Source organism: Spirosoma lacussanchae, from assembly GCF_005870035.1.
Lineage (GTDB): Bacteria > Bacteroidota > Bacteroidia > Cytophagales > Spirosomataceae > Spirosoma > Spirosoma lacussanchae.
The window spans coordinates 1-213463 of record NZ_SWJG01000007.1; the positions used below are offsets into that span (position 1 = coordinate 1).

Consider the following 213463-nt stretch of genomic DNA (forward strand, 5'->3'; position numbering starts at 1 on the left):
CTTTAGCTAGGGAGAGCTCGACGGCCATCCGTTTGAACTCCTCGTCGTACTGTCTTCTGCTGGTTTTCATGGTTCACTAAGTTAGATCACACTTAACTTAATGTCCAGTCAAATGTAGCAGGTCCAATAAAACCTGAACATTGGTTAGTTTCTCTTGAAGCAAGTACTTGCTCAGTAGAGTAAAGTTAATTTACAGATAGATAAACGTACAAAACTCAAACGCATTCTGGGAGTTATTTTCTTCAATACAATCAATTCCTTTACTATTAATAAGCAAACATTAAATAGTTTACTTTATGGAATTCAATCTAACAGAAAAGCATTTCGCCGAAATCGTACAGAAAGCATGGGACGACGCTGGTTTCAAAAATGCACTAGTAGCAAATCCTGAGAAAACGATAGAAGACTACACAGGTGTTAAGATGAACCTGCCCTCAGGTTTGTCGTTTGTAGCGGTAGATCAGAGTGATGAATCAAAAATCTACTTCAACATTCCGCGCAAACAAGATGAATCCAGCATCGAACTGACCGACGAACAGCTAGAAATGGTTGCCGGGGGCGATTTTGTAATTGTTCCTGCTGCTGTTGGCTGCGGCATTGCCACAGTTGCTTTGTGCGTCGCAGCTTATGCTATGTTTACTCGATAATAAAATATTTATTTAACATCAAATAATTTAACTTTATGGAATTCAATCTAACAGAAAAGCATTTCGCCGAAATCGTACAGAAAGCATGGGACGACGCTGGTTTTAAAAATGCACTAGTAGCAAATCCTGAGAAAACGATAGAAGACTACACAGGTGTTAAGATGAACCTGCCCTCAGGTTTGTCGTTTGTAGCGGTAGATCAGAGTGATGAATCAAAAATCTACTTCAACATTCCGCGCAAACAAGATGAATCCAGCATCGAACTGACCGACGAACAGCTAGAAATGGTTGCCGGGGGCGATTTTGTAATTGTTCCTGGTGCAGTTGCTTGCGGCATTGCCACAGTTGCTTTGTGCGTTACAGCATATGCTTTATTCACCCGATAATGCTTGAGATCTCTTTTTATATAAAACGATATTAAAAAAATGGAAGCAACATTAGAACAAAAAGAAGTAGGTAAAAAACTATTGAGCAGCTTAGTCACTAAAGCTCAAGACGATAAAGAATTCAGGTATGAGTTGGTCACGAACCCCTATCAGGTACTTGAGAAAATAGGATGTCCTGAAAGTAATCTTCCTAAAGATGTAAAAATTAAATTTGAAGATCAGACGGACGAAACTGTTGTATATTTAAATATTCCAAGAAAAGTTGATACTGAAAGTATAGAACTCACTGATGAACAACTGGAATTAGTTGCCGGGGGTGAGTTCCTAGTAAGTTTTGGTATTGGCGTTGGCATTGGTGTTTGCGCAGTTGGAGTAGCATATGTAGCATCTCATGTTCATATTTCCTGGAATTAACTGGTAAAACTCGCTTATTAACCAGGTATGTTAAATTAAAGAAGCCGTTTGTGTTGATTTATTTGATTGCTAAATAAAAATCTGAGGCACAAATATTAATACAAGTGGCTTCTTTTCTCATACTTGAAGAAAAAAAAGTATATTCATTACACCAAAACTTGTATTTTTATTTAGTATAACAATGATTTGTTTTTTATGTGCATTTTTTATAAGGATTTAAATTTGGATATAACACAGTTTAATAGATTTGTCACATTTAATTTAATTGTATTTTTTTATAGGAATAATTATAATGAGGATCTAGATAAGGTATTTAAAATCAACTGAACTCTGTTAATGTTGATTATTTTAGTGGTCAGTTCATAGTAATATAAAATTTCATTTCAAGATGGAAAAAAATAAAATAGTTGAACTATCATCATTAACTTTTTTGGGTTTGATCATAGTGTTTCTAGGTAGTATACTGCCCAGTAGTAATAATCAGCTAAATCTTAGCAAGGTGGTAGTTGGGTTAGGCATATTAATTTTGCTAATCGCAATCTTTTCTTTTTTCAGGAGACGATCATAACAACATAAATATTCAGGTACATATTACATGCAGTTGTTGTATCATTTTTATCTCAGTAAAATTGTGTCTATATTACTTATAATAATTGATCCGCTGTAAATTGTTGCCTGTTTTCAAAACCAACTTGACAATAGCTTTAAGATATACTCATCGCTCAGACGCATACAATAATAAATTATAAGAGTCAGTATCAGCCAACGATACCTTAAAATAACAACAATATGAAGACGTATATAGAAGAAAATGTTCAGCTAAAGGATTTCGCAGATTTAATCAGTCCAATTAATATTATTGATTTTGAAGCTAATTATTGGGAAAAGCAAGTTGTACATATCAAACGGGATAATCCATCATTTTTTGAATCGTTATTCTCCGTTGAAGTACTAGATAAGCTTTTAGCCTATAACCGTCCTAGAGGTGGCGGCCTGCGAGTCGTGAAGAGTCAGCAACCACTAAATCCTACTATTTATGAAAATCAGGATGGGAGTCTAAATTTAAATCAACTTTATGCTGCCTACGCCGATGGCCATACCATAGTTATTAATGAGATTCAACGGTATTGGGACCCGATCAAAATGCTGGTGGAGAATATTCATCAATATATGAGCCATCATGTGGTGGCAAATCTCTACTTAACTCCTGAAAATGAGAAGGCACTTTCGCCCCATTATGACTCTCATGATGTATTCGCTTTACAAATTTCGGGAGAAAAGCACTGGATCGTCTATGACGATACGTATTGTAAAACGCCATTGGTACATAGTTTTCAGCCCGTTTTTCAACGTGAGCAACTTAGTGGTGCGAAACAGATTACTTTGAAAGCCGGAGATGTTATGTATATGCCACGGGGAGTGCCTCACGAAGCTTATACCACTGATCAGTCGTCGATGCACATCACCATTGGCGTTCACTCGACACAATGGATCGACTTTATCACGAAATCCTTGGCAAGTCTGGCTCAAAATCATATCGAATTACGCCAGGCCTTACCCATTGGATTTTTGAATTCTGATAACGAAGATTTATTATCGCCGAATGCTGAATTAAACTTCATTACTATTCTTCAGCAGATCTTTCAAAAAGACACTCTTAACGGTTGCCTGTCAATTCTGCAAGAAGAGTTTCGGACGAAAGAACAGCCAAGACCTGATGGCCACTTCGCTAGCCTGGATAAACTTAATCACATTGGACTGGACTCGCTTTTGATCAAACGGGACGGATTAACATCTAAAGTTACTAACCATATTACTGGAGCCCGGATCTCATTCCAGGGCAACGTAGTGAAAGGTCCTTCTCAGATCGCTCCATCACTGGAGTTTATCTCCCAACAGGAAGGCGCTTTCTGCGTGCGAGAAATTCCTTTCCTGAACGACGAAAACAAACTAAAAGTGGCAAAACGACTGATTAGAGGTGGATTGCTGAAAGTGGCTTAATACGGTGGCTAAGAGGCTACGATGATTAACCCAATTTATTGATTTTACTTTCTGTCATTCCGGCGAAGAAAACATTTTGCCTTCGCCGGAATGACAAACTTACCTATACAAGACTTACAAACTTCTTTTGTTCCTTATACCTAGTCAGTATCCAAAACGGATTAGGCTAAACTTAACTGACAGACGAAATTGCTCGAAAATATTTGGTAATGTAATAGCTAGTATTCACTAATCTGATACACTGATAATCCCTAAAAACACTTTACAGAGGTACATGCATAAAGGAATGAATTAGTTTATTATACGTGTCATTATGAAAGCTAATACCTATAAAGATAAGAGCACGGAGAGCCTAAGCAAGCTGGAAAAGACAACTGTAGCAGTAATAGGTCTATTTGCAGGCATACTCACTGTACTGTTTGTTGTAACAATACTACTAACGTTTAAACAAGGATTTACCACCTTCCTCATCGTTCCCTTCTCCCTGTTGCCGCTACTTGGCTTAAATATGGCTAGTCTGAAAAAAATCAGACAGGAGCTTCGTGCCCGGGAAACAGTATTTTAAAGCGTTCGCTGCAGGGAGTTTTGCTCTGTAGGCTCATCCTGAACGAGGGTACTGAAACCATAAAATAGGACAGTCAGCTATACACTGGAATGAATTTCGGTGTAATCAATGTTTCGCGCACCACTTACGACGGATTTTGGGCCGACGATTCAGAAGGTGGTCGGTATGGATCGCTGTTCTTGATTTTTTCTCCCAATAATTATTCTATCAACGATGCATACAGCAAAGAAAAATACCATAGACTGGAATTCGCCTAATGCATTGGAACAACTTGCTCAGCACATCAGACACCCTCTGCAGAGTATCATGAATGTGGGCAAAAATAGGGGTACATATGATACGCAGCATATTGAGCAGATTCTTTTTTCCAGTAGTAAAGAAATCAGTGATATAGTAGAAGATATTCTGACTAAAGCCAGAGCCAATACATTAAGCCTGACCTACCACGACCGCCCGGATATATTTCACATTTATGAATCGAATGAAAATGTCAGGAAGATGTGCCAGGGTGAGTTACAACCCCAGAAGATAGCAAAAACAGACCAGGACTGGCTCGTAAACCTGGAGCGGGAGGTATACGGCAACATAAGCCAGGAATATTTGGATATTAACGAGTTGTCGTACAAAATGGCAGTCAGTGAACGACAGCTACACCGCAAAGTAGTAAACCTGGTTTTTTTAACTCCTAATAAATACGTTAGAGTTCTTCGGCTACATAAAGCCCGGCAGTTGATCGAGAGATATGTACAGCAGTCTGTTTCACAAATTGCCTACACGGTTGGCTATAAAGACGTGCACTACTTTTCAAAGCTTTTTGCAGAACAATATAGCATTTCACCAAAGCAGCTATTGTGCTCGTTTCGGTGAATTTATTGAATGTCGGAGTTACATCGTGGCAGATATGACAAGCTTTCTGACGAGATAGTTTGCGTCGAGGATCAGCCATCTTTTCATACACAATAGTCTATTTTATAAATCAATAAATTCTATGAAACGTGTACTGTATTTCTTAGGCCATCTTAATGATAGAGATGTAGAATGGATGCTTCAGAATGGCAATAAACTGATGCTGGAAACAGGCGATAGGCTGATCAACAAAGGGCAGGCTATCGACAGTTTGTATATCGTTTTGTCGGGTCAGTTAGCCGTCTGCGCTAATAACAATTTCAACGAGTGCATCGCCAAGCTCGAAAGCGGGGAGGTAGTGGGGGAAATGTCGTTTCTCGAATCGACTCCGCCGTCGGTTTCGGTCATCGTTACGGCCCCGTCGGTCATCTACCAGATCTCCCGCGAAAAGATCAATCTACGGCTGTTGACCAACTCCGAATTCAGAGCCAATTTTTATTACGCTCTGGCCCTGTTCCTCTCGAACCGGCTTCGCAAAACCACGGATCAACTGGGCTTTGGTAACCCCGATGACGAGGACCTGGTAGACGCGAATGTTCTTGACGGCGTGGCCCAGGCCGGATCGCGCTTCGTCAAGCTGTTGCATAGATTCTCGGAGGTTTAACACTGAAAATCTACCGGCACATGAGACACTGTCTATATGGCATTCTGATAGGCGTAATGGCGCTGACCAGCAACGTACGCGCCCAGGTCAGGTGCGACTTACTCGAAATTTCCAGGAAGGCCTTCGATAAGAACCCCACGCTCGTACGGAGTGGACTGGCTATCCGGAGCGCCGAAGCGGACCTGCAGATTCAACGGAGCACGTTTGACCTCAACTCGTTTTCCGAGTTGCTGTTTCAGAACAACCAATACCGGCTGCCTGGGGCTGATCCCCGAAACGCCCTGCTGGAGAACAGCATCTTACGAAACAACGCGCTGAATCTGTCGGGGGGGCTACGTAAACGGCTGCGGACCGGCCAGTTGACCGAGTTTAGTCTCAACTACGGATTTGCTAACAACAATTATCCGGTCAACAGCTTCAACCAGCCCATTGGTCTTTACCTGGGCAACAACACCAGCACGATCAATTTCTCGCTGACCCAACCGTTGCTTCGGGGCAAAGGACGAGTCATTACCACTGCCCTGGAGCGGGCTAATTCCCTCTATGTGCTGAATGCAAAGAGTGGTAATGAGTATACGACCTCGTACGAGATCTGGCAAATCGGGCTGGCCTACTGGAACTACTATACCGCGTTCAAGAGCCTGGAAATCTACAAGCAGAGCGAAAACCGGATTCGGAATGTGCTGGCGGTAACAGAAGAGCTGGTAAAAGGCGATAAAAAACCGGCTGGCGACCTGATACAGGTCAAGTCGGACCTGGCCAACCAGGAGAAGCTGACCATCATGGCTCAGCAGGATCTGTATAGCGCCAGAATACAGCTAGGTAAAGTAATCGGTCTAAGTACGGAAGAAAGCCTGTTGATCGACGTTCCCGAGAATGACTTCCCGACCATTGCCGAATCAGCGTTCAAAAAAGGGTTCGACAAAGCTGATTATATCCGGATTGCCAAAGAACGACGCGCCGATCTGATGGCCGCCCGGCATGGTCATGAGGCTCTGCAGCAGCAGTTTATACTGGCCCAGAACAACACAAAACCTCAGCTCGACCTGACCGGGTTTCTGGCCTACGGGAGCGCCAGTACGGGCAACCGGATGGGTGATGTGATGGCAGCCTTCTCGAACAACGAAGGCCGCAACATCGGAACCGGCGCCAGACTAACCTTCACCTTTCCGGTCAATAACAACTGGGCGAGAGGAAGCCTGGCCAAAAGCCAAATGGCCCTCAGCGATCAGAACGTAGTGGTCAATAATATTCAGCGAGTAATTGAGCTGGACGTCAATAACGACCTGAACTACCTCGATAACAGCGTTATAAATCTCCAGAAGGCCGAAGAGGTCCTCAACTACACGCAGGACGTATTCAAAGACGAGCAGGTCAAATTCCAGTCGGGCCTGACCACCATCCTGAGTCTGATCCTGTTTCAGGAGCGGCTTACGGCTGCTCAGCTTCGGTATCTGCAGGCTTACCAGCAATTTGCCCGAGCCATCATCAACCTCAGACACGACACCGGAACACTCGTAGCCCCCGATAACAAAGGCTTTGTGATCGACAGAAACGCATTTTATACCATCCCTGATACAAACAACAACTAACGTCATGGCAGCAGGATTTTTTAGACAGTCAGCCTTGGAAAAGCTGTCGACCCCCGAGAAGCTCGATCAATTGATAAAAGTGACCAGCCCCAAGGCCTGGATTACGCTGTCGGTGGTGTTTGCCGCGCTCGCTACGGGTATTGGCTGGTCGGTTTTCGGGCGGGTCAGTACCAAACTGAACGTAACCGGGGTGGTGCTGGGTGGCGAAGTGCACGAAGTCGTAGCCACCTCGCAGGGGCAACTGGTAAAACTGCAGGTCCGGATCGGTGATAAAGTACAGAAGGGGGCCGTCATCGCCACGGTGCAGCAGCCGGAGCTGGTTCAACAGATCGAAAACGCCAAAGCCACCCTGTCGGAGCGCAACTACGAACTGACCAAACTAATCTCGTATGGTAACAAAGGCACCCTGCTGGAAGGGGAGCTGATGAGCCAGAACCGGGTTAGTATTCAGGGCGAAATTGAAGCCGAGAAAAAGAAGCTGGCTTTTCTGGCTAACCAGCTCGAGTCGGAGGTGGGCCTGTTCGAAAAAGGGTTGATCGTGAAAGCGCAGGTAGCCGGCACCAAACAACAGATCGATGCGTCGAAGAACACCATCGAGCGGCTGAAAGTGCAGCTGGCCGAAGTCTCTAACCGGCAGCACGACGCGGGCTATTCGCTGCAGCAACGCGTGGCGACCCAGAAGCAGCAGATTGCCGAGGCCGAGCGGAGCCTTCAGTTCCTGACCGAGCGCTACGATACGCAGTCGAACATCAAAAGCCCCTACGATGGCGAAGTGGTTGAAGTACTCACCGACGCGGGTGTGATGGTTGGGCCGGGTACCCCGCTGTTCAAGCTGAAAAACCAGAAAGAAGGCCAGCTGGCCAGCCTGAAGGGGGTTCTTTACATTCCGTCGCAGGATGGCAAGAAGATCAAACGCGACATGGAAGCGTTTGTGGTGCCATCGACTGTGCAGCCGCAGGAGTACGGGTTCATCAAAGGCAAGGTTACTTACGTGTCGGACTTCCCAATCACCCAGCAGGGCATGATGACCTCGGTTAAGAACGACCAGCTGGCCAAAGGCTTGTTATCCATGGGTCCGCTCTTCGAAGTCCATGTCGTTTTTGAGAAAGACAATGAGTCGTACAGTGGCTTCAAATGGACGTCGGCCAAAGGACCGGACATCGCTATCAAGGAAGGAACTTCCTGCATGGGTCAGATTACCGTAAAGCAGGAGAACCCGATTGCGATCGTTGTGCCGGCATTTAAGAAATTCTTCAATCTATACTGATACCGATTTTCGAGATGGCAACCAATACAACTTTTCCCATTGGGAAACAGGCGCGGCCTGTTAAGGTGCCCACCGTTCTGCAGATGGAGAGTGTGGAGTGTGGCGCAGCTGCTTTGAGCATTATTTTGGGCCATTTCGGCAAATTTGTACCCCTCGAAAAGTTGCGGATTGCCTGTGGCGTATCCCGAGATGGCCTCAAAGCAACCAATATCATCAAGGCCGCCCGCGAGTTTGGGCTAGATGCCAAAGGCTACGCCAAGTCGGTCGAGAAGCTGATGCAGGTCGAAATGCCGGCCATCATCTTCTGGAACTTCAACCACTTTCTGGTGCTGGAGGGCTTCTCAAAAGACAAAGTCTACCTCAGCGATCCGGCTCAGGGGCGGTACGCGGTTACCTACGACGAGTTCGACGAAGCCTATACCGGCGTGGTGCTTACGTTTAAGCCGAACGAACGCTTCGAAAAAGGCAACGAAAAACGGGGGCTGGCTGCGTCGCTGGCTTCCCGGATCTCCAACTCGAAGCTGAGTATCACCTACATTCTGCTGGCGAGCCTGTTTCTGGTCATTCCCGGTCTGGTGATTCCGTCGTTCATCAAAGTATTTATCGACAAATACCTGGTCAACGGCCATGCCGACTTTGTAATGCCCCTGCTGCTGATCATGGGCGGGGTACTAGCGATCAACGGGGTTCTGGTGTACCTCCAGCAGTATTACCTACTGAAGCTGGAAACCAAACTTGCCCTGACTACCTCCAGTAAATTCCTCTGGCACGTTTTTCACCTGCCTATTTCGTTTTTCACGCAGCGATACAGCGGGGAGATCGGTAACCGGGTTTCGCTCAACGACAAAGTGGCCCGGCTACTCAGTGGCGATCTGGCCAACGCGGCTCTGAACGTCATTATCGTGATTTTCTACGCCTTTCTGATGTTTTCGTATGACGTACCGCTGACCCTGATCGGCATTTTCATGGCGGGGCTGAACGTGGTGGCGCTGCGGTATGTATCCAGAGCCCGGAAAGACGGAAGCCGTACGTTAAGCAACGAAACGGGCAAGTTGCTCGGAACCACCACCTCGGGCATCAGCATGATCGAAACGCTGAAAGCATCGGGTCGCGAAAACGACTTCTTCACGAACTGGATTGGCTACCTGGCCAAGGTGATGAATTCGCAGCAGCAACTAGGCTGGCTCACCACCCGGCTCAACGTGCTGCCCCCGCTGATTACGTCGCTGACCACCACATTCATCCTGGGGCTGGGGGCGTTGCGGATTATGGACGGCGAAATGACGCTCGGCGCGCTGGTATCGTTCACCTATCTGATGGGTAACTTCATTGGGCCCGTAAACCAGCTTATTGCCGTCGGAACGATGCTGCACGAAACGGAGAGCGACATGGGCCGCATCGACGACGTGTTGAACTACGAGCTGGACGAGCAGTTCAGGCCGGGCGCTGGTGCGGCTGAGACCCAGCCAGATGGCATTCATACCAAGCTGACCGGTTATTTCGAGCTGAAAAACGTCACGTTCGGGTATAACACAACCATGGCCCCGCTCATCGAAAACTTCAGCCTGAAAGTGAAGCCCGGTAGCCGGGTGGCGCTGGTGGGTGGATCGGGGAGTGGCAAATCGACCGTGGCTAAAATCGCGTCCGGTTTATACCCGATCTGGAGCGGTGAGGTGTTGTTCGATGGTAAACCGAAAAATACAATTCCGCGGCATATCATCACCAATTCTCTGGCCGTCATCGATCAGGAGGTGCTGGTCTTCAACGGGACCGTGAAAGAAAATATCAGCTTCTGGGATTCGGCCATTACCGACAAACACATCATTCAGTCGGCCCGCGACGCAGCTATTCACGATATCATATCGGTCCGGAAAGACGGCTACGACAGCGCCGTTTCAGAAGGCGGAACCAACTTCAGTGGCGGGCAGCGGCAACGGCTCGAAATAGCGCGGGCCCTGGCTACCAACCCCTCTATCCTGATCATGGACGAAGCCACCAGCGCGCTTGATCCTACGGCCGAAAAGATCGTCATGGATAACATTAAAAAGCGGGGTTGTACCTGCCTGATCGTGGCGCACCGGCTCAGCACCATCATCGACTGCGATGAGATTATTGTGATGGAATATGGCAAAGTAGTAGAGCGGGGCACCCATCAGGAGCTGATCAAGAAAAATGGAGTATACGCCCACCTGATCGAAACGAAATAAACGATACTACATCTATATCTATGTCAGCTATAAAAGAAAAACTATATATCTATGCCGAGAACCCGCTGGTGCTCGATAGCTCAGACCGGTTCTGGCTGGTGCTCTCCGGGGAGGTAAACGTTTTCTATACGAGAATCGATGAAGAGGGAAACTATACCAATCGACTAAAATTTCTGTATTCGGCCAAGAAAGGGGAAGTATTATTCAGCCTGTTAGCCCCCGAGGCTGCCGACACCACCCGCCTTATTGCGTTCTCGGCCGAGGCTACCTTACTCGCCATTGACAAAGCCGACCTGCTCAACGTCGATCATTTCTTCCTGAAGAACATGATCGATAAATGGATCATAAAAACGTCTTCCGAGGTCAGCACTCTCAACGCACCCAGGGTCTATAAACCACTCGATGAGTACCAGGAAGTACCGCTGGAAGCCAACACCATGGCGTTCCCGTCTACGGGCATCAGCTGGATTCAGTTGCTGCGGGGCGAGGTCAGTCTGTTTGCCCAGACTACAGAGGTGAGTTACGCACAGTACCCTGATTTTCTGGCGCCGACCTCCAATAAGCTGTGGATCAAATCATTGACGGATAACACCGCCGTACGCGTACTGAGCACCCGCGAGATGCTCCTGCAGGAAGAGGTTTATTTTCTGCTGGCCCTGAGCAAGCTCGAAGCCTATTTCTACGCTCAGATCAATCAGATCATAGATGCGCAGCAGGTAGAAGAAATTACGTACCTGTCCGAAAAGCGGGTTACTGACCAGTTGGCTCTGGAAACGACCCTGGGCAAAATTAAGTCGGTCGTGGCGGGCAACGGCAGCGGGCAGGGACCGGAGGTGACGGGCAAACGAAACCAGCAGAACCTTCTTTTTCAAACGTGTCAGCTCATCGGGAACCAGATCGGCTTTTCGCTGGAAGCCCCCAAATACGTTGAGTCGCACCAGAATAATGTCACGAATCAGCTTCATCTGATTGCCAAAAGCTCGAAGCTGCGCATCCGTAAAATCATTCTCCGGGACACCTGGTGGAAGGAAGAATGCGGGCCGTTGCTGGCGTTTACCAAAAAAGACAAAACCCCCGTTGCGCTCCTGCAGAAAACGCCCACCAGCTACCTGATCAGAGACCTGTCGACGGGTCAGGAAGCCGTTGTTAACCACGAGATTGCGCAGTCACTGGAACCCATCAGCTACATGTTTTTTCCGGGCTTCGATGGCAAAATGAGTTCCGTAAAAAAGGTACTCGCGTTTGCAGTCAAAGGCGTGGAAAAAGACGCAAAATGGCTGATGCTATCGGCTCTGGCGGGTAGTGTGATTGGGTTGCTGGTGCCGGTACTGTCGGGTACCATGTATGATGAGGTGGTGCCGACGGCGGATCGGTCGCTACACCTGGAGGTCTTTGTCATCCTGGTTATGATTGCTTTGGTAAAGGCTGGTCTGCAGTTGGTTTCGGGCGCGCTGCAGCTACGGGTCGAATCGAAGTCGAGTATCAACTTACAGGCCGGCATGATGGATCATATGCTTCGCTTGCCAGTGACGTTTTATAAGAAATATACCGCTGGCGATCTGACCAACCGGGTACTGAGCGTCAATACCATCCGGCAAATCGTGTCCAGTACCCTGATGACCGCCGTGTTGAGCGGGGCCTTTTCGTCGGTTAACCTGTTCCTGCTGTTCTACTACGACGCCAGCCTGGCCTGGGTGGGCGTTGGACTGGGTTTGCTGGCGGCTGCGTTTATGGTGACCATAGGCTGGCTCAAGCTGAAATACGACCGACAGGTATCGACCTACCAGGGCGAAATTCAGGGCTTTCTCTTCGAGTTTCTGTCGGGAATCACCAAAATTCGGATAACGGGTGGCGAACGGCGCGTCTTTGCGCTGTGGGCCGATAAGTTTTCGACCCTGAAGAAGCTAGGCTTCAACTCGGGCACCTACCAGAATTTTGTCGAAGTCTTCAATGCGTCGTACCCGCTGCTGACCAATATTTTCTTTTTCTCTTTTCTCTATTACACCGTCTCGAATGCCAATGCCGCAACGGGCATGCTGTCGGTAGGGGTGTTTATGGCCTTCATCACCTCCTTCAATCAGTTTCTGAACGACAGCCTGCGGCTAAGCATGGCAATGATTACGTCGCTGAATGTGGTTACGCTCTATGAACGGGTGAAGCCCATTTTGGAGGCAGAAACGGAGTCGGTCGATCAGAGTGTCGACCCCGGCGAGCTGGCGGGTGAGATCGAAGTGAACTCGGTTTCGTTCCGCTACCGCGACGATCAGCCGCTGGTTCTCAACAACGTTACCTTCAAGATAAAACCCGGCGAGATGGTCGCTTTTGTGGGCGCTTCGGGTTCGGGCAAGTCGACTATTATGCGGCTGCTGCTGGGCTTCGAGCAGGCCGAAGCGGGCTCTGTCTATTACGATGGCAACTCGTTTGAGCTGATGAACAAAGAACTGGTTCGCCGGCAGATCGGGGTGGTGCTGCAAAACGGGGCGCTGATGTCGGGCAGTATTTTCCAGAACATCATCGGCAACTCCGAACTTACCCTCGACGATGCCTGGGAAGCGGCCCGGATGGCGGGTATGGAAGAAGACATCAAGCACATGCCGATGGAAATGCATACCGTCGTGAGCGAAGGCGCCGGTACGTTCTCGGGCGGGCAGCGGCAACGGCTTATGATTGCCCGGGCTATTGTTCATAAACCCCGACTGCTCTTTATGGACGAAGCCACCAGCGCGCTCGACAACCGGACGCAGAGCCTGGTGTCGCAGAGTCTGGATAAACTCCAGGCCACCCGGATTATCATTGCTCACCGGCTGAGTACGATCAAAAATGCCGATCGCATTTACGTCCTCGACAAGGGCACCATCGTTGAGTCCGGCACCTATGACGAACTCATGGAGAAAGACTCGCTATTTGCCCAGCTGGCTAAACGTCAAATCGCCTGATCCATGACAGCGCCCTCGCCGAACCGGCTCCTGCGTAACAGCCACATCGCGTTGCCGGATGAGCTGGAAGCCTATCTCCAGAACAACTTTAGCGGTAAAGAAATCAGCCACGAACCGGTTGCCGTCGACGAGCCATACGGGGCTGTCTGGGCCGCGCATCTGGCCAGCCAGGGCAACGTATTTCAGCTCCTGCAAGCATGCTACCCCCAGCTCAACTTCCCGATACAGGACGGCATCAACAAAACGCAGGCGTATATAGATACCGTTCTGAAAGGGAAGCCCTGTACCGCCGGGTATACGCCTGTACTGAGCCAGCCCGAACGCCTTCGCCTGCACGTGCACACCAGCCTTGCCGGTAATGTGCCAGTGCTGATCGTTCCGGATCATGGGGATTTTGTCAGGCTTGTTCAGTGCTTTCTGCATAAAAACAACCCGATGCCGGTTCCGGCGTCGATGGGGGCTTCGCTGTTGAATGGCCTCAATAACTGGGAGCGCATCCATGCGCTGAAGAGAAGCTGGCTCCGTACCAACCCGGCCGAAACCTGGACTCAGGAGTTCTCGAAAAACGTGCTGCCCAATCCAGGCCTGTACAAGGACAAGCTGATTCTGCTCAGCACAAAGCCGTACAGCAACGTACCCGCCGATCGGCTGGGCCTTACCGAAGCGGCTTGGGCAGCCTACTCGCTTTCGATACGGCTTGAGCATGAGTGCACGCATCTCTATACCCTCCGCCGGTTCGGCTGTGCCACCAATAACCTGCACGACGAACTCATTGCCGATTACATGGGCATCAGCAAAGCCCTCGGTACATATCGCAAAGACTGGATGCTGGCGTTCATGGGGCTGGAGGCCTATCCGGCCTACCGAAAAGGCGCCCGACTGGAAAACTACCTGGGCGATACCAACCTGACACCCGAGGGGTTCAGCCAGCTAACTGCGATCATCAAACAGGCTATTGAGTCGATTGCCCGATTTGATACGGCACTGGGACCGATCCGGTCGGCGCAGGACCAGATGTGCCGGATGGATGCGCTCTGTACTACAGACTTGATAAACATTGCTTCGGTGAAAGGCGCAAACACCCTGTTGCAAACGTATCAGGAATTGGCTGAGGTTATGAAGTATAACCAAAATGACTGAACTACAACCACTTATTATAGCTTTTCGGGTGCTATCCAAAGACCTTTGAATCGAAATAAATCAACTATAACCTAGTAATCTACGTAGTAATCATGGAAAAACCAATCAACGACAAGATTAACGACCTGCGCAACGAAGCCGCCAATCAGGAAGAACTGATGAAGTCGCTGGCACAAATTGACGAAGAAGGCCAACTGTCTGACGACGTACTGGATGCCGTAAGTGGCGGTGCGCTGTCGGGAGGCAAATTCATTATTGGCGAGCCTATCGGTCTTATGCCCATTGGTATTACGCCCATCGGTATCATGCCGCTCAATGAGCCTCAATAAGCCGCACCCTGGCTCAATCACACATTATAACTAACACCAGATCGGGCACCAGCCGGAACGGATTTCGCTGGTGCCTGATCTGGTTTGTCACTCACTCGGATCTATGGCATCTCTTCTCTGCCCCAGCTCAATCGCGAAGCCCGGTGCTAAACTCTTCGGTATCCAGAATGCATCGGGCCACGTTGAATATCTCGACGAGCCGATTACTGTCGATAAGACATTTGTAGAAACCGCGCGGCAGGGGCGCGCGCCCGAAGAGCGGTTTCGGTTCGCCACCAACTGCATCAAAACTGGCTGCGGCCACTGGACCGGCGAAGCCACGGGCTGCGGGCTGGTGAACAAGATTGTCGATGGCATGAACCGAAACGCCGAGGCCACGCTGGTGGCCTGCCCCATTCGCGACCGCTGCCGCTGGTATCACCAGCAGGGAGCAACGGCCTGCGCCAGTTGTGACGAAGTGGTTCGAAATGTTCGGGTAGCGGCTGTGCTGGCCTGAGCGGACAGGGGGCTGACAAACATACTCGCGGTGGCTCGGTTTTTGCCGAGCCACCGCGGGCGTTTAGGCGTGCTTCCGACCGGTAAGGTAACCTGAACGCCCACGCAGCTGTCATTCCTTATGGGTTCCCACACCCGAATGATAAAATAACTTTACTTTAGCCCTGATTATTCAGGACTTTGCCCGCATACTTCCGTGACATTTACCGATCAGATTGTTTTTATTACCGGTGCCGGTTCGGGCATTGGCCGGGCCACGGCACTGGCGTTTACAAAAGCAGGCGCCCGGGTTGCGGTAGCCGACGTTAATGAAACCAGCGGCCGCGAAACCGTCGACCTGATTCAGCGGGCGGGGGGCGATGCGCTCTTCGTGGCGTGTAATGTGGCTGATCCGGTGCAGATCGAAGCGGCTATCCGGCAAACGGTAGCCACCTACGGCCGACTCGATGTCGGCATCAACAACGCCGGTATCGGCGGGGCGTTTGCCCGCTTCACCGACCAGACGCCCGACGATTTCAACCAGATGATGGCTATAAATGTCGGTGGGGTATTTTATGGCATGCAGCACCAGATTCGGCAGATGCTGGCTCAGGACAGGCCCGGCGGTGCAATCGTTAATGTGTCGAGCATTGCTGGTATACGGGGTATGCCGATGGGAGCGCCCTACAGCGCATCTAAACATGCCGTCATTGGCCTGACCAAAACCGCAGCGCTCGAATATGTCCGGCAGCGTATCCGCGTCAACGCCATCTGTCCCGTATACACCCACTCGGCCATGGTCGATGACCTGATCAATACGGCCCCCGGCATGGAAGAGCGTATGCGACGCATGATTCCGCTGGGTCGGTTTGGCCAGCCCGACGATATTGCGCAGGCTATTTTGTGGCTCTGCTCCGACGAAAACTCGTTTTATACCGGCCAGGCCCTGCACCTGGATGGCGGGCTGACGGCGGGCTGACGGGCCGCCTGGTTACAGAAAAACCGGCGAAACAGCCGGTCGGGTCGACACTGTGCTTCGCCGGTTTGGGCTGGGCTTGATGCGGGTTAAGCTGCTTCCTTCTCTACATCAGCATCCGGCGCGTTTTTCTTAACGGATTCGATGCCGTTATCCCGGCCGCTTTCGCTCTCGTACATTTCGCTGGAACCAATGACCTGACCATTGCCGGCTTTCAGCGTAAAGTAGAACTTGCCGTTGGTCGATGTCTTGCGCTCGTACCGGTCATCGTTGGGCGCATTCTTTTTAACCGACTCGATGCCGTTTTCGCAGGCGCTGGCCGAACTGTACCCTTCGCTCGCTAGAATGACCTGACCATTACTGGCTTTCAGGTTAAACTGGAATTCCCCGTTTTTGCGGGTCGAAATAACAAATTTGCCCATGTTGATTATGAAGTTAGTGGGTGATACGGGTCTATAGATCTGCTTAAGAAGCAAGTATCACCACGTTTCTAACCAGCTGTCTTCTTTCGCGCGCATGGCAGCTACTTCGTCGTCGGTTTTGTCGCCATAGCCGCACAGGTGCAGCAGTCCATGGGCCAGTACCCGTCGCATCTCGTGCTCCGTCGGAACGCCCAGCTGGCGGGCGTTATCGGCCACCCGCTCAACGCTGATGAAAATGTCGCCTTCTATTTTATCGTCCGACTCGCTCGTGTCGAAGGTAATGATATCGGTATAGTAATCGTGTTGCAGATACTCGCGGTTTACCTGTAGAACGTGTTCATCGGAGCAGAAGATGTAGTTCAGGTCGCCGAGCGCGTAGCCTTCCTGCTCGGCCTGCCGTTTCAGCCACTGGCGGGTTACCTGCTTCTTCGGCAGTGTATAGTCGACATCTTCGTTAAAAAATCGAATCATGCTCATCCAAGGTATGGGATGTATAGCATACCTTTCTGTTACAAAGATACGCCCGATCTAATCGCCCGACCCTCATGAAAGCTCTTCAGCTAGCCGCTACTCACCAACCCATCCAGCTCATTGACGCGCCAACGCCTGCCCCCGGTCCTGGTGAGGTGCTGGTCCAGATCCGGGCCGCTGCTCTGAATCACCGCGACGTGTTTATCCAGCAGGGGTTGTACCCTGGTATTAAATTGCCCGCTATACTCGGCTCCGACGGGGCGGGCGTCGTTACCGAAGTCGGGGCGGGTGTCGATCCGGTCTGGCGCGGGCAGGCCGTGATCATCAACTGTTCGATGCACTGGGGCCCCAACCCGGCCTATTACGGAGCCGATTTCCAGATTCTGGGTATGCCCGCCAACGGAACCTATGCCGAGTACGTTGCCATACCGGTCAGGTACATCCATCACAAACCGGCCCATCTGTCGTTCGAGCAGGCGGCTGCGCTCCCGCTGGCAGGGCTTACTGCCTGGCGGGCTCTGATGTCGAGGGCCGGTCTGCACGCCAGCGGGGCTCAAAGCCCGGAGAAAGTACTGATCACCGGAATTGGCGGAGGAGCCGCCCTCTTTGCGTTGCAGTTTGCCGTAGCGGCCGGCGCCGAAGTGTGGGTTACGTCGGGTGCAGACGAGAAGATCGAGCGAGCCAAAGCCATGGGAGCGGTAGGCGGTGTCAACTACCGCGAACCCGACTGGGGCAAAACGCTCATGACCCGAACCGGCGGAGGGCGGGCCGGCTATTTCAACGTCATCATCGATAGCGCAGGCGGACCGGGCTTCGCCAAACTGATTGATGCCGCTGCGCCCGGTGGCCGAATTGCGATCTTCGGCGGCACTACCGGAACGATTACGGAGGTAGTGCCGCCCAAAGTATTTTTCAAGCAGCTGAACATCGCCGGAACCACGATGGGGACCGAAGCAGAGTTCGGTGCCATGGTCCGGTTTGTCTCGGAAAAAGGAATCGTGCCGGTGGTCGATGAGGTGTTTTCACTGACCGATGCCGCGGGAGCATTTCAGAAGATGAACGACGGAAAACAGTTCGGAAAGCTGGTGCTGAAGGTGGGGGAGTAACTACTTGATCTGTAGAGTTGTTTCAGGTATAATGGCCCGTTAACTCCCTTTCTGGGGTAAATAAAATCCAGGTTTCCTACTTATCCACACGACTGCTGTGGATAAGTAGGGGGTTATGCACATTATTGCGAAAACCCCTTGGTTTCGGGCGAAGAGCCGTCGGCCTGGTTTACCTTTGTGGTCATGATCGATTTGACACCGTCCGTACTGGATTTACTGGGTCGTCGGCTGGCCGAACGAACGCAGACCGGCTTACTTCGGCAGGTGCGCACCACCGATGGGCTGATCGACTTCTGCTCGAACGATTACCTGGGTTTTGCACGTCTGCCCAGCCTACGCGCGTCTATCCAACGGGTCGATGCCAGCTTCCCGGATCTGCGCACCGGCGCCACCGGCTCCCGGCTGCTGGCCGGGCAAACGGAGCTGGCCGATGCGCTCGAACAGGAGCTGGCCAGTTTCTACCGTACCGAGTCTAGCCTGGTCTTCAACTCGGGCTACGATGCCAACCTGGGCCTGATGGCCTGCCTGCCACAACGGGGCGATACCCTCCTGACCGACGAGCTGATCCATGCCAGCATGATTGATGGGTCGCGGCTTAGCTACGCCACCCGCGATCGGTTTCGCCATAACGACCTGGCCGATCTGACCGAAAAATTACGGGTGGCCCGTAGTCGGCCGGGGCAGGTTTTTGTAGCGGTCGAGTCGGTGTATTCGATGGATGGGGATCTGGCGCCACTGGCCGACCTCTGTGATCTCTGCGACCGCTACGGGGCGGCCCTGCTCGTTGACGAAGCCCATGCTACGGGTGTTTACGGACCTAATGGAGAAGGGCTGGTGGTGGCGCTCAACCTGCAGAGTCGGGTGCTGGCGCGGGTGCATACGTTCGGGAAGGCGCTCGGTGTCCACGGGGCAGCTGTGGTTGGTCCGCTGGTGCTGCGCAACTACCTGATCAACTTTGCCCGGTCGTTTATCTACACTACCGCGCTGCCGCCCCCCAGTCTGCTGGCTATTCAGCAAGCGCACCGGCACCTGCTGGCGTCGGCAGAACCGCGCGACCTGCTTCATAGCCGAATCCGGCATTTTCGGTCGGGCGTTGCGTCGGCGCTGTCGGGGGCCATCTGGACCAACAGCACATCGCCAATCCAGTGCCTGATTGTTCCCGGCAACGAAGCTGCCCGACATACCGCCCAGGCTGCTCAGGAAGCCGGTTTCGATGTGCGGGCCATTCTCAGTCCAACGGTTCCGGTAGGGCAGGAGCGGCTTCGTATCTGTATACACGCGTTTAACACAACGGCCGAAATAGATCGGCTCATTCGAATACTTCAATCAACCCAATTCTATGAGTAAGTTCAGTCAGTTTATCGTGGCCGGTATCGGTACCGAAATTGGCAAAACCGTAGCGTCGGCCGTACTGGTCGAAGCCTTGCAGGCCGATTACTGGAAACCCGTACAATCGGGCGCGCTCGAAGACTCCGATACCGAAACCGTTCGGCGGCTCATCAGCAATTCGGTATCGCAGTTTCATCCGGAAGCCTACCGGCTGAAGGAGCCGCTGTCGCCCCATGCCGCTGCGGCTATTGACGGTGTAACCATCGATCTGGCCGCTATTCAGCTACCGCAAACCAATAATGCGCTGGTTGTCGAGCTGGCTGGCGGTCTGATGGTACCCCTCAACGATCACGACCTGACGATCGACTGGGTACAGCGATCGGGTTTGCCGGTGGCGCTGGTATCGCGGAATTATCTGGGAAGCATCAACCATACCCTGCTCTCGGTCGAAGCATGCCGCAGCCGCCATATTCCGCTGCTGGGCATCTTGTTTAACGGACCGGCAACCCCCGCTACCGAAACCTTTATTCTGAACTACACGGGCCTGGCCTGCCTGGGTCGCATCGGTCAGGAAGACGAGATCACCCCCGACGTAATAAAACGGTATGCGGCTTCGCTGAGGCTGAACCAGGCGCTCGAAACCGCGTAGCCAGCGGGTGCTTACCAGCCCGCAATCAGCTCATCGAAGCGTTCGAGCAGAAATTTACTCTTCGGGCCGACCTTGCCATCGCCAATGGTGAGGTCGCCGATCTGGGTAATGGGCAGTACCTTTTTGGTGGAGCTGGTCGTAAAGGCTTCTTCGGCATCGTAGAGTTCTGACAGCAGCACCGGGCGCTCTTCGACCCTGAAATCGGCCTGTGCGATGCCGATAACGGTTCGGCGGGTGATGCCGTGCAGAATATGCCGGTTTGGCGTAATAATCTTTTCACCTTTGACCAGAAAGAAATTGCTTCGGCTCAGTTCGCTGATTTCGCCCCCTTTCTGGTAAAGCAAATCCGACGCCCCCGCGGCCCGAATAGCTTCAGCCATCAGAATCACGCGCTTGTAGTCGGTACTTTTCACCTCGGCCATCTCCCGCACGTACTCGTCCAGAATGACTTTGATCCCCTGCTCATACTGCACCGGCGGCACGGGATGAATGGCTTCTGTCAAGATCAGCAGGTTGGGTTGTTCGATGGAAATGCTATCGGCCGAGTAACCGCCTGTCATCACGAAACGCACCGCCACGTCGGCACCGCCGTTACGCTCGATCAGGTTCATCACGACGGCATAGGTTTCTTCTTTGCAGAGCGGTAGCGGCAGGTGCATCCGGCTGGCCGAGTTCTGAAAACGCTCCCAGTACCAGTCCCACTGGAAGGGCCGCCCGTTATACGTCAGAAAATAGTCGAAGAGGCCGTAGCCGCGCAGCAGGCTGAGGTCGGTGACGCCAATGGCGAGCTGATCGGTGGGGGCAACGGTGCCGTTGAAGTAGCCGTAATGCATAAGAAATCAATTATCTTTACCAGAAACCAAAAGTACGGCAAATGAGCGTAACACCCCGGACAACGGCTCGTAATTCGTTGACTGACCGCAAGGTCCCTGCTTCGCTGATTTACGAAGAAATAAACGGTGTGCCCTACTATTATCGGGGCTACCGGGCCGTACTGTCGCGTCAAAAAACTACAGAAGAAGTTATGGGGGCCAGTGCACTGCAATCGGCAGTTGTTTCTTTACTAATTCATATTCTGTACAAATACTTACCGTTCGATGACTACCTGATTGCGACCAACGAGCCGGGTCTTCACCTGGCACCGGGCAATAACCTCTCTAACGACATTGCCGTTTTCGATCAGGCCAGTTTACCGACGCCTTTGGACGATAAATATTTTTCGGTTCCGCCCCGCCTTGTTATTGAAGTTGACGTAAAAATTGATCTTCCGAACAACGTCAGCGAAACCGAATATGTATACGATAAAACGCAAAAACTGCTCGATTTTGGTGTGCAGAAAGTGATCTGGATACTGACCAAAACCCGCCGAACCCTCATTGCACAACCCAACGAGCGCTGGATACTAACCAACTGGGACGATGCTGTTGAGATACTGCCGGGTTGTGCGTTTGAATTGAACCTCTTACTGCGGTCGAAAGGGGTGATTGTGTAAACACAGATTTAGCTATGTTACAACAACTTTTATTGTCATAGGAATAATAAGTTTTCCACCAAAATAGACAATACACCCAGCTCGTCAGCCTGTTCGCTGTCATCAGGGCAGTCAATCAGTGTATCAATCCAATCCTGATAATCAGATTCTGTTTGTAGTGGTCTGATGGCCACTCTTTGCTTGCTTTTTTTAGCTCGCTGTGCTAGGCCCGAAGTGTCCCTTCGGCGTCTGGGTGTTTCTCCCAGAACGCCTTTAGGGTGCTAACCGAAATGACGGGCGTGACTGCCGCTTACGCCAGTTTCTTGTACTTGATGCGGGTTGGTGTGGCTTCGGTGCCAAGCCGCTTCCGCCGGTTTTCTTCGTATTCTGAGAAGTTACCCTCAAACCAGTATACCTGCGAGTCGCCCTCGAAGGCCAGAATGTGGGTGGCAATCCGGTCCAGAAACCAGCGGTCGTGGCTGATGACTACGGCGCAGCCGGCAAAGTTTTCGAGGCCTTCTTCCAGCGCCCGCAACGTGTTGACGTCGAGGTCGTTGGTCGGCTCATCGAGCAGCAGTAGGTTCGCGCCTTCTTTCAGAATCATGGCCAGGTGAACGCGGTTTCGTTCGCCACCCGACAGGGTACCAATCTTCTTTTCCTGATCGGCGCCGGCAAAATTGAAGCGGCTCACGTAAGCGCGGGCGTTGCTTTGTTTACCACCCAGCATAATCCATTCGTTCCCGCCCGATATGGTTTCATAAACGGTCTTATTGGGATCGAGGCCGTCATGCTCCTGATCAACGTAGGCTACTTTTACGGTTTCGCCCACATCGAAGCTGCCGGCATCGGGTTTTTCGCGGCCCGTAATAAGTTTGAACAGGGTGGTTTTTCCCGCGCCGTTGGGCCCGATGATACCGACAATACCGCCCTGGGGAAGCCGGAAGCCGAGGTGCTCGAACAGCAGCCGGTCGCCATAGGCTTTGGCTACCTCTTCGGCTTCGATCACTTTGGCGCCCAGCCGCGGACCCGATGGAATAAAGATTTCGAGCCGTTCTTCTTTTTGGCGGTTGTCTTCATCCAGCAGTCGCTCGTAAGCGCCGAGTCGCGCTTTCGACTTGGCCTGACGCGCTTTGGGGGCCATACGTACCCACTCCAGTTCGCGTTGCAGCGTTTTTTGCCGTTTCGACTCCGACTTTTCTTCTTTCGCTAACCGCTGTTGTTTCTGATCGAGCCACGACGAATAGTTACCTTTCCAGGGGATGCCTTCGCCCCGGTCGAGTTCAAGAATCCAGCCCGCCACATTGTCGAGGAAATACCGATCGTGGGTTACGGCAATGACCGTTCCTTTATACTGGCGCAGGTGTTCCTCGAGCCAGAGCACCGACTCGGCGTCGAGGTGGTTGGTCGGCTCGTCGAGTAGCAGCACGTCGGGCTGTTGCAGCAGCAGGCGACAGAGCGCTACCCGCCGTTTTTCACCACCCGACAGGTTGTCGATCAATGCATCGGGCGGGGGGCACCGCAGGGCGTCCATGGCCCGCTCGAGCCGCTGGTCCAGTTCCCAGGCTTCGTGGTGGTCCAGTTTTTCCTGTACTTCGGCCTGGCGGGCCATCAGCACATCGAAGTCGGCATCCGGGTCGCCGAAGGCTTCGTTGATTTCGTCGAACTCTTTGAGCAGGTCTACGACTTCCTGAACGCCTTCCTGAACGGCCTCCAACACGGTCTTGCCGGGGGTGAATTTGGGCTCCTGTTCGAGCATGCCAACCGAATAGCCGGGCGAGAAAACAACCTCGCCGGTATAGCTCTTATCGATGCCCGCAATGATGCGCAGCAAGGTGGATTTACCCGATCCGTTTAGCCCCAAAACACCGATTTTAGCGCCGTAAAAAAAGGAAAGGTATATGTTCTTTAGGATTTGTCGGTTGGGCGGAATATTTTTACTCACGCCCGCCATAGAGAATATTATGGTTTCCTGACTCATTAATTTCTAATAGATTTGTGGTTGGCAATTACTCTCAAAATTAACCCACAGCGCAGCCTTAACCAAGCATAGGAATGGAAAACGCTTCACTGGTAGATGAATACGGTTACGTCAAAGACGGAAAGGTATTTTTAAAAGGCTACCTGAATTACGAAGACCGCCAGATCGGCGAAGTCAAACGAACCGAGCAGGAAGCGCTCGATTATTTCAAGAATCGCTTCATCATTGCTGAGAACAAAGTCAGTCAGTTAGAAAAAGACATTGAAGAGGCTCAGAACAAAGGGTCGTACCTGACAAAACTGGTTCAGCTTCGAAAAAAACTGATCAATTTCGATGCGCTCGGCGATTTTCCGCCCCTGCTCGACCGGCTCGACGCGCAGGAGGAGATTCTGAACGGATTGATTACGGTTAATCAGCTCAAAAACCTGGAGATTAAACGGGCGCTGATTGCCGAAGCCGAAGCCATCGTTGACAGCACCGACTGGCGCCCAACGGCCGATGCCCTGCAGGAAATAAAAACCAAATGGATCAAAACCGGTCCGGTCGACAAAGCCGTCGATGCCGATATCGAAGCCCAGTTTCAGGCGCTGCTCGATGGGTTCTTTACCCGTCGGCGCGAGTTCTTCAACGAACAGAACAAGATCATTCAGGAGCGGCTCGATAAGTACGACGAGCTGATCCGGCTGGCGTTCCGGGCCAACCGCCTGGGCGATCTGGATGCGGCTTTCCAGGAAGTACGACGGCTCAACAATGCCTGGAAACAGGTAGGAGAGGTGCCGATCAAGAAGAGCGGAAAGCTGTACAAGCAGTTTAAGAAGGCAACGACCATGTTCTACGCGAAGTATAACGACGCGAAGGGCATTGTGATCGAAAAGAAGATAGACCCCCGCATCGAGGCCCAGATGAAAATGGCCGACGAAGCCGAGAAGCTGTCGAAGCAGAGCGATATTTTTGCCGCTGCTGAGCGGGCTAAGGTGCTCCTCAATAGCTGGAAAGAAATTCGGGTGCCGTTTAAAATGCAGGATAAAGTTCTGAACGAACGCTTCCGGGCGGCCTGCGACAAAATCTTTGAGCTGAGCTATCTGGGGCGAGTGCTGGCCCGCAAGTACCCGGCTTTTGAACTCAAGAGCCAGGCCGAACAGATCCGGACCAAGATTCGGGAGATGGAATACCTGATCAAACGCGAAAAGAGCGATCTGCAATTCGCGCTTCAGGATGCCGACGGACTCGACCCGAACAACGACGCCGACAAGCAGGTGCTCAACAAGATTAATACCCAGAAACGCAAGATTGCCATGAAGGAGACTATTCTAAAGGAGTTTCAGAAGCAGCTGGAATCCGTTGGTTATTGATTGATGACACGTGTTTGAACGAAACGTGCCCCGCCATTTGACGGGGCACGTTTCGTTTAGGTGTATTGTTGTAAGGGTATGGAAACGATACTGAATCAATCCGACACTACGCTGACCGACGCTGACTTTCGGGCGTTGATCCCGCTCAACAAATTTGTTCGGCTCGACTACTTCACCGAACTCCGCGAATTTATCCGCACCGATGCCATGACCAAAGCCATCGTGCCGATCGATGGTAACGATCACCTTGAACTGGCTACCGGCGAGCAAATTCCGCTCGACCGCGTTATTCGCATTGATGGACATCTATCCCCCAGGTACCCGGGCTACGACGATTACTCGTGTAGCTGTTAAGAGCCCTGATATGTGATAGTTTGCTCCGCGCGTTGCCCTGGCATGAATGCCAGGGCTATTCATTGGTGGTGTTGGGCGAATTTCTGCATGGAGTTAGGTTCATGACTAGCGTCGGCATTCATGCCAGTGTGTTCTGAATTCCTTCCGCGCGTTACCCCCAGCACAAAGGCCGGGGCTATTCATTGGTGGTGTTGGGCGAATTTCTGCATGGAGTTAGGTTCATGACTAGCGCCGGCATTCATGCCGGTGTGTTCTGAATTCCCTCCGCGCGTTACCCCCAGCACAAAGGCCGGGTGACCATTCCCAACCAACGCATCATTCCCCCCATAAAAAATCCCCGACATTGATGCCGGGGATGGGTAGTCGTTCGGAACGGGGGCTATTTAGTCGATCACGTCAAAACCGCAATACGGTACCAGCGCCTGCGGAATCCGGATGCCGTCGGGAGTCTGGTTGTTCTCCAGAATCGAAGCCAGAATACGGGGTAGCGCCAGCGCCGACCCGTTCAGGGTGTGCATCAGCTGCATTTTGCCATCCAGTTTGGAGCGAAGCTTGAGCCGGTTAGCCTGATAGGTTTCGAAGTTAGAAACCGAACTGACCTCCAGCCACCGCTGCTGAGCTGCCGACCACACTTCCATATCATACGTGAGCGCCGACGTAAAGCCCATATCGCCCCCGCAGAGCCGGAGAACCCGGTAGGGCAGTTCGAGCTTCTGAAGCAGTGACTGTACGTGCAGGCTCATCTCTTCCAGGGCGGCATACGACTGGTCGGGCCGTTCGATCCGGACAATCTCTACTTTGTCGAACTGGTGCAGGCGATTCAGGCCCCGCACGTGAGCGCCCCATGACCCCGCTTCGCGCCGGAAACAGGGCGTATACCCTACGTTCCGAACCGGTAGCTGGCTCTCGGGCAGAATAACATCGCGGTAGAGATTGGTGATCGGCACTTCGGCCGTCGGAATCAGATACAGCTTATCTTCAGTAACGTAGTACATCTGCCCTTCCTTGTCGGGTAGCTGCCCCGTACCGAAGCCCGAGTCTTCGTTAACTACAATGGGGGGCTGAACTTCTACATAGCCCGCTTTCAGTGCTTCGTCGAGGAAGAAGTTAATCAGCGCCCGCTGAATACGGGCACCTTTTCCCTTGTAAACCGGGAAACCTGCCCCGGCAATCTTGACGCCCAGTTCGAAGTCAATGATATCGTACTTCCTGACCAACTCCCAGTGGGGCTGCGCATCGGCAGGCAGGTCGGGCTTATTGCCATGCTCGAGCACGACCTCGTTATCGTCGGGGGTGCGGCCTTCGGGAACGCTGCTGTGGGGAATGTTCGGAATGGTAACCAGCACTTCCTGTAGCTGCTGTTCGGCCGTCCGTAAAACCTCCTCCAGATCTTTAGAGCGTACTTTCAGTTCAGCCGTTTCGGCTTTGGCCGCGTCGGCAGCCGCTTTGTCGCCCGTTTTCATGAGCGCCCCGATTTCTTTGGCTTTGGCATTCGACCGGGCCAGCGTATCGTCGAGATCGCGCTGGGTATCCCGCCGTTTCTGATCCAGGCTCAGCACCTGCTCAATGATGGCGTCGGCATTGGTAAAGTGACGCTTGCGCAGGCCTGCCAGGGTCAGGTCCTTGTTTTCGCGGATGAAGGTGAGTTGAAGCATTGGTTCGTGTTAGTCTGGTGCAAACTCAACCGATCTCTGCAAGATCGGTTGAGTTTTTTATAGTATCGCGGGTCAGTACGCACCCTCAACCAATCGTTGGGCAACTGGTCCGGGGATACCTATACTGAGAATAACCCTTCGTTTAGGGCGTTGAGGGCCTGGGCTTTGTAGCGGCCATGCACCAGCATCGACAGATTACTTTCGGTGCCGCCGTAGGAGATCATCCGGATAGGAATGTTCTGCATCGCGTTAAACACCCGAACCGCTACGCCTTCGTTGTCGGCGCTGAAGTTACCAACAATACAGATGATAGTCTGGTCGTAATCAGGCTCTTCCAGGTCGCAGAAGGTGCTTAGCTCGGCCTTGATCTCATCAATCCGATCCGTATTATCGATCGTGACCGATACCGATACTTCGGAAGTCGCCAGCATGTCGACGGGCGTTTTGTACTTCTCGAAGATCTCGAAAATCCGGCGCAGGAAGCCGTAGGCGTTGAGCATACGGGTCGAGTGGATGTACAGCGCCGTGATACCATCTTTGGCCGCAATAGCCTTGAAGACCTGCTGCTGAGCGGCTCCATCGGCCCGGTCGGCAATAAGGGTACCGGGGGCCGCTGGGTCCATGGTATTCTTCAGCCGGACCGGCACGCCGAACATCCGGGCTGGCGTGATGGTAGACGGGTGCAGAATTTTAGCCCCGAAATAGGCCAGCTCGGCGGCTTCGTCGAAGGTTAGCTCCCGAACCGGGAAGGTGTTCTTGACGATACGCGGGTCGTTGTTGTGCATCCCGTCAATGTCGGTCCAGATCTGAATCTCTTCGGCACGGATAGCCCCCCCGATCAACGACGCGGTATAGTCGGAACCCCCACGTTTTAGGTTATCGACTTCGCCCCGTGGGTTTCGGCAGATGAACCCCTGCGTAACGATGATCTGTTTATCGGCATGAGCGGGCAGCATGTCGGCCAGGCGCTGCTCGGTATACTGAATTTCGGGCTCGTTGTCGGCGTCGATGCGCATGAATTCGAGGGCGGGCAGTAAGGTCGAGGCTACGCCTTCTTCGTCCAGGTAAGCCTGAAACAGCTGCGTACTCAACAGCTCACCTTCGGCCACCAGCTCTTTTTCCTGCTTCAGCGTAAACGGTTTGATGCGCGTCAACGACCGGATAAACGAAAACTCCGTCTCGATCACCTGCTGCCCGGCGGCCCGACCGGCTTCGGTCTTGTACAACTCGCCCACAAACGCATCATAATGCTGTTTGAGCGTGTCAATCTGAGCGTTGGCTTCGGTGTCGTTGTTCGCCTTGAGCGATTCGCCGATGGCCAGCAGGGCGTTGGTAGAACCGGACAGAGCCGACAGAACGACGATTTTTCGGGTATCGTCAGCGGTGATCAGGTGGCGGATCGATTGCATACGGTCGGGCTTCCCCACCGACGTCCCGCCGAATTTCCAGACGTGCATTTGTTTGTTCAGGGATTAGTGAATTAGTGACGGAGTGATTGAGTGGGGGTAAGGCTAAATTCCCGGGCAGAGAAATCGCACAATCACTCAATCATGAATCGCTCAATTAAAACTTGGTGTACACTTGCTTTTGGAGGCCGAGCATTTTGATGGCGGTGATGGCGGCTTCGTCGCCTTTGTTACCGTGTTTACCACCCGCCCGGTCGAGGGCTTGTTGCTGATCGTTGGGCGTCAGTACGCCAAAGATGACCGGCTTGCTCGTTTTCAGGCTCACGGTGGTCAGGCCCTGGGCAACGGCGTGGTTGATGTAGTCATTGTGTTTGGTTTCGCCCTGAATGACGCAACCCAGGGCAATAACGGCATCAATATCGTCGCGGAGGGCAAACCACTGCGCGCCCAGCGTCAGTTCGTAGCTACCTGGCACGTTGCCGCGTACAATGTTTTCGGCTTTGGCGCCGTACTGGAGCAGCGTCTGGTAGGCGCCTTTGTAGAGGGCTTCGGTCACCTCGGTGTTCCACTCGGCTACCAGGATAGCAAACCGCCGGTGGCTTACATCCGGCAGTTCAGAGGTGGCGAATACGCTCAGGTTTTTATCGGCTGAAGACATGGATTAGGTGGCCCGGCAGGCCACGGCTGAATGAAAATCGGATGAAGAAATGGGGGCTAATAAAAAAGGGACAAATCCGATTCGGCTTTGTCCCTGGCAGTATTGATTGATTCAGATACGCTTATGACTCGCCGACCGCTGCTTCGAGCACGGATTTATACTTCTTGGCACTAACGGCCTCGGCAGACTGTGCGTACTTGTCAATAATTTCGTTATACACCTCGATGGCTTTATCGTTCTGTTTGGCCTGCTCATAGGCTACGGCCAGTTTCAGCAGATAACCCGCCGTGAAGAATTTGTTCGGCTTGTAGTCAGCAGCTTTCCGATAATGATCGGCGGCCTCGTCATAGCTTTTCTTCTCCATGTAAGCGTCGCCAATGAGGGCATAAGCGCGGGCCTGAACCAGCAGGTCAGACGAGCTGAAATCGTTCAGCCGCTCGATAGCCGCGTCATATTTGCCTTGCTTCAGAAGAGCCACACCGGCGTAGAAACTAGCCAGATCACCAGCTTTGGTTGAGCCATAGTTGTCGGCAACGGCCAGCAGCCCCGGCGTTTTACCATCGCCATTGAGAGCTTTGTTCAGCGAATCAGCTTCAAACTGGTAGACCGAGGGGAACAGTTCAACCTGAGCGGTTTCATCCTGGCTGCTCTGGTAGTACCGATAGCCGAAGAAACCGACAATCAAGGCAACAACCACCCCAACCACGCCCAGCACGATCGTACGATTCTGCTGAACGAAGTCGCCCACTTCCTCTAATTTGCCTTCTAATGCGTCCGGGTCTTCTAAAAAGTCCAATCCGGGATTCTTTTTGCTCATGCTTTTGCAATTTGGATTGCAAAATTAGAAGTAATTGTGGTTACGGAAAAGGATAATGCTCAAAAGTTTACGAATTCAGGGCTACCTGATTGGCCGTGTCGCGTACGCTCATGATTTCAGACGCCCGAACGGGCCGAATCTGATGCGGTAACAAAGTCTCTACAGCCACTGATTCGCCGGTTAAGGTTACAAATTCAACCTCAAACGCTTTGCTTTCGCCATAGACCGTTACAATTGTACCTATGTCGCCCGCTTTCAGTCGCTTACCAGGTATATCTTCTTGTAAAACTATCAAATCAAACTCAGTCATATCAGTACAGGCATGGTTCTGAGAGTGAAACGACAGATTGGGCTGCTTGTTTTATAGAAATAGTTCTAACTTTGCCGGTGCTAATCTTCTAAGGGGTGCCCTAAAACAACGGGCTGAGATTATACCCATTGAACCTGCGCAGGTAATGCTGCGAAGGGATGGTAACACCAGGCTGGCTAGTCGGGCCTGACTTCAACTTAACACATACAACCTCACTACAGGTAGGTTCGGCCCCTTTGCCTATCGTCGCTTTTTCGCTATGAAAAAACAGACGACCTCCTATCTCACCAGTACTCTCGCGGCTCTGCTGTGGCTGGTCAGCCTGCCCGCCTGGGCTCAGGTTTCTATTTCCGGTACGGTCAACGATGCAGAGGGCGGACCGCTGCCCGGTGCGGCTCTGACCATCGAAGGTACCTATACCGGCACGTTTGCCGATGCGTCGGGAGCCTTTCGACTCACCAACCTCAAACCTGGCCCGGCCACCCTACGGATTTCGCTGCTGGGCTACGAAACCCAGACCCAGGTGCTGGACCTCAGCCAGAACGCTACCGTAACGGTCGCCCTTCGGAAAGCAGCCATCGCAGTCGATGAGGTCGTGGTCAGCGCTACCCGGGCCAATCAGAAGTCGGCCATTGCCTATACGGACGTGACGCGCCGGGAGCTGAACAAACTCAACCTGGGGCAGGATATTCCGCAGCTGCTCAACTTCACCCCATCCATTGTCACGACTTCCGACGCGGGTGCTGGCGTTGGGTATACGGGTATCCGGATTCGCGGGTCTGACGCAACGCGGGTAAACGTGACGCTCAACGGCATACCGTATAACGACGCCGAATCGCAGGGTACCTTCTTCGTCAACATGCCCGACTTTGCCTCGTCGGTGAGTAGCATCCAGATCCAGCGCGGGGTGGGTACGTCGACCAACGGGGCCGGGGCGTTTGGGGCATCGGTGAACATCCAGACCAATTCGCTCGAGAAAAATCCGTATGCCGAGACCAATATCTCGGGCGGCTCATTCGGCACGCGAAAAGTAAACGTACTGGCCGGAACGGGCCTGCTCAAGGCGGGCGCGACCCCGGGCCACTTTGTACTCGATGCCCGGCTGTCACGCATCTACTCGGACGGGTATGTGGATCGGGCGTTTTCGGATCTGCGCTCGTTTTACCTGTCGGGTGGTTACTATTCGAAGAAAAGCTTTGTACGGCTGAACATCTTCTCGGGTCAGGAGCAAACCTACCAGTCGTGGGGTGGGGTGCCGGAGAGTTTGCTCAAAACCAACCGGACCTACAATCCCTATACTTACGACAACGAAACTGACAACTACCAGCAGGATAACTACCAGCTCATCAGCTCGCACGAGCTGAGCCGCAACTGGCGCGCCAACCTGTCGTTTTTCTACACAAAAGGACGTGGCTACTACGAACAGTACCGCGACGGCGAAGACTTCAGCGACTACGGACTGCCCAACGTGGTTATCGGCGACTCGACCATCACAACAACCGATTTCATTCGCCGGCGCTGGCTCGACAACGACTTCTACGGCACCGTTTTCTCGCTCGATTATAACAGTTTCGGGAAGCTGACAGCCAACATCGGTGGCGGCTGGAACCAGTACGAGGGGAAGCATTTCGGCGAAATCATCTGGGCACGGGTAGCGGGGGCTACCAACATCCGCGACCGGTATTACGATAACGACGCCACTAAAAACGACGTCAACCTCTATGCGAAGGCGTTTTACCAGCTCAGCAACCGGCTCAACGGTTTTCTGGACATGCAGGTTCGTACGGTATCGTACTCATTTCTGGGCTTCAACAACCAGCTGGAAAACGTACAGCAGGACGATCGCCTGACGTTTTTCAACCCCAAAGGCGGGCTGACCTACACGATCAACGACCGGAGCACGCTGTACGCATCGGTGGGCGTGGGCCACCGCGAACCCAACCGCGACGATTATACCCAGTCAACACCCGCCAGCCGGCCCCGCGCCGAACGCCTGATCGATTACGAAGCGGGGTACAAATGGCAAACGCAGCGGCTGGCGTTTACGGCCAATGCCTACTACATGAACTACCGCGATCAACTGGTGCTGTCGGGGCAGCTAAACGATGTGGGGGCCTACAACCGGGTCAACATACCGGTAAGTTACCGCGCGGGTATTGAGCTGGAAGCCGGTACGCAACTGGCCAAAAACCTGCGCTGGAATGTAAACGCCACCTTTAGCCGCAACCGCGTGAAAGGCTTTACCGAGTACCTCGACAACTACGACACGGGCGAACAGGTTGCCAACCGCTACGGCGAAACCGATATTTCGTTCTCGCCTGCCGTGATTGCCGGCTCGCAGCTGATGTTCACGCCCGCCAAACGACTGGAGTTGAGTCTGCTGTCGAAATACGTCGGGAAGCAGTATCTGGACAATACCTCGACCGAGAGCCGGAGTCTGAACCCGTACTTTACGAACGACATCCGGTTCATCTATACCCTGAAGCCGAAGTTCGCGCAGGAAATTGCGTTTACGCTGCTGCTCAACAATGTGCTCAACGAGCTGTATGAGTCGAACGGCTATACCTACGCCTACGTGTCGGAAGGGCGTGTAGTGGCCGAGAATGGGTACTATCCGCAGGCTGGCCGTAATTTTCTGGCTGGTATTCGGGTTCGTTTCTAGCGCACCAGTAACCGCCGGTACGTAGCTGGCTGGCCAGTGGGATGAACCGCAATCTGGTACAAACCCGCTGGCCAGTCGCCTACCGGAATCTGGTAGTCGTTCGGGCCGCTCACGACGCGAACGGGGCGGGTGTAGGTTTGGCGGCCCAGCAGGTCTATCACATCAAGTTGGGCTGTTCCGGACTTCAGCGCTACATACCGAACCGTAACCTGCTCACGGGCGGGTGACGGGAAAACGGTCAGTGCTCCGTCAGTTTCGGGCTGGCTGGCGGTTATGATGGGCGCGCTGAAGAGATAAGGCTTGCCGATCACAGCCCTGTCGAACTGGGCCGAACTCCACATCAGCCGGGCGTTGGCCACCCCTTCGTTTTCGAGGTAGTCCATACGAATGTCGTACTGCTGCCCCGCCATCAGCTCAATCTGACCTGTCCATTCGGTGTTGGGCTGAACGTCCCATTTGTCGATGAGCAGCTTGTTGTTTACCCAAAGCCGTACGCCATCGTCGGTTTCAGTATGGAAAGTATAGGTGCCAGTTAGTGGAGTCAGTACTTTCCCCATCCAGCGAACGGTAAAGTTGTTATTCCCAAGCGTGGGCGAGACCGGGTTGTCGCCCCAGTCGAAATCGACCTTATCGTCGATACGAACAAAGGCGGGTGTGCCCGTCACGTCGGTACTGTTGCGGAAATATTCGCCCCGTAGCCCGTTTCCGCCCGGTACGGCCAGCGCCTGGTAGTTCATGGTAATTCGGGAATTACCATCGGGAACCTCGAACGAAATCGCCGTGGCTGACTGCCCGGTACTCCAGCCCGTGAACCGGAAAAGCCCGGTCGGGGTGGCCCGGTACGGTTTGGTATCCAGGCTACGCAGCGTTCCGACTACAGCCTCAAAGGCGTAGCCCGATTCACGGGGCGACCCATCCAGATAAAACGGGACGGCGCTCAGGCTGCTGGCAATGGTAACGGTAGCCAGTTCGGGTTTCACGTCGACCGATGTTTCGCTGGTCAGGCCAGACACGTCCGTTACGCGCAGGTGAATACGATACCAGACATCGGTAGAGGTTTCCCCCACGCGGGGTACGCGGTAAATGCCATTGGAGGGGCCCGTTACGGGGTCGAGGGCGGGGTGAACGTGATCTTCATGGTGAAAGTTGATCCACCAGGTCAGTTTCGCGTTGGCGAGCGGCTGTTGGCTGGCCGTCAATGCACTGCCCGCGAAGGCAATCACATCGCCCGCTTTGTAGGTGGCGTTGGTTGCAGGAACCCGGATCTGAGCGATCGGCCGCTGTCCCTGAACCACCCGTAACGACATCTGCTCCGAGGTGTCGGTGCCCAGTCCGTTGGTAACGACGCAGCGAAACGTAGCGCCATCGTCGGCCAGTGTAGGGCTGGATATAGTGTATTTGTCCTGCGTGGCGCCGGGCAGGATCTTGCCGTTGCGGTACCACTGATAGGTGAGGGGCTTCTGCCCAACGGCGCTGACCTCAAAGGCGACCGTTTCGCCAACGGCCACGAAGGCGTTGGCCGACTGGCGGGTGATATAAGGCAGGCCCGAGTCGAAAAACGATATTTTGTGCAGCGTGCCATTGCCCGTAGCGGTATTGTCCTGCTGCGTACCTCCGCCAATGCCGGCCCGGGCCAGGTAGTACAGATAGCCGTCGGGGCTGGTTGCCAGCGCAATGGGCCGGTCAATGCCGGTGGTAAATGTACCGATCAGCCGACCTGTTTCGGGGTCGAGGGTCTGAATCGAGCCAGCGCAATAGTCGGCAAAAAAGACGCGGCTGCGGTACTCGGCCGGAAACCGGATCGTAGGCGGGTTATACACCGCTACCCCGGTTACTGCGCAGGCGGGATCATGGCCGTAGGCGTAGAGCGGATCGCTATAGTTGGCGGGGGCTTCCTGATTGGTCCGGCGCCCTTCGACCAGGGGCCAGCCGTAGTTTCGCCCCGCCCTGACGTCGTTGAGTTCTTCAAACGCATCGCCCCCCACATCGCCCACGATTATCCGTCCCGATACCGGATCGATATCCATCGAGAACGGATTCCGGAAGCCGAGGGCGTAAATGGCCCGGTACGAGCCGGTTGTCTGGCCCACGAACGGATTGTCGGCCGGGATGCTGCCGTCGTCGTTCAGCCGGAGTACTTTGCCCAGCAGGCTACTCATACTCTGGGCCATGGGTGCGTTGGAGCCTTCGCCGGTGGCCACGTAGAGCTTCCGGTCGGGGCCAAACCGCAGTACGCCCGCGTTGTGGATGGTGCCAGCCAGCTTGTCGAACTCGAGTAGTATGGTTTCGCTTTTCGGATCGGCCACGACCCCGTTGGCCCGGAATCGGCTGAGTCGATTCCGATCCTGGTCTTTTACCGTGTAATAGACGTAGATAAACGGCGTTCGCGGAAAGTCGGGATGAAAGCACAGGCCCGACAGGCCGCGCTCGTTGGTGATGTCGACGTTGGGAATGGTGATGTATGGATCAGGAGCCAGCGCATCGGCGATGACTTCCCGAATCCGGCCGTCTTTTTCAACAACGAACAGCCGCCCGTCGGGCGAAAAGGTGAGCGTGGTTGGGTTTAGGTTACGACCGATCTGCCGTTGAACAAAGCCAGCTGGTAGCTGGGCTGACGCCGATGTTAACGTAATGCAGGCTAGAATGAGTACAAGTAGACGGAGTAGCATCAAATGAACGAATCATAATCAGGCATCTAAAGTACGCATTAAGTCTATATAATTGCTAACCAATGGCCTGCGCCAGATCCTGAATCAGATCGTCAACGTCTTCTATGCCGACGCTTAGTCGAATAAGCGTGTCTTTCAGCCCATTTTTTTCGCGCTCTTCTTTCGGGATACTGGCATGGGTCATGCTGGCCGGATGCGTACATAGCGACTCCACGCCCCCCAGCGATTCGCCCAGCGAAAAGACCCCGAAACTCTCCATGACGTGAACAGCCTCATCCATCCGGTCGCCCGCCAGCTCGAACGAAAGCATACCGCCAAAGCCGCGCATCTGCCGTTTGGCCAGCTCATGGCCGGGGTGGTCGGGCAGGCCGGGGTAGTGGACGCGGCTGACTTTCGGGTGCTGCTGCAGGTATTCGGCCACGCGCTGGGCATTTTCGCAGTGGCGCTGCATCCGTACGTGCAGGGTTTTGATGCCACGCAGCACCAGGAAGCAATCCTGCGGACCCGGCACCGCTCCACACGCATTCTGAATAAACGCCAGTTGCTGAGCCGTGTCGTCGTCGTTGAGAATAATAGCACCCATAACCGTATCGGAGTGGCCGCCGAGGTATTTGGTGACGGAGTGCACCACGATATCGGCACCCAGATCGAGCGGGTTTTGCAGATAGGGCGACGCAAATGTATTGTCGACCACCAGCCGGATGCCACGCGCCCGGGTCAGGGCCGCAATGGCGGTAATATCGACCAGGCGCAGCAGCGGGTTGGTTGGTGTTTCGATCCACACCATTTTGGTGGCGGGTGTAATAGCCGCTTCGAGGGCTGCGGGGTCGGCCAGGTTGACGAACGAGAACTTGAGCCCGAACTCCTGGTACACCCGCACCATGATGCGGTACGTGCCGCCGTAGAGGTCGTTGCTGGCAATGATTTCATCGCCGGGACGGAACAGCTTCAGGATGGCGTCGGTAGCGCCCAGGCCCGAGGCATAACAGATGCCGTGTTTGCCGTTTTCGAGAGCTGCGAGGTTATTTTGCAGCACCGTTCGGGTGGGGTTCTGGGTACGGGCGTATTCGTAGCCTTTGTGTTTACCGGGCGACTCCTGCACATAGGTTGACGTCTGGTAGATGGGCGTCATGATAGCGCCCGTGGTCGGGTCCGGCTCAATACCGGCATGTATGGCTTTGGTTGCGAAGTTCATAGGACGAAGGTAACACAGACTTTAGGTCGGTTGTACACAAAACCTACCCCCTGGTCGTTAACCCTGTATAGTGAAACAAGCCATCCTCCAAAAAATCACCGGTCCAGCCCTGGCCGGGGTGCTGATGTCGGTAACGCCCATCGTGTTTACGTCGGTGCTTAGTTATTATGCCGTTGTGTATGAATCCTACATCGCCGGTCTGACCGCCTGGCAGTGGGCGGGGCTTACACTGCTTTTTTCGATTACATCGGCTGCGCTTACGCCACCAACCATGCTGGCGCTGCTGTTCGGTTATTTTCTGGGTTGGCAGGCGGTATTGCCTATTTTTATAGTCAACCTGGGCGGTATTCTGTTCATCAACCAGCTCGTTCACTGGATCGACCATGACCGGTTCATCCGGTTTCTGCGCCGAAATCCCAAAGCGCAGTCGGTGCTGGATCGTATTCTGGACAAAGAGCTGGAAGTAATTTTCTTCGCCAAGTTATCGCCCATTCTTCCGTTCGGGCTGACCAATCTGCTTTTTGCCTTGTCGGGGGCCCGGCTCCGGAACATTTTGCTGGGCGGTTTTCTGGGCATGACGCCCCGAACGCTGCTGGCCGTCTGGTCGGGCCGTGAAGCCCACGAAATCCGGGCCCTGCTCGACAACCCGAATCAAAGCCTCTGGGGAGAGGTCGTCATTGCCGCACTGATCCTGGTCTCGATCGCTGGCCTCTGGCAAGTCCTGCGCCGGGCGCTGGCCTAAGCCTGGCCCGCATTCATCCCTTCACTCACCGTGTTTCGTCTGGATGGTGTTGCTACGCGTCCCGGACTACGCGTCCCGGACTACGATGATGCAATAATCAACTTACCCAGCAGGCAGCAGGTTGCTGAACGACCGGGCGCAGCGGTCAACGGAATGCGGTTCGTTACACCCGCTCGGCGGTTAGCTCGATGAGGTGGTTATGGCCGGTTCGGAAAACGGTTAGCTCAAACCGGTGAAGCCGGTCGGAGAGAGGGAGCAGATAGCGACCCGGTACGATCCGATCAAACGCCCCCGCAAACAACCGAACCCGCACCGGATGCGTGTTGAGCAACTGCGCGATGGCCGGAATCCGGGGACTGATGAGCCGAAACTGGGTCCAGCTCCGGTATACCAGGTCGCGCTGCGCGGGCGTACTGAGCGACAGTTCGGCAAACCGCATGGCCGTGCGGTTCAGAAGGCCGAGCTGCACCAGCGCATGGCCCACATCGGTCAGGATAGGCAAATGGTGGAGCATGTAGCGGAACAGGGCACGACCGGCGCGGGTGCTGGTGGCCAGCTGATACCAGAAACTGCGGGTAATGCCGTCGGGCGCAATCAGTAGTAGCTCATCGACCCGGCTGGCAAAGGCTTCGGTGGTGGCCAGAGCAAACCGCCCGCCCAGGCTAAACCCCATCAGCGAAAACCGCTCGATACCGTGCGTTTCCAGAAACGCGTCGAGTAACTTTTGCCAACTGGTTTTGGTTAGTAGTGGGTTGCCGGTATGCAGGCTTTGCCCGTGTAAAAACAAATCGATTGCAAACACCGTGAAACGGCTGCCAATGGCCCGTTGCAGGTGCTCAAAAACGACACTACTTTGCCCAAACCCGTGAAACGCGAGCAGGACCGCCGGGCCGCTGCCAAACACCCGAAACGCGATTCGAGTGTCCTGTACGTCGAAAAACTGGATGCGGGTAGCGTGGGGCATACCTACAAAGGTAACGGATGATACCACAAAGGGTATCCGTTCACTAACTAACCAGTCATTAGCCTCATTTCTTATGCGCTTATTTGCCAACCTCGATGAATTTTCGGCCCATGCCGGCCAGTCGCTCGGCGAAACCGAGTACATGACCGTTACCCAGGATATGGTCGACCAGTTTGCCCGGGCTACCGGCGATCAGCAGTGGATTCATACCGACCCTGAGCGGGCGGCTCGCGAATCGCCATACAAAACCTCCATTGCCCACGGTTTTCTGACGCTTTCGCTGGCGCCGAAACTGATGGCCGAAATCTATCGGGTCGAGTCGGTGAAAATGGGCATCAACTACGGGGCTAACAAGATCCGGTTTACCAATGCCGTTCCGGTTGGGAGTCGGCTGCGTATGAAAGCCTGGCTTCACCACGCCGAACCCGATCAGCGAAGCACGCAAACGAATCCAAACCCCGAAGAAGGACCGGCAGCCACCGCCGTTCGAGCCATCGTAGAATGTGTTTTTGAAGTAGAAGGAGCGCATAAACCCGCCTGTGTGGCAGAACTGATTACGTTACTGGTAGCGTAGTAAAGTTGTAGAGTAGTATGCAAGCATACTACTTGTACGGCAAATTATATACCTTTACATCAAAATCAACAAACACGAAACGCACAATTCAGATGGCAACGGCAATGCTGGAGTTACAGGGATTGAATTTTAATTTAACGGAAGAACACCTTGCCGTACAGGAAGCCGCCCGCGATTTCGCCCAGAGTGAATTGCTGCCGGGCGTCATCGAGCGCGACAACGAGCAGAAATTTCCGATCGAGCTGATCCGGCGCATGGGCGAGCTGGGCTTTTTGGGTATGATGGCTTCGCCCGATTACGGCGGGGGCGGCATGGATACGGTCTCGTACGTGATCGCGATGGAAGAACTGTCCAAAGTCGATGCATCGGCCTCGGTTATCGTTTCGGTCAACAACTCACTGGTCTGCTATGGCCTCGAAGCTTACGGCACCGAAGAGCAGAAACAGAAGTATCTGACCCGACTCACATCCGGCGAAACCGTTGGCGCGTTCTGCCTGTCGGAACCCGAAGCTGGCTCCGATGCTACCTCCCAGCAGACAACCGCCGAGGATAAGGGCGATTATTATTTGCTGAACGGTACGAAGAACTGGATCACCAACGGTAACTCGTCCGGCATCTGCCTGGTAATTGCCCAGACCGACCGCGAAAAGAAACATAAAGGCATCAACTGCCTCATCGTGGAGAAAGGAACGCCGGGCTTCGTAGTCGGTAAGAAAGAAGATAAAATGGGCATCCGGGCGTCTGATACGCACTCGCTGCTGTTCACCGACGTAAAAGTGCCCAAGGAAGACCGGATCGGCGAAGATGGCTTCGGCTTTAAATTTGCCATGTCAACCCTCAACGGCGGTCGGATCGGTATTGCGGCTCAGGCACTGGGTATTGCGGCAGGGGCTTATGAACTGGCCCTCAAATACAGTCAGGAGCGTCGGGCATTTGGCAAGCAAATATTTGATCATCAGGCTATTCAGTTTAAACTCGCTGAGATGGCCACGAAAATTGAAGCAGCCCGGCTGCTGGTTTACAAAGCCGCTCGGCTCAAGGACGAGCGTAAAGATTACGTTCAGGCCGCTGCGATGGCCAAGCTGTTTGCCTCTGATGTGGCGATGTGGGCCACTACCGAAGCCGTACAGATTCACGGGGGCTACGGCTATGTGAAAGAGTTTCACGTTGAACGGCTCATGCGCGACGCTAAAATCACGCAGATCTACGAGGGTACATCGGAAATCCAAAAATTAGTGATTGCCCGGGAGCTCATCCGGTAGCTTTTCGGCCGGTTAAATAGAATTATTCCGTACTTAAAATGCGTGTTCATATCGAATACGCATTTTTTTTTTATCATCCGGAAACTTTTATACTTGTATTAGTTTTGTACAAATTATTAGTTTTGTGCAAATTTACGCGAAATAAGGATCGGCACGCACCCCCCTTTCAACTATGGAAGACTATAATAAAATTATCGAGTCGCTGGGCGTAAAGTTTATCAAGGCCCGCAACATCCGGATTTTACAGCCCATCACCATCAAGAATTTTTATGATGTTGAGAACACACTATTGATTTTATACAATGGTGATGTGTGCATTGGCGATGAGAAGACAAAGGTCGAAGCTGGGGATATGCTGTTTATTCCGGGAGGAAAACACGTCACCGTCACCTACGGCGATCCGTCGAATCCCAAATCGGTATCGAACGAAGAGTTCATGACCCATCGGGAGATGTACTTCGAAGGGAACCATGATCCCAAGCTGATCGGGCATCTGCCCAACTCGTTCGGCTACGTGTCGTTCGAAGCGAAAGTGTTTGACTCGGTCAACTTCTTCAACTCGCTCGACGTACCGCCGTTCATCATCAAACGCGAAGACCACCTGGCCAACACGATCAACCAGATTCTGGCCGAAGACATGACCGATCTGGCCGGCAAGGGACGGATCATCAAGATAAAGACGGAGGAGATCGTAATCGAAGTGGTTCGGTACATCCTCAAGAACCGCCTGTTCGTTGAGCAGCTGGTTACCAATAGCACCTACTTCAAGGACCCCCGCCTGATCGATATCTTTGCCTACATCAAGGATAACCTCGGTGGCGACCTGTCGAACAAGGTCCTCGCTAACGTAGCTAACGTGTCAGAAGATTACGTTGGTCAATACTTCAAGATGCTTACGGGAATTAACCCGCAGGATTATATCGAATACCAGCGCATGGAGTCGGCGGTAGGCCTGCTCCGGACCAGCAAGAAGAGCATTCGGGCCATCGGTGCCGAGGTCGGCTACAAAGATACGGCTTACTTCTGCCGCCGGTTCAAGATGATGTTCGGGATTCCGGCCGGTAAAATGCGCCGGCGGGAGTCGCTAATGAACGTATAACAAAAAAGGCGGGCCGCAAAGCCCGCCTTTTTTATTGCATGTTTACCTCAATGGGCAGGGTATAAAAAACCGCCACCGGTCGGCCACCCACTTCGCCGGGGCGCCAGCGGGGCATTTTTTCGACGGCCGTAACAATAGATGCCATGAACTCCTGCATGCCTTTCTTATTCTCTCGGGTAAGCGGCTTGGTCGTAATCCGTACATCGTGGACCGAACCATCAACGTCGACGATAAACTTGGCTGCTACGGGCCCCGTGTCGGCGTTTTGCCGCATCAGCGAGCTCGGAAACTTGATGTTCGTAGCCAGATAACGGCTGAGAGCGGCTTTACCACCCGGAAATTCGGGCTGGCGTTCGGCCACGGTATATACCTTCCCGGCGGACTGTTGCGCCCGGGCTGTAGGCATGGGTAACTGGCTCAAAACAACGGTGCCCAGCAGACACAGCGTAGCTTTCAGAATGGCTTTCATAGATTAAGCTTGTAAGACCGACTGATTAATTTCCCGCACAACGGCCGACAGTTGAGGTAACAGGTCGGGGTCCTGTTCTATCCCGTTGCCGACAACGATCAGATCGGCTCCGGCTTTGAGGGCGTTATAGGCTTTCTCGCCCGAGTTGATACCTCCTCCCACAATAATCGGCACATCAACAACGGACCGAACGGCCGCAATCATATCGGGCGAGACGGGTCGGCGTGCGCCACTACCCGCGTCCAGATACATCAGTTGAAGCCCCAGCATCTCGCCGGCCATAGCTGTACAGGCAGCCACGCCGGGTTTATCGGCAGGAAGCGGCATGGTACCGCTGATGTAGGAAACCGTGGTCTGTGCTCCGCTGTCGACTAGCATATAGCCCGTTGGCAGTACTTCGAGACCGCTCTTTCTGAGCAGTGGGGCCGCAATGACGTGCTGACCAATCAGAAACTCGGGATTACGCCCGGAGATGAGCGAGAGAAACAGGATGGCGTCGGCGGTGGGCTCGATATGCAGCGAGTTGCCCGGAAACAGCACCACAGGAACAGGCGAGTAAGCCCGCAAGGTGCTGATCACTTCGGCATGTCGGTAATCGGTTACCAGACTGCCCCCAACCAGAAAGAAATCGATGGGATAAGTGCCCGCCCGCTGGAGCAGGGCTATAAGCGCGTCCTGCTCGACCTTATCGGGGTCGAGCAGGACGGCCAGCGACTTTTGTCCCGACGTTTTATGACGCCGGAGTGTATCTAGCAGGCTGACTGGTTGCCTTTTCGTGGTATTGCGTTGGATCGGCGGTGGGGTTGATGGCATTATTCTGACGGATGCGGGCTAAAAAACCCATTAACTGCTCGCGGGCAATGTTGGTCAGTACCGACGTTACCAGACCTCCGATCAATCCGCTTGCGGCCGCTGCTTTTTGCGTTTCTTTTGCGTGTTTTTTTACTGCCTTCCGCGTTGACGGCGCAGCTGCCTCCAAGTCCTCGCCGTATGAATCGTCCTCATCGTCATAATCGCGATCTTCCGGCTCACCGTATTTCTCGGCATACCGGTATTCGTCCGACTTAGGCAGTACCGCATTAACAACCAAATATACGGCTAAAGCGGCACCTGCAACAAATGCAGCCGTCCGGCCCAGCTCGGTTGCGTCGCCTTTGATGGAGTCAACGCTATCAGTGATTGAATCTTTGAACCGCTCGGTAGCAGCCATCAGTTGGGCCCGGCGGGCGGTTGTGTCGGCAAATGGTACTTTAGGATCTTCCATTAGTTTACGCTTGAGTTATTGTATTAATCTGTAAAAAACAACAGGCTAAACGCCTGCCTGTCAGTAGGCTCGGGGTGACGACTGATTTTCGCCAAGGCTACCGCCACCGCCAATCGCTGTGCGCGTCTGCGCCATCAGCTCTTCAACCGCTTCTGACTTTTCTTCTTTCTTTTTCTCCTGGCTTTTCTTGATGGCGCTATAAGCGGCCACCCGGATTTTCGACTTAAAAAAGTCTTTAGCGGCCAGCCAGATAATCGTCATCAGCAGGAAGAAGCCAGCAACAATCAAAAAGCCCAGGTACCGGCTGTTGGTTACCTCATTGAGGTAGGCAGCCAGCAGACTGAACAAAAAGATGGTTGTCATAGTGGCCAGCAGGGCTAGTACGATGCCGTGAATACCCACCACAACTCCCTCCTCCACTTTACTGCGCGTTTCAAGTGTAAATAACTCAATACGAGCTTCCAGGTAGCGGAATATATTCTCCCGAATTTCCTCTAAGCGCTCCAGCATGATCTTGTTTATTAGTTTTCACTATGGGGTATCTACAAAAAAGCGTCCATTTTGTTTAAAAAACAGAGGGTCTGAACAGTCAACTATGAATGTGGCTGCAAAGGGGCTTCATTTGCCGGAAGCTGGGCTGATTTTAGCGGTAGTAGGTGCTGAAGAAATCCGACTCGCTGCGCGCTGCCCGGGCCGGAGCTTACGAACGGGTTTGGTAAACTGGGTTGCCAAATGGACACAGGATTGTAGAAAAAATACCCATACCGGCTGATCTACGTTGAGTCATAAACGCAAACAGCCCCGGAGACTCACCTCCGGGGCTGTTTGCGTTGAAGTCGTTGATGCGAATGACTAGAAACGGCATATCGGCGACTGAGCCGTTAGTTCGATTGCCGTAGCTTGGCTTCAATCGTTTGTTGGGTGTGCGGAACGGCCCGCAGCCGCTCCTTAGGAATCAGCTTGCCCGTGTCTTTGCAGATGCCATACGTGCCGTTTTTAATCCGGACCATAGCGGCCTCGAGCTGCTGGATGAATTTCTGCAAACGGGCGGCCAGCTGGCTGAGGTTTTCGCGTTCGCTGGTGTCAGCACCATCTTCAAGCAGTTTTGAGTTGCCAGATGTATTGTCGGTGCCGCTGTCGTTCCGTTTGCTGAGCGTTTCCTTGATGTAATTTAACTCGCTACGGGTGGCGTCCAGCTTCTGACCAATGAGTTCCTCAAACTCCTTCAGATCTTCTTCCGAATATCGTTTTTTCTCTTCTTGAACCATAGTAAGGACTATGTTAGATGGGGCACGTGCAACTGACTGCAAAATTAACGCTTTGCGGCCGTTTTTTCAATATGAGACTTATATTACGGTCGTTTTTTTGGAAAATTAGTAAACTGGAAATTGACAAAATTTCGAATGAATCTTTGGTGGTGATTGCGTTCATTAAAAAAGAATTTGGCCCCTATTCAAGAACGAACCTGTTTATGTGGATTGTGATTTTTAGACTAATTTGGGAAAAAATATACTTTTGATAATGTAATCGCCTATTTATTAAGTTTGCGCGACACTTCATTGTATTTTTCGTTTAAAGACAGAATGAACCGCATGGCCATGGCATATATTGAACCAGCACCGATAAAAGATAAAGAGAATCCACTGGAGTCCATGATGTCCCGCTTCGACGCTGCCGCGCGAATGCTGGGTATATCAGACGAGATGTACGATATTCTTAAAGTGCCTGCCCGTCAGGTAATTGTAGGGCTGCCCGTTACGATGGATAACGGGAGCATCAAAGTGTTTGAAGGATACCGCGTTATTCACTCCAACATCCTCGGTCCGGCCAAGGGTGGTATCCGGCTCGACCCCGGCGTTCACCTCGATGAGGTAAGGGCGCTGGCGGCCTGGATGACCTGGAAATGTGCCGTTGTTGACATTCCCTACGGTGGGGGCAAGGGCGGTATCGCCTGCAACCCTCGCGAGATGTCGGCGGGCGAGATCGAACGCCTGATCCGGCAGTATACCGTAGCGATGCTCGACGTAATCGGACCCGACCGCGATATTCCGGCGCCCGACATGGGTACCGGCCCCCGCGAAATGGCCTGGATGGTGGACGAATACTCGAAAGCCAAGGGTATGACCGTAAACAGCGTCGTGACGGGTAAGCCACTCGTACTGGGCGGCTCGCTGGGGCGCACCGAAGCAACGGGCCGTGGGGTCACCGTAGCCGCGCTGTCGGCCATGGATAAACTGCGGATGAATCCCTACCGGACAACGGCCGCCATCCAGGGTTTTGGAAACGTAGGCTCGTTTGCGGCCGAACTGCTCCACGAGCGGGGCGTTACGGTGGTGGCTGTCAGCGATATTTCGGGTGGCTATTACAACGCGTCGGGTATCGACATTACGGCGGCTGTGACGTACCGCAATGCCAACAAGGGTACGCTCGACGGATTCAGCGGAGCCGAAAAGATCACCAACGAAGAATTGCTCTCGCTGCCCGTCGATGTTCTGGTGCCGGCCGCTAAAGAAGACGTCATCACCGACGATAATGCCGGGTCAATTCAGGCCAAAATGATCGTAGAAGGCGCCAATGGCCCAACTTCCGCTTCGGCCGACGAGATTATCAACAGCAAGGGTATTCTGGTTGTGCCCGATATTCTGGCCAATGCCGGGGGCGTAACGGTATCCTATTTCGAATGGGTGCAGAACCGCATCGGCTACAAATGGACCCTGGACCGCATCAACCGCCGGGCCGACCGCGTCATGAAAGATGCGTTTGACCGGGTGTTCGAAACGTCGCAGAAATACCAGGTGCCTATGCGGCTGGCCGCCTACATCGTAGCCATCGATAAAGTGGCGAGTACCTATAAGTTCCGGGGAGGATATTAATTCGGAACAGCATGTATACGGCATAATGCCTAATTTTGCCCGTTGTTACAGGGGGCTGATCCATTATTCAGTATACATTACACACGTTAACGATGCGTTTACACCGGGAAGGGTACACCATAATGCTGACAACGGGGCTGGTTTTGCTGGCCCTGAATTTGCTGGCTTACTTTTATCTGTTTTCTGACAACAGCCTGGCCATCGTGCTGCTGGCGGTAGCCAGCCTGATCCTGTTTGGGCTGATTGTCCAGTTCTTCCGGGTGCCCAACCGTACGCTGACGCTGCACGACGCCCAGATCATCGCTCCGGCCGATGGGACAATCGTCGTTATTGAGGAAACCGAAGAAAGCGAGTATTTCAAGGAGCGCCGGCGGCAGATTTCCATTTTTATGTCGCCCCTGAACGTACACGTCAACCGTAATCCGGTGTCGGGCGTTGTGCGGTACTTCAAATACTATCCTGGTAAATACCTGGTGGCCTGGCATCCAAAGTCCAGTACGGAAAACGAACGCACAACCATTGTCATTCAGGCTAAAAACGGCGTCGAGGTGCTGTTTCGGCAGATTGCCGGTGCGGTGGCTCGTCGTATCCGGTGGTACGTAAAAGAAGGTCAGCCCGTTGAGCAGGGCCAGGAAATGGGCTTTATCAAATTCGGATCGCGGGTCGATGTGTTTCTTCCGCTCGATGCCGATGTTAAAGTCAGCATTGGCGAACGTACCAAAGGGGGCGTTACCGTTCTGGCAGAACTGAAGGATTAACAGTCAGCCTACCAATTAGGCAGGGTCAGCAAAAGCGGGAAAGCCATTATGGCTTTCCCGCTTTTGCTGACCCTGTTTTATGTTCTCAGATTTGTACGCTGAGTAACTCGCCCCGCTCGCTTTCGGTCACGATCAGGCCCAGCTCGCCCGAGGGGTCGAAGGTGCAGTTGGTTGGGTTGGCGCCGGGCAACTGGAGATCGCGAATAAACTCGCCCTCGGACGAAAAGACCCGGATAAGTCCCGAGCCGAACACGGCCGTGTAGATGAAACCATCGGGCCCCAGCGTCATCCCGTCGGGACCGGGAATCGGTTCGTCAGCAGGAGCCTCCGTAACGACGGCCCATACCCGGATTGTTTCCCAGCTTAGGCCGATAGGGTCCCAGAAGCCGCTCCAGATGCGGTGGCGGTGGGTCTCGGCAATGAGCAGGGTAGGTATGCTGGTGTTGAGCAGCGCCAGCCCGTTCGGATACATCAGCCCATCGGTAATTACTTCGGCATGACCCCTGGGGTCCAGCACCGCCACGTAACCAAGCTGCTCATCGTCTGGCGGACCCGGGCAGGAGAAAATCAAATTGCCCTGCGCGTCGAACAGCAGATCGTTGGGCATGTTGAGCGGCTTTCCGTCAAGCTCGCTCAGGGCAGTATCAATCAGTTTGGTGTCGACGTTCATTCGTCGGATGGCCTGCTGACCGGAATCGCAGAACCAGATGAAACCATCCCGGAAAACAGCGCCATTGGGGCGCCCGCCGGTATGAACACGCATGGTACTGCCGTCTTTATCACGGCAAAACAACCCTTCACCCGCCTGTTCTACGCACCAGAGACATCCCGAATCGTCGAAAGTTGGCCCTTCCGGAAACCGTAATCCTGTTGCTAATACTCGTACACTGTCCATGTCATCGGTTGTTGAGTAGGAGTAAAGTTGTGGCCGACCCAATAGCGTCGGTGTCTGGTATAGACAATGTTCATATAATACACTGGCTGCTATTTTGTTTTCATATTCTATTTATTTGATAGACCAATAAGTAAGTAGCCCCTTTTGCTAGATTGTATTCACCGTACAATGGCAAGCTTTGTCTGTATTATTCGTTGAAATACTTGTATCTTTATGGTATTATGAAGACGTTCTTGCCATGACATACGACTATATTATTGTGGGAGCCGGTTCGGCAGGCTGCGTGCTGGCCAATCGGCTATCGGCCGACCCGACGGTGTCGGTGCTACTGCTGGAAGCTGGCGGGCCCGACACTAAATTTGAGTTACAGATTCCGGCTGCGTACTCCAAACTGCATGGTACTGCCGTTGACTGGGGCTTCTGGACCGAGCCTCAGTCGGCGCTGAACGGACGGCGCATGTACCAGCCTCGCGGAAAGACCCTGGGTGGCTGCTCATCGACCAACGCCATGGCCTACGTACGGGGCAACCGACGCGATTACGACGACTGGGCGGCACTGGGCAATACGGGCTGGGGGTATGAAAACGTGCTGCCGTATTTCATCCGCTCCGAATTCAATGAACAGATTGATCAGCTCGACGAGCGGTATCACGGCGCGCACGGCCCTCTCAATGTTACTTTTGCGACTGGCTTTCAGACCCCGCTAGCCCGGGCATTCGTAGACGCCTGTGGGCAGGTCGGTATCCGGGCCAATCCCGACTGTAATGGGGCCGAGCAGGAAGGAGCGGGCCTGCTGCAGTTTACGATCAAAAACGGGAAGCGCCATAGTGCCGCAACGGCGTTTCTGAAACCCGTAATGAGCCGACCCAACCTCACGGTTATTACCAGGGCCCACACAAAACAGGTACTGATCACCAACGACCGCGCCACGGGTGTCGAGTTTATTACGGGAAAAAACAGGACACAGACCGCAATGGCCCGGCAGGAGGTTATTCTGTCGGCTGGCGCATATCAATCGCCCCAGCTGCTGATGCTGTCGGGAATCGGGCCTGCCGACGCGCTGCGGCAGGCGGGGGTGGCGTTGAAGAAAGAGCTGCCCGGAGTTGGGCAAAACCTGCAGGATCATTTATTTACGGGGGTGAGCAGCCTGGCGTCGCAGCGGGGCGTTTCGTCCAATTTTCACCTCAAACCGCTCAACCAGCTCAAGGCGCTGGGAACCTGGCTCCTGTCGAAGAAGGGCCCGCTCAGTATTAGCCCGCTCGAAGCGGTGGCGTTTGTCCGGACTGAGCCAACGCTTGACCGGGTTAATATGCAATTTCATTTTGCGCCCGTACACATGGGCGATTCGTACACGGCCGATATGTATGATCTGTCAACCTGGCCTACCACCGACGGGTATATCGTTCTGCCAACGCTGCTGCTGCCCAAAAGCCGGGGCTATATCGGCCTGCGCTCGGCTAACCCGCTCGACGCGCCCGTGATTCAGCCGAACTACCTGACCCACGAAGACGACCGGCGTGTACTGATCCAGGGCGTTCGGCAGGCGCTGGAGATCAAACAGGCCGATGCGTTCGGGCCTTTTCGGCAGCGGGTACATCTGACGGCCGGCAGCTCAGACGATGTGATCTGGGCGCATATCCTACAGCAGCTCGAAACGGTATATCACCCGGTGGGTACGTGCCGGATGGGAACCGACGAGATGGCCGTTGTCGACGCCGATCTTCAGGTTCGGGGTATTGGCGGGCTGCGCGTCATCGATGCATCGGTTATGCCAACCATTGTGTCGGGCAATACCAACGCCCCCACGATTATGATTGCCGAGAAAGGGGCTGATCTGATCCTGGGATACGAGCCCGACGCGCTGTCGGCTATCCACAGCCGGGCCGCGATGCCCACAGACCGGCTGTAGCGGTGCGTTAGGGGCTAGCGCGTATGAAACGCGAAGGCCGGTGCGCGATCGCGTCTCTACAAGTTGGCCAGGTTGCTGATGTTGCGCTCCACGACTTCGACGACTACGATGTCGGGGCGCTCTGCGCTAACGAGGCTGGTGTCCAGCTTCTTGTCGCGTACGAAAAACGATTCCTGAAAGTAAGCGGCCATAAACGGCATCATGCTGTGGCTGAACGAGTCGCCAATGAACAGCAACCGGCCAACACCCGGCCCGGTGAAGCGCGTAGACGGGAAACCAGACGCCGGGTTTGGTACGGTGGCCGTCTGACGGGCTACCCGGTTGGCGTTCGGCTGAATGTAATAAAAGACTTCGTCTTTCCGCTCGTTCTGTACCGTCATCATCGTTACCAGATCACCACCCCCTCCGCGTTGTTTCTCGATGCGGAAATCGCTCAGTAGAATAGGGGGGCGGGTCGGCTGATCCTGCCGGATGCGGTTGAGCAGGGCCGCGCTGCCAATCAGGGTGCCGTAGTCGTTCCAGTGCGTATCGGTCTGGTAATACACAACGTGTCGGCCTTTCTCGGCCCGCAGCGTATCGCGAATATCGACAAAGGGAACGCTGGTTGCCGAAACGGCCTCCCGCAATACGTCCAGACGGGTTGGGCCGGGGGCGGGTTGCAGGTGATCGGGCAGGTTTTCCGGGTAAATCGAATGAGAATCGGGTGCGATGAGTACGTACAGCCGGATGCCCTGCCGGGCCAGTTCCTGCTGGCGCTGTGCGAGGTGACGGGCCATGTAGCGGGCCGAGTCGGGCGAGAGCGGCTGCAGGCCCCGGTGCTGATCAACCACGCGGTTGTAGCTATTGCCGAGAAAAAACCAGCCATTTTTGCCGACAACCACTTTTTCGGGCAGGGGCGATTGACCCAGCAGGTTTAGCTTCCAGCGGCTGTAACCATAGAACAGCGCATTCCGCCAGCCGAAATTCTCTTTGTAATAGCGGTCAAACTGGCGCACAAAACTCCGGACGTGCGGAAAGTTGAGCGGGGGGATACCACTGATTGCCCGATTTTCGGTACTGCTAAAGCGGGAAGACAACCCCAGCACCTGATCGAGCGAGGGGAGCAGCAGCAGGCCGGCAAAAACAAAACAAAGTAGTCTGAAACGGGCGTTCATACGAGCGATACTGGTTCCTGGAGTCTCGGCAAATGGCCTAGAACCTGAAATAAATAAATGGATTATAGGTGTCGGCAGCCAGATATGCTACTGCCATAACGAACAGACCGACCAGTCCCAGTACATAGGCCGTATCCAGGGTCAGGCGCGCCCAGTTTGTAGCCAGCCGCGTCAGAAGCCGTCGCCATACGTTCTGGAAACTATGATAGACCGGCGTGGCCAGGATGAACCCCAGCCCCAGCGACACCAGCAGTTCGGCGTTGATGAAATAGCTGAGCGGATAAGCCACCGACTTAGCCGCCGGTACCAGCCCCAGCATCTTGCCCAGATACGCCATGGCCGAGTTCAGGTCAGCCGCCCGGAAGAAAACCCAGCCTACCAGCACCACCATCAGCGTGTAGACATGACCCACCAGCGCCGGCGCGCGATCGAGTCGCCGGGCCAGACCAGCCCGCTCGATGAGCAGAAAAAGGCCGTGGTACAGACCCCAGATAATGAAGTTCATACTGGCGCCGTGCCACAAACCCGTCACGAAGAACACAATCAGCAGGTTACGGTACGTACGGGCTTTACTGCCCCGGTTCCCGCCCAGCGGAATATACAGGTAATCGCGGAACCAGCTCGACAGCGAGATATGCCAGCGACGCCAGAAATCCTGAATGGAACGCGCAATGTATGGGTAGTTGAAGTTCTCCTTAAAATCGAAACCGACCATCTTGCCGAGTCCGATGGCCATGTCCGAATAGCCCGAAAAGTCGAAATAGATCTGCAGCGAATAGGCCACGATGCCGAGCCAGGCCGTTGCGGCCGGGTAACTGTCGGGGGGCGCGTTGAAGATGGTGTCGGCCAGGCTGGCGAACGTGTTGGCCAGCAGCACTTTCTTGGCCAGCCCGATAATGAATCGTTCGGCACCGACCCCGAACTTTTCGAGCGTCACGCTGCGGTCGGTCAACTCGGGGGCTATATCGGCATAGCGAACGATGGGCCCCGCAATCTGGTGCGGAAACATGGCTACGTAGGTACCGTAATCGAGAAAGCTGCGGTTGGCCCGAATACGACCCCAGTAGATATCGAGCGTGTAGGAAATGCCCTGAAAGGTATAAAAGCTGATGCCGATCGGCAGCGCAATCTGAGCCAGGGTGAGGCTGTCCGAAACCGGCATGGCAAACGCTTCGGCGAAACCCCGGACCGAATCGACCAGAAAGTTGGTGTACTTGTAATAAAACAGCAGCGACAGGCTTCCTGCCAGCGAGAGCAGCAGCCCCGCCCGGCGCTGGCCGGCTTCGATCAGCCGGCCAGCCAGAAAGTTGATAGCCGCCGACACCAGCAGTACCAGCACCACCGGTCCTTCGCCCCAGGCATAGAACAGCAGACTAGCCCCAAACAACAACGCATTTTTCCAACGGCGGGGCGTCAGGTAATAGGCGATGAGGAAAAAAGGAAGGTACAGAAACAGAAAAATCGCGGAACTGAACAGCATCAGGCGAATATAATTTGTGGCAAAGGTAGACTATTGGGTAGCGTCTTGCCAAAACTAGGCCCGAAAGGCGTAGGTAGCTAGAGCTGCGACAGCAAATTAATGTTTCGTTCTACGACTTCAAATACCACAATATCAGGCTTCACCGCATTGAGCAAACGGGCGTCGAGCCGACAGTCGCGTACAAAAATTGACTCACCAAAATAGTGGGGTAAGTATTGCATGACAAACAAACTGAACGAGTCGCCAACGAAGAGCAGCCGCGGCTGGCTACAGTCCGTTCCGGTAAACCGCAGAATGGGGTAGGGCGATCCGTAGCGTTGGGATAAGGTATCGGGGGGCGGCAGGCTGCGGCCGTCGGTGCGCTGCACGTTATAATACAACGGATCTTTAATGCGCTGCTGCAACCCGATCATACGCACCAGATCGCCCCCAAAACCGGGCGATGGCGTGATGGTATAGGTTGACGAGTCCACGACAGGCAGCCGCGCGTTCAGGCGGTGCAGATGTTTCATCAGAGCCGCACAGCTAACCAGCGAACCGACGTTGTTCCAGTGCGTATCAGTCTGGTAGTACAGCTGATAGCGTCGCTTGGCGGCTTGCAGGGTATCGCGCAGGTCAATGAAGTGAATACCCGGCAAACGGCTGATGTGGCGGTGCAACACATCCAGACGGGACGGTCGGTGGGTATTGACCAGTTGCTCGGGCAGGTACTCGCTGTAAACAGACTGGGCATCGGGCGGAATAACAACAATCAGCTGGCTGTGATAGCGGCCCAGTTCGGCTTGCCGATGGTTCAGGTGGGTCAGCAGGTTCGTCAGCGAATCGGCGGGCCAGGGAAGCAGGCCCCGGTGCTGATCCATGATTCTGTTTTCGCTGTTCCCCAGAAAAAACCAGCCTTGTCGGCCGATGACTACTTTTTCGGGCAGGGGCGACTGGCCCAGCACAAACAGTTTCCAGCGGCTGTATAGCTGAAACAGGGCATCGCGCCAGCCGAAGGTTTGTTTGTAATAAGCCTCGAAGTCGCGCTTGTACCGCATGACGTGCGGAAACTCAAAAACGGGTCTGCGAAGCCGTTGTCGGTTTTCGGTGTTTTCGAACGAAACCGATAGCCCCAGCAGGTAATCAGCGGTGGGCAGAATGAGCAACAGGGCAAACAACAGAGCGATTAACTTGTGCGTAAACGGATGCCTCATACCAGCCTGGATGAAGAAAGTAAGTGTGGACCTATTCCCTAAAGACGGGATGATTACAAACTTAATTTATTGATGCTATAGCGGTAACGTAGAGCGACCCGGTAATGGACTACGGCAATTCATGTAGCTGACCGAGAGCGACTCATGTAGATTCGATTGTGTCAATAACTTTGCCATTCCTGACTAAGCGGCTAGGTATGAAAAGTTGCTTATTTTAGTGAGCGGTAGATAGACGTTGAGGAATATGGCTTGTAAGTCAGTAGGTTAGCCCGGCTTATATGAATCGAAGCACGCATAAATACCAGCTCAGACTGCTGCCAATGCACCCGAAGCAATACGTGCTTGGGGTGTTGATGCTTGTTGGTATGGCCCGCTGTACGGCCGATTATCCGGCTACGAACACGACCGTGCCGCCACAATCGACAGGACCCGTATCGACCACGCCCGCTCCGGCGACGACTACGCCCGGCTCGACCACCCCGACTAGCCCAGCGGCTTCGGTAGACACGCTGACGGCGCTACCGCCCCCCCGTTTCGAGCCTGACGGGGGCAATCTGTACGTAGGCACGCCCGTACGACTGGTGGCCGACTCGCTACCGCCCCAGTCCGTTGTCGAGTATTCCGTTGATCAGGGAGCGAACTGGAAAGCCGGTGACCGGTTTCCGCTGATGGATGGGGGCGCACTGCTGGCCCGGATCCGGGTGGGTACGAAAGCCGCGCAGCGTCGTAGCCGGCCCTTTTTGGTGCACTTCAACCGGGTACTGATAATCGGCAACAGCATCATGGAGCATTTGCCGGTGCCGTCGTTGGGTTGGTTCAATAGTAACGGAATGGCCGCTTCGTCTCCGCAGCACGATTTTGTCTATCTACTGACGCAGCGGCTCAAAGCCCTACAGCCAAGTGTGGTGGTCAGGCTACAGAATGGAGGCAGCTTTGAACGGAATTACGCACAGATGAACCTGGCCGACTGGGATGAGTCGCTGCGGTTTGCGCCTGATCTGGTTGTCGTGCGGATTGCCGAGAATGTAGCCGAAGACCAGGTAGACCGGCTCCGTTTCGAAACGTACTACCGCAACCTGCTAACCCGCTTCGCGACCAGCGCCGGGCCGGTGAAGATTGTCTGCTCAACGAGTTTCTGGAACCAGCCGCGTACCGACGCCATCATCCGCAGCGTGGCCGCTGAAAAAGGCTACCCGGTGGCGGACCTGAGCGCGCTGGTCGATAAACCGGACTATATGGCCAGTCAGTATAAAAACCCCGATGTGGCCCGGCACCCTAACGATCGCGGCATGCAGCAGATAGCCAGTCTGTTATGGGCCAGCATCCAGTAACAGATCCCCCCAGTACGCCAGCAGCCGCTACTGACGGGTCAATAGCGGCTGCTGGCGTACTGAAGAAGACGGATCAGAAGAATGACAATCGCAGAATGAAAGGACTGCTGCCGTAAATAGCCCGGGCCACGCTGCTGTTGGCATTCAGGTTATAAAGCGCCGTCAGGTTAACCCCAAACCGGCGGCTGATGGGCTGCATATAGGTCAGGCCCAGCAGGGGAGATGTAAGTCCAAGGCTGGCTTTCTGGTTGAGCTGGTCGTACCGCACCTGAATGGTCGTATTTTCTACTTCGCCATGCAGGTAGAGGTTAGGCAGAATGGACGGAATGGCTTCGTACATCACAAAACCGCGGCCACCGTACTGGTTGTAGGTCTCGACGGGTACCGTTGCGCCGGTGTTGGTAATGCCTTTGTAACGCGTGTACGTATAGCTGGCCCCTACGCCGACCAGCACCCGCTCGGTCGCCTGATAGGCAATAACGGGCGATGCACCCAGGCTGAACGGATTGCCAAACCGGAAGCCATTGATGCCCCCCCCAAACCGAAGCCGCTGGCCGAACGGGAGAGGACGACCTTCGGGCGTCTGGGTGCGGAGCGGGTCTTTGCCCTGGTCGCGCCGATCTTCGGGGTCTTCGGTAAGCTGCCCGAAGGTTACGGTGCTGCTGAGCAGAGCCGCGATGACGAGTATTTTCTGGATATGATTCATGATGATGCGAAAGTGCTATTCAGCACGATTAGTAACGAAATCGGCCCGTTCAATAGTACGCAGGTGGGCCAGACCCTGTTGCATTCCCTCAGAATGACTCGTTTGCCGGCCTAACCGTTCGGTCAGAACGTAAATTCTTTTACTTCAGGGTCGTTCAGCAGCCGTTTGATGCATTTCTCGTGGTTTTTCTCCGACCCGCTCACCCGCCAGTATCCGATGATCTCGGTACCGATCCGCTGCTGGTGACTGCGCGTAGGCGAAAGCCCACACTCTTCAAAGAATTTCTCGTACTGGGCCAGCGTCCTGTTCCGGAACGGAGTCACAATCTTGTACTCTCGTAGCTGATTCCACTTACTGATGCGTCTGGACAGGCCCGACAGCAGCAGCAATGACCCCAGCACAAACCCGAAGCCCGTGAGCGCAATGTCGTACTGACCACTACCCAGACACATACCCAGCGCCGACACGACCCATACTACCGCGGCTGTGGTCAGGCCCTTGACGCGGTTTTCTTCCCGGAAAATGATACCGGCGCCCAGAAATCCGATGCCGTTAACGATGTTAGCCGCAATACGATCGGTACTGTTGCCGCCAATCCGCACCGATACCATCGTAAACAGCGCCGAGCCAACGCAGATCATAATCATGGTCCGGAACCCGGCGGCCTTCCCGCGGTATTCACGCTCGGCCCCGATCAGCCCGCCAGCCAGCAGAGCCGCCACCAGACGGAGTATGTCTTCTTCAAAAAAAACCATCGAATCCCGTGAAAAATGTACGAATACGCCTGCACGCTGAGTAACGATCGGCCGGGCCGCGTAAATGCCCCCGACTTATTCGGAATCCCCTATCCATTACTCGTTTTTGCCGAACCTAACCGACCCTAAAACCGTTAAAACCTAGATAGAGTTTACCCTACTGACTCCGAATGAATTCAACCACGGAAACCGAACCACTGCGTTCCGTTGACCACCTCGACCCCCGGCAGTTTATTATCATCAAAGGGGCGAAAGTACATAATCTGAAAGGAATTGACGTTGCCATTCCGCGCAACAAGTTGGTGGTGCTGACGGGCCTGTCGGGTTCCGGTAAGTCATCGCTGGCGTTTGATACGCTCTTTGCCGAAGGGCAGCGGATGTATGTCGAAAGCCTGAGCAGCTACGCCCGGCAGTTTCTGGGCCGGATGGAAAAACCCGAGGTCGAGTACATCAAAGGGGTGTCGCCGGCCATCGCCATCGAACAGAAAGTCTCGACCCGCAACCCGCGCTCTACCGTGGGCACCTCGACCGAGATTTACGACTACCTTAAGCTGTTGTTTGCGCGGGCCGGTGTTACCTATTCGCCCGTGTCGGGCCGGGAGGTGCGCCGGGATAGCGTTACCGATGTGGTCAACTACATCTTCTCCTTCGGGGCTGGTCCGGATGGCGCAGCGCAGCGCGTCATGATCACGACGCCCCTGATCATTCACGAAGGCCGAACGCTCGACTACGAACTAAAAATCCTGCTGCAGAAAGGCTACACCCGTATTGTGGCCGATGGCGATTCGACGGGTCAGCAGGTGATTCAGATCGAAGACCTGCTCGAAGCCGATGGCACGATCGCGTCGGCGCTGCCGCCTTTTCTGGAAATCCTGATCGACCGGGGCACCGTAACGTTCGATGAGCAGGGTCAGCCCGACGAAGATACGCAATACCGCTTTTCTGACTCGGTACAAACGGCTTTCAACGAGGGCGATGGCGTATGCCGGGTCGATGTGGTCGGTAAAGAGTCGCGCACCTTCTCCGACAAGTTTGAGCTGGACGGTATCGCCTTTGAGGAGCCGAGTGTAAACCTGTTTACGTTCAACAACCCCTACGGCGCCTGCCGCCGGTGCGACGGCTTCGGGAAGGTGCTCGGTATCGATCCCGACCTGGTCATTCCCGACAAAAACCTGTCGGTCTTTGAAGGGGCTATTATGCCGTGGCGGAGCGAAAAGATGAGCGAGGAGTTTCTGAAGCCGCTGCTGCGGAACGGGATTCGTTTTGACTTTCCCATCCATCGGCCCTACAAAGACCTGACCCCCGCCGAGCAGGAGTTGCTCTGGACGGGTAACAAATACTTCGACGGGCTCAACGCCTTTTTTCAGTACGTCGAAAGTCAGACCTTCAAGGTGCAGTACCGCGTGATGCTGTCGCGCTACCGGGGCAAAACAACCTGTCCCGAATGTCGGGGGTCGCGCCTGCGCCGGGATGCGAGCTATGTAAAAGTGGCGGGTAAATCGATTACGGATCTCGTACTCATGCCCATTACCCAAACGGCCGCTTTCTTCCGCGAGCTGGACCTGCCCGCTCACCAGCAGCAGGTTGCTAACCGAATCCTGATCGAAATTCGCAACCGGCTCGATTATATGGAGCGCGTTGGGCTGGGTTACCTGACGCTCAACCGCCTGACTAACTCGCTCTCGGGGGGCGAGTACCAGCGGATCAAGCTGGCAACCTCGCTCGGCTCGGCTCTGGTCGGGTCGATGTACATTCTCGACGAACCCAGCATTGGGCTGCATCCCCGCGATACCAAACGGCTGGTCAGCGTGCTCGAATCGCTCCGCGATATGGGTAATACCGTCATCGTCGTTGAGCATGAAGAAGAAGTCATGCGGGCCGCCGACCAGCTCATCGACATCGGTCCCGATGCCGGTACGGGGGGCGGCCATCTGGTCTTTCAGGGTACGCTGAACGATGCCTTGCTGGAGACGGGGATTGACCATCTGCTTCCGGCCAACCCGGCTCTGCGGTCACATACGCTCGACTTCCTGACGGGCCGCGAAACGGTGCCGGTGCCGACCTTCCGGCGTAAGGCGACGAACTTTATCGAGCTGAAAGGCGCCCGGGAAAACAACCTGAAAGACGTAGACATCCGGATTCCGCTCAACACGCTGACGGTCGTAACGGGTGTGTCGGGTTCGGGTAAGAGTACGCTGATTCGGAAGGTGCTGTACCCGGCGCTGATGCGTCACAAAGGCGACGCGGCCGAAGAAGCTGGCAAATACGCCGAGTTGAGCGGCTCACTCGATCGGGTGCAGGCCATCGAGATGATCGACCAGAACCCCATTGGCAAGTCGAGCCGGTCTAACCCGGTTACGTATATCAAAGCCTACGACTACCTCCGGCAGGTCCTGGCCGAGCAGCCCGTATCGAAGTCGCGGGGATACAAGCCGAGCCATTTTTCGTTCAACGTCGACGGCGGTCGCTGTGAGGTTTGTCAGGGCGAGGGCGAGGTAAAGATTGAGATGCAGTTCATGGCCGACATCTACCTCAAGTGTGAGGGCTGCGGAGGTCATCGGTTCAAGCAGGAAATCCTGGAGGTGACCCTGCGCGACAAAAACGTATCGGACATCCTGGACATGACCGTCGACGAAGCGATCGAGTTTTTCCGGGAGGCCGAACCGAAAATGGCCGATAAACTCATGCCGTTGCAGGAGGTCGGGCTGGGCTACATTGGCCTGGGCCAGTCATCGAATACGCTCTCGGGGGGCGAGGCTCAGCGCGTGAAGCTGGCGTCGTTTCTGGGTAAAGGCAATCCCAACAAAGGCGGTACGCTGTTTATCTTCGACGAACCAACAACGGGGCTGCACTTCCACGACATCCGCAAGCTGCTGTCGGCGATCAACGCGCTGGTCGACCAGGGGGATTCGGTCCTGATTATTGAGCACAACATGGAAGTTATCAAGAGTGCCGACCATATCATCGACTTGGGTCCGGAAGGGGGCGAAACGGGTGGCTATGTGACGTTTACGGGTACGCCCGAAGCCATGGTCGCCCTCCCCGAAGGCAAGAACTACACCGCCGATTTTCTGCGCGGTAAGGTCTAGATCAGGCAGATTATTTCCCGGTAGAAAAGACGGATGGTCTCATCCGTCTTTTTTTATGGGTGCATGGCCCGAATCCACTCGCGCACGAGTGCTACGCCTTCGCGGTGGGTGACTTTGCGGGCTACTTCGGGCATCATCACGCCCGGGTCCGTCGACTCCATCCGATAGACAAGGATAGACTCGTCGGGTTTGCCGGGTACAATATCGAACTGACGCCCGCCCGAGCCGCGGCCGGCCGCCACCGGCGTTTTCTGCACTCCCCAGGCGGTTGGGTTCGTTTCAGTATGGCGCAGGTTCAGGCCCGAGGTGCTGGCCGGTCCGTCGGGGCGGTGGCAGTGGGCGCAGTTGATGTCGAGCCAGGCGCGGGCCCGCGCATCCAGGCTCCCCGTTGCAGGATCGTTCCAGACCGGCGTTTTCGGCACGCTGGCCAGCGCGGGCAGATTCGTCAGCAGGCCGTGTTGCTGCCAGTAGGTGAGCTGGTTGGCTTCTCCGTCGGCATAAGTCAGGTTGCCATTGAGCTGCCGCGCCGACGGGCCAATAGGCATGAGGGTTTCGTTACGGTTATGACAGCCTTTACACTGGTTCAGGTTGGGCATCACATAAAGCTGGCGGTGATTTTTGCCGCTGGCATCCGTATAGGCTACGTTTGTCTGCTCGCCGGCTACTTCGAGGATGGCGTCGGTCTGCTCGGCGTTCCAGACGTATTCGAGGGCTTTCCAGCCCGCAGCTTCGTGGACCAGCAACCGGGTCTCGAGCAAACGTCGGCCTTTGTCGGGCTGGCGAAAATCGGTCGGGAAATAAAACGTCTTGATCAGCACCGTACCGACCGGAAAAGCCAGCACGTCGTCGGGCGTATACGGCACCGACTGGCCGGCGGGTAGCCGAACGAACCGCAGTTTTTCGGCATAATCGGAAAACAGCGGGGTGTTGAGCCGATAGGGAACAACCCCGGCCGCCGGTTGCTGATCAGCGATATTGCCCGTAAAAAAGCCCCAGGCCGAGAGGCTTTCCGGTGCTGCTACAGCCGGGTAATCCTGCCTGATGGTAAAGGCAACCGACAGCAAAAAAGCACCGATCGATAGGAGAAGACCTTTCATAGCACGGAGGGTAAGTGTTTGTTGGTTTTGTCATCCCGACCGGTACGCCGGTCGGGACTACAGAAAAGGCGACCTGGCGTCGTTCAGGTGGGGGTTACCGGCCCAGGCTTAGCTTCGCATCGGCGAGGGGCTTGAGTTCGCAGTTGTGCTTCGACAGATCGCGCGAAATGGTCCTGAAGTTATTGGCCACGTCCATATTGGCAAACGTGGCGCCTGTATTGTTGCGCAGGCAGATATCCATCGTGGCCGGTTGGGCGTAGCTGGTGTCGGTAATGCCATCCCACAAAATATCGGGTACGTCCTTGCCGAACTTGAGCTTGAACCGGAACATCATACCCATACGGCCTTTGCGGGTGGGGTAGCCGCGTTCCCGCCGGTACAGGTTGTCGTGGATGCTGATACGGGTCGGGTAGGGGTAGTACGCTTTGTCGGCAATGGGGTTCTCGGTCATGTAGTAGCTGATAATACCCGTACCGATACTCTTGTTGTTGATAATCTGGTTCTCGAAAATCTCGACCTGATTCGTGGCCAGAATCAGCATACCCGTTCCGGCCGCCACCCGCGCCACGATGTTGCCTTTGGGCGCGAAATTGTCGAAGTTGTTGTTCTGAACCGTGTTTTTATAGACCCTCACGTTGCCGCCCCGTTTCTGTACCAGATCGGGCAGGTCGAAGACCAGAATGCCGCCCGTATTGTCGTGGGCGTTGTTTTCGTAGACGTCGGCCATCAGCGAGTTCTCGATCTCGATACCGGCTACGTTATGGTGGGCTTCGCACTGGCGCACCACGATGTTTTTCGACTGCCCTACGTAGATGCCCGCGTCTGAGGCTCCGATGGCCGTGCAGCGTTCGATCAGTACGTTCTGACACTGAACCGGATAAAGGCCATACGAGCCGTTGGTGGGGCCGGGTTTGCCCGTCCACTCAACCTTCACGTTTCGAAAGGTGATGCCGTTTACATTCATCGTTTTGATGCAGTCACCTTTGGTATCCTGAATCGTCAGGTCTTCGATAACGATGTTCTGCCCGTTGCTGACGCGTAAGCCCTCGGCCCCGTCGGTCTGCCCTTTAAACGACAGAATAGTTTTGTCCATACCCCGTCCGCGGATGACGATGTTTTTCTTGTCTTCGAGCGACAGGCTGCCGCTGAAGGTGAACCTACCCTCGTCGAGCTGAATCGTAGCGCCGTCGTCGCTCAGGATGAGCTGTTTCTGAATAGCCTTCTGGACCGCTGGCTGGGCCACTGCCGAAGTGGCCAGCAGGGCGTAAACGATCAGGATACCGAACAACGTTTTCATAGAAGTAGTTGATATATGGTTGGTGGCAATCTGTTCCATGACGTGAAAAAGCGTTACGCTATCCGAAGGGCGAATCTGCTACTTTTATACCCAATTGCATACGCTAACTATCAAGTAAATCATGGCCGAACGCATTAGCTACGGCAAGACGTGGTGGGGGCAGCAGTGGCTCAACGCCCTAACCCGGATTGACGACGCCAACCGGCTGCCACGGGGTAAAACCTATGCCAACAAAGGGGCGGTACAGGGGCTGAAAATAGATACCAATCAGATCAGCGCTTCCGTAAAGGGAACCAAGCCCCGGCCGTATAAAGTAAAACTGACTGTACCGCTGTTTACCGGGCAGGAGCGCGACTGGCTGCTGACCGAAATTGGCGATAACCCGGCTATTCTGGCGCAGCTGCTGAACCGGCAACTGCCCGAAGAGCTGGTGCAGTTTGCCCAGACGCGCCAGATTACCCTGTTTCCCGAATCGTTCGACGATCTGGGCATGGGTTGCTCGTGTCCCGACTACGCCATTCCCTGTAAGCACCTGGCAGCTGTGGTGTACGTCATTGCCAACGAGATTGACCGCAATCCGTTTCTGGTTTTTCAGCTGAAAGGGCTCGATATCCTGGCCGAACTGAAAGACCAGCAGGGCGACGTGCTCAGCGGAGGTATGGAGACCGTGCTGCTGCTGCGCGACCTCGGCACCGACGACCTGCCCGACGATGAAGACTGGAAACCCGATGAAGCGACCCGGAGCCTGCTCGACTTCGGCACCATTCCGCCCCTGGCCGATCAGCTGCTCGATCTGCTGCAGCCCGAGGTTACCTTCACCAAAAGTGATTTTAAGAAGTCGCTCGCCAAAGCGTATACACTATTCAGTAAGCCCGCAGCCGACCAGCCGGGCCGGGGCCGCTCCGTTACCCGACACGCCCGCCCGAACGGTCAGGCCAGGCCAGCGCCCGACGCCGAGCATCCCGACCCCAGCGACAGCATCGAGCTGCAGCTCGATGAGCTGATGGAGATCAAAAAGATCGGCATCTTTACCGAGCATGGCGAGCAGCGGTCCTTTAGCGAGTATGACCTGGCCGACCTGACCAGCTGGCTCGATACGCTGACCGAAGCCGATTTTGCCGAGATGAGTGATTCGGTACGGGCGCTCTATCTGGCCCATCAGTTTTCGGCCGCGCTGCTGCGCCGGGGTGCCGTAGTGCCGCAGTTGCTGTGTCTGGGCGTCAAAGAAGATCAGTACCGGGTGCGATGGATGCCCGCTACACTCAACGAAGCCGTGCGGCAGCAGACCGATCTGCTGGCGGCTCAGCTGCCTCCGCTGCTGCTGACCATGCGCTGGCAGAAAGAATGGCTGGCGCTGCCCGGTCGCGAACAGGTACTGATGCTCTGTTCGCTGCTCATGCGCCCAAGCATCCATGCCTCAACCGTTGAGCTATGGGAACGCTGGCCGCTCGAAGACGCTGATCGCTTGTTCTTCGGCGTTGAAACGGTTCGGTTCGAAGGGTTCGGAAAACGCGAGATGCCGCTGGCCATGCAGTTGTGGCTGAACGATTTCTTTCTGACCCACAAGCGATTTGTGCCGATCCTGGCCGTAGAAGAGTCAGAACTCAGCGACGAGTTCCGCGTCAGCCTGCTCATCCGCGATAACGAGGCCATTGCCGAAGCGCCCCCCGCCGATGTAGCCAAAAAACCGAGCCGATCCCCCAAAAAAGCCGCTGCGGCCCCGTCGGTCGTTCCGCCTATTCCGCTGCATGAGATTCTGAACGATCGTAAACACGCGGGAATTCGGATGGCCGTCTTGCAGGATTTGCTCGTTTTGTCGAGGCATTTTCCTGATCTGGCTCAGCTCACCAAATCCGACGGTGGGGCCCGGCCCGACGCGCTGTTCTACAAACCCGACGAGTTTGTGAAGGTGCTGCTCGAAGCCCTGCCCCGCATGCAGCTGCTCGGTATTTCGCTGCTGTTGCCAAAGTCGCTCCGGCATTGGGTGCGGCCCACGGCGGGCGGGCGGCTTCGTCCCAAAACCAAAGGGTCGGTGTCGAACCCCTCGTTCATGCGCCTGGACGATATGCTGACCTTCGACTGGCAGGTAGCCCTGGGCAGCGAGATGGTCAGCGTGAAGGAGTTTCAGAAGCTGGTCAGCAACTCGACCGGGCTCGTCAAGATCAAAGACCAGTACGTGCTGATCGATCCCGACGAGCTGAATAAGCTCTATAAACAACTTGACAACCCGCCCGAACTAACCGGCGCCGACATGCTGCGGGCGGCTCTGTCGGAAGAATACAAAGGAAACCGGCTGGGCCTGGGCGACGATGTGCGGGAGATCATCCGGCAGTTTACCAATACCGAAGCCCAGCCGCTCCCCGACGCGCTCAACGCCAGCCTCCGGCCCTATCAGCAGCGGGGCTACGACTGGCTCGTGAAAAATACGGCCCTGGGTATGGGGAGCCTGCTGGCCGACGACATGGGCCTGGGTAAAACCCTGCAGGTCATTGCGCTGCTGCTGCGGTTCCGGCAGGAAGGCCGGTTCAGGAAACAGAAAGGGCTGGTTGTGTTGCCAACTACACTGCTGACCAACTGGCAGAAAGAAATAGCCCGGTTTGCACCCGATCTGAAGCCGCACATCTACCACGGTCCCGGCCGGAAACTCCCCGCCGAAAACGCCCCGTACGACCTGTTGCTGACCACCTACGGCGTGGTGCGCTCCGACCTCGAAAAGCTGAAGAAAACGACCTGGGCCACGATCATTATCGACGAAGCGCAGAACATCAAAAATGCCGATACCGAGCAAACCAAAGCCGTTAAATCGCTGAAGGCTCCCATCCGGATTGCGCTCAGCGGCACGCCCGTCGAAAACCGGCTGTCGGAGTTCTGGAGCATCATGGATTTCGTGAACAAAGGCTACCTCGGCGGACTGACTAAGTTCAACGAAGACTTCGGCAAACCCATTCAGCAGGAGCGCAACCACCAGAAGCTCGATCAGTTCAGGCGCGTTACTAGCCCGTTCCTGCTCCGGCGCGTCAAGACCGACAAAACCATCATCAGCGACCTGCCCGACAAAATCGAGAACAACCAGTACTGCTCACTGACACCCGAGCAAACGGCCTTGTACGAGAGCGTTGTGCAGGAGAGCATCCGGGCCATCGAAGAAAAAGACGGTATGGCCCGGCGCGGGCTGGTTCTCAAGCTGATGACGGCGCTTAAGCAGATTGGCAATCACCCGCATCAGTACCTTAAGGAAGGACAGGCCACCAAGGGTAATCGCAACGCTGGTCCGTCCGACCCGGCGTTGTCGGGCAAGGCCACGCTGCTGCTCAACCTGCTCGAAACGATTTACGCCAACCACGAAAAAGTGCTGATTTTCACCCAGTATTACGAGATGGGGATGTTGTTGCAACAGTTCATCCAGCAGGCCTTCGGGCAGGAGCCCCTGTTTCTGCACGGCGGCACCACCCGACCCGACCGCGACCGCATGGTTGAGCAGTTTCAGAACAACCGCTCCGACCACACCTTTATTCTATCCCTGAAAGCGGGGGGAACGGGGCTGAACCTGACCCAGGCCAATCACGTCATCCATTATGACCTCTGGTGGAACCCCGCCGTTGAGGCTCAGGCCACCGACCGGGCCTTCCGGATCGGGCAAACCAAAAACGTACTGGTTTACCGCCTGATGAACCAGGGCACGCTCGAAGAAAAAATCGATGCCATGATCCGTTCCAAAAAAGAACTGGCCGACCTCAGCGTAAAAACCGGCGAAACCTGGATCGGCGACCTCAGCGACGAAGACCTGAAGGAGCTGGTTAGTTTGGAATAATACATGCTAAGCATCGATCGGACCATGCGTTTATTTTCCAGTGTTCGCCATCCATCCCTGGCCCGTCAGGGCCTCCACCGCGCAGCGTCGGTAGCGGGTAGCAAACGTACGGGATCAGCCCTGGCCCGTCAGGGCCTTTACAGCGCAGCGTCGGTAGGAATGTTGCCCACGCGATCATGGCCCGTCAGGGCCTCCACAGCGTAGTGTCGGTAGCATCATTCAGGGACAGCAAATACAATGTGCCGTCAGGTACATAACAGCGTAGCATCGGTAGCAGTCGCATCATGGGACCGGACCCCGTTCAAAGCCAGGTGCCGTCAGGTACATAACAGGTCGGGTACCTAACGGCACCTGGTTCCCTCCGGGAGGCTGTTTTCTACCGACGCTGCGCTGTAAAGGCCCTGACGGGCCGGTGTTGATTCTGAATGATGCTACCGACGCTGCGCTGTATAGGCCCTGACGGGCTGGGTTAATCCTGGACGTCTGTGGTTCTAACGGGGGATATCGCCCCGTTTCAGGGCTTTGACGGCATAGTCGGCGGCCCGCGCGGAGAGGGCCATGTAGGTTAGAGATGGGTTCTGGCAGGGCGACGAAGTCATGCAGGCGCCATCGGTGCAGAATACATTGTTGACGAGGTGGTGCTGGTTGAACCGGTTGAAGACCGAGTTTTTGGGGCTGGTGCCCATTCGGGCGGTTCCCATCTCATGAATACTCAGCCCCGGATGCGCCTGGCTGTCGAAGCCATTGATATTCGAGAAACCGGCTTTTTCCAGCATCAGTACCGCCTGCTCCTGCGCGTCCCGGCGCATGAGGGTTTCGTTTTCGCGGTAATGAACGTCCATCTTCAGAACGGGCTGGCCCCACTTGTCGGTTTGTTCGCTGGTCAGGTAGACCCGGTTGTCTTCGTAGGGCAGACACTCGCCAAACGCGTCGAGGGTTACTTTCCAGCTGCCGAACTGGGTGGCTTTGGTCTTGAAATCGGCGCCGAACCCCTCTTCCCGGTAGGCATGCTCCCAGTTTTCGCGGTTGGTATAGACTTCAAACCCGTAGCCGCGCCGGAACGGTTGCCGGTCGGCGCCCAGGTTCCGGAAGCGCGGAATGTACAGCCCGGCAGGGTGTCGGCCGTAGTAGTATTTGTCGAGGTCGCGGTCGTAGTCGGCGGTGGCACCCACGTGGAAATGGTGGTCCATCAGGTTGCGGCCCAGCTGACCGCTCTCATCCATGCCCGTTGGGAACCGGTTCGAGCGGGAGTTCATCAGGATATAGGTCGATCCCAGCGCCGATGCGTTCAGGAAAATGATACTGGCCGAAAACTCGAGCCATTCGTGGGTTTGCTCGTCGATGACCCGCACGCCCGTGGCGCGGCCTTTACGTTCGTCGTAGATGATGGAGTTGACAATGGAGTGGGGCCGAACCGTCAGGCGGTTGGTTCGCCGGGCGGCTGGCAACGTGGCCGACTGGGTGCTGAAATACGCCCCGTACGGACAGCCGCGCATACAGAGATTACGAAACTGGCATTTGGCCCGGCCCAGCGCCATCTGTTGGGCCGTAGGGGCGGTCAGGTGAGCCGCCCGCGCCGAAATCACCTTGCGGTCGGGAAACTGGGCGTTGACGCTTTGCCGCAGGTGCGCTTCGAGGCAGTTATCGGGCAGGGGCGGTTGAAACTGACCGTCGGGCAGGTGGGGCAGCCCATCGCGGGAGCCGGCAATACCGGCAAATTTCTCGACATAATCATACCAGGGAGCTATGTCTTTGTAGCGAATGGGCCAGTCGGTCGCGATGCCTTCTTTGGCGTTGGCTTCAAAATCGAGGTCGGAGAACCGAAACGAGTACCGCCCCCACATCAGCGACTTGCCACCTACGTGATAGCCCCGAATCCAGTCGAACGGTTTTTCTTCGACGTAGGGGTTGTCCAGATCGTTGACAAAATGATGGTGGGTGGCTTCGGTAATGGTAAAGCCCGTCCGGTTCTGAACCGGGTACTTCGCCAGCAAATCAGGCGGCATCTGCTGGTTACGGTGCGGAAACTCCCAGGGTGCTTTGGTGGCGGTATGGTAGTCGGACACGTGTTCGATCATGCGGCCCCGTTCGAGCAGCAGCACGTTCAGCCCTTTTTCGCACAGTTCTTTGGCCGACCAGCCACCGCTGATGCCGGAGCCGACAACGATAGCATCGAATTTCTTACCCTTCGGAATTGGAGGCTGGGTGGTTGGGCGGTTCATGCGGAAAAAGGATAAAGAGCGTTCTTGACAGTGACGTACAGACTACGAATTTACGACCGGATCACGAGTCGGTAAATAGGGTAGCTCACGATAATAAAGCCAACGGCATAGAGACTGCTCGAAAAGTCGCCGATGACAACGCCCGCCAGAAAAGCCAGCGACGCAATCAACAGCGCCCAGGTCGAAAACGGGTAGCCCCAGGCCCGCACCGGCCGCACCAGATCGGGTTCCGTATGCCGCAGCCGGATCAGGGCCGCAAAACACGACGCGTAACAAAGCACGAAGAAGAACGTAGCAATATCGGAGAGCTGGTTATACGTATTGGTCAGGATCATGGCCACCGACGTCAGCGCCGTGACCACCACCGCGTAGGCTGGTGTGCCTCCGCGGTTTACGTACGTGACGAAGGGAAAAAACAACCCATCGCGACCCATGGCGAAGATAACCCGCGGGTTAAACATCATCTGCGCATTGATGATGCCCAGAATAGAGATCATCAGCAGAAACGTGACGACCTGCGCGCTGCCCGGCCCCAGCAGCACCTGTACCGCATCGGCCGCTGCGAGCTTGGACCCCGCTAGGGTCGATACGGGCAGCACGTACAGCAACGCCACATTGACCAGGATATAAATACCGATAATCAGCAGCACCCCGCTTACCATCGAGCGGGGCAGGTTGCGGCTGGGGTTTACGTCTTCTTCGGTAAAGTAGGCCGCCGTATGCCAGCCATCGTAGGTATAAAAAACCGATTGCAGGGCAGAAAGAACCCCCAGCCAGACACCCCCCTGAGCCACCGTCCGGACCGACTCGGTCGAGACAACCACCGGCGTCTGGGGTGTAACCGCGAAGCACAGAATCACGAACGCCAGCAGCCCCACGGCTTTGAGCAGGCTCATGACCTCCTGGGCGCGGCTGGCCGACCGAACGCCCAGCCAGTGAAACCCCACAAACGCAACCAGCACACCAATAGCCACGGCTTTCTGATAGGTAGCCAGCGTTGGTATCAGCAGCGCCAGGTATTCGCTCATGACGGCGGCCCCGAAGGCCATGGCCGACACACTGCCCAGCCAGGCACTGATGCCGATCACAAACCCCACGTAGTTGCCGAAGGCCCGCCGGGCATATACATACCAGCCCCCCGCTTTCGGAACCATGGTGCCCAGCTCGATGACCGACAACGACCCCACCAGCGCGTACAGCCCTACGATCAGCCAGACGGCAATAATCAGAAAAGGACTGCCAACCGCTTCAGCAATGGGACCAGGCTTGCGCAGAATACCGGTGCCGATGGTACCGCCAATGGTAACGGCTATGCCGAAGCCGACGCCGAGAAGTTTCTTGAGCTGGTTTTGGGCCATGTGCGTGCTTTTTTTGACGGTCAGTTCGATTGGTTATGGGCTAATCAACACCGTCTGCGGTGGGTCAGGAGCGTATTACTTACTGTACAATGATAATGAAAAACCAATCGCCAGAGGCCATACAACGGTCTACGTTGGCCTTTTTCCTACATTTGCGCCCATGAAAGTCTGGATGCTAGTTTTCGTAGGAGGAGGGGCCGGCAGTTTGCTGCGGTACCTGACCGGGCGCATCATACCGGCCACGCTGACCCCTTCGCCGTTTCCGCTGGCTATTCTGACCGTGAATGTACTGGCGAGCCTCGTGCTGGGCCTCGTGACCGGCTGGATTATGGGCCGCACTACGGGCGAAGAAACCCGCCTGCTGATCGGGGTGGGGTTCTGCGGGGGGCTCAGCACCTTTTCGAGCTTCAGCAACGATACCCTGCTGCTCCTGCAAAACGGCCGCACCGGAGCCGCTCTGCTGAATGTTGGCCTGAACGTAAGTCTGTGTCTGCTGGCGTCGGCGGGTGGACTATCGCTGGGTCAGCGGCTTTGACGGCGTATCTTGCAGCCACCACGAATCCGGCATTAGTATGAAACAGACGCTACTGGCTATTATTTCACTTGCCCTATCAATGAGTTCATCCATCCAGGCACAGGATATGGCGCGTCGGCTCCACGATGCGCACGATACGTACAAAGAAAAGACGTTCACTCACCGGCGGTTCAAGCATCGCGACATAATGCCGCTGCTGAACGCGCTCAAAACGCCCCTGTCGGTCAGCCAGGTGGGTGAGTCGCTCGAAAAGCGCAGCATCAATCTGGTTAAGGCCGGTACCGGAGCAACGAACGTACTGCTCTGGAGCCAGATGCACGGCGACGAAGCGACGGCGACCATGGCCCTGTTCGATATCTTCAACTTCCTGAGCGCGAAAAACGACGGATTCGATGAACTGCGGCAGGCTATCCTGAGCCAGATCACTATCCACGCAGTTCCTATGCTCAACCCCGATGGTGCCGAACGGTTTCAGCGACGTACGGCGACCGATATCGACATGAACCGCGATGCGCTGCGGCTGCAAACGCCCGAAGGCGCCCTGCTCAAAAACCTGCAGCAGACACTCCGGCCGCTGGTGGGCTTCAACCTGCACGACCAGAACCCACGGTATAGCGTAGGCAAAACCGGCAAGCAGGCGGTGGTATCGTTTCTGGCAACTGCCTACGACGAAGACCGGAACGTAAACGATGTTCGGCAGCGGTCGATGCAGCTTATTGTGGGGATGAACCGGGTGTTGCAGCAGTTCGTACCAGGTCAGGTAGCCCGGTACGACGATGAGTTCGAGCCGCGGGCCTTCGGCGATAATATCCAAAAATGGGGCACTACGCTGATTCTGATCGAATCGGGCGGCTACAAAGGCGATCCTGAAAAAATGGCGATTCGGCGGCTCAACTTCGTCTCTATCCTGACGGCGCTGAAAGCCATTGCCGACGGGTCGTACAAACAGGAGCGGACTGAAGACTACCAGGCTATTCCGGAAAACGGACGGGCGCTGTTTGACCTGCTGATCCGCAACGCCACCCTGGTGCGCGAAGGCCGTAGCGTTACCGTCGATGTGGGTATAAACCGGTACGAAGAGAATCTCGACTCGGCCCGGGCCTTTGGCTACAAAAGCAAAATTGAGGACATCGGCGACCTCTCGACCTTCGGCGGGCTGGAAGAAATCGACGCTACCGGGCTGACCCTGACCCCCACGCGGCTCTACAGCGATACTCTCGATACGCCTGCTGGTCTGCGAAGGCTCGATCTGGCCGCGCTGTATAAAGAAGGAATTACGGCGTTTCGGGTGCGGCAGGCAAAAAAAGACACCTTGCCAACGCAGCTGGTTCACCTGCTGGTAACCGGTAAATTACCGGCTCGTCCGCTGCAACTGGGTCAGATTCCGACCTTCCTGCTCCGGCGCGGCAACCGCATTGAGTACAATATTGTCAACGGATTCTGGAACCATGACCCGATTAGTCCAATAACAAAGACGAATGGCATTGCCGAATAAACGTTGACTATTCAATATAAAAGCCGAATAAATATTGGTTTATGCACATATTTGCCAAACAATAGATATTCAATAGAGTTTGAATTGCAATTATTTGACAATCAATAATTTACGGCTGTATCTAAACATAATTCAAGCGTAACAATGGCGTAACGTTGGCGTAATATTGGTCGGGTAGCTTTGCAGCGCAATTGCGACTCCAAACAAAAAATATGAAACCAACTGTATTGTTACTCTTACTGACATTCGTGTCGGCAGTCTGTTTGGCGCAGACCGGCTCTGTTCAGGGACTGGTCAAAGACGCCAAAACTAAGGAAGCACTTATCGGTTGTACGGTCCGCATCGACGGAACCCAGATCGGCGCCACCACCGACATTGACGGAAAGTTTACACTGGCCAACGTGCCCGCCGGTGCCCAGAAAGTTGTTATCTCCTACGTTTCGTACCAAACCAAAGAAATCCCGAACGTTCGGGTCGAGTCGGGTAACACCACCACTATCGATACCGAACTGGATGAAGAAGGTAAATCGCTGCAGGAAGTAGTGGTTCGTGCCAACCGCGCGACCAACACCGAAGTAGCCGTTATCACCGAAATCAAGCAGCTCAAGCCACTGGCCGTTGGTATTTCGGCCCAGCAGATTCAGAAATCGCAGGATCGCGACGCAGCTGCTGCTATCCGCCGTGTACCAGGTATCAGCATTGTCGACAACCGTTTTGTACTGATCCGGGGTCTGGGAACGCGCTACAACTCCGTACTGATTAACGATGTCATTACGCCCTCGACCGAAGTTGAGTCGCGTTCGTTTTCGTTTGATATCGTACCCAGCAACATCCTCGACCGGATGATCGTCTACAAATCGGGCGCGGCCGAGCTTCCGGGCGATTTTGCGGGTGGCGTCATCAAGATATACACCAAGCGTCGGCCCGACCAGAACTTCACCGATGTTGGCTTTACCATCGGCTACCGGCCCGGAACGACCTTCCGTACGGCACAGACCCATGACCGGGGCGGTTTGAGCGTGCTGGGTCTCTGGAACAAAGACCAGCAGATTCCAAGCAGTTTTCCGGCCCGCGCCAATGACTTCAACGCACTCAATGCGGCTCAGCGGGCCGGTTATGCCCGTTTGCTGCCCAACTCATGGGGCCTTCGTCAGGTATCGATCGCGCCTGATGTTCGGCTGGCCATCAACATGGGGCGCCGGTTTGACCTGGGCAACACCCGCGTCAGCAACCTGACCAGCATCAACTACAGCCTGACCAACCAGTACGCCGACATCGACCTCAACATTTATCAGAACGGAATCACGGCGAACGATGTGTTCGAGCGCTATGATGACGCCAACTACCAGCGCCAAACCCGCCTGGGCGTACTTCATAACTGGACGTTCCGTTTCAACCCCCGCTTCACGCTGGAGTGGAAAACCCTGTTCAACCTGCTCAGCTCGACCGAGACCCTCAACCGGATGGGCCAGCGCGTTATTGACGGTGTCGACGTACAGGCGTTCTCGGAGCGCTTCGAAAACCGTAGCATTGTCAGCACCCAGGTATCGGGCGAGCATTCGCTGAGCGAGTTGTCGAAATTTAACTGGATCGGTGCGTATAGCTACTCGGGTCGGTGGGAGCCGGACTGGAAGCGGGCGCGTTTCCAACGGCAAAGTGGCAGCGGTCAGCCGTTCACCGCCGTTATTCCGAACCAGCCTAACCCTATTGATAATGGCCGGTTCTTCTCGACCCTGAATGAGAACGTAGTGTCGCTGATTGGCAACTACGAACATACCTTCGGCAACCCGACGGACCGGGAGCCCAACCGTATCAAAGCCGGTATTTACGGCGAACAGCGCAGCCGGACATACTCGGCCCGCTTCTACGGTTACGAGCGGGTGAGTAATGTAGCGCAGGAAATTACGGGTCAGCCCATCAATACCATTTTCGATGACCGCAACGTAACGGGTCAGCCGGGTGGTCTGTCGCTGCTCGACGGTACCAAGGATCTTGACTCATACCTGGGTTTCAATACCTACGGGGCTGCTTATGTACAGGGCGATGTAAACCTGGGCTCACGGCTGAACCTGACGCTGGGCTTCCGGGGTGAGTTTAATAACCAGACCCTTCGTTCGGATATCAACCTGGTACGGACAGACCTGGTAGACCGGAGCATCTTCAGCCCGCTGCCGTCGCTCAACGCCATCTACAAACTGAATGACCGGCAAAACCTGCGCCTGGCTTATTCGGCTACCGTGAACCGGCCTGAGCTGCGCGAACTGGCCCCGTTCACCTATTTCGACTTCAACCTCCTGGCCGACGTTCGTGGTAACCCGTCGCTGACCACGGCTACCATCCAGAATATCGACGCCAAGTACGAGTTTTACCCGACCCCCAATGAGGTGATTTCGGTAACGGGCTTCGTGAAGCAGTTCAGCAACCCCATCGAAACGTTCCTGCTGCCAACCGCCAACGGCCTGGGCTATACATTCATCAACGCCCGGTCGGCTCGTAACTACGGCGTAGAGATCGAGGTCAGAAAGAGCTTTGCCAACGCATCGAGTGTTTTCCTGCAGAACCTGCAGCTGGTTGGTAATGCCTCGTTCATTAACAGCCGTATCGACCTGGGGCAGACCGTTATCGGACCCGACCTCAGTGGCCGGATCGGACCATATGACCTGACCAACATTCAGTCGGCCGAGCGCCCGCTGGCCAACCAGTCGCCTTACCTGATCAACGCCGGTGCTTACTACGCCGATCCGGTGTCGGGCTGGCAGGCCAACGTACTCTACAACGTAGCCGGTCCCCGAATTTTTGCGGTGGGTAACCAGAACCAGCCAACTGTTTTCGAGATGGCCCGGAACGTAGTTGATCTGAATATTTCAAAGACATTCAAGAAGCAGTATGAGATTCGGCTGGGTATACAGGATATTCTGAACGCGCCCTTCCGCTTCGCCCAGGATTATAACGACGACGGCAAGATCGGCAAGGATGTAAGTTCGCAGAATGCCACCGCCGACCAGAACGTGCGCGTATTCCGCCGGGGTCAGTATGTCACGCTGACCGGGGTCTACACCTTCGGCCGCCGTACAATAGTGCCTTAAGACAGTATCCCAATAAACGTAAACCAAATCTGTGTTAGTTATGAAGTTTATCAAACGCTGGCAGTATTTGCTGCTTCTGATAGTAGGTGTGTTTGTGGCTGTTTCTGCCTGCAAAAACGATGAAACACCGGCTCCGGTAACCAGCATTACCAGCATCAGCCCGACCTCGGCCCCGGTTGGTTCGACGATTGTTATTACAGGTACGAATTTCAACACGACGCCAGCCAGCAACAGTGTAACTTTCGGAACCGTACCAGCTCAGGTGGTGTCGGCAACGCCTACACAACTGGTTGTTACTGTTCCGGCTAACCCAGGTAACCCTATTTCAGTAGCTGCCAACGGTCAGACGGCCCAGTTCAGCGGTCAGTTTTCGCTGGCTAACAAGCCGGTTGTGGAAGTGGCTACCAGCATCACGGCCAATACGACCTGGACGGCTTCGAACGTCTATCTCATTCGTGGATTCGTCTACGTTCGGTCTGGCGCCACGCTGACCATTCAGCCGGGTACGGTGATCAAAGGGGGCGGCCCCGCTACCGATCCGTCGGGCCAGAACCGGGGTGGTACACTGATCATTCAGCCGGGAGCCCGGATCGAAGCCAGAGGAACCGCGTCGCAGCCCATTGTCTTCACCTCGAATGCGGCTCCCGGCCAGCGGAAGTACGGCGACTGGGGTGGTCTTGTCCTGATCGGCAAAGCGCCTACCAACCGACCCAGCGCTACTACGTTTGAAGGCGGTATCGAAGGAACATTCGGTACGTTCAACGAGCCAGCCGATAACTCCGGTACGCTGCAGTACGTCCGGATCGAGTTTCCCGGTATTGCCCTGACAACCACGTCGAACAGCGAAATCAATGGTTTGACTATGTACGGCGTAGGCTCGGGTACCACCCTCGATCACATTCAGGTTTCGTACAGCGGTGACGACTCATTCGAGTGGTTTGGCGGTACAGTCAATGCAAAGTACCTGGTTGCTCACCGGGGTTTTGACGATGATTTCGATACCGACTTTGGTTTCGTTGGTAAAGTACAGTTTGCTCTTTCGCTGCGCGATCCAAACGCGGCTGACCAGTCGGGTTCGAACAGCTTTGAGTCGGACAACTTCAACCCGGGCGAAAATACAGCCGCTCAGGGCCCGGCTGCTGCTAATAACGGTCTGCCGCTAACACAGCCGATCTTCGCTAACGTAAGCTCGTTTGCTTTCCAGGGTACTCCCAACACAAACGCAACCTCAGGAGGTAGCGGTCCGTACCAGTCGGCCATGCACCTGCGTCGGAATACGGCTATCAGCATCTATAACTCGGTCTTTGCCGGCTGGCCGGAGGGACTTCGTCTCGATGGTTCGGCTACCGGTACGCTGGCTAACGTGAACTCGGGTGCGCTTGACCTGCAGGGTATTACTATCGCCAATGCGGTGACCCCGGTTCGGGGGGCTGCGGCTATCACCAATGATCAGGCCACGGCATTCTTCAACACGACGGCTAAAAAGAACACGATCGTTGCCTCGTCAGATGTGGCTGCGCTGCTCAACGCCCAGTCGTTCAACCTGACCACGCCTAACTTCCTGCCGCCATCGGGCTCGGCCCTGCTGGTAGCTGCCAATGCCGCAACGGGTGGTAAACTGGCTGATTCGTTCTTTACGGCCGCTCCGTACCGGGGTGCGTTCAACGGAACCGACAATTGGCTGTCGGGCTGGACCAACTTCGATCCTCAGAATACCAACTACGACCGCTAGTACTGGTCGTTCAACAAACCGATCTTACTTAATTTTATATTGGTGTCGCACGAAAGGGCCGGGGCTTTGCACCGGCTTTTTTCTTGCCCGTCACCGTAGTTTCTGTTGCCGGATCAGGCCTTTTCTGACCAGCCGGGTGGTAAGCGCCAGACCCAGGTTGGGGAAGAGATTACCGAACTTGGCCAGCCAGCCCCGGCTGTCGGGAATCATGACCTCAAGCTGCCGGCGCGCTATCGCCCTGTGCAGAACGGCCTGTTCTACATCCTGTACGGTCAGTACCCGGTTGCCCGAAAAAGATAAGGCGGCTTCGGGCCGGTCGAGCTGCTGGGTCAGCATGGCCGTATCGACCAGATCGGGACAAATGACCGAAACCGCCACGCCCTGCGGCCGCAGTTCGCCCGCGGCTGCCAGCGAAAAGGCTCGAACCGCAAACTTCGTAGCCGAATAGATACTCAGGCCCGGTACGGGAGCCAGACCCGCCAGCGAAGCCACATTAATGATATGGCCCGTTTGTTGCCGAATCATCAGCTCGGCCAGGTAGCGCGTACCCAGCATGACGCCCTTCAGGTTAACATCAACCATAAAGTCGATATCTTCCTGGTCGATGGCCACCACATAGCCCGGCCGGATGACGCCCGCTATGTTTATCCCGATATCGATGCGTTGCCAGCGATCGAGCGTTTGTCGGATAGCGTGCTGCCAGTCGGTTTCGGACCGCACGTTGAGCGGCAGCAGCAGCGTTCGATCGGCTGGCCAGTGATCGGTTCGGGCGGCCTGGTGAAGCTGGCTGATGGCCACGTCTGTAGCGACAACGCTATAGCCTTCGCGTAGAAGCACACCGGTCAGATGACGACCTATTCCACTGGCACAGCCGGTCAGTAGGCAGATTTTCATAAATTATGTTATCTTCGTTAAATAAGATTAGTATAAAAATATATTTATAGAGTACAAATGAGATGAGTAAAGAGGCTGCCGCAGACATCTGTATCATCGGAGCGGGATCGTCGGGGATCGTAGCCGCCAAAACATTTCACCAGGCCGGTATTCCCTTCGATTGTTTCGAGAAAGGGTCGGGCGTGGGCGGCAACTGGCGCTATAATAACGATAACGGCCTGTCATCGGCTTATCGGTCGCTGCATATAAACACCAACCGGAACGTAATGGCCTATGCCGACTATCCCATGCCGGCTGAGTACCCTATGTTTCCGCACCATAGTCAGATCATCCGCTACTTCGATAGCTATGTAGATCACTTCGGTTTCCGGGATAAAATCACCTTCGGGACCGCCGTAACCGACGTTAGCCGCACCCCAGACGGCCGTTATACGGTTACGACCGATACGGGCCGTATGCAAACCTATAGCCACGTGGTAGTTGCCAATGGCCATCACTGGAACCCGCGTTATCCAGACCCGCCTTTTCCGGGTACGTTTGCCGGCGAAACCATGCACTCGCACGATTACAAGGTTCCGGAGCAGATTCAGGGGAAGAAGCTGCTGATCATCGGCATCGGCAATTCGGCCGTTGATATCGCCTGCGAGGCCGCCCGGCAATATGGTGATCATAGGGTTACCATCTCAACGCGTAGTGGCGCCTATATTATTCCAAACTGGCTCATGGGTCTGCCGTTCGATTCATTGGCCAATCCGCTCACGAGCCGGTTACCGTTGGCTATCCAGCGGAGGCTGCTTGGCGTATCGCTCTGGCTGGCGCGGGGGCGGCAGGAAAGCTACGGCGTTCCCAGGCCCAGCCGACCCATGCTCAGTGAGCACCCGACTATCTCGCAGGATTTGCTGAATCTGGCCGGTCGGGGGATGATCCGGTTCAAGCCCAACATCCAGCTTTTCGACGGCCGCGATGTCGTGTTCGACGACGGGAGCCGCGAGTCGTTCGATCTAGTGATGTTTGCTACCGGCTACCGAGTATCGTTCCCCTTCTTCAGGCAGGGTTTTTTCAACGTCGAAGAAAGTAATGATCTGCAATTATACCGGCGTGTCATTCATCCCGACTATCCGGGCCTGTATTTTCTGGGCCTGCTCCAGCCCCTTGGCGCGATTATGCCCCTGGCGGAAATACAGGCTATTTGGATTTCCCGGTTAATACAAGGATTTTGTAGACTACCAGATCGGCAGGTGATGGTACAGGCTATTGATGAAGAGTCCAGGCGAAACCGACGTAGGTACACACAATCGGCCAGGCATACGTTACAGGTTGATTTTCACCAGTATAAGAAAACGATTGAGCGCGAAATGAGGAAAAATAAACGCGTGTCAGCGTATTAAAAAAAAACTTACCCGTTACTTATCAGGCAGTGTCACGTCAAATACCCAATTAAGTCCATGAACTTTTAGGTAATAAGAATGCGTTTGGCTATAAACCCAGGGGGAGGTGGTGTTGAAAAGGTGTGTGTGGCGGAAGGAGTTTAGCTGGATTTGTGTAAAAAATACTCAACTTTGCGACTGGTCGACAACCGTTTAGTTGCCTAATCAATTTTTAAACGAACCCACATCAGATAAGTAATTTTACCCAATAAGTTTCCACAACCCTCTTAGTCACCGTAACGATGATCTCTAAGAAAGCCAAGTATGCCATCAAAGCTTTGAAGGTTTTGACAGAAGAGTACGGAAAAGGACCTGTGCTTATTTCCTATATCTCAGCGAAGGAAAGTATCCCCAAAAAATTCTTAGAGGCTATCCTGCTGGAGCTGCGGAATCATGGCATTCTGCAAAGTCAGAAAGGGAAAGGAGGGGGCTATCTGTTGCGGGTCGATCCGGGTCGGGTTAATCTGGCTCAGGTACTTCGGGTCATCGACGGCCCTATTGCACCCACACCCTGCGTATCGTTCAACTTCTACGTGAAGTGCGACGACTGTACGGACGAGGTGACCTGCGCCCTGAAACCGATCATGGAGCGCGTTCGGGATGCGAACCTGGGCGTTTACGAAAACACAACCCTGCTGACGTTCCAGAATCCGGAATCGCTGGTGACCAAAGAAATTTCGATTGGCTCGAAAGCCGCCGATATAGAAGATACCTCGGTGGGTCGTATGTCGGCTTAGCTGATGGATCGTACCCCCTAAATCAGTAAGGCGACTCCATTCCTGGAGTCGCCTTACTGATTTAGGGCTAGTGAGATTTATTCGTCGGCCGGCTGGTGCTCTTTGCGGAGCAGATCATTGACGGTTTTGACCGGGTTGAACGTTATCAGCGGCACTTCCACGAAAATAGTGTTCCAGTCGGCCATGGCGCCGTTCCAGAGGCCCGGCAGCTCCTGCGCTTTCAGGTCCCTGCCATCTTTCGATTTGGCCGTGATAAAGCCGGTCAGCGGATCGCGGAAGGCGGGGAGGTCGAACTTGCGGCCGTGGTGATCTTTCAGCCCGCACACCAGATCGACCGGGTTAAAGTGAGTAGCCGTATCGAAAATCTCTTTCTGCTGCGGGTTAGCCAGGTCGATCTGGGCCGACTCAACGACCTGCAGCGATACCGACCCGTCTGCATTGCGCGCCCAAAAGGGACCACCCCCCGGCTCGCCGACGTTTTGCACCATGCCACACACGCGGATAGGCCGGTTCAGTTTATGCCGGAAGTAATCAACTTTTTCGGCTTTGGCGAGGCTCTCGAAGCCATCGGGCGGGAGCGTAAATAGCGTCCGGCGAAATAGCTCGTCGGCCTCGGCCAGGTAACCGTCGCTGACGTCTGCTGCGTCGGCGCCTTCCAGCAGACTTTGTAGCCGGGCCACCCGCTGCTGCGCGTCGAGCAGGACCGCGGCCAGCACTTTCTTATAGGTAACGGTCGTTTCCTTGATCTCGTCGGGCACTACGTTGTCAATGTTCTTGATGAACACCACGTCGGCGTCAATGTCGTTCAGGTTCTCGATCAGCGCGCCGTGGCCCGCCGGGCGGAACAGCAGCGACCCATCCGGGTTCCGGAACGGGCTGTTGTCGGTATCGACGGAGATGGTGTCGGTTGCTTTCTTCTGCTCGGAGAAACTGATGTCGAACGTAACGCCCAGCCAGGCTTCGTAGTCGGCTTTTTCCTGGTTAATCAGCTCCTCGAACCGGGAGCGGTGCTCGGGCGATACAGTAAAATGAATCCGGACAGTACCGTCTGAATTGGCGTAGGCGGCTCCTTCGACCAGGTGTTCTTCAACGGGCGTGCGGGCTCCGTCGGGGTACTGGTGAAACTTGAGCAGTCCTTTGGGCAGGCTGCCGTAGTCCAGGCCATCAGCCATGAGCAGGAAATGCAGCACAGTTTGCCGGGTAGCCGTGTCCCACCTGCCTTCGGCCACCGTCTCGTCGAGGTCGACGCCGTTTTTGGCCAGTGCCGCTTTTAAGTCGTCGTAAAACGCAAAATCGGGCAGACGGGCAAACACCTCATCGGCCGATTTGTCGGATTTGCCATCGAGGGCGGCAAAGAGCGACTTGAACATGCGGGTGGCCGCGCCCGAAGCTGGTACAAACTTAACCAGATCCTTATCCTCAGCGGCCTGGTCGAACTGGTGAATATAGGTCGTTATCTGCTCGTCGGGAACACGGATAATACCATCGCCAATGGTGGCGGCTTTGATTACATTGAGGTACGGAAAACCCTGAACAAAATGCTGTATCTGTTGGTCGATCTGCTCGAGCGAGACGCCCTGCGCCCGAATCTGCTCCTGGTCTTGTTCGGTGAATTGTGTCATACAGGCAAAGAAATAAGTCAGTAAGAAAGGTTGGCAAGTTGGGTGTTTCGATAACGTTACGCAAGTCAAATGTAGCAGAGTCTTCTGTACGGTCTGTTCTTGACTGTTAAGTAGCCGGTGAGATGGTTGTGGTATACCAGGGTCGAAGCCGGTTGCTGCTCCGTCCGCTTTGTCCGCAGAGATGCGAACAGGCGCGGAGACAGCTACAGCATTCCGCAGATCCAGAACGAAAAAGCAGCGGCTCGGCTACTGAATCTCAAAGAAGTCGGCATCCAGATGGGCGGGAAAGCGCTCCCGAAACGCACGCAGTTCGCCGAGCGAAATCGTCTGCTGGTGAATCCCTTCGGTATCCGACTGCCGGAACAGTACGTCACCCCTGGGGTCGATGATGGCTGAGTCGCCAGTATAGGGGTGTCCGTTACCGTCGGTGCCGACCCGGTTGACGCCAACAACGTAGCTGAGGTTCTCGATGGCGCGAGCCTGCAGGAGGGTGTTCCAGGCATAACGCCGGGCGGCTGGCCAGTTAGCCACGTACAGTAGCAGATCGTACTCGAAGCCGGCCGGGGTACGGGCGGGGGTGTTGCGGCTCCAGACCGGAAAGCGGAGGTCGTAGCAAATAAGCGGACAGATGCGCCATCCTTTCCAGGTTTTGATCAGTCGGCGATTACCGGCGGTGTAGATGCCGTCTTCGCCCGCCATCCGGAACAGGTGGCGTTTATCATAAGTGTCGAACTGGCCGTCGGGCTGCATCCAGATCAGCCGGTTGTAGAAAGCCGTCCCCTCGCGCACGACGTAACTGCCCGTTACGACGGCCCCCGTTTGAGCGGCCATCTGCTTCAGCCAGCGAAACGTGGTCAGGTTCATGGGTTCCGCTACGGCGGCCGCGTCCATAGTAAACCCGGTCGTGAACATCTCGGGCAGCACAATCAGGTCTGTCGGTTCGGGCAGGGTCATAATCCGTTCCTCCAGTATAGCCCGGTTGGCTACCGGGTCCTGCCAGTATAAGTCGGGCTGAAGGAGGGTGAGATGCATACGCAGACAGGAACAAAAACGGGAGAACCTGAATGATTTGTTTCAGGTTCTCCCGCTTCTTTATTTGGGGAATTTCATCTTGTACTCGGCGTCGGTTTTGCCCCTGGTGATGTCGGCCAGTTTTTTCCGGATGAGCTGACGGCGCAGGCTGGGCAGATAATCGGTAAAGAGTTTGCCTTCGAGGTGGTCGTACTCGTGCTGGATGATGCGGGCGGCCATCCCGTCGTATTCTTCCTCGTGTTCGTTCCAGTCGGTGTCGAAGTAGCGGATAACGATAATTTCGGGCCGTATCACCTCGCCCCGAATACCGGGAATACTCAGGCAGCCTTCTTCAAATCCCCAGTCTTCACCCGCTTCTTCAATGATTTCAGGGTTGATGAATACTTTCTTGAAGCCGACAACGCTCTGATCGATATCTTCTTCTTTCTCATCTTCGTTCAGCACCTGGCCATCGGCCACAAACATCCGGATACTCTGGCCGATCTGCGGTGCGGCCAGGCCAACGCCCGAAGCCGCATACATGGTTTCAAACATGTTCTCACTCAACGTTTTCACGTCGATTGAGCCGGGTTCAATGTCTTTCGCCCGCTTCCGGAGTACCGGATCGCCATAGGCAACGATAGGGAGGATCATATAGTTAATGATGAACGATAAACAAGGAACGAGGGTCGTTGAATGAGGCTGTGTTCAGTCATCCGCGGGCCACCTTTCACGGCTTATCCTTCTTTTTTACTTTCCATAAACGACTGGAGAATGATGGCGGCACTGACTTTGTCGATGTTCCCTTTCTCGCGTCGATCTTTTTTGTTGCTTCCGCCCGCAATCATAGCTTGCAGCGCCATCTGGGACGTAAAGCGCTCATCATGCCAATAAACCGGAATGTCGGGCAAAGCGTTCTGTAAATGCCCCACGAACTTCCGCACCCGGGCTGCATTCTCCGAATCCGTGCCATCAAGCCGCCTGGGTAAACCAACGATAAACGCTTCTACCGGTTCCCGCTGTACATAGGCTTTGAGGTACTTGATCATCTCGTGCGACGGTACCGTCTCGAGCGCCGACGCAATCAGTTGCAGCGGGTCCGTTACGGCAATACCGGTGCGTTTCTGTCCATAATCAATTGCCAGCAGTCGAGCCATAGTGGGGCAAAGATACAAGATATGTAGAGACGCGACCCTTCGCGTCTCACCTGCGTCAGCAATTGGGTTGACTTACTGGTTGTTACGCTCATAAGGGAGCGGATTGATTGCTGACGCACAGGAGATACGAGGGCCGCCGGGCGGTCACGTCTCTACGGGGTGGGTTGCCAGGCGGCCAGGTCCTGGGGGGTGTCGAGGTCGATGGCACCCAGAGCAAAGGGTACAATGGCACAGTCGTCGGTGTACTGGCGGATCAGTTTTCGGGCGCCTGCATCGCCAGTGAGTTGCCGGAAAACAGGTAGGTAGCGCCTGTCGAACAGGGCCGGTACGCCCAGGTGATCGGCTTCGCCGTATTGGCAGGCCACAATGCCTTTGCCGGTCTCCTGACGGGTCCTGATGAGTTGCCGCAGCAGGTCGGGCGTAACGTGTGGCTGATCGGTCAGCAGCACCAGGAAAGCATCGATTGGCTGGTCGGCGAGGGCTGTCAGGCCCGCCCGCAACGAAGACCCCATGCCTTCGCTCCAGTCCGCATTGACGACGGTCTGGACCGGAACGTCTGTCAGCTCAGCCCGGACCAGGTCCGCGTTGGCTCCGATCACCACAACAACCGGCGCCGTGGGTACCGACAGAGCCATACCGGCCATACGCCGAACCAGCGACTGACCTTCGTGTTGTACTAACTGTTTGGGCTGACCCAGCCGGCTCGAACTACCCGCGGCCAGCAGCAGTGTGGCGACTGTCATTAGAGGGTGGTAACCGGATTGGCGTTACCCGACTGGCGCTCGTGAATAGGCCCGCTTTTGTCTTTCAGAAAGCCGCCCGATCGTTTCGTAAAGAAGGCCCGAACTTCAGCGATGATCGACAGGGCAATCTCGTCGGGTGTTTCGGCGCCGATATCGAGGCCGATGGGCGCGTGAACCCGCTCCAGCCCGTCGGCCTCGAAGAACAACCCGTCTTTCTCGAACTCGGTCTGCATCTTCTCGAAGCGTTTGCGCGGGCCAAGCATCCCGATATACGGCACATCGGTGGCCAGCAGGGCCTGCAATACGGCTTTGTCGTAGTTGAAATTATGCGACATCAGCACGGCAGCGGTACGGTCGGTGATGGTTAGCTGATCGAGTACGGCTGCGCGGTCGGCGTAGAGTACGCAGGTCGCTACCGGAAATCGTTTGGGCGCCAAATGGGCCACACAATCGTCGGTGACGGTAACAGCCCAGCCCAGGTCGCGGGCCAGCCGTGCCACGGGCACCACGTCATAGCCCGCGCCGAAAATGACCAGCTCGATACCGGGGTCAATACGTTCGATAAATACCTGAACGGCGCCTGATCCTGTTTCGGCCGCCCGGGTCAGAGGTTTACCAACGGCGAGTACCTCCCGCATATCATCAACCAGCCAGTCGGGCGCAGTATTGTCCTGCTCGGTCAGCACAAAGCGGGAACCGGGCGTCAGATCGGGCGTTTCGCTGCTGAGTACGGTAGCCAGCGCCCGTACATCACGCTTCTGGACAAACTCATGCAGCACGGCAACCGGATGGTTCGGGTCGGCCGGGTCGATGGGTTCGATCAGTACGTCGATGATGCCGTTGCAGCCCAGGCCAACGCCGAAACTATTGGCGCCATCGTCCATCGTATCGTAGGTAACCACCATCGGTTGCCGGTCAATCATGACCTGCCGGGCTTTGCGGAGGGCATCGCCTTCCAGGCACCCCCCGCTAATAGCTCCTTCCCAGCGCCCGTCGTCGGTGATGAGCATACGGGCACCTGGTCGGCGGTACGAAGATCCTTCGACCCACACCACCGTCGCCAGCGCGGCTTTGCGCTCCGAAAAATTGATCTGGTTGAAGACGTCGACAATGCGGGTTATTTCTTTCATGAATGCCTTGAATTTGTATCATAAACAACCGCAAACGGACGGTGGTGTTTATGATAACGATAGAAGGGAACTATATTACCTGACCATAAGAAATAGATCACCCAAACGTAAACTCCAGACTGATATGCCTGCTAAACTTTGCGTAATCGTTGGCGCCGGACCCGGTATCGCGCTGGCCGTAGCCAACCGCTTTGGCCGCGAGGGCTATTCATTTGCCCTGATTGCCCGGCGGCAGGAAGCCCTGAACAGCTACGTAGCCGAGCTGGCGACTGTGGGCATCCACGCGCAGGGCTATACCGCCGACATTGCCGACTTCGACGCCCTGGCCGCTACCCTGACCCGCATTCAGCAAACCCAGGGCGACGCGGACCTGCTTCTTTACAACGCGTCGGAGTTCCTGTCTGGTACGCCAACTACCTACGAGCCGGAACCGTTCATGCACAGCCAGCGGATCTGCTTCGGTGGCCTGGTCGTAGCGGTGCAGGCCCTTGTGCCGCAGATGGAGCGCCAGGGCGGGGGCACGATCCTGACCACGGGGGGCGGTTCGGCCCTCAACCCAACGGCCGCATCGACGGCCCTGTCGGTGGGTAAGGCGGGTCTGCGTAACCTGACGCTGGGCCTGGCCGACGAGCTGGCCCAGCGTCCGATTCGAGTGGCTACCCTAACCGTAAACGGCGCGGTACAGCCCGGTACTCACTTCGACCCGGTCCGGATTGCCGAGGTGTTCTGGGAGCTGGCTCAGCAGCCCGTTGCCACCGGCGAACGCGAACGAATATACCAGTAATTAGACCGCGGCCAGATCGAACGGGAGCCGCCGAATCCGCTTGCCGGTAGCGGCAAAGACCGCGTTGGCCAGGGCCGGGGCCAGCGGAGGCAGACCCGGTTCGCCAACGCCTTTGATGGTTGGGCCACCTTCGGCCAGAATATGGACCTCGACGGCGGGCATTTCGTTGATGCGCAGCATCCGGTTGGTGTCGAAGTTGGTTTGTACGGCCTGGCCGTGGGCAAAGGTGATGCCATCTTTGGTAGCCGCCGTGAGCGCCATCGCTACCGAGCCTTCGATCTGCGCTTTCACGGCGTCGGGGTTGACAACCGTACCCAGGTCGATGACACAATAGACTTTCTCGACTTTTACCGAACCGTCGGCCTGTTTCGAGACCTCTACCACCTGCCCGGCCAGCCCGGCAAAGAACTCCCATTGCGCCACGCCCCGTCCCCAGCCCGCTGGCAGGGGTTTGTCCCAGCTGGAAACTTCGCGAAGTTTGGTTAGTACCCGTTTGGTATCGGAGTCTTTGGTGAGCATCGACAGTCGGTACGCCATGGGGTCCTGACCAGCTTTGTGGGCCATCTCGTCGAGGAAACACTCGTGCGAAAATGCCAGTGTCGAACTCGTCACCGACCGCCAGTACGTCAGCGGAATCTGAATATCGGCGTGTACATAGCGGGTGTTCAGGTTCGGAATTTCGTATTTCTGATCGCCGGTGCCTTCGAGCATGGTTCCGTCGGGCTTGGTTTTGTCGTACTTCGCGTCCATCGTGGCGTCGATGGAGGGAGAAATGACCTTATGCTGCATGGCAACGGCTTTCCCATCGGCCGAGAGGCCCGCGCGCAGGGCCGAGAACGTCATGGGACGGAACGGGCCCTGGGTGGTATCATCTTCGCGGGTCCAGACCAGCTTCACGGGTTTGCCGGTTGCTTTGGCGAGCAGAGCGGCCTCCGTCGCATAATCCTGCGTCAGCCGTCGGCCGAAGCCCCCGCCGTTGAACAGCACATGAACCGTAATATTCTCTTTCGGGATGGTCAACACTCTGGACAGTTCATCCTTGACCAGATCCGGTCCCTGGGCCGATACCCAGACCTCAACCTTATCCTGTGATTGCCAGTGGGCCAGTGCGTTCATGGGCTCCATGGTCGAGTGGCTGACGATGGGCGTCTCGTAAAAGGCTTCGACTTTGGTGGGCGCGTCGGCAAAGGTTTTGTCGAAGTCGCCCACGTTATGGCCCGTGATACCGTCTGCCTGAGCCAGGTCGCGCAGTTTTTTCTCGTAGTCGACGGAGTTGAACTGGTCGAGTCCTTTGGTATCCCACTGTATCCGAAGTGCTTTTCGGCCCTGCAGCGCGGCCCAGTACGAGTCGGCAATGACGGCCACGCCCTCGTAGCGGTTCTTGTTCAGCACCCGTTCTACCCGTACGACTTGCTGAACCCCTTTCAGCCGGGTTGCCTGACTGGCGTCGTAGCTGATCAGCTTGCCACCAATAACCGGACTCCGCTCAACCGATGCGTAGACCATGCCCTTCACGCTGGCGTCGATCCCGAACTGGGCTTTGCCGGTTACCTTGAGCGGTATATCGGGCCGGGGCGTTGGTTTGCCCAGCATCCGGAACGTGGTAGGGTCTTTCAGTGCCGGATCTTTCGGCACGGGCAGCCGGGCGGCTGTTTCGGCCAGCTGGCCGTAGGTGAGTTTACGGCCGGTGGGTTTGTGGGTCACTACGGCCCGGTCGGCTTCGCACTCGCCAACAGGAACGTTCCATTGCTGGCTGGCGGCCTGCCGGAGCATCTCGCGGGCCGACGCGCCTACCTGCCGCAGCGCTTTGTACTGGCCCCGCACCGAGTAGCTGCCGCCCGCCGTCTGCGGGCCGTACTGGGCGTCGCCGTTGGTTTGCCGGATCGTAACCTGATCGAGCGAAACGCCTAGCTCTTCGGCCATCAGCGCCGGCAGCGACTGGTAGGTGCCCTGCCCAATTTCGGGGACCGGGTTCAGCAGCGTGATCCGGCCCGACGGCTCGATCTGGATGTAAGGCGTCAGCCCGAACGAGGGAGTTGGAGCCGCACCCGGGGCGATACTCAGGTTCTGAACGGCCGCGTCGGTAGACGACAGACCCAGCGCAAAAGCCGCCCCGGTCAGGCTGGCCGCTTTCAGGAAATGCCGGCGATTGAGGGTGGGTTGGGTAGGGTTCTGGCTCATCGCTTACCGAGTTTAGGCGTTGATTTCAGGGATTTGGGCGCACCGCTCAGGTCGGCCGATGCGGTATGAATCGCGGCCCGAATGCGGGTATAGGTGCCGCAGCGGCAGATGTTGCCCTGCATGGCCGCGTCGATGTCTTCGTCGGTGGGCTTGGGGTTCTGTTTGAGCAGGGCCACTGCACTCATGATCTGGCCCGACTGGCAGTAGCCGCACTGGGGCACCTGATGGGCTACCCAGGCTTTCTGAACGGGGTGGTCGCCGTTTTTGGCGATGCCTTCGATGGTGGTTATCTTCTGCCCGGCCACGGCCGACACCGGAACGCTGCACGAACGGGTAGGAGTGCCGTTGAGGTGAACCGTACAGGCACCGCACTGGGCAATGCCACACCCAAACTTGGTGCCGGTCAGGCCAACTACATCGCGGATGGCCCAGAGCAGTGGCATATCGGGGTCCACGTCGAGCGTGTGGGGTTGATTATTGATGGTAAGTTTTAAGGTAGCCATAGTGATAAGGGCGTTAGCATAGCGAAAGTTAGCGAGATTCGACGAAAATTTATGGGCACAAAGGCCTTACTTTCGGCTTCCCTGTCCGTTGTCTGTCTATGCCCCTGATGAACTATTGTCCGCAGTGCGCCAGCCCCCTCGTGAAAGGCGAAGCCAGCGGGCGCGAACGCCTGATCTGCTCCAAGCCCTGTGGCTACATTTATTACGATAATCCGCTGCCCGTAGTGGGTGCCATTGTCGAGTATGACAACGATACGGTGGTACTGACGCAGAATATTGGCTGGCCTGCTGAGTGGTTCGGTATCGTGACGGGGTTTCTGGAGCGGGGCGAAGCCCCCGCCGAGGCCATTCTGCGCGAGATTGAAGAAGAACTTGGCCTGACCGACGCCCGCATTGTGGAGTTTCTGGGGATTTACCCGTTCTTTCAGCGCAACGAAATTATTTTCACCTATCACGTTCGGGCCACCGGTACCATCCGCATGGACGAAACCGAACTGCAGGCCATTAAGCTGGTGCCCGTCAACGAACTGAAACCCTGGCCCTTCGGCACCGGGCCCGCCGTAAAGGAGTGGCTGGCTAAGCGCGGTATGGTTCGCTGAGCCACGCGGCTCCCTATCTTTGCGGCTCAACGTCAGAACTTATGACCGCCAACGAGACCGTTACTGCCTACTACGACGCGTTCAACCGGAAAGACTGGACCGCCATGCTGAACCTGCTGCATCCCGATGTGCGCCACGATGCCAACCAGGGCTCAACCCATGTCGGAAAAGCGCTGTTCGAGCAGTTTTTGCAGCATATGGATGAATGCTACGACGAAACGCTGACCGACATCGTCGTGATGACCGAGCCCAGCGGGCGCCGGGCCGCCTGCGAATTTGTCGTCAACGGTGTCTACAAAAAAACCGACGGCGATCTGCCGGCCGCTACCGGACAAACCTACGTGCTGCCGGCCGGGGCCTTTCTGGAAATCACCGACGGACTGATCAGCCGCGTAACAACCTACTACAACCTGCCCCTCTGGGAGTCGCTGGTGTTGGGTAAAAACTAGGCCGCATGCCCGCTACGCTAACCTTCAGTCGGATCTACGGTCCCGCCATCCGCACTGTCCTGACCGAACTGGCCAATCTGCGGATTACCGTATTCCGCGATTTCCCGTACCTCTACGAAGGTACTGCCGACTACGAGAAGAAATACCTCGAGACCTATATGCAGAGTCAGCGTTCGCTGCTGTTTGCGGCCTATGCTGATGACCGGATGGTGGGCGCTACCACCGCCCTGCCGCTGACCGACGAGACCGACGAGGTGCAGGCCCCCTTTCGGCAGGCCGGCTACGCCCTCGATGAGGTGTTCTACTTTGGCGAGAGTATTCTGCTGCCCGACTTCCGGGGGCTGGGGCTGGGGAACCGGTTCTTCGACGAGCGCGAAGCCCACGCCCGGCGGTTCGATACCTACCGGCTCACCTGCTTCTGCGCCGTTGAGCGGCCGTCTGACCATCCCCTGCGTCCGGTCGGTTATCAGCCGCTCGATGCCTTCTGGACCAAACGGGGCTATCGGCGCGACCCCGCCTTACGCAGCGTTTTTCACTGGCCCGACCTGGATGAAACCGAGTCGACGCCCAAGCCGATGGTCTACTGGACCCGGCCGCTGCGCTAAGGTTTTCTAACACAATGGGCGGCTGGCGGTTGTTTCTTACGGATACAACCCATACGCTATGAATACAACCGCACCGGCAAACGCTGCATCGACTGATCGTGAATTAGGTATTGGTGTCATCGGCATGGGCAGCTTCGGGCTGTTTGCCGTTCAGCAGTTTCTGCAAACCCCCAACACCCGGCTGGTGGCTATTGCCGGATCGAGCCGCGACGAAGCCCACCGCACGGCCCGCCGGTTTGGGGCCGATATGCTCGACAGCCTCGACGCGCTGGTCAACCACCCCGATGTCGACGTGGTGTATATCGCTACCCCGCCGTTCATGCATTACGAACAGGCGATGCTGGCCATCAACGCCGGTAAGCACGTCATCTGCGAGAAGCCGCTGGCCATGAACCCCGAAGAAGGCCGGGCCATGATCGAAGCTGCCCGGCAAAAGGGTGTGCTGATGGTGACGAACCTGATGCAGCGCTACAATCCCATGTATGCCCGTATCAAACACCTGATCGACAAAAACCTGCTCGGCGATTTCCTGCACGGCTATTTCGAAAACTACGCCGGCGACGAAGGCCTCGCACCCGAGCACTGGTTCTGGGACCGCAGCAAGTCGGGCGGTATCTTTATTGAACACGGTGTTCATTTCTTTGATCTGTTTGCGGGCTGGCTCGGTAAAGGTACCGTAGTGGCGTCGCAGGTGATCAAGCGGCCCGGTCTTTCCGACCTCGAAGACCAGGTGCAGGCTACCGTTCAGTACGGCGACGATACGACCGGCCGGAAACTGGTCAATTTCTATCACGGCTTTACGCAGACCGGACGTATGGACCGGCAGGAGATGCGGCTGCTGTTTGAGCGGGGCGATATTACCCTGCACGAATGGGTACCAACCCGGATGGTGCTGCGGGCGGTTGTCGACGAAGAAACCAGCCGTGAGCTGATGACGCTGTTTCCGGGGGCGCAGCTGAACGTAACGGCCAATATTTCGGGGAAAGACAAACCCCTGCGCGGCCGGTTCAAAACATTCGATGCGTACCAGCAGGTAGAAATCCGATTCGGTTTCGAGCAGGAAAAACAGCACCTGTATTCCGAACTGCTCCGGCTCATGTTCCGCGATCAGGTCAGCGGCATCAAATATCCTGATACGCACCGCATCATTTCGGAAGAGAACGGACTGGAGTCGCTCGAAACGGCCGCACAGGCTGATCGGCTGGCGCGGCAATAATTAGCTCGCTGCTAAGGAGCTAGTATTTGTAAAAAATTTAAAAATGTTCGATTCTCTCAAAAAAACTACTCAAATTTTTTTGACCTTTGTGCTGTCTTACTAACCCTCCGCGCAGCGCATGATTACGGAGTCACCACTACTCGACAATCCGGACGGACAAATCCCCGGAGCTCCTTTACAGTCGGCAATTACGTACGAAAAAATTCCGACGCACATTTACGCCGATGCCAAAGATGCCAGCCGGGCCGTGGCGCATGAAATTGCCGACCTGATCCGGCAGAAGCAAAGCGAAGGCAAACCCGCTATCCTGGGTCTGGCAACCGGCTCGTCGCCAAAAACAGTGTACGCCGAACTGGTTCGGATGCACCGTGAAGAAGGCCTGAGCTTCCGGAACGTGGTTACGTTCAACCTCGACGAATATTACCCCATGGAACCCGATTCGCTGCAAAGCTACTGGCGGTTCATGCGGGAACAGCTTTTCGACCACGTTGACATACCGGCCAACAATTACCACGTTCCCGACGGAACCGTCGGTCCGGATAAGGTGGCTGAGTTTGCCAAACAGTACGAAGCCCAGATCGAAGCCGCCGGCGGACTCGATTTTCAGCTGCTCGGTATTGGTGGTAACGGCCATATCGGCTTCAACGAACCCGGCTCGCTCATCAACTCGCACACCCGCCTGATGATGCTCGACAACTCGACCCGGGCGGCTGCATCGGGCGATTTTGGTGGTCTGCCCAAAACCCCCCGTAAAGCCATTACGATGGGGGTTGCCAGCATCCTGAGCGCCCGGCGGGTGGTGCTCCTGGCGTGGGGCGAACGCAAGGCACCCGTTATCCGCGGAGCCGTTGAAGGCCTGGTAACCGAACTCAACCCGGCCTCGTACCTGCAAACCCACCCCAACGCGCTGTTCGTCATCGACGAGGCTGCCGCGTCGGAGCTGACCCGCATGAAAACGCCCTGGCTGGTCGATTCGGTGGTGTGGGACAACAAAATGCGCAAGAAGGCCGTCACCTACCTGTCGCTGGCGCTGGGCAAACCCATTCTGAAGCTAACCGACCGCGACTACAACGACAACGGGATGAGCGATCTGCTGGCCCAGTCGGGTCAGGCGTATGACATCAACATCGATATTTTTAACCAGCTTCAGCATACCATCACGGGCTGGCCGGGCGGCAAACCCAATGCCGACGATACCAACCGACCCGAGCGGGCTTTACCGGCTCAGAAACGCTGCCTGATTTTCAGTCCCCACCCCGACGATGATATTATCTCGATGGGCGGCACATTCCAGCGGCTCGTTGACCAGGGCCACGAAGTACACATAGGCTATCAGACATCGGGTAATATCGCCGTGGCCGATGACGAAGCGCTGCGGTTTGCCGATTACGTGGTCGATTTCAACGACAAATTCGGGATCAACAGCCCCGAAGCACATCGGATCTTCAAAGATGCAGCCGCGTCGCTGCGCGATAAGAAAGATTCCGAGATGGACACCGCCGAGGTGCGCTACGTGAAAGGGCTGATCCGCAAGGGCGAGGCCAAGTCGACCTGCCGGTTTGTGGGTATCCCGGTCGAGAACGCCCACTTCATGAACATGCCGTTCTACGAGACGGGTAAAGTCGCCAAGAAACCACTCAGCGAAGAAGATATTCAGATCACGATGGCGCTGATCGAAGAGATCAAGCCGCATCAGATTTACGCTGCGGGCGACCTGGCCGATCCGCACGGTACGCACAAGGTTTGTCTGGATGCCGTTCTCGAAGCTGTTCGTCGGTTGAAGGACAAAGCGTTCATGGCCGATTGCTGGGTATGGCTGTACCGGGGCGCCTGGGCCGAGTGGGATATCCACGAGATCGAAATGGCCGTACCGATGTCGCCCGATCAGGTCATGAAAAAGCGCCTGGGTATCTTCAAACACCAGTCGCAGAAAGATGGTGTGGTTTATCAGGGTACCGACTCGCGCGAGTTCTGGCAGCGGGCCGAAGAGCGCAACCGCGCTACGGCTGGCCTCTACAACCGACTCGGCCTGGCTGAATACGAAGCGATGGAAGCGTTTGTCCGCTGGCATTTCTAGACGCTGACAACACTTTAGTGGAAAACGAGCCGCCCCTGATTTAGGAGCGGCTCGTTTGTTTAGGCTCGTTTTAGTGCTTCTGCGAAGGCCGAAGGAGACATTCGCTGGCTTCTTTGTTATTAAAATTTAGAAATACATACGTTATGATATAAAATTTAGATATAATTGCGTCATTATATAATAGTTGTATTATATTCTTCATCAATCCCGCTTTTCCGACCCTAACGCTGACGCAATGACGAGAGAAACAAAACAACGAACAGCCCGCCTTTTTGCCCTGCATGAGTTTGTCCGGGCTTATTTTACCAAGGCCGACTGGTTCCGGGTGGCTTACCTGACCGACAATGTCGACCTGATCGAAGACCACCCGCGCCTGCTGCGGAGTCTGGATTTTCGGGATGACGATTATGACGGGAACAGCCTGCAGGTGTTGTCGAAGCTAATTGGCGAAGGAACCAGCAACCTGACCGAGCTGGAGCGGTACGTCGACAGCCGGAAAGCCAGCCTGAGCCGCTACGCGCCGGTTGCTTCGGCCTTTGTATCAACGGTACAGACGCGGCAGCCGGAGCGGGTGGTCACGTTTGCGCCCGATGTGTTCAGCATTCCCGACAAGCCCGTCGAGTCGAACATGCTGTCGGTGATGATGCCGTTCGAAGGGCGTTTTGCCGGCACGTATACGGCCATTCGAAACGTGTGTGCGCGGCTGGGAATCGACTGTCGGCGGGCCGACGACATCTGGGATAACAGCATTCTGATTCAGGACGTATTCGATCTGATTTTCACGAGCCGGGCCGTAATCACTGACTTCACCGACCGAAACCCGAACGTGTTCTACGAAACCGGGGTTGCGCATACGCTGGGCAAGATCGTTATCCCTATCACTCAGTCGGTTAGCGATATTCCGTTCGACCTCCGCCACCACCGCGCGCTGACCTACCTGCCCAACAGCGAAGGACTAACCAAGCTGGAAATGGATCTGGAAAAAAAACTAGCGAAAGTTTTTGCCTGAACAAGTATATTTTTTCTGGCTAACTTACAAAAAACGATTAGTTTAGTAACTAAGTAGTCTTTACTGTGTAAGATTGGTTAAACATTCGTTCCCGGGTAGGGTTTTTTCGAAAACGTCTGTCAATGATTGTACTTCTAGCTCTTGTGTATACGCTTGCCGTAGGGTCAATCTGCCTTGTATCGGCCTTTGCGGTCTATTTGTCCATTACATGGCTGCTGAATCAGATGCATATTCCGATCAGCTCAGACGCCAGCCTACTGCTCCTGCTGGTTTGTGTAGTAGGCGCGTGGCTAATCTACCGGCTTTTCTTTCGCCGGGTGTGGCGACGCGAAGGGTTCGACTGGATCATGGAACAGCCCTGACAGTTCAGCCTGAGCCACGGCTGGTATGGCTATACGGCCCGGCTATGCAGATCAGGTATCGGTAACGAACGCAGAACAGGCCGCCAACCCGGACGGAAGTTTTGTCGTATCTTCGTGCTACCTGATCGTTATACCTATGCAAACTGCTTCCGCGCCGGTTCGGGATGGACTGGAACCCCTCCAGGCCGCCCCTCGTCTTCTGTCATTAGATGCCTTTCGGGGCCTGACCGTAGCGGCCATGATTCTGGTCAACAACCCCGGCGACTGGGCCCATATTTACGCGCCACTCGAACACGCTCCCTGGCATGGCTGGACGCCTACCGATCTGATTTTTCCGTTCTTTCTGTTCATCGTGGGCGTGTCGATCACGTTTGCACTGGGCCGGACCGATGCCCGGCAGGGGGGCGTCATGCAGAAGATCATAAAACGGAGCGCTACGCTGTTTCTGCTCGGTCTGTTTCTTAATTTCTTCCCGAAGTTCGATATCTCGACCGTTCGCATTCCGGGCGTTTTGCAGCGAATTGCGCTGGTCTACCTCGCCTGCTCCATGCTGTTCCTGAAAACTACCCCCCGGCAGCAACTCTGGATACTCTTCTCGATCCTGATCGGGTACTGGCTGCTGCTAACGGTGGTTCCCGTGCCGGGCATTGGCTACGCGAACCTTGAGCCCGAAACCAACCTGGCGGCCTGGATCGACCGGATTGTGCTGACCCCCGCCCACGTCTATAAGCCTGCCCGGGTCTGGGATCCCGAAGGTATCCTGAGCACTCTGCCAGCCGTCGGCACCGGTACGATCGGTCTGCTGGTCGGACAGTGGCTGCGGAGCGGGCGGGCGGCTACCGAAAAAGTAGCGTGGCTGTTTGCTGCGGGCTGCCTGGCTACCCTGGCCGGCCTGGTCTGGAACGGCTTTTTCCCGATCAACAAAGCCCTCTGGACCTCGTCGTATGTTTTGCTGGCGGGCGGACTGGCCATGCTTGGGCTAGCGCTCTGCTACTGGCTGATCGACGTGAAACAATACCGGCGGGGCGTATTGCCGTTCGTTGCGTTCGGCATCAACGCCATTACGGTCTTCTTCCTGTCGGGTTTGATTCCGCGGATTATGAGCCTGATTCACGTAAGCCGACCCGACGGTACCGATACGAACCTGCGCGAGTACCTCTACCGATCGTTCATCGTTCCCGCTTTTGCCGATCCCATCAATGCGTCGCTGGCCGGGGCGCTTACGTTTGTGCTGATCTGGTTCGGGATTTTGTGGTGGATGTACCGGAAACAGATCATCATCAAAGTGTAATACCACCCGCCGGGCTGGCTATCGATATGGGCGTCTGCGGTGGCAGGCCGGTGGTTGATTCGGCGCGATAAACGTTTCGTCGGCCTGTATCGTTATTCATCCACATGGCGTTACAAACCCCCTAACTAACCATCAACGACCGAATGGTACGTGCTTCCTTATGCCTGAGTTTGCTGCTCAGCGCAACCCTGGTGCTGGCGCAATCGCCGGTAAAACCCCCACAATCCAAGAAAACACCCCGGTCAGTACCGGGACCAGCGGGTGGCGTCTCGCTCAACAGCCCGATTCCGATCGATCCGGGGGTGAAAGTGGGCCGGTTGCCCAACGGACTGACTTATTACATCCGCAAGAATGCCGAACCCAAAAACCGGGCCGAGCTGCGGCTGGTGATCCGGGCGGGCTCGGTGCTGGAAACGGATAACCAGCAGGGCCTGGCCCACTTCATGGAGCACATGGCCTTTAACGGCACCAAAAACTTCCCTAAAAACGAGCTGGTTAATTTCCTGCAATCGGCGGGGGTTCGGTTTGGGGCCGACCTGAACGCCTATACGGGATTCGACGAAACGGTTTATCAGCTGCCCGTACCGACCGATTCGGCGCGGCTGTTTGAGCGGGCGTTTCAGATTCTGGAAGACTGGGCGCATAACGTTACCATCGACCCGGCCGAGGTAGAGAAAGAGCGGGGGGTTATTCTGGAAGAACGACGGCTGGGTCGCGGGGCTGGCCAGCGCCTGCGCGATAAATACTTTCCGATATTGCTCAACAACTCCCGGTACGCCAGCCGCCTGCCGATCGGTACCGAAGAGGTGCTGACCACCTTTAAGCCCGACGTGCTGCGGCAGTTTTATAAAGACTGGTACCGGCCCGATCTGATGGCGGTCATTGCCGTGGGCGATTTCAACCCAACGGAAGTCGAAGCCATGATTCGGGAAAAGTTTGGCCGGATTCCGGCCGTAAAATCGCCGAAACCGCGTACCGAATACGACGTGCCGCCCCACAAGGACACCAAAGTGGTCATTGTGACTGACCCCGAGCAGCCCAATACGGTGGTTCAAGTGATTTACAAACGACCCGAAATCAAGGAGCGTACCCTCAACGACCTGCGCGAGAGCATTAAGCGAGGCCTGTTCAACACCATGCTGGGCAACCGGATTCAGGAGCTGACCCAGCAGTCGAACCCGCCGTTTCTGGGAGGATACAGCAACTACAGCGATTTTATAGGTAATATCGACGCCTTTACGTCCATTGCCGTCGCGAAAGAAGGCAACGTTGAGCGGGCCATCCGGGCCGTACTCGACGAGAACGCCCGGGTAAAACAGTTTGGCTTTACCCCAACCGAGCTGGCCCGCGCTAAGCAGGAATTCTACACGAACGTGGAGCAGAGTTATAGCGAGCGTGACAAAACCCGCTCGGCCAGTTTCGTGAACGAATACGTACAGAACTTCACCAACAAGGAACCGTATACCAGCATCGAGTTCTATTTCGATTTCCTGAAAAAGCAGCAGGCTGGTATCACGCTTCAGGAAGTAAACGCCCTCGTCGATCAGTTTATCCGCAACGAGAACCGGGCCGTTATCGTAATGGCGCCCGAAAAAGACAAAGACAAGCTGCCCACGGTGGCCCAGATCATCAGCTACGTCGACGATACGGGCAAGAACCTGACCGCCTATGAAGACAAAACCCTCGACGCGCCCCTGGTGCCAACGCCCCCGACCCCCTCGCCGGTAGCCAACGCCCGCGAGATCAAAGAAATTGGCGTAACCGAATGGACACTGCGTAATGGCGTGCGGGTGGTGCTGAAGCCGACCAACTTCAAAAACGATCAGATCCTGTTTGCCGGTACCAGCTTTGGCGGTACGTCGCTTTATGATCTCAAAGACTACCAGTCGGCGCGGTTTTCGAGTACGCTGGCCAGCCTGGGCGGTACGGGTGCCTACAGCCAGGTGCAGCTGGGTAAATTTCTGTCGGGGAAGCAGGCCAGCGCTTTTCCGTACGTGGGCGAGCTGAGCGAAGGCATCAACGGCAGCGCGGCTCCCAAAGACCTCGAAACGGCCCTCCAGCTCGTATATAGCTATTTTACCCAGCCCCGTAAAGACCCCGAGGTAGTGGCCGGTTTCCTCTCTAACCAGCGCAGCGCCCTGCAAAATCAGATCAGTACGCCAACCCCGGCGCGGGTGTTTCAGGATACGGTGTCGGTCACGCTGGGGGCTAACAACCCACGCCGACAGCCGCTCAAACCGGCCGACCTCGACCAGATCGATCTGGACCGGGCGCTGAAAATCTACCAGGAGCGCTTTGCCAATGCCGGTGACTTTACGTTCTATTTTGTCGGCAACTTCAGGGAAGAGACTCTGAAGCCGCTCATCGAGAAATACCTTGGCGGCTTACCGGCTACCAGCGCAACGGAGAAGTTCAAAGACCTCGGCATCCGGATTCCGGCGGGCCCGATCAGCAAAACCGTGTACCGCGGCCTTGACCCCAAAGCCAGCGTTCAGCTGGTCTATAGCGGAGACCTGACCTGGTCGCCGGAAACCACGACGCAGCTCGACGCCCTGGCCGAGGTGCTGGAGATCAAGCTGACCGAAAAACTGCGCGAAGAGGAGAGTGGCGTATACGGCGTGGGGGCGGGGGCTGGCTACAGCCGATACCCCGTGCCGCGTTACACCTTCCGGATCAGTTTTGGCTGTGCGCCCGAAAACGTAGAGAAGCTGATTGCCAAAACACAGGAGCTGATCAACGATCTTAAGCAAAAAGGAGCCGTTCCGGCCGACATTGCCAAGTTCAAAGCCGAAACCCGGCGCGAAACCGAGGTGCAGCTCAAAGACAACCAGTTCTGGCTCGGCTACCTGCAAACGCAGTACTACAACAACGACGACCCCACCGAAATCCTGCGCGAAAACGAGCAGCTCAACAAGGTCACCGTCGAAAGTACAAAAGCAGCTGCCAATCAGTACCTGAGCAGCAACTACGCCCGCTTTGTGCTCCTGCCCGAAAAGAAGCAGTAAGCAGCTAGTTGATCTGAAAAAGGCCCGCTACCAGAGCGGGCCTTTTTAATTCCGGGTGTAGCGGTTGCCTGGGGAGGTCCTGTTTGGTGGATAGGGGCAGCCTTACCTGCCGGTGATACCCGTCTATCTTCTTCCGGGCCGTAATTACCCGCGCCGGCCGGCTGCGATGCTGGTGGATGTTTTTCTGACAGTTTCGGTTCTGACGGGCAGGCTATGCGCCTTATAGTAAAATAGTTAGCCGCGGCTTGTGGTCATTACTCGGGTTTGTTTGTAAACTGCAAACTTTACCGGGTTATCTCTGCACCAATGAAAACGAATGTACGCGTCGATCAACCACCATTTCTTGAAAAAATAGCTGAATTATTACTGGAGCGAATGCAGTTGGACGCGGGTCAGCCACCGCTCGATTTTCAGCGAAAACACCGGTGGCAGTCCAGGATAAAGCAGCTCTACTACGGGGCTGAGCCAGAACCTGATCCCTCAACAACCCGCCAGGATAGTATCGCCCTGTACGCGCTTGTCCATCGTCTGGTAGCGGTATGGGACCAGCTCGGCGTTCCTGCCGCCGGACCACAGCGACTGGAGGCTCTGGATGCGTTTTTCGACGTCCTGGAAAGCGAACTGCTTGCCATGGAAAAACGCAACGCCGGTAAGCGTATGCTGGTCAGAACGCGTAGTGGAACCCTGATGATTGGGGTCAGACCCCTCTTGGGAGACGTACCGGCGGCTGACGAACGAATCCCGCTGGATGCCGAGCGGCTCTACCGCCGGGTGCATCTGATTACCAGTGGAGTTATTGATCTCGAACGGGATATTATTGATGGGGCGATACATCCGCCCAGTATGCAGAAGCTGAACGGCACAGCACCCGTTATCGGGCTGGCGGCTTTGTCAGGAGCCGCCCGGACTTATTTTAAAGCCACCAAACAATTGGGGAACGTAGGTATCGATACGCCCCAGATTGGCTTCCGATCGGTAGACGTAAGGCCGTCTGATACCTATACGGACGAGCTTCGTACCTGCATCGACTGGGCCATCAACACCGGTGTGCATATCCTTTGTTTGCCCGAGTTGTCGGTTTGTCTGAATGGACGGCAGGTGCTGAAAGATTATCTGCTGGAACGGGGGCAGACTGAAGGGCTGGCCAGTTTATCGGTTATTATAGCGGGCAGCTTCCATATCGACAACGAGACCGACGGATCAGGGACGGATCAGGAGTCGGTTGCCTATAACGAAGCCGCTGTCTGGCTTGTCGACCACTTCGGGCAGATTACGGAGTTTACCTACCGCAAACACGAACAGTTTAGTACGCCGGTCGATGCAAAAGCCCCGCCCATGCCCGGTCATGAAGCCATACGGGCCTACGCCAGCGAGCATGATCTGCTCAACCAGGCGGTCTATTACATCCGGGAGGATATCGCGAAGGATAACGGGCTGTTGCTACTCAACCTCCCCATTGGTTTGGTCGGCGTTTTGATCTGCAAGGATTTTCTGACGCCCGGCTTCTATGCCAGATACAACGCTGTTGAGCCTGATTATCTGTTCATTGTGTCGATGAACAATAAGGGCGGTGAGTTTTTGCAGGAGTGGCGCAGAGGGGCAAAACGCTTCTCGCTCTCAGCCGGGTTTTACGTGAATGCCACGCAGGTAGTGGCTGAAACCGACAACCAGACCGAAGTGATATTCTGGGGCTTGCCCAACGACCGCGAAAACCTGAAGAAACGGAAAAGCCAAGTATACTTCCGGCAGCTCGATCAAACCGATAATCACCGGCAGGTGCTGCCGCCTTCCGGTTTGGTGCCTGTGCAGCTCGATCTGAAGCCATTTTACTACAATACAGCCCCTTTCAACCTGATTTGAGTAGTGACCGTTCGATAACTTAAACCTTATTATCAAACGAAGATCAAATGAAAATGAACTTTGGCAAAACATTTGCCCTACTTTTGCGTGATTAATCCAGCCAGCATCTAATAGAACGAAACATATGACGCAACCGACAGCCAATGTGCTTCATGAGGCCATGTTACTGATGAAGCACACGCCGTCTGATATTGGGCGTGTTACAAACGCCCTGTTCAAAGCCGACGACCGTGATCTGAAAGCCCTGCCCAGAGAGGCTTATCAGCATTATTTCGATGAAATTGGTATTGCACTGCTGAACTGGACGGCCCGGGGGCAATCGACCCAGGTGAACCATGTTTTGCAGACGCTGTCGCAGAGCCTGTTCCGCGAACCCGACATGAAACGTCTGCCCGAAATGAGTATAAAGCAGCGGGTTGGCTTACAACTGCGGGTGCTCTGTGCCCAGATGACGCTATACCTTCAGGCCCAGACTACCGGGAGTTATAACGCCATGCTGCTCGGATCTCGTAATGAGGTGTGCCGAACGGTACTGCGCGTGCTGTACGAGTCAATAGCCTATGGCGGATTCGGCTACGTGGCCTATGATTACCAGACCGTATGGCGCGAAGTAAACCGGCTGCTGCCCGATGGGAAATCCACAACCGATAAAAATATTCATCATCACCTGCGCGAACTGGTTAAAAAAGGACTGGCCGTAGTTGACCAATCGGGTGGCTCGGTGCGCTACCGAATCTCCGAACGAGGGCTGGTAGAGGCCCGCTTTCATTTTGAGGGAGGAGAGTCAATCCCTGCTAAGCCGCACCTGGCCGAAAAAGCGAAGCTTGTTATCCGCATCGCCGAGCAGGACTACTCGATGGCCGAGCTGGGTCGCGTAATCGAGAACCAGGGCGTAAAGATTCTCCGAAGCCAGTTTGAACAAACCGATCGTGATTCGTCACGACTGACGGTTGAACTCAATGATCCCGATGGTAACAGAATCGCCAAAGTTCTTGAGCGGTATGGGTATCAGATCGAGTCGGTAATGGGAGAAGGGGGGGCCGGGCCGGTTGGCGTGGCCAAAGATGCTATGATACCCGAAACTACTCCGCGCTGGTTCGGACAGTAGCGAGCGCCTGGTACTTTGGTTTGCGGGCTGGCTCAGCGAAACTATGAACTAATTCGTATAGTGGCTAGGCTGTTTCTTGATACATTTACCGTATCAATGCATAGCCCTACCTTTCATGCGAACATTTCTTCTGCTCATCATTGCCGGCCTGTCGGTAGCCATTGCCCAACCCCAGACCGGCGAGGTTCATATTGCTGTAGAAACCCGAAAAACGGCCTTCGTTATCCGGGTCGATAAAGAGAAAAACCCTACTATCGTTCATCTGGGTCAGCGGCTGAGCCGGCCCGACGAGTACGCCCGGATACCGAACAACAGTAAGCGGGGCGAAGACTATACCGGCATCTATAACTCCGCCTATACCCCCGCCGGTGGTCGTAACCTGCTCGAACCCGCCATTCAGGTGACCCACGCCGACGGCAACCCCTCGCTCGATCTGCGGTACCTGCGCCACGAAACCAAATCAGTTGGCGACGGCATTGTGCTGACCACCGTATTCCTGAAAGATCCGCAGTACCCGTTCGAGGTGACGCTTTATTACAAAGCGTACCAGAACGAAGACGTGATTGAACAGTGGTCCAGCATCCGGCATACGGAAAAGAAAAGCGTAACGCTGCATAAATATGCGTCGGCCAACCTGTACATACCCGCTCAGCACTATTACCTGACTCACTTCCACGGCGACTGGGCCAACGAGATGAACCCGTCCGAAGTGCCGCTGACCGAAGGCATCAAAGTACTGGATACCAAGCTGGGTGCCCGGGCCGATCTGTTTCAGCCGCCGTCGTTTCTACTGTCGATGAACCAGCCAGCGCAGGAAGAGCAGGGCGAGGTGCTGGCCGGTACGCTGGCCTGGTCGGGCAACTACCAGCTGGCGTTCGAGGTCGACCCGCTGCATAACCTGCGCCTGACGGCCGGTATCAACCCCTACGCGTCGGCCTACACGCTGGCCCCCGGGCGGGAGTTCACGACACCCGCTTTTCTCTTTACCTACTCAATCACGGGCAAAGGAACCGCCAGCCGGAACCTGCACCGATGGGCCCGCAAACACCGTATTCCGCAGGGCGAAGGCAACCGGCTGACGCTGCTCAACAACTGGGAGGCTACCTACTTCGATTTCAACGAAGAGAAACTGACGGCTCTCTTCAAAGACGGCAAACGGCTGGGCGTCGATCTGTTTCTGCTCGACGATGGCTGGTTTGGCAACAAATACCCCCGCAACGACGACCGCGCGGGCCTGGGCGACTGGCAGGAGAACGTTAAAAAACTGCCGCATGGGCTGGGTTATCTGGTCAAAGAAGCCGAGAACGCCGGGGTGAAATTCGGTATCTGGCTGGAGCCGGAAATGGTGAACCCCAAGAGTGAACTTTACGAAAAACATCCCGACTGGGTGCTGAAACTGCCCAACCGCCAGGAATACTACTTCCGGAACCAGCTCGTGCTGGACCTGACCAACCCGAAGGTGCAGGAGTTCGTATACGGCGTCGTTGACGAGGTAATGACGAAGAACCCAACGCTGAGCTATATCAAGTGGGACTGCAACGCCGTCATCTACAACGCCTTCTCGGCCACCAATCCCAACCCGTCGCATCTGTATGTCGAATACGTACAGGGCTTATATAAGGTAATGGAACGGCTCCGGACCAAATACCCGAAGCTACCCATGATGCTCTGCTCGGGCGGGGGCGGCCGGGTCGACTACGGGGCGCTGAAGTACTTTACCGAGTTTTGGCCCAGCGACAACACCGATGGGCTGGAGCGGGTCTTCATCCAGTGGAATTACTCGTACTTTTTTCCCGCCATTGCCACCTGCAATCACGTAACGGACTGGGGCAAGCAGCCGATCAAGTTTCGCACCGACGTGGCCATGATGGGTAAACTGGGCTATGACATTGTGGTGAGCAAGCTGGACGCAAAGGAATTACAGTTTAGTCAGGAAGCGCTCAAAACCTACGAACGCATTAAAAACGTGATCTGGCAGGGCGATCAGTACCGGCTCGCGTCGCCCTACGCGGGCGATGTGGCCTCGCTGGTGTACGTAGCCGAAGCCCGCGACCGGGCGGTCTGGTTCTCCTACCTGACCAAAGACCGGTACAAAGCAGGCAGCGTGGCTCCGATCCGGCTCCAGGGCCTCGACCCGGCCCGGAACTATACGGTTCAGGAGCTGAACGTCTACCCGGGCACCCGGTCGGCCATCAACGACAAGCCCGCGGTCTACTCGGGCAACTACCTGATGACGGTTGGGTTCAACCCGAATGTCGATAGCCGCCGAACCAGCGTCGTGCTGGAGCTGGCCGAAGCCCGCTAGCGTAACCTTATTCCCCAACCCCTTACCCGATGAAAAAGCGAACGTTTCTTAAACTATCATCTGCGCTGCTGGCCACACCAACGCTATCGCCACTTATGCAGTTTACTACCAGGAACAAACTGAAAAACTGGGCCGGCAACCTGGAGTACAGTACGGATCGGCTGTACCCGGCCCAATCGGTCGCGCAGGTGCAGGAGCTGGTCCGGAAACACCCGCAGCTGAAAGTGCTGGGGTCGCGCCATTGCTTCAACAACATTGCCGACAGCACGCACAATCTAGTGTCGCTGGAGCCCATGAGCGAGGTCGTATCGCTCGATGCCAACGCGCGTACAGTAACCGTCGATGCGGCCATGCGCTACGGCCAGCTGGCGCCCTACCTGGATCGGCAGGGGTTTGCGCTGCATAACCTGGCGTCGCTGCCGCATATTTCCATCGCGGGCGCTACCGCCACGGCTACCCACGGGTCGGGCGTAAAAAACGGCAACCTCTCCACGGCGGTGGCCGGGCTGGAGTTTGTAACGGCTGCGGGTGAGGTGCGAAGCCTGTCGCGCCAGACAGACGGTGATGCCTTCCGGGCGGCCGTTGTTCACCTGGGCGGCCTCGGCGTGGTTACGAAGGTTACACTCGATATACAGCCGACCTTTCAGATGCGGCAGTATGTATTCGAGAACCTGCCCCTGGCGCAGATGGCCGACCATTTCGATACCATCATGTCGAGTGGCTACAGCGTTAGCCTCTTTACCGACTGGCAGAAGAAGCGGCTCAACGAGGTCTGGGTCAAGCAGCGAACCGACGACAAAACCCCCGACACTAATTTCTTCAGCGCTACGCTGGCTACGAAGAACCTGCACCCCATTGCCGAAATTTCGGCCGAGAACTGTACGGAGCAGCTGGGCGTAGTGGGGCCGTGGTACGAACGGATGCCGCACTTTCGGATGGGGTTCACGCCCAGCAGCGGCAAAGAGTTACAGTCGGAGTATTTCGTGCCCCGGCGTCAGGCCGTTGATGCCATTCTGGCGGTAGAACGGCTGCGCGATTCTATTAGTCCGCACCTGCTCATTTCGGAGTTACGCACCATCGACGCCGATGATTTATGGATGAGTCCGTGTTACAAACAGCCCTCGGTAGCCATTCATTTTACCTGGAAGCAGGATTGGCCATCGGTTCGGAAGGTGCTGCCGATGATCGAGAATGAGCTCGCTCCGTTCGGTGTCCGGCCGCACTGGGGTAAGCTGTTCTCCATAGCCCCTGCCACGCTGGCGTCGCGCTACGAAAAAATGGCCGACTTTCGGCAGATGCTGCAGCAGTACGACCCACAGGGTAAGTTCCGCAATGCGTTCCTGACCCAGAACATCTACGGCGCATAACGGTATTGACGGGGTGGGCCGGACGGGGTTGTCGCCGGGGTTTGTCTGGAAAAATCCCTACATTTCCCGGAAACTCCGACCTGCGCGGGGTTATATTCAGACATCAACGCTTGTAGCTGTGCCTGCTGATCAACCTGAACTCCGGACCGTCGACGTGGTCCGTTACGTGACGCCTTTGCGCGAGGGCGGCTCGCTGCCCGCCATTGTCGAGGCCGACGACGACTTCCTGTACGTACTGAAATTTCGTGGGGCGGGGCAGGGGGCCAAAGCCCTCATTGCCGAACTGATTGCCGGTGAACTGGCGCGGCTGCTTGGTCTGCGTATCCCGGAAATCGTGTTGGCCACGCTCGACGAAGCTTTCGGGCGAACCGAACCCGACGAAGAAATACAGGACCTGCTCCGGGCCAGCGAAGGCCTCAATCTGGGGCTGCATTACCTCTCCGGAGCCATCACCTTCGACCCGCTCGTCACCACCGTCGATGCGCGGCTGGCCTCGCAGATCGTCTGGCTCGACTGCTTCATCACCAACGTTGACCGCACGGTTCGGAATACCAACATGCTCATCTGGCACAAGGAACTCTGGCTGATCGATCATGGTGCGTCGCTGTATTTCCACCATAGCGGCCAGCCCTGGGACGAGCAGGCCCGCCGGCCGTTTGCGCCCATCAAAGACCACGTGCTGCTGCCCCGCGCCACCGAGCTGGAGGCCGTTGATGCCGACTTTCGCCAGTTGCTGACACCCGACCGCATCCGGGCCATCGTAGCCCTTGTTCCCGACGCCTGGCTTACGGACGAGTCATCGACCGAGTCGGCCGACGAACGGCGGGCGGTGTACGCCAACTTTCTGGAAACCCGGCTGACCTATTCTCAAACCGTTGTCAACGCTGCGAATGATGCCAGAAAAGCACTTGTTTGAGTACGCCGTAATCCGGGTGGTGCCCCGCGTTGAGCGCGAAGAGTTTCTGAATGTAGGTGTTATCCTGTATTGTTCGGGCCGAGGATTCTTACAAACCATGTATACCGTACCAGAAGACCGGCTCCGCGCATTTTCGGCCGAGCTGGACCTGGCCGAGATCCAGGAGCGACTCCAGACGTTTGAGCGCATCTGTGCGGGCCGGAAAGAAGGCGGGCTCATCGGGCAGCTCCCGATAGCGGCCCGGTTCCGGTGGCTGGCAGCCGCCCGCAGTACCGTTGTGCAGACCTCGCCCGTTCACCCCGGTTTATGCGCCAATCCCGCCGATACGCTGGCGCGTCTGTTTGCCCAGCTTGTTCTGTAACCTGAATTTTTACGGCCTATGCGACTATTTTTCCTGCTACTCGCTGCGTTGACCGTGCTCCGATCGACCCCCGGATCGGGGCAGGCGCGAACCGATGCGTTGCTGACGCGCCTGTTTGCCACCAATCCGCAGCCGATCTTCCGGGAGGTGATCGACCATCCGGACCGGTACCGGCTTCAGATTATTTACACCCAGATCAATCGCAACAAGGCCAACGTGCCGACCTTTACCAATTACTACTACCGGGTCGACAGTACGGCTTATTTTAACCCGGCCTCGACGGTAAAACTCCCGCTGGCGCTGCTCTCGCTGGAGAAGCTGAACGCGCTGAAGCGACCTGACCTGACCAAATTTACGGCCATGCAGTTCGACAGCGCCTATAGCGGACAAACCCGCCACTGGGTCGACCCCTCGGCCGAGAGCGGGTATCCGTCGGTGGCACATCTGATCAAAAAAGCGTTGCTGGTGAGCGAAAACGATCCCTACAGCCGTATGTACGAGTTTGTGGGGCAGCAGGCCATCAATCGATCGATGCACGCCCGGGGCTACCTCGACACGCGCATTACGCACCGGTTTGTGCGGATGACGCCCGAGCAGAACCGCCATACCAATCCGGTTCGGTTTCTGTCTGCCGACGGCAAGACCATCTATACCCAACCGGCCGCCTACAACCCCGATCCTTTCGACGCCCGCCGGATCGATACCCTCGGGAGCGGGTACATGGTGCGCGACAGCCTGGTGCGACAGCCGTTCGATTTTACCACCCGCAACAAGCTGCCGCTCGAAACCCTCCAGCGCCTGCTTCAGTCGGTCCTGTTTCCGGCATCGGTGCCACAGTCGCAGCGGTTCAACCTGACCGAATCTGATTACCGCTTCCTGTACCAGTACCTGTCGCAGTATCCGGGTGAGACCAACTACCCCAAGTACGATCCGAAGCAGTACTATGACAGTTATGTCAAATTTTTCTTCATGGATAGTCTGCACCACCAGATGCCGCTGGGCGTTCGGGTGTTCAACAAAGTAGGGTGGGCCTATGGCTTTCTGACCGATGCGTCGTACGTGGTCGATTTCACCAACAGGGTCGAGTTTATGCTGTCGGCAACCGTGTACGTCAACCGCGACGGCATTCTGAACGACGATAAATACGAGTACGATACCGTTGGCAATCCGTTTCTGTACCAGCTTGGCCAGACCATTTATCAGTACGAACTGAACCGCAAACGGGCGTACAAGCCCGATCTAAGCCGCTTTCGGGTCAATTACGAACGGCAGCAGGCCGATAGTCGACCGTTGGTGAAGGATGTTGACAACTAAGGCATCAGGAGTCGGCAAACTGGCTATCTTTGGTAGATCGGGCGCACCGTTCATCCGCGTCCGTTACGCCCATGAAGTTTCTCTACCTGTTTCTTGCTCTGTGTTGTACGGCATCGATCGGCCGTAGCCAGTCCGTGAGTGCCGATAGCGCTGCCCTGCCCAAACAGCCGGTCGTCATCGTGGGCGGTAACCTGATCGACGTTGAAACCGGCAGAGTCCGCGAAAACGTCAGCGTACTGATCGAGAACGAAACAATCCGGAAAATCGGTAAAAACCTGCCCGTTCCGCCCGGCGCTACGGTTATCGAGGCCAAAGGCAAATGGCTGCTGCCCGGCCTGGTCGACAGCCACATCCACCTGTTTCAGTCGGGCGGGCTGTACACCCGTCCCGATGGCATTAACCTCACCAAATACCGGCCTTACGAGACCGAACGCCAGTGGCTGCGCGACAACATGGGCGACCTGCTGCGCCGGTATCTGGCCTGTGGCATCACCACCGTTATCGACATTGGCGGACCGCTCTACCAGTACCCGTATCGCGACCGTTTCAACAAACAATACACCAGCCCGACCATTCTGCTGACGGGGCCGCTCGTATCTACCTACCAGCCCCCCGCCTTCAACATCGAGGATTCGCCGATTCTGAAAGCCAGTACGCCCGAGGAGGCCCGCGAGCTGGTTCGGAAGCAGCTGCCCTACAAACCCGACTTCATCAAAATCTGGTTTTTGATCCGGGGGGCGGGAAAACCGGGCGAAGCGCTGATTCCGGTGGTACAGGCCGCCATTGACGAGACCCATAAACACGGCCTGAAGCTCGCCATCCATACGCAGGAGCTGCTAGCCGCCAAACTGGGGGTAAAGTACGGGGCCGATTTTCTGGTGCATAGCCCCGAAGACGGTATCATGGACGATGAGCTGATTGGGCTGATGAAAAAAAACAACGTCAGCTTCGGCCCAACCATGGTGGTGAACCGGGGCACCGGCCGGTTTTTCGCCGATGATAAAACACCTACGGCCTATGAGTTTGCCCAGGCAAATCCCTACGTGCTGGGTAGCCTGACTGATTTTCGGCATATTCCCGAACCCGACATGCGCCAGCGCTACGGTACGTTTTTCAACGGACCTGCCTACAAAGCGCGGCTGGCCCGGATCGACTCGATCAAACGCATCAACCTGAAAAACGTGCAGGCTGCTGGCCTGAATGTAGTCGTCGGCACCGATGCGGGTAACCCCGGTACCTTTCATGGCACCTCGTTTATCGACGAACTCAACGCCATGCAGGCTGCGGGTCTGTCGAACGCCGAGCTGCTGAAAGCGGCCACCATCAACGGCGCCCGTGTCCTGGGGAAAGAGGCCCTGTTTGGCAGTCTTGCCGAAGGCAAACAGGCCAGCCTGCTGATCCTGACCCAGAACCCGCTGGAGCGCATCGACGCCGTCCGGGGTATCGAAACCGTTATCAACCGTGGCTACGTGACCACGCCCGCCCGGCTCCTGCCCGACTCGCCCGCCGATCTGGCCCAGCGGCAGCTCAACGCCTACAACGCCCGCAACATCGACGCCTTTCTGGAGCCCTATGCCGACGATGTCGAACTCTATGACCTGCCCGATAAACTGATCGGGAAAGGAAAAGAAGCCATGCGCAAACAATACAGCGGCATGTTCGAGCGGGTGACGTTGCTGCACTGCGAGCTGGTGAACCGGATGGTGGTCGGCAATACCGTCATTGACCACGAGCGGGTAACGTTCGCGGCCGATAAACCGCCGGTTCAGGCGGTGGCGATTTACAAAATAGAAAACGGAAAAATACGAAAAGTGTATTTCACCCAGTAGCGGTTACCCCGGCCCGATTCGTCGAAATGCTCATCGTTCGGCCGGATCGAGGCCCCGGCACCTTCGGCCGGATTAGCCGTCCGGCTCTACCGGTCAGTAGGCTTTCAGGCTTAGATCGAGGCTGTTGACCTGGTGGGTCAGCGCGCCCGACGAGATAAAATCGACGCCGGTTTCGGCATAGGCCCGCAGGTTGGTTTCATCGATACCGCCCGAAGCTTCGGTGACGAACCGGCCGTTGATGAGCCGGACCATATCCCGAATCCCGTCGGGCTGAAAATTGTCGAGCAGGATCACATCGACCTGGCCCACGCGCAGTACTTCGTCGACCTCGGCCCGGTTACGGGTTTCGATCTCGATGCGCAGCTGCCGACCGGTTTCCTGCAGATAGGCTACGGCTTTCAGGATAGCCGCTTCGATACCGCCCGCAAAATCGACATGATTGTCTTTGATCAGGATCATGTCATACAGCCCGAACCGGTGGTTGACGGCTCCACCGATGCGGGTCGCCATTTTCTCGCAGATGCGGAAGTTGGGGGTTGTTTTGCGGGTGTCGAGCAGTTTGGCCCGGGTGCCGTCGAGGAGGTTGACCAGCTGGCGCGTATGGGTGGCAATACCGCTCATGCGCTGCATGCAGTTGAGAACCAGCCGCTCGGCCGTCAGAATCCGGCGGGCGTTGCCGCTGACGGTCAGTACAATATCGCCGGGCTTGATGGCGTCGCCGTCGCGCATCAGTACCTCTACCTCAAAGTTAGGGTCTACCTCGGCAAAGATGGCCTGGGCCACCTCAACACCGGCCAGAATACCGGCTTCTTTCACCAGCAGACGCGCCCGTTTCTGCGCATCGGCCGGTATGGTCGATAAGGAAGTATGGTCGCCATCGCCAACATCTTCGGCCAGGGCCAACCGGATAAACTCGGTTAAATTCATAGACGCAAGTTAGTGGTTTTGTTTTTCAGCGAAGCAGGAATCTGCTCAGCCGCCCCGGCCGCCGGTTGAGAGGGCTGCCGCCGGCCGTCGGTTGCGAGGAGCCGAGCGCTGAAAATAGCACTTGCACATGTCCGGAAATGGTACGAAATTTGTCTTCCCCATAGGAAAATTATGAAGCAACCGCGCGTCATTCAACGTCTTTCAAGCCTTACGCTGGCTGTCCTGCTGCTGTTTACGGCGGTCTGGGGCCCGGGCGGTCTGGCGCAGAAACAGGCGTTGCAGGCTGGTAAGGCCCGGGCCGCGGCCCAGCAAAGCCATTCGGGGAAAGCAACCGACGCCAGTCAGCACGAGGCTCAACTCAGCGCGGCTGGTTTTGAAGCGGTAGCCGCGCCGGCTATCACGATTGACGGTGGCAGCCAGACGGTATTTCTGCTGCCCGCGCCCACGCTGCTGATTCTGCTGCTGCTGAGCGTTCCGCTGCTGCGCTATTTTACGATTCCGCATTATTACTTCTCGTATTTCAGGCACGTTTTTGGCCACGCCATCGCGCCGAATGCTCCCTAACGAGTTTATTCCCGTTTTGCTGGTTGGCTGACCCTGTTCAGCGACCGCGCAACGTTACTGGCCGCAACACCGGTATTGGTCGTTGTGGTCTGCGCCCCGGGCGCCCCTCCGTTTTTATCGTACCCCTAGTTTATTCAGTCAAACAACACGGGCCTGATGCCTGTGGCTATCAATGCAAAACAAAACCGGAATACTCATTCTGACGGGCGTAATTACACTGATCTGTATTTACTTCCTGTCGTTTACGTTTGTCTCGCGCAGCATCAAGGCCGATGCGGAGGCTTACGCTACCAACAAACAGGGCCAGGTCGATGCTGCCAAAAAGCAGCGCTATCTGGATTCGCTCTGGAAAGAGCCCGTCTTTCTGGGCAGCACGCTTCAGGAAGTAACCGAGCGGGAGCTGGGTCTGGGACTTGACCTGCAGGGCGGTATGCACGTTGTGCTGGAAGTGTCGCCCGCCGACGTACTGCGGAGCCTGTCGGGCAACAACCGCGATCCTAAGTTCGCTCAGGCGCTGAAGGAGGCTACCGAAGACAAAAAGTCGAGCGGAAGCAGCTATGTCGATCTGTTCGTAAGTAACTACAAGAAGCTGGCGCCCGACTCCAAACTGTCGAGCCTGTTTGCGACCAGCGCCAACCGCAGCAAAATCAACTACCAGTCGACCGACACCGAAGTTCGGAAGCTGCTGAACGAAGAAGTAGAAGGCGCCATCACCCGCGCCTACCAGGTGATTCAGGCCCGTGTTGACAAGTTTGGTGTAGCGAACCCGAACATCCAGCGTCTGCCGGGCTCGGGCCGTATCCAGATCGAACTGCCGGGTGTCGAAAACCCCGAGCGTATCCGTCGCCTGCTGACCGGCGCGGCCAAACTGGAGTTCACCGAAGTATACCGCCTGAACGAACTGGCACCGGCTCTCGAAGGCATGGGCGCTTACCTGCTGCGCGAAGAAACAGCCCGCAAAGCCGCTCTGAAAACGGGCGCTGCCACGGCCCCGGCTGCAGGTACGGCCGCTAAAGGCACCAGCCTGGAGTCGCAGCTGGCGCAGGGTGCTAAAGATTCGACCGGCAAAGCCGCTACCGATACGGCCGCTGCTGCCGCCCAAAGTACCGCTCTGACGCAGTTGTTCCTGCCCGTTGGTCAAGATCAGCTGGGTGTTTACCTGAAAGATACGGCCCGGGCCAACGCCGTGCTGAACGCTCCGGAAGTACGCAGCCTGTTCCCCGCCGACGTTTTCTTCGCCTGGGACCGCAAATCGTTCGCTACCACCGATGGGAAAGAGATTCTGCCGATTTTCTTCCTGAAAAAGCCCGGTGGCCGCGCTCCGCTGGAGGGTGATGTTATCACCGACGCTACCAACGACTACGACGACCGGGGCCGCCCCGAGGTGACCATGAACATGAACGCCGAAGGCGCTCGTAAATGGAAGAACCTGACGGCTGCCAATATTAACCGGCCGGTAGCGATCCTGCTCGATAACCTGGTTTACACCGCGCCGAACGTACAGAACGAGATCCCGAACGGTCGTTCGAGCATTTCGGGCAACTTCACGGTGGAAGAAACCAAAGACATGGCCAACGTACTGAAGGCCGGTAAACTGCCCGCTCCTACCAACATTGTTGAAGAAAGCATTGTGGGAGCCACGCTGGGTTCAGAAGCCGTCAGCGCAGGCGTACTGTCGTCGGTGATCGGTATTCTGCTGGTGCTGGCGTTTGTGGTGTTCTATTACAACCGCGCGGGTCTGATTGCTGACCTGGCCCTGTTCGTCAACCTGTTCTTCCTGCTGGGCGTTATGGCCTCGCTGGGTGCTGTATTGACCATGCCGGGTATTGCCGGTATCGTTCTCTCGATCGGTATGGCGGTAGATGCCAACGTACTGATCTTTGAGCGGATCAAAGAAGAGCTGGCGGAAGGAAAGAGCTTCAAGCTGGCCGTCAGCGACGGATTCAAGAACGCGCTCTCGTCGATCATCGACTCGAACGTAACGACCTTCCTGACGGGTATCGTCCTGTTTATCTTCGGTACAGGTCTGATTCTGGGTTTTGCCACCACGCTGATCATCGGTATTCTGACTTCGCTGTTTGCGGCTATTTTCATCACCCGCCTGATTCTGGAGTATTACATCCGGAATGGTAAAACGCTCTCGTTTAGCTCGACCCTGGCCAAGAACCTGTTCAAGGATTCGAACTTCGATTTCGTATCGCGCCGGAAACTGTATTATACCGTATCGTCGGTGATCATTGGTCTGGGTATCGTTTCGGCCATCTTCCGTGGCTTCGGCCTGGGTGTCGACTTCAAAGGGGGCCGCTCGTATGTGGTGCGGTTCGAGAAAGCCGTCAGCACCGACGATGTGCGGAACTCGCTGGAAGGTATTCTGGGTGCGTCGCCCGAGGTGAAAACCTACGGCGGAACGGGTATCGGCTCGAACCAGGTAAAAATTACGACCCCGTATCTGGTTGACGATGAGACGCAGGGGGCCGACAAACGGGCCGAAGCGGCTATCTACAAAGGGCTGTCCAGCATCAGCGGCAACCCTGCCCGGATCGAGAGCTCGCAGAAAGTAGGGCCAACCATTGCCTACGATATTCTGACCTCGGCCCTGTGGTCAATTCTGCTGGCGGTAGCGGTCGTATTTGTGTACATCCTGATCCGGTTCAAGCGGCTGGCCTTTGGTTACGGCGCGGTAGTGGCCATGTTCCACGATGTACTGATCATTCTGGCTATTTTCACCATGTTCAACGGCCTGCTGCCTTTCTCGCTCGACGTTGACCAGGCGTTTGTGGGCGCGCTGCTGACGATTATGGGGTACTCCATGAACGATACGGTGGTGGTGTTTGACCGGGTACGCGAGTACCTGAACGAAAACCGGGGTAAGAAAGAAAGCATCCCGACCATTATCAACAACGCGCTGAACAGCACCCTGAGCCGTACGGCGGTAACGGGTTTCTCCACCATACTGGTCCTGCTGGTGTTGTTTATCTTCGGGGGCGAAACCATCCGGGGCTTCTCGTTCGCTATGCTGATCGGGGTAATTGTGGGCACCTACTCGTCGCTGTTCGTGGCTACGCCGATCGTCGTTGACGCGCTGAGCCGCGACCAGGAGAAAGACGAAACCGTAACGGCCCGTCTGGAGAAGAAAACCGGCTTCGACGCTATTCCGGCCGACTTTACGGACGCGGCTCCCGCAACGCCCGAAGAGTTCTCGGCCAAGAAAGAGAAGAAGGTAAAAACTCCGCTGATCAAGCCGTCGCAGAAATAAACGCGAACAAAACAATGGACGAGCAATAGCTATTTTTGTTTAGTTGCTCGTCCATTGTTTTGTTTACAAACGTCAATACCATGATTACGATACAAGAGGCTATCGCTATAGCTCAAAAGTCATTGACTGCTATTTACGGGCAACAGAACGATGTGCAGGTAGAAGAATATGCCATTGATAGTGCCCGGCAACACTGGCTGGTTACGGTCAGCTTCTCGGTTCGTAGTCAGGATGAAAACAGCATTGCCAGTCTGATACCAGAGAAAAAATGGAAGACGTTTAGTATCGACGTTGCAACGGGCGATGTAACGTACATGATAGCTGGTGGAGCTGGCGAGATTCTGAGATGACAGTACATCAGTTACAGCAGCAGGAAGGCGTGTTGATGGATACTAATCTACTGCTATTGTATAGTGTTGGCCGGTACGACCCCAATCTGATTCCAAGATTCACGACACGCTTAAGCCGTTATGACGTTGAGGATTACCAGTTACTGCGTCAGTTTATCGGTCTGTTTCGAAAAGTGATTACAACACCGCACGTACTAACAGAAACGATAAACCTGATCGACAAGAAAAGCGGGCGTTATAGCCCAGTGTTGAGCCGGTTGGCCAGCGAGGTGGCTATTTTCGACGAGCGTTACGTATCGGCCGCCGACATTATTGCAAAAAACGGCCACTATCTGTCAACGTTTGGGTTAACGGATCTGGTTTTATGTGAATTGGCTCAACAATCAGTAGTGATTCTTACCGATGATGGAGCTGTTGGATCGCTGATTACGGGTAAGAAAGGCCTTGTTCTTAATTTTGGACAGCTCCGGGATCTGCTCATTCAAAAAAAACCTCCAGGCCGTAGACGGTAAAAAGGTAAAATGCCGTTATGCGTTTTGCGCAGAACACATGGTATATTTACGTCGATGATATCATAATTTTATTTCCCTAAAATACCTAATCACCAAACTGAATTTTCCTGCATGGAAACTCAAGTAAAACCAAGTGACACCACCAGCGTATGGCGCCGGAAGCCGATGTATCTCTACGAGCAGGATATGCAGAAGAGCGAACTCAAGCGCGTTCTGGGCAAGTGGAGTTTAACGGCCATCGGTATCGGTGCCATCATTGGAGGGGGTATCTTCGTACTGACCGGTACGGCTGCTCACTTCCATGCAGGGCCTGCGCTGGCTTTATCGTTCGTCATTGCGGGTATAGGCTGTATTTTTGCGGCCCTGTGCTATGCTGAATTTGCGGCCATGCTGCCGGTAGAAGGCTCGGCCTACGCCTATGCCTACGGAACCATCGGTGAGCTGTTCGCCTGGGTTATCGGCTGGGGTCTTATTCTCGAATATGCGATGGGTGCCATGACGGTGGCCGTAAGCTGGTCGGGGTACTTTAACAAGCTGCTGCACCTCTTCGGTATCGATATTCCGTTCTGGCTACGAAACGACCCGGTTTCGGCCGCTAACTTCGCCCGGCTCAACGGCCTTGCCGATCCGGGTTTCTCGGTGAACCTGCCCGCTTTTCTGATCGTCTGGCTGGTAACGGCCGTGCTCGTACGCGGTATCAAAGAAGCCGCCGGTGCCAACAACCTGATCGTGATCCTGAAAGTTGCCGCGGTTATCTTCGTGATTCTGGTCGGCGTATTCTACGTCAACACCGCCAACTGGATTCCGTTTATTCCGGAAGCGCGGACCATCACCGGCGAGAACGGCGCTCCGCACGAAGCCTACGGATGGGCCGGTATCGTATCGGGTGCGTCGGCCATCTTCTTCGCCTACATCGGCTTCGACGCCGTATCGACCCAGGCGGGTGAGGCTATCAACCCCCGTAAAGACATTCCGTTTGCCATCGTTACCTCGCTGCTGGTCTGCACCATCCTCTACATTCTGGTGTCGCTGGTGCTGACGGGCATGATCAATTACAACGATATTGTAGGCGATGCCCTGAAAGCACCGGTAGCGGCTGCGTTCGACAGCGTTGGGCAGACATGGGCCGTCTTCATCATTACGGCGGCTGCTACGGCTGGTCTGATTTCGGTGATGCTGGTGATGATGCTGGGCCAGACCCGGATCTTCCTGGGTATGGCTAAAGATGGCCTGCTGCCGAACTTCTTCCGGGTTATTCACCCCATCTTCAAAACTCCGCATCAGAGCACCATTCTGGTTGGTCTGCTGGTATCGGTCGTGGCTGCGTTTACCCCGATCAGCATCCTGGGCGACATGTGTTCGTTCGGTACCCTGTTCGCGTTCGCCATGGTTTGTCTGGCCGTGTTCATTCTGCGTCGGCGCGATCCCGAACGGGAGCGTCCGTTCCGGGCACCGCTGCTGAGCGTTATTGCGCCCCTGGGCATCCTGACCAACTTCTACCTGATCGTGAACCTGAGCGAACTGGCGCAGATTCTGGCGTTCTGCTGGCTGCTGCTGGGGCTGGTAGTGTATTTCATCTACGGCCGTCGACACAGTAAACTGAACGATTTGTAGCCGAAATAAAAACACAGGACGATACAGAAAAGCCCCCGGCAGCACCGGGGGCTTTTTCGTGTTCAGAAACCGACATCTTGACCGAAGGCCGTAGTTTTGCAGCAGCATGAATTTTCAATTCTCTATAGAGTACTTGCTGGCGTTACTGATAGGACTGGTCATCGGGATGGCCGGGGGCGGTGGGTCTATCCTGACAGTACCCATTTTCGTGTACATATTTGGCATACCTACGCTGCTGGCTACGACCTATTCGCTGTTCGTGGTGGGCGTAACGTCGTTGGTAGGCTCGGTCAATCATGTGTTGAAGAAGCGGGTAAACCTGCGTATTACGGCTGCCTTTGCGTTGCCCTCGTTCATATCGGTTTATCTGAGTCGCCGGTTTCTGGTGCCGGCCCTGCCCGACCCTTTATTACAGGTTGGGTCGTTTGCGTTGCCTAAACCAACCGCTATTCTATATTTCTTCATCATCGTGATGGTGCTGGCCGCGCGGGCCATGATCCGAAACGACCGACCCGAGCAGGGTGAAGCCAGCCTGCCGCCCGATGGGGTGCGCCCGCGGTACGATCTGCTGGCCCTCGACGGCCTGGCTGTCGGCATGCTGACGGGTACGATCGGGGCGGGTGGGGGGTTCCTGATCGTGCCGATGCTGGTGCTGCTGGCCGGACTGCCTATTCACCGGGCCGTGGCTACCTCCGTCTTCCTGATTGCGGTCAACTCCTTTGTGGGCTTCATGGGTGATCTGCAGCATACCCACCTCGACTGGAATTTTCTGCTGCCTTTTACGGGTTTATCCATCATCGGTATTTTCATCGGCATGTATCTGGCCCGTTTTGTGGCGCCCGATCAGCTGAAAAAAGGATTTGGCTGGTTTGTACTGATCGTTGCGGCCGGCATGATCGTTAAAGAATTGGTATAACGCGGGCCTGGCCTGCCTCTCTACACATGGTTATCGAGCAATTATATACAGGTTGTTTAGCGCAGGGCGCGTATTACATAGAAAGTGCGGGCGAAGCGGCCATTATTGACCCCCTCCGCGAAACGGCACCGTACCTGCGGAAAGCCGACCGGGCCGGTGCGCGCATCAAATACGTGTTCGAAACCCACTTCCACGCCGATTTTGTGTCGGGACATCTGGATTTGGCCCGAAAGTCGGGCGCTACCATCGTTTACGGTCCCAACGCGCATACCCATTACGACGTGTACCAGGCGCAGGATGGCGAAACCTTTACGCTCGGCCGGGTGACCATCAAAGTGCTGCACACGCCTGGCCATACGCTCGAATCGACAACCTATCTGCTGCTCGACGAAGACGGTCGGGAGCACGCCATCTTCACCGGCGATACGCTTTTTATCGGTGATGTGGGTCGTCCTGACCTGGCTATCAAAGGCGACTTGACCGAACGGGATCTGGCCGGGATGCTCTATGATAGCCTGCATGCTAAAATTCTGCCCTTACCCGACGAGGTCATCGTTTATCCGGCCCACGGCGCTGGCTCGGCCTGCGGTAAGAACATGAGCAAGGAAACCACCGATTCGCTGGGCAATCAGAAACGCTACAACTACGCGCTGAAAGCCGAAACCCGCGACGAGTTTATCCGGCAGGTACTCAGCGGACTGAGTGCGGCTCCTGCCTACTTTGCCGAGAATGCCCGACTCAACAAAGAAGGCTATGAATCGGTTGACCGGGTGCTGGAGCGGGGCAGCCGGGCGCTGTCGCCGGAGGCCTTCGAAGCGGCCGTCAACGAAACCGGGGCGCTGGTGCTCGACGTGCGCGAAGCAGCTGACTTTGCCCGTGGATTTATTCCGAATGCGATCAACATCGGCCTGAACGGACAGTTTGCCCCCTGGGTTGGCGCGCTCATCGCCGATCTGAATCAGCCCCTGGCCCTGGTAACCCCCGCCGGGCAGGAAACCGAAACTGTACTGCGGCTGGCGCGGGTCGGCTATGACCACACCATCGGGTATCTGGAGGGTGGGTTTGATGCCTGGCGGCAGGCCGGCAAAGAAACCGATACCGTTAAGTCGATCCCGGCGGATGAGTTTGCCCGGCGCCGGTCCGATTCTCCCGACGCTATGGTGGTCGATGTCCGGAAACTCACCGAATTTGAGCTGGAACACGTGGAAGGAGCCGAAAACTTACCCCTCGATACGCTCAGCGAACACCTGGCCGAGTTGCGCAGCGACGAACCGGTTTATGTACACTGCGCCGGTGGGTACCGGTCTATGGTAGCCAGCTCCATTCTGAAAGCGCGCGGGTTCGATAACGTCGTCAACGTAGAAGGGGGGATCGCGGCCATCCGGAAAACCGGCGTTCCCATCGTAGCAGACGTGACGCACTAAGCCGTCTGACCTGTTTTCACCGAACCGGATTTTCATCGATACCCAACCTGGGCAGGGCTGGGTTCAGCACGCGCGGTACTACCTTGATACGGAAGACGCGGGTACCGGCTACGTCAAAATCACAGCTGTAAAATTCGCGCTGCTTCACCCCTCTGTATACCGCCGTGTAGTTAACCCGGGGAGGCCAGTTGTTGAGGGCCAGTTCGGCCGTGATGGCATCGACGGCTTTTCGCAAGTTGGAGAAAAAGATAACGACCGGTTCGCGCTGCCGAATCGTGTTGAGCGACCCTACAGCCTGAATCGTAACTTCGTAAATGACCCGACCCGGAGGTCGTGACAGCCCCTTTTCGCGCATAAATCCTATTCTTAACGCAAGTTCATGGAAAATAACGATTTTATGAAAAACTATTGTGCTATTTTTCAAGTCGTAAACTAAATACAGTCTTAGGGCGTTTTACTATCAACTACCGCAGCAAAGCTCCCGACCACTAACCAGGCCGGGATTTTTTGTGGCCCAGCAAAAAAGCACCGCCCTGACTGAGCGGTGCTTTTTTGATTCTATACCAGTGTCTGGTTTTCTGTCGTCCCGACAAGAGTCTCGGCCGTACCGACGCTTTTCTTGTCATCCCGACGACAGGACCGACCCGACTATTTTTTATACATCACCGCTTCAACGGCCTGTAGCGTACGCTTCACGTTCGGCAGGATAGCCTCGATCAGCGTTGGGGCGTAGGGCAGCGGCAGGTCCATGCTGTTAACCCGGATTACGGGCGCATCGAGGTAGTCGAACGCATGGCGCTGGATGTTGTAGGTCAGTTCTGACGAGATAGCGGCCAGGGGCCAGGCTTCTTCAACGACAACGCAGCGGTTGGTTTTCTTCACCGAGTTGATTACGGTCGGGTAGTCGATGGGGCGCACGGTGCGCAGGTCGATTACTTCGGCCGAGATGCCATTTTTGGCCAGCTCTTCGGCGGCTGCCAGCGCTACCTTCATGATTTTGCCAAACGAGACAATGGTAACGTCGTTACCCTCGCGAACGATGTTGGCCTGCCCGATCGGAATCAGGTATTCCTCTTCCGGCACCTGCCCTTTATCGCCGTACATCAGCTCCGACTCCATGAAAATAACGGGGTCATTGTCGCGGATGCTGCTTTTTAGCAAACCTTTGGCGTCGTAGGGATTCGACGGAACCACTACCTTCAGGCCCGGCGTGTTGGCAAACCAGTTCTCGAAGTTCTGCGAGTGCTGACTCGATAGCATACCGGCGTTACCGGTTGGCCCGCGGAACACGATGGGGCAGGAGTACTGACCGCCCGACATGCTCATGACCTTGGCGGCTGAGTTGATGACCTGGTCAATGGCAACGAGCGAGAAGTTGAACGTCATGAACTCGATGATGGGGCGCAGGCCGTTCATGGCTGAACCAACGCCAATACCGGCAAATCCCAGCTCGGCAATGGGTGTATCAATAACCCGCTCGGGACCGAATTCGTCGAGCATACCCTGGCTCACCTTGTAGGCGCCATTGTACTCAGCCACTTCTTCGCCCATCAGGTAGACCTTCGGGTCCCGGCGCATTTCTTCGTTCATGGCCTCCCGCAGGGCTTCACGGAACTGTATTTCTCTCATGCTGAATGCGTTGTTTCGGTTAGGTCTGTGGGTCAGACCCGGTATGGGATGCTGACACGACTATGCTGAAAAACCGGTCAAAATTAGGCAAAACGGCTGATTCATCAAACGACCTACCCTCTCCATCTGCGAAGTTCGTGACAGGTCACCCGAACTAAAAAATAAGACAGCCGTCATGCAACCTGGTGCCATCTGTGATCGTCCTATGCCTAGTTGAGATGCCGGGTGTTCTGTTAAATACTCTTAATGACGAATCAGTCGGCTCTTTGCGCTTATACTTTTGCTTCCATACCCCCCAATCTTCGTCTTCCTATGCGTTTTTTACTCATCGCTCTGTGTGTAACTGTGGTGCTCCGGGTTGCGGCTCAGACCCCCAACCGGCCCGGTAAACTCAGCGGGACACTGACCGATTCGACAACGGCCCGACCTGTTCCTTATGCCACGGTAGCCCTGCAACAGCCCGATGGGAGGCTCGTAACGGGCACGACTACCGATGAGACAGGCGCGTTCACCCTGCCCAATCTGGCCGTGGGTACGTACCGGCTACAGATTTCGTTCGTAGGCTACCGTAGCCGTATACTCACTCCCGTTCAGATCACGGCCGAAAAGCCTGAGCTGACTCTCGGCACGATCCGGTTCGTGGCCGATAGCCAGAACCTGAACGAGGTCAGCGTAGTCGGGCAGAAAGCGCTAATCGAAGACAAGGGCGACCGGCTGGTCTATAACGCCGAGAAAGACGCTACCAACACCGGCGGAACAGCCGCCGACGTGCTCCGCAAAGTGCCAATGCTCACCGTAGACCTTGATGGTAATGTGAAGATGCGCGGTAGTGGCAACATAAAAGTGCTGGTAAACGGTAAACCGTCCAGCATCATGGCCCGCAATCTGGCGGATGCGCTGAAGCAGATGCCGGCCAACATCATCAAATCGGTCGAAGTTATTACCAGCCCCGGTGCCCGATATGATGCGGAAGGCTCGGCGGGGGTAATCAATATCATTACGAAGAAAGCCCTCAAAGGCATGAACGGAACCGTAAACGCCACCGTGGGCAACCTGAACCGCTCGCTGGGTGGCAACCTGAACGTTCGGGGCAGCAAGTTGGGGCTGGCCGTATCGCTCAACGGCTACCAGTATCGCAATATCTCCGAAAATACCAGTACCCGAACGGCACTCACCGATGGTCAGCCCAGCAGTGTGCTGTTTCAGCGCGGTAGCCGCGACAATACCGGCACCGGCGGCTACGGCGAAATGAGTCTCGACTACGACCCCGACTCAACCAACCGAATCAATTTCTCGACCAATGGCTGGGGCGGCAACTTCCCGCAGAACAGCGATCTCTACAGCCGCCTGACCGACCCGCGGGGCGCGGTGTTACAGGAGTTTCGGCGCGACATCCAGTACCGGAACCCGTATGGCAATACGGAGTTCAACCTCGGCTGGACCAAGTCGTTCCGGAAAGCGGGCGACTCGGCCGACAAGCCGGTTCGGGAGTTTTCGTTTCTGTCGCAGTACGCCCGCATGCCCGACAACTATTACTACACCATTACCCAGCGGAGTATGCAGTCGGAGGTGCCGTCGTATCTGGAGCGCAGTACCAACCTGAGCCGCAACAACGAGTACACGTTTCAAACCGATTACGTACATCCGGTAGCCCTGCGCGACTCGGCTTCGCTGCGGGTTGAGGTAGGCGCCAAAACTATCCTGCGGAATATCGGCAGCGAGTTCGAGATCGAACAGTCGACAACGGGACTGGCGGCCGATTACGAGCTGGACCCCAGCCGCAGTAACGAGTTTAAATACAGCCAGCGGGTGACGGCGGGCTACACCTCGTTCAAGCTGGAAACGAAACAGAAATGGAGCCTGACAACCGGCCTGCGCCTGGAACAGACCGCCATTCGGGGTGACTTTCCGACCACGCAGACCTCGTTCAGCAATACCTACAGCAACCTGATTCCGAGCTTCACCCTGGCCAAAACCATCCGGGACAAGCATACCCTCAAAACGAGCTATACACAGCGGATTTCGCGCCCAATGGTCTGGTACCTGAACCCGTTCCGCAACTTCAGCGATCCCAAAAACGTACAGACCGGGAATCCCTACCTGAATCCGGAGCTAACTCATGCTACCGAGCTGTCGTACAGCACGTTCGGGAAGAGCGGTTCGTCGTTCAGCGCGTCGGTGTTCTGGCGGCAGACTAACAATGCCATCGAGTTTCTGACCACGGTTGGGGCCGATGGGGTGGCGCTCAGCACCTTTCAGAACATTGGGCGGAATGCGAGCTACGGCACCAACGTAAACACGACCCTGCAGCCCAATAAGAACCTGAACATATCGGTGGGTACCGATCTGACGTACATAACTCTCTATAGCCCGGCCATCAACCAGCAGAACGCGGGCTGGGTCGGTAGCCTCAACACCAACTCGTCGCTCAAACTGCCGAAAGACCTTACCCTTCAGCTGAACTCCTACGTCAGTTCGGGCTGGATAAGCCTGCAGGGCCGTAATTCGGGCTGGTACTATTACGCCCTGTCGGCTAAGAAAGAATTCTGGAAAAAGAACGCCAGCCTGACGCTGAACGTATCGAACCCGTTTGGCCAGTATGTGCGGCAAACGAGCGACATGGCTGCCCCGACGTTCCGGTCCGAAACCACGTTTCTGTTCGTAAACCGCATGGCCCGGCTCACCTTCAGCTACAAATTTGGGCAGATGAACGCGGGCGGTAAGCAAAGCAAAAAGATTAGCAACGACGACAGCAAAGGGGGCGGGCGGTAGTCTAGCGTTGCCGGGCCGATGCCTTCTTCAGATCGTCGATAACGATTTCTTCGAAGCCGGGCAGGGTTTTGTAGGCGTAGGTGGCCCGCCATTTGGTGTCGCGGTAGTCGTACGACACCTCCAGATACGGTTTGGTACCGGCCTCGCCGGTGTCGTTGGCCCGGGTATTGATCCGGACCGGAATATCGCGGTAGTAGTTGAAGTAATTGGGATGAGTCAGGTAACCGAGCGGAGTCGTATCCCACGGAACAAATCCATCAACGCCGAAGAGCTGCTGGTTAAACAGCTGCCAGGGCCGGAGCTGGTCGTAGACCCACTTGTCGGCGGTGTGTTTGTTGTTTAGAAAGTCGATGTCGGTTTTGCCCAGGAACGTATAAACGCTGCACTCATACCCCGACAGCACGACCTTTACCCCTGACTCGAACAGAATCCGGAACGATTCGGGGTCGGTTTCGAAGTTATAATCACCCACGCTCAGCTTTCCCAGACCGGGTTTGAACGGCAGACCGGGCGTCCGGGCCGCACAAACAACCACCTCTTCGATCTGCGGAATCAGTTCCGGATGGTTTTTAACCAGCGTAGCGACGTTGGTAACGGGGCCGATGGCCAGAATCGGCATTTTTTCGGCCCGGAGAGCCTTAGCCATGGCCCGGGTGGCGTCATTCTCGACGCCCGCATCCTTAGCCGTATCGGACCCTTTATAGACTGGAATAGTACGGCCGGTCTGGTTGTACCAGCCCAGCAGTTTCTGGGTTACGGCATAGGCATAGTCGGCATAGGTAACGGTGCTGATTCCTACCAGTTCTACCTTATCGGGGTGTTGCAGGGCCATGATGAGCGCAATGGCATCGTCGACTTCGCGGGCGGTTTTGTCTTTCATCCCGATCATGATGTCGGTGTCGAGCCAGATCCGGCGGGGTTTGGCAGCTGGCTGGGCCAGGGCCGAAAACGAGGTGAGCAGCAGGCAGAAAAAAAATGAACGCATGTAAACGACAGTCGAAAAAGAGAAAAAGCCACCCTCCGGCCGATGGCGGGAATAGCAGTAAGAGAACAATCAGCGGAGCAGAGAATGGGCGTCGTCGAGCAGATTGCGCTTGGCCTCCAGCGACAAACTGAGCGGTAGCTGGGCCAGCCCAATCAGCCGACGCATAATTTCAACGCCCGTAAACTGCTGGCGCAGGGTATCGTCGAAACCATTTGGTTTCTCATACGACGACAGAATGGTATTGAGCACCGTAGCCGGTTGTTCGGCCATCATCAGGTGGGCGATCATGATGCCCAGATCGAATTCGGGAGGCCCGTAAAAACAGAACTCCGGATCAATCACCTTAACGCCATCCGTGGTCTGGAGCCAGCTGCCGGGGTAGTAGTCGCCGTGCAGCAGCGCCCGCCCATCGGCCTTGTACACCGCACCCAGTTGCCCGACGCGTCGTTTCAGATCGGTATCGTTTTTGTAAGGTGCAGCGAGCGCCTGCAAACCCGGCTGAACGGTATCGAGGTCGAACCCGTTGTCGGCCAGGAACGGGTAGTTGAAGATATGCTCGTGGTTAAGCGCCCGCATGTCGCGGTTGGCAAACGCCGGATCGGGCACATCGGTCGAGAACTGGCTGTGCAGCACCGACAGGTAGCCGGTCAGGGCCCGGGCATCGGCTTCATCGAGCTGACGGCAGGGCTGGTACAGAAAGGTGTAGTCGGTAGCGGTGCCGAGGTCTTCCAGCACCAGTATGTTGTTTTCTTCGTCCATACCCAGCAGCTGCGGCATCCGCTCGGCCAGCATCGGAACGGCCTGCGCTTTCTGGTAGAAACGACCTTCGATGATAGCCCGGTCGGCCGGGGCCGCAATAGTCGGGTATTTTTCGACGTATCCCCTCGATTGCTTGATGATGAGCGTCCGCAGCGGGGTGGTGATCCGCAGGGTGTAGTTCATATTTCCCTCGCCCGGTTTCTCCGCCGACGAAACGACCTCGGCGGTATCGAGCCAGCCGCGTCGGCGCAGGTAGTCCTGTATGGCATGGGGTTGTTGTGCGTCCAGATGCATATTTTTTTCTGTTCAGACCGATGGTTTCGCAGGGAGTCACGCGCTGAGCGTCCGGCCCGAAGCATGTAACCCGAAACCAACGACAAAGTTCTACCGCACAACGGCCAGCTTGCCGGCCAGTCCTTCGGTGCCGTTGGCGCTGACGACAACGACCAGATAGATGCCTGTCTGGGCCGTTCGGCCGCGGTAGTCGCGCAGGTTCCAGGTTGCCGTACCGCCCTGCGAGCGTGTTTCGTAAACCAGCTGGCCCCCGGCGTCCAGAATCTTCACCGTGGCGTTATCGGTCAGGCCGTTGATACCGACCGTGCCGGTAAAGTCGGGCCGTACCGGATTGGGGAAGATGGTCAGGGCACTGAGCGTTTCGGCGGGTTCGGTAGCCGGGCCGCGATACGAGATCAGGCCGTTGGCGGTTTGGATATATACGCTGCCGCCGGCAGATTCGATTGCCAGCGCCTGAATGGCCGTGCTGGGGAGGGGGCTGTTCCGGGCAGTAAACGTGTCGAGCAACTGTGACCCGTCGGGGGCTACCCGGTACAGGCCGCTGCGCGTACCGATCCATTTTCGGTTGCCGCCATCGACCGCCATCGCCGTAACGACCTCGTTGGTCAGCAGCCGCCGACCGTTGAGCAGGGGCGGCTGGGCGTTAACTACCGGATCGAAGGCACCGGCCGGATTGTCGAATACGGTAGGGCCTATATCTGTACCGACCCAGATGGCCCCGTTGCGGTCTTTGACGAGGGTCTGGATGCTGCCCGACAGCAAACCGCCTTCGTTGCGCAGGGTGGTCAGCGACCGGGTCCGGTTTGTTTGCGGATCGAAGACCAGCAGGCCGAAGCCACCGTCGAGCCGGAGCCACACGAACCCATTGTCGTCGGGTACGACCTGCGCGATATTGGTCTGGTTAACGGCCGGAAACGACTGAAACTGGCCATCGCTCCGGCGCACGTGCAGTGTAGCCAGCTGGGTGTTAAAGCCAGCCGTGCTGATCCACAGATTCCCGTCGCGGTCGGTTGCCAGACTGCTGATAAACGACCCGACCGAGGTCGGCAGGGTAACGGCTGCAAGGGCTTGCTCCGCCGTCTGGCTCCAGAGGCCGCCCCCGAAACTGCCCAGAAACAGTCGCTGCTCGGCGGGCAGGTACGCGGCCGAGTTGAAACCACGGCTCAGATTGGCAGCACTCAGCTGCAGCCAGCGGTCGGCGGGTACGGCATAGGCCTCGGCCGCAGGCTGACCGCTGGCCAGCGTTGTTCCTTCCTGCGGGCCCGCCGGTAAGGCGATGAGCAGATTCGGGTAGGTATACAGCTGGGCGAATACGTCGCGGGTGGGGCCTTCGGGGGTAATCGGAGTAAACGCGCCGGCGTTACCCGACAGGAGGCCGTTCTGGCCGTCGGCTACCCAGATGCGGGACCCATCCACTACCAGCTCGCGCGGGTTTGCCAGTAACGTTCCCGCAAAAACGCCTGCCCCCGGCACCGTGACGGACTGGCTGGTCGCTACCGCCACGCCGGTTGTACCCGCAAACTGCCGCACTACCGGGCTGCTCAGCGCCTGGGTCAGTACCCACCGACCCAACTGCCGCTCCAGAATACCCTGACCAGGTACGGCGGCCGACAGCCGGTTCTGGGCGCTCACAATGGTTTCGATACGCGTATCGGGTTCGGGAACCGCCCGCCAGTTGGCCGGGTCGGCCAGGTTGACGGTGGGGGCAAACCGGATGGCCCGCAGGCGTCGGCCGGTTTCGAACGGTTGCAGCGGTGCTGTCAGTGCAAAAAGGCTGTCGGTAGTGGCTGCCGTCTGAAAAATGGGCAGGGGCGAGCCGTTGGGGCGCAGGCTGAAGTAGGTATCCCGAATCTCATTCCGGGCCAGATCGAAAACCACCAGGCCAAAGTCGGTGCTCAGGTACGCATTGGTACCGATGCGGTTGATGTGGTTGATGGCGCGGGAAGCTGGCAGGTTAGGCGCCGTGGCAATAATATCGATGGTCTGTACGGACCCCGGTTCGCCGGTGGCCGAGAGCGAGAGCAGGTCGATGAGGCCACTTCGATACGCAATAAAAAGCCGGTTCTGGTCGGGCAGGTACAGCAGCCGCGCAATACCCACATCGCTCAGCCCCTGCTGTTTACCCAGAATTTGAGTTTCGTTGGTTGTTTTGTCGAGAGAGAAAAAGCCGTTCTGCGTGGCCGCGTACACCCGGTTGCCCGCTACGGCGACCGACTGGCCCGGCAGGTAACTGACGTGCGAACGCCAGGTCCCCAGCTGGGCGAAGGCCGGAGCCGTAACGCTACCCGCGAAAAGCAGCCAGCCGACGGCCGCCAGCAGTCTGGCCCACCGTCGGCTGCATACCGGGTTATCCAGAAAATAGGCCGGTGGCTGGCTAGTCGTTATCGTCTTCATACACCCACTCTTTCCGCCCGGCTTTGTCGCCGAGGTTGAAGCAGCGTCGGCACCGGGCCTCGTAGCTATCGGTCTCGCCCAGCAGCACCCGCTCCTGCGATGGCACCAATCGGTACGAATATTGCGCAATGTCACCGCAGACTACGCAAATGGCATGAACTTTCGTGACAAACTCGGCAACACCCATCAGCTGCGGCATACAGCCAAAGGGATTTCCGGCAAAGTCCATGTCGAGGCCCGCAATAATAACGCGTTGCCCCTGATTGGCCAGTGTGGTACATACCTCAACGATTTCTTTATCGAAAAACTGTGCCTCATCGATACCGACTACGTCACAGGAACCGGCTAGCGCCAGAATTTGGCCCGCTGTTTGCACCGGAGTGGACGGAATACTCAACGCAGAGTGTGATACGATGTTGTCTTCGTGATAGCGCGTGTCCAAAGCCGGTTTAAAAATGCGAACATTCAGTTTGGCGATGTGGGCGCGGTTCAGCCGTCGGATCAGTTCTTCGGTCTTACCCGAAAACATGGAACCGCAGATTACTTCGATCCAGCCCGTTCGGAGATGGGGTGGTTCACGACGTCGAGTGGGCTCAATGAACATGTTGCATCAATTGGTGTCGGAGCCGGCAGGCGGGTGCCGGCCTCCAGGCGTTAATCAAAAAGGACTTGCGTATGCGTCAGGATTATTCACTGGTTTTTGTTCCCAGGCAGGTGCGGCCGGCGGTTTTGCCGGAGCCGTTGCTTGTGCCATGCCAGTGGCTAAAATCTCGCTCGCAGGCCGCTTTTTTTGATTTATTTACAAACACAAAGCACAGTAGCTTTGAAAAGGATATATTTACAAAGCAAAGGATTTTACTGATGTCGAACAAGTTTAATACGAACGCTCTTACCGAGTACAGCAAGTCCTACGCCCGTCGGATTGCGGCCGATTTTTACCAGCAGCATTCAACCATCAGCGGCCAGCAGATTCTGTCCCTGACGCCTATCAGCCAGATCAATTTGTTTGTGGTCAGTGCCTTGTCGGATAAATGGCAGGCCGATGCGGAGAAGTTTCGCAGCCCTTATTTCGACTTCTCCCACGTGGAGGTGCAGGAGGCTTTGCAGCATTTCATGAATGTGGTGTCGCAGCATATTTCCGTTCGGCGCGAACACCTGGAGCCGCTCCTGGCCGATGCTGTTCGCCGGACGATCATTATGATTTTCGACCCGCGGGCTTATTTCGATGATCTGCTGCGGAGCCAGCCCGAATTTACCCTGACGGCCTCGGCCATCAAACAAATTAACCGATATACGAAAATCAACCAGTTTGTGCCGGCCTATCTGGCGCAGCGGATGAACGGGAAGCCGTTCATTTACGTAAACCAGGCCCTGACGTACCTCGATGAAGCACTGACGCAGCGGGGGCACGAGCTGGAGCACTACGATAAGTTTGTGGCGCTCTTTTCCGAGAAAGTGCCAATGGATGTGGCGGCCCTGCTCCGGAGCCACGTACCCGATGGATTTCCGGCGGCTCCGGCCCGTTCGTTCTTCGACGCGGCCACCGAGTCGGCCCTGCCCCCCGCGCCCATGGTGCCGCCCGATGCGGTGCCGGCCGACGTGGCGCCTGCTACCGCCCCGCAGCCCGATCCGACCCCCGCTCCGGTGGCGGTCGATGAGTCATCGTCGGGTGGGTCCATGTTTCTGGGCGATGTGAGCGGCCCTGAGCCTGTTGCCCCAACGGCCTACCCGTCGCAGCTGCAAACCGGCGCCCTGTCTGAGCCTTCCTCGACCGATATCGGTTTGTCGGGCCGCACCGAGGACCCGGCCGGGCAGACTCCGTCGCTGAACCAGACCCTGCGCGAAACGGCGGTAGCGGAGCCGGTAACCGTGGCCGAGACGTTTAACCGGGCGCCGATCGAGAGCGTGGCGCGGAGCATCTCGCTGAACCAGAAATTTCGGTTTATCAACCAGCTATTCAACAGCAATACCAACGCCTATAACCAGGCTATCGAAGAAATCGACTCGCTCGACAACTACGGGCAGGCGCTCGATTTGATCTCGTACCGCTATGCCTCGCAGTACCTATGGGACATGAGCAGCGACGAGGTGAGCGAGCTGGTCGAAATTCTCAAGCGCCGGTTTGCGTGACGGGCCGCGTCGTGATTCGTCGGAGTAGGCTGACTAGCAGCATCGCCCCACGAATCACGACGCCGTACCTTGAAGCCTTTCATTCTGTTCGCAGCCTGCTGCTGGTTCGTAGCTGGCCGGGCCGCAGCTCAGCCGCCCCCTGACCGGACCAACGGCGACATCAGCCAGTTTTTGCAGGATCTCTTTCCCGTACAGACCGAAGGCATCGATTATCAGTCGGTGTTCGATGTGCTGACCCAGCTCTATGCCAGCCCCCTCGATCTGAATACCGCCACCCGCGACGAGCTGGCCGCTACCTACCTGCTTTCCGAACGCCAGCTAACCAGCCTGATTTCGTACCGCACCGACGTCGGTGACCTGCTGTCTATTTACGAGCTGCAGGCCGTTCCGGGCTTCGACCTGCCCAGCATTCGTCGGCTGCTGCCGTTCGTGACGGTGGCGGACGGCCCGCGCCTGCTGGGGGCCATGCCCACGCCGACCGACCATTACATGCTGCTGCGCTTCGAGCAGCTACTGGAGCCGCAAAAAGGGTTTTCGGCGGCTACGCCCAACAAAAACGGAAGCCTGCCCACGCGCTATCTGGGTAGCCCGGGGCAGTGGTTCGCCCGGTATCGCTACAGCCGGCCGCGCGCGTTCAGCTTCGGCCTGACCGTTGAGAAAGACCCCGGCGAGATACTGGGCTGGCAACCCGCGTCGCGTCGGCACGGGCTGGATTACGTTTCTTTCCATCTGCAGCTCCAGAACCGGGGCCGCTGGCGCAACATAACGCTCGGCGATTACCAGATGCAGATCGGGCAGGGGCTGGTTCTGTCGGCGGGATTCGTGCTGGGCAAGAGTGCCGAAACGGTGCAGACGGTTCGACGCCCGACGCTGGGAACCCGGCCCTACACCTCGCTAACCGAGTACGGCTACTTCCGGGGCGCCACGGCGACCTACGCCCTGCATCCCCGGCTTGACCTGACCCTGCTGGCCGCCCGAAACCGGCGCGACGCCAACACCACGGCAGGCAGCACCGCCGACGAACTCATTGCTACCTCGCTGCAAACGTCGGGGCTGCACCGAACCCCTTCGGAACGGGACGATCAGGGGCGCCTGCTCGAAACGAACGTGGGTCTGCACCTGCTCTATCACAACCGCCATCAGCTGCAACTGGGGCTGACGGCCTTGTCTACCACCTACGATCTGTTTTTTCGGAAGCGTAACCTGCCGTATAACCGCTACGAATTCACTGGCACAACCAATCGGGTCATCGGCCTGCACGGCGGCTATGTCTGGAACAACTGGAATTTTTTTGGTGAAGTGGCCCGGAGTAGCGGCTCGCAGACCAACAGCGGGGGGACGGGCGCCGTTGGGGGGGCGCTGGCCAGCCTGACCAAACAGCTCGATCTAGCCGTGGTACTGCGGCATTATGACCGTAATTTTCACAGTTTTTACGCTAACGCGTTCAGCGAAAGCAGCCGCAGCCAGAACGAAACGGGCCTGTATACGGGGTTGAAATACACCATCTACCGGAAGCTGGCCGTGAGCGGCTTCGTCGACGCGTATCGGTTTCCGTGGCTGAAGTACCTGGTCGATACGCCGTCGTCGGGTTTCGATTACCTGGTGCACATACGGTACACGCCCAACCGGCAGACCACGTTCTATGCCGTTTTTCACGACGAGCGAAAAGAAAAGAACCTGCCCGGCAGCAAGTCCGACGAGGTGGTGCGGACTACGCGCCGGAGCTTGGCTCTGAACGCTGAATACACCCTGGCGCGGGGCCTGACCCTGCGGTCGCGCGTTCAGCAGGGGAGCTTTGCCTACGCGGGTCGCGCCAGATCGAACGGGTTCGCGCTGGTGCAGGATGTGCAGTATGAGCGTCGGCGCTTGAGTCTAAGCGGACGGGTGGCTCTTTTCGGTACCGATGATTACGACAGTCGGCAGTATGTATACGAGCGCGATGTGCTGTACGCGTTTTCGTTTCCGGCCTATTTTAACCGGGGTATCCGGCATTACCTGCTGGTACAGTACAACCTGAGCCGTCATCTGGACCTGTGGCTTCGCTGGGCCCGCACCGACCTCACGAACCAGACCACCGTAGGCTCCGACCTCGACCAGATCGACGCGCCCCACAAAACCGAAGTCAAAGTCCAGGCCCGCTGGCGTTTTTAATCGTCGGTCACGATCGAAGCCATGCGGGTTCAGCGGTTTTGTTAACAGCGGCCGATGTCAACGGTCGTTTGGGTCGATCGTAGCACCCCGAGCCCTGGAGGGGGGCTGTCAATAGCCTATTGCCAATTCAGTAAACGATACCCCAATAGGGGCGGGACTGTCCGTACACCGATTCACAATAAAAAAAGGGGATAATACTCGTCAAAGATCATAGACTTTGACTTTTTCGCTACTTTCGGCAAGATACCCAGCTCAACCGCCGTGACCGAACCGACTACACCCGAACCCGCCCTTCCGCCCGATCAGCAGGAAAAACTGCGCGAACTGACCACCCAGAGCTGGAATCTTGAACTCGTTATTTCCGGTGCCGCCCTGTTTGCGATGCTGCAACTGCCCGACCTGCTCGATCAGTTCTTCGATTACATCCGGTACAACTTCATGAGTCAGACGGCCGGTTTTTATACGATCTTTCCTTCGCTGGCCTACAGCATGATGAAGGTAACCTGTTATGTGCTGTTCCTGGCATTCCTAACCAACTTCGTGATGCGGGCACTCTGGGTGGGGCTGGTTGGTCTGCTGGCCGTATACCCGACCGGCGTTCATTATGACCGGATTCCGTTTACAACGCCGTATGCGCAGAAAAAAATGGCCGACGAATTCGGTTCGCTCGACCGGTACATCCTGCGGCTCGACCAGCGCTGTAACATCGTTTTTGCGGTAGCTTTCCTATTCGTAATCAGCCTGGTTCTGATGGCATCCGCCTACCTGTTCATTCTGGTCGTTCACTCGGTGCTGCGACCACTGCTGTCAGCCGAAGCCTGGCAGTATGTCAAGATGGGGGGCGGCCTGCTGACTGGGCTTTTTATCCTGATCGGCTTTTTGTTGAGTATACCCCAGGTAAGAGCGCATCCGGCTGGCGTTATAGCGCACTATCGGTTCAGGGCGCTCAACAGGTTTTTTTACTGGGGCATGCACAAGCCGTTTGCCTTCATCACCAATACGTTTTATAGCCATCTGCCCTACAAAAAAATCATCTGGGCGATCGGGGTGATGATCGTTGTTTTTATGGCGTTGATTCTGGTGGAGTTTACAGCGGACCTGTCGCGTATGGATCGGCGGGTGTCGACCCTGAACCGGCGGCACCTCTACACGGCCCGGGTCGATAGTCTGTACCTGGAACCGACCGCCTATGATAACCAGCGTGCCGAAGCCGATTATATCGATGCAGCCGCCATCCAGGCCGACGTGATCCGCGAGCCCTACATCCGGCTGTTTATTGCGTACCCTAAAGCGCTGGATACCCTGCTGACCCGGCTGTCTGCCCAGCCTGACTGGAGCGACACCCTGCCACGAACCGAACGATACCGGCTTTTTGCCGACTGGAGCAGCCAGCAGATCAACCGGCTCATGCGCATTTCCGTCAACGACTCGCTCTACACCCGTCCCGATTTGCTCTTTACCAAACGCGGCCCGCGGGAGCAGCGCGGCTGGCAGACGGTACTGATTCCCGGCAACCTTAAAATCGGTAAAAACAACCTGCGCGTTGCTATTCAGCCCGACTCGCTCGCCAAAGCCGAAGAGCTGGTCACCATCCCCTTCTGGTACGTGCCGGAGGATTAAGGAGATGCACCACCGCTGTTTTTGTCCTGCTGACAAAGGAAGCACCCTGAGGATATGTAATCGAGATGTTTCCTTCGTCAGCAGGACAAACAGCGAGGATGACAGAAGCTATAGCACCGGAAAGCCGCGATGGCAACCTGCAGCGCGATAGGTTTTATCGCCAGTCAGTTCTGATGCGGCTCCGACAGGCTTTTGTACGGATTGATCCGGGCTGGCTCAGAACGAGATTACCAGCTTTCCGATCGTTGTTCCTGATTCGAGCTGTGCGTGGGCCTGCTTCAGCGTATCGGCCGTCAGGCCCTGCAGGGTCTGGGTAACTGTCGTTTGCAAAACCCCTTCGTCGAGCAGGTCGGCTACCCGGTTCAGGATGTGGTGCTGCTCAATCATGTCGTCGGTCTGGTAGGTAGAGCGGGTGAACATCAGCTCCCACGAAAAACTGACGCTTTTGCTCTTGAGCTTGTTCAGCACAACGGGGGTGGCGCTGCCCGTAATGGACGCAATATGACCCTGCGGTTTGATCAGCTCGGCCATCGCATCCCAATAGGCGTTGGTATCCACAAAGTCGACAATGTAGTCGACCTGCTGAACACCGGCCTTCCGGACTTCCTCCACCAGGTTGCGGTGATTGACGACCTGATCGGCACCCATCTGGCGGCACCAGTCGATGGTTTCGGGGCGCGATGCGGTGGCTATTACGTGCAGACCCAGCAGCTTTTTGGCAAGCTGAATCGCAATGGAACCCACACCCCCGGCCCCGCCAATGATCAGGAGCGTTTTGTCCCGGTCACGATCGGCCGACAGCCGCATCCGGTCGAAGAAGATTTCCCAGGCGGTCAGCGCCGTCAGCGGTATGGCGGCTGCGGCTTCGGTCGAAAGGGTAGCCGGTTTGCGGCCTACGATCCGCTCGTCGATCAGCTGGTAGTCGGCGTTGCTGCCCGGCCGGGTAATGTCGCCGGCGTAATAGACGGCATCGCCCACGCTGAAGAGGCTCACGTCGCTACCCACGGCCTCTACAACGCCCACCGCATCCCAGCCGATGATTTTGGGCTGATCGAGCACGGTGTTTTTGGCCGAGTTTTGCCGGATTTTAAAATCGACCGGATTGACCGATACGGCGCTGACCTTTACCAGCAGGTCATGCCCGGCCGGAACCGGTTTTTCAATGTCGACATCCATAAAGCTCGCTGGCTCTGTAATGGCGAGCGAGGTCGTAAACCCTACTGCTTTCATAAGTATTCAGATTGAGTGCATTGGTCGCCATAAGCACCGGGGCGGGCTACCGGGTCGCTGCCTGGCCGGCCCGCTGCGGTTTGGCAACGGTGATTACGGTTGGATAACCATTTTTTTGCCGAAAAAAATTTGCATCAGCGCCCAATCCCATGAAACAGCCCTGCCGAACCAGGGGGCGACACAATAGCACGACCCAAACAGCCCGGCCCCTGAGCGCTTGTCTGGCGATGGTAGAACCACCGGATTTTACCCCCAGCCCCCGAAGGTTAGCTGGAGTATAGAGTTCGGGAGATTGTGTAGAAAGAGGAGACTAGCCCTCAGTCGATGGCCCAGCGGAGGGCGTTTTCCAGGAGCCGGACAAACTGGGCGTTCTGCCAGACGGGAGCGTGGTGGCCCATGGAGGTATAAAAGGTTTTTCCCTGCCCAACGATTCGGTACCAGGCCACCGGATGGTAGCTACCCATGCCGAAGTTTTTATCGGTAACGAACAGCACGTTTCCGTTGGCCACGATCTTGTCGCCGTCGATGTACGAGACGACCTGAACGCCCTGGGGCTGGCTGAAAAACACGTACCACTCGTCGGTATGTGTCCAGGCTGGGGGAAGCTGCCGCGTCAGGGTCGAGTCGGCGGTGGTGTCGACCTGTACGGTGGCGGGCTGGAGCTGCGGGTTTAGGGGGTGGTGCGAAAATTGGGCACCCAGCAGGTTGTTTTCGTACCAGGGCCAGTGGTGCGAATCGTCGCCGGAGCCGTGAATTCCCAGCAGGGCGCCCCCCGCTTCGACGTACTGACTAAGGGCCTGCTGCTGCTCGTCGTTCAGCACCCGCCCGGTCGAGTTGTTGAACACAACGGCCCTGAACTGCTTCAGCTGATCGGGGTTGAAAACGCCCCCTTCTTCGGTTTCGTAGACGAACCAGCCGTTGCGTTTGGCCAGTTGCCGAAACACCGGTTTCGACGCATCGATGGATTCGCCATGCCGATAGCCGGTTGTTTTCGAAAACAGCAGCACCGCCGGTTGGTTAGCCGGGAAATGGATGGTAGGGTGTTCGGTTTCGTAGCTGACGGGAAACCCGTTTTTAACCTTGTAGATGAATAGCCCCGCCGACGCCACCAGCAGCACAATCAGGCCAAACAGGCCATACAGGATTAGTTTCGCTATTTTTTTCATACAAGTCGGCTGGGGTTAAGTGAATACAACACCCAAATATATCGACACCAACCTGAATTCACGAACCTATTATCCTATATTAATCAGGTTACCAGCTGGTTAGCCGCTGAGTATCCTACTCGTTGTAGTAGATTTCGTTATTATCTTATTAACGCGTAGATTTTAGCTTGAAATAAGAGTGTGACACGAATACAAGACCTAATACGCCTAACGCAAACGACGGGCGCTGGCTGGAACGAAGTGGAAGCCTTGACGCCCTCGTTTTGTTGGGTGCAATCCTGAAATTCACTTTCCAAGTCACCTGCATAAAGCTACCAAAATGACCCGTAAAACCAACCGACTACAGAAGCCCGCTAGTAAGCAGGAGCGGCAGATGATTAGAAAGATTCATGCACAGCCACAGCCTACACCGGAATCACAACGGGCGATGTGTGAACGGGTGGTGAATGAGGTGTTGGGGTAAAAAGAAAGCCCCTCAAATCGAGGGGCTTGTATGCTTAGCCGTGATTATACACGCAAAACTTGTTATCAATCCATAGCACATGAAATACGGAACCTTTCCTGAGTCCCACAAACGGCTTTTTACCATGAAAACGTAATGCCAGAAAGAAATTAACGTCGTCAGTTATAAATGCGGGAATCCTTGCACGTATTGAATTACGATCAATCTTTTCAGACCCCATTCCGTGCCTATGCGTTATTCTTATCTCATCCCATGTAAGCTGACTCAGAGCGTGCATTTGTTTTACAAGAGCCACAATCTCAACATCTTCGCACCCATCTAAGCTATGTTCTTTTACTAAATAACGAAAGCAAAAAACCGGGTGTTGTATTTCTTGACTTACTGTACTAGAAGAAACCTTAACCTGTTTGCCTTGTGTAGGACGCGGTGGCTTGATAGCCATTCAAATAAGCTAGTTAATGTGTTGCTTAAAAAAGTCCTTCATTGAATCTTGGCTTATTTCTGCCTTGCCGCCATCATTCGCTTCTATCCAAGGTGACTCTTGATGGGTCATATCCCGAAGTTTCCACGCCGAAAACTGCCCATAAACATTGAAGACTTCCCTAATCAAATCTTCTTGCTCTTTCGTGAACTCGGCAGAGAACTGGTACTCTTCTGTTGGGCTAATAGGAAAGCTACCGTTCTCTTTAAAGGCATGATAAAGCTCAGGCACTACCGGGCCGTACTGCCAAGGGGCAATAGTCTCAGGAAACAATGGTTCATCATGTAATGCCAAGTGGAAGCCCTGAACATAATACACCAGCTTTTGCAGTTTGAGATTGGTAACATCGTTGTCACCAACTTCTGTATCTGCCAATCTTAAGATATATTCAGCTACGTCTCTTGCAGTTGCCATGTTGAAAGTCAGTTCTTTGTAAGGGGCCGCAAAGTTAAGGCTAATATACGCATTTTTCTACTCTTTATGGCAAAAAAATTGTACAATATGTTACAACAATATTAGTGCCAAATGGATTATGTATGTCCGGTTTTGCTTGATATTGTTTATAAATGTGCAATATTTAAGTAGTCACTTTTCCTTGCCTAATGATATATCGAATAATTATCAGAAAGGGCGTAGAGTTGCACAGTAGGTTTATAATGTAGTTGACAATAGGGTCCCAAAGTATCGGCACAAACGATAAGCAGTAGGCAAGCAACAGTGCAAAGCATACGCAGAATATATCGAAGATGATTATTCCAACAATGCCTTCTTTGTTGGTGCCGCTAGAGAGCGCTATTAATGGCGAAACCAAAATGAATAGCCAGAAAAAAGCTCCCGACGTTGCATAGTGCCAAAAAACATTTATTTTCCTTATGGGTCTTGTATCTGCCTTTGTCGCGCTTTTCGCATTTGTTGAATTGATTTTGCTTTGGATTAAGGAAGCCAAATCAGACGATAAATCCCAAAATCCCTGACGGTTGATTACGCTTTGCTCAATGCGGATTAATTCGGCTCTAGCTTCATTACCCAATGCTTTGTTTTGAAGCACAGATTCTATTTTCTCAATCTGCTCAATCTTTATGTTAGTAATATAGGAATCGGAAAACCGAAAGAAGTAATCAATACCCAACAGGCCCAACAGAACCACTAATGCCCACCAAAGTTTTGCTAATGGCTTTAACTTATCGCTACCAAAAAAGTCTTTGACGTCTTTGTAAAGCTCACTAAACATAAATCGCGGCTTTCTATTTTTAAGTTACGGCAATTTTACTCCGTCCGGTCGTCTGTTTCCCCTCGAATAGGACGCTCGTGCCGACCGAACCGCACTACGCAAGGGGCTTACCACAAGCAAGGTTCTCACGCCAACGCGAAACGGGCTTACGGCTCCCTGTATGTAGCGTTACATGGACCGGCCAAGTGGGACGAGCGTAGCAAAAGCATAGGGGCACACCCAACATCCCTGAGTGTTGATGGATGATAACGCTACGTTCTTGAACACAAACCGCTTTCAACCTTTACACAATCAGCCAGTTGGGCTGCCGACTTTCCTTCGAGACGTGCTTCCTGTCGACGGGAAGTGAGCCTTCGCGAAGCGCACATTACACACGGTCAGCTTATGGGTCTACACACTTGGCCCTCCGTAGCTTTCAAGCTGAAACTCCTTGAAGCCTACCTTTTTAAAGGTCTTTGTTGTTTCGTCAAAATAAGTAGCATTATATCTGATGACATCATCATCGCCAAATGGCATAACAATGTCATCGATTGTCATAGTTGGGCTACCTGATTTGAGCATTACTACGTCGCCAAGCTTGAACTTTGCTTCCATATATGATTAGATAAGAGTTGCATTAATTGGGCGCTTCTCGTGTCGCACGAAACCCGCCTAATTCATTTACTTGCCTAACTTAGGCGTGACCTTTGTCGACCGGAAGCGGCCCAACGAACCAAACAGCCGGACTTTAAAACGCGCCTACTGTCGCACGGAGCGACGGCACTCACGCACTTTTCTGCTTTGGCTGTCCACCCAACATACTATTGTACGCAACTTTACGTAATGATATCCGTCTGGTAGTGAGCTGTATATCATTAAGTGTGCAGTTGATCTTAGTTAATCTGTATACAAAGAAGTAATCTGCTGGTGACAGATACTATCAAAAGTTCGTCATGTGAGTTAACGGTAGTTTTTTGCCGCGAGTAGCTACAAAAAAGACCCCGGCGGTCAGGTTCCCGATGGGGGTGGGCCTGGCTGCCGGGGTCGTATAAGGGCTGGCGTGCGGTGCGGTGGCTCTAGCGGGCGGTTTCTCGGAGGAGTTTGTTGGCGTAGATGAACTCGTTCAGTTCGGCTACGTCAGACTGGGTCAGGGTGTCGCTGTTGCCCTCCCAGAGTTTGTTGCCTTTGTAGAGGAACATGATCTTCTCGCCAATCTCCATCATCGAGTTCATGTCGTGGGTAATCACCACGGTGGTGATGCGGTACTCGTCGGTGATCTCCTTGATGAGCTGGTCGATCTTGATGGAGGTCAGCGGGTCGAGGCCCGAGTTGGGTTCGTCGCAGAAGAGGTATTTGGGGTTGAGCACGATAGCCCGGGCAATACCGACCCGTTTTTTCATACCTCCGCTGATCTCCGACGGCATCCGGTCGCCGGCACCCTCCAGCCCTACGCGCTGGAGACATTCGAGCGCGCGCTCGTTCTTCTCGGCCGCCGACTGCTCGGTCAGCATATCGAGCGGGAAACGCACGTTTTCGAGCACCGTTTTCGAGTCGAACAGCGCCGATCCCTGAAACAGGACCCCCATTTCGCGCCGGATGGTCTTCTGCTCGTCGATGTTACTGGTCAGGAAATTACGGCCGTCGTAGAGCACCTCGCCCGAGTCGGGCGTAATCAGCCCGATCATGCACTTCAGCAATACGCTTTTCCCCGTACCGCTGCCGCCAATGATCAGGCTGGTATCGCCCGGCCGAAACGTACCGTCGATACCCGCCAGCACCTGCCGGTCGGTAAACGTCTTGGTTATGTTCTTGATCTCGATCATAAACAATGAGTGATCATAAACAATGAGCGATTGAGTGAGTGGGTGATTGAGTGGCAGTCTGCCCAGATGCGGGCCTTTTCACTCAATCGCTCAATCACCCATTCACTCATTAAGTTAACAGTACCTGCGTCAGGACGAAGTCGGCGACGACGATGGCGATACAGCTGTTGGTAACGGCCGAGGTCGATGCGCTGCCGACTTCGAGGGCGCCCCCCCGTACGTTGAAGCCCTGGTAGGCCGAGATGGTCGACACCAGAAAGGCGAACACGACGGTTTTGATCAGCGCAAACGAGACGCCAAACGGTTTGTACTCGAACCGCAGTCCCGATACGTACTCTTCGGGCGAGATAACCCCCGCCAGTGTACCGGCAATGTAGCCGCCCAGGATAGACAGGAACCCGGCCATGATCACCAGCAGCGGAAACATCAGCACCGACGCGATCACCTTCGGCAGAACCAGGTACGAACTCGAGTTGATACCCATTACCTCCAGCGCGTCGATCTGCTCGGTAATGCGCATCGTGCCCAGCTCGCCCGCAATGTTGGAGCCGACCTTACCCGCCAGCACAATGCAGGAGAGGGTAGGGGCCAGTTCGAGAATAGTACTGTCGCGGACAATGAGCGCAATGATGTTTCTGGGAACGAAGGGGTTGGTCAGGTTATAGGCCGTCTGTACGCAGGTAACGGCCCCGATAAACGTATTGACCAGCGCCACGATAAAAATCGATCCGACCCCGATTGATACGCATTCGTTGAGAATGAGGCCGAGGTATACGCGCAGTTTTTCGCGGTTCCGGAAGAGCGTGCCTAAAAAAATGAAGTAGCTGCCTATGCGTGACATAAAAGCGTGTAGCGAAGCCCATAATTGCCCGCTTGCCGGGCGAAGGTGGCTTTTGGTGAGAACCTCAACAAAGGTAGAATGGTTTCTACCGTTATTTGTCCTATGAAACCACTCATTGTTGTAACCGGCGGTACGAAAGGCATTGGCCGCGCTATTGTTGATAAATTTGTGGCCGAAGGCTTCGAAGCCGTTGTCTGCGCCCGCTCGGTCGAGGGCCTGGCCGGGCCCGACCGGCTACCGTTTGCGGCCGATCTGGCCACGCGGGCGGGTGTCGATGCGCTGGTCCACTACGTGCAGTCGCTGAACCGGCCCGTTGAGGTGCTGGTCAACAACACCGGCACCTTTCAGCCGGGGCAGATCCATAACGAAGCCGAGGGTACGTTCGAGCAGCTCATGAACACCAACGTAGCCAGCGCCTACCACCTGACCCGTGGGCTGGTGCGGGATATGATGATTCAGCGGAGGGGGCATATTTTTATGATGTGCTCAACGGCCAGTATTACGGCCTACACCAACGGCGGCTCGTACTGCATCTCTAAATTTGCTCTGCTGGGCATGAGCCGGGTGCTGCGCGAGGAACTCAAGCCGCACAGCATTAAGGTAACCGCCATTTTGCCGGGGGCTACGCTGACCAACAGCTGGGAAGGGACCGACCTGCCCGAAGACCGGTTCATGAAACCCGACGATGTGGCCGATAGTGCCTGGGCCGCTTACACCTTGTCAAAAAGCGCGGTGGTCGAAGAGATTCTGATCCGGCCCCAGCTGGGCGATATCTGAGCCAGTGAGTAAGGATAGGGCTAAAACAGACCGGAATGGCCATTACGCACTGCCTACTGACGACTCCTTCGTATCTTGCGGCCCACTTCACTTGCCCGAACCTGTAAACTGCAAACTGTAAACTTATAAATTAAGCATGTCTTCTGTTGAGTATCTGGGTATCGATGTTGGCGGTACGAACGTCAAAATGGGAATCGTTGACGCTACAACCGGCAAAATTTCCAATTTCTACAGTCACGACACCATCAGCTGGCGCCAGTCGGGCCACTTTATGGATCGCTTCGGCGATGCGGTCGCGCTGCAACTGCTGGCTAACAAAGAGGTAAAACGGGTCGGAATTGGCCTGCCTGGTATGCTCAGCCCCGACCGGACTGTGGCGCTGGAGATCACGGCCATTCCCGAAATTAACGGAACGCCGATTGTCGATATCCTGACCAAGCGGTTTGCGGGGGTTCAGTTTTTTCTGGCTAACGATGCCAATGCAGCCGCGCTGGGCGAATATTACTTTGCCGAAGAAAAAATTACCGAGAACTATATCTTTATCACGCTCGGGACGGGCGTGGGCGGAGCGGCCATTATCAACAAGAAAATCTTTACCGGGGGCGATGGAAACGCCATGGAGCCGGGCCATATCCCGTCGCGCAACGGCCGGGTGCTGGAGCGGAACATCGGCAAGGTCGAACTGCTGCAACTGGCCACCCAGCGCCGGAGCGAATACACCGGCGAAACCCAGCTGCCCGCCGATGGCGATATTTCGACAACGGGTCTGGTAGCCGCAGCCGCCGAGGGCGACGAGCTGGCGCAGCAGATCTGGGACGAGGTAGGCGAGATGCTGGGCGAAGGCCTGGCGTCGCTGATCAAAATCCTCGACATCAAACAGGTGCTGATCGGTGGCGGGCTGTCGGCTTCGTTCGATTACATCATGCCGGCCGTGAACCGCACCCTCGATTACTGGCTCAATCCGTATTACAAAAACGGTCTGGCCATCAGGAAAGCTACGCTTGGCAACGATGCCGGCCTGCTGGGTGCCGCGTCGCTGTGTTTCGAGTAGGTCGTAAGCGATCAGTCTACAGAGAGCGGGGGTAGAGGATACGTTGACAGAAGTTAAAACGTCGTCAGCGGATTCTCTACCCCCGTTTTGCGGAGCGAGTCGGTGCTAAACGATATTGACTTCAGGCGTTATGCTGATGCCGAAGGTGTCCTGAACGGAGGCCTGAACCCGTTGCGCCAGGGCTATGATCTCGTTGCCGGTTGCGTTGCCGTAGTTGACCAGGACCAGCGCCTGTTTGGCATGTACCCCCGCGTCGCCGGTGCGGTAGCCTTTCCAGCCCGCCTGCTCAATGAGCCAGCCCGCCGGTACTTTTACCATTTCGTCGCCAACGGGATAGCCCGGCAGGTTTGGATACTGGCCTTTCAGGGCGTCGAATTGGGTTTTTGGAATTTCGGGGTTCTTGAAGAAACTCCCGGCGTTGCCAATCTCGGCGGGGTCGGGTAGTTTGCTGCGCCGGATGCGGATAACGGCTTCGCTGATGGCCTGAATGGTCAGCTCATCGTCCGACACGCCCATCTCGGTCAGCGTTTCCTGGATGGCGCCGTAGCGGGTATGGAAAGTAGGCTGTTTGTCGAGCCGGAACGTAACGCTCGTGATGATGTACTGCCCCTTCAGGTCGCGCTTGAATACGCTCTCGCGGTACCCAAACTGGCAGTCGGCATGGCTGAACCGGCGCTGCTCGCCCGTTTTTACGTGAATGGCCGTCAGCGAGTCGAACACCTGCTCAATCTCGACCCCGTAGGCTCCGATGTTCTGCATGGGGGCAGCCCCCACCGTACCCGGAATCAGCGACAGGTTTTCGAGCCCGGCGTAGTTATGCTGAACGCAGTACAGCACCAGCTTATGCCAGTTGACGCCCGCACCGGCGGTTAGGTAAATATGCGCATCGTCTTCCCGGACCACCTCAATGCCCTGTATGTTGAGCCGAACGACCAGACCGTTGAAGTCGTGGCAGAGCAGTACGTTGCTGCCTCCTCCCAGAATCAGCTTGGGAGTGTCGAGGTGATCGGTAAGCTGAAGCAGCGTCTGTAAGTCATCTTCCTGATTAATTTCAACCCAATAGCGCGCGTTGACGTCAATCCTAAACGTGTTGTAAGGCTTGAGCGACACGTTGCTTTGTATATTCAGCATGTGTTGTCAGAGTAATCCCCAAAATTAACCAAAAATAGCCCATGGGATACCTTACCCCGGAGCCACTGTCTTTAGAAATCCAAATTGGTTAATTTTACGGGTCAAAATCAAGATTATATGCGGCACGAACTTTGGTTGAATTGTCTGGGGCTGGCGCTGGTGCTGAGTAGTTGCGCGGGCAGCCGGGTAAGCTCGTCGTCGACAGCGTCTTCGTCAGACTATAACTCGTATAATGAGGATCTGACGGCCACCCGGCCGGTATATGCCGGTACGCCCGCCACTACCGCCGGCAGCGCCACCACGCGCCCGGCTACGGTATCGGCCGCATCGGGAGCCGCGACAGCCCCCACCCGTAAAAATGAGACCCGCAAACCGGCTGGTGTGCCGGAGGCTCTCCACGTGAACCGGCAACTCGAACTGGCGCTGGATACCATTGCCGACAAAAATCGCTCGGTTCGTTACGCCCCCGGTTTTCGGGTGCAGGTGTATGTAGGCAACCAGAGAAAAGAAGTTGAATCAATTAAGTTACTGATTTATCAAAATTTTCCCGAACTTAGCCCATATTTGAGCTACAGTCAGCCTACCTATAAACTTAAAGTAGGCGATTTTATGCGACGTATGGATGCAGAACGGTATTATTCTTCTATTAAGCAGCTTGTCTCCTCGGCACAGCTGCAAGCTGATAAAATAGATGTTCGCCGAAGCCTGTTAATAAAATAAGTACCATTTTTGAGTATATAGTAAGCTTTTTTAATAAGATTTGTACAATTTTAGCAGTCACTCATTATTTACGACCGTAGTATGAAAAAAGCGCTGGTAACCGGAATTACCGGACAAGATGGGGCCTATCTGGCCGAACTGCTGCTGGCTAAAGGGTACGAAGTTCACGGTATCAAACGCCGGAGCTCGTTGTTCAACACCCAGCGGATTGATCACATGTATGAAGACCCGCACGAAAAAAATGTGCACTTCAAACTTCATTACGGTGATCTGTCTGACTCGACGAATATCATCCGTATTATCCAGGAAGTACAACCCGACGAGATTTATAACCTCGGCGCCATGTCGCACGTGCGGGTCAGCTTCGACGAGCCGGAATACACCGCGCAGGTCGATGGTATTGGTACACTACGTATTCTGGAAGCCGTTCGGCTGCTGGGCCTGACCGAGAAAACCCGCATCTACCAGGCGTCGACGTCTGAGCTGTACGGCGGTGTTCAGGGCCACGCGCAGTCAGAAACGACCCCGTTCTACCCCCGCTCTCCCTATGCCGTAGCCAAACTGTATGGCTACTGGATTACGGTAAACTACCGCGAGGCTTATAACATGTATGCCTGCAACGGTATCCTGTTCAACCACGAGTCACCGCTGCGGGGCGAAACGTTCGTAACCCGAAAGATCACCCGCGCCGTTGCCCGTATCGGTCTGGGTCTGCAGGATAAAGTATACCTGGGTAACCTGGATTCGCTGCGTGACTGGGGCCATGCCAAAGACTATGTTGAGGCCATGTACCTGATTCTGCAACAGGATACGCCCGAAGATTTTGTGATCGCTACCGGCGTTACGACCAGCGTTCGTGACTTCGTGAAGATGGCGTTTGCCGAGATCGGCGTTGAGCTGGCGTTCCAGGGCGAAGGCGCTTCAGAAACGGCGGTAGTCGTTAGCGCGTCGAACCCCGACTTCCCGATCGAAGTTGGTAAAGAAGTGCTGGCGGTTGATCCCCGCTACTACCGTCCAACCGAGGTAGACCTGCTGCTGGGCGATCCGACCAAGGCAATGACCAAGCTGGGCTGGAAACCGAAATACGATCTGCCCGCCCTCGTTAAGGATATGATGACGGCCGATATTGCCCTGTTCCAGCGCGATCAGTTGCTGGCGCAAAGCGGCCACGCTGTACTGAACTACTACGAGTAGGCCTCTACAAACGAGACAATACCGAAACGGCCCGCCAGGATTTCCTGGCGGGCCGTTTCGATATCTATTGCTTACGGGCCGATTAGACCGGCACGGCGTAGTAGTACATCCGCGAACTGTTGGGGTACATACCGATCAGCATCAGGCCTTCGCCTTCTTTCACGGCCGACATGATGGCCTGCAGGTCTTTGGTCGTTTTTACGTTCCGGCCGTTGGCTTTCACGATGATGAAGCCTTCTTCAACGTCGGTTTCGGCCAGTTTGCCGTCCCGGATCGACTTCACCCGAACGCCACCCGTAATGCCGAGCTGCTTGGCCTGCTGAGCCGATAGCTCTTCAAACTCGGCGCCCAGTGTACTCAGCGCGGTGCTGGCGGTCGCTTCGGTTTTCTTGATGATGTCACGACCACCGTTGCGGTTGCGCAGCTCTACGCGGAAGTCACGCTCCGTACCATCGCGGTTGACGGTTACCGTTACCGCGTCGCCCGGCCGACGACGACCGATGATTTCGCGCATCTGCGCATCCGAGTCCAGCGGCTGACCTTCCATTTTCACGATGACGTCGCCTTTCTTCAGGCCAGCGGCTTCGGCAGCGCCTTTTTCAACTACGGTTTCTACGTAGATACCGCGCCCTACTTTAACCCCTTTTTCTTTGGCTACCGTGCTGTTGAGCTCGATAGGCAGGATGCCGAGGTAACCACGCTGTACATTACCGTACTTCAGGAGGTCGGCCGATACTTTCTTCACCAGCGACACCGGTACGGCAAATCCGTATCCGCTGTAGTAGCCCGTAGCTGAGGCAATGGCCGAGTTAATACCGACCAGTTCGCCACGCAGGTTGACGAGCGCACCACCCGAGTTACCGGGGTTGATAGCCGCGTCGGTCTGGATGAAGGCTTCGATAGGCGTATCGGCTTTGGGGTCGTTTTGCTGGCGGGCATTCTGGTTCAGGATACCGATACCACGGCCTTTGGCACTAACGATACCCGCCGTAACGGTCGATTCGAGGTCGAGCGGATAACCAACGGCCAATACCCATTCGCCCAGTTTCAGCGCGTCAGAGTCGCCGAGCGTAATAGCCGGCAGGTTGTTGGCTTCTACTTTGATAACGGCCAGGTCGGTCAGTGGGTCGGTACCGATCACTTTCGCTTTAAAGCTCCGTTTGTCGGTCATGATTACCTCTACCTCGTCGGCGTCCTGCACCACGTGGTTGTTGGTAACGATGTAGCCGTCTTTGCTGATGATGACGCCCGAGCCGGAAGCCTGCCCCTGCTGACGGCGGGGACGACCACCGCCCTGTCCGCCAAACTCATCGCCGAAGAACTCCCGGAAGATGTCAGGAACCTGCTGCTGGCGTACCGTACGGGTCATGGTGGTGCGAATGTGCACTACCGTAGGCGTAACCGCTTCAGCCGCCGTCGAGAAGTCGCCGGGAGCTGCCGTTGGGCCGTTACCTGTCAGAGCCGCCAGGCGGCCCGTGATCGTCGGCGTGGGAGCCGATTCGTTAAAAATCACATCCCGCTGGTTGAACCCAAGGAGGTTATAAGCGGCCAGCGTAATTACACTCGAAAGGAGTGCCATCAACGCTAAAACTTTCCAGTTGCTTTTCATGGTTAAACGGAATAATCTGATTGCTGTCTTTTGTGTAGATCACTGACCTTTCAGTCTGTGAATATAACGGAAACCGGGGGGCGAAAAATCCAGCTTGTGTTGGTCCTTAACAAAATTTAACAGGCCTTTGTTAGGTGGGTTTCTTAACGAGCGAACAGCCCGTACAGGGTGTATCCCGGCGGGCTGTTCGATGCCTCAGGCAAGGCAATTATAGGGCATTGTTCCTATAAGAACCAAATGCTTAGCCACCAATTTCAATCTGGCGGGCGGGCTTCACTTTAGCCTCTTCGCGTTTGGGTAATTCGATTTTCAATACACCGTCGGTGTAGGAAGCCTGGATGTTATCGGCATCAACCGAGGTAGGCAGCGTAAACGTCCGCTGGAACGACGAATAACTAAACTCCCGGCGGGTATACTTCTCGTTGGTCTGGTCGGTCTCTTCCTTTTTGGTTTCCTGATAGGCCGAAATCGACAGATTGTTATGATTCAGGTTCAGCTTGAAGTCTTCTTTTTTCAGACCCGGAGCGGCTACCTCAATCCGGAATCCATCCTGATGTTCAACGACGTTGACCGCCGGTACGTGACTGACCGATGGCATGTTGGTATTGAAAAAGTCGTTCATGTCGCGGCCAAAAAAGTTCTCGATCAGCGACGGAAGGTTGTTGTTCGAACGCGTTAGCGAGTTCATAACGGTTGTTGGTTTTGTGTTAGGAATTAAGTTCAAGGTTCTGTAAGCCTATTTTTCAAATTCCGTACCAACGCCTTTATCGATCAATAACGAGACAATATGGCAGCTATTCCTGATCTTTATTTCGGAATGCAGCCATTATGTCGCAGTTAGGCCCGCTGAAGAGGTGACAAATGAACAAATCTGATCCCAGGCCGAAGCAACCGGGACCAGCAACAAGCCGTAATCCTGCCTATGGGCGGGGCCATCGGTAAACGTCATGTTTCGGGATACGCCGGTGGGCGGGGGAGGGCTACAGTTTGGTGTCCAGCAGAGCGAGCGCTTTTTCGGCGGCCGACTGCTCGGCTTTTTTCTTGGAATAGCCGCTGCCGGTAGCAAACGGCTCATCGGCTACGATCACCTGCGCAATGAACTCGCGGAAGTGGCTGTTGCCTTTCTCGGAGATGATCTCGAAGCGGACGTCTTTACCGGCCCGCTGCGCCCACTCGATCAGGCGACTCTTGAAATTGACATTGTTCTGCACCACCAGATCGATGTCGTAGTGGGCCAGCAGGTCTTTAAGGATAAACCGACGCGAAAACCGAAAGCCTTTGTCCAGATAGATAGCACCCACGAGGGCTTCGAGGGCGTCGCCGTACATGGAGGTGCGGGTTGGCAGGCTGCGCGTCCGTTGCCCGTCGTACTCGATCAGCTGGTCGAGGCCAATCTTGCGGGCAATGCCGTTCAGGGTTTCGCGGTTTACGATCCGTGAGCGAATCTCGGTCAGAAAACCTTCGTCTTTGTAGGGGTATTTTTTGAACAGGTATTCGGCAATGACCATACCGAGTACGGCGTCGCCGAGGTATTCGAGCCGTTCGTTCGATTCGCGGAATCCTTCAATGGCCGTTGCTTTCGACGCTGACGTATGGCGCAGGGCCAGCTGGTACAAACCCAGGTTAGACGGCGACGCCCCAATAATATGCGCAATAGATCGACGCAGGTTCTTCCGCGGATCAGCCTTGCCGGGACGGAACCAGTCAAACGGGTTAAACCAACTACGGGGCAGCGCGAGTTGCACGACTCAGCTAAGTTTACGGAAAATGACGATGGCGTTATGACCACCAAATCCAAACGCGTTACTCATCACCGTGGTCAACGGGCGAGCCTGAGCGGTCAGGGGCGTCAGATTAAAGCGTGAATCAATTTCCTCATCAACATTGACCAGGTTAATGGTTGGCGGTACGAGCTGGTGCTCGAGCGCCTTGATGCTGGCAATAGCCTCTACAGCCCCCGCGGCTCCGAGCAGGTGGCCCGTCATCGACTTGGTAGAGCTGATGTTCATCTGGAACGAATGATCACCGAATAGCTGGTAAATCGCTTTCAGCTCCTGCGGGTCGCCGATGGGCGTTGAGGTACCGTGGGTATTGATGTAATCGATTTCGCCGGGCTGAATGCCGGCATCGTTCAAGGCATCCTGCATGGCCAGGTAAGCACCCAGTCCCTCGGGGTGAGGAGCGGTGATGTGGTACGCATCGGACGACATTCCACCGCCAATCAGCTCGGCGTAGATGTGAGCACCCCGGGCCTGCGCATGGTCGAGGTCTTCCAGAATCAGCGATCCGGCGCCTTCGCCCAGAACAAATCCGTCGCGTTCCTTGTCGTAGGGGCGCGACGCACCCTGGGGGTCGCTGTTGCGTTCGGAGAGGGCTCGGTTGGCGTTGAAACCGCCGATACCCGCCCGGGTTACGGCCGCTTCGGACCCACCCACTACGCACATGTTCAGTCGGCCAAGCCGGATGTAGTTGAAGGCGTCGATGATGGCGTTGTTAGTCGATGCGCAGGCCGACACCGTTACGTAGTTCGTACCCCGGAATCCGTAGCGCATCGAGATCTGGCCCGACGCACTGTCGGCAATCATGCGCACGATGAAGAACGGATTGATGCGGGGGGTGCCGTCGCCTTTGGCGTAGTCGATCATCTCGTCTTCGAACGAGCGAAGCCCGCCGATACCCGACCCCCAGATGACACCGACCTTGTTGCGGTCGATGGTTTCGAGGTCGATGTTGGCGTCTTTAACGGCTTCGTCGGTCGCAATCAGCGCGTAATGCGTAAACGCATCCATCTTTCGGGCTTCCTGACGCGGAATATACTGGGTTACGTCAACGCCCTTCAATTCGCAGGCAAACTGCGTACGAAACTTGCTGGCATCAAATTTAGTAATGGGACCGGCCCCGCTCACGCCAGCGGCCAGATTATTCCAGTAAGTGGATACATCGTTGCCAATCGGTGTCAATGCACCGAGGCCGGTCACTACTACTCGTCTGAGTGTCATACAGAATTACTGCGTAATGAGAAAAGAAGGTATGCCGCAGGGGTCGACTTCGGCGCGGGCTGTCGACAGATCAGGCCAGCGCCGAGGTTTTCCAGAATCGGCCCTTAAATAAACTCCTTCGGTATCGGACTGAACGAACCGGTACCGAGCTGAATCCATCTGTCAGCGGAGCTGGCAAAAAGCAGACGGAATTCATACAGCAGGAGTAATGCCGTTCCTCCGAAGCTTACTTGCCAGCTTGTCCGGCGTTTTTCTCCAGGAAGTCAATAGCCTGGCCTACCGTCAGGATCTTTTCTGCTTCGTCGTCAGGAATCGACTGGTTGAATTCCTTCTCAAATTCCATGATCAGTTCGACCGTATCGAGCGAATCGGCACCCAGGTCGTTCGTGAAGCTTGCCTCCGGCGTTACCTCCGACTCTTCAACGCCTAATTTCTCAACAATAATGCTTTTTACTTTTTGTGCAATTTCTGACATTTTAGTAGCCCGTTGGGAGTTAAAAAACTGCGCAAAGAAACGGATTAACCTTTGTATTGTCAAACTATTTTTTGCCCCTATGCTCAGGTCTGGTGTTTTAAAATATATTTATAAATGATTGATAAACAGAAGTTTTTGCTAGCGAAGCCTGGGTTTTGTTCATCATCTGGGGGAGGGTAGGCCATTAGTTTGGTAGGGTATTTATGGTGTTTTACCCCTCCGGTGTCTCCCCGAACGAGTCGGTTGGTTCGTCGGCTATTCCGAACAATCTCGGTATATTTGACCTCCTTATCAGTACAAGCTATGTCTCAGAAAATTGTGCGCGTCGGCGATATCGACTGTGGGTCGGACGAGTTGTTCCTCATCTCGGGCCCCTGTGTGATCGAAGACGAAAAAATCATGATGAGCGTTGCCGAGCAACTCCGCGAGATTGCCGAACGACTCCATATCAAGGTCATCTACAAGTCGTCGTTCCAGAAGGATAACCGCTCTGACCTGACCTATTATTCCGGACCGGGCCTCGACAAGGGTATTGCCATTCTGGCTAAGGTGAAAGAGCAGTTTGGCTTCCCCATTCTGACCGATATTCACTACCCCGATCAGGCTGCGGCTGCGGCCGAAGTAGTCGACGTACTGCAGATTCCGGCCTATCTGTGTATGCAGAGCATGCTGGTGGTAGCGGCTGCCCAGACGGGGCGGGTCGTGAATCTCAAACACGGCCAGTTTCTGGCGCCCGAGAACATGAAACACCCGGTCAAGAAGATCGAAGACTCAGGTAACGACCAGATCATTCTGACCGAGCGGGGCTATACCTTCGGCTATAACGACCTGGTGGTCGATCCGCGCAGCTTCTACCACATGGGCCGCACCAACTACCCGGTTGTATTCGACGTAACCCACGCCATCCGGAAGTACGGTATTCCGTCGAAAGATGTGAAAGGCGGAGCGCGTGAGTACCTGCCCGTACTGGCCCGTGCGGGTGTAGCTGCGGGGGTCGACGGGCTGTTCATCGAAACCCACACCTGCCCTTCCGAAGCCCTCTGCGACGCGGCCAGCCAGCTGGATATCCGCTACCTGGAAGAGTTCATGAAGCCGCTGCTGGAGTTGCACGCCGTTGAAGTGAAGTACCGCAATACCCTGCCCCAGCTGGCCTAGCCAATCGGGTTCTGCTTTCCTTGAAGCCAACGCTGCCTGTGCAGGTTGGCTTCTTTTCTATAATCTGTTCCATGAATGTACATCAGGAGATAGAGTCGCTGTTTACGAATCTGGGTGGCCGGTTCGTTACCCCCGTCGATACACTGGCCGGGAAGGTGAGCCGCGTGCGGGCCATTGTCTTCGACTGGGACGGGGTGTTCAACGACGGCACCAAAACGGGTTCGGGCAGCAGTCCCTTCAGCGAGGTCGACTCGATGGGCACCAACCTGCTGCGGTTCGGCTTATGGCTGCACCAGGGCGAGCAGCTGCCCGTAGCGGCCGTCATTACCGGCGTTACCAACATCATGGCCGATAAGCTGGTCGGGCGCGAGCATTTCGATGCCTGCTACTCGCAGGCGAAGCATAAGGTCGATGTGCTGACTCATTTGCTGGATCGGCATGGCCTGCAACCTCATGAAGTGGCGTTTTTCTTCGACGACGCGCTCGATCTGTCGGTGGCGCAGGTGGCCGGGGTTCGGATCATGATTCACCGCACGGCCAACCCGCTCCTGACCAGTTACGTAATCAATAACAACCTGGCCGATTACCTGACGGGGCATACCGGCGGGCAGTTTGCGGTGCGGGAGGGCTGTGAGCTGCTGCTGGGGCTGTTGGGTCAGTTTGAGCCGGTCATGCTCGAGCGGTTGCGCTACCGGCCCGTATACGACCGCTACTACGCCCAGCGCCAGCAGATCGAATCGGCCTACTGGACGGTTAGTCTGGACGGGACAATTACGGCCCAGGAACCGGGCTGACCTTAACTGCCGAGACTGCCGATCGTTTCGCAGACGTAGGTTGGGATGATGCCTGTGGCCAGGATGCGAAGCTCGGCTTCGTGGGGGGCGGTGTTGCCCGTCAGTACCAGCGCCGTATCGAGACCAAACTTGTTGCCGCCCAGAATGTCGGAGCGGAGCGTATCGCCCACCATCAGAATGTTTCGTTTGCTGATGCCCGGCATGCGCTCCTGTACGCGTTCGTAGGCAAACATGAACAGCTGCGCATCGGGTTTGCCGAAACGGATAAACTGCTTCCCCACAATGGACTCCAGCATGTCGGCAATGCTGCCGATGGCGATGGCCAGCCGGTTTTTCGAGACCGGGTAAGTCGCGTCGGTATTGGCCACGATAACCGGAATGTTGCGTCGGCGGAGCAGGTTGACGGCTTTGTTGATGTCGGTATTCCAGTCGAACCCTTCGTCGTCGAGCAATACGAGTGCGTTCACTTCGCTGATATTTTCGAGGGTTAGCTCGCTGATGGAGAGCGTATGCAGATCGGCCGATTCGAGATAGTGGGCCGAGTTTTGCGTACCGAGGTAGGCCACGGTGCCGTGATCGACCTTGAGCTGCAGATACTCGCGGGCCAGCATACCCGACGAGATAATCATATCGGGGTCGATGTCGGTCAGACCCAGCCGCCAGTAGGATTCGGCCAGCTGCTGAGGACTGCGTGAGGCATCGTTGGTCAGAATATAAACGGCTTTCTGCTGCTCGCGCAGGTAGGAAAACGTTTCGACAACCCCCGGAATCAAGCCCTTATAATTTTTAAGAACGCCGAATGCATCGAAGAAAAAAACCTGGTACTGGTCGGCGAGAGAAGCGAAGGGCTCTAGTGTCATAAGTAAAGGGTAAGTCGTCAGAACGTATAACCGGTTATTCGGCGCGTGGGTTTCCGGCCGGTGTAAACCGGATTAGTGACTGCTTTGGGCCAGAACCGGATCCGGGCTCTGGGTAACGCCCGGCGGGGTGAGCGTAATGACCTCGTTGAGCAGACCCGTTCGCAGGTTGAACACCCAGCCGTGGAGACTCGGTATCTGGTGAGACGCCCACATAGTCCGGACGCTGGTGGTATCGGCCAGGTGCAGGATCTGCTCCTGGACATTGAGTTCCACCATGCGATCGAAGCGAGCCTGGCCATCGGGAATCTGATTGAGCTCGGCCTGGTGTTTGGCCTGTGCCCGGCTGATGTTGCTGAGCCAGTTGTCAATAAGCCCCAGTTTTTTGCCCGCCATAGCCGCCTTCACGCCACCGCATTCGTAATGGCCGCAGACAATCACGTGCTGCACCTGTAACACCTCAACGGCATACTGCACCACGCTCAGCACGTTCAGGTCGTCAGGCACAACCAGGTTGGCGATGTTACGATGAACGAACATCTCGCCGGGGTCGGTGCCGGTGATTTCGTTGGCTGGTACGCGGCTGTCTGAGCAGCCGATCCAGAGGAAGTTTGGCTTCTGATCGGCAGCCAGGTCGCTGAAGTAGGTCGTATCCAGCTCCAGTTTATCCTGAACCCAGGCTTTGTTGTAGAGCAAAAGCTTTTCAGACGGCTGCATAAGTCGGTGCGTTTTTTTTGCGCTGCGTTACCTCGCGGAGTTCGTAGTTGATCCCCTGCCGTTGCGCGGTTTTGGCGTAATCGGTCAGCAAGGTATAAATATCGTGGTCAATAAAGCCAGCGTGCCGACCATCGATCAGTACCGAATCGCCGGGTTTCAGCGATCGGAGGAGTTCTTTCAGCGCAGGTTTGCTCAGGAAATACACATCTTTCTGAAATTTTACCAGCACGTTATGTCCATCGCGGATGACCCGAAACGGCGACTGCGAGTTGGTATACAGCACAAACAGATACCCTACCGCCAGCCCGATCAGCAGCCCGAAGAGGAGGTCGATAAAGATGATACTCAGCACGGTAACGATAAACGGCACAAACTGGCTCCTGCCTTCCCGGTAGATGGCCGAGAAGACCGCGGGACCGGCCAGCTTGTAACCCACAACGATCAGCAGCGCGGCAATGCAGGCCAGCGGAATATGGTTGAGAACGGAACCCGCCAGCAATACTGCCAGCAGCAGCAGCCCCCCCTGCAGGATGGTCGACAGTCGCGACTGGCTGCCGCTGAACACGTTGGTCGAGGTTCGGACTACAACGGAGGTTACCGGCAACCCCCCTGCCAGACCTGACAGAATATTGCCGATGCCCTGCGCCACGAGCTCCTGGCTGGGCGATGATACGCGATTCAGCGGGTCGAGCCGGTCAGAAGCTTCTAGGTTGATGAGCGTTTCGAGGCTGGCTACTGCCGCAATGGTAGCAGCAATGCCGTATACCCGCAGGTCGGTCAGGATGCTGAAGTCCGGAAAGTCGAGGATCGAACTCCAGCCGTTCTGAGCCGATAAAACCGGCAGGCGAACCATGTGCTCGTTGGAGTCGCCCAGATAAAAATCGGGGAGGTAATGCCGGAAAAATTGGTTCAGCGATACGCCGATCAAGACCATAAGCATAGCTGCCGGGAGCAGCCGAAACAGTTTCCGGCCCTGCCCAGCCAGTCTGTCCCAGACCAGCAGAAACCCGATCGACACCAGGCTGATGATCAAAGCGCCCGGACTGGCCGTCAGCAAAGCCTGGTAAATTTCGGTGAACGTATTTTCGTGGTCGGCCAGCTGGCTGAACTCGAACTCGCCTTCGTAGTCACTATCCCGCCCCAGCGCGTGTGGAATCTGTTTCAGCACAATAACCAGACCGATACCGACCAGCATTCCTTTGATGACCGAATCGGGAAAGAAACTGCTGAGCCGGCCCGCCTTGAGAAACCCCATCACCACCTGCATGATGCCGGCCAGGATCACTGCCACCAGAAACACTTCGTACGAACCCAGACTGCTGATGGATTCGGTTACGATAACGGCCAGGCCAGCGGCCGGTCCGCTGACGCTTATTTCGGAACCCGACAAAAAACCAACGATGATGCCGCCGATGATGCCGGCAACGAGCCCCCCAAACAGCGGAGCCCCCGACGCCAGCGCAATACCCAGGCAGAGGGGCAGGCCAGCCAGAAAAACCGACAGAGCCGCCGTGAGGTCGTTGGGGAGATAGGACCTCCTGTATTGCCGGAAGGAATGAAGAGTTGTAGAAAACAACATAGGTTAAGGAGGAGAGTTACGGGAAACGAAAGAACGATACTACGCAAAAGTACACCGACTTGGTTTATAATTTCCATCGCAACCAGCTAAAGGTCAGTCAACTAGTTTCTGGTTGTTGACGGGAGCACAAACGCCATCCAGCGCCCTGACAATCCGGGCGCTGGATGGGACGCTGAGGCAAGTAAAAGGCCGGGTGGGTTAGGGGAGTAGCGCCCGGATGTCGGCGATGAGTTTATCGATGTCGAGCGGCTGGGTGCCGTTATACACCCCCCGAATCCGGCGCTGCTGGTCAACCAGGATGATGTGTTCGGTATGCAGAAACTCGGTCGAGTCGCGGGTGAACCCGATGGCTTCTTCGGCGAAATACGACTGACGGGCCAGGTCATAGATGGCCCCCCGGCTACCCGTCAGCAGATGCCACTTGCTGTCCAGTACCCCTTTCTGGTCGGCGTACCGGCGCAGCCGGGGTACCGAGTCGAGCCAGGGCGTAACGCTGAACGATAGGAGCTTAACGCGGGGCTCGTGCCGAAAGGTGTCCTGAACGGTTTTCAGCAGGTTCGTCATCCGGGGGCAGATGCTGGGGCAGGATGTAAAGAAAAAGTTGGCGACATGAATCCGGTCGGCTACGGCAGCCTGCGTAACTACCTGCCCGGTCTGGTCGCGAAATGAAAAGTTGGCAATGCGGTGGGTAATGGTTTTGTCGACCTCGGCGGGGTCGGTCAGCCAGACGGGCGTAAACGTAGGAGTGTTGTAATACGGCACAGCCGCCGAACGGTCGTTGCCGGCCTTCGGCTGGCAGGCGAGCAGGCAGGCGTATAGCCCCAGCAGTCCGCTAATGCGTAACGGTAATTGAATCCCAGACATTGACACAGTTTTTAACCCCCGTAAATCCGTAGGTGCGTCCGTTTCGAACGGCGTAATTGGCTTTCAGGCTACCGTCGGCAAACCATTGTTGCTGGTGACCGGATTCCTGACCGTTCTGGTAGTTGCCGTCGCGTGCGGGCTGGCCGTTCGGGTACCATTCTTTTCGGTTGCCCTCGTACACATCGTTCCGGAAGTGATACACGAACGCGGGTTTGCCGGACTCGAACCAGCCCCGCTGCGTCCCTTCCTGCCAACCGTTCCGAAACCGGCGACTCTCTTTCAGCCGGTGGTTGGGATACCAGAACCGGTGTTCGCCCTCGGCTTTTCCGTCGACGTAGGCGCCCACGAAGAGTGTATCATTAGCCGGGCCGAGTTCGTACTGCCAGCCGCTGAAGGGTTTGCCCGAGAGCCACAGCCGCCCGCTGCGCCGTTGCCAGCCCGCCTGGCTGGCGGGCTGGTAAACCGATGGTATCGCAACGGCTGGTTGTTCAGGCTGCGGCTGGCAACCGGCTCCTAACAGCCCGAACAGTAGCCAGAGGACCTTACTGCGTAACGGTGCCTGCTTTGCCATAAAATCCGCTGCCGCTGATGTAAGGGTCTTCGGCCGTGATGTGGTAGTGATAGATGCCGTTCGGGAAGTCGGTCGTTGCGTGGGTGTGGCCGTGGTACTTGTCGAGGTCGGCGTTGGTGATGGTTTTGCCGTTTTCGACGGGGCCGTATACAGGAAACCCATCGAGCAAAAAGCCCATCAGCGCATCTTTCCCTTTTTTAGTGGTCAGGTAAAACGGCTCGAGGTGGTAGTGGTAGAGGCCCTGCTGCTGAGGATGCCCGCCATACTGATCAAATCCGTTGATTTCGTTGGTAAGCGGGGCGTTCATAGCCGCGTACTGGTTGAAAAACGGCACCCCGTTGACCGATACCCCCATAGGCCCGCCGGGGGTCGACGCATGGGCCGCGTCGACCGTTGGATTGAGTGGTATTTTAAACGTCAGGTTAATCTGGCTGATGGTATTGGGGTTGATAGCAAACCGGGTGTTGGTGCCGTTATAGGCTTCATAGAGCGAGCTTTCCCACTTGGTGCCTTTGTAATAAGGACTCTTGTGATCAGGCAGGCTGGTGGTTTTGATCACGACGTTCGTGCCTTCGATGTAGATGTCGCTGGCACCGTAGATTTTCTTGTATACATCCGGTACCGTTGTTGTGTTGTTGGCGGGCGTTACGGTATCGTCGGAAGTAGACTGGCAGGCGGTGGCAAAAACCAGGCAGCCGGCCAGCAGGGCCAGCCCGCGACGGGCCGTCAGGAATGAAGATGGGGTCATAGTCATAAATGAGTTGGTATGACCTTAGACGACCTTCCGAACGCATTCCTACGGCCGGGGCGAAGAATTTTATGATTACTGTCGGGGTGGCCCGCCGGGCCCCGGTCGCTGCGGCCGGGCAAAGAGCTGCCCCAACTCATCGACCAGCTGCGCAAAATCGGCCCGCTGATCGGGGCGGCAGAGGGCTTTGATGTCCCGAAAATGGGCGTAGTTCAGTTGGGCAACCGCGCGCTGATTCTCGGCAATCTGGCGGCTCAGCGAGCTGGCCTGGCTGGTGTCGGGCTGGTCGGTGGCCAGCAGGCCGTAGTAACGACGGTAGAGCTGAGCCGACTCATCGGCCAGCACCCGGGTCTGCCGGCGGTGGGAATCGATCAGCCGACGATACTGCTGCTGCTGGCCGGTATCCAGCCGAAGCCGGTCAATAATGAGCCGGGCGGGGCCTTCGCCGGGGGCACCGGGGCTGGGAGGAGGGCCGGACTGCCGGATCAGAAAGCCGATGGTCACCAGGTTCAGCACCAGCAGGCCCACCAGGGCGATGGTTAATAGTTTGGTCCGCTCCATACGTCGTAAAGTTGGTTGGTAGCCGGATAAAGGTTCAGGTCGGTAACGACGGTGTTCAGTTCGCTGGCGTTGGCCGGAGCCGACGCGAACCGACCGCTGGCCGCCTGCCAGTTCAGCACCACCAGCAGCCCGAACGACGCAGCCGCCAGCCAGACCGTTCGCATCGGCAAACGAACCGGAACCGCCCGGTCGGTGAGCCGATTGCGGATGCTGGCAAACAGAAACGGACCGGGCTCGGCCCGTTGCAGCCCGTCTGCACTACTCAGAACGTCGTCAATCCATTTTTCTTTTTCCGGTTCCATACCTCGTTAGACGCGAGTGGCTCTTTATTCCTACGGCCGATTTGATTTATACCAGCCCGCCAGCTGTTTTTTCAGGTTTTCGGTAGCGCGTTGCAGCAGCGACTCGACCGCGCCTACGCTGACGGCCATGACCTCGGCGGCTTCACCATTGCTCAGCCCTTCGATTCGGGTCAGAATATAAGCCGTTTTTTGTTTGTCGGCGAGGGTATCGATGGCCCGGAACAGGATGGCCGCGTTCTCCTGCCGGTCGAGTTCGATGCCGGGATGGACGAAATCGGGCGCGTCATGGAGCAGGTTGCCGCTTGATGGGTCGAAGAGGCTGGTCAGGAACGCAAACCGCTTCTGCCGTTTTTTGTGCTTCAGGTAATCGAGCGACCGGCTAACCGTGATCCGATAGAGCCAGGTGGTTACCCGCGCGTCGCCCTTGAAACGCCCCGCCGACCGAAACACTTCGATAAAGACATCCTGCGTAATTTCTTCGGCGTCCTCGCGCGAGCGCACGTAGCCGAGCGCGGTGTTGAACACCCGGCTTTTAGTGATCTCATACAACTGCCGGAAAGCGGTTTCGCTGCCCTGCGCAACGGCGTCGAGCAGGGCAATCAGGTCAGACGTATCGGCCATTCAGGGTCACGGTGGATACCCACAGCGGCAATCGGCTGCTGCGGTTCGGGCCAGTAAGGTAATCGTTCCTGTTGACAATCAACTGGGTACGTACCTGGTTGGGCCTTGCCTGTCTGGCTGCAAAAATCGCTCCTAACGATCAAGTACGGCTCAGATGTTCAGTCTCCGCAGTATGGTATCGGCATCGAACGTCTCGATAGAGGGAAAATAAGTTTCGTAGGCTTCGTGCTGGAGTTTGGTGGCGTAGGTGCGATGAAAAAAATACCGGCCGTATTTGATGACGTAGTTCAGGATAAAGAATCGATAGGCTTCGGGCAAAAACCGGATTTCGCGTTCGGTAAGCGGGTATATTTTGTGGTACTCTTCCAGAAACCAGCCAAACCGCTCTTCCATCAGCGGCCCGATTACGTAGCTGAACACGGTACGGTCGCCCACGTCGGAGCAGACCCGGCTGAAGAAATAGAAATCCATAACCCGGTAACTGATCCGGAACCAGTCGTAATCCCAGCGCGAGTAGAGCTTCAGATCGTCGGTAACCGAGAAGTTGCCGATGTTCCAGTCCACGAAGACAGGCATGGTTTCGACCGTTTTGGCAACCAGCTTCTGCCGGTTTTCGAGGAACAGATGGCACTGCCGGCGCAGGGCTTCTTCGTTCAGGCGGTGTTCGTACTGGCCGGTTTCGGTGCCGAGCAGGTCGAGCAACCCCTGAATGTCGGACCGAAGGGTTTTGGCATATTTGGGCAGTACAGGGCTGGCGCGGTTACAGGCCAGGTGGAAGCGGGCAATTTCGGCACCGAGTTTCCGGATATGGGTTTCGTCGAGCCGACGCGGCATCCGGTTCATGGTGCGGATGGGGTTGTAGAAAACAACCCAGGCATCGATGGTATGTTCCTGATGCCGGTAGATAAATACCTGCCCGTTTTTGGACAGCGAGCGGGCCAGCACATTCTCAAACGGATACAGCAGGTTGTTGGCCAGCGCCTGGATGATGCGGTGATCATCGCGAAAGTGTTCGAACTTGCCGAAGTACGAGAGCTTGGCAATGACCCGGTCGCCGGAGTCGAGCGTGATCCGAAACACGTGGTTGGTCGATACGCGGGCGCTGATGTCTTCAATGGCCTGAACGGTCTGGCTCGGATCAAACGCAGCCCACGCTTGCCGGATTATAGTAGGATAATCAATAAGACGCATAACATCGGGTCACGGTTTCCTGCTTCCTGTCTGCTGGTTGGGCGGCTGTTCACAAACCGTAAACCGAAGAGAAAACCGGGTTAAATAATCTCAAAATATCGCTTCAGCTCCCAGTCGCTGACCTGCCGGGCATACTGCCGGGCTTCCCAGTCGCGGGTGCGGGTGAAATGGTCAACAAATTCGGCCCCGAACAGTTCGACCGCCACCGCCGATTCGGCCATTTGCCGGGTGGCGTCGGCCAGGTTACCCGGTATAACGCCGTGCTGCTTGTCAACGTATCCGTTGCCGATGGAAGCCGGTATGTCGAGCGAGAGGCCGTGCCGGATGCCGTACAGGCCCGACGCCAGCGCAGCCGCCAGCGCCAGATAGGGGTTGGTGTCGGCGCCCGATACCCGGTGTTCAACCCGGCAGTAGGCTTCCTTATGGTTCAGCACCCGGAGCGCCGTAGTCCGATTATCGACCGACCAGGTTACGGTGGTTGGCGCCCAGGCCCCCTCAACGAGTCGTTTGTAGCTGTTGACGGTGGGCGCAAACATGGGCGTGATATGCGGCAGGCAATGCAGCTGACCGGCAATAAACTGCTTCATTAGCTCGCTCATGTGTTTGTGAGCCCCCTGGCTGGTATCGGCGTAGAACAGGTTCCGGGTCTGGTCGGCGTTCCATAAACTCTGGTGAATATGGCCGCTGCAGCCGGGCAGGTCGGCGTTCCATTTGGCCATGAACGACGCCACGAGCCCGTGCCGATACGCAATCTCCTTGACGGCGGTTTTGAATAGCGCAGCTTTATCGGCCGCGCCCACTACCTCATCATGATGGATAGCGGCTTCGTAAACCCCCGGCCCGGTTTCGGTGTGGAGACCTTCGAGCGGAATGTCGAAGCGCGTCAGAAAATCGAACAGATCGTTGTGGAAAGCAGACTCGAGCGAGGGGCGCAGGATCGAGTAGCCAAACATGCCGGGCGTAAGCGGCTCGGGGTTTCGAAATCCTTTGTCGTGCAGGCTCTGCGGGGTTTCGCGGAAGTTGAACCACTCAAATTCCTGCGCCATGCGGGCGTGGTAACCCATCTGGCGGCATTGTTCCGCAATCCGCTTCAGCAGCGAGCGCGGGCAGGCGGGCAGGCTAGTCCCGTCGGGCCGGGAAAAATCGGCCAGGAAAAACGGGATGTCATCTTCCCACGGAATCTGCCGAAACGTGGCAACGTCGAGCCGCACCGGCGCATCGGGGTAGCCCGAGTGCCAGCCCGTAATGCCCGCGTTGTCGTAGGGGGCATCGGTCATGTCCCACCCCCAGACCACGTCGCAGAAGCCAAAGCCATCGGTCAGGCCGTCGATGAACTTCTGACGGCTGATCACTTTGCCCCGCAACACCCCATCGATGTCGGCGAAGGCGTACTTGATTTTGTGAATGTCGTGTTCAACGAGGAAGTCAACAACGGCTTGCGGAGTCATGGGCATTGGTGTTGGTTGAGGCATGAACGGATCGGCTGACAAACAGGACACGCAAAGATGCGTTTCGGCAGGCTTCCTCCCAAACTTCGGCCCGTTCCTCCCACGATTGGCGGGGTTCGTCACACCGATTTTCGGGGGCGGAGGGGCGGTGCTTGTTTTGAACCATCAACCCCGGCAAAAGGCCGTGGGCTGACCCAAAAACGACTTTACCGTTCAAACCGATGAAAACGATCTATAAAACCTTCGCCCTGTTGCTGATTGTCGCTTCGTTTGCTGCCTGTACCGATTCATCCATCGAGCCCGTTAAACCAGCCTTACAGCCGCAGTCGGCCGTTGAGCGGCCCGACAGCGTACAGCTGGTGCATATCGTGCCTTTTCATGACAACGCCCGGCCGCAGTCGATTCCGATGGATACGCCCGAGGCCGTTAGCCCGGTCGAGCCTCAACCCCGGCCGTCGGTAGCCCCCGTTCCGCAGCCTACCGGTATGCCGATGTATGTCTCCATCAGCCAGTAGTTCATTCTTTCTGTTTTTTCCTATACGCCTATTATGAACACGTTCCGTATGCGCTTCACCGATTTTACCGCCTTTGCCCGCCAGCCCCAGTACCTGCTGCCGCTGGATGAAACACCCGGCCAGCGTTCGACCGCGACCGCGAGTCTGTTTCTGACCGAATACCCGCTTTTTCTGACGGTTTCGGCCCTGTCGGTTGGGGCGCTGCTGCTGACCAGTTATCTGACCGGGCAGGACGTTCTGCGGCTGCTCAACCTGTCGAGCCGGTTTCCGCTTACGGTACTGATTGTGGGGGGGCTGGTGGCGCCTGTGCTGTCTGAAACCCTGTTCCGGTTCATGCTGCGACTGACCCCGGCCCGGCTCGAAGTGGCCGTAGCGCTGCTCCTGCTGGCGCTGATCAATGTTTCATACAAAGGCATCAAGGCGGTATTGGACGCGCAGGCTATTTTCTGGGTGGTTCCGGTCTGGATGGTTGTTATCTGGCAGCTGAGCCGATACATCCGGCGCCCGGCCGTTTACGCGCAGATCGAGCGGTTCTGGCGGGTTAATTTCCGGTGGGTGTTTTACGGGCTGGCGCTGGTATACGCTCTGTTTCGGGTCTGCAATACCGTGTCGCTGACCGACTGGCAGGTGTTGTGGTTACCGGTACTGTTGCTGCCCGGTTGGCTGATCGGCCTTTATCTGGGCTACGTTCGGATGAAATACGGATTCTGGTTTGCCGTGGCCGTCCACGCCCTGATGATGAGCCTGCCCATAAGTCTGGAAATAATCCGGTTGTTGTAGCTTTGATGAGTCGATGGAGAATCTTGTGACTATGAGTGATGTAAAAACCAGGTACTGGTCTTCTCTCGCGGGCTGGTTTGGTCAGCAGGCCCGGCCCTTTATAGCCCGCTGGTGGCTGTGGATTGTGCTGGTACTAAGTCCGGCTTATCTGATTTATTATTTTACCGAAAGCAGCCTCCAGGAGCGGATCAACACCAGTATTCAGAAGGCCGAGCAACGGGATAAAGCACTGGCGAAAGAAACTGGACAGAAAGCCAGTTCATCGTACCGGGCCGGGGTTTTTATAGGAACCATTGTGCGTCTTATCGTGAACGAATGGGTAACTCTATTGCTCATAGCGTTGCTGGTTGCCGCTTTGCTACGGCTACATTATCTGTATGTGTTTCAGGTGTTGTTCGAGCGGGATGCTATCGGTCGTCGGGTATATGTTGTCGTTGCGGTGGTAGGATGGCTCGCCCTGGCCGCTATTTTTTCGGTACTTATCGGTAAACGAGGTGCCGAGTATAATTATCACTGGACGCTGGCGAATAGCTTTGTTTTAATGCATGTCGGCTACAGTCTGGTTGTGTCGTGGCAAAATAGCCGCCGTCGGCAACAGGCGCTGATCCAGCAGCGTGTTCAAGCCGAACTCGATGCGCTCAAAGCGCAGGTGAACCCGCATTTTCTGTTCAACTCACTCAACAACATCTACGGCACGGCCATCGTAGAAAACAGCCCCCGAACGGCCGAAAGTATACAGCAGCTCTCCGGAATTGTGCGCTACGTGATGGAAGAGTCGCGGCAGAAAACGACGGACATACAGCGCGAGCTGCGGTTCATCGACGATTACGTGGAACTACAGCGCGTCCGGATTCCCGATCAGGCCAATATCCGGATCGACACCGATATTCAGTGGGATGAGAAACCGGCGCAGATTGTGCCGCTGCTGCTGAACCCGCTCATCGAAAATGCGTTCAAATACGGCATCAGCATCCAGCAGCCCTGTTTTGTACGCATCCGGCTGCGGGTTCAGGACAACAGCCTCCATCTGGGTATCGCGAACAGCATTTTGCCCCGTACGGACCTGGAAAAAGGAACCGGCCTGGGGCTGGCCAACGTCCGGCAGCGGCTCGCCCTGGCCTATCCGAACCAGCACAGCCTGCGAATAAGCGACCATAACGACACCTTTTCGGTAGATTTGAGCATCGATCTTACCCCGAACGAATGAAACCTACTGCCAAGCTGATCATTGCATCGATCGTTCTTTTCGCGATAGCCGCGGCTCTGCCTATCGTTACGCTCGTCAACACGTACCTGAAACGGGGGGTTATCGACTGGTTGAGCGTTGTAATCAGTGCGCTGTTCAGCCTGGCCGCCTACCGGATGTACACCCGCTTGAAACGGCCCACGGGCCGATAACCCATGCCTACTCAACTCCGCTGCATCGCCATCGACGATGAGCCTATTGCCCTCGACGTGATCAGGGCCCACGCGGCCAAAGTGCCGTTTCTGGACCTTCGGCGTACCTTCGTCAACGCCATCGAAGCGCTTGCTTTCCTGAAAACCGAGACCATCGATCTGATTTTTCTCGATATCAACATGCCCGACCTCACCGGGCTGGACTTTGCGCAGGTGGTCGGCAACCGGAGCCTGGTCATTTTCACGACAGCCTATCCCGAGTACGCGCTGCAGGGCTTTGAACTGAGCGCCCTCGACTATCTGCTGAAGCCCATTGCGTTCGGTCGTTTTTTTCAGGCGGCCAACAAAGCCTACGAGCGCCTGGCCGGTCCCGACAAGAACGGCACGCCGGCGCGTTCGCCCTACGTATTCGTGAAAGATGGTTACGACTGGGTCCGTATCAGCCTGGCCGAGTTGCAGTACGTAGAGTCGGAGGGCAATTACCTGACGTTTCAGGAAACGGGCAAGAAAACCCTCACCCGCATGACCATCGGCGAGGCTATGGAGATGCTACCGGCCGAGCAGTTTATGCGGGTTCATAAATCCTATATCGTAGCGCTGGACCGTATCGAAAAAATCGAACGTCATCAGCTAACCATCGGTAAAGTGCAGGTGCCGCTCAGCGGAAGTTACCGCGACGAACTGCTCGAGCGGGTTAAATGACGAGGTTGCGGGTCTCTTGTTTCAGATTGTCGAGGTTGAAGTGCAGACCGCGGTTGTCGCGCCGGGCCATGGCAGCTTTGATGACCAGATAGGCTACTTCAATCATGTTGCGCAGTTCGCAGATCCGCACCGATACTTTCGATTGCCGATACAGCTCTTCGTGTTCCAGATACAACAACTCAAGCCGGTCCATGGCCCGTTTCAGACGCCGGTTCGACCGAACTATGCCAACGTAGTTCGACATGATGGCTTCCAGCTCCCGCTGAATTTCGGTAACCAGAATCAGTTCTTCGGGGTGGGTCGTGCCGGCGTCGTTCCAGTCCGGAATGCCGTCGGGTAGCGATGCCTGCTGGTAGTTGTCGAGTGTTTTCAGGTAAGCCCGGTGCCCGAATACCACGGCTTCGAGCAGCGAGTTGCTGGCCAGCCGGTTGGCACCGTGCAGCCCCGTACAGGCGCATTCGCCCACAGCGTAGAGGTAGTGAATATTCGTTTGCCCGTACTCATTAACCCGAACGCCCCCGCACATGTAATGCTGCGCCGGTACGACCGGAATGTAATCTTTTCGCAGGTCGAGGCCGTACTGATCGCGGCAGTAGGCCGTAATGTTCGGAAAATGCTCGACAAACCGGTCGTAGTCGACGTGGGTGACGTCGATGTACACGTGCGGATCGCCGGTTTTTTTCATCTCCGAGTCGATAGCCCGGGCCACGATGTCGCGCGGGGCCAGCGACAGGCGGGCGTCGTAATTCTCCATAAAGGTTTCGCCCTTCATGTTTTTCAGCACACCACCAAACCCCCGTACGGCTTCCGAAATCAGGAAGTTGGGCTTCTTGTCGGGCTCGTAGAGCGCCGTCGGGTGAAACTGAATGAACTCCATGTCCTTGCAGATGCCCTTGGCGCGGTAAGCCATCGCAATGCCATCGCCGGTGGCAATGCTGGGGTTCGTCGTGTTCTGATACACGTTGCCGATGCCGCCGGTAGCCAGCAGGGTCGTTTTGGCCAGAAACTTCTCGACCTGACCGGTTTTGGTGTTCAGCACGTAGGCGCCGTAGCAAACGTTGTTGGTATCGTAGCGGTGCACCGTTTCGCCGAGATGGTGGCGCGTAATCAGCTCTACGGCGTAGAAGTGGGTAAAAATTTCGATGCTGGGCAGCGAGTGAGCTTTTTCGAGCAGGGCCCGTTCAATTTCGGCGCCGGTAATGTCTTTGAAGTGCAGAATCCGGTAGTCGGAGTGCCCGCCTTCCTTGGCCAGGTCGTAGTCCGTACCGTCGTGCTCCCGGTCGAAGCGGGTGCCGTAGTCGATCAGCTCACGGATGCGGCCGGGCCCTTCGTTCACGACGATTTCAACGATATGGCGGTCGCTCAGGTAGTCGCCGGCTACCATTGTATCCTCGATATGTTTCTCGAACGAGTCATCGTCTGACCAGACAGCGGCAATACCCCCCTGGGCGTATTTGGTATTGGTCTCGTCGGCCTGCACTTTGGTGATGACACCAATTTTGACGGGTTGCTGCCGGTCTTCGAAATGCATGGCCAGCTTGGTGGCGTAGCTAAGCCCCGCAATACCGGAGCCGATGACTAAAAAATCGAATTGATGGGGCATGTTTTTTTAAATCACGTCCACAGTACCTGAACCGGATACAATGGGAAATTGGTGTCTCTACTAACAACGCTCCAGTTCTCTACCAGGGCCTGAGCGATAATAATACGGTCAAACGGGTCTTTGTGGTGAAAAGGCAGCGTTTCTACCTGCAGAATATGGCTGGATAGGACGGGTAACAGGGTAATGCCTACTCTGGGCAGCTCATCGATGAGCGCCTGCGTAGGGCGGTTGAGCGTTAGCTTACCAAGGCTACGTTTGATGGCGATTTCCCAAATGCTGGCCGAACTCACGTATAAAGCGTTGGCAGGATTTTTTAGCTGAGAGAGGGTGGCTGATGGAATGGATGTTTCGTCATCTAGTAACCACAGCAGGGTATGAGTATCCAGCAGGTAAGCCATGGCTACATGTACTCGTTGAAATCGCCAAGTGGCGCGTCAAAATCATCGGCCATGTAGGTTACGAGCCCCCCAAGTGTCCCAAACGTTCGTTCGGGCAAAACAGAAGCGGGCCCCGCATCATGGCTTAGAAGATCCTGAAGACTTTTACGTTGCTCAGGCGATAGTTTTTGTATCGCCTGAACCAACTCGCTAAACTCAATCTGCACGGTTATCTCCATGGCTCGTTCCCTGTTTAATCCGATTACTTGCTCAACTCCAGCATACGCGCTACGGACTCATAGGCTTTCAGCCGGATGTCTTCCGGCACGATGATCTCCGGCTGCTCGTACAACATGCAGTTATACAGCTTTTCGAGGGTGTTCATTTTCATGTACGGGCATTCGGAGCAGGCGCAGGTGTTGTTCTGGCTGGCCGGAGCCGGAATGATCTTCTTGTGCGGTACCGCCTGGCGCATCTTGTGCAGAATACCGGCTTCGGTACCTACGATGAATGTTTGCTCGGGACTATCGACCACGTATTTCAGCAGCGCGGTCGTTGAGCCGACGTAGTCGGCCTGGCTCAGAATATGCTCCTGACATTCGGGGTGAGCAATGAACTTGGCGTCCGGATACTCAACGCGCAGTTTCTGAAGTTTCTCCAGCGAGATGTCGATATGAACAATGCAGGCACCGTCCCACAACACCATGTCGCGGCCGGTTTTTTTCGAGACGAAACGACCCAGGTTCGCGTCGGGCGCAAAGATGATCTTCTGATCCTTCGGCAGGCTCTCTACGATTTTCAGCGCGTTGGACGAGGTCACGATAATGTCGGACAGGGCCTTTATCTCGGCCGAGCAGTTGATGTACGACAGCACGATATGATCGGGGTACTGCGCCTTGAAAGCCGCAAACTTATCGGCCGGCGCCGAATCGGCCAGCGAACAGCCAGCGTTCAGGTCAGGAATGACCACTTTCTTCTGGGGGGAGAGCACCTTGGCCGTTTCGCCCATGAAGTGAACGCCACAGAACACGATCATGTCGGCCGGTGTAGCAGCCGCCTGCTGGCTCAGACCGAGGCTGTCGCCGATGTAGTCGGCCAGGTCCTGAATGGCGCCGTCGACATAATAGTGCGCCAGAATAACGGCGTTCTTTTCTTTTTTGAGCCGGTTTATCTCGGCCACTAAATCTATATCGTCGGCAACGGGCTTATTGACATAACCCACGCGTTGTACTTCTTCGAGCAAAGCTTCCATGTCTGGTTGGCAGGTGGTTTTTACCATAAACAACGACAACGGGCTAAATGTCACAGCGGGCCGAAAAGCTGACCGCCAAACCGACCCCGTCGTTGCGGCTGTATCTACGGGCGAATTTGAGAAAATGGATCGGGCTTTCAAACAACCGCGGCTGATGGTGTAGTTTTAAGGCCATGAGCGATCTGCTACACCTTCGTATCATCCGTATCCAGCCCGAAATCGTGGTGGGCCACCGTTTCGATGCCGCCAGCTACTACCTGGAGTCGACCGATGGGCGATCGGTGCCGTACCGGGCCGGCCAGTTTCTGACCCTCATCATCGACCAGGCGGGCCACGAAGTCCGGCGGTCGTATTCGCTTAGCTCGACGGCCGACGAACCGCTCCGGTTGACGATCAAGCGGGTGGAGAACGGGCAAATGTCCCGCCATCTGCTCGATACGCTACGGGTGGGCGATGTGCTGACGAGTCTGCCGCCCGCCGGTCGGTTCGTTCTGGATCACGACACCCCCGGCAATCTGGTACTGATCGGCGCCGGTAGCGGTATAACCCCGCTGTTCAGCCTGCTTAAACAGGCGCTGCGTACCGAGCCAGACCGGCGGGTGACCCTGCTCTACAGCAACAGCACCGACCGAACCATTCTGTTTCGCGACGAACTGAACGACCTGCACCGGCAGTACGCCGACCGGTTTCGGCTGATTCATTTGCTGAGCAACCCCGCCCATGAGCTGGCCGATCGGCACGGCACGGTCCGAACCGGCCGACTCAACAACGTCATGCTTGAAACGCTGCTGCCCGAGCTGGTCGGTGCGGCCAACCCGGCGTCGGTGCAGTTTTTTGTTTGCGGCCCGGCCGATTACATGCGGATGGTTCAGTTTACGCTCGTCTTCAGTGGTATTCCAGCCCGCCAGATCCGGCGCGAAAATTTCGTGGTCGAACTGGTTACGCTGGTCCCTCCGCCGATTCATGCCGTTGACCGGACGGTCTTGCTCCACTACCGGGGGCAGTCCGTCGAGATCGCTGTTCCGGCCTACAAATCGATCCTGCAGGCGGCCCTGGACGAGGGAGTGCCGCTGCCGTACAGCTGCCGGGGTGGGCGCTGCTCAACCTGCGCGGCCCGCTGTACGGCCGGCGCGGTTCACATGACCATCAACGATGTCTTGACCGAGCGCGACCTGGCCGAGGGCTGGATACTAACCTGCACCGGCTATCCGGCCAGCACCGGCGTCGTCATTGACGTATAGACAGACGGCTGGCGGTTCTATTTTTGTTCCAGACAAACCGCAGATCGTATGAACGAACAGGCGCTTCGGCAGCTGGCCGCCCAACTCCGTTTGCCCGAAGGCGAGACCGGTATCGAGGTAGCGAACCGGATGAACATCAACAACGAGCTGATGAACCGCTGGGCCATCGACCAGCTCGCCGTACAGCCCGGTGATCAGATTCTGGAGATCGGGCCGGGCAACGGTCGGTTCGTCCCGGATCTGCTGGGGACCGACCCGTCGGTGCGTTACGTCGGCTACGATCATTCAGCACTGATGGTAAGCCAGGCCGTTGAGCACAACCGCGCCCTGGCCGAGACGGGCCGGGTCCAGTTCATATGGCGCAGCGGGCCGGTCATGCCTTTCCCGGACCATAGCTTTACCAAAGCCTTTGCTGTCAATGTCATTTATTTCTGGGAAGATCCGGCGGCCGAACTGGCCGAGCTGCATCGGGTACTGGTACCCGGCGGCCGGTTGCTACTCGTCATCCGGCCCCGGTCGGTGATGATGCGGCTTCCCTTCGTGCAGCACGGCTTCCAGCTGTTCGAACCGACCGACGTAGCTGACCTGCTGGTGGCTAACCGGTTCCGCGTTACGGAAACGCGGGTACTGGCTGAACCGGCGCAGCACGTAGGTGGCGAGGCCGTCTCCCTGTCGACGGCGCTGATCAGCAGTGAACCCGTATGAGGAGTGGGTCAGACCTTGGTTTTCAGGAACGAGATTACCACATCGAGCCCGCGCTGGTAATGTACGTTGTTGGGAATAACAATATCGGCTTCGGCGCGGTACGGCTTGATAAACTGTTTATAGGTCGGTTTGACGTGGTATTTCCAGCGATACATGACGTCGTCGAGGTCGTAGCCCCGTTCTTCGGCATCGCGTTTGACGCGCCGTTCGAGCTTGATGCTATTTTTGGCGTCGATAAATATTTTCAGATCCATCTGGTCGGCCAGCTCCCGGAAGTGGAACACGAAAATGCCTTCTACTACGATGATGGGAGCCGGCTGAAACGTGAGCAGACGCGGGGTAACGCTGGCGTTGTTGAACGTATACTCCATCTGCTGAACTGTTTCACCCCGGCTGAGCTGATGAATATGTTCCGCATACAGATGGTGATCAATCGTTTCGGGCAGGTCGAAGTTATGGACGCCCTGATCGTCGACCGCAATCTCGTTGATTTTCCGGTAGTAGTTGTCCTGAGAGATCAGGCAGATCTGGTCTTCGGCAAAGGCGCTCAGGATGCCTTTCAGAAACGATGTTTTACCCGAAGCACTGCCGCCGGTTATGCCGACGATAAACGGTTTGGTGGTCATTTTGCAAAGATAAGGTACGCATGAATCAATCCGACCCACTCATTACCCTTGATCAGGGATCGCAGCCCGACAACCGTCGCTCGTCGGCGGGCCATTCGTTATTTCAGCTCCACGCAGGCCAGTGCTGGGCCGTAGTCGGCGCAACGGGCAGTGGCAAGACGCTTTTTCTGCAAACGCTGGCAGGTCAGGTGCCGCGGCTGGCGGGTCGGCTGGTCCGGCGGCAGTCGGTTGCCTACGTGTCGTTTCGCGAGGAGTCGCGGCTATTTTCGTACAGCGGCCATTTTTACCAGCAGCGCTACCAGGCTACCATGAGCGACGAAGGAAGCCGGGGCCAGGCCGCACCCACCCTGCGCGATTACCTTCAGCTTGCCGACCCTGTGGCTGCCAGACCGCTGCTGGACCGGCTTGGTCTGAGCCCCCTGCTCAACCGAACCTTTCTGAAGCTCTCGAACGGGCAGAGCCGCAAAGCCCGCATCGGCAAAGCGCTGCTGCAACAACCGGCGGTGCTGCTGCTCGATAACCCCTTTGTTGGACTCGATGCGGGCTTTCGGCAGGAGCTGACCCAGTGGCTGGCCGAACTAACCCAACACGGGCTGACTCTTGTGCTGGCTACCGATGCCGATTCGATACCGCTTTTCGTTACCCATGTGGTGGAACTGGGCGGGAGCGAGATTCAGTGGGCCGGTCCCGTTCAGGCCTATCGATCCACTGCGCGACCTCCGCAACAAACAGCCTTACCCATCTGGCAAACACCGGCGCTGCCCGCCGACTTCGACGAGGCTTTTCGGCTGAGCGAGGTAACGGTGCGCTACGGTGAACAGCTTATCCTGGATAGGGTCAGCTGGACGGTGCGCCCCGGCGAACGATGGGCTCTGCTGGGACCGAACGGAGCCGGTAAGTCGGTGCTGCTGAGTCTGCTCTACGGCGATCATCCGCAGGCGTATGCCAGCCTGATTCATGTGTTCGATCATCGGCGGGGGCGGCCCGGTCAGAGTATCTGGGACGTGAAACGGCGGATCGGGTTCGTCTCGCCCGAGCTGCATCTGTATTTTCCGCAGCAGCTGACCGCCCGCCAGGTGGTACTTACAGGGCTGACCGATACACTGACCGCCCCCCGGCAGGCCAGCGCCGAAGCGCAGGCCGACCTGCTGGCAATGCTGCGCTATTTTGGGCTGAGTAACAAAGCCGATGAACCCTTCGGCCGACTGTCGGCGGGCGAACAGCGGCTGGTGCTGCTGGTCCGGGCGTTGATCAAAAATCCACCGGTGCTGATTCTGGACGAACCCTTCCAGGCAATCGACGCGGCCCGGGTAGAGCTGGCCCGGCGGCTGCTCGATAGCTTGCCCGATAAAACGATTCTGTTTGTTACCCACGACCGGCGCGAACTGCCCGACACCATTGACCGGACGTTCACCATTGGCACTGAGGCCCCCCTGTAAACATAGAAGCCCGGTAAACACACAGCGTTGTATGCTTACCGGGCTTCCCAACCAGAACAGGCTATCAGGCCACTACGGCTTCGGCCAGTACCAGCACTTTATTTTGCAGCACTTCAACCACACCACCATCGACGGTGAACGTTTGCTGACCGGTTGCGCTCTGCACAACGATCGGGCCTTTGGCGAGGGTACTAACCAGCGGAGCGTGGTCGTTCAGCACCTGAAACTGACCTTCGCTGCCCGGAAACGTAACCGCGCTGGCCTCACCCGAAAAGACCTTCCGGTCTGGAGTAATGATATCTACTGTCATAGTATTAAATAATGAACGATGAATGATGAATGAGCTGCCCGGTGCATTTATCGTTCATCATTCGCCTTTTTACAAAGCTCCCTTCACGAAGTTCAATACGCTGCCGATCTGGTTTTTCACAGCGGGCTCAGCGGTTTTTGCCAGTGGGCCACCCTGACCGAGTTTGCTCACCCCCGCCAGCGCCGTTGACACCAGCGATTTGCCCGCCGAACCACCTCCACCCAGCACCGACATAGCGCTGCCGAGACCACTCAGGCCGCTGCTTAGCTGGCTGGCTTTCCCGATCAGCGATCCGGCCGAGACCAGATTTTCGAGCCGACCGGCTCCCGAAGCCAGTTTGGTCAGTCCAACGGCTTTACCGAGAACGCCCGCACCCAGCCCTCCGCCCGTAATCAGCGGCAGTAGTGTTTTCAGCTTACCCACCTGACTCAGGATCTTATCCTTAAACGAGCTTGGTTTCTGCTGGGCTTCGGCCTCAACGGCGGCAATGCCGGTTTGCAGCGCCTGGGCCGAAGCGGCTTTATCCCCTTTCTCCAAAGCGGCTACGGCTTTGTCCAGTTGCGCGTCGGGCAGGCTGTCGGTCGAAGCCGCAGCGCCCGTTTGGGCAGTCGACGGCGTAATGGCCGTGTCCTGAATAGCGCCCCTGACGGAGGTAGGTGATGTAGTTGGTGCAGTACCAGCACCGGGTATGGCGGGGACCTGCGCCAGGGCGGTCGTGGTGGCCAGCAGGGTAGCGGACAGCAGCAGGACTTTCCACTCAACTCGGATCGTTTTCATAACAACTTGGTTAGTTAGTTTACGATGCTAAGACGACATTGAGCGAAAAAGCAACAGGTATTGGCTGAACAATGTACGGCCAATACCTGTCGATTCCTGATTACTTACTGACCGGCTTCTTTCAGCAGGCGCTCACCTTTGGCAACGGCATCTTCGATGGTACCAACCAGGTTGAAGGCTGCCTCAGGCAGGTGGTCATACTTACCGTCGATGATCTCGTTGAACCCTTTGATCGTATCTTCGATCGGAACGAGTACGCCTTTCAGACCGGTAAACTGCTCGGCCACGAAGAACGGCTGCGACAGGAAGCGCTGCACCCGGCGGGCGCGGCTTACTACGAGTTTATCTTCTTCCGAAAGTTCTTCCAGACCCAGAATGGCGATGATGTCCTGCAATTCTTTGTAACGCTGCAGAATCTCTTTCACCCGCTGCGCCGTGTTGTAGTGCTCGTCGCCCAGGACTTCGGCGGTCAGAATCCGCGAGGTCGAATCGAGGGGGTCAACGGCTGGGTAGATACCCAGCTCGGAAATTTTCCGGCTCAATACGGTGGTAGCATCCAGGTGAGCAAAGGTCGTTGCCGGCGCGGGGTCGGTCAAGTCATCGGCAGGTACGTAAACGGCCTGTACCGACGTAATCGAACCACGCTTGGTCGACGTGATACGCTCCTGCATGATACCCATTTCGGTAGCCAGCGTAGGCTGGTACCCTACGGCCGACGGCATCCGGCCCAGCAGAGCCGATACCTCCGAACCCGCCTGGGTGAACCGGAAGATGTTATCAACGAAGAACAGAATATCGCGACCGGCTCCTTCGCCATCGCCATCGCGGAAGTGTTCGGCAATGGTCAGTCCTGACAGGGCCACGCGGGCGCGGGCTCCCGGCGGTTCGTTCATCTGGCCGAATACGAACGTAGCCTGACTTTGGGTCATCTCGTCGATATCGACTTTGCTCAGATCCCAGCCCCCTTCTTCCATCGAGTGCTTGAAGCCTTCACCGTATTTAATGATACCGGCTTCGATCATTTCGCGCAGGAGGTCGTTTCCTTCGCGGGTCCGCTCGCCCACACCGGCAAATACTGAAAGACCCGAATAGGCCTTGGCGATGTTGTTGATGAGTTCCTGAATCAATACCGTTTTACCCACACCAGCACCACCGAAGAGGCCGATTTTACCCCCTTTGGCGTACGGCTCAAGCAGGTCGATTACTTTGATACCGGTGAAGAGTACCTCGGTCGAGGTGGCGAGGTCTTCAAAACGGGGCGACGACCGGTGAATCGGCAGGCGGGCCGTGGTGCTCTTCGGCTGAGGAATACCATCGATGGCATCACCTACTACGTTGAACAGACGACCCCGGATGCTTTCGCCCGTCGGCATGGAGATTTGCGTGCCAAGGTCAGCTACGTTCATGCCCCGGTAGAGGCCGTCCGTCGAGTCCATGGCGATAGCCCGAACGCGGTCTTCGCCCAAATGCTGCTGCACTTCGAGAATAACCGACTGCCCGTCAGCTTTGGTTACTTTGAGGGCGTCCAAGATGGCGGGAATCCGCGAGCCTTCGCCCTCGAAACTCACGTCCACGACCGGCCCGATTATCTGCGTAATCTTACCCGTATTGACTGCCGTTTCCGTAATCATTTGTATGTGATATAGCTAATTGAAAAGTTGTCCGTTGTTTCGGACTGCAAAAGTAGGAGAAAAACTGCGTAAAGTAAAGACGCGATTTGTTCATTTTCAGCCAGGTCGACTACCAAACGGGTTTACCAGTAAGGTTTTTAGCGTACGCAATAAACAAAAACCGGCGCTGGCCGATTTGTACAAAAGAAAGTCGTCCGTTATCAGCCAGTAGCCGTTGCGTATCCGGTACGGCTCCTTTTCTGACGAAAGGTACTGACCTGCTACTGATTGGCAACCCGCGACGCCCAACTCAATCTGACTCAACGTTACAATTCATGCTTCAAACTCGATCGAGCGGCCTGCTGCTCCATATAACATCGCTGCCCTCGGCGCATGGCGTGGGCGACCTGGGCCCCGAAGCCTACCGGTTTGCCGACTTTCTCGAAGCCGCCGGGCAGGCCTACTGGCAGATTCTGCCGCTGACCCCCCTGGACCCCGGTTCCGGATTTTCGCCCTACAGCAGCCCGTCGGCCTTTGCCGGCAATACCCTGATGATCAGCCTGGAAAGATTGGTCGACGAAGGCTGGCTCCAGGCCGATGATCTGGTGGTGTTCAACCAGCAGCCGGTACAGGATGTCACCGTCAGCGAAGCGCCCGCTGCCTCGGGTGATGTAACGCCCTCGGTACTGTCGGGGCCGCTGACCATTGCGCCATCGACCCTGCACGCAGCCTGGATCAAGAAACGACCCCTGCTGCGACAGGCGGCCGAAGCGTTCCTGAACGAAAGCACCGCTGCGCAACGGGCCGACTACGAACGGGTCTGCGCAGCACAGGCACACTGGCTGGATGAGTACGCTCTGTTTACGGCGCTTCAGGATGCAACGGGCGAGCCGTACTGGTTGCGCTGGCCCGATGAGCTAAGACGCCGTGAGCCAACGGCGCTGGCTACCTATACCGAACAGCTTCGGCACGAGCTGGAGGTAATCAAGGTGCTGCAGTATTACTTCCTGAAGCAGTGGAACGAGCTGGTGGCCTATTGCTACGCCAAAAAAATCCACTTCATCGGCGATATTCCTATTTACGTACAGCTCAACAGCGCCGACGTATGGGCCAATCCTTCGCTGTTCAAACTCGACGATGATTTTCAGCCGCTGTTCGTAGCCGGTGCGCCCCCCGATTATTTCAGCGAGTACGGCCAGCGCTGGGGCAACCCGATTTACGACTGGGCCGAACACGAACGAACCGACTTTTCGTGGTGGATGCGCCGGATCCGGCATCAGCAATCGTTGTACAGCCTGACCCGGCTCGATCACTTCCTGGGCTTCTACGAGTACTGGGAGATTCCGGCCAGCGAACCAACGGCCCGCGTGGGCGAATGGATAAAAGCGCCGTTCGAGGCATTCATGCGATCGATGTACCGGCAGTTTGTTCAGTTACCCATTATTGCCGAAGACCTGGGTGCCAAAGCCGCTGATATCCAGCCCCAGCTGCGGCATTACGCCATTCCGGGTATGCGGGTAGTCCAGTTCGGTTTCGGCGAAGACCAGCCGACCTCGAGTTACGCGGTACACAATCATACCGAAAACATGGTCGTGTACTCCGGTACGCACGACAACAACACCACGCTGGGCTGGTTCCGGGAGTCGGATGAGGAGCTGCGGGGCCGCATCCGCGATTACCTCGGGTTTGAGGTTACCGAAGAAAATATAGTCGATCAGATGATCCGGCTAACGATGCGGTCGGTAGGGCGGCTGGCGATCCTGCCCATCCAGGATGTGCTGAACCTCGACGAAACGCACCGTATGAACACACCCGGACAGGGTGGCCGGAGCTGGCAGTGGCGCCTGCAGCCCGACCAGCTCACGGTTGAGGTAGCCGAGACGCTGCTGGCGCTGACCCGGCTGACCGGACGCGTATAGAGTACACAACCGGTTAGGGGGTTGCCACCTAACCGGTTGCTTCAGGCACTAACCGGCCCCCGGCTTCGTTTCAGTGTCATGTCATCCTTATTTTTCTGGAAGGAGTGGAGCCGACCGTACCGGTTCGCCTACCTGATTAGCCTGTCGGCTGTTTTTATCGCGCTGATTCTGTTCATAGTGGCCTGGGGGCGTGGTTTGGGGAACGTGGTGCGCTGGGACGTACTGAGCGAACTCAACGAACTGCCCGTTACCTTCCGCACCTTTACCGATGGTCTGCTCGACTACGCCGTCAATGGCAAAGCCTATGCCGTGTCGGAGCAGTTCGTGGCGTCGCCCATGCAGGTAAACCCCCACATCGCTACGGCCCTACTGGCTGGCCTCTGTATCGCCTTTACCTTGCTGCTGAGCGCCATCACCCGCTTCGACCGGATTCGGTACCTGGTCGGTATGGGCGTACTGATTCTGGGTCTGGCGTTTTTTCGGTTCGAGATGCTCGAAGTGCCCGGTCTGGGCGGTAGCCGTCTTTTTCTGGTACTGACGGTTTTGTTCGGGTCGGTCAGCTACTTCTTTCATGCGTTCCGGTCCGACCAGCCTATTCTGGTTCGACTCGCAGTATTTGCCAGCCTGATCGGCATGACAGTAGCTACCCTGGGGGCGCTGTCGCCGGTTGAGCAGCCGGTACTGACGATCGTGAGTTACAGTATGCCGGTTATGCTGGCGTTCAGCATAGGGTTTATCTTCTTCATCGCAGCCGAGATATTGGCCGGGTTGGTCTGGGTCACGACGGCGGGGGGCAGCGGCAAGGTGCTGGGATTGAACAATTTTCTGTTCATCAGCGGCCTCTACCTGGTCAATCTGGTGCTGATCTGGCTGAAAAACACCCGTATGATCGACTGGGAGCTGCTGGCTATCAGTCCATTCGTATTGTACCTGATCTCGGTGACGCTGGGTATCTGGGGGTTCCGGCGATTGATGGAACAGCAGCAGCTCGTCTCGTTTCGCGACGGTGGCGCCTTTCTGTACGCGGGCCTGGCCCTGCTGACTACCCTGACGATGGGCTACGCCTTTGCCACGGCTAACGACCCGCTTATCGAGGTGTTCGAGGACGTGATCGTCTATACCCATCTGGCTATGGGGCTGGTATTCATCGTTTATGTGCTGATCAACTTTTTGCCGATTTTTCAGCAGGGGCGGGCCGTTTATCGAATTCTGTACATGCCGAAGCGGCTGGAGCTGAGCCTGTTCAGGCTGGTGGCCGTTTTTCTGGTGCTGACGCTGGTGGCATCGGGCAATACCATCACGCTCAAGCAGGCTATGGCCGCCTATTACAATAATCTGGGCGATTTATATACGGCTACCGGCGAACTGGCCTCGGCGCAGGCTTTTTATGAGCAGGCGCTGGAGCAGGAGTTCCAGAACCACAAGTCGAACTATGCCCTGGCCTCGCTGGCCACGGCCCAGAACGACCAGACAGCCGCTGCGTTCTACTTCCAGAAGGCTACCCTCAAACAACCGCAGCCGCACGACTACGCGGCTCTGAGCCAGACGTTCCTACAAACGGATCTGTTCTTCGAAGCCGTAAAAACACTGCAACAGGGGCTACGGCAGTTTCCGGGCAGTGGCGAGCTACAGAATAACCTGGGTTACCTGTATGCCCGCACCAGCGTAGCTGACTCGGCCTATTACTACCTGCAGGCGGCTACCGGCAACACCCCCCGAAGCGACGTACCGGCGGCCAATCTGCTGGGTTTCTATGCCCGAAATCCGCAGGTGCTCTCGGCCGATTCGAGCCTGGCCCGCCACACAAACGAGTTCGAGTACGAATCGTATCAGGCCAACGCGCTGGCGCTGCGGCTCGTGGCGTCGACCGGACCGTCTGCCCAGCCGGTTCAGCCCGCCTGGCTAACGACCGATCAGGTCAGCGAGGGACTGAGCGTTGGGCGGTTTGCCAGCGTATATAATTACGCCCTGACCAATCAGCAACCCGACTCGACCCTGGCCCGAATCCTGCAGCGCCAGGCCGACGCTCCCGCCAATCAGGATTTTACGGATGATCTGCTGCTGGCCCGCGCGGTTGCCGAATACACCGCGCACAACCATCCGACGGCGTTCGGGCTGCTGAGCCAGCTGGCCGAGGGCGACCCGAAGCAGGGCGATATGTACCGGTCGATTACGGGGCTGCTGCTGATGGAGCAGGGCCTCTACCGCAAAGCCGCTGACCAGTTTGCCGATAACAGCGACACGACTTCCATCTACCACCGCGCCGTGGCGCTAACCAAAGCGGGCGATCCGGCACTGGCACAATCGCTCTGGGAAACGGCCGCCCGCAGCGACTCGAACGTGTCGGCGCTGAAACAGGTGCTGTACGAAGAGCGAAACCCGCAAACCGATCTGGAAAAAGCCTTCTATGTCAGCTACCGGCTCGACAACCCCAACCGGGGGCGCTACTGGGAAACCATCCGGAACCCAACCCTCAAAACGGTAGCCGGGGTAGCGCTGGCCAATGATTACCTCGACGCGGTGCAGTGGCGGAATACCCAGTTGATGCTGTCGGGCCTGCCCGCCGACAAATCCATCAGCGACTACGCCGTGTCGTTACGAAATCTGGCGGCTCTGCGGCTGTCGGCGTTCAGGCGTAGTATCGGCTCGGCCGAGACCATGGCCCGTCAGCCGATTCTGCCCCAGCACCAGGCCGAGCGGGCCTACTGGCTGGCGCAGGCCTACGAACGGTCGCGCCAGCCCGCCAAAGCTGGCGTGGCCTATGGTGAAGCGCTGCAGCTGGCCCCGCTCAACGCGCAGATCGTTACGGCCGCGGCCCAGTTTGAGCGGCAACGGAACCGGATCAGGCCGGCCTATGAACTGGTGCTGAAAGCGCTGCTTTTTAATGATAATAACCCCGAACTGCTCAAGACATACGTAACGCTCTGCCTCGACCAAAGCCTGCTCGACTACGCCAGCGACGGACTGGCCAAGCTACAGGCCGCAGCGCCAGTCACCGACTATCAGGCGTTTACGGCGACTTATCAGGAAAAATTGGCGTCAATCGAAAAGAGCCGGGAAAAATTCGGGCAATGATGTAGTTTTAGCAAAAACTTTCCGGCCTCCGTACGCAAACGCCTTTCCACTACCCAGGAAGCGCCCGCGTCTACGACCGTCAGTCTCGACAGGGGCCGGATTGTTGGTGTGACCTTTCGACAGAAAAACTGTTTCCAGCATCCTTATCGGGCTGCTATTGTTGCCGCCGGCTAACCGAACGTGTATGAACATCATTGAGACCCGCGCTATTGCCAAGCGGTACGTTATGGGCACTGAAGTGGTCGATGCACTTAAATCCATCACCATATCCATCAAAAAAGGCGAATATGTCGCCTTTATGGGACCGTCAGGGTCGGGGAAGTCCACGCTGATGAACATTGTGGGTTGCCTGGATTCGCCCACGTCGGGGCAATACATCCTTAACAACCAGGACGTAAGCCGGATGGGCGAAAACGAGCTGGCGGAAGTGCGCAACAAGGAAATCGGGTTCGTATTCCAGACGTTTAACCTGCTGCCGCGCCAGACCTCGCTGGAGAACGTGGCCCTGCCGCTTATCTACGCCGGCTACAGCAAGGCCGACCGGACCGAAAAAGCCATGCTGGCGCTGAAAAACGTAGGTCTGGAGAATCGCGCCGGTCACCGGCCCAACGAGCTGTCGGGTGGTCAGCGGCAACGGGTGGCCGTGGCGCGGGCGCTGGTTAACGATCCCAGTATTCTGCTGGCCGACGAACCGACGGGTAACCTCGATACCAAGACCTCGTACGAAATCATGGACCTATTCGACCAGATTCACAGCAAAGGCAATACGGTCATCATGGTTACGCACGAAGAAGACATTGCCGAATACGCCCACCGGATTGTACGGCTCCGCGACGGTCTGGTCGAGACAGATCGTGCCAATGAGCATATTCGGAAAGCCAATGTGCTGATGCAGGCACTTCAGTAGCCTCATCATTTCAACTGCCCTTCAATCCAGGACAAGCCCCGGCCGTAGAGCGCGTGGGCAAACCGAACCCGGTTGTTGAAGTCGGGGTCGGGGGTTTCACCATGGGTCCAGAACTCTCTGACCAGCCGGGCATTATCGGCCGCCAGCGGTTGCTGATGAACCACATCAGCATCGGTGCGGTAGGACGCAAATGCTGGCAGATCACTATCGAAATGCTGGAAAAACAGATGACCGCGCGGGGTTCTGACGGCACATAGAATCCCACTGGACCGGCTGGTCGACGGCGACAGGCTCCCTTCCAGCCCTCGTTTCAGCACAATCACCGCATCGAAACCGGCCATCAGCGCCAGTTCAGCCATTTTCATCTGGTAGGTGATGTGAAATACCGACGTGACCAGAATCCGGGCGTGGCAGGGGTTCAGCACTTTTTCGAGCGTAGCCAGAAAGGGCCGTTTCAGCAGGATACGACGCCGGTCGGTCCAGCGGCTGAGGGCGGGCGACATCGCTTTCTGATCCAGCACCCACCCGTAGTGTTCGAGAGGTGTGCCCAGCTCCTGATTACCGAGCAGAAACTCGCAGTTCAGATGCATGTAGAGGTCCAGCGCGTTGAGCGTGAACTTGGGCCCGCCCGATGGTCCTACCAGCGACACCGGCCCGTAGCCCCGATTCAAAAAGAACCTGGCCAGCAGCGGGGTAATGAGGTAGCTATTCTCAACGCCATCAAACGGTTCAGCGATCTGGATCAGCGGCCGGTCGGCGCAACTCATGGCCCGGAAAGCGGGCGTAAACGTTCGTTCAGCAGCCCGCATCAGGCCCTGGTATTCTTCGTTCGTTTCGTGGCGCACCCGCAGAATACTGGCGGCCAGTCCCCGAAAGGTTTCGCAGGTGCCGTTGCCAAACAGATAGTCGCCCAACTGCTCGGCTTCGCTGATCTGTAGATTATGACCCCGCACCAGTTTGGTGGCAATGGGGTGCATGCCCATCGGCAGGTCGGGGCATACTTTATTGATGAAGAAAGTTGGGTGCGAAAAAGCGCCTTTCCCGATCTCATCTTCCAGGGTTCGTTCGTCCGGGGTGGGACCCTTGGCCAGCAGAGCGCCCAGAAAAGCACCGCGCTGGAGTGGATGCGTGACGGGGTCATTCAGAGCTACCCGGCATTCCGCCAGCAGGTCGGGCGGCAGCGGTTTACTACCATGTTTTCCGATTCCAATATGTCGAATACCCTTGCCCAGCGGTGTGTCGGCAGGTGCATCTAAAGTTGGGTTGGCAATTGGCATGGCAAAGGGCTGGTAACGCATAGGTATGAACGTAAAAGTAGGCACGAAGGTCCTGCCTACTTATTGACTTTAGATGATCAAAATAGCGACGGCGCTACCCCTTTCTACCCTGGCCGTGGACGGGTAATAGCTCTGACAACACAATTCATTGCTATAGTTATTTAATAGATTATTTATCGGCCCCGGCTCGGTGCCAGGGCCGATAAAGCCGATTGTTATGATGCTGAGTATAACCTACTGGTTTTTGAGATGCGTAAAATTACTCAATATTTTATTTTGATATACTTTCTATAATCCAAATATTATGTAAGAGATAATAAAAAAATACGAATTAACTATTATTAACAGGTCCTTTGTCAATATATCCTAAATGGTATTCAAATGGTCAAATTTCAACAAAGTGTTGGGCGCGAGAAGCCTGTGTCGGTTTGCTGCCAATGCGTTTGGGCAGCCCATAACCGTGCAGCACTTGATCATAGAAACGAGTCACCTTTTCAAACTTCCGGTGCGGCCATCGGTATATAGTAAATACATTTGTTCAAAGGCCGGGCCTTTTTGGTTCTGGCAGTACCTATCTTATCACTATGAAATATAGACAGTTTGGCCGTACCGAGTTGACCGTAAGTGAAATAGGTTTTGGTGCCTGGGCCATCGGTGGTCCGGCCGAGGTCGGCGGGGTTGCCATTGGCTGGGGTGAAGCTGACGATACGACCTCCGAGCAGGCCCTTCGCCACGCGCTCGATCTGGGCATTACCCTGTACGATACGGCCGATTTCTACGGCCTGGGCCATTCTGAAGAACTGATCGGTCGGGTGTTTGGTAACCGCGCCGATGTGGTGATCGCTACCAAAGTCGGTCAGAAAGAGCAGGACGGTAAAATTGCCATCGACTACAGCCGCGCCCACATTATGGCAGCCTGCGACGATAGCCTCCGTCGGCTCCGGCGCGACAGCATCGATTTTTACCAGCTGCACGTCGCCAAACTGAGCCATCTGGAACAGGGCGACTGCATCGAGGCTCTGCGGGATCTGCAACAGGCGGGTAAAATTCGGTATTGGGGCATCTCCCTGAATACCTTCGCGCCCGAGCCCGAAGCCGACTTTTTCCTCAAACATGAGCTGGGCAGCGGGTTTCAGGTGGTATTCAACGTACTGAACCAGCACATTCGTCCTTATCTGTCGGCTATGCACACGCAGGGGTACGGCCTCATTGCCCGCATGCCGCTTCAGTTTGGTCTGCTGGCCGGTAAGTTTTCGACCTCCACCACATTCCCACCCAGCGATCATCGGCATTATCGGGTTACGCCCACCATCATCGATGCTACCAACGAGGCTTTACAACCCGTTTGGGAGCTGTGTCGCACGTATGAGGTCAGCCCGGCCGAACTCAGCCTGAGCTATATACTGAGCCACCCCGAAGTATCGACCGTGATTCCCGGCATCCGCACGCCCGAACAGGCCGATCAGAATACCCGCCGAATTGTTCAGCTCTCCGACCAGGACAGGGATTTTATCACCGGTTTGTACGACCTCCGTTTCAAACCGCTGGTCGATATGATGAAAAAGCAGGGCTGAGCGCTGTTGGCCTTGCGCGTCTGGCTCAGCCTTCGTAGTCGGGAGAGATGGGCGAGCGCCGGAACTCGTTGGGCGTAAGGCCTACGTATTTTTTGAAAAACTGGCTGAAATTTGGCTGATCTCCTGTAGTGTCCAGCCGGTCTGGACCAGCAGGGCTTTACTTTCTTCGAGCAGGCGGTTTTTGATCAGGGTGCTGATGGTCTGGCCGGTATGCTTTTTTACGAGCCCATTCAGGTAGTTCGGGTTCAGATTCAGTGTCTCCGCGTAATGGCGAGCGGTGCGCATCCGGATTGGGTTGTCGAGGTTGGTTTCTTTCTCGAGCAACTCGAAGAAGTCATATACGTGCCGATAGTCAGTCGTGATCTCATAGAAACGATCATGATCGACAAGCCTGACCCTGTTATCAACCCGATGGGGGGGGAAAGGAATGGGCGAAATTGCCTTAATTGGTTTTACCGGGGCGGTGGCCAACGCCGTCTTCAACGCCACGGGGCAGCGCGTTCGGGACCTGCCCATCACGCCCGATAAACTGCTGCGAAAGCTGACGTAAAAGAAACGTGACGAGTAGGTTAACTTACTTTTTTGTCCTACGGGACAAAAAAAGAAACACAGAGGGTCAGTCAGACCCAGTGCTATAGAGTATCAGATTGTGCGATTAGTATGTCTTCTGAAGCGATTCCCGATATTTTTGACCGCCTACGGGCTGGTGAACGGCTCCGGAAGGATGATCCGGAGTACGGGCGGTTTGGCGACGTGGTCTCGCGAACCATCCGGTTATGCGTCGAGATGAATGCATCGGCAACGTCCGTTGACCAGGTGCGCAGCCGTTTAAGCGACATTATCGGCGTCGAAATCGATCCGTCGACCGTTATTTTTCCGCCCTTTCACACCAATTTTGGTCGGTCTATTCGGTTGGGCAAGAACGTCTTCATCAACCATGCCTGCTCCTTTCTGGATATTGGCGGAATTACCATCGAAGACGACGTACAGATTGGACCCAGGGTAAACCTGACCTCCGAAAATCACCCGCTGGACCCGGCCGACCGAACAACGCTGATTCCCCGACCAGTTGTGATCAAACGCAACGCCTGGATCGGGGCGGGGGCCACCATTTTGCCAGGTGTTACCGTCGGCGAAAACTCGGTGGTGGCGGCCGGTGCCGTAGTGAGTCGCGATGTGCCGCCGAACACGGTCGTGGCTGGCGTTCCGGCCCGCGTGGTGAAGTCGTTGTAAGATGGGTATCCCCGGTTTGCTGACGAATAGCCTACTTACGTCTCGGCTCAACCGTACCGTCCGCGTCCGCAACGGCCAGCTCGTTCGGGACGCTTACTGGCCGACCTGAACGCAGTAAAGTAGGGCAGGCGGGAAGCCTGAACTGGATAACCGGCGTTACTTTTTCTATCTTCGCGGTGTATTAATATGCCGTCATGTGTACCCGTTTGCTTTGGCTGCTGTTGTTGTTCAGCAGTCCGGTTTTGTCGATTGCCCAGCTTCAGATCAATCATCCCATGGCACGGCTGGTCATACAGCGCGGAAACGATGGCAACGGGCGGCTATACGTGTCGGGACAACTACGAGGGCAGGCCGACCGGATCGAAGCCCGGCTAACGCCCGTTGTGGCGGGGCAGGGCACCGAAACCGCCTGGCAAACGGTTCAGACCAACCCGGTCAATGGCGTATTTCTGGGGTACATTACAGGAACGGGCGGCTGGTACACGCTCTCGGTGCGGGCCATTATCAGCAATACCGTCAGCAGTGAGGCTACGGTACAGCCCGTTGGCATCGGGGAGGTGTTCGTAACGGCCGGCCAGTCTAACTCCCGCGGGCTGGGTATCGGTGATAACGACCTCGGCACGGCTACCGACCGCGTCAACGCCATCGACTCCATCAACCATTACTACCCGCCGAGTCCTCAGCCGCTGCTATCGTCGGGCGATCCGATGCCGGTTCCGGTCTATAAGGCCCTGACGGCCGGCCGGCGTATTTTTCCGATGGCCGAAAGCTCGTGGGGCTGGGGCGAACTGGGCGACTATATCGTGAATCGGTATAACGTGCCAGTCGCTTTCTACGTGGCCGGCTGGGACGGCTCAACGATCGATAACTGGGACAAAACGGCCCGGGGTATACCCACCTGTAATGCCTATTTCTGCAACGAAAACTGGCAGAACCTGCAACCCTACACTAACCTGAAAAACGTACTTCAGTATTATGCATCGATGGCGGGCATCCGGGCCGTACTCTGGCACCAGGGCGAGGCTGAAGGCGATGTAGCGCGGGATCAAATACCGCAGTATGCCACCATACTACGGTCGGTCATCGAGAAGGCGCGGCAGGATTACGGGGGGCGCAGTATGGCCTGGGTGGTGGCGCGGGCGTCGTATAACGGACAGGTAACAACCCCCGCTGTCGTGTCGCAGCAGGATGCGGTCATTGCCACGCCGGGTTTCAACGTATTTCAGGGGCCGCTGAACGATACGATCCAGAACCGGAACGGTGGTGATACGGATGTACATTTTGCCAACGCACTCCGGCCATCGGTTCATCCGCGGTATTACCTGAACCCGAACAGCATTCCGGTCAATATGGGCCTGTCGCGCTTTGCCCGTAACTGGAATAACAGCCTCAGCAACAGTTTTTTTCAAAACGCCCAGCCCATCACGCCCGCGGTGTTTGCTGCTACCGGAACGCTGGCCGAGTACGTGCTGCCCGCCGATAGTCTGCGCGTTACGTTTGTGACCTCAGGTACATTTGGTAGCGGGAACCAGTGGCAGGTGCAGCTCCTCGATTCGCTGGGGCGCTACAAAGCCACCCTCGGAAGCGGGCCAGCCAGCCCGGTTCGGGTGAAGCTGCCGGCCGGTTACCAGAGTGGCCGGTATCGGGTTCGGGTCGTGTCGAGTTCGCCCGTCATACCGGCGGTGCCGTCGAACCTGTTCCGGATTACCAGCCAGATTCCGGCTGCCGATCTGAGTTTGTCCGCATCGGTCGACCAGCGAACACCGGGGCTGAACGAACCCGTCACCCTCTCGCTAACGGTGCAGAACCAGGGCCCGGCCGCAGCTACCGACATTCTGGTGCGGAATCGGCTGCCCGACAACCTGGCGGTGGTATCCGTACCAGCGTCCATGACCAGCAGCGGAAACGTCGTGTCCGGAACGATTGATCGCCTGGAAGCCGGTACCCAGAGTACTCTCACGTTTACGGTCAAACCAACCGCTACCGGGTTTTACCGGAACTCCGCCGAGATTGCCCAGGTTGCCCAGCCCGACCCCGACAGCCAGCCTAACTCCGGCACCGGCGACGGACAGGACGACGCGACCGGGCTTGATTTCAGAACCGCGCAAACGGGCGCGGGCGTCTTCGTATCGCCTAACCCCAACCAGGTGCCGTTGCCCGCTGTGCAAAGCAACCAGCCCCCGCCCGACCCCGCCCGGGCCGATATGAGCCTGCGCATAGCGGTCAGTAACCGAGCCCCGCGGCTCAACGAGGTCATTTCGTTTTCCATTACCATCACCAACACCGGCGGCTTGTCGGCTACCAGCGTGAACCTGACGGCTTACCTGCCAAACAACCTGTCATTCGTGCCGGGCGAGGATCTGGCACCGGGCGGGGGTGGGCTGTCGGGTGGCCTCAGTAGCCTGGCGGCTGGTACCAGCCACGTCTTTCGGTTCTCGGCGCGGGCTATTTCGGTGGGGCGCGGTATCTGCTCCGCCCAGCTGACAGCATCCGGCCAGGCCGACCCGGACTCGACCCCCAATAACGGCACTGCCAACGGCGAAGACGATACCGCTCAGGTCGACATCCGGGTTCAATGATCGGCTGATCCTGAACGGTTATTGACCGGATTTGGTTAAATTTGAACTCACCGACGATTAAATTGGAGTAAAACCGATTGCTTTTCCTTTTATATAGGAAAAGAAGACAGTTGCATCTGTACGAAACGTATGAGAGCGAATTGGATCGTATTGGGAGTAGCCGGCATTGGCGGGGCGTTGGTTTTATCGTCGTTTCTCGGCGTGTTCGAAAGCCGCGTCGACTATAACACGCAGGTAAAGCCGCTGCTGAATAAAAACTGCATTGCCTGCCATGGCGGGGTGAAAAAAGCCTCAGATTTCTCGCTTTTGTTCAGACACGAAGCGGTGGCGCCAGCCAAGTCGGGCAAGCCCGCTATTATTCCGGGCGATGCCGATGCCAGCGAGATGATCCGGCGGTTGACGCTGGCCGAAGATGACGACGAGCGTATGCCGCTCGACCACCCGCCCCTCAAACCTGACGAAATTGATCTGCTCCGCAAATGGATCGATCAGGGGGCCGAGTGGGGCGATCACTGGGCCTACCAGCGCGTCGAAAAACCCGATGTACCGGCTATCGGCACGTTCTGGTCGCGGCTGGGGCTGGCCGGGAGCGATGAAACCAGCTGGGCCAAAAACGAAATTGACCATTTTATTCTCGACAAACTCCGCGACGAGGGGCTCAAACCCATGCCCGAGGCCGACCGGGCTACGCTGATCCGACGGGTAACCCTCGACCTGACGGGCTTGCCGCCCACGCAGCAGGAAGTAGCCGCTTTCCAGAACGATCCATCGCCGACGGCTTACGAAAAAGTAGTTGACCGGCTGCTGGCATCACCCGCGTATGGCGAACGCTGGACCGGCATGTGGCTCGACCTGGCCCGTTATGCCGATACCAAAGGCTACGAGCGCGATCCGGGTCGTAAAATATGGCGCTACCGCGATTACCTGATCAACGCCTTCAACGCCGATAAACCATATAACCTGTTCCTGACCGAGCAGCTCGCCGGTGACCTGATGCCCGGGGCGTCGGATGAGCAGTTTATTGCTACGGGTTTTCATCGAAACACGATGACCAATGATGAGGGCGGCACCCAGGACGAAGAGTTTCGGGTAGCGGCCGTCATTGACCGGGTCAACACCACCTGGGACGTGTTTCAAGGGACAACGTTTGCCTGTATCCAGTGTCACAGCCACCCCTACGACCCGTTTACTCACGACGAATACTACAAGTACCTCGCCTTCTTCAACAACACCCGCGACGAAGACGTGACGAGCGAAACGCCGACGCTCCGGTTCTACCAGGGTGCCGACTCGGCCGAAGCGGTGGCGCTGAAACAATGGATGCGTACCCACGTATCGGCTCGTACCGAATCGATTCATGAGCGGTTTCTGCGAACGATGGAGCCTAAGTTCAACTCCCACGATATTAAACAGATAACGAATGCGTCGCTGCTCGATGCCAAGTACTTTGGCGCGCAGGATAAAGGCGTGGGCCAGCTGGACAAGGTAACGCTGACGGGCCATAACCGGCTCCTGATTGCCTGGGGTACCAAAGAGGCCGGCGCCACCCTGACCATCCGGCAGGACGGACCCAACGGGCCGGTGCTGCTGACCCAGCCGGTGCCGAAGACGGGTAGTGAATGGAAAGATACCATCCAGATTTTCGCGCTGCCGGCGGTAACGGGTCAGCACAGCCTGCACCTGTCGTTCAGCAACCCGAAGCATCCGAAAAACTGGACCATGATCAAATGGGTGGCTTTTCAGCAGGCGCTGCCCGATCTGCAACAGGAAAAACGGTACCTGGCCCTGCTCAACAAAGACCCGGAGCAAACCCCGATCATGCTCGACGGTTCGGGCGATCTGGCTCGGCCCACGCATATTTTTGACCGGGGTAACTGGCTGGTGAAAGGCAAACGGGTTACGCCCGATGTACCGAAGTCGTTTCCGGCCATGGACCCCAAACTACCCCGCAACCGGCTGGGCCTGGCTGCCTGGATGACGAGCCGCGAACACCCGCTGACGGCCCGGGTGGCCGTGAATCGGTTCTGGGAGCAGCTCTTTGGAACAGGTATTGTTGAAACGGTAGAGGACATGGGCACCCAGGGCATACCGCCTACCCACCGCGAACTGCTCGACTACCTGGCGGCCGAGTTCATGGAAACCGACAACTGGAGCGTGAAGAAAATGCTCAAACGCATGGTTACCTCGGCCACGTACCGCCAACACGCCAAAGCAACTCCCGAGCTGCTGGCCAAAGACCCGTTCAACAAACTGCTGGCCCGTGGCCCGCGGGTGCGGCTCTCGGCCGAGCAGGTGCGCGACCAGGCGCTGACGGTAAGTGGGCTCCTGAGCCGGAAAATGTACGGTCCGAGCGTTATGCCAGTTCAGCCCGAAGGCATCTGGCAGTCGCCCTACGACGGTGATTCCTGGAAACAGAGCACCGGCGAAGACCTGCACCGGCGGGCGTTGTACACCTATTGGAAGCGCACGGCTCCGTATCCGTCGATGGTGACGTTCGATAGCCCCAGCCGGGAGTTCTGCCAGCTGCGTCGCCTGCGGACCAATACGCCCTTGCAGGCGCTGGTGACGCTCAACGATCCCGTCTACGTAGAAGCGGCTCAGAAACTGGCCGACTACATGCGCCTGCGCGGCCAAACGCCCGAGGCTCAGATACAGGCTGGCTTTCGGCGGGTCATGCTGCGCGATCTGCCACCCGGCAAACTGGCCGTGCTGACCCGGCTCTACCGCAATACCGAACAGTACTACCGGCAGAAACCCGACGAGGCCCAAAAGCTGCTCGCCAAAGCCGACGGTGTACCGGTAACGCCCCAGCAGGCCGCGCTGACCGTAACGGCCAATACCATGTTGAACCTGGACGAAGTGATAACGAAGGAATAATGAACAAGCTCCTGCAAGAACTTCAGCACGCGGCTGCCCAACGCGAAACCCGGCGCCATTTTCTGCACACCTGCTCAACGGGGCTGGGCGCCATGGCCCTCAGCTCCGTGCTGGGCAGTTGCGGCTTTCTGAGCAAAGACAATTCGGCAACGAACGAGGTGGGTGGGGCGCTGATGCCCGACGGGTCGGCAACGGCGCCACGCCCATCCGCATACCTGCCCAAAGCCAAACGCATCATCTACATCCACATGGCCGGTTCGCCGAGTCAGCTGGAGCTGTTCGATTACAAACCCGAACTGGCCAAATACAACGGTAAAGACTGCCCACAGGAGTTGCTCGAAGGCAAAAAATTCGCGTTTATCCGGGGCGTTCCCAAAATGCTGGGGCCGCAGGGTAAGTTCGCGCAGCACGGGCAGTCGGGGGCGTGGGTGTCAGATTACCTGCCGCATCTGCAGGGCGTTGTCGATGACATCACCTTCCTCAAAGCCATGCATACCGATCAGTTCAACCATGCCCCGGCGCAGTTGCTGATGCATACGGGCAGCGCGCGGCTGGGTCGGCCCAGTCTGGGTTCCTGGGTGACCTATGGGTTGGGTACGGAGAACGATAACCTGCCGGGCTATATCGTGCTGGCATCGGGCGGTAAACAGCCCGACGCGGGTAAGTCGGTTTGGGGAAGTGGGTTTCTGCCAACGGTTTATCAGGGGGTACAGTGCCGTACCGATGGTGATCCGGTCCTCTACGCGTCAGACCCCTCGGGCATCAGCCGCGACGTGCGAAAGCAAACGATCGATGCCATCAGCCAGATCAACCAGCAGCAGTACGACGAGGTGAAAGACCCCGAAATTCTGACCCGTATTGCGCAGTATGAGCTGGCCTTCCGGATGCAGATGTCGGTGCCCGATGCGATGGACATCAAGAGTGAGCCGCAGTACATTCTGGATAGCTACGGCGTAAACCCGGCGCAGGGGTCGTTTGCCCGCAACTGCCTGCTGGCCCGTCGGCTGGTCGAGCGCGGGGTTCGGTTTGTGCAACTGTTCGACTGGGGCTGGGATACCCATGGGACCAGTGCCGACGGCGCCATCGAGATCGGTCTCAAAACCAAGTGTAAAGAATCTGACCAGGCCGTGGCGGCCCTGCTGCACGACCTGAAGCAGCGCGGCCTGCTCGATGAAACATTGGTCGTCTGGGGGGGCGAGTTTGGCCGGACGCCGATGCAGGAGAACCGTGATGGGCAGGTGCTGCCCTTTATGGGCCGCGATCATCACCTCGATGCGTTTACGGTCTGGATGGCCGGTGGTGGGGTCAAAAAGGGCTTCTCCTACGGCGAAACCGACGATATTGGCTACTACGGCGTAAAAGATAAAGTACACGTACACGACCTGCAGGCCACGATTCTGCACCTGCTCGGGTTCGATCATACCAAGCTAACCTTCCAGTTTCAGGGCCGGCCTTTCCGGCTAACCGATGTGGCCGGCAAAATTGTGAAGCCGATCCTGGCCTGACGCAGACTCGTTATCGTATGCGGAACCGCATCCTGTTGATTCATGGGTATGTTGAAGACCCTACCATTTTCGATACGCTGGTACCGCTGCTGCCTCCGGCCGAGTACGTCCGTATCAACCTGGCCGACGAATTTCAGCGCTGGCAACCAATGGGGGCGGTGAACGTACGGAGGCTGGCTCAGACCCTGATCGACCTGTACGAAATCAGGGCCGACGATGTGATCATTGGTCACTCGATGGGCGGCTGGGTGGCCATCAACATCAAGGAGCTGAGCGGGTCTACGGTTATTCAGTTGGCGTCGTGGACGAACCAGAAAAAAATTCTGTTTCCGACCGATAATCTGACTATCCTGAAGCTGATGCTGAATACGGGCCTGACGCAAAGCCGGATGCTGACCCGCTTTTTCCGGAAGGCATACCCGTTTCAGGAGTCCCGTGCGTTGTACGACCAGCTGCTGGAAGGGTCTACCACTATGGCGCGGCTGTACGTATGGCAGCAGCTGCAAACGCTCTTTGCGAAAGTAGCTCCGCTAACGGTTCAGCCCGACCTGCGTATCCACGCCCGTCGTGATTCGATCGTTGCCCCGCCCGACGAGCCGTTTGTCGACGTGCCAGGCGACCATTTCTGTCTGGTTTTCCATGCCGAAGCGGTAGCGGAGCCGATCCGGACCCTGCTGGCCAACCGATCTGGAATGGGAGCCGCCTGACAGGTAGCCCCAGCGGTTCTACTCCATCACTTTCGGCACCTCGAAGAACTGCCCGTTATGCTGGGGCGAGTTGGCCAGCGCCTGAGCGCGGGAGAGGTGCTCGCCCACCACATCGTCGCGCAGGACGTTGACTTCGGGCGATATATGCGTCAGAGGCTCAACGCCGGTGGTGTCTACCTCATTGAGCTGCTCCATCCAGGTCAGAACCCCGTTTAGGCTGCCGAGCAGGGCTTCTTCTTCATCCGGCTTCACCTCCAGCCGGGCCAGGTGAGCAATCTTCTGCAGTGTTTCTGAATCGACTTTCATACGGTTTCTTTTTGTAGAGACGCAACCCTTTGCGTCTCGTTTGCAACCCTTTGCGTCTCTACGCGGGGACTTGTTTCTCTTTAATCAGCTCGGCGTTGATGATGCGGTAGGTCTCTTCTTTCAGGCGCTCCACATCGGTTTGCGTCATGCCTTTGGTGTCGATGGGCGGGTGGATAACCGCCCGTAAGGGGTGTCGGTGCAAACGTACTTTGGGGGTGTCGGGCAAAATCTGGTGGTTGTTCAGCAACGAGATCGGCACAATGGGGACCTGCTGCTGAATAGCCATGATAAACGCGCCGTCCTTAAACGATTCCATGGTTGGCGGCTGCGCAGCGCGGATACCCCCTTCCGGAAAAATCATGATACTCCGTCCGCCCGCCAGGGTTCGGATGGATTTGGCCAGCGAGTAGGCCCGGCTGTTGGGCTGCGACCGATCGACCTGCACGTGCAGCTTGGCGAACATGTATCCCAGCAGCGGAATGTGTTTCACCTCGCTCTTGCCAACGAACGCAAAGAAATTATCAACAACAACTCCCATAGCCGCAATGTCGATGTACGAGAAATGATTGGCGCAAAAGACATAGGTGCCCCGCGGGTCGGGCCTGAACCGATGCTCTACTCGTACCGGAATGCCGGCTCCGAAAAAGAACAGGCGTCCCCAGATGCGGTTTACCCGGTGGGCCAGCGGTTTCCAGGCCTCCCGTTGCAGAAAAAGAAACTGCAACGGAAACAGCAGCAGGTACAGCAGCACAAGGTAAACAGCGCAGTAAGCGGTGTAGAGCAGTTGCATAGCCGATGCGGGTAGAAAAAGGCTGACGAAACCGCGGGGTCTCGCCAGCCTGAACAATCAGTGTTTGAAGTGCCGCACCCCCGTCACGACCATAGCTATGCCGTGTTCGTTGCAGTAATCGATCGAGTCCTGGTCGCGGATAGAGCCGCCCGGCTGCACAACCGCCGTAATGCCGGCCTGGCTGGCAATCTCGACGCAGTCGGGAAAGGGGAAGAACGCATCCGACGCCATAACGGCCCCGTTCAGGTCGAAGCCGAACGAGCCGGCTTTCTCGATAGCCTGCCGCAGCGCATCGACCCGGGAGGTCTGCCCTACGCCACTCGCCAGCAGCTGGTTTTCCTTGGCCAGTACGATCGTATTCGACTTGGTATGTTTGCAAATCTTGAGCGCAAACTCCAGGGCGCGTACTTCGCTTTCGGTGGGGGCTTTGTTGGTGGCGGTATTGAACTGAGCCGCTGTTTCGGTTTGGTTGTCCTTGTCCTGTTCCAGCACCCCATTCAGAATGGTTTTGAACATCACCGTCGGCAGAGCGATGGCATTCCGCTGAAGCAGAATCCGGTTCTTTTTCGACTTCAGAAGGTCGAGCGCTTCGGGTGCGTAGCCGGGGGCGATCAGGATTTCCATGAACAGCTTGTTCAGCTCTTCGGCGGTTTCCAGATCGACGGGTACGTTGGTGATGATTACGCCCCCAAAAGCCGACACCGGATCGCAGGAGAGGGCGTTGAGGTAGGCTTGTTTCGGACTGTCGGCTGTAGCGACTCCGCAGGCGTTGGTATGTTTGATGATGGCAAAAGCCGCCGACTCGTCGGTAAACTCGTCGATCAGCTGCACGCAGGCGTCAACATCGACCAGGTTGTTGTACGATAGCTCTTTGCCATGCAGTTTCGTGAAAAGCGCTTCCAGATCACCGTAAAAGGTAGCCTGCTGGTGCGGGTTCTCGCCGTAGCGCAGATGGCTGGCCGACAGGCTCCTGAAATCATAGATCGTCTCGTTGATCGACGGGTTGCCGGTGCTGTCTGTCTCGTCGGCGCTGAAATAAGCCTGAATGGCCGTATCGTAGTGCGACGTGACCGCAAAGGCCTGGCGCGCATAATGCCGCCGATCGGCCAGGTCGGTATGACCTTTTTTCTCCGTCAGCAGCGTGACCACATCGGCATACTGATCGCGCGACGACACGATCAGCACATCGTTATGGTTTTTGGCAGCCGCCCGAATCAGCGAGATACCGCCGATGTCGATTTTCTCGATTACATCCTCGTCTGACGCGCCCGACGCTACGGTTTCCTCGAACGGGTATAGATCGACAACGACCAGATCGATGGGCGGTATGCGGTGTCGCTCGGCCTGAGCCAGATCTTCGGGCAGTTCACGCCGGTAGAGGATGCCTCCCATAACGGCAGGATGCAGCGTTTTGACCCGGCCGCCAAAGATCGACGGGTATCCGGTCAGGTCTTCAACCGCCGTAACGGGAATGCCGAGTTGTTCGATAAACGTCTGGGTGCCGCCCGTTGAATAGAGTTTGACGTTCTGCTCGTGCAACAACCGGACGAGGGGCTCGAGCCCGTCTTTGTAATAGACGGAAATCAGCGCGGAAGAGATAGATTTCATCAATGCACAATGAATAATGTACCATGAATAATGAAATGAACCCAAAGCGTAAGACACACTGGTCACGATACATTATTCATTCAACTGACAAAGATAGCCAAACGCCGTAACTTTGTCGGACCCCTTTCCTAATCGGGGTTTGTTTTGAATGAGTGCCTTTAAAAAATTAGCGGGTGATACGGCCCTGTACGGCATCAGTACAATTTTGGGTCGCCTGCTCAATTACGTGCTGGTTCCGATCCAGACCTACGCCTTCGCTCAGCCCAAACAGCTATCGTCCAACGTCGAGTTCTACGGTTATATCGCGCTGTTGCTGGTCTTTTACACGTTTGGACTCGATACGGCTTTTTTCCGGTTTGCGGCCCGCTCCAGGGGCGACGACAAAGCAAGCCGAGTGGCCGATACGTTCAGCCAGACGCTGAGCCTGGTGCTGGTGATTACCGGCACGATGACGGCGCTGCTCCTGTACCTGGCGCCCCAGATTACGGTCTGGCTCAACTACCCCGGCCAGACTACCTTTATCCGCTGGTCGGCACTGATCATTGCCATCGATGCCATCATGGCCATTCCGTTTGCGCGGCTGCGGGTCGAGAACAAAGCCCGCCAGTTCGTCTGGGCCCGTATGCTGAATATCGGTCTGGTGGTGCTGCTCAACGTGTTTTTTCTGGTTATCTGCCCCGATATTGACCGGGGGCACTACCTCAGCGGCCTGCAGCCGTTTATCCGGCTCTTTTACGATCCGGCGGTTGGTCCGGGCTATATCTTCCTGGCTAACCTGCTTGGCAATGCGTTTTATTTCGTGTTGCTGCGCGATGCGTTTAAGGGGTTCCGTTTCCAGCTCGACAGCGAGCGCATCCGAACGCTGTTCATCTATGCTTACCCCATTATGCTGACGGGGCTGGCCAACGTGGTCAACGGCCTGACCGACCGGCTTTTTCTGCGGCACTACCTGCCCGAAGGCCTGTACCGCGGCCTCGACGGGGCTCTACTGACCAACGAAGATGTGCTGGGCATTTACGGCAACTGTTTCAAGCTGTCGGTTTTTATGGCCCTGGCTACCCAGTCGTTCCGGTTTGCGGCCGATCCATTCTTTTTCTCCCGGGCTGAGGATAAAAACGCGCCTGATCTGCTGGCGCGGGTGACCAAGTGGTTCACCATTGTCTGCGTACTGATCTGGGTCGGGGTGAGCCTGAACGTCGACGTGCTGGGGCGGCTCATGCTCTCTCCGCAGTACCGGCTGGGGCTGAACATCGTGCCGCTGCTGCTGCTGGCTAACCTGTTTCTGGGCGTTTATCAGAACATCAGCCTCTGGTTCAAGCTAACCGACCAGACCCGCTTCGGCACGCTGATTACGGTAGTGGGCGCCACCATTACGGTGGTGGGCAATATCGTGCTGATTCCGATCATGGGCTACATGGGCTGCGTACTGGCGTTTCTGACGTCGAGCCTGGTAATGCTGGTACTGTGCTACGCGCTGGGTCAGAAGTACTACCCGGTGCCGTATGAGGTGGGCTCGGCGCTGGGTTACATAGCCGGTGGTGGCCTGCTGATCTGGGCGTCGTGGCGGTTTCCGATCGATAATCTCTGGATTGGCGTACCGGTGCACCTGGCCCTGCTGGGTCTGTTTCTGGTGGGTGTTCTGGTGGTGGAGCGCGATACGCTGCAACCGGCGCTGGCCCGGCTCCGGCGGGGTCGGAGAAAGCCAGCCGGTAACCAGCTTTGACCGGAACCAGGTCGCATGATGGTATCTTTATGAAAAAACACGCCGATCGCCGATTGGGGTGTTTTTTTATGGGTAAATTGCAAGAGAATCTGACTAGCATACCACCGGAACCGGATCAGATTCCTATCAAACGCATGAAACGAATTGTAGAAAATGGCGTGTGGCTGGTACCGCTCACGCTCACGCTGCTGCTGACTGGCTGTAAAGACAAACCCCTGTTCGAGCGGCTCGACGCGGCTGATACGGGCATCACCTTCGCCAATACCATTACCGACAGCGATTCGCTCAACATCCTGAATTATCAGTACATCTACAATGGCGGGGGCGTCGGCGTGGGCGACTTCAACGGCGATCAGAAACCCGATGTGTTTTTTGCGGGCAACCAGGTGTCGAGTAAGCTGTACCTCAACGATACCGAATCGGGTGGGGGCATACAATTCCGCGACGTAACCGAAACGGCGGGGGTGGGCGGCAGTGGCCGCTGGTGCTCGGGCGTAACGGTGGTCGATATCAACGCCGACGGCCGGCAGGATGTATACGTCTCGAACACGCTGCACAAACAGGCCGCCCGCCGGGCCAACCTGCTCTACGTGAACCAGGGAAACGACGCCAGCGGGGCCCCGCGCTTCCGCGAGATGGCGGCCGACTACGGCATTGCCGACACAACCTATACGACCCACTCGGCTTTTTTCGACTACGATAACGACGGCGACCTGGACCTGTACGTGCTGGTCGACCAGATTTTCGACGAGAAGACCACGACCAACCTGCGCGAGCAGAAAGCCGACGGTTCGTCGCCCAACGTTGACCGGCTGTACCGGAACATGACAACAGAACGGCAAAAAGGGCAGCAGCCCGCAGCGGGTCCGCTGTTCGTGGATGTGTCGCGGGAAGCCGGTATTCTGTACGAAGGCTTCGGGCTGGGCCTCAACATCTGCGACATCAACCGCGACGGCTGGAAAGATATCTACGTTACCAACGACTTCGCCACCAACGATCTGCTGTACGTCAACAACGGCGACGGTACCTTTACCAACCGTGCCCGCCAGTCGTTCAAGCATACCAGCTACTCGGCCATGGGCAACGACGTGGCCGACATCAACCACGACGGCCTGGCTGATATCGTAGCCATGGACATGCTGCCCGAAGATAACCTGCGCAAAAAGAGCCTGATGGGCGGCAGCAACTATTTTGTGTATCAGGAGTGGGACCGGCTGGGCTACGAACACCAGTATGCCCGCAATACGCTGCAGCTCAACCAGGGCGTTCGGCCCGGCTCGGCCGATACGGCCGGCGTAGGCCTCCCTACCTTCAGCGAAATCAGTATGATGGCCGGCGTGGCCGAAACCGAGTGGAGCTGGTCTCCGCTGCTGGTCGATATGGACCACGACGGCAACCGCGACCTGCTGGTGACCAACGGTTTCCCGCGCGATGTGACCGACCGCGACTTCACCAACTACTACAGTGGTGTCAATAACCTGCTGACCGACGCCATGCGCCTGGACCTGACCGAGCGAATGCCCCAGGTGAAGGTGAGCAATTACGCGTTTCGGGGCCGGGGCAATGGTACGTTCGAGAACGTGACCGACCGTTGGGGTATGACCGAGCCGAGTTTCTCGAACGGTGCTGCCTATGCCGACTTCGACGGCGATGGTGATCTGGACTATGTGATCAACAACATCAACGACCAGGCTTTTGTCTACCGGAACAACCTGGCTGACAGCAAACCCGAAAAAGCGCACTACCTCCGAATCCGGTTCGAGGGCGACGGGGCCAACCGGCTGGGGTTTGGCGCCATAGTCGAGTACGAACTGCCCGGCGGGCGCAAAGAACTGTACGAACACACGCCCTACCGGGGCTTCCTGTCGAGCGTTGAGCCGGTGGCGCACCTGGGCCTGGGCGAGGTTACGACCCTTAAAAACCTGAAAATAACCTGGCCCGGCGGGCGCGTGCAGGTGCTGCCCAGCGTCAACGCCGACCAGACCATTACCGTCAGTGCGGCCGATGCGCGGATGGTTGCGCCCGGCCAAGCAGAACCGGCTCGCCCCACCTGGCTGCGCGATATTACCGACTCGCTGGCGCTGGCCTACCGGCACGGCGAAGACGATTATATCGATTTTAATAGCCAGAAAACGCTGCTCCACAAGTTCTCCGAATACGGCCCCGCGCTGGCCGTGGGCGATGTGAACGGCGACGGCTTGCAGGATATGATTTCGGGCGGTAGCGCCGGTCGGTCGGCGGGCCTGCTGCTCCAGCAGGCTAACGGCCGGTTTTTGACGCAGGCCCTGCCGGTCAAAGTGGCCGAAGATGCCGGGCTGCTGCTGTTCGATGCCGACGCCGACGGTGATCTGGATCTGTATGCCGCCAGTGGCAGTGTTGAGTTTCAGCCCGATCAGCAGGCCGAAGCGCTTCAACACCGCCTGTACCTGAACGACGGGCGCGGTGCGTTCACGCTGGCCTCTGGTGCGCTGCCCAAAACGGGGGTTAGTGGTTCATGCGTGAAAGCGGCTGACGTTGACGGCGATGGCGATCTGGATCTGTTTGTGGGCGGGCGGGTCGAACCGAACCGGTACCCGGCGCCCGTGCGGAGTTTCCTGCTGCGCAACGACAGTGCCAAACCCGGCTCGGCGGGTGGGCCTTCGGTAGTGCGCTTTACCGACGTAACCGCCCAGCTGGCCCCGGCCCTAGCCAAAGGCGGGCTGACCTGCGACGCGCTCTGGACCGACTACGATAACGACGGGCGGGTCGACCTGCTGGTCGTTGGTGAGTGGCAGGCCCCCCTCATGCTCAGGAACACCAATGGGCGGCTCGAACCTGTCGACGTGAAGGGCCTCGCCGATAAAACCGGCTTCTGGAACAGCCTGACCCCCGGCGATTTCGACAACGATGGCGATATCGACTACCTGGCCGGGAACCTGGGGCAGAATACGCTCCTGCGGGCTACCGATAAACAACCCGTCCGGATGTATGCCGGTGATTTCGATAACAATGGTTTCTACGACGCCTTCACCTCGGTGTACTTCAAGAACCAGAAAGGCCAGTACGAGGAGTATCCGTACTTCGGCTGGGACGATATGGTTCGGCAGATGATCGGTATCAAAAAGCGGTATGTGCAATATGCGGCCCTGGGTCAGGCCACCATGAGCGAAGTTCTGACCGAAGACGAACGGTCGCAGGCGCTCAAACTGTCGGTAACCTATACGCCCAGCAGCTATATCGAAAACCAGGGCAACGGTACCTTTGCCGTTCGGCCGCTGCCGCTGATGGCGCAGGCCGCTCCGGTCTTCGGCATGGTGGCGCAGGATATCGACGGCGATGGTAATCTGGATGCGGTGCTGGTGGGCAATGAACATGGCAGCGATCTGATAGCGGGCCGGATGGATGCCTTCAACGGACTGGTGCTGCGGGGCGATGGCAAAGGGGGATTCGTGCCCCTAACCATGCAGCAAAGTGGCCTTTACGTGCCCGGCAACGCCCGCGCCATCGTTAGCTGGCCCGATGCCGCGGGTCGCTGTCGGGTAGCGGTATCCCAGAACCGGGGTCTGATGCGCATCCTGGCCACCCAGAACCCCCGGACGTTCACGCCTGTCGATGCCCGCACCCGCGCGGTAGACGTCCGGCTGAAGAACGGCCGTACCCGGCGCGAGGAGTTACCTTTTGGATCATCGTTCTATTCGCAGTCGGCGCGGGGCGTTTGGCTGCTTCCCGGCGAAACCATCGCGAAACGGTACACGTTTTAACGCTATCGACCGGCAGAGTCGTCTCGCCCGTGGCTGTGTCTGCAGCAAGGGTCTGCCCGGCCGCAAAACCAGCTTTGATCGTATGGGTAACGCCTTTCTTATCATCGATACGCAGATTGACTTCTGCCATCCCGACGGCGCCCTGTTCGTGCCCGGGGCAGACCGGGACGTTGAGCGGATGGCCGGACTGATTACGAACCATGCTGACCAGATCGATCATATTGTCGTAACACTCGATACGCACCACATCCTCGACATAGCCCATCCGCTGTTCTGGCACGATGCCCATGGTCAGCATCCGGCTCCGTTTACGCCGATCTCGGCCGCTGAGGTAGAGGCTGGGCGGTGGACTCCCCGGTTCGAAGCCGCGCGGGCGCGTCAGTACGTTCGGGATCTCGAAGCTGACGGGCAGTTTTCGCACTTCATCTGGCCCGAGCATTGTCTGATCGGGTCGCGGGGGGCGGCTCTGCACGATACGCTGCTCGATGCCCTCAAAAGCTGGTCCCGCCAGCGCGACCGCGACTATGTGGCCGTACCGAAAGGACTCTATCCGCTCACCGAGCACTTCGGCATTTTCCGGGCGCAGGTGCCCGACCCCGCCGTGCCCGAAACCCAGCTCAACCTGGGGCTGATTGCAGATCTGGACCAGTTCGATGCCGTTTATCTGATGGGCGAGGCCAGGTCACACTGCGTAGCCAACAGCCTGAAACAACTGCTCGATTCGGCCCCGCACCTCGTTCCTAAGCTGGTAGTGGTTACCGATTGTATGTCTGACGTAAGCGGGCTGGGCCACCTGGGCGAGCCGATCTACCGCGAAGCCCGGGCGCGCGGGGTTCAGTTTGCCGAGTCGACGGCCCTTTTTCAGGCGCAACGGTAGTTTTGAGCCCTCTCGGGATGGGGTATTTAGCGAAAACCCGTACCTTTTCGACGCTATGGAAAAAACGCTGCCGCTATTCCCGCTCAACCTGATCGTGTACCCGGGCGAAGACCTGAACCTGCACATTTTCGAACCACGCTATCGTCAACTCATCAGCGAATGTCTGGAAGAAGAAAAAACGTTCGGCATCCCGGCGTTCATCAATAACAAACTACCCGGCTACGGCACCGAGATGCACGTAACGACGCTGCACAAGCGCTACGACGACGGCCGGATGGATATAAAATCGAAAGGAATCAAGGTATTTCGGCTTGTCAATTTCGAAAACCCCGTAGCTGGTAAGCTCTATGCGGGTGGCGAGGTGGAGCTGGTCGAGCCCGGCGATAGCTTCAGCGCCCATGCCGACGCGCTGACTCAGCGACTGGAGCGTCTGTACGACCTGCTTCAGATCGAAACGGATTATGACTCGGTTGGCGAAAATTTCTCGTACCGCGTGGCGCATAAGGTCGGGCTGTCGGTCGAGCAGGAATACGAACTGCTGACGCTCGACACCGAAGCCGAACGACAGCTTTTTCTGATTCAGCACCTCAACAACGTGCTGCCCGTCATGGCCGATATGGAGCGCACCAAGCAACGAATCCGCATGAACGGTCATTTCAAAAACCTGGACCCGCTCAATTTCTGATTATACCCGGCTAAGTACCCGATCATGGGCACGTCAGGTTAGGGGGGTGCGGGGCTGAGGCTACCTAATCTTTCTCCTCGACTTTCCCGACTTTTTTGGCTCGTCGGGGGAGCTGATCGGTGAGCTGCTGCAGGTTCTTGATGGGCGGACGCGGTTTTTCGGCCTCGCCGATCAGAAATCCGTAGGGCTTCAGCGACTCTACCGCGTCGAAAATCACTTTCAGAATGGCCGTTACGGGCAGCGCCAGTACCAGACCGGCAAGCCCCCATACGTTCTCCCACAGGATCAGCACGATGATAGCCGCCAGCGGGTTAATGCTTACCTTGGAGCCTACAATGTAGGGAGTAATGAAATTACCCTCGATCGTTTGCACGAACAGAAAAACGCCGATGACACCCAGCGCCTTGAGCGGATTATCTTCGGTGACAAGGGCATAGGCCGCCGGCAGCAACGACCCGAGCGAGATACCGAAATACGGAATCAGCACCAGACAGGCGCCGAAGAAGCCGAAAAAGACGGCGTAGTCGATACCCAGAATCAGCAGGCCAACCGTCATCAGCGTACCGATGATCAGAATCACCAGCACCAGCCCCGCCAGATAATCCTTCACAACGGTATAAATACCATGCAGCACCGCATCGATCTTGGACCGGCGGGTGTCGTGGAACGCTTTGTAGAAAAAAGACCGGAAAAAGTCGCGGTAAAGCAGAAAGAAAAAGACGAACAGCAAGACCAGAAACACATCGGTGAGGGTGCTGGTCGTGGCCAGCAGAGTCGAAGTCAGGATCGTACCGCCCTCCGACAGGAGCTGGTTGAGGTATTTTCGAACTTCGGAAATCTGCCGCTTACGGTCAATGTTGAATTGCTCGTCGGCATAGGTCTGAATTTGATTCAGGTATTCGTTGCCCCGTTTGATCAGCTGCGGAATCACTTCGGCAAAACTGCTGATCTGCATCGAAACGGCGTACAGAATACCGACGATAACGGCCAGCGTCAGCAGCAGGCACAGCAGCACGGCCACGATACGCGGGATTCGCCAGTTTTCGAGCCGTTGTGCCAGCGGAAACAGCAATACCGAGAACAGGATGGCGAATACCAGTGGAATCAGCAGCCCCTGTAAGGTGTGAAGCCCATAAACCAGGATGACAATCGATAAAAGTATGCAGGTAATTTTAGCGTAAAGAGGTAGTTGAACCTCCGGTGAGCGTGTATCCATGATGAGAGGTAAACATCGGGAAGCGGCTAATCGTTATTTTCTTTACTGTATAGCCGAACAATTGCTGGTTAACCTGAGCGGAACTACCTGAGTAAGCCAGACGGATTGGGTTGGTAACCAGTTCGTATTGAGGCAGAAATCAATCAAATTCAGGTAACACAGGCTGTTAAATTATTGTTAAGGATGGACTCGGTAGTCGTAACGTTGTGGATAAGCCGCGTAACTTCGGGCCACCTGCTATACCAAACAGGTCGTTCTCACCAACTCTGCTTCGTATGAGTGCTGCTAAAGCTGCTCAACCCCTGCACCGCATCTTAGTCGTTGACGACGACGCCGACATTGTCGAGATGCTCGAATACAACCTCTCTAAAGAAGGCTATGACGTACGTACCGCCACCGATGGCCGCAAGGCCATTGAAGTAGCCCGGACCTACCTGCCCGAACTCGTTGTACTCGACATTATGATGCCCCATCTGGACGGTATAGAAGCCGGTCGGCAACTGCGCGACATTCCGGAACTGCGCCAGACCTACATTCTGTACCTGACCGCCCGCTCGGAAGAGTACTCCGAAGTCGCGGCCTTCGATGTCGGGGCCGACGATTATATTACCAAGCCCATCAAACCGCGGGCGCTCATGAGCCGGATCAACGCCCTGTTCCGGCGCGAAGCCCAGAAGGCCGATCCCGGTGAGCAGATAACTATTGCCGACCTGCTCATCAACCGCAAAAATTATTCCGTTAGCCAGGACGACAAGTCGGTTATTCTGCCCAAGAAAGAATTTGAACTTCTCTTCTTCCTGGCGCAGCACCCCAACAAGGTGTTCAGCCGCGAAGAACTGCTCCAGAAAATATGGGGCGCCGACATCTACGTGCTCGAACGCACCGTCGACGTTCACATCCGCAAACTCCGCGAAAAAATCGGCGATACCCACATCCGAACCCTCAAAGGCGTCGGCTACATGTTCACCGATCAGAATGAATGAGTGAATTCGTGCGGGCCGCGTTCGGTAATGAGTGAATTAGCGAATAATTTTACCAGGTAGATCTGAGTCGGGTAGCTGAACAGGGCGGGCAGGCCCAACGCGCTCATTCACTCATTCACGTATTCGCTACATGTCTCTCAGTCCCCGATTTATTGCGCTTCTGCTGGCTTGTCTGATTTCGGCGCTGACGCTGGCGTTTCTGACGTTTGTGGAAGGGGTTACGTACAACATGCTCTTCGTGGTGGGCATATCGTCGTTTGTCATTTCGTTCTTTCTGGTTCTGTACGCTATTGAGCTACTGGTATTCAGGGAGGTGAACAAGATGTACAAAACCATTCACAAGCTGAAGATTCGGGACTTTACCATCTCGCGCAAGTCGATCATCAAGAACACGAACCCCTTCAAGAAGCTGAACGACGAAATCTTTGTCTACGTCGCCAAAAAACAAAAAGAAATCGATGAACTGAAGCGGCTGGAGCTGTTTCGGCGCGAGTTTCTGGCCGACGTATCACACGAGCTGAAGACGCCCATCTTCGCGGCCCAGGGGTTCATCCATACCCTCATCGACGGCGCCGTTGACGACGAAAAGGTGCGCGATAAATTTCTGTCGAAGGCAGCCAAAAGCCTCGATGGGCTCGATGCGCTGGTGAAAGACCTTGTGGCTCTGTCGCAGCTGGAAACGGGCGAGGTCAAGATGAATTTCGACCGGGTCGACCTGGTGCTGGTGACCAAAGAGATTTTTGACCAGCTGGAAGACATCGCCAGCAAGAAAAACACGACCCTGCGGCTTAAAACTACCGAACCGGGGCCCGTTTGGGTCAAGGCCGATCCGCAGCGTATTCTGCAGGTGATGACCAACCTGATCGAGAACGGCGTGAAGTATGGTAATGAAAACGGCCGGGTGGTAGTCAGTCTGGAGGGCGACAAAAAACACGTACTGGTATCGGTACGCGACGACGGCCCCGGCATTCCGCCCGAGCACCTCAGTCGTATTTTCGAGCGGTTTTATCGGGTAGAGAAAAGCCGCTCCAAAGACCGGGGCGGTACGGGGCTGGGGCTGGCCATCGTGAAGCACATCCTGAATGCACACAAGGCTAAAATTACCGTCATGAGCAAGCTGGAAAAAGGAACTACCTTCCGGTTCAAGCTGGATCGGCTCGAATAACGCTCAGATCAGCCGTTTCAGCGCAAAGCTGGTGATGATAACCTGCCCGTTTCGCCGAACCAGCATCGATACTTCCCGGCCTTCACCCTTTTGCAGAATCTTGTATATATCGCTGATGGTGAGGTCTTTGGTGGAGTTATTGTTGACAAACAGCACTTCGTCACCTTCCTGAAGGCCGGCCAGATCGGCGGGCGATCCTTCAATGACTTTATCGACGTAGTAGTTGCGGAAGCGGTCGCCTTTGGCCCGCAGTTCCATGCCGCTCATGTCGTGTTCGAAGCCTTCGCGCATGGCGCGTTTGATGGGTTTCAGCACCACGTACCGATCGGGGTAGTTGAACGTTACGTTGAACCGACGCAGCAACTCGCAGCCCACATTGCCCTGCCGTTCGGGCATGTCGATCAGTTTCATGCCAAAGGCGGTGCTGTCGGGAAATGAAGCCAGGATATTATCCAGCTCGTAGCGGCCGAATTTTACCTTCTGAATGCGGCCCATGCTGCCGTTGATCACCCCGTTGAGGCCCCGGCCCAGTTGAGCCCGGATGCTCTTTTCGGGAAGCGGCATCATGGCCGTACTCCGCGACCGATCGAGCAGGAGCGCATGACCGGCGCCGGTATCGAGCACCACGCGCAGCGGCATCGATTTCTGCCCGTCATAGACCGACAACGCATCGGTATAAGCTTTGGTGTCCTGGATGATGATGGGGTAGCGGTCGCCTTTGCGTTTCTTATACCGGTACTTTTTGGGACTAATCAGCATGATTTCCCGACGCTGAAAATCGATGTTGACCACAAAATTGGCGAAGATCTCATAGCCAAAAATACCATGGACGGGCGTACCCACGTATTCTGATAACTTCAGAATATCTTCATCCAGCATGACGATATTGTGGTGGGTCGCTCGCAGACCACCCAGCACCAGCGAGTTATCGATTGCTACCGAGGCCGTCAGGTTGCCGCCTTCGCCTGCGCCCGAGAGTTTGATTTTTCGGGCCAGCCGCAGCGGTTGCCGTTTAAAGGCGCTGGGGTCGGTAACGATGGTATTGCTGACGCCGGTATCGAGAATGAACTGGAGCGTATCTGACTCGTTGATACGAACCGGTACGATAATCAGGTTGGAATGGAGCTGAAACGGGATGCGGGTCCAGGTACGGTTGCCAGCGATGAAGAAACCATATCGGTCCCGATCGGGCGTGCGTGTATGATCATCTGCCTGTGCGGTCAGATAAGCACTCAACAGTCCGATCACCAGGAAAAGCGGTTTCATGTAAATAGTCTAAAGCATTGAAATCTACGTATTTTTTATCCGAATAACACAAAAAATAGGTATTCGGTTTCATTACTTTATTAACGGGATAGAGAATAGGCTATTCGGCTACGAAATTTAGCCGGTAGTGGGGGAGTGGGTTCGGTTAGAAAGCCCTAATTTCGCCCCCGATTGACAAACAAGTTGTTTGCCTTGTTGATTCAGCCTGACTGTTTATTGTCACATTATTAATCTGTTATGCGTAAAAAGATCGTTGCCGGTAACTGGAAAATGAACAAGACCCTCGAAGAAGCCAAAGCGCTCTTGTCGGAGGTTGTTAACATGGTAAAAGATGAGGTCACCGGCGACGTTACGGTGGTATTATGCCCACCTGCTCTGTATCTGACCACATCGCGGCAGTATATTACGGCCGGCGGTCGGGTAGCACTCGGGGCTCAGAACTGCCACGAGAAAGCTTCGGGCGCCTATACCGGCGAAATATCGGCCCCCATGCTCCAGTCGATCGGGGTTGAATACGTCATTCTGGGCCATAGCGAACGGCGCCAGTACTTCGGCGAAACCAACGCTCAGCTGGCCGATAAAGTAAACAGTGCGCTGGAAAATGGCCTGACACCGATCTTTTGCTGCGGTGAGTCGCGCGAGCTGCGCGAAAACGGCGACTACATCGGCTTCGTCAAAGACCAGCTTACGGACAGCCTGTTTCACCTCTCGGCCGAAACGTTTGCTAAAGTCGTGATCGCTTACGAACCAATCTGGGCGATCGGCACCGGGCTGACGGCCTCATCGGCCCAGGCGCAGGATATGCACTTCGAGATTCGCCGACACATTGCGGGCCAGTACGGCGACGCCATTGCGCAGGATATTACGATCCTGTACGGCGGTAGTGCCAACGAAAAAAACGCGGCCGAGCTCTTCGCGCAACCCGACGTCGACGGTGGCCTCATCGGTGGTGCATCGCTCAAATCGCGTGAGTTTACCAATGTCGTCAAAGCCGTAAATTAATGAGTGGTTGGCTGAAAGAGTAATTGGGTGCTTGCTAAACACTCAATTACTCTTTCAGCCAACCACCCAATCAATAATGGGTACGTCGGCGTCATATTACGTTCAGTTGCTGAAGCTTCAGCCGCATCCGGAAGGTGGGTATTTCGCCGAAACCTATCGGGCAGAGGAGTGCATTCCGGCCGGGGCGCTGCCCGCGCGGTTTGGTGGCGAACGCGCGTTCGGAACGGCTATTTACTTTCTGCTCGAGAATCACCACGTGTCTGCCCTACACCGGATTCAGGCCGACGAAATCTGGCACTTCTACGCGGGCGGCCCGCTGGAGGTGTTTGTGATCAATCCGGACGCGTCACTGCGCATCATTCGGCTGGGAAACAGACCTGACCAGGGGGAGGTATTTCAGGCGGTTGTACCAGCTGGTTGCTGGTTCGGCGCGAAGCCGGCCGGCGCTACAGACAGCGCGGGTTTTTCGCTAGTCGGCTGTACCGTGGCGCCGGGCTTCGACTTCGCTGATTTCGAGATGGGTGACCGGGCCGCGCTGCTGACCGAGTTTCCGCAGCATCGGGCCGTTATCGAGCGGCTAACTATTTGAAATTTACGTTTCCAAACTTCGACACCACTTTCACTTTCGTACCCGACCCGCTGCCGACTTTACCAATGTATTGCTTGGTCAGACGGGCGCCCCGGTTGTTGTTGTCGTTTGGCTGGGTGGTAAAATGCATGGTTGAGCCGCTGCCGTAGTTGAAATTGCCGTAGCTGACCGTTACGTCGAAGTCGCAGTCGTTTCCGTTCTCGATGGGCAGGGCCACGGATGAGTAGCTCGCCTGAATAGCCACGTTATCGGCTGTTTTGGGAAGTTGCTCGATCCGGAATCCGCCCGAAAAGCTCAGATTGATACGGCCCGACTCGCGCAGGGTGCCGATGGTAGCGCCGGAATAATCGATGTTGGCATCGAGTTTACCGACGTTGCCGATGTGCATCTTCCCAAACTTGTTGACCAGCGTCAGCGCATTGGCCCGGTTCAGGTCCAGATTACCGTAGGCCACGTCTACTTTCGCTGTTTCGAGCGCCCGGATCATGGCTTTACCGTAGGCCACATCGATGTCGGTCTGGCGGTTGGTGAGTTCGTCGGCGCTGAAATTACCATAGCGGCTGTACACGGTCAGCGGTGCGTGAAACGATGGGATGCTGGTGTTGCCAAACTTGTTCCGAACAGTCAGGGCGTTCTGCTTAGGCATCATCACCTCGTAGTTGATCCGGACAAAGTTGCGGTCGCCGTCGTTTTTCCAGCTGCTTAGGCTCCAGTTCGAGAGGCTGCTCTGGCTGAAGTTGGTTCGTACCACAATCTGATTGCCCGCTCGTTTTTCGTCAATCGTTACGGCATCCAGAAATCGCTGCACCCGTTCGTCGGAGTCGGAATTGGCCAGGACCGTAATCTGAACCCGGATCTCACTCTTGTCCCACAGCCCGACCGTTACCTGCCCGTACTGGTTGTCAATTGTGAGCACATCATTGGCATCTACGTCGAACAGTTTGATGATCGTTTTCTTTTTCTCCACTGCGCCGAGATCAGTCGGCTCCCCGGCCCACGATAGCATGGGCAAAAGGCAAAGTACCAGACTACACAGGATTTTCATTGGTTTGTTGTTTAATGCGCTGTATGACGCGCAGCTGTTCATTGAGCAGGTTGATCTGAATCTGCAGATTCTGAATCATGGCCTGAATCAGGACTTCCTGATTAGGATTTTTGGGTAAATCGGCCTTCAGCGACTGATACGACTTTTCGAGCCGGTTGAGGTCGGTGGCAAATTCCGCATACAGTTCCGGATCGTCCTGAGTCATTTGCATCAGTTCGGCCCGTTTATCGTCGATCAGTCGGGTATACTGAACAACTTCTCTGGCATACATGGGGCTGGCGGCAACGACCTCGGGCTGGTGGGTTACGCCGTACTGGTAGTTCATGTACCAGAAGCCACCGGCCAGCAGCAGGATCGCCACCGAAGCCGCTACCCGCCAGTCGAGGCTGGGCCAGCCAATCTGCAGCCCACCCGGTTTGCCGGTATTTTTATGCACATGCCGGAAGGGTGAGGGGGCGCTGGTCGGTTGCTGACCGGGTTGCTGGTTCAGCCCCTCTTCTATTTTCTTCCACAAGTCGCCCATGGGCGGCTCCCAGTCGTCGAAGGCTTCGCGGTTGTCGCGGACGAAGCGTTCCAGATTATCTTTCTTCATCGTTTTGTTGTTAGGTTAATAAGTCAAGCAACCGTTTTTTGCCCCGCAGGTACTGCGTCCGGGAGGTGGTTTCGCTGATGTTCAGCACGTTTCCAATCTCCTCGTGGTCATAACCCTCGAACAGATACAGCGACAACACCACCCGGTAGCCTTCGGGCAACTGAGCCATAGCCCGCCGGACCCGATCGACCTCCAGCTGCACCCCTTCTTCGTCGTATGGCTCGGGATCGGCCAGGTCGGGACCATCATCTTCGCCCAGCCGGTGCGACTCGATATCGACCAGCGTCATTCGGCGGCTGCGCAGGTGATTGATGGCCCGGTTTACGACAATCTGTTTCAGCCAGGCGCCAAACGTACTTTGCCCTCGAAACGAGCCGATGTGGCTAAAGGCATCAATAAAGGCTTCCTGCAGTACGTCTTCGGCTTCGGCTTCGTTGTTTACGATTCGAAGACAGACGTTGTACATGGCTTTCACATACTGTTGATACAGGTCATACTGAGCCCGTCGCTCGCCCTGCTGGCAGCGTTTAACCAGATCAGCATGGCGGTCTGGGTATGGTTTGGACTCTAACAGATTCAGCGGAACAGGTAATTTAAGTTGCAATCAGGAGAAAGACAGCGCAACGGTGTCGGGCGTTGCATTATTGCATAAAGTTTTTTCGATATCTTGACGTAAAAAAAGCTGGTCATGTACGAACCATCATTTCACTCGCCCTTTGTTGTCCATGACGATGGCACTAACTCCCCACTGGCTCATCAGATCGTTATCAGCAAACTGACGATCGAACTAGGGGTCCTGTATTATCATCGACGGGCAATTTCTCTGATGCCGCTGCCAGAGACACCGCTCGGTGAAGGCCCGGGGCATCAGGTTCCCGATGTGCTACTGTTCGATAACGAAGCGCAGTTGACCCGTATCGTTATCGAAGTAGCTCAGCCCCGGTCGGCTAATCGGGATCTTCACAAAATTATCAACCTTATCGAAGACGACGATTACGGCATTCTGGAAGGCTTCGTTTATAATTACTATTCTGGCGAATGGCTGCGGTACTGCAAAGGCGACGGTGGGGTTGCTATCAGCTCTTCGTTTTCGCCCCTGATGAACGTTGACCTGGGGCCGATGCTCTAGCGACAGTCTTATTACCAGCAAACTTCAGATAATCGACGCTTCCAATCGTTGAGATCATCGTGGTTTATAGATTGTTGGTATTCGACAACAGAAGCTTTGAAATAACTAACATTACTCTGCCGAAGGCGGTCTCTCTTATTTGTTACATCTTTTGAACTTACATAATCGAAAATTTTTTGAATTGCTTTTGTATAATTATCAGATGAACAACGGAAGACGTATGTTGCTCGATTATCTTCAATACTTTCCCACAAGATATATGTGCAATGGCGACCGTCAACAGGAAATAAAAAAGCGTCTTCGTTTATTATAGTAGTGTTACTTTCGCTACGGCGACGTTCTCGAACAGGAATAATCTGATAGTTGTCTGAATAGATTTCGCATAAGTGTTTAAGATAAGAGCGTGTTTTGGAATAGCTGAAAGCTGAGAGTCAGGTCATCTTTGTAGCGACCAAGCTTACAAACAATGACTACTCAGTGGAGACCACTAACTGACTCTCAGTGGGCGGCAATCGCTCCGGCGACCCGGTTCGCCTTTTTTACCGCTTCAGCGCAAACGAAAACATGATCTTCGCCCTATCGTCAACGCTCTGCTCTGGCAACTCCGCACGGGCTGTCAATGGCGCAATCTGCCATTCGAGCACCTGCCCTGGCAGACCATCTGCTACTACTTCCACCGCTGGAAGCTGGATGAAACCATTGAGAAACTTAATGCTGCCTTGAATCAAGCCGACCGAATCCGAGCTGGCCAGGAAGCGTCACCTTCGCTACTTTGCATTGATTCACAATCAGTTAAGATAGCCCTAATGGGCAGCGTGGCACGCGGCATGGATGGCCACAAGGCCGTTAATGGGCGCAAGCGGCAGTGGGTGGTTGATGCGCAGGGGCGACTTTGGGTAGCGGACGTACACGCGGCCAATGAGG

Annotated in this window: 186 protein-coding genes; 100 read left to right on the forward strand and 86 right to left on the reverse strand. The window is 56.0% G+C overall.

Features of this window, described 5'->3' with window-relative positions; genetic code table 11:
• Window positions 1-296 precede the first annotated feature (296 nt).
• The 15 genes from FBR45_RS20580 (at window position 297) to FBR45_RS20650 (ending at window position 16447) form a co-directional block, all read left to right on the forward strand.
• Window positions 297-647, forward strand: a complete 351-nt coding sequence (locus FBR45_RS20580; RefSeq protein ID WP_138505822.1) for an NHLP leader peptide family RiPP precursor — start codon at window positions 297-299, stop codon at window positions 645-647.
• A 35-nt stretch (window positions 648-682) separates the two neighbouring features.
• A complete protein-coding gene (locus tag FBR45_RS20585) occupies window positions 683-1033 on the forward strand; it encodes an NHLP leader peptide family RiPP precursor (protein WP_138505824.1) in 351 nt (116 codons plus the stop codon).
• A gap of 39 nt (window positions 1034-1072) precedes the next feature.
• Window positions 1073-1447: an NHLP leader peptide family RiPP precursor gene (locus FBR45_RS20590; RefSeq protein WP_138505826.1), complete on the forward strand. Its 375-nt coding sequence runs from the start codon at window positions 1073-1075 to the stop codon at window positions 1445-1447.
• A 789-nt stretch (window positions 1448-2236) separates the two neighbouring features.
• Window positions 2237-3448, forward strand: coding sequence for a cupin domain-containing protein (locus tag FBR45_RS20595; protein WP_138505828.1), 1212 nt, complete (start codon window positions 2237-2239; stop codon window positions 3446-3448).
• 313 nt (window positions 3449-3761) lie between these two features.
• Window positions 3762-4013: a redox-active disulfide protein 2 gene (locus FBR45_RS20600; RefSeq protein WP_138505830.1), complete on the forward strand. Its 252-nt coding sequence runs from the start codon at window positions 3762-3764 to the stop codon at window positions 4011-4013.
• A gap of 213 nt (window positions 4014-4226) precedes the next feature.
• Window positions 4227-4880, forward strand: a complete 654-nt coding sequence (locus tag FBR45_RS20605) for a helix-turn-helix transcriptional regulator (protein ID WP_138505832.1) — start codon at window positions 4227-4229, stop codon at window positions 4878-4880.
• A 121-nt stretch (window positions 4881-5001) separates the two neighbouring features.
• On the forward strand, window positions 5002-5523 hold the full coding sequence (locus FBR45_RS20610; protein WP_138505834.1) for a cyclic nucleotide-binding domain-containing protein: 522 nt from the start codon (window positions 5002-5004) through the stop codon (window positions 5521-5523).
• A 20-nt stretch (window positions 5524-5543) separates the two neighbouring features.
• Window positions 5544-7115 carry a TolC family protein gene (locus FBR45_RS20615; protein ID WP_138505836.1) on the forward strand — a complete coding sequence of 524 codons (1572 nt, stop codon included), beginning with the start codon at window positions 5544-5546 and terminating at the stop codon, window positions 7113-7115.
• A 4-nt stretch (window positions 7116-7119) separates the two neighbouring features.
• The gene (locus tag FBR45_RS20620) at window positions 7120-8382 is read left to right on the forward strand and encodes an NHLP bacteriocin system secretion protein (RefSeq protein WP_138505837.1); all 1263 of its coding nucleotides are present in this window, start codon (window positions 7120-7122) and stop codon (window positions 8380-8382) included.
• Window positions 8383-8396: 14 nt separating this feature from the next.
• A complete protein-coding gene (locus tag FBR45_RS20625; RefSeq protein WP_138505839.1) occupies window positions 8397-10589 on the forward strand; it encodes an NHLP family bacteriocin export ABC transporter peptidase/permease/ATPase subunit in 2193 nt (730 codons plus the stop codon).
• Window positions 10590-10609: 20 nt separating this feature from the next.
• Window positions 10610-13525, forward strand: coding sequence for an NHLP bacteriocin export ABC transporter permease/ATPase subunit (locus tag FBR45_RS20630; protein ID WP_138505841.1), 2916 nt, complete (start codon window positions 10610-10612; stop codon window positions 13523-13525).
• A gap of 3 nt (window positions 13526-13528) precedes the next feature.
• Window positions 13529-14665 (forward strand): DUF7005 family protein, encoded by a 1137-nt coding sequence (locus FBR45_RS20635; RefSeq protein ID WP_138505843.1) that lies wholly within the window; start codon window positions 13529-13531, stop codon window positions 14663-14665.
• Window positions 14666-14757: 92 nt separating this feature from the next.
• Window positions 14758-14994, forward strand: coding sequence for a hypothetical protein (locus tag FBR45_RS20640; protein WP_138505845.1), 237 nt, complete (start codon window positions 14758-14760; stop codon window positions 14992-14994).
• Window positions 14995-15097: 103 nt separating this feature from the next.
• Window positions 15098-15490, forward strand: coding sequence for a hypothetical protein (locus tag FBR45_RS20645; RefSeq protein WP_138505847.1), 393 nt, complete (start codon window positions 15098-15100; stop codon window positions 15488-15490).
• A gap of 195 nt (window positions 15491-15685) precedes the next feature.
• Window positions 15686-16447: an SDR family NAD(P)-dependent oxidoreductase gene (locus tag FBR45_RS20650; protein WP_138505849.1), complete on the forward strand. Its 762-nt coding sequence runs from the start codon at window positions 15686-15688 to the stop codon at window positions 16445-16447.
• A gap of 86 nt (window positions 16448-16533) precedes the next feature.
• On the opposite strand, the gene FBR45_RS20655 is transcribed toward FBR45_RS20650, so the two are convergent.
• Complete coding sequence (locus FBR45_RS20655) at window positions 16534-16866, reverse strand: YegP family protein (RefSeq protein ID WP_138505851.1); 333 nt, start codon at window positions 16864-16866, stop codon at window positions 16534-16536.
• A 57-nt stretch (window positions 16867-16923) separates the two neighbouring features.
• Complete coding sequence (ybeY, locus tag FBR45_RS20660; protein ID WP_138505853.1) at window positions 16924-17337, reverse strand: rRNA maturation RNase YbeY; 414 nt, start codon at window positions 17335-17337, stop codon at window positions 16924-16926.
• Between the two features lie 74 nt (window positions 17338-17411).
• On the opposite strand from ybeY, the gene FBR45_RS20665 reads away from it, so the two are divergent.
• The 3 genes from FBR45_RS20665 (at window position 17412) to bioD (ending at window position 20421) form a co-directional block, all read left to right on the forward strand.
• On the forward strand, window positions 17412-18443 hold the full coding sequence (locus tag FBR45_RS20665) for a zinc-binding dehydrogenase (RefSeq protein ID WP_138505855.1): 1032 nt from the start codon (window positions 17412-17414) through the stop codon (window positions 18441-18443).
• Window positions 18444-18626: 183 nt separating this feature from the next.
• Window positions 18627-19790 carry an aminotransferase class I/II-fold pyridoxal phosphate-dependent enzyme gene (locus FBR45_RS20670; RefSeq protein ID WP_138505857.1) on the forward strand — a complete coding sequence of 388 codons (1164 nt, stop codon included), beginning with the start codon at window positions 18627-18629 and terminating at the stop codon, window positions 19788-19790.
• Window positions 19783-20421 (forward strand): dethiobiotin synthase, encoded by a 639-nt coding sequence (bioD, locus tag FBR45_RS20675; RefSeq protein WP_138505859.1) that lies wholly within the window; start codon window positions 19783-19785, stop codon window positions 20419-20421. The genes FBR45_RS20670 and bioD overlap by 8 nt, the downstream gene beginning before the upstream one ends.
• Window positions 20422-20432: 11 nt before the next feature.
• Here bioD and FBR45_RS20680 read toward each other — a convergent pair whose 3' ends face one another.
• Window positions 20433-21254: an aminotransferase class IV gene (locus tag FBR45_RS20680; RefSeq protein WP_138505861.1), complete on the reverse strand. Its 822-nt coding sequence runs from the start codon at window positions 21252-21254 to the stop codon at window positions 20433-20435.
• 41 nt (window positions 21255-21295) lie between these two features.
• On the opposite strand from FBR45_RS20680, the gene FBR45_RS20685 reads away from it, so the two are divergent.
• Entirely contained in the window at window positions 21296-21913 is a 618-nt protein-coding gene (locus tag FBR45_RS20685; protein ID WP_138505863.1) for a Uma2 family endonuclease, read from the forward strand.
• Between the two features lie 289 nt (window positions 21914-22202).
• Here the strand turns inward: FBR45_RS20685 and ettA are convergent, their stop codons facing one another.
• Complete coding sequence (ettA, locus tag FBR45_RS20700; RefSeq protein ID WP_138505865.1) at window positions 22203-23870, reverse strand: energy-dependent translational throttle protein EttA; 1668 nt, start codon at window positions 23868-23870, stop codon at window positions 22203-22205.
• A 74-nt stretch (window positions 23871-23944) separates the two neighbouring features.
• Here ettA and FBR45_RS20705 point away from each other — a divergent pair, with 74 nt between their 5' ends.
• Both FBR45_RS20705 and FBR45_RS20710 read left to right on the forward strand, forming a co-directional pair.
• On the forward strand, window positions 23945-25222 hold the full coding sequence (locus FBR45_RS20705; RefSeq protein ID WP_077922410.1) for a DUF349 domain-containing protein: 1278 nt from the start codon (window positions 23945-23947) through the stop codon (window positions 25220-25222).
• Window positions 25223-25300: 78 nt separating this feature from the next.
• The gene (locus FBR45_RS20710; RefSeq protein WP_138505867.1) at window positions 25301-25576 is read left to right on the forward strand and encodes a hypothetical protein; all 276 of its coding nucleotides are present in this window, start codon (window positions 25301-25303) and stop codon (window positions 25574-25576) included.
• Between the two features lie 383 nt (window positions 25577-25959).
• On the opposite strand, the gene serS is transcribed toward FBR45_RS20710, so the two are convergent.
• From serS to FBR45_RS20735, 5 genes are all read right to left on the reverse strand, one after another.
• Window positions 25960-27231: a serine--tRNA ligase gene (serS, locus tag FBR45_RS20715; protein ID WP_138505869.1), complete on the reverse strand. Its 1272-nt coding sequence runs from the start codon at window positions 27229-27231 to the stop codon at window positions 25960-25962.
• Between the two features lie 119 nt (window positions 27232-27350).
• On the reverse strand, window positions 27351-28688 hold the full coding sequence (locus FBR45_RS20720; protein ID WP_138505871.1) for an aspartate kinase: 1338 nt from the start codon (window positions 28686-28688) through the stop codon (window positions 27351-27353).
• Between the two features lie 106 nt (window positions 28689-28794).
• Window positions 28795-29295 carry a 6,7-dimethyl-8-ribityllumazine synthase gene (gene ribH, locus FBR45_RS20725; protein WP_077922406.1) on the reverse strand — a complete coding sequence of 167 codons (501 nt, stop codon included), beginning with the start codon at window positions 29293-29295 and terminating at the stop codon, window positions 28795-28797.
• A gap of 121 nt (window positions 29296-29416) precedes the next feature.
• Window positions 29417-30112 carry a tetratricopeptide repeat protein gene (locus FBR45_RS20730; RefSeq protein ID WP_138505873.1) on the reverse strand — a complete coding sequence of 232 codons (696 nt, stop codon included), beginning with the start codon at window positions 30110-30112 and terminating at the stop codon, window positions 29417-29419.
• A gap of 67 nt (window positions 30113-30179) precedes the next feature.
• Window positions 30180-30407: a DUF4926 domain-containing protein gene (locus FBR45_RS20735; protein ID WP_246082326.1), complete on the reverse strand. Its 228-nt coding sequence runs from the start codon at window positions 30405-30407 to the stop codon at window positions 30180-30182.
• 274 nt (window positions 30408-30681) lie between these two features.
• Here FBR45_RS20735 and FBR45_RS20740 point away from each other — a divergent pair, with 274 nt between their 5' ends.
• Window positions 30682-33084: a TonB-dependent receptor gene (locus tag FBR45_RS20740; protein ID WP_138505877.1), complete on the forward strand. Its 2403-nt coding sequence runs from the start codon at window positions 30682-30684 to the stop codon at window positions 33082-33084.
• Here the strand turns inward: FBR45_RS20740 and FBR45_RS20745 are convergent.
• A complete protein-coding gene (locus FBR45_RS20745; RefSeq protein ID WP_138505879.1) occupies window positions 33081-35753 on the reverse strand; it encodes a PQQ-dependent sugar dehydrogenase in 2673 nt (890 codons plus the stop codon). The genes FBR45_RS20740 and FBR45_RS20745 overlap by 4 nt on opposite strands.
• A 55-nt stretch (window positions 35754-35808) precedes the next feature.
• Window positions 35809-36948 (reverse strand): cystathionine gamma-synthase, encoded by a 1140-nt coding sequence (locus tag FBR45_RS20750; protein ID WP_138505881.1) that lies wholly within the window; start codon window positions 36946-36948, stop codon window positions 35809-35811.
• A gap of 70 nt (window positions 36949-37018) precedes the next feature.
• Between FBR45_RS20750 and FBR45_RS20755 the strand changes: the two genes are divergently transcribed.
• Window positions 37019-37690 carry a TVP38/TMEM64 family protein gene (locus FBR45_RS20755; protein WP_138505882.1) on the forward strand — a complete coding sequence of 224 codons (672 nt, stop codon included), beginning with the start codon at window positions 37019-37021 and terminating at the stop codon, window positions 37688-37690.
• A 163-nt stretch (window positions 37691-37853) separates the two neighbouring features.
• Here FBR45_RS20755 and FBR45_RS20760 read toward each other — a convergent pair whose 3' ends face one another.
• Window positions 37854-38654: an alpha/beta hydrolase gene (locus tag FBR45_RS20760; protein ID WP_138505884.1), complete on the reverse strand. Its 801-nt coding sequence runs from the start codon at window positions 38652-38654 to the stop codon at window positions 37854-37856.
• Window positions 38655-38727: 73 nt separating this feature from the next.
• Between FBR45_RS20760 and FBR45_RS20765 the strand changes: the two genes are divergently transcribed.
• The 3 genes from FBR45_RS20765 to FBR45_RS20775 all read left to right on the forward strand — a co-directional run bounded on the left by FBR45_RS20765 (window position 38728) and on the right by FBR45_RS20775 (window position 41589).
• Window positions 38728-39228 carry a MaoC family dehydratase gene (locus tag FBR45_RS20765; protein WP_138505886.1) on the forward strand — a complete coding sequence of 167 codons (501 nt, stop codon included), beginning with the start codon at window positions 38728-38730 and terminating at the stop codon, window positions 39226-39228.
• Between the two features lie 92 nt (window positions 39229-39320).
• Window positions 39321-40490 carry an acyl-CoA dehydrogenase gene (locus FBR45_RS20770; protein ID WP_138505888.1) on the forward strand — a complete coding sequence of 390 codons (1170 nt, stop codon included), beginning with the start codon at window positions 39321-39323 and terminating at the stop codon, window positions 40488-40490.
• 172 nt (window positions 40491-40662) lie between these two features.
• On the forward strand, window positions 40663-41589 hold the full coding sequence (locus FBR45_RS20775) for an AraC family transcriptional regulator (RefSeq protein WP_077922396.1): 927 nt from the start codon (window positions 40663-40665) through the stop codon (window positions 41587-41589).
• Between the two features lie 31 nt (window positions 41590-41620).
• Here the strand turns inward: FBR45_RS20775 and FBR45_RS20780 are convergent, their stop codons facing one another.
• From FBR45_RS20780 to FBR45_RS20800, 5 genes are all read right to left on the reverse strand, one after another.
• Entirely contained in the window at window positions 41621-42058 is a 438-nt protein-coding gene (locus FBR45_RS20780; protein ID WP_138505890.1) for an energy transducer TonB, read from the reverse strand.
• 3 nt (window positions 42059-42061) lie between these two features.
• A complete protein-coding gene (locus FBR45_RS20785; protein WP_138505892.1) occupies window positions 42062-42871 on the reverse strand; it encodes a geranylgeranylglyceryl/heptaprenylglyceryl phosphate synthase in 810 nt (269 codons plus the stop codon).
• Window positions 42789-43322, reverse strand: coding sequence for a hypothetical protein (locus FBR45_RS20790; RefSeq protein WP_138505894.1), 534 nt, complete (start codon window positions 43320-43322; stop codon window positions 42789-42791). Before FBR45_RS20790 ends, FBR45_RS20785 begins: the two co-directional genes overlap by 83 nt.
• A gap of 60 nt (window positions 43323-43382) precedes the next feature.
• Window positions 43383-43832: a phage holin family protein gene (locus tag FBR45_RS20795; protein WP_138505896.1), complete on the reverse strand. Its 450-nt coding sequence runs from the start codon at window positions 43830-43832 to the stop codon at window positions 43383-43385.
• 371 nt (window positions 43833-44203) lie between these two features.
• A complete protein-coding gene (locus FBR45_RS20800; protein WP_077922391.1) occupies window positions 44204-44590 on the reverse strand; it encodes a TraR/DksA family transcriptional regulator in 387 nt (128 codons plus the stop codon).
• 330 nt (window positions 44591-44920) lie between these two features.
• On the opposite strand from FBR45_RS20800, the gene FBR45_RS20805 reads away from it, so the two are divergent.
• Complete coding sequence (locus FBR45_RS20805) at window positions 44921-46195, forward strand: Glu/Leu/Phe/Val family dehydrogenase (protein ID WP_171044928.1); 1275 nt, start codon at window positions 44921-44923, stop codon at window positions 46193-46195.
• Window positions 46196-46287: 92 nt separating this feature from the next.
• The gene (locus tag FBR45_RS20810) at window positions 46288-46953 is read left to right on the forward strand and encodes a phosphatidylserine decarboxylase family protein (RefSeq protein ID WP_138505898.1); all 666 of its coding nucleotides are present in this window, start codon (window positions 46288-46290) and stop codon (window positions 46951-46953) included.
• Between the two features lie 85 nt (window positions 46954-47038).
• Here FBR45_RS20810 and FBR45_RS20815 read toward each other — a convergent pair whose 3' ends face one another.
• Window positions 47039-47848, reverse strand: a complete 810-nt coding sequence (locus FBR45_RS20815; protein WP_138505900.1) for an SMP-30/gluconolactonase/LRE family protein — start codon at window positions 47846-47848, stop codon at window positions 47039-47041.
• 238 nt (window positions 47849-48086) lie between these two features.
• On the opposite strand from FBR45_RS20815, the gene FBR45_RS20820 reads away from it, so the two are divergent.
• Window positions 48087-49757: a GMC family oxidoreductase gene (locus FBR45_RS20820; protein ID WP_138505902.1), complete on the forward strand. Its 1671-nt coding sequence runs from the start codon at window positions 48087-48089 to the stop codon at window positions 49755-49757.
• 56 nt (window positions 49758-49813) lie between these two features.
• Here FBR45_RS20820 and FBR45_RS20825 read toward each other — a convergent pair whose 3' ends face one another.
• From FBR45_RS20825 to FBR45_RS20835, 3 genes are all read right to left on the reverse strand, one after another.
• Window positions 49814-50911 (reverse strand): alginate O-acetyltransferase AlgX-related protein, encoded by a 1098-nt coding sequence (locus FBR45_RS20825; protein ID WP_138505904.1) that lies wholly within the window; start codon window positions 50909-50911, stop codon window positions 49814-49816.
• 37 nt (window positions 50912-50948) lie between these two features.
• Window positions 50949-52391, reverse strand: coding sequence for an MBOAT family O-acyltransferase (locus FBR45_RS20830; protein ID WP_138505906.1), 1443 nt, complete (start codon window positions 52389-52391; stop codon window positions 50949-50951).
• Between the two features lie 77 nt (window positions 52392-52468).
• Window positions 52469-53584: an alginate O-acetyltransferase AlgX-related protein gene (locus FBR45_RS20835; protein WP_138505908.1), complete on the reverse strand. Its 1116-nt coding sequence runs from the start codon at window positions 53582-53584 to the stop codon at window positions 52469-52471.
• A gap of 278 nt (window positions 53585-53862) precedes the next feature.
• Between FBR45_RS20835 and FBR45_RS20840 the strand changes: the two genes are divergently transcribed.
• A complete protein-coding gene (locus FBR45_RS20840; RefSeq protein WP_246082327.1) occupies window positions 53863-54915 on the forward strand; it encodes an SGNH/GDSL hydrolase family protein in 1053 nt (350 codons plus the stop codon).
• A gap of 73 nt (window positions 54916-54988) precedes the next feature.
• Here the strand turns inward: FBR45_RS20840 and FBR45_RS20845 are convergent, their stop codons facing one another.
• Both FBR45_RS20845 and FBR45_RS20850 read right to left on the reverse strand, forming a co-directional pair.
• Window positions 54989-55621, reverse strand: a complete 633-nt coding sequence (locus FBR45_RS20845) for a hypothetical protein (protein WP_138505910.1) — start codon at window positions 55619-55621, stop codon at window positions 54989-54991.
• 122 nt (window positions 55622-55743) lie between these two features.
• Window positions 55744-56376: an MgtC/SapB family protein gene (locus FBR45_RS20850; RefSeq protein WP_138505912.1), complete on the reverse strand. Its 633-nt coding sequence runs from the start codon at window positions 56374-56376 to the stop codon at window positions 55744-55746.
• 170 nt (window positions 56377-56546) lie between these two features.
• Here FBR45_RS20850 and uvrA point away from each other — a divergent pair, with 170 nt between their 5' ends.
• A complete protein-coding gene (gene uvrA, locus FBR45_RS20855; protein WP_138505914.1) occupies window positions 56547-59465 on the forward strand; it encodes an excinuclease ABC subunit UvrA in 2919 nt (972 codons plus the stop codon).
• Window positions 59466-59518: 53 nt separating this feature from the next.
• Here the strand turns inward: uvrA and FBR45_RS20860 are convergent, their stop codons facing one another.
• Both FBR45_RS20860 and FBR45_RS20865 read right to left on the reverse strand, forming a co-directional pair.
• Window positions 59519-60562, reverse strand: coding sequence for an SO2930 family diheme c-type cytochrome (locus tag FBR45_RS20860; RefSeq protein WP_138505916.1), 1044 nt, complete (start codon window positions 60560-60562; stop codon window positions 59519-59521).
• Between the two features lie 94 nt (window positions 60563-60656).
• Window positions 60657-61859 (reverse strand): parallel beta-helix domain-containing protein, encoded by a 1203-nt coding sequence (locus FBR45_RS20865; protein WP_138505918.1) that lies wholly within the window; start codon window positions 61857-61859, stop codon window positions 60657-60659.
• 121 nt (window positions 61860-61980) lie between these two features.
• Here FBR45_RS20865 and FBR45_RS20870 point away from each other — a divergent pair, with 121 nt between their 5' ends.
• Complete coding sequence (locus FBR45_RS20870) at window positions 61981-65670, forward strand: DEAD/DEAH box helicase (protein WP_138505920.1); 3690 nt, start codon at window positions 61981-61983, stop codon at window positions 65668-65670.
• A gap of 491 nt (window positions 65671-66161) precedes the next feature.
• On the opposite strand, the gene FBR45_RS20875 is transcribed toward FBR45_RS20870, so the two are convergent.
• Window positions 66162-67892, reverse strand: a complete 1731-nt coding sequence (locus FBR45_RS20875; RefSeq protein WP_138505922.1) for a GMC oxidoreductase — start codon at window positions 67890-67892, stop codon at window positions 66162-66164.
• Window positions 67893-67942: 50 nt separating this feature from the next.
• Window positions 67943-69250 (reverse strand): APC family permease, encoded by a 1308-nt coding sequence (locus FBR45_RS20880; protein WP_138505924.1) that lies wholly within the window; start codon window positions 69248-69250, stop codon window positions 67943-67945.
• Window positions 69251-69410: 160 nt separating this feature from the next.
• Here FBR45_RS20880 and crcB point away from each other — a divergent pair, with 160 nt between their 5' ends.
• The 4 genes from crcB (at window position 69411) to FBR45_RS20900 (ending at window position 76098) form a co-directional block, all read left to right on the forward strand.
• Window positions 69411-69785 (forward strand): fluoride efflux transporter CrcB, encoded by a 375-nt coding sequence (crcB, locus tag FBR45_RS20885; protein ID WP_138505926.1) that lies wholly within the window; start codon window positions 69411-69413, stop codon window positions 69783-69785.
• 37 nt (window positions 69786-69822) lie between these two features.
• Window positions 69823-71280 (forward strand): M14 family zinc carboxypeptidase, encoded by a 1458-nt coding sequence (locus FBR45_RS20890; RefSeq protein WP_246082328.1) that lies wholly within the window; start codon window positions 69823-69825, stop codon window positions 71278-71280.
• A 212-nt stretch (window positions 71281-71492) separates the two neighbouring features.
• Entirely contained in the window at window positions 71493-74366 is a 2874-nt protein-coding gene (locus FBR45_RS20895) for a TonB-dependent receptor (RefSeq protein WP_138505928.1), read from the forward strand.
• Window positions 74367-74406: 40 nt separating this feature from the next.
• A complete protein-coding gene (locus FBR45_RS20900) occupies window positions 74407-76098 on the forward strand; it encodes an IPT/TIG domain-containing protein (RefSeq protein WP_138505931.1) in 1692 nt (563 codons plus the stop codon).
• 90 nt (window positions 76099-76188) lie between these two features.
• Here FBR45_RS20900 and FBR45_RS20905 read toward each other — a convergent pair whose 3' ends face one another.
• Entirely contained in the window at window positions 76189-76992 is an 804-nt protein-coding gene (locus FBR45_RS20905) for an SDR family oxidoreductase (RefSeq protein ID WP_138505933.1), read from the reverse strand.
• Window positions 76993-77054: 62 nt separating this feature from the next.
• Between FBR45_RS20905 and FBR45_RS20910 the strand changes: the two genes are divergently transcribed.
• Window positions 77055-78380 carry a flavin-containing monooxygenase gene (locus FBR45_RS20910; protein ID WP_138505936.1) on the forward strand — a complete coding sequence of 442 codons (1326 nt, stop codon included), beginning with the start codon at window positions 77055-77057 and terminating at the stop codon, window positions 78378-78380.
• Window positions 78381-78661: 281 nt separating this feature from the next.
• Window positions 78662-79156: an RrF2 family transcriptional regulator gene (locus FBR45_RS20915; protein ID WP_138505938.1), complete on the forward strand. Its 495-nt coding sequence runs from the start codon at window positions 78662-78664 to the stop codon at window positions 79154-79156.
• A 77-nt stretch (window positions 79157-79233) separates the two neighbouring features.
• Here FBR45_RS20915 and FBR45_RS20920 read toward each other — a convergent pair whose 3' ends face one another.
• The 6 genes from FBR45_RS20920 to FBR45_RS20945 form a co-directional block, all read right to left on the reverse strand.
• Window positions 79234-80778 (reverse strand): DUF4301 family protein, encoded by a 1545-nt coding sequence (locus FBR45_RS20920; RefSeq protein WP_138505939.1) that lies wholly within the window; start codon window positions 80776-80778, stop codon window positions 79234-79236.
• Window positions 80779-81024: 246 nt separating this feature from the next.
• Window positions 81025-81810 carry an amidohydrolase gene (locus tag FBR45_RS20925; RefSeq protein ID WP_138505941.1) on the reverse strand — a complete coding sequence of 262 codons (786 nt, stop codon included), beginning with the start codon at window positions 81808-81810 and terminating at the stop codon, window positions 81025-81027.
• 60 nt (window positions 81811-81870) lie between these two features.
• On the reverse strand, window positions 81871-82443 hold the full coding sequence (def, locus tag FBR45_RS20930; protein WP_138505943.1) for a peptide deformylase: 573 nt from the start codon (window positions 82441-82443) through the stop codon (window positions 81871-81873).
• An 83-nt stretch (window positions 82444-82526) separates the two neighbouring features.
• Entirely contained in the window at window positions 82527-82946 is a 420-nt protein-coding gene (ruvX, locus tag FBR45_RS20935) for a Holliday junction resolvase RuvX (protein WP_138505945.1), read from the reverse strand.
• Between the two features lie 152 nt (window positions 82947-83098).
• The gene (locus FBR45_RS20940; RefSeq protein WP_138505947.1) at window positions 83099-83689 is read right to left on the reverse strand and encodes a nucleotidyltransferase family protein; all 591 of its coding nucleotides are present in this window, start codon (window positions 83687-83689) and stop codon (window positions 83099-83101) included.
• Window positions 83689-84819 (reverse strand): XdhC family protein, encoded by a 1131-nt coding sequence (locus FBR45_RS20945; RefSeq protein WP_138505949.1) that lies wholly within the window; start codon window positions 84817-84819, stop codon window positions 83689-83691. The genes FBR45_RS20940 and FBR45_RS20945 overlap by 1 nt, the downstream gene beginning before the upstream one ends.
• Before the next feature lie 124 nt (window positions 84820-84943).
• Between FBR45_RS20945 and FBR45_RS20950 the strand changes: the two genes are divergently transcribed.
• Entirely contained in the window at window positions 84944-85603 is a 660-nt protein-coding gene (locus FBR45_RS20950) for an SDR family NAD(P)-dependent oxidoreductase (protein ID WP_171044929.1), read from the forward strand.
• On the opposite strand, the gene FBR45_RS20955 is transcribed toward FBR45_RS20950, so the two are convergent.
• Together FBR45_RS20955 and FBR45_RS20960 are read right to left on the reverse strand one after the other, a co-directional pair.
• On the reverse strand, window positions 85604-87784 hold the full coding sequence (locus tag FBR45_RS20955; RefSeq protein ID WP_138505953.1) for a xanthine dehydrogenase family protein molybdopterin-binding subunit: 2181 nt from the start codon (window positions 87782-87784) through the stop codon (window positions 85604-85606).
• A complete protein-coding gene (locus tag FBR45_RS20960; protein WP_138505955.1) occupies window positions 87781-88287 on the reverse strand; it encodes a (2Fe-2S)-binding protein in 507 nt (168 codons plus the stop codon). Before FBR45_RS20960 ends, FBR45_RS20955 begins: the two co-directional genes overlap by 4 nt.
• 98 nt (window positions 88288-88385) lie before the next feature.
• Here FBR45_RS20960 and FBR45_RS20965 point away from each other — a divergent pair, with 98 nt between their 5' ends.
• The 17 genes from FBR45_RS20965 (at window position 88386) to FBR45_RS21045 (ending at window position 109960) form a co-directional block, all read left to right on the forward strand.
• The gene (locus FBR45_RS20965) at window positions 88386-88886 is read left to right on the forward strand and encodes an NUDIX domain-containing protein (RefSeq protein ID WP_138505957.1); all 501 of its coding nucleotides are present in this window, start codon (window positions 88386-88388) and stop codon (window positions 88884-88886) included.
• Between the two features lie 41 nt (window positions 88887-88927).
• On the forward strand, window positions 88928-89335 hold the full coding sequence (locus tag FBR45_RS20970) for a ketosteroid isomerase-related protein (protein ID WP_138505959.1): 408 nt from the start codon (window positions 88928-88930) through the stop codon (window positions 89333-89335).
• 5 nt (window positions 89336-89340) lie between these two features.
• Window positions 89341-89940 carry a GNAT family N-acetyltransferase gene (locus tag FBR45_RS20975; RefSeq protein WP_138505961.1) on the forward strand — a complete coding sequence of 200 codons (600 nt, stop codon included), beginning with the start codon at window positions 89341-89343 and terminating at the stop codon, window positions 89938-89940.
• A gap of 58 nt (window positions 89941-89998) precedes the next feature.
• On the forward strand, window positions 89999-91156 hold the full coding sequence (locus FBR45_RS20980) for a Gfo/Idh/MocA family protein (RefSeq protein WP_138505963.1): 1158 nt from the start codon (window positions 89999-90001) through the stop codon (window positions 91154-91156).
• Window positions 91157-91274: 118 nt separating this feature from the next.
• Window positions 91275-93233 carry a glucosamine-6-phosphate deaminase gene (gene nagB, locus FBR45_RS20985; protein WP_138505965.1) on the forward strand — a complete coding sequence of 653 codons (1959 nt, stop codon included), beginning with the start codon at window positions 91275-91277 and terminating at the stop codon, window positions 93231-93233.
• A 235-nt stretch (window positions 93234-93468) separates the two neighbouring features.
• Window positions 93469-94242: a hypothetical protein gene (locus FBR45_RS20990; RefSeq protein ID WP_138505967.1), complete on the forward strand. Its 774-nt coding sequence runs from the start codon at window positions 93469-93471 to the stop codon at window positions 94240-94242.
• A gap of 122 nt (window positions 94243-94364) precedes the next feature.
• A complete protein-coding gene (locus FBR45_RS20995; protein ID WP_138505969.1) occupies window positions 94365-94604 on the forward strand; it encodes a hypothetical protein in 240 nt (79 codons plus the stop codon).
• A gap of 136 nt (window positions 94605-94740) precedes the next feature.
• Window positions 94741-95895 (forward strand): acyltransferase family protein, encoded by a 1155-nt coding sequence (locus FBR45_RS21000; protein ID WP_138505971.1) that lies wholly within the window; start codon window positions 94741-94743, stop codon window positions 95893-95895.
• 143 nt (window positions 95896-96038) lie between these two features.
• Complete coding sequence (locus tag FBR45_RS21005; RefSeq protein ID WP_138505973.1) at window positions 96039-98900, forward strand: M16 family metallopeptidase; 2862 nt, start codon at window positions 96039-96041, stop codon at window positions 98898-98900.
• Window positions 98901-99206: 306 nt separating this feature from the next.
• Window positions 99207-100760, forward strand: coding sequence for a hypothetical protein (locus FBR45_RS21010; protein ID WP_138505975.1), 1554 nt, complete (start codon window positions 99207-99209; stop codon window positions 100758-100760).
• A 124-nt stretch (window positions 100761-100884) separates the two neighbouring features.
• Window positions 100885-101868, forward strand: coding sequence for a helix-turn-helix domain-containing protein (locus FBR45_RS21015; protein ID WP_138505977.1), 984 nt, complete (start codon window positions 100885-100887; stop codon window positions 101866-101868).
• 115 nt (window positions 101869-101983) lie between these two features.
• The gene (locus FBR45_RS21020; RefSeq protein ID WP_138505979.1) at window positions 101984-104173 is read left to right on the forward strand and encodes an alpha-galactosidase; all 2190 of its coding nucleotides are present in this window, start codon (window positions 101984-101986) and stop codon (window positions 104171-104173) included.
• Window positions 104174-104202: 29 nt separating this feature from the next.
• Entirely contained in the window at window positions 104203-105540 is a 1338-nt protein-coding gene (locus FBR45_RS21025; RefSeq protein ID WP_138505981.1) for a D-arabinono-1,4-lactone oxidase, read from the forward strand.
• 118 nt (window positions 105541-105658) lie between these two features.
• Complete coding sequence (locus FBR45_RS21030) at window positions 105659-106456, forward strand: HipA family kinase (RefSeq protein WP_138505983.1); 798 nt, start codon at window positions 105659-105661, stop codon at window positions 106454-106456.
• Window positions 106434-106817, forward strand: a complete 384-nt coding sequence (locus tag FBR45_RS21035; protein WP_138506163.1) for a DUF3037 domain-containing protein — start codon at window positions 106434-106436, stop codon at window positions 106815-106817. Before FBR45_RS21030 ends, FBR45_RS21035 begins: the two co-directional genes overlap by 23 nt.
• Before the next feature lie 18 nt (window positions 106818-106835).
• Window positions 106836-108131, forward strand: coding sequence for a serine hydrolase (locus FBR45_RS21040; protein ID WP_138505985.1), 1296 nt, complete (start codon window positions 106836-106838; stop codon window positions 108129-108131).
• 71 nt (window positions 108132-108202) lie between these two features.
• Window positions 108203-109960, forward strand: a complete 1758-nt coding sequence (locus FBR45_RS21045; protein WP_138505987.1) for an amidohydrolase family protein — start codon at window positions 108203-108205, stop codon at window positions 109958-109960.
• 93 nt (window positions 109961-110053) lie between these two features.
• On the opposite strand, the gene nadC is transcribed toward FBR45_RS21045, so the two are convergent.
• Complete coding sequence (gene nadC, locus FBR45_RS21050) at window positions 110054-110887, reverse strand: carboxylating nicotinate-nucleotide diphosphorylase (protein WP_138505989.1); 834 nt, start codon at window positions 110885-110887, stop codon at window positions 110054-110056.
• Between the two features lie 171 nt (window positions 110888-111058).
• Here nadC and FBR45_RS21055 point away from each other — a divergent pair, with 171 nt between their 5' ends.
• The 7 genes from FBR45_RS21055 (at window position 111059) to FBR45_RS21085 (ending at window position 119523) form a co-directional block, all read left to right on the forward strand.
• Window positions 111059-111451, forward strand: coding sequence for a hypothetical protein (locus FBR45_RS21055; protein WP_138505991.1), 393 nt, complete (start codon window positions 111059-111061; stop codon window positions 111449-111451).
• A 172-nt stretch (window positions 111452-111623) separates the two neighbouring features.
• Window positions 111624-114707 carry a protein translocase subunit SecDF gene (gene secDF / locus FBR45_RS21060; RefSeq protein WP_138505993.1) on the forward strand — a complete coding sequence of 1028 codons (3084 nt, stop codon included), beginning with the start codon at window positions 111624-111626 and terminating at the stop codon, window positions 114705-114707.
• An 80-nt stretch (window positions 114708-114787) separates the two neighbouring features.
• Window positions 114788-115057, forward strand: a complete 270-nt coding sequence (locus FBR45_RS21065) for a hypothetical protein (RefSeq protein WP_138505995.1) — start codon at window positions 114788-114790, stop codon at window positions 115055-115057.
• Window positions 115054-115569 (forward strand): PIN domain-containing protein, encoded by a 516-nt coding sequence (locus tag FBR45_RS21070; RefSeq protein ID WP_138505997.1) that lies wholly within the window; start codon window positions 115054-115056, stop codon window positions 115567-115569. The genes FBR45_RS21065 and FBR45_RS21070 overlap by 4 nt, the downstream gene beginning before the upstream one ends.
• A 111-nt stretch (window positions 115570-115680) precedes the next feature.
• The gene (locus FBR45_RS21075; RefSeq protein ID WP_138505999.1) at window positions 115681-117183 is read left to right on the forward strand and encodes an APC family permease; all 1503 of its coding nucleotides are present in this window, start codon (window positions 115681-115683) and stop codon (window positions 117181-117183) included.
• A gap of 106 nt (window positions 117184-117289) precedes the next feature.
• On the forward strand, window positions 117290-118099 hold the full coding sequence (locus FBR45_RS21080) for a sulfite exporter TauE/SafE family protein (protein ID WP_138506001.1): 810 nt from the start codon (window positions 117290-117292) through the stop codon (window positions 118097-118099).
• 26 nt (window positions 118100-118125) lie between these two features.
• Window positions 118126-119523: an MBL fold metallo-hydrolase gene (locus FBR45_RS21085; protein ID WP_138506003.1), complete on the forward strand. Its 1398-nt coding sequence runs from the start codon at window positions 118126-118128 to the stop codon at window positions 119521-119523.
• A 16-nt stretch (window positions 119524-119539) separates the two neighbouring features.
• Here FBR45_RS21085 and FBR45_RS21090 read toward each other — a convergent pair whose 3' ends face one another.
• Together FBR45_RS21090 and FBR45_RS21095 are read right to left on the reverse strand one after the other, a co-directional pair.
• A complete protein-coding gene (locus tag FBR45_RS21090; RefSeq protein WP_138506005.1) occupies window positions 119540-119878 on the reverse strand; it encodes a hypothetical protein in 339 nt (112 codons plus the stop codon).
• A 293-nt stretch (window positions 119879-120171) separates the two neighbouring features.
• Window positions 120172-121188: a pyruvate dehydrogenase complex E1 component subunit beta gene (locus FBR45_RS21095; protein WP_262709538.1), complete on the reverse strand. Its 1017-nt coding sequence runs from the start codon at window positions 121186-121188 to the stop codon at window positions 120172-120174.
• A 276-nt stretch (window positions 121189-121464) separates the two neighbouring features.
• On the opposite strand from FBR45_RS21095, the gene FBR45_RS21100 reads away from it, so the two are divergent.
• On the forward strand, window positions 121465-123924 hold the full coding sequence (locus tag FBR45_RS21100) for an outer membrane beta-barrel family protein (RefSeq protein ID WP_138506009.1): 2460 nt from the start codon (window positions 121465-121467) through the stop codon (window positions 123922-123924).
• 1 nt (window position 123925) lies between these two features.
• Here FBR45_RS21100 and FBR45_RS21105 read toward each other — a convergent pair whose 3' ends face one another.
• The 4 genes from FBR45_RS21105 to FBR45_RS21120 form a co-directional block, all read right to left on the reverse strand.
• Window positions 123926-124909: a nucleoside hydrolase gene (locus FBR45_RS21105; RefSeq protein ID WP_138506011.1), complete on the reverse strand. Its 984-nt coding sequence runs from the start codon at window positions 124907-124909 to the stop codon at window positions 123926-123928.
• A gap of 69 nt (window positions 124910-124978) precedes the next feature.
• Window positions 124979-125962: a phosphotransferase gene (locus tag FBR45_RS21110; protein WP_138506013.1), complete on the reverse strand. Its 984-nt coding sequence runs from the start codon at window positions 125960-125962 to the stop codon at window positions 124979-124981.
• 90 nt (window positions 125963-126052) lie between these two features.
• Entirely contained in the window at window positions 126053-128356 is a 2304-nt protein-coding gene (gene porZ / locus FBR45_RS21115) for a type IX secretion system anionic LPS delivery protein PorZ (RefSeq protein WP_138506015.1), read from the reverse strand.
• Entirely contained in the window at window positions 128337-128960 is a 624-nt protein-coding gene (locus FBR45_RS21120; RefSeq protein ID WP_138506017.1) for a thymidine kinase, read from the reverse strand. Before FBR45_RS21120 ends, porZ begins: the two co-directional genes overlap by 20 nt.
• A 257-nt stretch (window positions 128961-129217) precedes the next feature.
• Between FBR45_RS21120 and FBR45_RS21125 the strand changes: the two genes are divergently transcribed.
• The 3 genes from FBR45_RS21125 to FBR45_RS21135 all read left to right on the forward strand — a co-directional run bounded on the left by FBR45_RS21125 (window position 129218) and on the right by FBR45_RS21135 (window position 134257).
• Window positions 129218-130486 (forward strand): hypothetical protein, encoded by a 1269-nt coding sequence (locus FBR45_RS21125; protein ID WP_138506019.1) that lies wholly within the window; start codon window positions 129218-129220, stop codon window positions 130484-130486.
• Window positions 130487-130555: 69 nt separating this feature from the next.
• Window positions 130556-132637 (forward strand): helix-hairpin-helix domain-containing protein, encoded by a 2082-nt coding sequence (locus tag FBR45_RS21130; RefSeq protein WP_138506021.1) that lies wholly within the window; start codon window positions 130556-130558, stop codon window positions 132635-132637.
• Between the two features lie 261 nt (window positions 132638-132898).
• On the forward strand, window positions 132899-134257 hold the full coding sequence (locus FBR45_RS21135; RefSeq protein WP_138506023.1) for a hypothetical protein: 1359 nt from the start codon (window positions 132899-132901) through the stop codon (window positions 134255-134257).
• Between the two features lie 216 nt (window positions 134258-134473).
• On the opposite strand, the gene FBR45_RS21140 is transcribed toward FBR45_RS21135, so the two are convergent.
• The 8 genes from FBR45_RS21140 to FBR45_RS21175 all read right to left on the reverse strand — a co-directional run bounded on the left by FBR45_RS21140 (window position 134474) and on the right by FBR45_RS21175 (window position 141471).
• Entirely contained in the window at window positions 134474-135487 is a 1014-nt protein-coding gene (locus tag FBR45_RS21140) for a zinc-binding alcohol dehydrogenase family protein (RefSeq protein WP_138506025.1), read from the reverse strand.
• A 317-nt stretch (window positions 135488-135804) separates the two neighbouring features.
• Complete coding sequence (locus FBR45_RS21145; RefSeq protein WP_138506028.1) at window positions 135805-136653, reverse strand: ThuA domain-containing protein; 849 nt, start codon at window positions 136651-136653, stop codon at window positions 135805-135807.
• Between the two features lie 497 nt (window positions 136654-137150).
• Window positions 137151-137558, reverse strand: a complete 408-nt coding sequence (locus FBR45_RS21150) for a hypothetical protein (RefSeq protein ID WP_138506030.1) — start codon at window positions 137556-137558, stop codon at window positions 137151-137153.
• A 9-nt stretch (window positions 137559-137567) separates the two neighbouring features.
• Window positions 137568-138011 (reverse strand): Panacea domain-containing protein, encoded by a 444-nt coding sequence (locus FBR45_RS21155; protein ID WP_138506032.1) that lies wholly within the window; start codon window positions 138009-138011, stop codon window positions 137568-137570.
• A gap of 163 nt (window positions 138012-138174) precedes the next feature.
• Complete coding sequence (locus FBR45_RS21160; protein WP_138506034.1) at window positions 138175-138828, reverse strand: hypothetical protein; 654 nt, start codon at window positions 138826-138828, stop codon at window positions 138175-138177.
• 390 nt (window positions 138829-139218) lie between these two features.
• Window positions 139219-139422 carry a DUF2158 domain-containing protein gene (locus tag FBR45_RS21165; protein ID WP_138506036.1) on the reverse strand — a complete coding sequence of 68 codons (204 nt, stop codon included), beginning with the start codon at window positions 139420-139422 and terminating at the stop codon, window positions 139219-139221.
• 461 nt (window positions 139423-139883) lie between these two features.
• Complete coding sequence (locus FBR45_RS21170) at window positions 139884-140630, reverse strand: ABC transporter ATP-binding protein (protein WP_138506038.1); 747 nt, start codon at window positions 140628-140630, stop codon at window positions 139884-139886.
• 109 nt (window positions 140631-140739) lie between these two features.
• A complete protein-coding gene (locus FBR45_RS21175; RefSeq protein ID WP_138506040.1) occupies window positions 140740-141471 on the reverse strand; it encodes an MlaE family ABC transporter permease in 732 nt (243 codons plus the stop codon).
• A gap of 102 nt (window positions 141472-141573) precedes the next feature.
• On the opposite strand from FBR45_RS21175, the gene FBR45_RS21180 reads away from it, so the two are divergent.
• Both FBR45_RS21180 and FBR45_RS21185 read left to right on the forward strand, forming a co-directional pair.
• On the forward strand, window positions 141574-142248 hold the full coding sequence (locus tag FBR45_RS21180; RefSeq protein WP_138506042.1) for an SDR family oxidoreductase: 675 nt from the start codon (window positions 141574-141576) through the stop codon (window positions 142246-142248).
• A gap of 136 nt (window positions 142249-142384) precedes the next feature.
• Window positions 142385-143299 carry an ROK family protein gene (locus FBR45_RS21185; RefSeq protein ID WP_138506044.1) on the forward strand — a complete coding sequence of 305 codons (915 nt, stop codon included), beginning with the start codon at window positions 142385-142387 and terminating at the stop codon, window positions 143297-143299.
• A 105-nt stretch (window positions 143300-143404) separates the two neighbouring features.
• Here FBR45_RS21185 and murB read toward each other — a convergent pair whose 3' ends face one another.
• Window positions 143405-144430 carry a UDP-N-acetylmuramate dehydrogenase gene (gene murB, locus FBR45_RS21190; protein WP_138506046.1) on the reverse strand — a complete coding sequence of 342 codons (1026 nt, stop codon included), beginning with the start codon at window positions 144428-144430 and terminating at the stop codon, window positions 143405-143407.
• A gap of 117 nt (window positions 144431-144547) precedes the next feature.
• On the opposite strand from murB, the gene FBR45_RS26440 reads away from it, so the two are divergent.
• A complete protein-coding gene (locus tag FBR45_RS26440) occupies window positions 144548-145150 on the forward strand; it encodes an SPOR domain-containing protein (RefSeq protein ID WP_171044930.1) in 603 nt (200 codons plus the stop codon).
• Window positions 145151-145231: 81 nt separating this feature from the next.
• Window positions 145232-146344 (forward strand): GDP-mannose 4,6-dehydratase, encoded by a 1113-nt coding sequence (gmd, locus tag FBR45_RS21200; protein WP_138506048.1) that lies wholly within the window; start codon window positions 145232-145234, stop codon window positions 146342-146344.
• A gap of 82 nt (window positions 146345-146426) precedes the next feature.
• On the opposite strand, the gene FBR45_RS21205 is transcribed toward gmd, so the two are convergent.
• From FBR45_RS21205 to FBR45_RS21225, 5 genes are all read right to left on the reverse strand, one after another.
• Window positions 146427-147953 carry a Do family serine endopeptidase gene (locus tag FBR45_RS21205; protein ID WP_138506050.1) on the reverse strand — a complete coding sequence of 509 codons (1527 nt, stop codon included), beginning with the start codon at window positions 147951-147953 and terminating at the stop codon, window positions 146427-146429.
• A 241-nt stretch (window positions 147954-148194) separates the two neighbouring features.
• Window positions 148195-148641 (reverse strand): Hsp20/alpha crystallin family protein, encoded by a 447-nt coding sequence (locus FBR45_RS21210; RefSeq protein ID WP_138506052.1) that lies wholly within the window; start codon window positions 148639-148641, stop codon window positions 148195-148197.
• 292 nt (window positions 148642-148933) lie between these two features.
• Window positions 148934-149698: a ribonuclease III gene (rnc, locus tag FBR45_RS21215; protein WP_077922296.1), complete on the reverse strand. Its 765-nt coding sequence runs from the start codon at window positions 149696-149698 to the stop codon at window positions 148934-148936.
• Between the two features lie 3 nt (window positions 149699-149701).
• On the reverse strand, window positions 149702-150952 hold the full coding sequence (fabF, locus tag FBR45_RS21220; RefSeq protein ID WP_138506054.1) for a beta-ketoacyl-ACP synthase II: 1251 nt from the start codon (window positions 150950-150952) through the stop codon (window positions 149702-149704).
• Window positions 150953-151178: 226 nt separating this feature from the next.
• On the reverse strand, window positions 151179-151427 hold the full coding sequence (locus FBR45_RS21225) for an acyl carrier protein (RefSeq protein WP_077922294.1): 249 nt from the start codon (window positions 151425-151427) through the stop codon (window positions 151179-151181).
• 303 nt (window positions 151428-151730) lie between these two features.
• On the opposite strand from FBR45_RS21225, the gene kdsA reads away from it, so the two are divergent.
• Both kdsA and FBR45_RS21235 read left to right on the forward strand, forming a co-directional pair.
• A complete protein-coding gene (gene kdsA, locus FBR45_RS21230; RefSeq protein WP_077922293.1) occupies window positions 151731-152582 on the forward strand; it encodes a 3-deoxy-8-phosphooctulonate synthase in 852 nt (283 codons plus the stop codon).
• Window positions 152583-152653: 71 nt separating this feature from the next.
• Window positions 152654-153376 carry a phosphatase gene (locus FBR45_RS21235; RefSeq protein WP_138506056.1) on the forward strand — a complete coding sequence of 241 codons (723 nt, stop codon included), beginning with the start codon at window positions 152654-152656 and terminating at the stop codon, window positions 153374-153376.
• Between the two features lie 2 nt (window positions 153377-153378).
• Here the strand turns inward: FBR45_RS21235 and FBR45_RS21240 are convergent, their stop codons facing one another.
• From FBR45_RS21240 to FBR45_RS21290, 11 genes are all read right to left on the reverse strand, one after another.
• Window positions 153379-154236, reverse strand: a complete 858-nt coding sequence (locus FBR45_RS21240) for a TIGR01459 family HAD-type hydrolase (RefSeq protein ID WP_138506058.1) — start codon at window positions 154234-154236, stop codon at window positions 153379-153381.
• A gap of 72 nt (window positions 154237-154308) precedes the next feature.
• Window positions 154309-154950, reverse strand: coding sequence for a carbonic anhydrase (locus tag FBR45_RS21245; protein WP_138506060.1), 642 nt, complete (start codon window positions 154948-154950; stop codon window positions 154309-154311).
• Window positions 154937-156529, reverse strand: a complete 1593-nt coding sequence (locus FBR45_RS21250) for a SulP family inorganic anion transporter (protein ID WP_138506062.1) — start codon at window positions 156527-156529, stop codon at window positions 154937-154939. The genes FBR45_RS21245 and FBR45_RS21250 overlap by 14 nt, the downstream gene beginning before the upstream one ends.
• Window positions 156530-156727: 198 nt before the next feature.
• A complete protein-coding gene (locus tag FBR45_RS21255) occupies window positions 156728-157393 on the reverse strand; it encodes an SCO family protein (RefSeq protein ID WP_138506064.1) in 666 nt (221 codons plus the stop codon).
• On the reverse strand, window positions 157362-157964 hold the full coding sequence (locus FBR45_RS21260) for a toxin-antitoxin system YwqK family antitoxin (RefSeq protein WP_138506066.1): 603 nt from the start codon (window positions 157962-157964) through the stop codon (window positions 157362-157364). Before FBR45_RS21260 ends, FBR45_RS21255 begins: the two co-directional genes overlap by 32 nt.
• Complete coding sequence (locus FBR45_RS21265; RefSeq protein WP_394344392.1) at window positions 157936-158712, reverse strand: YHYH protein; 777 nt, start codon at window positions 158710-158712, stop codon at window positions 157936-157938. The genes FBR45_RS21260 and FBR45_RS21265 overlap by 29 nt, the downstream gene beginning before the upstream one ends.
• 75 nt (window positions 158713-158787) lie before the next feature.
• Window positions 158788-159273: a periplasmic heavy metal sensor gene (locus tag FBR45_RS21270; RefSeq protein ID WP_138506070.1), complete on the reverse strand. Its 486-nt coding sequence runs from the start codon at window positions 159271-159273 to the stop codon at window positions 158788-158790.
• A complete protein-coding gene (locus FBR45_RS21275) occupies window positions 159252-159575 on the reverse strand; it encodes a hypothetical protein (protein ID WP_138506072.1) in 324 nt (107 codons plus the stop codon). Before FBR45_RS21275 ends, FBR45_RS21270 begins: the two co-directional genes overlap by 22 nt.
• A 30-nt stretch (window positions 159576-159605) precedes the next feature.
• Entirely contained in the window at window positions 159606-160196 is a 591-nt protein-coding gene (locus FBR45_RS21280; protein WP_138506074.1) for an RNA polymerase sigma factor, read from the reverse strand.
• Window positions 160197-160346: 150 nt separating this feature from the next.
• Entirely contained in the window at window positions 160347-161387 is a 1041-nt protein-coding gene (locus FBR45_RS21285; protein ID WP_138506076.1) for an aminoglycoside phosphotransferase/kinase family protein, read from the reverse strand.
• A gap of 80 nt (window positions 161388-161467) precedes the next feature.
• Window positions 161468-162835, reverse strand: a complete 1368-nt coding sequence (locus FBR45_RS21290) for a glutamine synthetase family protein (protein ID WP_138506078.1) — start codon at window positions 162833-162835, stop codon at window positions 161468-161470.
• 221 nt (window positions 162836-163056) lie between these two features.
• Between FBR45_RS21290 and FBR45_RS21295 the strand changes: the two genes are divergently transcribed.
• The 5 genes from FBR45_RS21295 to FBR45_RS21315 are packed head-to-tail and all read left to right on the forward strand — an operon-like array spanning window position 163057 to window position 166230.
• Window positions 163057-163350, forward strand: coding sequence for a hypothetical protein (locus tag FBR45_RS21295; RefSeq protein WP_138506080.1), 294 nt, complete (start codon window positions 163057-163059; stop codon window positions 163348-163350).
• Between the two features lie 33 nt (window positions 163351-163383).
• The gene (locus FBR45_RS21300) at window positions 163384-164130 is read left to right on the forward strand and encodes a CPBP family glutamic-type intramembrane protease (protein WP_138506082.1); all 747 of its coding nucleotides are present in this window, start codon (window positions 163384-163386) and stop codon (window positions 164128-164130) included.
• A gap of 31 nt (window positions 164131-164161) precedes the next feature.
• On the forward strand, window positions 164162-165337 hold the full coding sequence (locus FBR45_RS21305) for a sensor histidine kinase (RefSeq protein ID WP_171044931.1): 1176 nt from the start codon (window positions 164162-164164) through the stop codon (window positions 165335-165337).
• Window positions 165334-165528 carry a hypothetical protein gene (locus FBR45_RS21310; protein WP_138506086.1) on the forward strand — a complete coding sequence of 65 codons (195 nt, stop codon included), beginning with the start codon at window positions 165334-165336 and terminating at the stop codon, window positions 165526-165528. The genes FBR45_RS21305 and FBR45_RS21310 overlap by 4 nt, the downstream gene beginning before the upstream one ends.
• A gap of 3 nt (window positions 165529-165531) precedes the next feature.
• Complete coding sequence (locus FBR45_RS21315) at window positions 165532-166230, forward strand: LytR/AlgR family response regulator transcription factor (protein WP_138506088.1); 699 nt, start codon at window positions 165532-165534, stop codon at window positions 166228-166230.
• Here FBR45_RS21315 and nadB read toward each other — a convergent pair.
• From nadB to nadA, 4 genes are read right to left on the reverse strand one after another with little or no spacing between them, the layout of a single operon-like run.
• Window positions 166223-167833 (reverse strand): L-aspartate oxidase, encoded by a 1611-nt coding sequence (gene nadB / locus FBR45_RS21320; protein WP_138506090.1) that lies wholly within the window; start codon window positions 167831-167833, stop codon window positions 166223-166225. The genes FBR45_RS21315 and nadB overlap by 8 nt on opposite strands.
• Window positions 167834-167844: 11 nt before the next feature.
• Window positions 167845-168231 (reverse strand): type II toxin-antitoxin system VapC family toxin, encoded by a 387-nt coding sequence (locus tag FBR45_RS21325; RefSeq protein WP_138506092.1) that lies wholly within the window; start codon window positions 168229-168231, stop codon window positions 167845-167847.
• Window positions 168232-168233: 2 nt separating this feature from the next.
• Complete coding sequence (locus FBR45_RS21330; RefSeq protein WP_138506094.1) at window positions 168234-168449, reverse strand: DUF2281 domain-containing protein; 216 nt, start codon at window positions 168447-168449, stop codon at window positions 168234-168236.
• A 23-nt stretch (window positions 168450-168472) separates the two neighbouring features.
• Window positions 168473-169462, reverse strand: a complete 990-nt coding sequence (nadA, locus tag FBR45_RS21335; protein ID WP_138506097.1) for a quinolinate synthase NadA — start codon at window positions 169460-169462, stop codon at window positions 168473-168475.
• A gap of 173 nt (window positions 169463-169635) precedes the next feature.
• On the opposite strand from nadA, the gene FBR45_RS21340 reads away from it, so the two are divergent.
• Window positions 169636-170703, forward strand: coding sequence for a ferredoxin--NADP reductase (locus FBR45_RS21340; RefSeq protein WP_138506099.1), 1068 nt, complete (start codon window positions 169636-169638; stop codon window positions 170701-170703).
• 48 nt (window positions 170704-170751) lie between these two features.
• Window positions 170752-171408 carry a class I SAM-dependent methyltransferase gene (locus FBR45_RS21345; RefSeq protein ID WP_138506101.1) on the forward strand — a complete coding sequence of 219 codons (657 nt, stop codon included), beginning with the start codon at window positions 170752-170754 and terminating at the stop codon, window positions 171406-171408.
• 8 nt (window positions 171409-171416) lie between these two features.
• On the opposite strand, the gene udk is transcribed toward FBR45_RS21345, so the two are convergent.
• The gene (gene udk, locus FBR45_RS21350; protein WP_138506104.1) at window positions 171417-172034 is read right to left on the reverse strand and encodes a uridine kinase; all 618 of its coding nucleotides are present in this window, start codon (window positions 172032-172034) and stop codon (window positions 171417-171419) included.
• Between the two features lie 20 nt (window positions 172035-172054).
• Between udk and FBR45_RS21355 the strand changes: the two genes are divergently transcribed.
• A complete protein-coding gene (locus tag FBR45_RS21355) occupies window positions 172055-173473 on the forward strand; it encodes an ATP-binding cassette domain-containing protein (protein ID WP_138506106.1) in 1419 nt (472 codons plus the stop codon).
• Between the two features lie 64 nt (window positions 173474-173537).
• On the opposite strand, the gene atpC is transcribed toward FBR45_RS21355, so the two are convergent.
• From atpC to atpD, 3 genes are all read right to left on the reverse strand, one after another.
• Window positions 173538-173783: an ATP synthase F1 subunit epsilon gene (gene atpC, locus FBR45_RS21360; RefSeq protein ID WP_077922268.1), complete on the reverse strand. Its 246-nt coding sequence runs from the start codon at window positions 173781-173783 to the stop codon at window positions 173538-173540.
• Window positions 173784-173852: 69 nt separating this feature from the next.
• Entirely contained in the window at window positions 173853-174560 is a 708-nt protein-coding gene (locus FBR45_RS21365) for a hypothetical protein (protein ID WP_246082329.1), read from the reverse strand.
• 104 nt (window positions 174561-174664) lie between these two features.
• Window positions 174665-176191, reverse strand: a complete 1527-nt coding sequence (atpD, locus tag FBR45_RS21370; protein ID WP_138506108.1) for a F0F1 ATP synthase subunit beta — start codon at window positions 176189-176191, stop codon at window positions 174665-174667.
• Window positions 176192-176505: 314 nt separating this feature from the next.
• Here atpD and malQ point away from each other — a divergent pair, with 314 nt between their 5' ends.
• The 3 genes from malQ (at window position 176506) to FBR45_RS21385 (ending at window position 182071) form a co-directional block, all read left to right on the forward strand.
• Window positions 176506-178089, forward strand: coding sequence for a 4-alpha-glucanotransferase (gene malQ / locus FBR45_RS21375; RefSeq protein WP_138506110.1), 1584 nt, complete (start codon window positions 176506-176508; stop codon window positions 178087-178089).
• Window positions 178090-178167: 78 nt separating this feature from the next.
• Entirely contained in the window at window positions 178168-181164 is a 2997-nt protein-coding gene (locus tag FBR45_RS21380) for a tetratricopeptide repeat protein (protein WP_138506112.1), read from the forward strand.
• Window positions 181165-181348: 184 nt separating this feature from the next.
• Window positions 181349-182071 (forward strand): ABC transporter ATP-binding protein, encoded by a 723-nt coding sequence (locus FBR45_RS21385; RefSeq protein ID WP_138506114.1) that lies wholly within the window; start codon window positions 181349-181351, stop codon window positions 182069-182071.
• Between the two features lie 5 nt (window positions 182072-182076).
• On the opposite strand, the gene FBR45_RS21390 is transcribed toward FBR45_RS21385, so the two are convergent.
• Window positions 182077-183369: an anthranilate phosphoribosyltransferase gene (locus FBR45_RS21390; protein WP_246082330.1), complete on the reverse strand. Its 1293-nt coding sequence runs from the start codon at window positions 183367-183369 to the stop codon at window positions 182077-182079.
• 563 nt (window positions 183370-183932) lie between these two features.
• On the opposite strand from FBR45_RS21390, the gene FBR45_RS21395 reads away from it, so the two are divergent.
• Window positions 183933-184922 carry an aldo/keto reductase gene (locus tag FBR45_RS21395; protein ID WP_138506116.1) on the forward strand — a complete coding sequence of 330 codons (990 nt, stop codon included), beginning with the start codon at window positions 183933-183935 and terminating at the stop codon, window positions 184920-184922.
• Window positions 184923-185003: 81 nt separating this feature from the next.
• Here FBR45_RS21395 and FBR45_RS26830 read toward each other — a convergent pair whose 3' ends face one another.
• Window positions 185004-185411, reverse strand: a complete 408-nt coding sequence (locus tag FBR45_RS26830) for a helix-turn-helix domain-containing protein (RefSeq protein WP_212748642.1) — start codon at window positions 185409-185411, stop codon at window positions 185004-185006.
• Window positions 185412-185582: 171 nt separating this feature from the next.
• On the opposite strand from FBR45_RS26830, the gene FBR45_RS21410 reads away from it, so the two are divergent.
• From FBR45_RS21410 to FBR45_RS21430, 5 genes are all read left to right on the forward strand, one after another.
• Entirely contained in the window at window positions 185583-186155 is a 573-nt protein-coding gene (locus FBR45_RS21410) for a sugar O-acetyltransferase (RefSeq protein ID WP_138506118.1), read from the forward strand.
• 194 nt (window positions 186156-186349) lie between these two features.
• A complete protein-coding gene (locus FBR45_RS21415) occupies window positions 186350-188734 on the forward strand; it encodes a sialate O-acetylesterase (RefSeq protein WP_138506120.1) in 2385 nt (794 codons plus the stop codon).
• 129 nt (window positions 188735-188863) lie between these two features.
• Window positions 188864-191611: a DUF1553 domain-containing protein gene (locus FBR45_RS21420; RefSeq protein WP_138506122.1), complete on the forward strand. Its 2748-nt coding sequence runs from the start codon at window positions 188864-188866 to the stop codon at window positions 191609-191611.
• Entirely contained in the window at window positions 191611-193116 is a 1506-nt protein-coding gene (locus FBR45_RS21425) for a DUF1501 domain-containing protein (RefSeq protein WP_138506124.1), read from the forward strand. Before FBR45_RS21420 ends, FBR45_RS21425 begins: the two co-directional genes overlap by 1 nt.
• A gap of 17 nt (window positions 193117-193133) precedes the next feature.
• Window positions 193134-193823, forward strand: a complete 690-nt coding sequence (locus tag FBR45_RS21430; RefSeq protein ID WP_246082332.1) for an alpha/beta fold hydrolase — start codon at window positions 193134-193136, stop codon at window positions 193821-193823.
• Window positions 193824-193841: 18 nt separating this feature from the next.
• Here the strand turns inward: FBR45_RS21430 and gatC are convergent, their stop codons facing one another.
• The 3 genes from gatC to purH are packed head-to-tail and all read right to left on the reverse strand — an operon-like array spanning window position 193842 to window position 196530.
• On the reverse strand, window positions 193842-194129 hold the full coding sequence (gene gatC, locus FBR45_RS21435; RefSeq protein ID WP_138506126.1) for an Asp-tRNA(Asn)/Glu-tRNA(Gln) amidotransferase subunit GatC: 288 nt from the start codon (window positions 194127-194129) through the stop codon (window positions 193842-193844).
• A 58-nt stretch (window positions 194130-194187) separates the two neighbouring features.
• Window positions 194188-194919 carry a lysophospholipid acyltransferase family protein gene (locus tag FBR45_RS21440; protein WP_138506128.1) on the reverse strand — a complete coding sequence of 244 codons (732 nt, stop codon included), beginning with the start codon at window positions 194917-194919 and terminating at the stop codon, window positions 194188-194190.
• Between the two features lie 57 nt (window positions 194920-194976).
• Window positions 194977-196530 (reverse strand): bifunctional phosphoribosylaminoimidazolecarboxamide formyltransferase/IMP cyclohydrolase, encoded by a 1554-nt coding sequence (purH, locus tag FBR45_RS21445; protein ID WP_138506130.1) that lies wholly within the window; start codon window positions 196528-196530, stop codon window positions 194977-194979.
• 145 nt (window positions 196531-196675) lie between these two features.
• Here purH and FBR45_RS21450 point away from each other — a divergent pair, with 145 nt between their 5' ends.
• The 4 genes from FBR45_RS21450 (at window position 196676) to FBR45_RS21465 (ending at window position 203552) form a co-directional block, all read left to right on the forward strand.
• Complete coding sequence (locus tag FBR45_RS21450; RefSeq protein ID WP_138506132.1) at window positions 196676-198250, forward strand: lipopolysaccharide biosynthesis protein; 1575 nt, start codon at window positions 196676-196678, stop codon at window positions 198248-198250.
• A 134-nt stretch (window positions 198251-198384) separates the two neighbouring features.
• Window positions 198385-201990, forward strand: coding sequence for a VCBS repeat-containing protein (locus FBR45_RS21455; RefSeq protein ID WP_138506134.1), 3606 nt, complete (start codon window positions 198385-198387; stop codon window positions 201988-201990).
• A gap of 82 nt (window positions 201991-202072) precedes the next feature.
• Window positions 202073-202867 carry a cysteine hydrolase family protein gene (locus tag FBR45_RS21460; RefSeq protein WP_138506136.1) on the forward strand — a complete coding sequence of 265 codons (795 nt, stop codon included), beginning with the start codon at window positions 202073-202075 and terminating at the stop codon, window positions 202865-202867.
• Window positions 202868-202922: 55 nt separating this feature from the next.
• Complete coding sequence (locus FBR45_RS21465) at window positions 202923-203552, forward strand: LON peptidase substrate-binding domain-containing protein (RefSeq protein ID WP_138506137.1); 630 nt, start codon at window positions 202923-202925, stop codon at window positions 203550-203552.
• A 64-nt stretch (window positions 203553-203616) separates the two neighbouring features.
• Here FBR45_RS21465 and FBR45_RS21470 read toward each other — a convergent pair whose 3' ends face one another.
• Window positions 203617-204768 carry an AI-2E family transporter gene (locus tag FBR45_RS21470; protein WP_138506139.1) on the reverse strand — a complete coding sequence of 384 codons (1152 nt, stop codon included), beginning with the start codon at window positions 204766-204768 and terminating at the stop codon, window positions 203617-203619.
• Window positions 204769-205043: 275 nt separating this feature from the next.
• Between FBR45_RS21470 and FBR45_RS21475 the strand changes: the two genes are divergently transcribed.
• Together FBR45_RS21475 and FBR45_RS21480 are read left to right on the forward strand one after the other, a co-directional pair.
• Window positions 205044-205751 (forward strand): response regulator, encoded by a 708-nt coding sequence (locus tag FBR45_RS21475; protein ID WP_138506141.1) that lies wholly within the window; start codon window positions 205044-205046, stop codon window positions 205749-205751.
• Window positions 205752-205881: 130 nt separating this feature from the next.
• A complete protein-coding gene (locus FBR45_RS21480; protein WP_138506143.1) occupies window positions 205882-206916 on the forward strand; it encodes a sensor histidine kinase in 1035 nt (344 codons plus the stop codon).
• 3 nt (window positions 206917-206919) lie between these two features.
• On the opposite strand, the gene FBR45_RS21485 is transcribed toward FBR45_RS21480, so the two are convergent.
• Window positions 206920-208182: an aspartyl protease family protein gene (locus FBR45_RS21485; protein WP_138506145.1), complete on the reverse strand. Its 1263-nt coding sequence runs from the start codon at window positions 208180-208182 to the stop codon at window positions 206920-206922.
• 237 nt (window positions 208183-208419) lie between these two features.
• Between FBR45_RS21485 and tpiA the strand changes: the two genes are divergently transcribed.
• Entirely contained in the window at window positions 208420-209184 is a 765-nt protein-coding gene (tpiA, locus tag FBR45_RS21490; RefSeq protein ID WP_138506147.1) for a triose-phosphate isomerase, read from the forward strand.
• Between the two features lie 76 nt (window positions 209185-209260).
• Window positions 209261-209773: a cupin domain-containing protein gene (locus FBR45_RS21495; protein WP_138506149.1), complete on the forward strand. Its 513-nt coding sequence runs from the start codon at window positions 209261-209263 to the stop codon at window positions 209771-209773.
• On the opposite strand, the gene FBR45_RS21500 is transcribed toward FBR45_RS21495, so the two are convergent.
• The 3 genes from FBR45_RS21500 to FBR45_RS21510 are packed head-to-tail and all read right to left on the reverse strand — an operon-like array spanning window position 209766 to window position 212014.
• Window positions 209766-210818: a hypothetical protein gene (locus FBR45_RS21500; protein ID WP_138506151.1), complete on the reverse strand. Its 1053-nt coding sequence runs from the start codon at window positions 210816-210818 to the stop codon at window positions 209766-209768. The genes FBR45_RS21495 and FBR45_RS21500 overlap by 8 nt on opposite strands.
• Window positions 210802-211410, reverse strand: a complete 609-nt coding sequence (locus tag FBR45_RS21505) for a hypothetical protein (protein ID WP_138506153.1) — start codon at window positions 211408-211410, stop codon at window positions 210802-210804. Before FBR45_RS21505 ends, FBR45_RS21500 begins: the two co-directional genes overlap by 17 nt.
• Before the next feature lie 10 nt (window positions 211411-211420).
• A complete protein-coding gene (locus tag FBR45_RS21510; RefSeq protein ID WP_236648809.1) occupies window positions 211421-212014 on the reverse strand; it encodes an RNA polymerase sigma factor in 594 nt (197 codons plus the stop codon).
• 84 nt (window positions 212015-212098) lie between these two features.
• Between FBR45_RS21510 and FBR45_RS21515 the strand changes: the two genes are divergently transcribed.
• Both FBR45_RS21515 and FBR45_RS21520 read left to right on the forward strand, forming a co-directional pair.
• Window positions 212099-212539: a hypothetical protein gene (locus tag FBR45_RS21515; protein WP_138506155.1), complete on the forward strand. Its 441-nt coding sequence runs from the start codon at window positions 212099-212101 to the stop codon at window positions 212537-212539.
• A gap of 590 nt (window positions 212540-213129) precedes the next feature.
• Window positions 213130-213463, forward strand: a 334-nt coding sequence (locus FBR45_RS21520; protein WP_246082333.1) for a transposase, incomplete at its 3' end; no start/stop codon positions are given.

What these genes read in the sequence shown, in the direction of transcription:
- FBR45_RS20580 (WP_138505822.1), top strand. Translation starts at nt 297, where the DNA reads ATGGAATTCAATCTAACAGAAAAGCATTTCGCCGAAATCGTACAGAAA.
- FBR45_RS20585 (WP_138505824.1), top strand. Translation starts at nt 683, where the DNA reads ATGGAATTCAATCTAACAGAAAAGCATTTCGCCGAAATCGTACAGAAA.
- FBR45_RS20590 (WP_138505826.1), top strand. Translation starts at nt 1,073, where the DNA reads ATGGAAGCAACATTAGAACAAAAAGAAGTAGGTAAAAAACTATTGAGC.
- FBR45_RS20595 (WP_138505828.1), top strand. Translation starts at nt 2,237, where the DNA reads ATGAAGACGTATATAGAAGAAAATGTTCAGCTAAAGGATTTCGCAGAT.
- FBR45_RS20600 (WP_138505830.1), top strand. Translation starts at nt 3,762, where the DNA reads ATGAAAGCTAATACCTATAAAGATAAGAGCACGGAGAGCCTAAGCAAG.
- FBR45_RS20605 (WP_138505832.1), top strand. Translation starts at nt 4,227, where the DNA reads ATGCATACAGCAAAGAAAAATACCATAGACTGGAATTCGCCTAATGCA.
- FBR45_RS20610 (WP_138505834.1), top strand. Translation starts at nt 5,002, where the DNA reads ATGAAACGTGTACTGTATTTCTTAGGCCATCTTAATGATAGAGATGTA.
- FBR45_RS20615 (WP_138505836.1), top strand. Translation starts at nt 5,544, where the DNA reads ATGAGACACTGTCTATATGGCATTCTGATAGGCGTAATGGCGCTGACC.
- FBR45_RS20620 (WP_138505837.1), top strand. Translation starts at nt 7,120, where the DNA reads ATGGCAGCAGGATTTTTTAGACAGTCAGCCTTGGAAAAGCTGTCGACC.
- FBR45_RS20625 (WP_138505839.1), top strand. Translation starts at nt 8,397, where the DNA reads ATGGCAACCAATACAACTTTTCCCATTGGGAAACAGGCGCGGCCTGTT.
- FBR45_RS20630 (WP_138505841.1), top strand. Translation starts at nt 10,610, where the DNA reads ATGTCAGCTATAAAAGAAAAACTATATATCTATGCCGAGAACCCGCTG.
- FBR45_RS20635 (WP_138505843.1), top strand. Translation starts at nt 13,529, where the DNA reads ATGACAGCGCCCTCGCCGAACCGGCTCCTGCGTAACAGCCACATCGCG.
- FBR45_RS20640 (WP_138505845.1), top strand. Translation starts at nt 14,758, where the DNA reads ATGGAAAAACCAATCAACGACAAGATTAACGACCTGCGCAACGAAGCC.
- FBR45_RS20645 (WP_138505847.1), top strand. Translation starts at nt 15,098, where the DNA reads ATGGCATCTCTTCTCTGCCCCAGCTCAATCGCGAAGCCCGGTGCTAAA.
- FBR45_RS20655 (WP_138505851.1), bottom strand. Translation starts at nt 16,866, where the DNA reads ATGGGCAAATTTGTTATTTCGACCCGCAAAAACGGGGAATTCCAGTTT.
- ybeY (WP_138505853.1), bottom strand. Translation starts at nt 17,337, where the DNA reads ATGATTCGATTTTTTAACGAAGATGTCGACTATACACTGCCGAAGAAG.
- FBR45_RS20665 (WP_138505855.1), top strand. Translation starts at nt 17,412, where the DNA reads ATGAAAGCTCTTCAGCTAGCCGCTACTCACCAACCCATCCAGCTCATT.
- FBR45_RS20670 (WP_138505857.1), top strand. Translation starts at nt 18,627, where the DNA reads ATGATCGATTTGACACCGTCCGTACTGGATTTACTGGGTCGTCGGCTG.
- bioD (WP_138505859.1), top strand. Translation starts at nt 19,783, where the DNA reads ATGAGTAAGTTCAGTCAGTTTATCGTGGCCGGTATCGGTACCGAAATT.
- FBR45_RS20680 (WP_138505861.1), bottom strand. Translation starts at nt 21,254, where the DNA reads ATGCATTACGGCTACTTCAACGGCACCGTTGCCCCCACCGATCAGCTC.
- FBR45_RS20685 (WP_138505863.1), top strand. Translation starts at nt 21,296, where the DNA reads ATGAGCGTAACACCCCGGACAACGGCTCGTAATTCGTTGACTGACCGC.
- ettA (WP_138505865.1), bottom strand. Translation starts at nt 23,870, where the DNA reads ATGAGTCAGGAAACCATAATATTCTCTATGGCGGGCGTGAGTAAAAAT.
- FBR45_RS20705 (WP_077922410.1), top strand. Translation starts at nt 23,945, where the DNA reads ATGGAAAACGCTTCACTGGTAGATGAATACGGTTACGTCAAAGACGGA.
- FBR45_RS20710 (WP_138505867.1), top strand. Translation starts at nt 25,301, where the DNA reads ATGGAAACGATACTGAATCAATCCGACACTACGCTGACCGACGCTGAC.
- serS (WP_138505869.1), bottom strand. Translation starts at nt 27,231, where the DNA reads ATGCTTCAACTCACCTTCATCCGCGAAAACAAGGACCTGACCCTGGCA.
- FBR45_RS20720 (WP_138505871.1), bottom strand. Translation starts at nt 28,688, where the DNA reads ATGCACGTCTGGAAATTCGGCGGGACGTCGGTGGGGAAGCCCGACCGT.
- ribH (WP_077922406.1), bottom strand. Translation starts at nt 29,295, where the DNA reads ATGTCTTCAGCCGATAAAAACCTGAGCGTATTCGCCACCTCTGAACTG.
- FBR45_RS20730 (WP_138505873.1), bottom strand. Translation starts at nt 30,112, where the DNA reads ATGAGCAAAAAGAATCCCGGATTGGACTTTTTAGAAGACCCGGACGCA.
- FBR45_RS20740 (WP_138505877.1), top strand. Translation starts at nt 30,682, where the DNA reads ATGAAAAAACAGACGACCTCCTATCTCACCAGTACTCTCGCGGCTCTG.
- FBR45_RS20745 (WP_138505879.1), bottom strand. Translation starts at nt 35,753, where the DNA reads ATGCTACTCCGTCTACTTGTACTCATTCTAGCCTGCATTACGTTAACA.
- FBR45_RS20750 (WP_138505881.1), bottom strand. Translation starts at nt 36,948, where the DNA reads ATGAACTTCGCAACCAAAGCCATACATGCCGGTATTGAGCCGGACCCG.
- FBR45_RS20760 (WP_138505884.1), bottom strand. Translation starts at nt 38,654, where the DNA reads ATGCCCCACGCTACCCGCATCCAGTTTTTCGACGTACAGGACACTCGA.
- FBR45_RS20765 (WP_138505886.1), top strand. Translation starts at nt 38,728, where the DNA reads ATGCGCTTATTTGCCAACCTCGATGAATTTTCGGCCCATGCCGGCCAG.
- FBR45_RS20770 (WP_138505888.1), top strand. Translation starts at nt 39,321, where the DNA reads ATGGCAACGGCAATGCTGGAGTTACAGGGATTGAATTTTAATTTAACG.
- FBR45_RS20775 (WP_077922396.1), top strand. Translation starts at nt 40,663, where the DNA reads ATGGAAGACTATAATAAAATTATCGAGTCGCTGGGCGTAAAGTTTATC.
- FBR45_RS20780 (WP_138505890.1), bottom strand. Translation starts at nt 42,058, where the DNA reads ATGAAAGCCATTCTGAAAGCTACGCTGTGTCTGCTGGGCACCGTTGTT.
- FBR45_RS20785 (WP_138505892.1), bottom strand. Translation starts at nt 42,871, where the DNA reads ATGCCATCAACCCCACCGCCGATCCAACGCAATACCACGAAAAGGCAA.
- FBR45_RS20790 (WP_138505894.1), bottom strand. Translation starts at nt 43,322, where the DNA reads ATGGAAGATCCTAAAGTACCATTTGCCGACACAACCGCCCGCCGGGCC.
- FBR45_RS20795 (WP_138505896.1), bottom strand. Translation starts at nt 43,832, where the DNA reads ATGCTGGAGCGCTTAGAGGAAATTCGGGAGAATATATTCCGCTACCTG.
- FBR45_RS20800 (WP_077922391.1), bottom strand. Translation starts at nt 44,590, where the DNA reads ATGGTTCAAGAAGAGAAAAAACGATATTCGGAAGAAGATCTGAAGGAG.
- FBR45_RS20805 (WP_171044928.1), top strand. Translation starts at nt 44,921, where the DNA reads ATGGCATATATTGAACCAGCACCGATAAAAGATAAAGAGAATCCACTG.
- FBR45_RS20810 (WP_138505898.1), top strand. Translation starts at nt 46,288, where the DNA reads ATGCGTTTACACCGGGAAGGGTACACCATAATGCTGACAACGGGGCTG.
- FBR45_RS20815 (WP_138505900.1), bottom strand. Translation starts at nt 47,848, where the DNA reads ATGGACAGTGTACGAGTATTAGCAACAGGATTACGGTTTCCGGAAGGG.
- FBR45_RS20820 (WP_138505902.1), top strand. Translation starts at nt 48,087, where the DNA reads ATGACATACGACTATATTATTGTGGGAGCCGGTTCGGCAGGCTGCGTG.
- FBR45_RS20825 (WP_138505904.1), bottom strand. Translation starts at nt 50,911, where the DNA reads ATGAACGCCCGTTTCAGACTACTTTGTTTTGTTTTTGCCGGCCTGCTG.
- FBR45_RS20830 (WP_138505906.1), bottom strand. Translation starts at nt 52,391, where the DNA reads ATGCTGTTCAGTTCCGCGATTTTTCTGTTTCTGTACCTTCCTTTTTTC.
- FBR45_RS20835 (WP_138505908.1), bottom strand. Translation starts at nt 53,584, where the DNA reads ATGAGGCATCCGTTTACGCACAAGTTAATCGCTCTGTTGTTTGCCCTG.
- FBR45_RS20840 (WP_246082327.1), top strand. Translation starts at nt 53,863, where the DNA reads ATGAATCGAAGCACGCATAAATACCAGCTCAGACTGCTGCCAATGCAC.
- FBR45_RS20845 (WP_138505910.1), bottom strand. Translation starts at nt 55,621, where the DNA reads ATGAATCATATCCAGAAAATACTCGTCATCGCGGCTCTGCTCAGCAGC.
- FBR45_RS20850 (WP_138505912.1), bottom strand. Translation starts at nt 56,376, where the DNA reads ATGGTTTTTTTTGAAGAAGACATACTCCGTCTGGTGGCGGCTCTGCTG.
- uvrA (WP_138505914.1), top strand. Translation starts at nt 56,547, where the DNA reads ATGAATTCAACCACGGAAACCGAACCACTGCGTTCCGTTGACCACCTC.
- FBR45_RS20860 (WP_138505916.1), bottom strand. Translation starts at nt 60,562, where the DNA reads ATGAAAGGTCTTCTCCTATCGATCGGTGCTTTTTTGCTGTCGGTTGCC.
- FBR45_RS20865 (WP_138505918.1), bottom strand. Translation starts at nt 61,859, where the DNA reads ATGAAAACGTTGTTCGGTATCCTGATCGTTTACGCCCTGCTGGCCACT.
- FBR45_RS20870 (WP_138505920.1), top strand. Translation starts at nt 61,981, where the DNA reads ATGGCCGAACGCATTAGCTACGGCAAGACGTGGTGGGGGCAGCAGTGG.
- FBR45_RS20875 (WP_138505922.1), bottom strand. Translation starts at nt 67,892, where the DNA reads ATGAACCGCCCAACCACCCAGCCTCCAATTCCGAAGGGTAAGAAATTC.
- FBR45_RS20880 (WP_138505924.1), bottom strand. Translation starts at nt 69,250, where the DNA reads ATGGCCCAAAACCAGCTCAAGAAACTTCTCGGCGTCGGCTTCGGCATA.
- crcB (WP_138505926.1), top strand. Translation starts at nt 69,411, where the DNA reads ATGAAAGTCTGGATGCTAGTTTTCGTAGGAGGAGGGGCCGGCAGTTTG.
- FBR45_RS20890 (WP_246082328.1), top strand. Translation starts at nt 69,823, where the DNA reads ATGAAACAGACGCTACTGGCTATTATTTCACTTGCCCTATCAATGAGT.
- FBR45_RS20895 (WP_138505928.1), top strand. Translation starts at nt 71,493, where the DNA reads ATGAAACCAACTGTATTGTTACTCTTACTGACATTCGTGTCGGCAGTC.
- FBR45_RS20900 (WP_138505931.1), top strand. Translation starts at nt 74,407, where the DNA reads ATGAAGTTTATCAAACGCTGGCAGTATTTGCTGCTTCTGATAGTAGGT.
- FBR45_RS20905 (WP_138505933.1), bottom strand. Translation starts at nt 76,992, where the DNA reads ATGAAAATCTGCCTACTGACCGGCTGTGCCAGTGGAATAGGTCGTCAT.
- FBR45_RS20910 (WP_138505936.1), top strand. Translation starts at nt 77,055, where the DNA reads ATGAGTAAAGAGGCTGCCGCAGACATCTGTATCATCGGAGCGGGATCG.
- FBR45_RS20915 (WP_138505938.1), top strand. Translation starts at nt 78,662, where the DNA reads ATGATCTCTAAGAAAGCCAAGTATGCCATCAAAGCTTTGAAGGTTTTG.
- FBR45_RS20920 (WP_138505939.1), bottom strand. Translation starts at nt 80,778, where the DNA reads ATGACACAATTCACCGAACAAGACCAGGAGCAGATTCGGGCGCAGGGC.
- FBR45_RS20925 (WP_138505941.1), bottom strand. Translation starts at nt 81,810, where the DNA reads ATGCATCTCACCCTCCTTCAGCCCGACTTATACTGGCAGGACCCGGTA.
- def (WP_138505943.1), bottom strand. Translation starts at nt 82,443, where the DNA reads ATGATCCTCCCTATCGTTGCCTATGGCGATCCGGTACTCCGGAAGCGG.
- ruvX (WP_138505945.1), bottom strand. Translation starts at nt 82,946, where the DNA reads ATGGCTCGACTGCTGGCAATTGATTATGGACAGAAACGCACCGGTATT.
- FBR45_RS20940 (WP_138505947.1), bottom strand. Translation starts at nt 83,689, where the DNA reads ATGACAGTCGCCACACTGCTGCTGGCCGCGGGTAGTTCGAGCCGGCTG.
- FBR45_RS20945 (WP_138505949.1), bottom strand. Translation starts at nt 84,819, where the DNA reads ATGAAAGAAATAACCCGCATTGTCGACGTCTTCAACCAGATCAATTTT.
- FBR45_RS20950 (WP_171044929.1), top strand. Translation starts at nt 84,944, where the DNA reads ATGCCTGCTAAACTTTGCGTAATCGTTGGCGCCGGACCCGGTATCGCG.
- FBR45_RS20955 (WP_138505953.1), bottom strand. Translation starts at nt 87,784, where the DNA reads ATGAGCCAGAACCCTACCCAACCCACCCTCAATCGCCGGCATTTCCTG.
- FBR45_RS20960 (WP_138505955.1), bottom strand. Translation starts at nt 88,287, where the DNA reads ATGGCTACCTTAAAACTTACCATCAATAATCAACCCCACACGCTCGAC.
- FBR45_RS20965 (WP_138505957.1), top strand. Translation starts at nt 88,386, where the DNA reads ATGCCCCTGATGAACTATTGTCCGCAGTGCGCCAGCCCCCTCGTGAAA.
- FBR45_RS20970 (WP_138505959.1), top strand. Translation starts at nt 88,928, where the DNA reads ATGACCGCCAACGAGACCGTTACTGCCTACTACGACGCGTTCAACCGG.
- FBR45_RS20975 (WP_138505961.1), top strand. Translation starts at nt 89,341, where the DNA reads ATGCCCGCTACGCTAACCTTCAGTCGGATCTACGGTCCCGCCATCCGC.
- FBR45_RS20980 (WP_138505963.1), top strand. Translation starts at nt 89,999, where the DNA reads ATGAATACAACCGCACCGGCAAACGCTGCATCGACTGATCGTGAATTA.
- nagB (WP_138505965.1), top strand. Translation starts at nt 91,275, where the DNA reads ATGATTACGGAGTCACCACTACTCGACAATCCGGACGGACAAATCCCC.
- FBR45_RS20990 (WP_138505967.1), top strand. Translation starts at nt 93,469, where the DNA reads ATGACGAGAGAAACAAAACAACGAACAGCCCGCCTTTTTGCCCTGCAT.
- FBR45_RS20995 (WP_138505969.1), top strand. Translation starts at nt 94,365, where the DNA reads ATGATTGTACTTCTAGCTCTTGTGTATACGCTTGCCGTAGGGTCAATC.
- FBR45_RS21000 (WP_138505971.1), top strand. Translation starts at nt 94,741, where the DNA reads ATGCAAACTGCTTCCGCGCCGGTTCGGGATGGACTGGAACCCCTCCAG.
- FBR45_RS21005 (WP_138505973.1), top strand. Translation starts at nt 96,039, where the DNA reads ATGGTACGTGCTTCCTTATGCCTGAGTTTGCTGCTCAGCGCAACCCTG.
- FBR45_RS21010 (WP_138505975.1), top strand. Translation starts at nt 99,207, where the DNA reads ATGAAAACGAATGTACGCGTCGATCAACCACCATTTCTTGAAAAAATA.
- FBR45_RS21015 (WP_138505977.1), top strand. Translation starts at nt 100,885, where the DNA reads ATGACGCAACCGACAGCCAATGTGCTTCATGAGGCCATGTTACTGATG.
- FBR45_RS21020 (WP_138505979.1), top strand. Translation starts at nt 101,984, where the DNA reads ATGCGAACATTTCTTCTGCTCATCATTGCCGGCCTGTCGGTAGCCATT.
- FBR45_RS21025 (WP_138505981.1), top strand. Translation starts at nt 104,203, where the DNA reads ATGAAAAAGCGAACGTTTCTTAAACTATCATCTGCGCTGCTGGCCACA.
- FBR45_RS21035 (WP_138506163.1), top strand. Translation starts at nt 106,434, where the DNA reads ATGCCAGAAAAGCACTTGTTTGAGTACGCCGTAATCCGGGTGGTGCCC.
- FBR45_RS21040 (WP_138505985.1), top strand. Translation starts at nt 106,836, where the DNA reads ATGCGACTATTTTTCCTGCTACTCGCTGCGTTGACCGTGCTCCGATCG.
- FBR45_RS21045 (WP_138505987.1), top strand. Translation starts at nt 108,203, where the DNA reads ATGAAGTTTCTCTACCTGTTTCTTGCTCTGTGTTGTACGGCATCGATC.
- nadC (WP_138505989.1), bottom strand. Translation starts at nt 110,887, where the DNA reads ATGAATTTAACCGAGTTTATCCGGTTGGCCCTGGCCGAAGATGTTGGC.
- FBR45_RS21055 (WP_138505991.1), top strand. Translation starts at nt 111,059, where the DNA reads ATGAAGCAACCGCGCGTCATTCAACGTCTTTCAAGCCTTACGCTGGCT.
- secDF (WP_138505993.1), top strand. Translation starts at nt 111,624, where the DNA reads ATGCAAAACAAAACCGGAATACTCATTCTGACGGGCGTAATTACACTG.
- FBR45_RS21065 (WP_138505995.1), top strand. Translation starts at nt 114,788, where the DNA reads ATGATTACGATACAAGAGGCTATCGCTATAGCTCAAAAGTCATTGACT.
- FBR45_RS21070 (WP_138505997.1), top strand. Translation starts at nt 115,054, where the DNA reads ATGACAGTACATCAGTTACAGCAGCAGGAAGGCGTGTTGATGGATACT.
- FBR45_RS21075 (WP_138505999.1), top strand. Translation starts at nt 115,681, where the DNA reads ATGGAAACTCAAGTAAAACCAAGTGACACCACCAGCGTATGGCGCCGG.
- FBR45_RS21080 (WP_138506001.1), top strand. Translation starts at nt 117,290, where the DNA reads ATGAATTTTCAATTCTCTATAGAGTACTTGCTGGCGTTACTGATAGGA.
- FBR45_RS21085 (WP_138506003.1), top strand. Translation starts at nt 118,126, where the DNA reads ATGGTTATCGAGCAATTATATACAGGTTGTTTAGCGCAGGGCGCGTAT.
- FBR45_RS21090 (WP_138506005.1), bottom strand. Translation starts at nt 119,878, where the DNA reads ATGCGCGAAAAGGGGCTGTCACGACCTCCGGGTCGGGTCATTTACGAA.
- FBR45_RS21100 (WP_138506009.1), top strand. Translation starts at nt 121,465, where the DNA reads ATGCGTTTTTTACTCATCGCTCTGTGTGTAACTGTGGTGCTCCGGGTT.
- FBR45_RS21105 (WP_138506011.1), bottom strand. Translation starts at nt 124,909, where the DNA reads ATGCGTTCATTTTTTTTCTGCCTGCTGCTCACCTCGTTTTCGGCCCTG.
- FBR45_RS21110 (WP_138506013.1), bottom strand. Translation starts at nt 125,962, where the DNA reads ATGCATCTGGACGCACAACAACCCCATGCCATACAGGACTACCTGCGC.
- porZ (WP_138506015.1), bottom strand. Translation starts at nt 128,356, where the DNA reads ATGAAGACGATAACGACTAGCCAGCCACCGGCCTATTTTCTGGATAAC.
- FBR45_RS21120 (WP_138506017.1), bottom strand. Translation starts at nt 128,960, where the DNA reads ATGTTCATTGAGCCCACTCGACGTCGTGAACCACCCCATCTCCGAACG.
- FBR45_RS21125 (WP_138506019.1), top strand. Translation starts at nt 129,218, where the DNA reads ATGTCGAACAAGTTTAATACGAACGCTCTTACCGAGTACAGCAAGTCC.
- FBR45_RS21140 (WP_138506025.1), bottom strand. Translation starts at nt 135,487, where the DNA reads ATGAAAGCAGTAGGGTTTACGACCTCGCTCGCCATTACAGAGCCAGCG.
- FBR45_RS21145 (WP_138506028.1), bottom strand. Translation starts at nt 136,653, where the DNA reads ATGAAAAAAATAGCGAAACTAATCCTGTATGGCCTGTTTGGCCTGATT.
- FBR45_RS21150 (WP_138506030.1), bottom strand. Translation starts at nt 137,558, where the DNA reads ATGGCTATCAAGCCACCGCGTCCTACACAAGGCAAACAGGTTAAGGTT.
- FBR45_RS21155 (WP_138506032.1), bottom strand. Translation starts at nt 138,011, where the DNA reads ATGGCAACTGCAAGAGACGTAGCTGAATATATCTTAAGATTGGCAGAT.
- FBR45_RS21160 (WP_138506034.1), bottom strand. Translation starts at nt 138,828, where the DNA reads ATGTTTAGTGAGCTTTACAAAGACGTCAAAGACTTTTTTGGTAGCGAT.
- FBR45_RS21165 (WP_138506036.1), bottom strand. Translation starts at nt 139,422, where the DNA reads ATGGAAGCAAAGTTCAAGCTTGGCGACGTAGTAATGCTCAAATCAGGT.
- FBR45_RS21170 (WP_138506038.1), bottom strand. Translation starts at nt 140,630, where the DNA reads ATGATCGAGATCAAGAACATAACCAAGACGTTTACCGACCGGCAGGTG.
- FBR45_RS21175 (WP_138506040.1), bottom strand. Translation starts at nt 141,471, where the DNA reads ATGTCACGCATAGGCAGCTACTTCATTTTTTTAGGCACGCTCTTCCGG.
- FBR45_RS21180 (WP_138506042.1), top strand. Translation starts at nt 141,574, where the DNA reads ATGAAACCACTCATTGTTGTAACCGGCGGTACGAAAGGCATTGGCCGC.
- FBR45_RS21185 (WP_138506044.1), top strand. Translation starts at nt 142,385, where the DNA reads ATGTCTTCTGTTGAGTATCTGGGTATCGATGTTGGCGGTACGAACGTC.
- murB (WP_138506046.1), bottom strand. Translation starts at nt 144,430, where the DNA reads ATGCTGAATATACAAAGCAACGTGTCGCTCAAGCCTTACAACACGTTT.
- FBR45_RS26440 (WP_171044930.1), top strand. Translation starts at nt 144,548, where the DNA reads ATGCGGCACGAACTTTGGTTGAATTGTCTGGGGCTGGCGCTGGTGCTG.
- gmd (WP_138506048.1), top strand. Translation starts at nt 145,232, where the DNA reads ATGAAAAAAGCGCTGGTAACCGGAATTACCGGACAAGATGGGGCCTAT.
- FBR45_RS21205 (WP_138506050.1), bottom strand. Translation starts at nt 147,953, where the DNA reads ATGAAAAGCAACTGGAAAGTTTTAGCGTTGATGGCACTCCTTTCGAGT.
- FBR45_RS21210 (WP_138506052.1), bottom strand. Translation starts at nt 148,641, where the DNA reads ATGAACTCGCTAACGCGTTCGAACAACAACCTTCCGTCGCTGATCGAG.
- fabF (WP_138506054.1), bottom strand. Translation starts at nt 150,952, where the DNA reads ATGACACTCAGACGAGTAGTAGTGACCGGCCTCGGTGCATTGACACCG.
- FBR45_RS21225 (WP_077922294.1), bottom strand. Translation starts at nt 151,427, where the DNA reads ATGTCAGAAATTGCACAAAAAGTAAAAAGCATTATTGTTGAGAAATTA.
- kdsA (WP_077922293.1), top strand. Translation starts at nt 151,731, where the DNA reads ATGTCTCAGAAAATTGTGCGCGTCGGCGATATCGACTGTGGGTCGGAC.
- FBR45_RS21235 (WP_138506056.1), top strand. Translation starts at nt 152,654, where the DNA reads ATGAATGTACATCAGGAGATAGAGTCGCTGTTTACGAATCTGGGTGGC.
- FBR45_RS21240 (WP_138506058.1), bottom strand. Translation starts at nt 154,236, where the DNA reads ATGACACTAGAGCCCTTCGCTTCTCTCGCCGACCAGTACCAGGTTTTT.
- FBR45_RS21245 (WP_138506060.1), bottom strand. Translation starts at nt 154,950, where the DNA reads ATGCAGCCGTCTGAAAAGCTTTTGCTCTACAACAAAGCCTGGGTTCAG.
- FBR45_RS21250 (WP_138506062.1), bottom strand. Translation starts at nt 156,529, where the DNA reads ATGTTGTTTTCTACAACTCTTCATTCCTTCCGGCAATACAGGAGGTCC.
- FBR45_RS21255 (WP_138506064.1), bottom strand. Translation starts at nt 157,393, where the DNA reads ATGTCTGGGATTCAATTACCGTTACGCATTAGCGGACTGCTGGGGCTA.
- FBR45_RS21260 (WP_138506066.1), bottom strand. Translation starts at nt 157,964, where the DNA reads ATGGCAAAGCAGGCACCGTTACGCAGTAAGGTCCTCTGGCTACTGTTC.
- FBR45_RS21265 (WP_394344392.1), bottom strand. Translation starts at nt 158,712, where the DNA reads ATGACCCCATCTTCATTCCTGACGGCCCGTCGCGGGCTGGCCCTGCTG.
- FBR45_RS21270 (WP_138506070.1), bottom strand. Translation starts at nt 159,273, where the DNA reads ATGGAGCGGACCAAACTATTAACCATCGCCCTGGTGGGCCTGCTGGTG.
- FBR45_RS21275 (WP_138506072.1), bottom strand. Translation starts at nt 159,575, where the DNA reads ATGGAACCGGAAAAAGAAAAATGGATTGACGACGTTCTGAGTAGTGCA.
- FBR45_RS21280 (WP_138506074.1), bottom strand. Translation starts at nt 160,196, where the DNA reads ATGGCCGATACGTCTGACCTGATTGCCCTGCTCGACGCCGTTGCGCAG.
- FBR45_RS21285 (WP_138506076.1), bottom strand. Translation starts at nt 161,387, where the DNA reads ATGCGTCTTATTGATTATCCTACTATAATCCGGCAAGCGTGGGCTGCG.
- FBR45_RS21290 (WP_138506078.1), bottom strand. Translation starts at nt 162,835, where the DNA reads ATGACTCCGCAAGCCGTTGTTGACTTCCTCGTTGAACACGACATTCAC.
- FBR45_RS21295 (WP_138506080.1), top strand. Translation starts at nt 163,057, where the DNA reads ATGAAAACGATCTATAAAACCTTCGCCCTGTTGCTGATTGTCGCTTCG.
- FBR45_RS21300 (WP_138506082.1), top strand. Translation starts at nt 163,384, where the DNA reads ATGAACACGTTCCGTATGCGCTTCACCGATTTTACCGCCTTTGCCCGC.
- FBR45_RS21305 (WP_171044931.1), top strand. Translation starts at nt 164,162, where the DNA reads ATGAGTGATGTAAAAACCAGGTACTGGTCTTCTCTCGCGGGCTGGTTT.
- FBR45_RS21310 (WP_138506086.1), top strand. Translation starts at nt 165,334, where the DNA reads ATGAAACCTACTGCCAAGCTGATCATTGCATCGATCGTTCTTTTCGCG.
- FBR45_RS21315 (WP_138506088.1), top strand. Translation starts at nt 165,532, where the DNA reads ATGCCTACTCAACTCCGCTGCATCGCCATCGACGATGAGCCTATTGCC.
- nadB (WP_138506090.1), bottom strand. Translation starts at nt 167,833, where the DNA reads ATGCCCCATCAATTCGATTTTTTAGTCATCGGCTCCGGTATTGCGGGG.
- FBR45_RS21325 (WP_138506092.1), bottom strand. Translation starts at nt 168,231, where the DNA reads ATGGCTTACCTGCTGGATACTCATACCCTGCTGTGGTTACTAGATGAC.
- FBR45_RS21330 (WP_138506094.1), bottom strand. Translation starts at nt 168,449, where the DNA reads ATGGAGATAACCGTGCAGATTGAGTTTAGCGAGTTGGTTCAGGCGATA.
- nadA (WP_138506097.1), bottom strand. Translation starts at nt 169,462, where the DNA reads ATGGAAGCTTTGCTCGAAGAAGTACAACGCGTGGGTTATGTCAATAAG.
- FBR45_RS21340 (WP_138506099.1), top strand. Translation starts at nt 169,636, where the DNA reads ATGAGCGATCTGCTACACCTTCGTATCATCCGTATCCAGCCCGAAATC.
- FBR45_RS21345 (WP_138506101.1), top strand. Translation starts at nt 170,752, where the DNA reads ATGAACGAACAGGCGCTTCGGCAGCTGGCCGCCCAACTCCGTTTGCCC.
- udk (WP_138506104.1), bottom strand. Translation starts at nt 172,034, where the DNA reads ATGACCACCAAACCGTTTATCGTCGGCATAACCGGCGGCAGTGCTTCG.
- FBR45_RS21355 (WP_138506106.1), top strand. Translation starts at nt 172,055, where the DNA reads ATGAATCAATCCGACCCACTCATTACCCTTGATCAGGGATCGCAGCCC.
- atpC (WP_077922268.1), bottom strand. Translation starts at nt 173,783, where the DNA reads ATGACAGTAGATATCATTACTCCAGACCGGAAGGTCTTTTCGGGTGAG.
- FBR45_RS21365 (WP_246082329.1), bottom strand. Translation starts at nt 174,560, where the DNA reads ATGAAAACGATCCGAGTTGAGTGGAAAGTCCTGCTGCTGTCCGCTACC.
- atpD (WP_138506108.1), bottom strand. Translation starts at nt 176,191, where the DNA reads ATGATTACGGAAACGGCAGTCAATACGGGTAAGATTACGCAGATAATC.
- malQ (WP_138506110.1), top strand. Translation starts at nt 176,506, where the DNA reads ATGCTTCAAACTCGATCGAGCGGCCTGCTGCTCCATATAACATCGCTG.
- FBR45_RS21380 (WP_138506112.1), top strand. Translation starts at nt 178,168, where the DNA reads ATGTCATCCTTATTTTTCTGGAAGGAGTGGAGCCGACCGTACCGGTTC.
- FBR45_RS21385 (WP_138506114.1), top strand. Translation starts at nt 181,349, where the DNA reads ATGAACATCATTGAGACCCGCGCTATTGCCAAGCGGTACGTTATGGGC.
- FBR45_RS21390 (WP_246082330.1), bottom strand. Translation starts at nt 183,369, where the DNA reads ATGCGTTACCAGCCCTTTGCCATGCCAATTGCCAACCCAACTTTAGAT.
- FBR45_RS21395 (WP_138506116.1), top strand. Translation starts at nt 183,933, where the DNA reads ATGAAATATAGACAGTTTGGCCGTACCGAGTTGACCGTAAGTGAAATA.
- FBR45_RS21410 (WP_138506118.1), top strand. Translation starts at nt 185,583, where the DNA reads ATGTCTTCTGAAGCGATTCCCGATATTTTTGACCGCCTACGGGCTGGT.
- FBR45_RS21415 (WP_138506120.1), top strand. Translation starts at nt 186,350, where the DNA reads ATGTGTACCCGTTTGCTTTGGCTGCTGTTGTTGTTCAGCAGTCCGGTT.
- FBR45_RS21420 (WP_138506122.1), top strand. Translation starts at nt 188,864, where the DNA reads ATGAGAGCGAATTGGATCGTATTGGGAGTAGCCGGCATTGGCGGGGCG.
- FBR45_RS21425 (WP_138506124.1), top strand. Translation starts at nt 191,611, where the DNA reads ATGAACAAGCTCCTGCAAGAACTTCAGCACGCGGCTGCCCAACGCGAA.
- FBR45_RS21430 (WP_246082332.1), top strand. Translation starts at nt 193,134, where the DNA reads ATGCGGAACCGCATCCTGTTGATTCATGGGTATGTTGAAGACCCTACC.
- gatC (WP_138506126.1), bottom strand. Translation starts at nt 194,129, where the DNA reads ATGAAAGTCGATTCAGAAACACTGCAGAAGATTGCTCACCTGGCCCGG.
- FBR45_RS21440 (WP_138506128.1), bottom strand. Translation starts at nt 194,919, where the DNA reads ATGCAACTGCTCTACACCGCTTACTGCGCTGTTTACCTTGTGCTGCTG.
- FBR45_RS21450 (WP_138506132.1), top strand. Translation starts at nt 196,676, where the DNA reads ATGAGTGCCTTTAAAAAATTAGCGGGTGATACGGCCCTGTACGGCATC.
- FBR45_RS21455 (WP_138506134.1), top strand. Translation starts at nt 198,385, where the DNA reads ATGAAACGAATTGTAGAAAATGGCGTGTGGCTGGTACCGCTCACGCTC.
- FBR45_RS21460 (WP_138506136.1), top strand. Translation starts at nt 202,073, where the DNA reads ATGGGTAACGCCTTTCTTATCATCGATACGCAGATTGACTTCTGCCAT.
- FBR45_RS21465 (WP_138506137.1), top strand. Translation starts at nt 202,923, where the DNA reads ATGGAAAAAACGCTGCCGCTATTCCCGCTCAACCTGATCGTGTACCCG.
- FBR45_RS21470 (WP_138506139.1), bottom strand. Translation starts at nt 204,768, where the DNA reads ATGGATACACGCTCACCGGAGGTTCAACTACCTCTTTACGCTAAAATT.
- FBR45_RS21475 (WP_138506141.1), top strand. Translation starts at nt 205,044, where the DNA reads ATGAGTGCTGCTAAAGCTGCTCAACCCCTGCACCGCATCTTAGTCGTT.
- FBR45_RS21480 (WP_138506143.1), top strand. Translation starts at nt 205,882, where the DNA reads ATGTCTCTCAGTCCCCGATTTATTGCGCTTCTGCTGGCTTGTCTGATT.
- FBR45_RS21485 (WP_138506145.1), bottom strand. Translation starts at nt 208,182, where the DNA reads ATGAAACCGCTTTTCCTGGTGATCGGACTGTTGAGTGCTTATCTGACC.
- tpiA (WP_138506147.1), top strand. Translation starts at nt 208,420, where the DNA reads ATGCGTAAAAAGATCGTTGCCGGTAACTGGAAAATGAACAAGACCCTC.
- FBR45_RS21495 (WP_138506149.1), top strand. Translation starts at nt 209,261, where the DNA reads ATGGGTACGTCGGCGTCATATTACGTTCAGTTGCTGAAGCTTCAGCCG.
- FBR45_RS21500 (WP_138506151.1), bottom strand. Translation starts at nt 210,818, where the DNA reads ATGAAAATCCTGTGTAGTCTGGTACTTTGCCTTTTGCCCATGCTATCG.
- FBR45_RS21505 (WP_138506153.1), bottom strand. Translation starts at nt 211,410, where the DNA reads ATGAAGAAAGATAATCTGGAACGCTTCGTCCGCGACAACCGCGAAGCC.
- FBR45_RS21515 (WP_138506155.1), top strand. Translation starts at nt 212,099, where the DNA reads ATGTACGAACCATCATTTCACTCGCCCTTTGTTGTCCATGACGATGGC.